This is a genomic window from Krasilnikoviella flava, assembly GCF_900167525.1.
Lineage (GTDB): Bacteria > Actinomycetota > Actinomycetes > Actinomycetales > Cellulomonadaceae > Isoptericola > Isoptericola flavus.
Window position 1 is genome coordinate 169,080 of the sequence record NZ_FUZQ01000002.1, and the last position, 224,709, is coordinate 393,788.

At 73.3% G+C, this 224,709-nt stretch carries 214 protein-coding genes, 4 tRNA genes, 1 pseudogene and 1 riboswitch (2 of these 220 running past the window's edge); of the genes and pseudogenes, 149 read left to right on the plus strand and 70 right to left on the minus strand.

Annotated elements, in window-relative coordinates:
- Positions 1–1,356, plus strand: the 3' portion of a protein-coding gene (locus tag B5Y66_RS05400) for a DUF6114 domain-containing protein (RefSeq protein WP_079572210.1). It extends 165 nt beyond the left edge of the window; 1,356 of the gene's 1,521 nt are visible here — the last part of the coding sequence; the start codon falls outside the window, past its left edge; its stop codon occupies positions 1,354–1,356.
- 20 nt (positions 1,357–1,376) lie between these two features.
- Here the strand turns inward: B5Y66_RS05400 and B5Y66_RS05405 are convergent, their stop codons facing one another.
- The 3 genes from B5Y66_RS05405 to B5Y66_RS05415 form a co-directional block, all read right to left on the minus strand.
- The gene (locus B5Y66_RS05405; RefSeq protein WP_079572213.1) at positions 1,377–2,789 is read right to left on the minus strand and encodes an isochorismate synthase; all 1,413 of its coding nucleotides are present in this window, start codon (positions 2,787–2,789) and stop codon (positions 1,377–1,379) included.
- Between the two features lie 69 nt (positions 2,790–2,858).
- Complete coding sequence (locus tag B5Y66_RS05410) at positions 2,859–4,343, minus strand: nucleobase:cation symporter-2 family protein (RefSeq protein ID WP_079572216.1); 1,485 nt, start codon at positions 4,341–4,343, stop codon at positions 2,859–2,861.
- A gap of 167 nt (positions 4,344–4,510) precedes the next feature.
- Entirely contained in the window at positions 4,511–5,887 is a 1,377-nt protein-coding gene (locus B5Y66_RS05415; RefSeq protein ID WP_079572219.1) for an 8-oxoguanine deaminase, read from the minus strand.
- A gap of 169 nt (positions 5,888–6,056) precedes the next feature.
- Between B5Y66_RS05415 and B5Y66_RS05420 the strand changes: the two genes are divergently transcribed.
- Both B5Y66_RS05420 and B5Y66_RS05425 read left to right on the plus strand, forming a co-directional pair.
- Positions 6,057–6,752: a demethylmenaquinone methyltransferase gene (locus B5Y66_RS05420; protein ID WP_079572221.1), complete on the plus strand. Its 696-nt coding sequence runs from the start codon at positions 6,057–6,059 to the stop codon at positions 6,750–6,752.
- A gap of 144 nt (positions 6,753–6,896) precedes the next feature.
- Positions 6,897–8,228, plus strand: a complete 1,332-nt coding sequence (locus B5Y66_RS05425; protein WP_245806954.1) for an MFS transporter — start codon at positions 6,897–6,899, stop codon at positions 8,226–8,228.
- A 67-nt stretch (positions 8,229–8,295) separates the two neighbouring features.
- Here the strand turns inward: B5Y66_RS05425 and B5Y66_RS05430 are convergent, their stop codons facing one another.
- Positions 8,296–8,511, minus strand: a complete 216-nt coding sequence (locus B5Y66_RS05430) for a YtxH domain-containing protein (RefSeq protein ID WP_079572227.1) — start codon at positions 8,509–8,511, stop codon at positions 8,296–8,298.
- Positions 8,512–8,802: 291 nt separating this feature from the next.
- On the opposite strand from B5Y66_RS05430, the gene B5Y66_RS05435 reads away from it, so the two are divergent.
- The 16 genes from B5Y66_RS05435 to B5Y66_RS05510 all read left to right on the plus strand — a co-directional run bounded on the left by B5Y66_RS05435 (position 8,803) and on the right by B5Y66_RS05510 (position 28,258).
- The gene (locus tag B5Y66_RS05435; protein WP_079572230.1) at positions 8,803–10,116 is read left to right on the plus strand and encodes a geranylgeranyl reductase family protein; all 1,314 of its coding nucleotides are present in this window, start codon (positions 8,803–8,805) and stop codon (positions 10,114–10,116) included.
- 76 nt (positions 10,117–10,192) lie between these two features.
- Positions 10,193–10,555, plus strand: a complete 363-nt coding sequence (locus tag B5Y66_RS05440) for an NADH-quinone oxidoreductase subunit A (protein WP_079572233.1) — start codon at positions 10,193–10,195, stop codon at positions 10,553–10,555.
- 106 nt (positions 10,556–10,661) lie between these two features.
- Entirely contained in the window at positions 10,662–11,213 is a 552-nt protein-coding gene (locus B5Y66_RS05445) for a NuoB/complex I 20 kDa subunit family protein (RefSeq protein ID WP_079572236.1), read from the plus strand.
- Entirely contained in the window at positions 11,210–12,022 is an 813-nt protein-coding gene (locus tag B5Y66_RS05450; protein WP_079572239.1) for an NADH-quinone oxidoreductase subunit C, read from the plus strand. The genes B5Y66_RS05445 and B5Y66_RS05450 overlap by 4 nt, the downstream gene beginning before the upstream one ends.
- 52 nt (positions 12,023–12,074) lie before the next feature.
- Complete coding sequence (locus B5Y66_RS05455; RefSeq protein WP_079572241.1) at positions 12,075–13,421, plus strand: NADH-quinone oxidoreductase subunit D; 1,347 nt, start codon at positions 12,075–12,077, stop codon at positions 13,419–13,421.
- Positions 13,418–14,296 (plus strand): NADH-quinone oxidoreductase subunit NuoE, encoded by an 879-nt coding sequence (gene nuoE / locus B5Y66_RS05460; RefSeq protein ID WP_079572244.1) that lies wholly within the window; start codon positions 13,418–13,420, stop codon positions 14,294–14,296. The genes B5Y66_RS05455 and nuoE overlap by 4 nt, the downstream gene beginning before the upstream one ends.
- Positions 14,289–15,623 carry an NADH-quinone oxidoreductase subunit NuoF gene (gene nuoF / locus B5Y66_RS05465; RefSeq protein WP_079572247.1) on the plus strand — a complete coding sequence of 445 codons (1,335 nt, stop codon included), beginning with the start codon at positions 14,289–14,291 and terminating at the stop codon, positions 15,621–15,623. Before nuoE ends, nuoF begins: the two co-directional genes overlap by 8 nt.
- Positions 15,623–18,292 carry an NADH-quinone oxidoreductase subunit G gene (locus B5Y66_RS05470; RefSeq protein WP_079572250.1) on the plus strand — a complete coding sequence of 890 codons (2,670 nt, stop codon included), beginning with the start codon at positions 15,623–15,625 and terminating at the stop codon, positions 18,290–18,292. The genes nuoF and B5Y66_RS05470 overlap by 1 nt, the downstream gene beginning before the upstream one ends.
- Entirely contained in the window at positions 18,289–19,656 is a 1,368-nt protein-coding gene (gene nuoH, locus B5Y66_RS05475; protein WP_079572252.1) for an NADH-quinone oxidoreductase subunit NuoH, read from the plus strand. Before B5Y66_RS05470 ends, nuoH begins: the two co-directional genes overlap by 4 nt.
- Positions 19,653–20,432, plus strand: coding sequence for an NADH-quinone oxidoreductase subunit NuoI (gene nuoI / locus B5Y66_RS05480; RefSeq protein WP_079572254.1), 780 nt, complete (start codon positions 19,653–19,655; stop codon positions 20,430–20,432). Before nuoH ends, nuoI begins: the two co-directional genes overlap by 4 nt.
- A 47-nt stretch (positions 20,433–20,479) precedes the next feature.
- Positions 20,480–21,337, plus strand: coding sequence for an NADH-quinone oxidoreductase subunit J (locus B5Y66_RS05485; RefSeq protein WP_407656375.1), 858 nt, complete (start codon positions 20,480–20,482; stop codon positions 21,335–21,337).
- Complete coding sequence (gene nuoK, locus B5Y66_RS05490; protein ID WP_079572258.1) at positions 21,337–21,636, plus strand: NADH-quinone oxidoreductase subunit NuoK; 300 nt, start codon at positions 21,337–21,339, stop codon at positions 21,634–21,636. Before B5Y66_RS05485 ends, nuoK begins: the two co-directional genes overlap by 1 nt.
- Before the next feature lie 16 nt (positions 21,637–21,652).
- Positions 21,653–23,578 (plus strand): NADH-quinone oxidoreductase subunit L, encoded by a 1,926-nt coding sequence (gene nuoL, locus B5Y66_RS05495; protein ID WP_079573227.1) that lies wholly within the window; start codon positions 21,653–21,655, stop codon positions 23,576–23,578.
- 87 nt (positions 23,579–23,665) lie between these two features.
- The gene (locus tag B5Y66_RS05500) at positions 23,666–25,318 is read left to right on the plus strand and encodes an NADH-quinone oxidoreductase subunit M (protein WP_079573229.1); all 1,653 of its coding nucleotides are present in this window, start codon (positions 23,666–23,668) and stop codon (positions 25,316–25,318) included.
- Positions 25,315–27,081, plus strand: coding sequence for an NADH-quinone oxidoreductase subunit NuoN (gene nuoN, locus B5Y66_RS05505; RefSeq protein ID WP_079572260.1), 1,767 nt, complete (start codon positions 25,315–25,317; stop codon positions 27,079–27,081). Before B5Y66_RS05500 ends, nuoN begins: the two co-directional genes overlap by 4 nt.
- 118 nt (positions 27,082–27,199) lie before the next feature.
- Positions 27,200–28,258 carry a polyprenyl synthetase family protein gene (locus B5Y66_RS05510; RefSeq protein WP_407656370.1) on the plus strand — a complete coding sequence of 353 codons (1,059 nt, stop codon included), beginning with the start codon at positions 27,200–27,202 and terminating at the stop codon, positions 28,256–28,258.
- A 39-nt stretch (positions 28,259–28,297) separates the two neighbouring features.
- Here B5Y66_RS05510 and B5Y66_RS05515 read toward each other — a convergent pair whose 3' ends face one another.
- Complete coding sequence (locus B5Y66_RS05515; RefSeq protein WP_079572263.1) at positions 28,298–28,873, minus strand: prepilin peptidase; 576 nt, start codon at positions 28,871–28,873, stop codon at positions 28,298–28,300.
- A gap of 81 nt (positions 28,874–28,954) precedes the next feature.
- Positions 28,955–29,887 carry a UbiA family prenyltransferase gene (locus tag B5Y66_RS05520; RefSeq protein WP_245806955.1) on the minus strand — a complete coding sequence of 311 codons (933 nt, stop codon included), beginning with the start codon at positions 29,885–29,887 and terminating at the stop codon, positions 28,955–28,957.
- Here B5Y66_RS05520 and B5Y66_RS05525 point away from each other — a divergent pair.
- The 6 genes from B5Y66_RS05525 to B5Y66_RS05550 all read left to right on the plus strand — a co-directional run bounded on the left by B5Y66_RS05525 (position 29,886) and on the right by B5Y66_RS05550 (position 36,169).
- The gene (locus tag B5Y66_RS05525) at positions 29,886–30,974 is read left to right on the plus strand and encodes a type III polyketide synthase (RefSeq protein WP_079572268.1); all 1,089 of its coding nucleotides are present in this window, start codon (positions 29,886–29,888) and stop codon (positions 30,972–30,974) included. The genes B5Y66_RS05520 and B5Y66_RS05525 overlap by 2 nt on opposite strands.
- Positions 30,971–31,495 (plus strand): isoprenylcysteine carboxyl methyltransferase family protein, encoded by a 525-nt coding sequence (locus B5Y66_RS05530; RefSeq protein WP_079572271.1) that lies wholly within the window; start codon positions 30,971–30,973, stop codon positions 31,493–31,495. Before B5Y66_RS05525 ends, B5Y66_RS05530 begins: the two co-directional genes overlap by 4 nt.
- Positions 31,495–32,577 (plus strand): NAD(P)/FAD-dependent oxidoreductase, encoded by a 1,083-nt coding sequence (locus B5Y66_RS05535; RefSeq protein ID WP_079572273.1) that lies wholly within the window; start codon positions 31,495–31,497, stop codon positions 32,575–32,577. The genes B5Y66_RS05530 and B5Y66_RS05535 overlap by 1 nt, the downstream gene beginning before the upstream one ends.
- 176 nt (positions 32,578–32,753) lie before the next feature.
- Positions 32,754–34,169, plus strand: a complete 1,416-nt coding sequence (locus B5Y66_RS05540; RefSeq protein WP_079572275.1) for an FAD-dependent oxidoreductase — start codon at positions 32,754–32,756, stop codon at positions 34,167–34,169.
- A gap of 166 nt (positions 34,170–34,335) precedes the next feature.
- A complete protein-coding gene (gene htpX, locus B5Y66_RS05545) occupies positions 34,336–35,229 on the plus strand; it encodes a zinc metalloprotease HtpX (protein ID WP_079572278.1) in 894 nt (297 codons plus the stop codon).
- Between the two features lie 61 nt (positions 35,230–35,290).
- Positions 35,291–36,169 carry a potassium channel family protein gene (locus tag B5Y66_RS05550; protein WP_079572280.1) on the plus strand — a complete coding sequence of 293 codons (879 nt, stop codon included), beginning with the start codon at positions 35,291–35,293 and terminating at the stop codon, positions 36,167–36,169.
- Here the strand turns inward: B5Y66_RS05550 and B5Y66_RS05555 are convergent.
- Positions 36,139–37,047, minus strand: a complete 909-nt coding sequence (locus B5Y66_RS05555; protein ID WP_079572284.1) for an HAD family hydrolase — start codon at positions 37,045–37,047, stop codon at positions 36,139–36,141. The two genes, B5Y66_RS05550 and B5Y66_RS05555, sit on opposite strands and share 31 nt — an antisense overlap.
- Positions 37,044–37,541: a YajQ family cyclic di-GMP-binding protein gene (locus B5Y66_RS05560; protein ID WP_079572286.1), complete on the minus strand. Its 498-nt coding sequence runs from the start codon at positions 37,539–37,541 to the stop codon at positions 37,044–37,046. Before B5Y66_RS05560 ends, B5Y66_RS05555 begins: the two co-directional genes overlap by 4 nt.
- Positions 37,542–37,840: 299 nt before the next feature.
- Here B5Y66_RS05560 and B5Y66_RS05565 point away from each other — a divergent pair, with 299 nt between their 5' ends.
- The 16 genes from B5Y66_RS05565 to B5Y66_RS05645 all read left to right on the plus strand — a co-directional run bounded on the left by B5Y66_RS05565 (position 37,841) and on the right by B5Y66_RS05645 (position 64,087).
- Positions 37,841–43,951: an Ig-like domain-containing protein gene (locus tag B5Y66_RS05565; RefSeq protein ID WP_079572289.1), complete on the plus strand. Its 6,111-nt coding sequence runs from the start codon at positions 37,841–37,843 to the stop codon at positions 43,949–43,951.
- Positions 43,952–44,006: 55 nt separating this feature from the next.
- Complete coding sequence (locus tag B5Y66_RS05570; protein WP_079572291.1) at positions 44,007–44,978, plus strand: AAA family ATPase; 972 nt, start codon at positions 44,007–44,009, stop codon at positions 44,976–44,978.
- Positions 44,975–46,270, plus strand: a complete 1,296-nt coding sequence (locus B5Y66_RS05575) for a DUF58 domain-containing protein (RefSeq protein ID WP_079572294.1) — start codon at positions 44,975–44,977, stop codon at positions 46,268–46,270. The genes B5Y66_RS05570 and B5Y66_RS05575 overlap by 4 nt, the downstream gene beginning before the upstream one ends.
- A complete protein-coding gene (locus B5Y66_RS05580; protein WP_079572297.1) occupies positions 46,267–48,762 on the plus strand; it encodes a DUF3488 and transglutaminase-like domain-containing protein in 2,496 nt (831 codons plus the stop codon). The genes B5Y66_RS05575 and B5Y66_RS05580 overlap by 4 nt, the downstream gene beginning before the upstream one ends.
- Positions 48,759–50,351: an RDD family protein gene (locus tag B5Y66_RS05585; protein WP_079572299.1), complete on the plus strand. Its 1,593-nt coding sequence runs from the start codon at positions 48,759–48,761 to the stop codon at positions 50,349–50,351. Before B5Y66_RS05580 ends, B5Y66_RS05585 begins: the two co-directional genes overlap by 4 nt.
- Positions 50,348–51,211: a PP2C family protein-serine/threonine phosphatase gene (locus tag B5Y66_RS05590; protein ID WP_079572301.1), complete on the plus strand. Its 864-nt coding sequence runs from the start codon at positions 50,348–50,350 to the stop codon at positions 51,209–51,211. Before B5Y66_RS05585 ends, B5Y66_RS05590 begins: the two co-directional genes overlap by 4 nt.
- On the plus strand, positions 51,208–52,965 hold the full coding sequence (locus B5Y66_RS05600; RefSeq protein WP_139820748.1) for an FHA domain-containing protein: 1,758 nt from the start codon (positions 51,208–51,210) through the stop codon (positions 52,963–52,965). The genes B5Y66_RS05590 and B5Y66_RS05600 overlap by 4 nt, the downstream gene beginning before the upstream one ends.
- 7 nt (positions 52,966–52,972) lie before the next feature.
- Entirely contained in the window at positions 52,973–54,667 is a 1,695-nt protein-coding gene (locus tag B5Y66_RS05605; protein WP_079572306.1) for a protein kinase domain-containing protein, read from the plus strand.
- Complete coding sequence (locus B5Y66_RS05610) at positions 54,667–55,365, plus strand: hypothetical protein (protein WP_079572308.1); 699 nt, start codon at positions 54,667–54,669, stop codon at positions 55,363–55,365. Before B5Y66_RS05605 ends, B5Y66_RS05610 begins: the two co-directional genes overlap by 1 nt.
- Position 55,366: 1 nt before the next feature.
- Positions 55,367–59,848 carry an FtsK/SpoIIIE domain-containing protein gene (locus tag B5Y66_RS05615; protein WP_079572310.1) on the plus strand — a complete coding sequence of 1,494 codons (4,482 nt, stop codon included), beginning with the start codon at positions 55,367–55,369 and terminating at the stop codon, positions 59,846–59,848.
- 119 nt (positions 59,849–59,967) lie between these two features.
- Positions 59,968–60,252, plus strand: coding sequence for a WXG100 family type VII secretion target (locus tag B5Y66_RS05620; protein ID WP_079572312.1), 285 nt, complete (start codon positions 59,968–59,970; stop codon positions 60,250–60,252).
- Positions 60,253–60,493: 241 nt separating this feature from the next.
- Positions 60,494–60,778 (plus strand): WXG100 family type VII secretion target, encoded by a 285-nt coding sequence (locus B5Y66_RS05625; RefSeq protein WP_079572312.1) that lies wholly within the window; start codon positions 60,494–60,496, stop codon positions 60,776–60,778.
- Positions 60,779–60,915: 137 nt separating this feature from the next.
- Positions 60,916–62,130 carry a WXG100 family type VII secretion target gene (locus B5Y66_RS05630; RefSeq protein ID WP_139820750.1) on the plus strand — a complete coding sequence of 405 codons (1,215 nt, stop codon included), beginning with the start codon at positions 60,916–60,918 and terminating at the stop codon, positions 62,128–62,130.
- Between the two features lie 32 nt (positions 62,131–62,162).
- Positions 62,163–62,639 carry an LpqN/LpqT family lipoprotein gene (locus B5Y66_RS05635; protein ID WP_079572318.1) on the plus strand — a complete coding sequence of 159 codons (477 nt, stop codon included), beginning with the start codon at positions 62,163–62,165 and terminating at the stop codon, positions 62,637–62,639.
- Positions 62,636–63,418: a hypothetical protein gene (locus B5Y66_RS05640; protein WP_079572320.1), complete on the plus strand. Its 783-nt coding sequence runs from the start codon at positions 62,636–62,638 to the stop codon at positions 63,416–63,418. The genes B5Y66_RS05635 and B5Y66_RS05640 overlap by 4 nt, the downstream gene beginning before the upstream one ends.
- 21 nt (positions 63,419–63,439) lie before the next feature.
- Positions 63,440–64,087 carry a hypothetical protein gene (locus B5Y66_RS05645; protein ID WP_079572322.1) on the plus strand — a complete coding sequence of 216 codons (648 nt, stop codon included), beginning with the start codon at positions 63,440–63,442 and terminating at the stop codon, positions 64,085–64,087.
- Between the two features lie 71 nt (positions 64,088–64,158).
- Here the strand turns inward: B5Y66_RS05645 and rarD are convergent, their stop codons facing one another.
- Positions 64,159–65,091 carry an EamA family transporter RarD gene (gene rarD, locus B5Y66_RS05650; RefSeq protein ID WP_079572324.1) on the minus strand — a complete coding sequence of 311 codons (933 nt, stop codon included), beginning with the start codon at positions 65,089–65,091 and terminating at the stop codon, positions 64,159–64,161.
- Between the two features lie 139 nt (positions 65,092–65,230).
- On the opposite strand from rarD, the gene B5Y66_RS05655 reads away from it, so the two are divergent.
- From B5Y66_RS05655 to B5Y66_RS05685, 7 genes are all read left to right on the plus strand, one after another.
- Positions 65,231–65,312 (plus strand) — tRNA-Tyr (locus tag B5Y66_RS05655).
- Between the two features lie 142 nt (positions 65,313–65,454).
- Positions 65,455–65,527 (plus strand) — tRNA-Thr (locus tag B5Y66_RS05660).
- A gap of 65 nt (positions 65,528–65,592) precedes the next feature.
- A tRNA-Met gene (locus tag B5Y66_RS05665) sits at positions 65,593–65,666 on the plus strand.
- A gap of 90 nt (positions 65,667–65,756) precedes the next feature.
- Positions 65,757–65,927: a 50S ribosomal protein L33 gene (gene rpmG / locus B5Y66_RS05670; protein ID WP_079572326.1), complete on the plus strand. Its 171-nt coding sequence runs from the start codon at positions 65,757–65,759 to the stop codon at positions 65,925–65,927.
- Positions 65,928–65,953: 26 nt separating this feature from the next.
- Entirely contained in the window at positions 65,954–66,412 is a 459-nt protein-coding gene (locus B5Y66_RS05675) for an FAS1-like dehydratase domain-containing protein (RefSeq protein ID WP_079572329.1), read from the plus strand.
- Positions 66,412–66,837 carry a MaoC family dehydratase gene (locus B5Y66_RS05680; protein WP_079572330.1) on the plus strand — a complete coding sequence of 142 codons (426 nt, stop codon included), beginning with the start codon at positions 66,412–66,414 and terminating at the stop codon, positions 66,835–66,837. The genes B5Y66_RS05675 and B5Y66_RS05680 overlap by 1 nt, the downstream gene beginning before the upstream one ends.
- A gap of 116 nt (positions 66,838–66,953) precedes the next feature.
- Positions 66,954–69,167, plus strand: a complete 2,214-nt coding sequence (locus tag B5Y66_RS05685; RefSeq protein ID WP_079572332.1) for an N-acetylmuramoyl-L-alanine amidase — start codon at positions 66,954–66,956, stop codon at positions 69,165–69,167.
- Between the two features lie 71 nt (positions 69,168–69,238).
- Here the strand turns inward: B5Y66_RS05685 and B5Y66_RS05690 are convergent, their stop codons facing one another.
- Together B5Y66_RS05690 and B5Y66_RS05695 are read right to left on the minus strand one after the other, a co-directional pair.
- On the minus strand, positions 69,239–70,558 hold the full coding sequence (locus B5Y66_RS05690; RefSeq protein ID WP_139820751.1) for a C39 family peptidase: 1,320 nt from the start codon (positions 70,556–70,558) through the stop codon (positions 69,239–69,241).
- 167 nt (positions 70,559–70,725) lie between these two features.
- On the minus strand, positions 70,726–72,786 hold the full coding sequence (locus B5Y66_RS05695) for a HelD family protein (RefSeq protein ID WP_217700733.1): 2,061 nt from the start codon (positions 72,784–72,786) through the stop codon (positions 70,726–70,728).
- 202 nt (positions 72,787–72,988) lie between these two features.
- Between B5Y66_RS05695 and B5Y66_RS05700 the strand changes: the two genes are divergently transcribed.
- The 5 genes from B5Y66_RS05700 to B5Y66_RS05720 are packed head-to-tail and all read left to right on the plus strand — an operon-like array spanning position 72,989 to position 81,513.
- The gene (locus B5Y66_RS05700; protein ID WP_079572340.1) at positions 72,989–74,545 is read left to right on the plus strand and encodes a pyridoxal phosphate-dependent decarboxylase family protein; all 1,557 of its coding nucleotides are present in this window, start codon (positions 72,989–72,991) and stop codon (positions 74,543–74,545) included.
- Complete coding sequence (locus tag B5Y66_RS05705) at positions 74,542–75,948, plus strand: lysine N(6)-hydroxylase/L-ornithine N(5)-oxygenase family protein (RefSeq protein WP_079572341.1); 1,407 nt, start codon at positions 74,542–74,544, stop codon at positions 75,946–75,948. Before B5Y66_RS05700 ends, B5Y66_RS05705 begins: the two co-directional genes overlap by 4 nt.
- The gene (locus B5Y66_RS05710; protein ID WP_079572342.1) at positions 75,945–78,533 is read left to right on the plus strand and encodes a GNAT family N-acetyltransferase; all 2,589 of its coding nucleotides are present in this window, start codon (positions 75,945–75,947) and stop codon (positions 78,531–78,533) included. The genes B5Y66_RS05705 and B5Y66_RS05710 overlap by 4 nt, the downstream gene beginning before the upstream one ends.
- Positions 78,530–80,770: a penicillin acylase family protein gene (locus tag B5Y66_RS05715; RefSeq protein WP_079572343.1), complete on the plus strand. Its 2,241-nt coding sequence runs from the start codon at positions 78,530–78,532 to the stop codon at positions 80,768–80,770. The genes B5Y66_RS05710 and B5Y66_RS05715 overlap by 4 nt, the downstream gene beginning before the upstream one ends.
- On the plus strand, positions 80,767–81,513 hold the full coding sequence (locus B5Y66_RS05720; protein ID WP_079572345.1) for a GNAT family N-acetyltransferase: 747 nt from the start codon (positions 80,767–80,769) through the stop codon (positions 81,511–81,513). Before B5Y66_RS05715 ends, B5Y66_RS05720 begins: the two co-directional genes overlap by 4 nt.
- Positions 81,514–81,519: 6 nt before the next feature.
- On the opposite strand, the gene B5Y66_RS05725 is transcribed toward B5Y66_RS05720, so the two are convergent.
- A complete protein-coding gene (locus tag B5Y66_RS05725) occupies positions 81,520–82,656 on the minus strand; it encodes a LacI family DNA-binding transcriptional regulator (RefSeq protein ID WP_079572347.1) in 1,137 nt (378 codons plus the stop codon).
- Positions 82,657–82,755: 99 nt separating this feature from the next.
- On the opposite strand from B5Y66_RS05725, the gene B5Y66_RS05730 reads away from it, so the two are divergent.
- Positions 82,756–84,033, plus strand: a complete 1,278-nt coding sequence (locus tag B5Y66_RS05730) for an MFS transporter (RefSeq protein ID WP_245806956.1) — start codon at positions 82,756–82,758, stop codon at positions 84,031–84,033.
- The gene (locus tag B5Y66_RS05735; RefSeq protein ID WP_079572350.1) at positions 84,030–85,286 is read left to right on the plus strand and encodes a UDP-N-acetylmuramate dehydrogenase; all 1,257 of its coding nucleotides are present in this window, start codon (positions 84,030–84,032) and stop codon (positions 85,284–85,286) included. The genes B5Y66_RS05730 and B5Y66_RS05735 overlap by 4 nt, the downstream gene beginning before the upstream one ends.
- 32 nt (positions 85,287–85,318) lie before the next feature.
- On the opposite strand, the gene B5Y66_RS05740 is transcribed toward B5Y66_RS05735, so the two are convergent.
- The 4 genes from B5Y66_RS05740 to B5Y66_RS05755 form a co-directional block, all read right to left on the minus strand.
- Positions 85,319–86,347 (minus strand): L,D-transpeptidase family protein, encoded by a 1,029-nt coding sequence (locus B5Y66_RS05740; RefSeq protein ID WP_079572352.1) that lies wholly within the window; start codon positions 86,345–86,347, stop codon positions 85,319–85,321.
- Between the two features lie 248 nt (positions 86,348–86,595).
- The gene (locus B5Y66_RS05745; protein ID WP_079572354.1) at positions 86,596–86,880 is read right to left on the minus strand and encodes an SHOCT domain-containing protein; all 285 of its coding nucleotides are present in this window, start codon (positions 86,878–86,880) and stop codon (positions 86,596–86,598) included.
- A 124-nt stretch (positions 86,881–87,004) separates the two neighbouring features.
- On the minus strand, positions 87,005–87,670 hold the full coding sequence (locus B5Y66_RS05750; protein ID WP_079572356.1) for a response regulator: 666 nt from the start codon (positions 87,668–87,670) through the stop codon (positions 87,005–87,007).
- Positions 87,667–88,911 carry a sensor histidine kinase gene (locus B5Y66_RS05755; RefSeq protein ID WP_079572359.1) on the minus strand — a complete coding sequence of 415 codons (1,245 nt, stop codon included), beginning with the start codon at positions 88,909–88,911 and terminating at the stop codon, positions 87,667–87,669. Before B5Y66_RS05755 ends, B5Y66_RS05750 begins: the two co-directional genes overlap by 4 nt.
- A 157-nt stretch (positions 88,912–89,068) precedes the next feature.
- Between B5Y66_RS05755 and B5Y66_RS05760 the strand changes: the two genes are divergently transcribed.
- Both B5Y66_RS05760 and B5Y66_RS05765 read left to right on the plus strand, forming a co-directional pair.
- Positions 89,069–90,391, plus strand: a complete 1,323-nt coding sequence (locus B5Y66_RS05760) for a phosphotransferase family protein (RefSeq protein ID WP_139820752.1) — start codon at positions 89,069–89,071, stop codon at positions 90,389–90,391.
- Between the two features lie 114 nt (positions 90,392–90,505).
- Positions 90,506–90,922 (plus strand): hypothetical protein, encoded by a 417-nt coding sequence (locus B5Y66_RS05765; RefSeq protein WP_079572364.1) that lies wholly within the window; start codon positions 90,506–90,508, stop codon positions 90,920–90,922.
- Positions 90,923–91,029: 107 nt separating this feature from the next.
- Here B5Y66_RS05765 and B5Y66_RS05770 read toward each other — a convergent pair whose 3' ends face one another.
- Genes B5Y66_RS05770 through B5Y66_RS05805 form a run of 8 tightly spaced genes read right to left on the minus strand, consistent with a single transcriptional unit; the run spans position 91,030 to position 98,588 of the window.
- Complete coding sequence (locus tag B5Y66_RS05770; protein WP_079572366.1) at positions 91,030–91,686, minus strand: response regulator transcription factor; 657 nt, start codon at positions 91,684–91,686, stop codon at positions 91,030–91,032.
- Positions 91,683–93,344 carry a sensor histidine kinase gene (locus tag B5Y66_RS05775; protein WP_139820753.1) on the minus strand — a complete coding sequence of 554 codons (1,662 nt, stop codon included), beginning with the start codon at positions 93,342–93,344 and terminating at the stop codon, positions 91,683–91,685. Before B5Y66_RS05775 ends, B5Y66_RS05770 begins: the two co-directional genes overlap by 4 nt.
- Positions 93,344–93,706 carry a hypothetical protein gene (locus B5Y66_RS05780; RefSeq protein ID WP_079572368.1) on the minus strand — a complete coding sequence of 121 codons (363 nt, stop codon included), beginning with the start codon at positions 93,704–93,706 and terminating at the stop codon, positions 93,344–93,346. Before B5Y66_RS05780 ends, B5Y66_RS05775 begins: the two co-directional genes overlap by 1 nt.
- Positions 93,707–93,713: 7 nt before the next feature.
- Positions 93,714–94,781 carry an adenosine deaminase gene (locus B5Y66_RS05785; protein WP_079572371.1) on the minus strand — a complete coding sequence of 356 codons (1,068 nt, stop codon included), beginning with the start codon at positions 94,779–94,781 and terminating at the stop codon, positions 93,714–93,716.
- A 28-nt stretch (positions 94,782–94,809) separates the two neighbouring features.
- Complete coding sequence (locus B5Y66_RS05790) at positions 94,810–95,490, minus strand: response regulator (RefSeq protein ID WP_217700734.1); 681 nt, start codon at positions 95,488–95,490, stop codon at positions 94,810–94,812.
- Positions 95,487–96,764, minus strand: coding sequence for a sensor histidine kinase (locus B5Y66_RS05795; RefSeq protein WP_245806957.1), 1,278 nt, complete (start codon positions 96,762–96,764; stop codon positions 95,487–95,489). Before B5Y66_RS05795 ends, B5Y66_RS05790 begins: the two co-directional genes overlap by 4 nt.
- Positions 96,751–97,617: an ABC transporter permease gene (locus B5Y66_RS05800; RefSeq protein ID WP_079572373.1), complete on the minus strand. Its 867-nt coding sequence runs from the start codon at positions 97,615–97,617 to the stop codon at positions 96,751–96,753. Before B5Y66_RS05800 ends, B5Y66_RS05795 begins: the two co-directional genes overlap by 14 nt.
- Positions 97,614–98,588: an ABC transporter ATP-binding protein gene (locus B5Y66_RS05805; RefSeq protein WP_176168794.1), complete on the minus strand. Its 975-nt coding sequence runs from the start codon at positions 98,586–98,588 to the stop codon at positions 97,614–97,616. The genes B5Y66_RS05800 and B5Y66_RS05805 overlap by 4 nt, the downstream gene beginning before the upstream one ends.
- Before the next feature lie 222 nt (positions 98,589–98,810).
- On the opposite strand from B5Y66_RS05805, the gene B5Y66_RS05810 reads away from it, so the two are divergent.
- The 5 genes from B5Y66_RS05810 to rplA all read left to right on the plus strand — a co-directional run bounded on the left by B5Y66_RS05810 (position 98,811) and on the right by rplA (position 101,589).
- Positions 98,811–98,886: transfer RNA gene (locus B5Y66_RS05810), tRNA-Trp, on the plus strand.
- A 129-nt stretch (positions 98,887–99,015) separates the two neighbouring features.
- The gene (gene secE / locus B5Y66_RS05815) at positions 99,016–99,276 is read left to right on the plus strand and encodes a preprotein translocase subunit SecE (protein ID WP_079572378.1); all 261 of its coding nucleotides are present in this window, start codon (positions 99,016–99,018) and stop codon (positions 99,274–99,276) included.
- 62 nt (positions 99,277–99,338) lie between these two features.
- Positions 99,339–100,241 (plus strand): transcription termination/antitermination protein NusG, encoded by a 903-nt coding sequence (gene nusG / locus B5Y66_RS05820; RefSeq protein ID WP_079572380.1) that lies wholly within the window; start codon positions 99,339–99,341, stop codon positions 100,239–100,241.
- Positions 100,242–100,312: 71 nt separating this feature from the next.
- Positions 100,313–100,744, plus strand: coding sequence for a 50S ribosomal protein L11 (gene rplK / locus B5Y66_RS05825; RefSeq protein ID WP_079572382.1), 432 nt, complete (start codon positions 100,313–100,315; stop codon positions 100,742–100,744).
- Between the two features lie 134 nt (positions 100,745–100,878).
- A complete protein-coding gene (rplA, locus tag B5Y66_RS05830; RefSeq protein ID WP_079572384.1) occupies positions 100,879–101,589 on the plus strand; it encodes a 50S ribosomal protein L1 in 711 nt (236 codons plus the stop codon).
- Positions 101,590–101,692: 103 nt separating this feature from the next.
- Here rplA and B5Y66_RS05835 read toward each other — a convergent pair whose 3' ends face one another.
- Together B5Y66_RS05835 and B5Y66_RS05840 are read right to left on the minus strand one after the other, a co-directional pair.
- Positions 101,693–102,280: a hypothetical protein gene (locus tag B5Y66_RS05835; RefSeq protein WP_079572386.1), complete on the minus strand. Its 588-nt coding sequence runs from the start codon at positions 102,278–102,280 to the stop codon at positions 101,693–101,695.
- The gene (locus B5Y66_RS05840; protein ID WP_079572388.1) at positions 102,277–102,684 is read right to left on the minus strand and encodes a DUF4383 domain-containing protein; all 408 of its coding nucleotides are present in this window, start codon (positions 102,682–102,684) and stop codon (positions 102,277–102,279) included. Before B5Y66_RS05840 ends, B5Y66_RS05835 begins: the two co-directional genes overlap by 4 nt.
- A gap of 277 nt (positions 102,685–102,961) precedes the next feature.
- On the opposite strand from B5Y66_RS05840, the gene B5Y66_RS05845 reads away from it, so the two are divergent.
- The 44 genes from B5Y66_RS05845 to B5Y66_RS06055 all read left to right on the plus strand — a co-directional run bounded on the left by B5Y66_RS05845 (position 102,962) and on the right by B5Y66_RS06055 (position 140,628).
- The gene (locus B5Y66_RS05845; RefSeq protein ID WP_079572390.1) at positions 102,962–103,597 is read left to right on the plus strand and encodes an RNA polymerase sigma factor; all 636 of its coding nucleotides are present in this window, start codon (positions 102,962–102,964) and stop codon (positions 103,595–103,597) included.
- Positions 103,594–104,115: a carboxypeptidase-like regulatory domain-containing protein gene (locus B5Y66_RS05850; protein WP_079572392.1), complete on the plus strand. Its 522-nt coding sequence runs from the start codon at positions 103,594–103,596 to the stop codon at positions 104,113–104,115. The genes B5Y66_RS05845 and B5Y66_RS05850 overlap by 4 nt, the downstream gene beginning before the upstream one ends.
- A 442-nt stretch (positions 104,116–104,557) precedes the next feature.
- Positions 104,558–106,021 (plus strand): S8 family peptidase, encoded by a 1,464-nt coding sequence (locus B5Y66_RS05855; protein ID WP_139820755.1) that lies wholly within the window; start codon positions 104,558–104,560, stop codon positions 106,019–106,021.
- Positions 106,022–106,038: 17 nt separating this feature from the next.
- Positions 106,039–108,600, plus strand: a complete 2,562-nt coding sequence (locus B5Y66_RS05860; protein WP_079572397.1) for a CHAT domain-containing protein — start codon at positions 106,039–106,041, stop codon at positions 108,598–108,600.
- A gap of 103 nt (positions 108,601–108,703) precedes the next feature.
- Positions 108,704–108,826: a hypothetical protein gene (locus B5Y66_RS23110; protein ID WP_281251988.1), complete on the plus strand. Its 123-nt coding sequence runs from the start codon at positions 108,704–108,706 to the stop codon at positions 108,824–108,826.
- Positions 108,827–109,115: 289 nt separating this feature from the next.
- Positions 109,116–109,646 carry a 50S ribosomal protein L10 gene (rplJ, locus tag B5Y66_RS05865; RefSeq protein ID WP_079572399.1) on the plus strand — a complete coding sequence of 177 codons (531 nt, stop codon included), beginning with the start codon at positions 109,116–109,118 and terminating at the stop codon, positions 109,644–109,646.
- Positions 109,647–109,729: 83 nt separating this feature from the next.
- A complete protein-coding gene (rplL, locus tag B5Y66_RS05870) occupies positions 109,730–110,116 on the plus strand; it encodes a 50S ribosomal protein L7/L12 (protein WP_079572401.1) in 387 nt (128 codons plus the stop codon).
- 466 nt (positions 110,117–110,582) lie between these two features.
- Entirely contained in the window at positions 110,583–114,095 is a 3,513-nt protein-coding gene (gene rpoB / locus B5Y66_RS05875; protein WP_079572403.1) for a DNA-directed RNA polymerase subunit beta, read from the plus strand.
- Between the two features lie 56 nt (positions 114,096–114,151).
- The gene (locus B5Y66_RS05880) at positions 114,152–118,033 is read left to right on the plus strand and encodes a DNA-directed RNA polymerase subunit beta' (protein ID WP_079572405.1); all 3,882 of its coding nucleotides are present in this window, start codon (positions 114,152–114,154) and stop codon (positions 118,031–118,033) included.
- Between the two features lie 448 nt (positions 118,034–118,481).
- Positions 118,482–118,856, plus strand: coding sequence for a 30S ribosomal protein S12 (gene rpsL, locus B5Y66_RS05885; protein ID WP_079572407.1), 375 nt, complete (start codon positions 118,482–118,484; stop codon positions 118,854–118,856).
- Complete coding sequence (gene rpsG / locus B5Y66_RS05890) at positions 118,856–119,326, plus strand: 30S ribosomal protein S7 (RefSeq protein ID WP_079572409.1); 471 nt, start codon at positions 118,856–118,858, stop codon at positions 119,324–119,326. The genes rpsL and rpsG overlap by 1 nt, the downstream gene beginning before the upstream one ends.
- 112 nt (positions 119,327–119,438) lie before the next feature.
- Entirely contained in the window at positions 119,439–121,541 is a 2,103-nt protein-coding gene (fusA, locus tag B5Y66_RS05895) for an elongation factor G (protein ID WP_079572411.1), read from the plus strand.
- Positions 121,542–121,669: 128 nt separating this feature from the next.
- Positions 121,670–122,866 (plus strand): elongation factor Tu, encoded by a 1,197-nt coding sequence (gene tuf, locus B5Y66_RS05900; RefSeq protein WP_079572413.1) that lies wholly within the window; start codon positions 121,670–121,672, stop codon positions 122,864–122,866.
- A 493-nt stretch (positions 122,867–123,359) separates the two neighbouring features.
- On the plus strand, positions 123,360–123,668 hold the full coding sequence (gene rpsJ / locus B5Y66_RS05905; protein WP_013837837.1) for a 30S ribosomal protein S10: 309 nt from the start codon (positions 123,360–123,362) through the stop codon (positions 123,666–123,668).
- A gap of 13 nt (positions 123,669–123,681) precedes the next feature.
- Complete coding sequence (rplC, locus tag B5Y66_RS05910; RefSeq protein ID WP_079572415.1) at positions 123,682–124,335, plus strand: 50S ribosomal protein L3; 654 nt, start codon at positions 123,682–123,684, stop codon at positions 124,333–124,335.
- A 4-nt stretch (positions 124,336–124,339) separates the two neighbouring features.
- Positions 124,340–125,038, plus strand: a complete 699-nt coding sequence (gene rplD, locus B5Y66_RS05915; RefSeq protein ID WP_079572417.1) for a 50S ribosomal protein L4 — start codon at positions 124,340–124,342, stop codon at positions 125,036–125,038.
- Positions 125,035–125,337 (plus strand): 50S ribosomal protein L23, encoded by a 303-nt coding sequence (rplW, locus tag B5Y66_RS05920; protein ID WP_079572420.1) that lies wholly within the window; start codon positions 125,035–125,037, stop codon positions 125,335–125,337. The genes rplD and rplW overlap by 4 nt, the downstream gene beginning before the upstream one ends.
- Positions 125,338–125,366: 29 nt before the next feature.
- Positions 125,367–126,203: a 50S ribosomal protein L2 gene (gene rplB, locus B5Y66_RS05925; RefSeq protein ID WP_079572422.1), complete on the plus strand. Its 837-nt coding sequence runs from the start codon at positions 125,367–125,369 to the stop codon at positions 126,201–126,203.
- Positions 126,204–126,217: 14 nt separating this feature from the next.
- A complete protein-coding gene (gene rpsS, locus B5Y66_RS05930) occupies positions 126,218–126,499 on the plus strand; it encodes a 30S ribosomal protein S19 (protein WP_079572424.1) in 282 nt (93 codons plus the stop codon).
- A gap of 73 nt (positions 126,500–126,572) precedes the next feature.
- Entirely contained in the window at positions 126,573–126,941 is a 369-nt protein-coding gene (gene rplV, locus B5Y66_RS05935; RefSeq protein WP_079572426.1) for a 50S ribosomal protein L22, read from the plus strand.
- A complete protein-coding gene (gene rpsC / locus B5Y66_RS05940) occupies positions 126,941–127,789 on the plus strand; it encodes a 30S ribosomal protein S3 (protein WP_079572428.1) in 849 nt (282 codons plus the stop codon). The genes rplV and rpsC overlap by 1 nt, the downstream gene beginning before the upstream one ends.
- A gap of 3 nt (positions 127,790–127,792) precedes the next feature.
- Entirely contained in the window at positions 127,793–128,212 is a 420-nt protein-coding gene (rplP, locus tag B5Y66_RS05945) for a 50S ribosomal protein L16 (protein WP_079572430.1), read from the plus strand.
- On the plus strand, positions 128,212–128,451 hold the full coding sequence (gene rpmC, locus B5Y66_RS05950; RefSeq protein ID WP_079572432.1) for a 50S ribosomal protein L29: 240 nt from the start codon (positions 128,212–128,214) through the stop codon (positions 128,449–128,451). The genes rplP and rpmC overlap by 1 nt, the downstream gene beginning before the upstream one ends.
- 7 nt (positions 128,452–128,458) lie before the next feature.
- Positions 128,459–128,749, plus strand: coding sequence for a 30S ribosomal protein S17 (gene rpsQ, locus B5Y66_RS05955; protein WP_079572434.1), 291 nt, complete (start codon positions 128,459–128,461; stop codon positions 128,747–128,749).
- Between the two features lie 145 nt (positions 128,750–128,894).
- Positions 128,895–129,263: a 50S ribosomal protein L14 gene (gene rplN, locus B5Y66_RS05960; RefSeq protein ID WP_079572436.1), complete on the plus strand. Its 369-nt coding sequence runs from the start codon at positions 128,895–128,897 to the stop codon at positions 129,261–129,263.
- A 2-nt stretch (positions 129,264–129,265) separates the two neighbouring features.
- The gene (rplX, locus tag B5Y66_RS05965) at positions 129,266–129,607 is read left to right on the plus strand and encodes a 50S ribosomal protein L24 (protein WP_079572438.1); all 342 of its coding nucleotides are present in this window, start codon (positions 129,266–129,268) and stop codon (positions 129,605–129,607) included.
- Positions 129,607–130,179, plus strand: a complete 573-nt coding sequence (gene rplE / locus B5Y66_RS05970) for a 50S ribosomal protein L5 (protein WP_079572440.1) — start codon at positions 129,607–129,609, stop codon at positions 130,177–130,179. The genes rplX and rplE overlap by 1 nt, the downstream gene beginning before the upstream one ends.
- Position 130,180: 1 nt before the next feature.
- The gene (locus B5Y66_RS05975) at positions 130,181–130,366 is read left to right on the plus strand and encodes a type Z 30S ribosomal protein S14 (RefSeq protein ID WP_079572442.1); all 186 of its coding nucleotides are present in this window, start codon (positions 130,181–130,183) and stop codon (positions 130,364–130,366) included.
- Between the two features lie 73 nt (positions 130,367–130,439).
- Positions 130,440–130,838 carry a 30S ribosomal protein S8 gene (gene rpsH, locus B5Y66_RS05980; protein ID WP_079572444.1) on the plus strand — a complete coding sequence of 133 codons (399 nt, stop codon included), beginning with the start codon at positions 130,440–130,442 and terminating at the stop codon, positions 130,836–130,838.
- Between the two features lie 19 nt (positions 130,839–130,857).
- Positions 130,858–131,394: a 50S ribosomal protein L6 gene (gene rplF, locus B5Y66_RS05985; RefSeq protein WP_079572446.1), complete on the plus strand. Its 537-nt coding sequence runs from the start codon at positions 130,858–130,860 to the stop codon at positions 131,392–131,394.
- A complete protein-coding gene (rplR, locus tag B5Y66_RS05990; protein ID WP_079572448.1) occupies positions 131,394–131,765 on the plus strand; it encodes a 50S ribosomal protein L18 in 372 nt (123 codons plus the stop codon). Before rplF ends, rplR begins: the two co-directional genes overlap by 1 nt.
- A gap of 43 nt (positions 131,766–131,808) precedes the next feature.
- The gene (gene rpsE, locus B5Y66_RS05995) at positions 131,809–132,486 is read left to right on the plus strand and encodes a 30S ribosomal protein S5 (protein WP_079572450.1); all 678 of its coding nucleotides are present in this window, start codon (positions 131,809–131,811) and stop codon (positions 132,484–132,486) included.
- Positions 132,486–132,668 carry a 50S ribosomal protein L30 gene (rpmD, locus tag B5Y66_RS06000; protein WP_079573239.1) on the plus strand — a complete coding sequence of 61 codons (183 nt, stop codon included), beginning with the start codon at positions 132,486–132,488 and terminating at the stop codon, positions 132,666–132,668. Before rpsE ends, rpmD begins: the two co-directional genes overlap by 1 nt.
- 2 nt (positions 132,669–132,670) lie before the next feature.
- Entirely contained in the window at positions 132,671–133,135 is a 465-nt protein-coding gene (gene rplO / locus B5Y66_RS06005) for a 50S ribosomal protein L15 (RefSeq protein WP_079573241.1), read from the plus strand.
- A 310-nt stretch (positions 133,136–133,445) separates the two neighbouring features.
- Positions 133,446–134,744, plus strand: coding sequence for a preprotein translocase subunit SecY (gene secY / locus B5Y66_RS06010; protein ID WP_079572452.1), 1,299 nt, complete (start codon positions 133,446–133,448; stop codon positions 134,742–134,744).
- A gap of 101 nt (positions 134,745–134,845) precedes the next feature.
- Positions 134,846–135,403 carry an adenylate kinase gene (locus B5Y66_RS06015; RefSeq protein WP_139820791.1) on the plus strand — a complete coding sequence of 186 codons (558 nt, stop codon included), beginning with the start codon at positions 134,846–134,848 and terminating at the stop codon, positions 135,401–135,403.
- Between the two features lie 12 nt (positions 135,404–135,415).
- Entirely contained in the window at positions 135,416–136,300 is an 885-nt protein-coding gene (gene map / locus B5Y66_RS06020) for a type I methionyl aminopeptidase (protein ID WP_079572456.1), read from the plus strand.
- 226 nt (positions 136,301–136,526) lie between these two features.
- Complete coding sequence (gene infA / locus B5Y66_RS06025; RefSeq protein ID WP_012867920.1) at positions 136,527–136,748, plus strand: translation initiation factor IF-1; 222 nt, start codon at positions 136,527–136,529, stop codon at positions 136,746–136,748.
- A 70-nt stretch (positions 136,749–136,818) separates the two neighbouring features.
- On the plus strand, positions 136,819–136,932 hold the full coding sequence (gene rpmJ / locus B5Y66_RS06030) for a 50S ribosomal protein L36 (RefSeq protein WP_009740505.1): 114 nt from the start codon (positions 136,819–136,821) through the stop codon (positions 136,930–136,932).
- A 167-nt stretch (positions 136,933–137,099) separates the two neighbouring features.
- Entirely contained in the window at positions 137,100–137,474 is a 375-nt protein-coding gene (gene rpsM / locus B5Y66_RS06035) for a 30S ribosomal protein S13 (RefSeq protein ID WP_079572458.1), read from the plus strand.
- Positions 137,475–137,548: 74 nt separating this feature from the next.
- Positions 137,549–137,953 (plus strand): 30S ribosomal protein S11, encoded by a 405-nt coding sequence (gene rpsK / locus B5Y66_RS06040; protein WP_079572460.1) that lies wholly within the window; start codon positions 137,549–137,551, stop codon positions 137,951–137,953.
- A 163-nt stretch (positions 137,954–138,116) separates the two neighbouring features.
- The gene (locus tag B5Y66_RS06045) at positions 138,117–139,133 is read left to right on the plus strand and encodes a DNA-directed RNA polymerase subunit alpha (RefSeq protein ID WP_079572462.1); all 1,017 of its coding nucleotides are present in this window, start codon (positions 138,117–138,119) and stop codon (positions 139,131–139,133) included.
- A gap of 76 nt (positions 139,134–139,209) precedes the next feature.
- Positions 139,210–139,731: a 50S ribosomal protein L17 gene (gene rplQ / locus B5Y66_RS06050; protein ID WP_079572464.1), complete on the plus strand. Its 522-nt coding sequence runs from the start codon at positions 139,210–139,212 to the stop codon at positions 139,729–139,731.
- A gap of 75 nt (positions 139,732–139,806) precedes the next feature.
- Complete coding sequence (locus tag B5Y66_RS06055) at positions 139,807–140,628, plus strand: alpha/beta fold hydrolase (RefSeq protein ID WP_079572467.1); 822 nt, start codon at positions 139,807–139,809, stop codon at positions 140,626–140,628.
- Positions 140,629–140,666: 38 nt separating this feature from the next.
- Here B5Y66_RS06055 and B5Y66_RS06060 read toward each other — a convergent pair whose 3' ends face one another.
- A complete protein-coding gene (locus B5Y66_RS06060; protein WP_245806958.1) occupies positions 140,667–141,512 on the minus strand; it encodes an ROK family protein in 846 nt (281 codons plus the stop codon).
- 27 nt (positions 141,513–141,539) lie between these two features.
- On the opposite strand from B5Y66_RS06060, the gene truA reads away from it, so the two are divergent.
- Entirely contained in the window at positions 141,540–142,475 is a 936-nt protein-coding gene (gene truA, locus B5Y66_RS06065) for a tRNA pseudouridine(38-40) synthase TruA (protein ID WP_176168795.1), read from the plus strand.
- Between the two features lies 1 nt (position 142,476).
- Here truA and B5Y66_RS06070 read toward each other — a convergent pair whose 3' ends face one another.
- Positions 142,477–142,893: a DUF5709 domain-containing protein gene (locus B5Y66_RS06070; RefSeq protein ID WP_079572475.1), complete on the minus strand. Its 417-nt coding sequence runs from the start codon at positions 142,891–142,893 to the stop codon at positions 142,477–142,479.
- A gap of 304 nt (positions 142,894–143,197) precedes the next feature.
- Between B5Y66_RS06070 and rplM the strand changes: the two genes are divergently transcribed.
- From rplM to B5Y66_RS06095, 5 genes are all read left to right on the plus strand, one after another.
- The gene (gene rplM, locus B5Y66_RS06075; RefSeq protein WP_079572478.1) at positions 143,198–143,647 is read left to right on the plus strand and encodes a 50S ribosomal protein L13; all 450 of its coding nucleotides are present in this window, start codon (positions 143,198–143,200) and stop codon (positions 143,645–143,647) included.
- 32 nt (positions 143,648–143,679) lie between these two features.
- Positions 143,680–144,168, plus strand: coding sequence for a 30S ribosomal protein S9 (rpsI, locus tag B5Y66_RS06080; protein ID WP_079572480.1), 489 nt, complete (start codon positions 143,680–143,682; stop codon positions 144,166–144,168).
- A gap of 167 nt (positions 144,169–144,335) precedes the next feature.
- Complete coding sequence (gene glmM / locus B5Y66_RS06085; protein ID WP_079573242.1) at positions 144,336–145,700, plus strand: phosphoglucosamine mutase; 1,365 nt, start codon at positions 144,336–144,338, stop codon at positions 145,698–145,700.
- On the plus strand, positions 145,697–146,398 hold the full coding sequence (locus B5Y66_RS06090) for a peptide deformylase (protein WP_407656372.1): 702 nt from the start codon (positions 145,697–145,699) through the stop codon (positions 146,396–146,398). Before glmM ends, B5Y66_RS06090 begins: the two co-directional genes overlap by 4 nt.
- A gap of 144 nt (positions 146,399–146,542) precedes the next feature.
- Positions 146,543–147,226 (plus strand): DedA family protein, encoded by a 684-nt coding sequence (locus B5Y66_RS06095; RefSeq protein ID WP_245806959.1) that lies wholly within the window; start codon positions 146,543–146,545, stop codon positions 147,224–147,226.
- Between the two features lie 15 nt (positions 147,227–147,241).
- Here B5Y66_RS06095 and coaA read toward each other — a convergent pair whose 3' ends face one another.
- Positions 147,242–148,201, minus strand: a complete 960-nt coding sequence (gene coaA, locus B5Y66_RS06100; RefSeq protein WP_407656376.1) for a type I pantothenate kinase — start codon at positions 148,199–148,201, stop codon at positions 147,242–147,244.
- A 41-nt stretch (positions 148,202–148,242) separates the two neighbouring features.
- Here coaA and B5Y66_RS06105 point away from each other — a divergent pair, with 41 nt between their 5' ends.
- Positions 148,243–148,551, plus strand: coding sequence for a hypothetical protein (locus tag B5Y66_RS06105; protein WP_217700736.1), 309 nt, complete (start codon positions 148,243–148,245; stop codon positions 148,549–148,551).
- Positions 148,552–148,560: 9 nt separating this feature from the next.
- Entirely contained in the window at positions 148,561–148,908 is a 348-nt protein-coding gene (locus B5Y66_RS06110; RefSeq protein ID WP_079572487.1) for a nucleoside triphosphate pyrophosphohydrolase family protein, read from the plus strand.
- Between the two features lie 15 nt (positions 148,909–148,923).
- Here B5Y66_RS06110 and B5Y66_RS06115 read toward each other — a convergent pair whose 3' ends face one another.
- Complete coding sequence (locus B5Y66_RS06115; protein WP_217700737.1) at positions 148,924–149,760, minus strand: alpha/beta fold hydrolase; 837 nt, start codon at positions 149,758–149,760, stop codon at positions 148,924–148,926.
- Between the two features lie 62 nt (positions 149,761–149,822).
- Here B5Y66_RS06115 and B5Y66_RS06120 point away from each other — a divergent pair, with 62 nt between their 5' ends.
- A complete protein-coding gene (locus tag B5Y66_RS06120) occupies positions 149,823–150,173 on the plus strand; it encodes a holo-ACP synthase (RefSeq protein WP_079572489.1) in 351 nt (116 codons plus the stop codon).
- Between the two features lie 6 nt (positions 150,174–150,179).
- Here the strand turns inward: B5Y66_RS06120 and B5Y66_RS06125 are convergent, their stop codons facing one another.
- The 3 genes from B5Y66_RS06125 to B5Y66_RS06135 form a co-directional block, all read right to left on the minus strand.
- Complete coding sequence (locus B5Y66_RS06125; protein WP_079573248.1) at positions 150,180–151,013, minus strand: alpha/beta fold hydrolase; 834 nt, start codon at positions 151,011–151,013, stop codon at positions 150,180–150,182.
- A gap of 9 nt (positions 151,014–151,022) precedes the next feature.
- Complete coding sequence (locus B5Y66_RS06130; RefSeq protein ID WP_079572491.1) at positions 151,023–152,078, minus strand: LLM class F420-dependent oxidoreductase; 1,056 nt, start codon at positions 152,076–152,078, stop codon at positions 151,023–151,025.
- A 185-nt stretch (positions 152,079–152,263) separates the two neighbouring features.
- On the minus strand, positions 152,264–153,067 hold the full coding sequence (locus B5Y66_RS06135) for a hypothetical protein (protein WP_139820757.1): 804 nt from the start codon (positions 153,065–153,067) through the stop codon (positions 152,264–152,266).
- Positions 153,068–153,220: 153 nt separating this feature from the next.
- Between B5Y66_RS06135 and B5Y66_RS06140 the strand changes: the two genes are divergently transcribed.
- Positions 153,221–153,655 (plus strand): hypothetical protein, encoded by a 435-nt coding sequence (locus tag B5Y66_RS06140; protein ID WP_139820758.1) that lies wholly within the window; start codon positions 153,221–153,223, stop codon positions 153,653–153,655.
- 99 nt (positions 153,656–153,754) lie between these two features.
- Here B5Y66_RS06140 and B5Y66_RS06145 read toward each other — a convergent pair whose 3' ends face one another.
- Positions 153,755–155,212 (minus strand): recombinase family protein, encoded by a 1,458-nt coding sequence (locus B5Y66_RS06145; protein WP_079572497.1) that lies wholly within the window; start codon positions 155,210–155,212, stop codon positions 153,755–153,757.
- 102 nt (positions 155,213–155,314) lie between these two features.
- Here B5Y66_RS06145 and B5Y66_RS06150 point away from each other — a divergent pair, with 102 nt between their 5' ends.
- Both B5Y66_RS06150 and B5Y66_RS22880 read left to right on the plus strand, forming a co-directional pair.
- Positions 155,315–156,907: an NAD(P)H-hydrate epimerase gene (locus B5Y66_RS06150; RefSeq protein WP_079572499.1), complete on the plus strand. Its 1,593-nt coding sequence runs from the start codon at positions 155,315–155,317 to the stop codon at positions 156,905–156,907.
- Between the two features lie 70 nt (positions 156,908–156,977).
- Positions 156,978–157,340 (plus strand): annotated as a pseudogene (locus B5Y66_RS22880) (class I SAM-dependent methyltransferase); the annotation flags it as partial.
- Positions 157,341–157,639: 299 nt separating this feature from the next.
- Here the strand turns inward: B5Y66_RS22880 and B5Y66_RS06160 are convergent.
- Positions 157,640–158,122: a glutathione peroxidase gene (locus tag B5Y66_RS06160; protein WP_079572501.1), complete on the minus strand. Its 483-nt coding sequence runs from the start codon at positions 158,120–158,122 to the stop codon at positions 157,640–157,642.
- Between the two features lie 33 nt (positions 158,123–158,155).
- On the opposite strand from B5Y66_RS06160, the gene B5Y66_RS06165 reads away from it, so the two are divergent.
- The 7 genes from B5Y66_RS06165 (at position 158,156) to B5Y66_RS06195 (ending at position 164,507) form a co-directional block, all read left to right on the plus strand.
- Complete coding sequence (locus B5Y66_RS06165) at positions 158,156–159,184, plus strand: pseudouridine synthase (protein WP_079572504.1); 1,029 nt, start codon at positions 158,156–158,158, stop codon at positions 159,182–159,184.
- Between the two features lie 71 nt (positions 159,185–159,255).
- The gene (alr, locus tag B5Y66_RS06170; protein ID WP_079573250.1) at positions 159,256–160,515 is read left to right on the plus strand and encodes an alanine racemase; all 1,260 of its coding nucleotides are present in this window, start codon (positions 159,256–159,258) and stop codon (positions 160,513–160,515) included.
- A complete protein-coding gene (tsaE, locus tag B5Y66_RS06175) occupies positions 160,512–161,072 on the plus strand; it encodes a tRNA (adenosine(37)-N6)-threonylcarbamoyltransferase complex ATPase subunit type 1 TsaE (protein WP_079572506.1) in 561 nt (186 codons plus the stop codon). The genes alr and tsaE overlap by 4 nt, the downstream gene beginning before the upstream one ends.
- An 89-nt stretch (positions 161,073–161,161) precedes the next feature.
- The gene (gene tsaB, locus B5Y66_RS06180) at positions 161,162–161,893 is read left to right on the plus strand and encodes a tRNA (adenosine(37)-N6)-threonylcarbamoyltransferase complex dimerization subunit type 1 TsaB (protein ID WP_079572508.1); all 732 of its coding nucleotides are present in this window, start codon (positions 161,162–161,164) and stop codon (positions 161,891–161,893) included.
- A complete protein-coding gene (gene rimI / locus B5Y66_RS06185; protein WP_079572511.1) occupies positions 161,890–162,486 on the plus strand; it encodes a ribosomal protein S18-alanine N-acetyltransferase in 597 nt (198 codons plus the stop codon). The genes tsaB and rimI overlap by 4 nt, the downstream gene beginning before the upstream one ends.
- Entirely contained in the window at positions 162,483–163,379 is an 897-nt protein-coding gene (locus tag B5Y66_RS06190; RefSeq protein ID WP_079572513.1) for a sulfurtransferase, read from the plus strand. The genes rimI and B5Y66_RS06190 overlap by 4 nt, the downstream gene beginning before the upstream one ends.
- Before the next feature lie 75 nt (positions 163,380–163,454).
- The gene (locus tag B5Y66_RS06195; protein WP_079572516.1) at positions 163,455–164,507 is read left to right on the plus strand and encodes a zinc-binding dehydrogenase; all 1,053 of its coding nucleotides are present in this window, start codon (positions 163,455–163,457) and stop codon (positions 164,505–164,507) included.
- A gap of 76 nt (positions 164,508–164,583) precedes the next feature.
- Here the strand turns inward: B5Y66_RS06195 and B5Y66_RS06200 are convergent, their stop codons facing one another.
- Positions 164,584–165,207 carry a malonic semialdehyde reductase gene (locus tag B5Y66_RS06200; protein ID WP_079572518.1) on the minus strand — a complete coding sequence of 208 codons (624 nt, stop codon included), beginning with the start codon at positions 165,205–165,207 and terminating at the stop codon, positions 164,584–164,586.
- Between the two features lie 87 nt (positions 165,208–165,294).
- The gene (locus tag B5Y66_RS06205) at positions 165,295–166,350 is read right to left on the minus strand and encodes a substrate-binding domain-containing protein (protein ID WP_079572520.1); all 1,056 of its coding nucleotides are present in this window, start codon (positions 166,348–166,350) and stop codon (positions 165,295–165,297) included.
- Positions 166,351–166,436: 86 nt separating this feature from the next.
- Between B5Y66_RS06205 and B5Y66_RS06210 the strand changes: the two genes are divergently transcribed.
- On the plus strand, positions 166,437–166,889 hold the full coding sequence (locus tag B5Y66_RS06210; protein WP_139820759.1) for a MarR family winged helix-turn-helix transcriptional regulator: 453 nt from the start codon (positions 166,437–166,439) through the stop codon (positions 166,887–166,889).
- Here B5Y66_RS06210 and B5Y66_RS06215 read toward each other — a convergent pair.
- Genes B5Y66_RS06215 through urtA form a run of 12 tightly spaced genes read right to left on the minus strand, consistent with a single transcriptional unit; the run spans position 166,830 to position 177,470 of the window.
- Positions 166,830–167,819: a HoxN/HupN/NixA family nickel/cobalt transporter gene (locus B5Y66_RS06215; RefSeq protein ID WP_079572522.1), complete on the minus strand. Its 990-nt coding sequence runs from the start codon at positions 167,817–167,819 to the stop codon at positions 166,830–166,832. The two genes, B5Y66_RS06210 and B5Y66_RS06215, sit on opposite strands and share 60 nt — an antisense overlap.
- Positions 167,816–168,616, minus strand: coding sequence for an urease accessory protein UreD (locus B5Y66_RS06220; RefSeq protein ID WP_079572524.1), 801 nt, complete (start codon positions 168,614–168,616; stop codon positions 167,816–167,818). Before B5Y66_RS06220 ends, B5Y66_RS06215 begins: the two co-directional genes overlap by 4 nt.
- A complete protein-coding gene (ureG, locus tag B5Y66_RS06225) occupies positions 168,594–169,394 on the minus strand; it encodes an urease accessory protein UreG (protein ID WP_245806960.1) in 801 nt (266 codons plus the stop codon). The genes B5Y66_RS06220 and ureG overlap by 23 nt, the downstream gene beginning before the upstream one ends.
- Positions 169,387–170,142 carry an urease accessory protein UreF gene (locus B5Y66_RS06230; protein ID WP_079572529.1) on the minus strand — a complete coding sequence of 252 codons (756 nt, stop codon included), beginning with the start codon at positions 170,140–170,142 and terminating at the stop codon, positions 169,387–169,389. Before B5Y66_RS06230 ends, ureG begins: the two co-directional genes overlap by 8 nt.
- Before the next feature lie 8 nt (positions 170,143–170,150).
- Positions 170,151–171,851 carry an urease subunit alpha gene (locus tag B5Y66_RS06235; protein WP_079572532.1) on the minus strand — a complete coding sequence of 567 codons (1,701 nt, stop codon included), beginning with the start codon at positions 171,849–171,851 and terminating at the stop codon, positions 170,151–170,153.
- Positions 171,851–172,225, minus strand: coding sequence for an urease subunit beta (gene ureB / locus B5Y66_RS06240; protein WP_079572534.1), 375 nt, complete (start codon positions 172,223–172,225; stop codon positions 171,851–171,853). The genes B5Y66_RS06235 and ureB overlap by 1 nt, the downstream gene beginning before the upstream one ends.
- A gap of 35 nt (positions 172,226–172,260) precedes the next feature.
- Entirely contained in the window at positions 172,261–172,563 is a 303-nt protein-coding gene (locus B5Y66_RS06245) for an urease subunit gamma (protein ID WP_079572536.1), read from the minus strand.
- A gap of 34 nt (positions 172,564–172,597) precedes the next feature.
- Positions 172,598–173,299, minus strand: coding sequence for an ATP-binding cassette domain-containing protein (locus B5Y66_RS06250; RefSeq protein ID WP_245806961.1), 702 nt, complete (start codon positions 173,297–173,299; stop codon positions 172,598–172,600).
- On the minus strand, positions 173,296–174,129 hold the full coding sequence (urtD, locus tag B5Y66_RS06255) for an urea ABC transporter ATP-binding protein UrtD (protein ID WP_079572538.1): 834 nt from the start codon (positions 174,127–174,129) through the stop codon (positions 173,296–173,298). The genes B5Y66_RS06250 and urtD overlap by 4 nt, the downstream gene beginning before the upstream one ends.
- Positions 174,126–175,292, minus strand: a complete 1,167-nt coding sequence (gene urtC / locus B5Y66_RS06260) for an urea ABC transporter permease subunit UrtC (RefSeq protein ID WP_079572540.1) — start codon at positions 175,290–175,292, stop codon at positions 174,126–174,128. Before urtC ends, urtD begins: the two co-directional genes overlap by 4 nt.
- Complete coding sequence (gene urtB / locus B5Y66_RS06265; RefSeq protein WP_079572542.1) at positions 175,289–176,173, minus strand: urea ABC transporter permease subunit UrtB; 885 nt, start codon at positions 176,171–176,173, stop codon at positions 175,289–175,291. Before urtB ends, urtC begins: the two co-directional genes overlap by 4 nt.
- A 1-nt stretch (position 176,174) precedes the next feature.
- Positions 176,175–177,470 carry an urea ABC transporter substrate-binding protein gene (gene urtA / locus B5Y66_RS06270; RefSeq protein WP_079572544.1) on the minus strand — a complete coding sequence of 432 codons (1,296 nt, stop codon included), beginning with the start codon at positions 177,468–177,470 and terminating at the stop codon, positions 176,175–176,177.
- Positions 177,471–177,643: 173 nt separating this feature from the next.
- Here urtA and tsaD point away from each other — a divergent pair, with 173 nt between their 5' ends.
- The 3 genes from tsaD to B5Y66_RS06285 are packed head-to-tail and all read left to right on the plus strand — an operon-like array spanning position 177,644 to position 180,105.
- On the plus strand, positions 177,644–178,705 hold the full coding sequence (gene tsaD / locus B5Y66_RS06275; protein ID WP_079572546.1) for a tRNA (adenosine(37)-N6)-threonylcarbamoyltransferase complex transferase subunit TsaD: 1,062 nt from the start codon (positions 177,644–177,646) through the stop codon (positions 178,703–178,705).
- Between the two features lie 51 nt (positions 178,706–178,756).
- Positions 178,757–179,731 (plus strand): class I SAM-dependent methyltransferase, encoded by a 975-nt coding sequence (locus B5Y66_RS06280; RefSeq protein WP_217700738.1) that lies wholly within the window; start codon positions 178,757–178,759, stop codon positions 179,729–179,731.
- Positions 179,731–180,105 (plus strand): hypothetical protein, encoded by a 375-nt coding sequence (locus B5Y66_RS06285; RefSeq protein ID WP_079572548.1) that lies wholly within the window; start codon positions 179,731–179,733, stop codon positions 180,103–180,105. The genes B5Y66_RS06280 and B5Y66_RS06285 overlap by 1 nt, the downstream gene beginning before the upstream one ends.
- On the opposite strand, the gene B5Y66_RS06290 is transcribed toward B5Y66_RS06285, so the two are convergent.
- Complete coding sequence (locus tag B5Y66_RS06290; RefSeq protein WP_079573258.1) at positions 180,102–181,262, minus strand: glutamate--cysteine ligase; 1,161 nt, start codon at positions 181,260–181,262, stop codon at positions 180,102–180,104. The genes B5Y66_RS06285 and B5Y66_RS06290 overlap by 4 nt on opposite strands.
- Positions 181,263–181,339: 77 nt before the next feature.
- Positions 181,340–182,563 (minus strand): class I SAM-dependent methyltransferase, encoded by a 1,224-nt coding sequence (locus tag B5Y66_RS06295; protein ID WP_079572550.1) that lies wholly within the window; start codon positions 182,561–182,563, stop codon positions 181,340–181,342.
- A 204-nt stretch (positions 182,564–182,767) separates the two neighbouring features.
- On the opposite strand from B5Y66_RS06295, the gene groES reads away from it, so the two are divergent.
- A complete protein-coding gene (gene groES, locus B5Y66_RS06300) occupies positions 182,768–183,064 on the plus strand; it encodes a co-chaperone GroES (RefSeq protein ID WP_079572552.1) in 297 nt (98 codons plus the stop codon).
- 57 nt (positions 183,065–183,121) lie between these two features.
- Here the strand turns inward: groES and B5Y66_RS06305 are convergent, their stop codons facing one another.
- Entirely contained in the window at positions 183,122–183,412 is a 291-nt protein-coding gene (locus tag B5Y66_RS06305; protein ID WP_079572554.1) for a WhiB family transcriptional regulator, read from the minus strand.
- A 203-nt stretch (positions 183,413–183,615) separates the two neighbouring features.
- Between B5Y66_RS06305 and B5Y66_RS06310 the strand changes: the two genes are divergently transcribed.
- Together B5Y66_RS06310 and guaB are read left to right on the plus strand one after the other, a co-directional pair.
- Positions 183,616–184,737: a MerR family transcriptional regulator gene (locus B5Y66_RS06310; RefSeq protein ID WP_079572556.1), complete on the plus strand. Its 1,122-nt coding sequence runs from the start codon at positions 183,616–183,618 to the stop codon at positions 184,735–184,737.
- Between the two features lie 111 nt (positions 184,738–184,848).
- On the plus strand, positions 184,849–186,366 hold the full coding sequence (gene guaB, locus B5Y66_RS06315) for an IMP dehydrogenase (protein WP_079572558.1): 1,518 nt from the start codon (positions 184,849–184,851) through the stop codon (positions 186,364–186,366).
- A gap of 71 nt (positions 186,367–186,437) precedes the next feature.
- Here the strand turns inward: guaB and B5Y66_RS06320 are convergent, their stop codons facing one another.
- On the minus strand, positions 186,438–188,063 hold the full coding sequence (locus tag B5Y66_RS06320) for a flavin monoamine oxidase family protein (RefSeq protein ID WP_079572560.1): 1,626 nt from the start codon (positions 188,061–188,063) through the stop codon (positions 186,438–186,440).
- Positions 188,064–188,305: 242 nt separating this feature from the next.
- Here B5Y66_RS06320 and B5Y66_RS06325 point away from each other — a divergent pair, with 242 nt between their 5' ends.
- Complete coding sequence (locus tag B5Y66_RS06325) at positions 188,306–188,944, plus strand: Rid family hydrolase (RefSeq protein WP_079572562.1); 639 nt, start codon at positions 188,306–188,308, stop codon at positions 188,942–188,944.
- A 60-nt stretch (positions 188,945–189,004) separates the two neighbouring features.
- Positions 189,005–189,871, plus strand: coding sequence for an AAC(3) family N-acetyltransferase (locus B5Y66_RS06330; RefSeq protein ID WP_079572564.1), 867 nt, complete (start codon positions 189,005–189,007; stop codon positions 189,869–189,871).
- Between the two features lie 85 nt (positions 189,872–189,956).
- Here B5Y66_RS06330 and B5Y66_RS06335 read toward each other — a convergent pair whose 3' ends face one another.
- A complete protein-coding gene (locus B5Y66_RS06335; RefSeq protein ID WP_079572566.1) occupies positions 189,957–190,748 on the minus strand; it encodes an exonuclease domain-containing protein in 792 nt (263 codons plus the stop codon).
- An 88-nt stretch (positions 190,749–190,836) separates the two neighbouring features.
- Here B5Y66_RS06335 and B5Y66_RS06340 point away from each other — a divergent pair, with 88 nt between their 5' ends.
- From B5Y66_RS06340 to B5Y66_RS06350, 3 genes are all read left to right on the plus strand, one after another.
- On the plus strand, positions 190,837–191,961 hold the full coding sequence (locus B5Y66_RS06340; protein ID WP_079572568.1) for a GuaB3 family IMP dehydrogenase-related protein: 1,125 nt from the start codon (positions 190,837–190,839) through the stop codon (positions 191,959–191,961).
- Positions 191,958–192,428 (plus strand): GNAT family acetyltransferase, encoded by a 471-nt coding sequence (locus B5Y66_RS06345; protein WP_079572570.1) that lies wholly within the window; start codon positions 191,958–191,960, stop codon positions 192,426–192,428. Before B5Y66_RS06340 ends, B5Y66_RS06345 begins: the two co-directional genes overlap by 4 nt.
- 102 nt (positions 192,429–192,530) lie before the next feature.
- Entirely contained in the window at positions 192,531–194,153 is a 1,623-nt protein-coding gene (locus tag B5Y66_RS06350) for a succinic semialdehyde dehydrogenase (RefSeq protein ID WP_079573260.1), read from the plus strand.
- 19 nt (positions 194,154–194,172) lie between these two features.
- Here the strand turns inward: B5Y66_RS06350 and B5Y66_RS06355 are convergent, their stop codons facing one another.
- From B5Y66_RS06355 to B5Y66_RS06370, 4 genes are read right to left on the minus strand one after another with little or no spacing between them, the layout of a single operon-like run.
- Positions 194,173–194,829, minus strand: coding sequence for a SanA/YdcF family protein (locus B5Y66_RS06355; RefSeq protein WP_176168797.1), 657 nt, complete (start codon positions 194,827–194,829; stop codon positions 194,173–194,175).
- 16 nt (positions 194,830–194,845) lie between these two features.
- Complete coding sequence (locus B5Y66_RS06360) at positions 194,846–195,787, minus strand: DUF4031 domain-containing protein (protein WP_079572574.1); 942 nt, start codon at positions 195,785–195,787, stop codon at positions 194,846–194,848.
- Entirely contained in the window at positions 195,784–197,106 is a 1,323-nt protein-coding gene (locus B5Y66_RS06365; protein ID WP_079572576.1) for a carboxylesterase family protein, read from the minus strand. The genes B5Y66_RS06360 and B5Y66_RS06365 overlap by 4 nt, the downstream gene beginning before the upstream one ends.
- Before the next feature lie 11 nt (positions 197,107–197,117).
- Positions 197,118–197,843, minus strand: coding sequence for a FadR/GntR family transcriptional regulator (locus B5Y66_RS06370; RefSeq protein ID WP_079572579.1), 726 nt, complete (start codon positions 197,841–197,843; stop codon positions 197,118–197,120).
- A gap of 170 nt (positions 197,844–198,013) precedes the next feature.
- Between B5Y66_RS06370 and B5Y66_RS06375 the strand changes: the two genes are divergently transcribed.
- The gene (locus B5Y66_RS06375; RefSeq protein ID WP_139820761.1) at positions 198,014–198,568 is read left to right on the plus strand and encodes a gluconokinase; all 555 of its coding nucleotides are present in this window, start codon (positions 198,014–198,016) and stop codon (positions 198,566–198,568) included.
- Between the two features lie 75 nt (positions 198,569–198,643).
- Entirely contained in the window at positions 198,644–200,026 is a 1,383-nt protein-coding gene (locus tag B5Y66_RS06380; protein ID WP_079572583.1) for a GntP family permease, read from the plus strand.
- A gap of 27 nt (positions 200,027–200,053) precedes the next feature.
- Here the strand turns inward: B5Y66_RS06380 and B5Y66_RS06385 are convergent, their stop codons facing one another.
- The 3 genes from B5Y66_RS06385 to B5Y66_RS06395 are packed head-to-tail and all read right to left on the minus strand — an operon-like array spanning position 200,054 to position 205,998.
- On the minus strand, positions 200,054–201,328 hold the full coding sequence (locus B5Y66_RS06385) for an acetate/propionate family kinase (protein WP_079572585.1): 1,275 nt from the start codon (positions 201,326–201,328) through the stop codon (positions 200,054–200,056).
- On the minus strand, positions 201,325–203,472 hold the full coding sequence (gene pta, locus B5Y66_RS06390; protein WP_079572587.1) for a phosphate acetyltransferase: 2,148 nt from the start codon (positions 203,470–203,472) through the stop codon (positions 201,325–201,327). The genes B5Y66_RS06385 and pta overlap by 4 nt, the downstream gene beginning before the upstream one ends.
- A 30-nt stretch (positions 203,473–203,502) precedes the next feature.
- Entirely contained in the window at positions 203,503–205,998 is a 2,496-nt protein-coding gene (locus B5Y66_RS06395) for a phosphoketolase family protein (RefSeq protein WP_079572589.1), read from the minus strand.
- A 169-nt stretch (positions 205,999–206,167) separates the two neighbouring features.
- Here B5Y66_RS06395 and B5Y66_RS06400 point away from each other — a divergent pair, with 169 nt between their 5' ends.
- The 3 genes from B5Y66_RS06400 to B5Y66_RS06410 all read left to right on the plus strand — a co-directional run bounded on the left by B5Y66_RS06400 (position 206,168) and on the right by B5Y66_RS06410 (position 208,924).
- Positions 206,168–207,067 carry an SURF1 family protein gene (locus B5Y66_RS06400; protein ID WP_245806962.1) on the plus strand — a complete coding sequence of 300 codons (900 nt, stop codon included), beginning with the start codon at positions 206,168–206,170 and terminating at the stop codon, positions 207,065–207,067.
- A 112-nt stretch (positions 207,068–207,179) separates the two neighbouring features.
- A complete protein-coding gene (locus B5Y66_RS06405; protein ID WP_079572593.1) occupies positions 207,180–207,794 on the plus strand; it encodes a GyrI-like domain-containing protein in 615 nt (204 codons plus the stop codon).
- 263 nt (positions 207,795–208,057) lie between these two features.
- Positions 208,058–208,924: a hypothetical protein gene (locus tag B5Y66_RS06410; protein ID WP_139820762.1), complete on the plus strand. Its 867-nt coding sequence runs from the start codon at positions 208,058–208,060 to the stop codon at positions 208,922–208,924.
- 43 nt (positions 208,925–208,967) lie between these two features.
- Here the strand turns inward: B5Y66_RS06410 and B5Y66_RS06415 are convergent, their stop codons facing one another.
- The gene (locus B5Y66_RS06415) at positions 208,968–210,722 is read right to left on the minus strand and encodes an ABC transporter ATP-binding protein (RefSeq protein ID WP_079572597.1); all 1,755 of its coding nucleotides are present in this window, start codon (positions 210,720–210,722) and stop codon (positions 208,968–208,970) included.
- Positions 210,719–212,494 carry an ABC transporter ATP-binding protein gene (locus tag B5Y66_RS06420; protein WP_322788691.1) on the minus strand — a complete coding sequence of 592 codons (1,776 nt, stop codon included), beginning with the start codon at positions 212,492–212,494 and terminating at the stop codon, positions 210,719–210,721. Before B5Y66_RS06420 ends, B5Y66_RS06415 begins: the two co-directional genes overlap by 4 nt.
- Before the next feature lie 75 nt (positions 212,495–212,569).
- Between B5Y66_RS06420 and B5Y66_RS06425 the strand changes: the two genes are divergently transcribed.
- Together B5Y66_RS06425 and B5Y66_RS06430 are read left to right on the plus strand one after the other, a co-directional pair.
- On the plus strand, positions 212,570–212,995 hold the full coding sequence (locus B5Y66_RS06425) for a DUF3817 domain-containing protein (RefSeq protein WP_079572599.1): 426 nt from the start codon (positions 212,570–212,572) through the stop codon (positions 212,993–212,995).
- On the plus strand, positions 212,992–214,203 hold the full coding sequence (locus B5Y66_RS06430) for a ThiF family adenylyltransferase (RefSeq protein WP_079572601.1): 1,212 nt from the start codon (positions 212,992–212,994) through the stop codon (positions 214,201–214,203). The genes B5Y66_RS06425 and B5Y66_RS06430 overlap by 4 nt, the downstream gene beginning before the upstream one ends.
- A 40-nt stretch (positions 214,204–214,243) precedes the next feature.
- On the opposite strand, the gene B5Y66_RS06435 is transcribed toward B5Y66_RS06430, so the two are convergent.
- The 3 genes from B5Y66_RS06435 to thiO form a co-directional block, all read right to left on the minus strand.
- On the minus strand, positions 214,244–215,086 hold the full coding sequence (locus B5Y66_RS06435; protein WP_079572603.1) for a thiazole synthase: 843 nt from the start codon (positions 215,084–215,086) through the stop codon (positions 214,244–214,246).
- Between the two features lie 9 nt (positions 215,087–215,095).
- Complete coding sequence (gene thiS, locus B5Y66_RS06440) at positions 215,096–215,350, minus strand: sulfur carrier protein ThiS (RefSeq protein WP_079572605.1); 255 nt, start codon at positions 215,348–215,350, stop codon at positions 215,096–215,098.
- Positions 215,347–216,573: a glycine oxidase ThiO gene (gene thiO / locus B5Y66_RS06445; protein ID WP_079572607.1), complete on the minus strand. Its 1,227-nt coding sequence runs from the start codon at positions 216,571–216,573 to the stop codon at positions 215,347–215,349. Before thiO ends, thiS begins: the two co-directional genes overlap by 4 nt.
- A riboswitch (TPP riboswitch) is annotated at positions 216,563–216,665 on the minus strand. Its footprint overlaps the gene before it by 11 nt.
- Before the next feature lie 22 nt (positions 216,666–216,687).
- Here thiO and thiE point away from each other — a divergent pair.
- From thiE to guaA, 4 genes are all read left to right on the plus strand, one after another.
- Complete coding sequence (thiE, locus tag B5Y66_RS06450) at positions 216,688–217,362, plus strand: thiamine phosphate synthase (RefSeq protein ID WP_407656377.1); 675 nt, start codon at positions 216,688–216,690, stop codon at positions 217,360–217,362.
- Between the two features lie 145 nt (positions 217,363–217,507).
- Positions 217,508–218,167, plus strand: a complete 660-nt coding sequence (locus tag B5Y66_RS06455) for a hypothetical protein (protein ID WP_079572612.1) — start codon at positions 217,508–217,510, stop codon at positions 218,165–218,167.
- Positions 218,164–218,841 (plus strand): OmpA family protein, encoded by a 678-nt coding sequence (locus B5Y66_RS06460; protein ID WP_079572614.1) that lies wholly within the window; start codon positions 218,164–218,166, stop codon positions 218,839–218,841. The genes B5Y66_RS06455 and B5Y66_RS06460 overlap by 4 nt, the downstream gene beginning before the upstream one ends.
- A gap of 49 nt (positions 218,842–218,890) precedes the next feature.
- Positions 218,891–220,483, plus strand: coding sequence for a glutamine-hydrolyzing GMP synthase (guaA, locus tag B5Y66_RS06465; RefSeq protein ID WP_079572616.1), 1,593 nt, complete (start codon positions 218,891–218,893; stop codon positions 220,481–220,483).
- A 123-nt stretch (positions 220,484–220,606) separates the two neighbouring features.
- Here the strand turns inward: guaA and B5Y66_RS06470 are convergent, their stop codons facing one another.
- The gene (locus B5Y66_RS06470; RefSeq protein WP_079572619.1) at positions 220,607–221,167 is read right to left on the minus strand and encodes a hypothetical protein; all 561 of its coding nucleotides are present in this window, start codon (positions 221,165–221,167) and stop codon (positions 220,607–220,609) included.
- 124 nt (positions 221,168–221,291) lie between these two features.
- Positions 221,292–222,464 (minus strand): glycosyltransferase family 4 protein, encoded by a 1,173-nt coding sequence (locus tag B5Y66_RS06475; RefSeq protein ID WP_079572621.1) that lies wholly within the window; start codon positions 222,462–222,464, stop codon positions 221,292–221,294.
- A gap of 141 nt (positions 222,465–222,605) precedes the next feature.
- On the opposite strand from B5Y66_RS06475, the gene B5Y66_RS23225 reads away from it, so the two are divergent.
- Positions 222,606–223,304 carry a hypothetical protein gene (locus B5Y66_RS23225; RefSeq protein ID WP_322788692.1) on the plus strand — a complete coding sequence of 233 codons (699 nt, stop codon included), beginning with the start codon at positions 222,606–222,608 and terminating at the stop codon, positions 223,302–223,304.
- A gap of 72 nt (positions 223,305–223,376) precedes the next feature.
- Here the strand turns inward: B5Y66_RS23225 and B5Y66_RS06485 are convergent, their stop codons facing one another.
- The gene (locus B5Y66_RS06485; protein ID WP_079572623.1) at positions 223,377–224,000 is read right to left on the minus strand and encodes a hypothetical protein; all 624 of its coding nucleotides are present in this window, start codon (positions 223,998–224,000) and stop codon (positions 223,377–223,379) included.
- Positions 223,997–224,709, minus strand: the end of a protein-coding gene (locus tag B5Y66_RS06490; RefSeq protein WP_079572625.1) for a PspC domain-containing protein. 796 nt of this gene lie beyond the right edge of the window; the window shows 713 of its 1,509 coding nt (coding positions 797–1,509); its start codon lies beyond the right edge, outside the window; it ends in the stop codon at positions 223,997–223,999. Before B5Y66_RS06490 ends, B5Y66_RS06485 begins: the two co-directional genes overlap by 4 nt.

A 224,709-nucleotide genomic window follows, 5' to 3' on the forward strand; every position in this document is an offset into this window, starting at 1 on the left:
GTGGTGCTGTGGTTCTCCGGCCGGCTGCAGATCGACAACTTCGAGATCCAGCTCGGCATCGAGGGCATGCAGTCCACGCTGCTGCCCGTGGCGCTGGTGCTGCTCGGCGCCCTCCTGCTGGCGCAGCCGCAGTTCCGGGTGTTCTACGGCGTGATCACGCTGGCGATCTCGGTGTACTCGCTGCTGGGCGTCAACCTGGGCGGCTTCGGCGTCGGCATGATCCTCGGCGTGGTCGGCGGCATCCTCGCGGTGTCCTGGATGCCGCGCCCCGCCGCGGAGGCCTCGGCGTCCACGGCGTCCAGGGCGGGCGAGGGTCCCGCCACGGCGCCGGAGCCCGCCGTCCCGACGCCCGCGGACCCGCGTGCCGAGGGCGAGGAGGTCGGCCTCACCGAGCTCCTGCCGTTCGACGAGGAGCCGGCCCCCGGCCGGCGGCACGCCGCGATCATCGCCGCGGTGGCGGTGGTCGCCCTCGGCGGCACCGGCACGACGGCGGTCGAGGCCGCCGCCGCGGCACCCACGACGCAGGTGCGTGCCGCCTCGGACTGCTGGGACCCGCTGGGCTGGCTCGAGTGGGCCTGCGGCGGCGACGACGAGGCCGACCCGACGCCCAGCCCGTCGCCGTCGGCCACGGCCGGCGCCGGCGAGACCGACGGCGGTGCCACGACGGGTGGCGCTGCCGCAGGGTCGGAGGACGCGGGGACGGACGACGACGCGACGTCCGACGACGGTGACGCCGGCAAGGAAGGCAAGGCCGGCAAGGGCGCGACCGACAAGGACGCGCCGTCCGGGGAACAGGCCCAGGACGACGTCGAGAAGGAGTTCGAGCTCGAGCTGGGCCCCTGCGCACGGATCACCTTCGGCGGCGAGTACGACATCAACGTCTCCCTGCCCGGGGACTGCGGCAAGCGCGAGGACGCCAACGTCTTCTCGGTCGACGGCGAGCTCGAGACGCGGGACCTGCAGCTGCCGCTGACCGGTATCAACGGCATCGACGTGGTCAACGTGCCCGTGACGACCGGCGGCCCGCGGCGTGACGCGCTGCGGATCAACGTCGACTCCGTCAAGGTGCCCGGGTTCTGGCTCAAGACGTACGCCGACAACGACGGCAAGGTCGGCGGCACGGTCACCGACGCGGACTACGTGTCGATGGAGGGCGACGCGCAGATGTACATCTCCTCCATCCACGCGGACCTGCCCGACGGCGACGACTGGGCCGAGCTGGGGGAGAAGATCGCGGCGGGCGCGTCGCCGGTCGAGATGCTGCTCGGCCTCACGGACGCGCGGATCGGCCTCATGGGGGCGACGTCGGACAAGCAGGTCTGGTCGCAGTTCCGCGAGCAGGTCTGGGAGGAGTAGTTGCCGAGGTAGTGCGCGGGTCAGTCGGCGCCGAGCGCCCACCGCATGGGCACCAGCTTCGCCTCGGACTCGGCGAGCTCGGCCTCCGGGTCGGAGGCAGCGACGATGCCGCAGCCGGCGAAGAGCCGCACGTGCCGCGGGTCGACGGGGGAGAGCTCGGCGGACCGCAGGGCGATGCCCCACTCGCCGTCCCCGTCGGCGCCGACCCACCCGACGGGACCGGCGTAGCGGGAGCGGTCCATGCCCTCGATCTCGCGGATGAGGTCGCGGGCCACGTTCGTGGGCGTGCCGCACACGGCGGCTGACGGGTGCAGCGCGGCCGCGAGGGTGAGCGACGACGGCGCCCGCTCCACCCCGTCGGGGCCCCGGTCGAGGACGCCCGTGACGTCGGACGCGAGGTGCATGACGTTCGGCAGGTGCAGCACGAACGGGGCGTCCGGCACGTTCATCGACGAGCAGAACGGCTCGAGCGCGGCCGCCACCGAGCGCACGGCGTACTCGTGCTCCTCGAGGTCCTTGGAGGAGCGGGCGAGCTGCGCGGCGTGCAGCAGCGCGTCGTCGTCCGACATGCCCGCCTCGCGGCGGATGGTGCCGGCCAGGACGCGGGAGGTGACGAGCCCTTTCTCGCTGCGAACCAGGAGCTCGGGGGTGGCGCCCACCATGCCGGACACGGAGAAGGTCCAGCAGGCGGAGTAACGGTCGGCCAGCCGGCGCAGGAGCCAGCGGGGGTCCACGGGGTGCTCGGTGGTGGCGAGCACGTCGCGGGCCAGCACCACCTTCTCGAGGGCGCCCGACTGGATGCGGGCCACGCCCTCGCGCACGACGGCGGGCCAGTCGGCGGCGGCGACGGCGCCGTCCGCGAAGCGGACGCGGCCCGGAGCGGCGACCTCCGTGCGGGGCTCCCGTCGCAGCGCGTCGGTGCCGGGTGCGGCGTCGAGGCTCGCGCCCGGGGTGATGGTGGTCATCCAGGTCACGCCCGCGCGGCGACCCACGACGACCCGCGGGACGACGAGCGAGCCGTCGGGCCGCGGGTGCCCGACGTCGTCGCCGTCCTGGTCGTCGAGCTGGCCGGCGTCGTCGAAGGCGAACGTGCCGAACGCGACGGGCCCGGTGCCGGGCAGGCGCACGTCGTCGCGCACCACGGCCCGCTGCAGGGTGGCCTGCCAGGCGGCCTCGGCGTCGGCGAAACGGCCCGGGCCGAAGGTGTCGAAGCGCAGCGCCTCGCCCCAGCCCACGATGCCGTCCCCGCGCCGCACCCAGCTCAGCGGGCGGGCGTCGGGCAGGAGGTCGACGAGGGCGGTGAGGCCGCCGGGGAGATCGTCGATCCGGGAAGTGCGGACCAGGAGTGCGAGGGGCTCGGTCGCGGGATCGGTGGCGGCGGGATCGGTCGTGCCCGGGAGGGGGCGCGGCGCCGGGAGGGGCGTGGCGGACATCGGCTCCAGAGTACGCCCGACGGTCCGCCACGCCCCGCTCACGGTGCGTTCCTCACGAGCCCCGCGAGGTCACGGCGTGGCCGCGCCGTCGCGGGGCTCGTCCGCTGCGGCGGACCGCCGTCCGGCCGACCGGTTGAGGACGCCGTCGTCCGCGAGGTCGTCGAGCTGGTCGTCGTCGACGGCCTTGCTGGCGGTGCCCTTGACGAAGACCGACGGGTTCTCGGGCGTGCCGGCCTTGATGTGGTTGAACAGGATGTTCAGCAGGATCGCCATGAGCGCGGCCGAGCTGATCCCCGAGTGGAAGATCGTGCCGAACCACGTGGGGAACTGGTCGTAGAAGTCGGGCTTCGCGATCGGGATCATGCCGAAGGAGATCGATGCGGCCACGATGACGAGGTTCATCGAGTTGGCGTAGTCCACCTTGGCGAGCGTCCGGATCCCGGAGGCGGCGACGGACCCGAACAGGACGATGCCGGCGCCGCCGAGCACGGGGGTCGGGACGGCGGCCACGACGCGGCCCAGCACGGGCAGCAGGCCCAGCACCACCAGGATCACGCCGCCGGCGGAGACGACGAAGCGCGACTTCACGCCCGTGATCGCCACGAGCCCGACGTTCTGCGCGAACGCGGACTGCGTGAACGAGCCGAAGACCGGCGACACGACGGACGACGCCATGTCGGCGCGCAGGCCGTTCGCGATGCGCTTGCGGTCCACCTTGGTGCCCACGATCTCGCCGACGGCGATGATGTCCGCCGTCGTCTCCGTGAGCGTCACCAGGATGACGATGAGCATCGAGACGATGGCGGCGACCTCGAAGGTCGGCGGGCCGAAGGCGAACGGCGTCGGGAAGGCGAACACCGGGCCCTCGCCCACGCCGGCGAAGTCCGCCATCCCGAGCGCGAGGGCGATCAGGGTGCCCGCGACGATCGCGATGAGGATCGACAGCCGGGACACGACGCCGGAACCCACCTTCGACAGCAGGATGACGATGGCGAACGTGAGGAAGGCGAGCCCGATGTTGCTCGTGGAGCCGTAGTCGGGCGCCTCGGCGTCGCCGCCCATCGCCCAGTTCGCCGCGACGGGCATGAGGGTCAGGCCGATCGTCGTGATGACGACGCCGGTGACCACGGGCGGGAAGAACCGGATGATCTGGGCGAAGAACGGGGTGATGAGGAACCCGATCGCCGACGCGACCAGCACCGCGCCGAGCACGGCCTGGATGCCGCCGCCGCCTGCGACGATCGCGACCATCGTGGAGACACCGGCGAACGACACCCCCTGGACCAGCGGGAGCTGGGAGCCGAAGAAGCGGATCCCGACCGTCTGCAGGATCGTGGCCAGGCCGCCCATGAAGAGGCAGGCCGCGATGAGTGTGCCGATCTCCGCCGACGTGAGGCCGGCCGCGCCGCCCACGATGAGCGGCGGGGCGATGATGCCTCCGTACATGGTGAGCACGTGCTGGAAGCCGTACCCGAACGTGGCGCCGAGGGGCAGGCGCTCGTCCTCGGGTCGGGTGGGGCCGGTTGCCGCACGGGTGGATGCGGGTCGGGACATAGCGGACCTCCTTGTGCGCTATCAGTGCCAGATCTTCCGGTGTACGGAAGAAGCCTTCCACCATTCGACCGGCAAGGGTGCTCTGTGTCAACCCTTTCGGTCCGTCCGTCGGTCGAGCCTGTCGAGACCTCCCGGGGTTTCGACAAGCTCAGCCGGCGTCGACGAGGTCAGCCGGCGTCGACGAGCCGGCGGGCCGCCTCACGATGCTCGGCCAGGAGGGCGGGCAGGTCGAGGCCGACGACCGCGCCGTCGACCACGCGCCACTCGCCGCCGACCATGACGCGGTCCGCCCGGTCGGCGCCGCACAGCAGGAGCGCGGCGACCGGGTCGTGGGAGCCGGAGAAGCGCGGCTCGTCGAGCCGCCAGAGCGCGAGGTCGGCCTGCTTGCCGACGGCGAGCACGCCGAGGTCGTCGCGGCCGAGCACGCGCGCCGAGCCCCGGGTGGCCCAGCCGAGGGCCCTGGCCACCGGGACCGACGCGCCGTACCTCAGGCGCTGCAGGTACAGGGCCTGGCGTGCCTCGGGCATCATCGTCGACGCGTCGTTCGACGCCGACCCGTCGACGCCCAGGCCCACGGGCACACCGGCGTCCTCCAGCTCGAGCACCCGCGCGATGCCGGACGCGAGCCGCATGTTCGACGTCGGGCAGTGCGCCACACCCGTCCCCGCGGCGCCGAGCCGGGCGATCTCGGCGTCGTCGAAGTGGATGCCGTGGCCCAGCCACGCGCGGTCCGTGAGCCAGCCGACCGACTCGAGGTAGTCCACCGTGCGCATACCGAACCGCTCGCGCAGGAAGTCCTCCTCGTCGATCGTCTCCGCGAGGTGGGTGTGCAGGCGCACGTCGTGCCGCTCGGCGAGGGCCGCCGTGTCCCGCATGTTCTGGGTCGTGACCGAGAACGGCGAGCAGGGCGCGAGCGCGATCTGGATCTGCGCCCCCGCGCCGCGTTCGTGGTAGGCGCCGATGAGGCGCTCGGAGTCGGCGAGGATCGTGTCGGCGTCCTGCACCACCGACTGCGGCGGCAGCCCGCCGTCGTCCGTGCCGAGCGTCATCGAGCCGCGGGTGAGGGTGGCCCGCATGCCGAGCTCGCGCACGGCCGCCACCTGGATGTCGATCGCTTCGTCGAGGCCGGCGGGGAAGACGTAGTGGTGGTCGGCCGCGGTGGTGCAGCCGGACAGCAACAGCTCCGTGAGCGCGACCTTGGTCGCCAGCTCGTGGGCGCGCGGGGTGAGGCGGGCCCACACCGGGTAGAGGCGCACGAGCCAGGGGAACAGCTCGGCGTCGGCGACCGGTCCCCAGGCCCGGGTCAGGGTCTGGTAGAAGTGGTGGTGCGTGTTGATCAGGCCGGGCGTGACCACGTGCTCGGACGCGTCGAACGTGGCGTCCACCGGCGTCGACGGGCTCGCGCCCCCCGCGACCAGCTCCGTGATCACGCCGTCGGTGACGACCAGTCCGCCGCGGGCGTCGGGCGTGCCGGCGCCGTCGGAGCTGTCGGTGGAGTCGTTGGCGGTGAAGACGGCCAGCGGGTTCTTGATCCAGGTGCTCATCGGTGCCTCCTGGCGGCGCCCGGGGAGCGGCGCCGCGTCGCGCCGGCTCAGTGGGCCTGTCTGCCGATCCAGGGAGCGACGGCGCCGCGCCGTCCTCGCTCCAGGACGGTAGGCGAGCGGCGCTCGGTGCGTCAACGGTGCGTCGACGGTGCGTGCGACGATGACGTCCATGTCCCGCGCCAGCCTGGAGAAGAAGCCCGCCGAGGTCGCGTCGATGTTCGACGGGATCGCCAAGCGCTACGACCTCGTCAACGACCTCGTCTCCCTCGGCCAGGACCGGCGCTGGCGACGGGCCGTGGTCGACGCCGTCGCGGCCGTCCCCGGCGAGCGGGTGCTCGACCTCGCCGCGGGCACCGGCACGTCCAGCGAGCCCTTCGTGGACGACGGTGCCCTGGTGGTGCCGTCCGACTTCAGCCTCGGCATGCTGGCCGTGGGCAAGGAGCGCCGGCCCGACCTGTCCTTCGTCGCCGGAGATGCCACCCGGCTCCCGTTCGCCGACGGCGTCTTCGACGCGGTGACCATCAGCTTCGGGCTGCGCAACGTGGTGGACACCGACGCCGCGCTGCGCGAGATGCTGCGGGTGGTGCGGCCCGGCGGCAGGGTCGCGATCTGCGAGTTCTCCACCCCCACGTGGGCGCCGTTCCGCACCGTGTACATGGAGTACCTCATGCGCGCGCTGCCGGTGGTGGCCGGGGCGGTGACGCGCGACCGCGGGTCCTACGACTACCTCGCCGAGTCCATCCGCAGCTGGCCGGACCAGGCCGCGCTCGGCCGCCGGCTGCTCGACGCCGGCTGGGACCGGGTGTCCTACCGCAACCTCACCGGCGGCATCGTCGCGCTGCACCGGGCGGTCCGCCCGGCCTGAGCGCCGCCCTCCCCGCGTCCGACCTCGGTCTTTGACCCGAGCGGTCGTGCGTCGTATCGTCGACTCGTCCTGAAACGATTCAACGTAGATTCAGGGCGCACCGATGCGCCAAGCACGACGACGTACGCAGGGAAGGTCAGGTCGATGACGACACCACACAGCGCGATGCGCCCGACGCCGGGCGGCGGCACCCGCCTGCACGGCTACCGGGCGACCGTCGCGGTCGCGATGTCCAACTACATCGAGGCGGGCTCGATCATCGCGCTCGCCACCAGCCTCACGCTCTGGCAGGAGCACTTCGGGCTCAGCAACCTCGCCGTCGGGCTCGCGGCCGCGCTCAGCGCCAACGCTTTCGGTGCCGCCGTGGGCGCCATGATCGGCGGGCCGCTGGGCGACCGGTACGGCCGCAAGTTCATCTATACCTACGACCTGCTGCTGTACATGCTCGGCACGGCGTTCATCGTGTTCGCCGGCGCCCCGTGGATGCTGTTCGTCGGCATCGTGCTCACCGGCATCGCCGTCGGCGCGGGCGTGCCCGTCGCGTGGACGTACATCGCCGAGGAGGCGCCCGACGACCAGCGGGCCCGGCACGTCGGCACGGCGCAGCTCGCCTGGTCGCTCGGGCCGCTCGTGGGCTTCGTGCTCGCGACGGCGCTCGTGCCGCTCGGCCTCCTCGGCAGCCGCATCATCTTCGCCCACCTGTTCGTCATCGCGTTCGTCACCTGGTGGGTGCGTCGCGGCCTCGCCGAGTCGGACGTCTGGAAGGAGTCGAACGCCAAGCAGGTCGCCCTCGGCCGCAAGCGGCGCGGCTTCCGGGAGCTGATCTCGCACCCGCAGAACGTCAAGGCGCTGCTGTTCCTCGTCGGCGTCTACGCCCTGTGGAACACGGTCGCCGGGCAGGCCGGCATCTTCATGCCCCGGGTCTACCAGACGGCGGGGGTCGAGAGCGCCGTCGCGCAGAACCTCCTGCAGGTGCTGGTGTGGGGCCTGACCTCCGCGGCCACCTTCTGGGGGTTCATGAAGTACGGCGACCGGGTGAGCCGCCGGCTGCTGTACGGCATCGGCGCCTTGATGGCCGTCGCGGCGTGGATGATCCTCGCCTTCGTGCCGCACGTCTCGATGCCGCTGCTCATCGCGTACGCCGTCCTGTGGGGCGTGTCCGCCGGCATCGGTGCCCAGGCGTTCTACGCGCTGTGGACGGCGGAGCTGTTCGCGACCGCCTACCGCGCGTCGGCCCAGGGCGTGCTGTTCTTCGTGGCGCGCATCGCCGTCGGGCTGCTGAGCTACCTCTTCCCGACCATGCTCGCGAACCAGGGCGTGCCCTTCGTCGGCGGGATCATGGTCGCGCTGCTCGTCGCGTCGCTGGTGATCGGCGTCCTCTGGACTCCCGACACCGCGGGCAAGAGCCTCAAGGAGATCGAGCGGGAGCGCTACGGCGCCGACCTCGACGACGCCGAGGTGCCCGCGGCGCGCTGAGCAGGCCCCGCCGGTCGAGTCTGTCGAGACCCTCGGAGGGTCCCGACAGGCTCGACCGGCGTCCGCCTCAGCTGCCGGCGGTGCGGTCCTTGAGGGCGCTGCCCTGCTCCTTGGCGAACTCCGTCACGCTGCTGGTGACGTCCGAGACCTTGGCCTGCACGCGTGGGTCGTTCCAGGTCTCCGTCGCCCAGTCCTTGGCCTTGTCCAGCTGCTGTCGGCCCCTCTCGGTGCCGAACAGGTAGCCGAGCGCCGCACCGACGACGAATGCCGGTCCTGCCTTCATGTGTCGCGCCTCCTCGATGATCGTCCTGGCGGTCGTGGTCGTGGGTCGTGCGCACGACCGTAGGCACGTGCGGCGTCGTACGCACCCCGCGACATGCCGGCCGTGGCACCCTTCCGGACCTGCGGGGACGCGCGTCCCCGCAGGGCGACGGCCCGTCCCCCGGGCAAGGAAGGGTTGCCTTCCTACACAGCGCCGCCCGAACGTGACTAGAGTGCTGGCAAGAGTTGTGATGAGGTTCACAAGTCGACTCCGGCACCGTCGCCGGGACGCTCGAGGGATCGAGGTGAGCACGTGCGGTCAGGTCGCTTGGACGACGCCGACGTCATCGTCGTGGGCGCCGGCCCGGCGGGGACGTCCACGGCCCACTGGTGCGCTGCCGCGGGCCTCGACGTGCTCCTGCTCGACAAGGCGTCCTTCCCCCGTGACAAGGTCTGCGGGGACGGGCTCACCCCCCGCGCCGTCGGAGAGCTGGCCCGCATGGGGCTCGGCACGCGGGAGGACGACGGGTGGATCCGCAACGAGGGTCTGCGGGTGGTCGCCGGCGCCCGCTCGTGGGAGCTTCCCTGGCCCGACCTCGACTCCTTCCCCGGCTACGGCATGGCCCGCGCACGGACGTCGCTCGACCACCGGCTCGCGCAGCACGCGCAGGCCGGCGGCGCCAAGCTGCTCGAGCGCACGAAGGTGACGGGGCCGCTGCTCGACGACCGCGACGGGCGCGTCGTGGGGGTGCGGGCGCAGGCCCTCGACGGCCGCGGTCGTGCTGACGGCGCCGAGACGGTCTTCCGCGCGCCCGTCGTCGTGGCGGCCGACGGTGTCTCCTCCCGCTTCGCGACGGCGCTCGGGATCACACGGCGCGACGACCGCCCGCTCGGCACCGCCGTGCGCACCTACTTCCGCACCGAGGGCACGTCCCGGCACCAGGACGCGTGGATGGAGTCGCACCTCGAGCTGTGGGACGGCGCCCCCGGCGCGTCGAACCTCCTGCCCGGCTACGGGTGGATCTTCGCGCTCGGCGACGGCACAGCCAACGTGGGCCTCGGCGCCGTGAGCTCGACGCCTGCGCGGCAGTCGGCGACCGGCCACGACTACCGCGGCATGATGCAGGCCTGGATGCGCAACACCCCCGCCGAGTGGGGCTTCACGCCCGAGAACCAGGTGGGCCCGATCCGCGGCGCCGCGCTGCCGATGGGCTTCAACCGCCGCCCGCTGTACCGCGACGGCGCGGTGCTGGTGGGCGACGCGGCCGGGATGGTCAGCCCCTTCAACGGCGAGGGCATCGCCTACGCCCTGCAGGCGGGCCGGGTCGCCGCCGATGCGATCGCCCAGGCGCGCACCCGCACCACGGACGACGCGCGGGAGCGCACGCTCGCCTCCTACGCGGACCGGATGCGGGCCGACCTGGGCGGCTACTACACGTTGGGCCGCTGGTTCGTGCGGCTCATCGAGCACCCGCAGATCATGCGGATCTGCGTGCGGTACGGGCTGCCGCGGCCGGTGGTCATGCGGTTCGTGCTCAAGCTGCTCTCCGACTGCTACGAGCCGCGGGGCGGCGACTGGGTGGACCGGGTCGTCGCGGGGCTCACCAGGGTGGTCCCGGCGGCATGAGCGCAAACGAGCACAAGGGAGTGGTCGAGATGCACGAGGTCGAGATGGACGCGGCCGTGCGGACGGGGGAGTCGCGATGACCAACCCGTACGTGCCGGTCCTCATGCTCATGGGCGTGGCCCTGGTGCTCGCCGTGGGCGGCGTGGCGGCGAGCGCCGTCATCGGCCCCAAGCGCTACAACCGGGCCAAGCTCGACGCCTACGAGTGCGGCATCGAGCCGACGCCGCACGCGGTCGGCGGCGGCCGGCTCCCCGTGAAGTACTACCTGGTCGCGATGACGTTCATCGTCTTCGACATCGAGGTGGTCTTCCTCTACCCGTGGGCGGTGGACTTCGCGGCGCTCGCCGGCTTCGGCCTGGTCGCGATGCTCGCGTTCCTCGCCCTCATCACCGTGCCCTTCGTCTACGAGTGGCGACGTGGGGGCCTCACCTGGGTCTAGCCCCGGGCGCACGACCAGCACCACCAGCACCACCCGGCACGACACGGCAAGACGGACGGCAACGGTGCCGAGAGATCCGGCACCGATGTTCAGGAGGGGAGGGGTCATGGGCCTGGAAGAGGCTCCGTCGGGCTTCCTGCTGACGACGATCGAGGACCTGGCGGGCTATCTGCGCAAGGCGTCCGTGTGGCCGGTGACGTTCGGGCTCGCGTGCTGCGCCATCGAGATGATGGCTGCCGGCGCGTCGCGGTTCGACCTGTCGCGGTTCGGCATGGAGGTGTTCCGGGCGTCGCCGCGGCAGGCGGACCTGATGATCGTCGCGGGCCGGGTGAGCCAGAAGATGGCGCCCGTCGTGCGGCAGGTCTACGACCAGATGAGCGAGCCCAAGTGGGTGCTGTCCATGGGCGTGTGCGCGTCCAGCGGCGGCATGTTCAACAACTACGCGATCGTGCAGGGCGTCGACCACATCGTGCCCGTCGACATCTACCTGCCCGGCTGCCCGCCCCGCCCGGAGATGCTGATCAACGCGATCCTCGCGCTGCACCAGCAGATCCAGGACGCGCCGCTCGGCGTCAACCGCCGGGAGGCGGCCGCGGCCGCCGAGGCGGCGGCGCTCGACGCCACCCCGACGTTCGAGCTCAAGGGGCTGCTGCGATGAGCGACGGGACGACGGCGGGCGGGTCCGCGTCGGACAAGCCCGTCCCGCAGCCCGAGGAGGTCCTCGGTCCCCGGTCCAGGGAGCTCGTGTCCGGCAGCGAGCAGGCCGGCCGCGGCGGACGCGGGCCGGAGGTCGTCGAGGTGCGCCGGGGCATGTTCGGCGTGCAGGGCTCCGGCGACACGTCGGGCTACGGCGGGCTGGTGCAGCCGGTCGCGATGCCCGGCGCCGCGACCCGGCCCTACGGCGGCTGGTTCGACGAGGCGGTCGACGTGCTCGCCGAGGTGCTCGGCGAGGCGGGCGTCGCCTTCGCCGACGCGATCGAGAGGGTCGTCGTCGACCCGCAGCCCGACCCGCCCGACGTGCTCGCCGAGCTCACCCTGGACGTGGCGCGCGAGCACCTCGTCGCGGTCTGCCGGGCGCTGCGCGACGACCAGGACCTCCGCTTCGAGCTCAGCCTCGGCGTCTCGGGCGTGCACTACCCGCACGACGCGGGCCGCGAGCTGCACGCCGTCTACCACCTGACGTCGGTGACGCACGGCCGGCGCATCCGGCTGGAGGTCGCCGTCCCGGACGCCGACCCGCACGTGCCGTCGACCACGTCCGTGTACCCCACCAACGACTGGCACGAGCGCGAGACCTGGGACTTCTTCGGGATCGTCTTCGACGACCACCCCGGCCTGGCGCGCATCGAGATGCCGGACGACTGGCCGGGGCACCCGCAGCGCAAGGACTACCCGCTCGGCGGCATCCCCGTGGAGTACAAGGGCGCCACGGTGCCGCCGCCGGACACGAGGAGGCAGTACTCGTGACCTCACCCCACCCGATCCCCTGCTCCGCCCGCGCTCGAACGGGGGCCCCGAGATGAGCACCGGAACCTTCAGTGCGACCCGACCGCCGACCGGCGACGAGTTCGACCCGGGCATCCCGGGCTTCGAGGCGTCCGGCGGGGACTGGGACGAGATCGCCCGCGAGGCCGTGGGCGAGGAGCGCATCGTCGTCAACATGGGCCCGCAGCACCCGTCCACCCACGGCGTGCTGCGACTCATGCTCGAGATCGACGGCGAGACGGTCACCGAGGCCCGGTGCGGCATCGGCTACCTGCACACCGGCATCGAGAAGAACATGGAGTTCCGCACCTGGACGCAGGGCACCACGTTCTGCACCCGGATGGACTACCTGGCGCCGCTCTTCCAGGAGTCGGCGTACTGCCTCGCCACGGAGCGGCTGCTCGGCATCACGGACGACGTGCCCGAGCGGGCGTCGATCATCCGGGTGCTGATGATGGAGCTCAACCGGGTGGCGTCCCACCTCGTGTGCCTGGGGACGGGCGGCAACGAGATGGGCGCGACGACGGTCATGACCATCGGCTTCACCGCCCGCGAGGAGATCCTGCGGCTGTTCGAGGCCGTGACCGGGCTGCGCATGAACCATGCGTACGTGCGGCCGGGCGGCGTCGCGCAGGACGTCCCGGACGGCTTCGTGGACCAGGTGCGGGCGGCTATGCCGAAGGTCCGGCACTACCTCGGCCAGCTCGGCGACCTCATGCTCGCCAACCCGATCTTCAAGGCCCGGCTCACGGACGTCGGGGTGCTCAACCTCGCGGGCTGCATGGCGTTGGGCGTCACGGGCCCGGTGCTGCGCTCGGCCGGGCTGCCCTACGACGTGCGCAAGGCGTTCCCGTACTCGGGCTACGAGACGTACGACTTCGACGTCCCGACGTCGACCGACGCGGACTGCTACTCCCGCGTGGTGCTGCGGATCGAGGAGTGCTACCAGTCGCTGCGGATCGTGGAGCAGGCCCTCGCGCGGCTCGAGGACACCGCCGGGGCGGCGGTCATGGTGGCGGACAAGAAGATCGCGTGGCCGGCCCAGCTCGCCGTCGGTGCCGACGGCCAGGGCAACTCGCTGGACCACATCCGTCAGATCATGGGCACCTCGATGGAGGCCCTGATCCACCACTTCAAGCTCGTCACCGAGGGCTTCCGCGTGCCTGCCGGGCAGGTCTGGCAGACGGTCGAGCACCCCCGCGGCGAGCTCGGCGTGCACGCGGTGTCCGACGGCGGCACCAAGCCGTACCGGGCGCACTTCCGCGACCCGTCGTTCAACAACCTCCAGGCCGTGTCGGTGATGTGCGAGGGCGGCCAGGTGGCCGACGTCGTGGTCGCCGTCGCGTCGCTGGACCCCGTGCTGGGAGGGGTGGACCGATGACGGCAGAACCCACGAGCGCGCGCTCGGCCACGCGGTACGACGCCGACACGCTGGCGGCGCTGACCGCGGACGCCGCGACGATCACGGCGCGCTACCCGGACCCTCGCTCCGGGCTGCTGCCGATGCTGCACCTGGTGCAGTCGGTGGACGGGTACGTGAGCCGTGACGGCATCCTGTTCTGCGCCGAGCGGCTGGGGCTCACGCCCGCCGAGGTGAGCGCCGTCGCGACCTTCTACACCCAGTACAAGCGGCACCCCAACGGCACCTACACCGTGGGCGTGTGCACCAACACGCTGTGCGCCGTCATGGGCGGCGACGCCGTCTTCGACGAGCTGAGCGAGCACCTCGGCGTCGGGCACGACGAGACCACCGAGGACGGCGCGATCACGCTCGAGCGCGTCGAGTGCAACGCGGCCTGCGACTACGCGCCGGTCGTGATGGTCAACTGGGAGTTCTTCGACAACCAGACGCCGGAGTCCGCCACCGACCTCGCCGACCGGCTGCGCGCCGGCGAGCAGGTGGCTCCCACCCGCGGGGCGTCGTCGGTGTGCTCGTTCCGGCAGATGAGCCGCGTGCTAGCCGGGTTCACGGACGGCCGCGCCGACGAGGGCGTGGGCGCGGGCGAGCCGACGCTCGCCGGGCTGCGGCTGGCGCGGGCCGCAGCGGCGGTCGACGGCGCGGCACCGTCGGTCGAGCCTGCCGAGACCACCGAGAGGGCCGCGACGGGCGCGAGCGCCGAGGTGCCGCCGCAGACCGGTGGCGAGCAGTCCAGCGCCGAGCGGGAGCCTGCGGCACCGGGGGACGAGAGCCCCGGGCGCTCGCCGTCCGGCGGCCCGGCGAATCCCGAGCCGGAGAAGGGTGGCAGCGATGACTGACCTCATGCCCGTGCTCACGGACACGTGGGACGCCGACCGGTCGTGGAAGCTCGCCGCCTACGAGGCGGCCGGCGGGTACGCCGGGCTGCGCAAGGCGCTGGCGACCGAGCCGGGCGACCTCGTGCAGACCGTGAAGGCCTCGGGCCTGCGCGGCCGCGGCGGCGCGGGCTTCCCGACCGGCATGAAGTGGGGCTTCCTGCCCCCGCCGGACGGCGGCCCGCGCTACCTCGTGGTCAACGCGGACGAGTCCGAGCCCGGCACCTGCAAGGACATCCCGCTGATGCTGGCGAGCCCGCAGCACCTGGTGGAGGGCATCGCGATCACGAGCTACGCCATCGGCTGCCACCACGCGTTCGTCTACGTCCGCGGGGAGGTGCTGCACGTGTACCGGCGGCTCCTGGCCGCGGTGCAGGAGGCGTACGACGCCGGATACCTCGGCAAGGACGTGCTCGGCTCCGGATTCGACCTGGACGTCACCGTGCACGCCGGCGCCGGCGCCTACATCTGCGGCGAGGAGACGGCGCTGCTCGACTCGCTCGAGGGCAAGCGCGGGCAGCCGCGGCTCAAGCCGCCGTTCCCCGCCGTCGCCGGCCTGTACGCGCGGCCCACGGTGGTGAACAACGTGGAGTCGATCGCGTCCGTGCCGGGCATCGTGGCCCACGGCGCGGACTGGTTCGCCGGCATGGGCACCGAGAAGTCGCAGGGGCACGGGCTGTTCTCCCTGTCCGGGCACGTCACCCGGCCGGGGCAGTACGAGGCGCCGCTGGGCATCACGCTGCGCGAGCTGCTCGACCTGGCCGGCGGCATCCGGGCCGGTCACGAGCTGAAGTTCTGGACGCCCGGCGGGTCGTCGACGCCGCTGTTCACGGCGGACCACCTCGACACCCCGCTCGACTACGAGTCGGTGGGCGCGGCCGGGTCGATGCTCGGCACCCGCGCCCTGCAGCTCTTCGACGACTCGACGTGCGTGGTCCGGGCGGTGAGCCGGTGGACCGACTTCTACGCGCACGAGTCGTGCGGCAAGTGCACGCCGTGCCGCGAGGGCACCTACTGGCTCAAGCAGGTGCTGCACCGCATCGAGGCCGGGCAGGGCGAGGAGCGCGACGTCGACCTGCTGCTCGACCTGTGCGACAACATCCTCGGCCGCGCGTTCTGCGCGCTCGGCGACGGCGCGACGTCGCCCGTCACGTCGAGCATCCAGCTCTTCCGCGACGAGTACCAGGCGCACATCGACGGCCACGGGTGCCCGTTCGACCCGAGCGCCAGCGCCCTGTTCCCGTACACCCCCAAGCAGTCGCCGGCGCTCGCCGGGGCGGGAGGTCACTGATGACGGCGACCACGGACAAGTCGACCGCGGCCGCGCCCCCGGTCGAGACGGTGACGCTCACCATCGACGAGGTCGAGGTGACCGTGCCGAAGGGCACGCTGATCATCCGCGCGGCCGAACAGGTGGGCATCGAGATCCCGCGGTTCTGCGACCACCCGCTGCTCGAGCCTGCCGGCGCGTGCCGGCAGTGCCTCGTCGAGGTCGCGATGCCGGACCGCGAGGGCAACGTGCGACCGATGCCGAAGCCGCAGGCCTCGTGCACGATGACGGTCACGCCCGGCATGGTCGTCAAGACGCAGCGCACGTCCCCGGTGGCCGACAAGGCGCAGCACGGGGTCATGGAGCTCCTGCTCATGAACCACCCGCTGGACTGCCCGGTGTGCGACAAGGGCGGCGAGTGCCCGCTGCAGAACCAGGCGATGTCCAACGGTCGCGCCGAGACCCGGTTCGAGGACGTCAAGCGCACGTTCCCCAAGCCCATCGCCGTGTCCACCGAGATCCTGCTGGACCGCGAGCGCTGCGTGCTGTGCCAGCGCTGCACCCGGTTCGGCGAGGAGATCGCGGGCGACGCGTTCATCGCCCTGCAGGAGCGCGGCGCGCACCAGCAGATCGGCCGGTTCGACGAGACGGTGCTGGACTTCGCGCCGCCCCCGCAGGGCGAGCCGGCCGAGGCGACGTTCGGGTCCGCCGCGGTCACGGCCGGCGGGCAGCCGTTCGCGTCCTACTTCTCCGGCAACACCGTGCAGATCTGCCCGGTGGGGGCGCTGACCGGCGCGGCGTACCGGTTCCGCTCCCGCCCGTTCGACCTCGTGTCGACGCCGGGGATCTCCGAGCACGACTCGTGCGGCTCCGCGATCCGCGTCGACCACCGGCGCGGCGTGGTGCTGCGCCGGCTGTCGGGGGAGGACCCCGCGGTCAACGAGGAGTGGATCACCGACAAGGACCGGTTCGCCTTCACCTGGCAGGCGGCGCCGGACCGGCTCACCACCCCGCTGGTGCGCGACCGCGTGCTCGACGCGCACGGCGCCGTCGTGTCGCGCGGCGAGCTGCGGCCCGCGTCGTGGGTCGAGGCCTTCGAGCTGGCGGCCGAGGGCCTGGCCGCCGCCCGCGCGGCAGGCGGCGTCGGGGTCCTGCCGGGCGGCCGGCTCACCGTGGAGGACGCGTTCGCCTGGTCGCGCTTCGCGCGCACCGTGCTCGGCACGGACGACGTCGACCAGCGGGCCCGCGTGGGCTCGGCGGAGGAGACGGCGTTCCTCGGCCACGCGGTGGCCGGCACGGGAGTGGGTGTGACGTTCGGCGACGTCGAGGCCGCCCCCGCCGTGCTGCTGGCGGGCCTCGAGGCCGAGGAAGAGGCCGGGGTCACGTTCCTGCGGCTGCGCAAGGGGGTGCGTGCCCACGGCACGAGGGTGTGGTCCGTCGCGCCCTTCGCGAGCCGCGGCCTCGCCCGCCTGGACGGCGAGCTGCTGCCCGCCGCACCCGGCACGGAGGCCGAGTGGCTGGGCATCCTCGCGACCCGGGCCGCCGGCGGACTGGTGCCGGCCGACTCCGACGCCGCCGCGCTCGGCGCCGTCGCCGACGGCCTTGCCGCCCCCGGCGCGCTGATCCTCGTGGGCGAGCGGCTCGCGTCGTCGCCCGGTGCGTTCGCCGCCACGCTGCGGCTCGCAGAGGCCACCGGCGCTCGCGTCGCCTGGATCCCGCGGCGCGCGGGGGAGCGTGGCGGAGTCGAGGCCGGGCTGCTGCCCGGGCTGCTGCCGGGCGGTCGCCCGCTGACCGACCCGGCGGCCCGCGCGGAGGTCGCCGCCGCCTGGGCGGTCGACGCCGACGCCTTGCCGGTTGCTCCCGGCCGCGACGTCGCGGAGATCCTCGACGCGCTCTCGGTCGGCCAGCTCGGCGGCGCCCTCGTGGGCGGCGTGGAGCTCGCGGACCTGCCCGACCCGGAGCATGCCCGGCGCGCGCTCGCGGACGCGGGCTTCGTGGTCTCGCTCGAGGTGCGGACGACCGAGGTCGTCGCGCTCGCAGACGTCGTCCTTCCTGTTGCTCCACCGGCCGAGAGGCCGGGGTCGTACTGGAACTGGGAGGGGCGGGTCCGGGCGTTCGGCCAGGCGCTGGAGTCGGCCGCGCTGCCCGACCACCGGGTGCTCGACGCCCTCGCCGCGCAGGCCGGCGTCGACCTCGGCAGCGCGACGCCTCTCGACGCACACCGGGCGATCGCGGCGCTGCCTTCGTGGGGCGGCGCCCGGTTGCCGGCGCCGGTGGGCGAGGCCGTCGAGCCGCCCGAGGTGCCGCCGGGCTCCGCCGTGCTGGCGAGCTGGCACCTGCTGCTCGACGACGGCGCCCTGCAGGACGGCGAGCAGTTCCTCGCCGGCACGGCCAAGCGGCCGGTCGCGCGGATGTCCGCCGCCACGGCGGCCGCCGTCGACGTGTACGACGGCGACCGGGTGACCGTGGCCACCGACCGCGGCTCCGTGACGGTGCCCGTCGCCATCACGGAGATGGTCGACCACGTGGTGTGGCTCCCGCTCGCGTCGCGCGGCTGCCGGGTGCACGACACGCTCGGCGCTGCGCCGGGGGACCTGGTGCGGATCTCCCCGGTGGTCGAGCCTGCCGAGACCGCGAGCGGGGTCTCGACGAGCTCGACCGGCACGAACGAGCAGGGAGGGGCCGCATGATCCCCGGGGTCGCGTCCGACTTCAGCAACGACTGGCTGTGGGTGTCGCTGATCAAGGCGGTGCTCATCGTCGTGTTCCTGCTGACCAGCGTGCTCTTCGCGATCTGGTTCGAGCGCAAGGTCGTGGCGCGCATGCAGGTGCGCCCCGGCCCCAACTGGCACGGCCCGTTCGGCCTGCTGCAGTCGCTCGCGGACGCGATGAAGCTGCTCCTCAAGGAGGACGTGAACGTCACCCGCGCGGACCGGATCGTGTACCTGCTGGCGCCGATGATCTCGGTGTTCTGCGCGCTGCTGGTGTTCGCGGTCATCCCGTTCGGCCCCGAGGTGACGATCCCGTTCACCGAGTACACGACGCCGGCGCAGCTCACCGACTTCCCGGTGGCGGTGCTGTACGTGCTCGCCTGCGCGTCGATGGGCGTGTACGGCATCGTGCTCGGCGGCTGGTCGTCGGGGTCCACCTACCCGCTGCTCGGGTCGGTGCGGTCCACCGCCCAGGTGATCTCCTACGAGCTGGCCATGGGCCTGTCCCTGGTGAGCGTGTTCATCATGGCCGGCTCGATGTCGACCTCCCAGATCGTGGCCTCGCAGACGAGCATCTGGTGGTTCCTGCCCCTGCTGCCCGCCTTCGTCGTCTACGTGATCTCGATGATCGGCGAGACGAACCGGCTCCCGTTCGACCTGCCGGAGGCCGAGGGCGAGCTCGTCTCCGGCTACATGACCGAGTACAGCTCGATGAAGTTCGCCTGGTTCTTCCTGGCGGAGTACATCAACATGCTCAACGTGTCCGCGGTCGCCACCACGCTGTTCCTCGGCGGGTGGCGGGCGCCGTGGCCCCTGTCGGCCGTCAACGACGGCATGTTCAACACCGGCTGGTGGCCGGTGCTGTGGTTCCTCGCCAAGCTCTGGCTGGTCATGTTCGTGTTCGTCTGGGTGCGCGGCACGCTGCTGCGGCTGCGCTACGACCAGTTCATGTCGTTCGGCTGGAAGGTGCTCATCCCGGTCGCGCTGGCGTGGGTCGTGGTGCTGAGCGTGTTCCAGTACCTCGGCCTCGCGGGCGTCACCCGCACGCAGCTCATCACCGGCGTCGCCGTCGCGGCCGTCGTGGTCATCGCCCTCCTGTGGCTCTGGCCCGACCGCAAGGGCGCGGCCGCGAAGGAGGCCGCCGGCTCCGGGCCGCCGGGTGCCCCGCACCGCCCGGCGGGGGAGTTCGACGCCTTCGCCGACGGGTTCCCCGTGCCGCCCCTGCCCGGGCAGGCCCTGCCGCCGTCGCCCCGCGCGCGCCGGCACGTCATGCAGGCCTCCGAGGTCCCCGGCGCCCCCGCCGCGCCCCCCTCCGCCGTCGACCGATCCGAGGAGACGCGATGACCGACAAGCCGTACGAGCCGCTGCGCCCGTCCAAGGGGCCGCTGGGGGACCTGTTCGCCCCGGTCGCCGGGTTCGGTGTGACCTTCTCGTCGATGTTCCGTCCCACCGTGACGGAGCAGTACCCGCGCACGAAGACAGCGCCGCAGCGCCGGTACCACGGCCGTCACCAGCTCAACCGCTACGCGGACGGGCTGGAGAAGTGCATCGGCTGCGAGCTGTGCGCCTGGGCATGCCCCGCGGACGCGATCTACGTGGAGGGCGCGGACAACGCCGAGCTGCCCGACGGCGAGCACATGTCGCCCGGCGAGCGGTACGGCCGCGTCTACCAGATCAACTACCTGCGGTGCATCTTCTGCGGGCTGTGCATCGAGGCGTGCCCCACCCGGGCGCTCACGATGACCAACGACTACGAGCTCGCCGGCCCCGACCGCGCCGGGATGATCTACGAGAAGAAGGACCTGCTCGCTCCGCTCGCCGAGGGGATGCTCGCCGCACCGCACCCGATGGCCGAGGGCACGACGGACACCGAGTACTACCGCGGCGAGGTCACGGCCCCGACGGCGGAGCAGGTGGCGTGGGTGCGCGAGCACCGTCCCGACGACCCGACGCTGGGCGCCGCCGAGAAGGTGGTGGAGGGCGACGCGGCGCCGCCCACCCCGCGCCGGCACCGGCTGCGGGGCAGCGCGACCAAGGCGGCCGTCGCGACGCGCCAGGCCGCGGAGGGCGGGCACGTCGCGACGCTCCCCACCCCCGACGTGTCGGACGGCCGGCCGTGACCGCGTCGGGCGCGGAGGCCGCGCTGTTCTGGGTGCTCGCGCCGCTCATGGTGCTGGCCGCCCTCGGGCTGCTGTTCGCCCGCAAGGCGGTGCACGCCGCGGTGTGCGTGATGTTCGTGATGGTCGGGCTGGCCATCCTGTACGTGGCGCAGGAGGCGCCGTTCCTCGGCGTCGTGCAGGTGGTCGTGTACACGGGCGCCGTGATGATGCTCTTCCTGTTCGTGCTGATGCTCGTGGGCGTCGACGCGGCGGACTCGCTCACCGAGACCATCAAGGGTCAGCGCTGGGTAGGCGTGCTGCTCGGCCTCGGGCTGGTCGTGGTGCTGCTCGGCGTGATCGCGCAGGCCACGTTCCCGCCCGCGGTCGGCCTCGCCGAGGCGAACGCGGTCACCAACCCCGTGGCCCTGGCCCGGGTGCTGCTGGGCGACTACGTCCTCGCGATGGAGGTGGTCGGCGTCCTGCTGGTGACCGCCGCGCTCGCAGGGCTGGTGCTCACGCACCGTCGCCGCCTCAGCGTGCGGCCGACGCAGCGGGTGCTCGCGGCCGCGCGCGTGGCGGCGCTCCCGCAGGGCCGGACGCTCACGCCCCTGCCCGCACCCGGCGTCTACGCGCAGAACAACGCCATGGACACGCCCGCGCTCGGCCCCGACGGCGAGCCGCTGCCGCACTCCGTGCCCCGCGTGCTGCGCATCCGCGGCCAGGAGCGGTCGGCCACCGCCGTGCTCGCCGAGGAGGAGACGCTCGTGGCGCGCGACGACCTGCGACTCATCGGCGTCGGGCCGACGTCCGGAGAGGCGGTACCAGCGCCGGTCGGGCTTGTCGAGACCACGTCCGGGGCGTCGCCAGGCTCGACCACCGGCGGGACGGGCACGACCGGCGAGGACGAGGACGGGGGGGTGCGCTGATGGAGATCACGAACTATCTGGGGCTGGCCGCGATCCTCTTCGCGATCGGCGCGACGACGGTGCTGCTGCGCCGCAACGCGATCGTGGTGTTCATGGGCGTCGAGCTCATGCTCAACGCCACCAACCTCGCGTTCGTCACGTTCGCGCGCATCCACGGCGACGTGACCGGCCAGGTGCTCGCCTTCTTCGTCATGGTGGTCGCGGCCGCCGAGGTCGTGGTGGGGCTCGCGATCATCATCACGATCTTCCGCTCCCGCCGGTCGGCCTCGGTCGACGACGTCAACCTGCTCAACAGCTGAGAGGCGATCGATGACGATGCAGACTCTCTCCCTCGCGCCCTGGCTGGTCGCGACCCCGATGGTCGGCGCCCTCGTGCTCCTGGTCGCCGGGCGGCGCACGGACCGGTGGGGGCACTGGCTGGGCGTGCTGGCCAGCGCCGCGACGTTCGTCGTCGGGCTGGTGATGCTGCTCGACATGCTCGGCACCCCCGCCGACCAGCGGGTGGGCACGCACACCGTGGGCACGTGGATCGACTCGGGCCCGCTGCACGTGGACCTCGGGTTCCAGGTGGACCCGTTGTCGATGACGTTCGTGATGCTGGTGACGTTCGTCGGCACGCTGATCCACGTGTACTCGGTGGCGTACATGGACCACGACGTCGACCGGCGCCGCTTCTTCGGCTACCTCAACCTGTTCGTGGCGGCGATGCTGCTGCTGGTGCTCGCCGACTCCTACCTGCTGCTCTTCGTCGGCTGGGAGGGCGTGGGCCTCGCGTCGTTCCTGCTCATCGGCTTCTGGGACGGCAAGCGGGAGAACGCGGTCGCGGGCAAGAAGGCCTTCGTCATGAACCGCGTGGGCGACATGGGGCTCATCGTCGCGATGATGCTCCTGCTCGCGACGTTCGGGGCCGTCGACTTCGGCACGGTGCTGCCGGCGGCGGGCGAGGGCGCGGCGGCGGCCGGTGAGGGCACGATGACGGCGATCGGCCTCATGCTGCTGCTGGCGGCGTGCGGCAAGTCGGCCCAGCTGCCGCTCCAGGCCTGGCTCGGGGACGCGATGGCCGGCCCGACTCCGGTGTCCGCACTCATCCACGCGGCCACGATGGTGACCGCCGGCGTGTACCTGCTGGTGCGCTCCGGCCCGCTGCTGGAGGCCGCGCCCGACGCGCAGCTCGTCGTCGCGATCGTCGGCGCGCTGACCTTGCTGTTCGGCGCGATCGTCGGCTGTGCCAAGGACGACATCAAGAAGGCGCTCGCGGCGTCGACGATGTCGCAGATCGGCTACATGATGCTCGCCGCCGGGCTCGGCCCGGTCGGGTACGCGTTCGCGATCTTCCACCTGCTCACCCACGGCTTCTTCAAGGCGGGCCTGTTCCTCGGTGCCGGCTCGGTGATGCACGCGATGGACGACGACGTGAACATGCGCCGGTTCGGCGGCCTCGCCCGCCTGCTGCCGGTCACGGCGATCACGATGGGCCTGGGCTGGCTCGCGATCCTGGGCGTCCCGCCGTTCTCCGGCTTCTGGTCGAAGGACAAGATCATCGAGGCGGCGTTCGTCGGCGAGGGCTGGCGGCCGTGGGTGTTCGGCCTGACGGCTCTGCTCGGCGCCGGGATCACGGCGTACTACATGTCGCGGCTGTTCTTCATGACGTTCGCCGGGCGGCGGCGCTGGAGCGACGGCGGCCCCGGCGACGACGGCGCCCCGGAGCGGCACCCCCACGAGTCTTCGCGGCTGATGACCTGGCCGATGATCGTGTTGGCGGTGGGTTCCGTGGCCCTCGGCGGGATCCTGGCCCTGGGCGACCGGTTCGTCACCTGGCTGGAGCCGGTCACCGGGCATGCCGAGCACCACGAGCCGGTGCTGCCGGTGTGGCTGCTCGTGACGCTCACCCTGCTGCTGGTGCTGCTCGGCGCGTTCCTCGCGTTCCGGCAGTACGCGGTCGCGGCCGTGCCGGTGGAGCCGCCGCCGGCACCGGCCCTCGTGCGGGCGGCCCGCGTCGACCTGCACCAGGACGACGTCAACGAGTCGCTCGTGATGCGGCCGGGGCAGTACCTGACGCGGGCGCTCGTGTATTCGGACCGCACGGCGGTGGACGGCGGCTGGCTGGGGCTGGCGGGCGGCATCGGCCGGCTCGGCGCGAGGCTGCGCAGGTTCCAGAACGGCTACGTCCGGTCGTACGCGGCGACGATGCTCGGCGGCCTCGGGGTCGTCGCGCTCGTCGTCTGGGTGCTGGCGAGCTGAGCGGGCGATGGCGGGAGCGATGGCGATGACGCCCAAGATGACGCCCACGATGACGACGTCGACGACGAAGGACGGGGAAGCATGACGATGTCCACAGGGTTCCCCTGGCTCACGGTCCTCATCGTGTGGCCCCTGGTGGCGGCGGCCGCGACCGCGCTCACCGGCGTCGGCCGGGGCCGGCCGGCCGCCGGGGTCACCGGCACGGGCCGGTTCGGGGCGGGCTCGGCCCGCACGGTCGCGCTCGTGGGCGCGCTGGTGGAGGTGGCGCTGCTGGTCGGCGCGTTCGCGGCGTTCGACACGGGCGACGCGGGCAGCCACCAGCTCGCCGAGACGCACGCCTGGATCCCCGCGCTCGGCGCGAGCTACGCCGTCGGCGTCGACGGCGTGGGCCTGCTGCTGGTGGCGCTCTCGGTGGGGCTGGTGCCGCTGGTGATCCTCGCCGCCTGGCGGGAGCAGGGCGGCGACCACGTGCGCCTGCGCCGGTACCTCGCGACGGTGCTGCTGCTCGAGGCCTTCATGGTGACGGTCTTCGTGGCGCGGGACGTGTTCCTGTTCTACGTGGTCTTCGAGGCCATGCTGATCCCGGCGTACTTCCTCATCGGCGGGTTCGGGCAGGGGCCCCAGCGCCGGTACGCGGCCGTGAAGTTCCTGCTCTTCTCGCTGGCGGGCGGGCTGGTCATGCTGGTGGGAGTCATCGCCCTGTACCTGCAGGTGCCGGCGGCTGACCGCGGGCCGCAGACGTTCCTCACCGACAACCTCACCGGGCTGACGCTCGACCCGACGGCCGAGAAGCTCATGTTCTGCGCCTTCTTCCTCGCGTTCGCGATCAAGGCGCCGATGTTCCCCGTGCACTCGTGGCTGCCCGACGTCACGCAGCACGCGACCCCCGGCACCTCGACGCTGCTCATCTGCGTGCTGGACAAGGTGGGCACCTTCGGGATGCTGACCCTCTGCCTGCCGCTGTTCCCCGAGGCCAGCCGGTGGGCGGCACCCTTCGTGGTCGTGCTCGCCGTGATCTCGATCCTGTACGGCGCGATCCTCGCCATCGGGCAGCAGGACGTGCTGCGGCTCATCGGCTACACCTCGGTGTCGCACTTCGGGTTCATCATCCTGGGCATCTTCACGTTCACGTCGCTCGGCACGGCCGGCTCCGGCCTGATGATGCTCAACCACGGCATCTCCACCGGGGCGCTGTTCCTGATCGCCGGGTTCGCGATCGCGCGGCACCCGCGCCAGAGCCAGCTCATCGGCGACTACGGCGGCCTGCGCCGGGTCGCGCCGATCCTGGGCGGCACGTTCCTCGTCGCGGGCCTGTCCGCGGCGGCGCTGCCCGGCCTGGCGACGTTCGTCTCGGAGATCATGGTGTTCCTCGGGTCGTACGCCCGCTGGCCCGCCGCCGTGCTCGTGGCCGTGCCCGCCGTCGTCCTCGCCGCGGTCTACGTGCTGCTCACCTACCAGCGCATGTTCACCGGCGCCACGACGCCCGAGCTCGCGGACGCCCGCGACCTCGACGGCCGCGAGAAGACGGTCGCCGGCGTGCTCGTCGGCGCGCTGCTCGTCCTCGGCCTCGTGCCCGGCCCGGTGCTCGACTACGTGCGGGCGCCCGGCGAGGTCGCCGTCGAGCAGGTCGGCGAGACGGACCCGCCACCGGCGGTGGAGCCTGCCGCGTCGTCGGCCGAGCCTGTCGGGACCACGACGGCCTCGACCACTGGAAGCGTGACCGAGGGGAGCCCGCTGTGAACGAGTTCGTCGCCCCGCCCATCGACTGGGCGGCCGTCTCCCCGGTGCTGGTCGTGCTCGCCGCGGGCGTCCTCGGCGTCCTGCTGGAGGCGTTCGTCCCGGCTCGCGCCCGTCGCGCCACGCAGCTCACGCTCACCCTGGCGGCGCTCGCGGGCTCGCTCGTGGCGGTCGGGATGCTGTGGGACCGGGTGCAGGAGAACGCGGTGTCGGTGGTGGGCGGTTCGTACCTGCTGACGCCGTTCGGCCTCGGCGTGCAGGCCGTGATCGGGGTGTGCGCGCTGCTGGGCGTGCTCGTCGTCGCGGAGCGCACCACCACGGGCCAGGACGCGTTCGCGCCGGCGGCGGCCGCCGTGCCGGGCACGGCGTACGAGGACGAGACCCGCCGGGCGGGCCTGCAGCAGACCGAGATCTACCCGCTGATGCTGTTCGCGACCGGCGGCATGCTGCTGTTCCCGGCCACGGACGACCTCATCGTCATGTTCGTCGCGCTCGAGGTGCTGTCCCTCCCGCTGTACGTGCTGTGCGCGACGGCGCGCCGGCGCCGGCTGCTCAGCCAGGAGGCCGCGTTCAAGTACTTCGTGCTCGGCGCGTTCGCCTCCGCGCTGTTCGTCTTCGGCATCGCGCTCGTCTACGGCTTCGCCGGCACGGTGCGGCTGCAGGGCGTGGTCCAGGTGCTCGCGGACCCGGTCACCTCGCCGCTCGGGTCGATGACCGCGCTCGTGGTCGTCGGGCTGCTGCTGGTGCTCAGCGGCCTGCTGTTCAAGATCGGCGCGGCGCCGTTCCACGCCTGGACGCCGGACGTGTACCAGGGCGCCCCCACGCCGATCACGGGCTTCATGGCGGCGTGCACCAAGGCCGCCGCGATAGGGGCTCTGGTGCGGGTGCTGTTCACGCTGGCGAACGGCCTCGACCCGGCCACGCGGCACGACGTCGAGGTCGCGCTGTGGTCGGTCGCCATCCTCACGATGCTCGTCGGCACCGTCGCCGGCGCCGTGCAGACCGACGTCAAGCGGATGCTCGCGTACTCGTCGATCGCGCACGCGGGCTTCCTCGTCGTGGGCCTGGTCGGGATGGACCAGGTCGGCTCGCAGGCCGTGCTGTTCTACCTGCTCGCGTACGGGCTGGCCACGATCGGCGCCTTCGCCGTCGTGACCCTGGTGCGCGAGCAGACGGTCTCTCCGGGCTCGTCGGCGGAGACCCGGGTCCCGACCGGCGAGGTGCCGGACGACGGCGTCGTCCTCGGCGAGGCCACCCGGCTGGCGCAGTGGGCGGGCCTGGGCCGCAAGGCCCCGTGGCTCACCGCGGCGTTCTCGCTGTTCCTGCTGTCGATGGCGGGGATCCCGCTCACGGCCGGGTTCGTGGCGAAGTTCGGCGTCTTCTCGGCCGCGGTCGAGGCGGGGGCGTGGCCGCTCGCGCTGCTCGGCGTCCTCGCCTCCGCCGTCGCGGTGTTCTTCTACGTGCGCGTCATCGTGCTCATGGTGCTCACTCCCCCCACGGACCACGAGGCCGCGGGGGCGTCGGCAGGGCAGGAGCCCGCTACGGGCGGAACGGACGGCGCGCCCGCGCCCGCCGGGTCCGGGACGGCGACCCTCACGGGCGCCGCGACGCGCACCCTGGTCTCGCGCACCGTCGTCACGGTGGTCGGCTCCCGCGGTCCGGCGGCGTTCGCCATCGCCGTGTGCGCGGTGGGCGTGCTGCTGCTGGGCATCCTCCCGGCGGGAGCGCTGGACCTCGTCGCCCAGGCCGCGCAGTTCCGGCCCTGACCGCGGGGCGTCCCCGGGGTCCGCGGCGCGCGGCCCCCGGGGCAGCCGTGAGGCATGCGACGCGTCCGTGGGCCGTTTCGGTGCAGTGTTCGGCGCCGTGGGCGGATAGGTTCGGACCGTGACACGCGCACCCTCCGCACCGGCCTCCGGGCCGGGGCACACGACGCCCCCGTCGACGGCGACGGCGATCCCGCTGTCCGACCCTGCGCTGGCCGAGCGGCTCGCGGACCGGATGGCGCTGGTCGACACCGCGCTCGACGACGCCGTGGCATCGGCCGACGCCCTGGCCGACGACGCGTCGCGCCACCTCGTCGCCGCAGGAGGCAAGCGGTTCCGCCCCCTGCTGACCCTGCTCGCCGGCGAGCTCGGCGACGGGTCGAACCCCCAGCTCGTGGACGCCGCGGTGGTCGTGGAGCTGACCCAGGTGGCGTCGCTCTACCACGACGACGTCATGGACTCGGCACCCCTGCGCCGCGGGGCGCCCGCCGCGCACACGGTGTGGGGCAACTCCGTGGCCATCCTCGTGGGGGACCTGCTGTTCGCGCGCGCGTCGGCGCTCGTCGCGGGCCTCGGCCCCGAGGCCGTGGTGCTGCAGTCGCGCACGTTCGAGCGCATGTGCCTCGGCCAGCTGCACGAGACGATGGGGCCGGGCGCCGACGACGACCCGGTGGCGCACTACCTGCAGGTCCTCAGCGACAAGACGGCGTCCCTGCTCGCGACGTCGGCCCGCCTCGGCGCGATGTTCGGCGGCTGTGGGCCGGAGGTCGTGGAGGCCGTGGCGGCGTACGGCGAGAAGGTGGGCGTCGCCTTCCAGCTCGCCGACGACGTCCTCGACATCGCGTCCTCCGGCGACGAGTCCGGCAAGACGCCCGGCACCGACCTGCGCGAGCACGTGCCGACCATGCCGGTGCTGCTGCTGCGCCAGCGGGTCGCGCGCGGCACGGGCACCGCGGACGACGCCGCCCTCCTGGCGCGGCTCGACGGGGACCTGTCGGACGACGCGGCGCTCGCCGCCGTCGTCGAGGACCTGCGCGCGCACGACGTGCTCGCCGAGACGCGGGCGCTCGCCGTCCGCGGTGCGCGCGAGGCCGCGCAGGAGCTGGAGCCGTTGCCGGACGGGTCGGTCAAGGACGCGCTCGCCGACCTCGCGGGAGCGCTCGCCGACCGCACGGTCTGACGCCCTCAGGCCACGCGGTCTGACACGGCCGGCCCGCCCTCAGGCCGCCAGACGTGCGGCGGTGACCGCGATCGCGGTGCCGAGCAGCATGAACGGGCCGAAGGGCAGCGCCGTCGTGCGGGTAGCCCGGCGCGCGGCGATGAGCACGATCGACACGATCCCGCCGAGCAGGAACGGCAGCGCCGCGGCCGCCAGCAGGGTCGACCACCCGTACCAGGCGCCGATCATGCCGAGCGGCACGGCCAGCTTGACGTCGCCCCGGCCCATCCCGGCAGGGCTGACCAGGTGCAGCGCGAGGTAGGCCGCGCCGAGGGCCAGGCCGCCGACCAGCGCGCGCAGCGCCGCGTCCCAGGCTCCCGAGCCGGCGGCGGCCAGGAGCAGCAGCGCTGCGACGGCCGCGGTGGTCGGGTAGCTGAGGGCGTCCGGGAGCCGGTGGGTGCGGGCGTCGACGACGCCGAGCGCGGCCCCGCCCGCGGCCACGGCCACGAGGGCGGGGGTGGACCAGCCCGGCCCGCTGGCCCACACGGCCCAGACCGCGGCCACGGCGGCCACCCACGCCACCGTCCGGCGCCACGGGGCGACCGCGTCGCGGGCGCGCTGGACGATGGGGGGCACCCCCGGATGCTATGCGGGGGTGCCCGAAGGCGCGGCGCGTCGTCCACAGCCCGCGCGGGGGAGCCGACGAACCACGGGGGGTCAGCCCGGGAGGGCCACGGCGTCCGCCGCGAGGACGAGCTGCGCGACGCACACCGCGGCCACCGCCAGGCTCAGCAGGAAGGGCGCACGGCTGCGCGGCCGCAGCAGCCCGACGGCGCCCGCCGCGACCGCGAGCACCACGGCGCCGCCCGCGAGCACCGCCGACGGCCCGGCGGGCGCGCCCGGGGGACCGAGGAGGATCACGACGCTGCCCGCCGCCAGGACGACGGGTGCCAGCACGCTCGCCGCCCGGCGTCCCAGGCGGTGCGGCAGCCCTCGCACGCCGGTGGCGTCGTCGTCCTCGAGGTCGGGCAGCACGTTGGCGAGGTGGGCGCCGACGCCGAGCAGCGCGGCCGCCCCGACGGTCCAGCCCGCGACGACGCGGCCGTCGCCCGCCGCCGCCACGACGAACGCCGGCAGGAGGCCGAAGCTCACGGCGTAGGGGAGCCAGGACAGCGCCGTCGCCTTGAGCCGCGCGTTGTACGACCAGGCGCTGGCGACCGCGGCGAGGTGCAGCAGGCCGGGCACGAGCCCGGTCGCGAACGACAGGACGACGCACGCGCCCAGCGCGACGAACGCCCCCGTCCGCAGCAGGCGCGGGGTGACGTCGCCCGTCACGGTGGGCTTGTCCGGGCGGCCCACGTGCCGGTCGCGCGCGGCGTCCAGCCAGTCGTTGCTCCAGCCCACCGAGAGCTGGCCGGCCGCGACCGCCGCCGTGACGAGCACCGTGCGCCCGGCGTCGAGGCCCACACCGAGGGCGAAGACGAGCGCCAGCGCCGTGACGACCGCCGCGGGCGCGGGGTGCGTGGCCGCGAGCATCCCGCGTGCCCGCCTCGCGAAGTCGCCGCCCATGACCGGAAAACTACGCCGGTGCGGCGCGCCGCGGGCGCCGCCCGCGCGGGAGGACGGCACGAGTGCCACGATGCGAAGCATGTCGCGCGTTCTCGCCGTCGCCCCCGTCCTGCCCGGACCGGCCCACCCGCAGGGGCGCATCGCCGAGGTCGTGGCGCCCCTGCTCGCTCCCGCCGGGCCGCGGCGCGAGCTGGCCCGCCGCCTGCACGCCGCGGCAGGGGTGCGCACGCGGCATCTTGCGCTCCCGCTCGGCGACTACGCGCAGCCGATCGGCTTCGCGGAGGCCAACGCCCACTTCGCCCGTGAGGGCGCGGCGCTCGCCGAGCGTGCCTGCCGGGACGCTTTGGAGGCGGCCGGCGTGCGCCCGGTGGACGTCGACCTGCTGTTCTTCACGTCGGTCACCGGTGTCGGCGCGCCGTCGCTCGACGCCGGGCTGGTGGGACGCCTCGGACTGCGCCCCGACGTGCGGCGCCTGCCGTCCTTCGGCCTGGGCTGCGCCGGCGGCGCGGCCGGGCTGGCCCACCTGCACGAGCACCTCGTCGGGCACCCGGACCAGGTGGCGCTGCTCGTCTCGGTGGAGCTGTGCTCCCTCACGCTCCAGCGCGGCGACGGCTCGACGGCGAACCTGCTCTCCTCCGGCCTCTTCGGCGACGGGGCGAGCGCGGTGGTCGTCGCCGGGGACGACGTCGCGGCCGGGGGCGCACGCCCCGCACCGGAGGTCGTGGGCACCCGCAGCCGCCTCTACCCCGGCACCGAGCGGTACCTCGGGTGGGAGGTCCGGGACACGGGGTTCGGCATCGTGCTGTCCGCCGAGCTGCCGCAGCTGCTGCGCGCGCACCTCGCCGGCGACGTGAAGGACCTGCTGGCGCACCACGGGCTCGAGCCGGGCGACGTCGGCACGTGGGTCGTGCACGCCGGCGGGCCGAAGATCGTCGACGCCGTCCGCGACGCGCTCGACCTGACCGAGGACGCGCTCGCCCGGACCCGCGCGACCCTCGCGGCCCAGGGCAACCTGTCGTCGTCCTCCGTGCTGCACGTGCTCGCCGCGACCCTGGACGACGGCGCGCCGCCACCCGGGGGCTGGGCGGTGCTCATGGCGTTCGGGCCCGGGGTCGCCGTCGAGCTGGTCCTGCTGCGGGGGCGCGACGAACCGGGGGTGGGCGCGTGAGCGCGGCGCTCTACGCGGCCCTGGTGCTCGCGACCGGCCTGGAGCGGTTGGCGGAGCTGACGGTCTCGGCCCGGCACGCGCGCTGGTCCTTCGCGCGCGGGGGAGTGGAGTCGGGGCGGGGACACTTCCCGGCGATGGTCGTGCTGCACACCGGCCTTCTGGTGGCGTGCGTCGTGGAGGTCGTCGTGGCCGACCGCCCGTTCCTGCCGTGGCTCGGATGGCCGATGCTGGCGCTGGTGCTGGCGAGCCAGGGACTGCGCTGGTGGTGCATCGCGACGCTGGGGGAGCGGTGGAACACGCGGGTCATCGTGGTGCCCGGGCTGCCGCTGGTCCGCCGCGGGCCGTACCGATGGCTGGCGCACCCCAACTACGTGGCCGTGGTGGTGGAGGGGATCGCGCTGCCGCTGGTGCACACGGCGTGGGTCACGGCACTCGCGTTCACGGTGCTGAACGCCTGGTTGCTGCTCGGGTTCCGGATCCCGGCCGAGGAGCGCGCGCTGCGGGCCGCCGAGGCCGGCTGATGGGCGGCACCGGGGACGACCGCGAGACCGACGTGCTCGTGGTCGGCGGCGGCCCGGTGGGGCTCGCGGCCGCGATCGAGGCCCGGCGCGCGGGGTGGGACGTCGTGGTCCTCGAGCCCCGCGCCGCGCCGGTCGACAAGGCGTGCGGGGAGGGGCTGATGCCGGGCACGCTCGCCGCGGTGCGGCGGCTCGGGGTCGACCCGCCGGGGTGGCCGCTTCGTGGGATCTCCTACCGGCAGGCGGGGGTGGTCGCCGACCACCTGTTCGCCGGCGGCCCCGGGCGCGGCGTGCGCCGCACGACCCTGCACGCCGAGCTGCATGCGGCCGCGCTCGACGCCGGCGCGACGGTGCTGCCCCGGCGCGCGGAGGGGGTGACCCAGGACGTCGACACAGTCGTGGCAGCGGGGGTCCGGGCCCGCTGGCTGCTCGCGTGCGACGGGCTGCACTCGCGCGTGCGGAGGGAGGTCGGCCTGGACGCCCGGTCGCGCCGGTCGGGGCGGTCGGGGCCACGTCCGGGTCCGGACGGGCCCGACCGGCGGGGGCGCCGGTTCGGGCTGCGCCAGCACGTCCGCGTGCGGCCGTGGACGGACCTCGTGGAGGTGCACTGGGGGCCGGGGGTCGAGGCGTACGTGACACCGGTGGCCGCGGAGCTCGTGGGCGTGGCCGTGCTGGGCCCGCCGGGGGCGGACCTGGACGCGGCGCTGGCCACCCTGCCGGAGCTCGCCGCCCGGGTGGCGGGCGCCCCGCGGGAGGGGCCGGTGCGGGGCGCCGGGCCGATGCGGGTGGGCAGCAGGGCGCGCGCCGCCGGGCGCGTGCGGCTGGTCGGGGACGCCTCCGGCTACGTGGACGCGCTGACGGGCGAGGGTCTACGGGTGGGGTTCGCCCAGGCGCGCGCCGCCGTCGCGCACCTCGACGACGCGGCCGGGTACGAACGGGCGTGGACGCGGGCCACCCGGGACGTGCGATGGCTCACGTCCGGCCTCGTGGCCGCGGCGACCTCCCCGCTTCGCGCCCGCGTCGTGCCCGCGGCCGCGCGAGCGCCGGCACTGTACGGCGCGGTGGTGGAGCGGCTGGCACGCTGAGCGGAGCCTGGGGCAACTATGACCGACCTGCAAGACGACCCGTTCACATGGCGGGACGGTTGTGGCACCCTGGGTAAGGCTGGACCCTGAGAAGTGAGGCGACCCTCACCGGCTCGCAGGAGAATCCTCCTAGAATCGAACGCCACGCATCCCCGATCCGGAAGGCGTACCCCGCAGTGAGCAGCATCCGACCTCTGCGCGTCGCTATCGTCGGCGCAGGCCCCGCCGGCATCTACGCCGCGGACATCCTGTCGAAGACCGACCTCGACGTGAGCATCGACCTCTTCGAGCGCCTGCCCGCCCCGTTCGGCCTCGTGCGCTACGGCGTCGCCCCGGACCACCCGCGCATCAAGCAGATCATCACCGCGCTGCACCGCGTGCTGAGCCGCGGCGACGTCCGCCTGCTGGGCAACGTGGACTACGGCGTCGACCTCAAGCTCGACGACCTGCGCCAGTTCTACGATGCCGTGATCTTCTCGACGGGCGCGATCAAGGACCACGACCTGCCGCTGCCGGGCATCGACCTCGAGGGCTCGTACGGCGCCGCCGACTTCGTGTCCTGGTACGACGGTCACCCCGACGTGCCGCGCACCTGGCCGCTGGAGGCCAAGGAGGTCGCCGTGCTGGGCGCGGGGAACGTCGCGCTCGACGTCGCCCGCATCCTCGCCAAGCACGCGGACGACCTGCTGCCCACCGAGATCCCGGCGAACGTGTACGACATCCTCAAGACGTCGCCGGTCACCGACGTGCACGTCTTCGCCCGCCGCGGCCCGGCGCAGGTGAAGTTCTCCCCGCTGGAGCTGCGTGAGCTCGGCCACGTGCCGGACGTCGACATCGTCGTCTACCCCGAGGACTACGACTTCGACGAGGGCTCGATGGCGGCCGTCGAGTCGTCCAACCAGACCAAGCAGGTCGTCAAGACCCTCACGGACTGGACGCTCGTCGACCCGGCCACGCAGAAGGCCTCGCGCCGCCTGCACCTGCACTTCCTGCACGCCCCCGCCGAGCTCGTCGGCGAGGACGGCAAGGTCGTCGCGCTGCGCACCGAGCGCACCGCGCTGCAGGGTGACGGCACGGTCAAGGGCACCGGCGAGATCCACGACTGGCCCGTCCAGGCCGTCTACCGCGCCGTGGGCTACTTCGGCTCTGCGCTGCCGGAGATCCCGTTCGACGAGCTCAAGGGCGTCATCTCCAACCGCGAGGGCCGCGTCGTCGACCTCGACGGCGCGCACCTGCCCGGCGTCTACGCCACCGGCTGGATCAAGCGCGGCCCCGTGGGTCTCATCGGCCACACCAAGTCCGACGCGTCCGAGACGATCCGCCACCTGGTGGAGGACGTCACAGGCGTCGGTGACGGCGGCGACGTCGCCGCCGGCGAGCTGTCCGGCGGCCGCACCGCGACGCAGGCGGACCCGCAGGCCGTGCTCGACTTCCTCGCCGACCGCGGCGTGGACGTCGTCGAGTGGGACGACTTCGTCCTCCTCGACGAGCACGAGAAGTCGCTCGGCGAGCCGCACGGCCGCCAGCGCATCAAGGTCGTCCCGCGCGACGAGATGCTCGACATCGCCAAGGGGCGCGGCTCCGCCGGCTGAGTCCGGTAGGACCCTTCGTCGCTCGAGCCTGTCGGGACCGTCCACCGGTCTCGACGGGCTCGAGGCACGAGGGGCGGGAACCGCCGGGGCCCTCGGTGCGTTCCCCCCGTGGGATCCTGCCGGTGCGCCGCACAGGCAGGGCGCACGGAAGGAGACGGCAGGACACATGGGCCATCAGCACTTCAACGGTCTCAAGACGGCGGCGCTCTTCGGCGTCATGTGGGCCGTGGTCCTCGGTCTGTGGGCGCTGTTCTTCCGCGGCAGCGCGGGCATGCTCGTCCTCTTCGTGGGGATCGGCCTGGTCACGACGTTCATCGGCTACTGGAACTCGGACAAGATCGCGATCCGCGCGATGCACGCCTACCCGGTCACGGAGCTCGAGGCGCCGGAGATGTACCGCATCGTGCGGGAGCTCTCGACGGAGGCCCGCCAGCCCATGCCGCGCCTCTTCATCTCGCCCACCCAGGCGCCGAACGCCTTCGCGACGGGGCGCAACCCCAAGAACGCGGCGGTGTGCTGCACCGAGGGCATCCTGCGTCTGCTCGACGAGCGCGAGCTGCGCGGCGTGCTCGGCCACGAGCTCATGCACGTCTACAACCGCGACATCCTCACGTCGTCGGTCGCGTCCGCGATGGCGGGCGTCATCACCTCGCTGGCGCAGTTCCTGCTGATCTTCGGCGGGGGCGACCGGCGCGAGGGCGGCAACCCCCTCGCCGCGCTGGCGATGGCGATCCTCGCGCCGTTCGCGGCGATGATGATCCAGATGGCGATCTCCCGTACCCGTGAGTACGACGCGGACGAGGACGGCGCCAAGCTCACCGGCGACCCCATGGCCCTCGCCTCCGCGCTGCGCAAGCTGGAGTCGGGCACGGCGAAGGCGCCGCTGCCGCAGACCCGAGAGCTGCAGAACGTCTCCCATCTCATGCTCGCCAACCCGTTCCGCGGCGCCGGCATGGCGAAGATGTTCTCCACGCACCCGCCGATGGCGGACCGCATCGCCCGCCTGGAGAAGATGGCCGGGGGCACCGGCTTCGGCCCCGGGGGAATCACCCGCTACTGAGGCGTCGTCGACGGCCCGTTCGGGCGGCGGGTCGCCGGGGCGTCTGCCAGGCTGACCAGCGATGTCCCCGTCGAAGCCCGACCCGGTGCCGGACGCCGGGCCCACCGCCGAACGTCCGCCGGACCGCCCGCCCGCCCCGGACGCCGGCAAGGCGCGCCTGCGGCGCTGGCAGGCGCGCACGGAGCGGCCGCTGACGGCGCTGGGGCTGCTCTTCCTCGTCGCCTACGGGGTGCCCATCGCCTGGCCGGGCGTGTCGGCCGACGTCCGCACCGTGTGCAGCGTCGTCCTCGCGCTGACCTGGATCCTGTTCGTCGTCGACTACGTGGTCCGCGTGCGCCTGGCGCCGCACGCCTGGGTGTACGTGCGAGGGCACCCGCTCGAGCTGGCGGTCGTCGTGCTCCCGGTGCTGCGCCCGCTGCTCCTCATCTCGGTGGTGATGCGGCTCAACCGGGCCAACGCGGTGCGGCTGCGGGGCAAGGTGGTGCGGTTCGCTGCGGCGGGCACCGGGCTCATGGTGCTCGTCGGCGCGCTGACGGTGACGCAGGCCGAGCGCGGGGTGCCCGGAGCCAGCATCGTCAATCTCGGGGACGGGTTCTGGTGGGCGATGGTCACGGTCACGACCGTCGGCTACGGCGACATGGTGCCCGTGTCCCCGACGGGCCGCGTCATCGCCGTCTGCCTGATGGTCGGCGGCATCGCGCTGCTGGGCGTCGTGACGGCGACCCTGTCGTCGTGGCTCGTCGAGCGGGTCACGAGGCCGCCGGTGGGCGACGAGGCGGAGGCTCCCGCGGGGTACGAGGGGGACGCCGCGCCCGTGGGGCTGGTCAGCCCGGCGCAGGTGGCCATGCTCGTGGCGGAGGTGCAGGAGCTGCGGGCGGAGATCGTCGCGGAGCGGCGACGCGCGGAGGGTCAGCGGGAGAGCGGAGCCGAGGGGGTGTGACCGTCGCTCGGCGCCGCGGCGTCGAGGACCGCCTCGAGCGCCGCGGCCACGCCGTCGTCGTCGTTGCCGGGGACGACCGCGTCCGCGCAGGCGAGGACGTCCGGGTGCGCGTTGGCGACGGCGTGCCCGCGGCCGGCCCAGCGCAGCATGGGCAGGTCGTTGGGCATGTCGCCGAAGGCCCACACGTCGCGGGCCTCGACGCCCAGCCGGTCGCACCACCGGGCAAGGGCGACGTCCTTCGTCACGCCGGGCGGCAGCAGCTCGGCCAGCCCGGCCGCTCCGGAGTAGTGCAGCTCGGCCCGGCCGTCGACGACGCCGCGCACGCGCTCGAAGAACTCCTCCTGCGCGGCGTCGTGGACGTCGCCGCGCTGGACGACGCCGAACCCCTGGGCGGGCGTGCCGGGGCGCACCACGAGGAGCTTGGCGACGGGGTCGCCCGCCCGGAGGGCCCCCTCCACGGGCGCGCCGCGCAGCCGCCGGTCGAGGTGGGGCTCGCCGTCGGGGAACCACGGGTCGAAGGCGGGCCCGTCGGCGGTCTCGACCGCGAGGCCTGCACCCGGCACCGCCGCGCGCAGGTCGGCGACCAGGGAGCGCACGACGCCGTCGTCGAACCCGCACATCTCGAGCGCCGCGCCGCTGCCCAGGTCCCACACCGCGGCGCCGCCGAGGCAGATGACCCGCCCGTGCCCGCCCACGAGGTCGGCGAGGGCGTGCAGCCAGCGCGGGGGCCGCGCCGTCACGAAGACGACCTCGGTGCCCGCCGCCTCGGTCGCGGCGAGGGCGCGCCGTGTCCGGTCCGAGACGGACCCGTCGGAGCGCAGCAGCGTGCCGTCCAGGTCGGTCGCGACCAGGCGGGGCAGCGGGCGGGCGCCGGTCACCGGTAGTTGACGAACTGGACCGCGAAGTCGAGGTCCGCGCCCTTGAGGAGGGCGATCACGGCCTGGAGGTCGTCGCGCGACTTGCTGGTGACGCGGACCTCGTCGCCCGTGATCTGGGTCTTGACGCCCTTGGGGCCCTCCTCGCGGATCGCCTTGGTGACCTTCTTGGCGTTCTCGCCCGCCAGGCCCTCCTTGAGGGACCCGGCGAGGCGGTAGACCTTGCCGGAGGACTGGGGCTCGTTCTCGCCCGTGTCGAAGGACTTGAGCGACACGCCCCGCTTGACGAGCTTCGTCTGGAAGACGTCGAGGACGGCGAGCACGCGCTCCGCGGAGTTCGCCTCGAAGACGATCGTGTCCTGACCGCTCCAGGCGACAGAGGCGCCGACGCCCTTGAAGTCGTACCGCTGGGAGATCTCCTTGCCGGCCTGGTTGAGGGCGTTGTCCACCTCCTGGCGGTCCACCTTGCTGACGATGTCGAACGACGAGTCGGCCACGACTGCTCCTTGCTGCTCTGGACTTGCTCAGATCGGCGTCCGATCCGTGCCCGGACGTATCAGACGGGTGGGGTTCACCCACTACCGTAGTGCGGCGATGCATGGGGAGGCCTACCCATCGAGACGACCGGTGCTGTGTCGGGCGTCTTCGGTATGGTTCGCCGAGGAATGCTTCGAGCCGGTTCCCAGTCACCTTCCCCGGATGGGTCAGACCGGTCCTCAACCCGCGCCGCGACGATGGCGCGCGGGCTGTCGTACCAGACGCTGTCACATCTGCCCGGAAGTCGGAGAGGAACCGCATGAGCTTCGTCTCACGCGTCGTGGAGAACCGCCGGTCGATCGCGTCGGCCGGTGTCGTCGCACTCTTCGGGGCAGGCCTGACCGGCTTCGCGCTCTGGTACGACGGCGAGGCGACGGTCGACGTCGACCTCAACGACTCCGGCGTGTGGGTCACGAACGCCGCGGCGGGCGAGGTCGGCCGGTTCAACCATCAGGCCCAGGCCCTCGACGGCACGCTCCTCGCCAACGCGACGGGTTTCGACGTCCAGCAGGACGCGCAGCGGGTGCTCATGTCGAGCTCGGGGGACTCGTCGGCCAGCCCCATCGACCCGGCGCAGCTCGCGCTGACCAGCACGATGAAGCTGCCCGGCGGCGCGCAGGTCGCCTCGGGCGGCGCCACCACCGCGATCTACGACGGCGAGTCGGGCACCGTGTGGGTGCTGCCCTTCGACGGCGCCGCGTCGTTCGACCCCGAGGAGTCGGAGCCCGCGCTCGAGAAGGTGGGCAAGGACGCCCGGATCGAGGTGAGCCGGGGCGGCACCGTGGTCGTGGCCTCGGCGGCGGACCAGAAGCTCTGGACGATCCCGACGGGCACGCGCGGCACCGCCGGGTCTCCCGAGGAGGAGCGGCTCTCGGTGCAGAGCGGCGCGGACGTCCAGGTGACCACCGTGGGTGAGGAGCCCGTGGTGCTGGACCGCTCGACCGGCAAGCTCGTGCTCCCCGGCGGTGACGCGGTGGAGATCGACGGCGGCGCGGAGGCACAGCTGCAGCAGCCGTCGGCCGACTCCGACGTCGTCGTGCTCGCCACGTCGCGCGGGCTGGTCTCCCAGCCCCTGGGTGGCGGGTCGCCGACGAAGCGGACCGCGAACGGCACGCCGGCGCAGCCCGTGCAGCTGGGGGCGTGCGTGTACGGCGCGTGGTCCGTCTCGGGCCAGGTGGTGCGCGACTGCCCGGGCACGGACGACGACCAGGACGTCGTGCTGGAGGGCCTCTCCGCCGACAGCAGCCTCGTGTACCGCGTGAACCGCGACGTCATCGTGCTCAACGACGTCGCGCGCGGCGGGCTGTGGATGGCCGCGGACGAGTTCCAGAAGGTCGACGACTGGGACCTGACCATCCCCGAGAACGCGGAGGGCGAGAAGACCGAGTCCGAGGAGACGACGCCGGAGCAGGTCGACCAGTTCGTGGCCGACCGCACGAAGAAGAACCGGCCGCCGCAGGCGAAGGACGACACGTTCGGCGTCCGGCCCGGCCGCACCACCGTGCTCAACGTGCTGGGCAACGACGTCGACCCGGACGGCGACGTCATGACCGCCACCGTCGACGGCGAGCCGACGGGCGACGTCGACGTCGAACGGGTCCTGGACGGCGCGGCGCTGCAGGCCGACGTGCCGGCGGACGCCACCGGCAGCACGACCCTCACCTACCAGGTCGACGACGGCCGCGACGGCACGGACACCGCGAAGGTGACGCTCAAGGTGGTGCCGGAGTCCGAGAACGACGCCCCCGTCCAGACGGGGGAGCCCGTGCTGCGCGTCGGCCAGGACGGCACCGGGAGCGTCAAGGTGCTGCCGTACTTCAAGGACCCGGACGGCGACGACCTGTTCCTCTCGCACGCCAGCACCGCGGACCCGAAGGACGAGGTGCGCTCGCGCCCGGACGGCACCGTCGAGTTCCGCGACGGTGGTTCGGCCACCGGCCGCAAGATCGTCGACATCACGGTCTCCGACTCCCGCGGCGAGCCGGTCGAGGGCACCCTGATCGTCCAGGTCGTGGCGACCAACGAGCCGCCGGTCGCGGTGCAGGATCACGTCACGGTGCTCGCCGGCCAGCCGGTCACGGTGCGGCCGCTGGAGAACGACACCGACCCCAACGGCGACACGCTGCGCCTGGTGCACGTGGCGGAGAAGAAGGGCCTCAAGATCACGAACAACCTCAACGCCGGGATGTTCACCGTCCAGGGCCACGAGCCCGGCTCCTTCGACATCACCTACCAGGTGAGCGACGGCCCCAACGCGACCATCGGACTCGTCCGGGTCGACGTGGTCGCGCCGCCGGAGGACGAGGCGCCGCCGGTGGTGGTCTCCGACCAGGTGCTGCTGCCGTCGGACGGCTCGGCCCTGCTCGACGTGCTGGCGAACGACTCCGACCCGGCGGGCGGCGTCCTCGTGGTGCAGTCGGTCACCGTGCCGGACGACTCGCCCGTGGACGTGGCGGTGCTCAACCACGACGTCCTCAAGGTCACGGAGAAGCGACGCCTCAACGAGCCCGTGACCTTCGACTACACGGTCGCGAACGGCACCGGCTCCGCCACCGGCCAGGTGCGCGTCGTCCCGATCCCCGCCCCCGACACCCTGCGGCCCCCGGAGGCCGGCGCCGACAAGGCGATCGTGCACACCGGCGACGTCGTGACGATCCCCGTGCTGAACAACGACACCCACCCCGACGGCCTCGACATCGACCTCAACGACGAGCTGCAGGAGGAGCCCGAGGCGGAGCTCGGCGAGGCGTTCGTCTCGGAGGACGTGGTCCGTTTCAAGGCCGGCGCCGAGGCGGGCACCGCGCACCTCGTCTACGAGGTGCGCGACAGCAACGGGCAGAAGGACTCCGCGCAGGTCACCATCACGATCAAGGACGACGAGGAGAACACCGCCCCCCAGGTGCCGGACACCGAGAGCCGGGTGCTCAGCGGCAAGACCGTGCGCATCCCGCTCGAGCTCGACGGCACGGACCCCGACGGCGACCAGGTGACGCTGAGCTCGATCGCGGCCGCCCCGGAGCAGGGCACCGCGACGATCGTGGACGGCTTCGTCGACTACACGGCGGCCGAGGGTGCGGCGGGCTTCGACTCGTTCACCTATCAGGTCACCGACACCCGGGGCGCGGTGGGTCAGGGCGTGGTGCGCGTGGGCATCGCCGCGCCGCCGGAGACCAACCAGCCGCCGCAGGCCGTCGACGACGAGACCACGGTGCGGCCGGGCCGCACGGTGGCCGTGCGGGCGCTGGAGAACGACAACGACCCCGACGGCGACGAGATCGGCCTCGTCAAGGACGGCTTCGACGGTATGGCGGACGGCCTGAAGCCGAAGGCCGTGAAGGACGACGTCGTCCTCGAGGCGCCCGCCGAGGAGGGCGCGACGTCCTTCTACTACACGGTCCAGGACGCCTTCAAGGCGCGCTCCACCGGGTCGATCACCGTGAACGTGGATGCCGACGCGCCGCTGCTCAAGCCGGTCGCGAAGGACGACGTGGTCACCGCCGAGCAGGTGCGCGACTCGTCCACGGTGACGGTGGACGTGCTCGCCAACGACGTCGACCCGGACGGCGTGGGCACCGACCTCGAGGTGTCGGTGGACCCGCCCACCGACGGGGCGACCGTCCGCGAGGACGGGCAGGTGCAGGTCACGCTGGCGCCGCAGGCGCAGGTGATCACCTACACCGTGACGGACGTTGACGGGCTGGAGGCGAAGGCGTTCGTGCGCGTGCCGGGCGACCAGTCGCGGCCGTACGTGAAGCCCGGGTCCACCCCGCTGCAGGCGGTCAGCGGCGAGCCGCTGACCGTCGAGCTGGCCGAGCTCGTCGTGGTCCGGGACGGTCGTGAGCCCCGGATCACGGAGGAGTCGACGGTCGAGGCGACCGAGGGCGCCGCGGTCGTGCAGGACGCGGACACGATCGAGTACACGTCGAGCGAGGACTTCGCCGGGTCGGCCTCGGTGAGCTTCGAGGTGACCGACGGCGCCGGGCCCGACGACGAGGACGGCAACAAGGCGGTGCTGACGCTACCGATCGACGTCGTGCCGTCGACGAACCAGCCGCCGAAGGTGGTCGGTTCGCCGACGCTCGAGGTGGCGGCGGGCGAGGACAACACGGTCGACCTGTCCCGGTACGTCAAGGACCCGGACAAGGACGCGCTGACGTTCGACGTCGAGGGTGCCAAGGGCATCTCGACGTCCGTGTCGGGCGGCACCGTGACCGCGCAGGTCGAGCCGTCGGTGCCGAAGGGCACCCGCCAGGACGTCGCGTTCAGCGTCTCGGACGGCAAGAACCCGCCGGTCAGCGGCAACCTCGAGCTCACGGTCGTGGGCTCCACCCGGCCGCTCGTGCAGACGACGCCCGACAAGGTGCCGGACGCGCACCAGGGCCAGCCGGTGACGATCCCGGTGCTCGAGAACGACACCAACCCCTTCCCGGGCGAGGACCTGACGGTGGTGGGCGCGTTCGGTGAGACCGGTGCCGGCCAGGTGTCGTACGACGAGCAGAACGTGGTCATCACGCCGGACGAGACCTTCCACGGCGTGCTCAGCGCCCGCTACGCGGTGCAGGACGCGACCGAGGACCCGGACCGCCAGGTCGAGGGCACCGTGACCGTGACGGTGCTCGGCCGGCCGGAGCCTCCGCGCGCCCCGAAGGTCGAGGAGGTCCGCTCCGGCACCGTGGTGCTGAGCTGGGAGCAGCCGAACAACAACGGCGCCGACATCACCGGCTACACGCTGCACGCCAGCGACGGCAAGACCAAGGACTGCACCACCACCACCTGCACCTTCGACGGCCTGACGAACGACGTGGAGTACACGTTCACCGTGACGGCCGCCAACGAGGTGGGCGACTCCGACGAGTCCGCGGCGTCCCAGAGCGCGCGGCCCGACGAGAAGCCGGACCCGCCCGCGGCGCCGAAGCTCGAGTTCGGCGACGAGCAGCTCACGGTGACGTGGACCAACAAGACGTACACCGACCGGTCCCCGATCGAGTGCGTCAACCTGGAGATCAGCCCGGCGCCGGCCGACGGCAAGATCCAGAAGCAGTGCGTCGAGGGTTCGTCGACCGTCTGGGACGGGCTGACCAACGGGACGGCGTACACGGTGCGCCTGCAGGCGGAGAACCAGGCGCCGGACCCGTCGGAGTGGGGCGACCCGTCGGCCCCGGAGACCCCGGCCGGGCCGCCGGCCGCGCCCGCCGCGCCGTCCGCGAGCCGCGTCGACACCGCCGTGGGCGGCCAGACGACGGTGACCTGGGAGCAGCCGGACACCAACGGCGCGCCGATCGAGATGTACTACCTCGATGTCTACGAGGACGGGTCGAAGGTGCGGACCATCGAGGTCGGCACGTCGCGGTCGCAGACCGTGCAGGACCTCAAGACGACCGCCACCTACACGTTCACGGTGCGGGCCGAGAACAAGGCGGCGACCTCCGAGGCCAGCCCCGCGTCGAACGCCGTCGTGCCCTACGGCACGCCGACGGTGCCTGGCAACGTCCGGGCCGCGCTCGGCTCCAGGACGAGCGGTCAGGCGGACGTGACCTGGAGCGCGGCCTCCGAGTTCCGCGGGCCGAAGCCGTACTACCAGGTGCGTGCCAACGGCTCCGGGGCGCGCAACGTCGGCAACGTGACGTCGTACACGTACACGGGACTGTCGAACGGCACGGCGTACACCTTCGACGTGCGCGCCTGCAACGAGTACACCTGCTCCGACTGGTCGGGGAGGTCGGGTTCCGTGACGCCGTACACGACCCCGGGCGCCCCGCGCGTGAGCTGGAACGGCACCACCAACGGCGCCGGCCGGGTGGACGACGGCTCGTTCTCCATCAACGCCCCGAGCAGCAACGGCGGACGCGCGGTCGACAAGATCGAGTACAAGGTCAGCGGCAGCGCGTCGGACAGCGGCACCAAGACGTCGTGGCCGGCGTCCGTCGGGGTCCCGACCGGATACAGCAAGAGCTACACGCTGCAGGCCCGAGCCCACAACGAGGGCGGTTGGGGGGCCTGGGCGTCGGTCACCGGCAAGACGGACGCACCGCCGCAGCCGAAGGCGACGGTGTCGAAGGGCAACCGCACCGGGGTCATCCCGGACGGCTGCTCGTCCGGCAACTGCAACTACTTCAAGGTCTCGGCCAAGGACTTCGACGGCACGTCCCACCGCGTCGAGTGCTGGTCGGGCAACAACCCGGACTCGAACGCGGGCTGGCACAACATCCGCATGACGGGCAGCAAGGTCTGGACGACCCCGGGCGGCCCCGGCTACGACGTGAAGCTCGGTGCCGACACCACCCTCCAGCTCGACTGCTTCTACGGCTACGACGGCACCCAGGTCGCCGTGGTGATCGACGGCAAGCGATATGCCGCGACCACCTGGTGACCCTGTCCAGCCGGACCACGACCCCCCGAGACAACGAGCACGAAGGAACACCGAGATGACGATGACCCCCGAGCAGGCCGCCTGGTTCGCCCAGACGTTCGAGCGCCTCGTCGGCAACGTGGGGCAGGCTGTCCTGGGCAAGGCGCCGGTGGTGCGCCTCGCGCTCACCTGCATGCTGGCCGAGGGGCACCTCCTGCTGGAGGACGCCCCGGGCACGGGCAAGACGGCGATGGCGCGCGCCATCGCGGCCTCCGTGCAGGGCTCGCACAACCGCATCCAGTTCACGCCGGACCTGCTGCCGTCCGACGTCACGGGCGTGACGATCTACGACCAGCGCACGCACGAGTTCGAGTTCCGCAAGGGCCCGATCTTCGCCTCCATCGTGCTGGCCGACGAGATCAACCGTGCCTCGCCGAAGACGCAGTCCGCGCTGCTGGAGGTCATGGAGGAGAGCCGCGTCACCGTGGACGGCGTCACGCACGACGTGGGCCGCCCGTTCATGGTCATCGCGACGCAGAACCCGATCGAGCAGGCCGGCACGTACCGCCTGCCCGAGGCGCAGCTCGACCGCTTCCTCATGAAGACGTCGGTGGGCTACCCGGACCACGCGTCCACGGTGGAGATCCTGACCGGCGCGTCCGTGCGCGACCGCAGCCAGGCGCTGCAGCCGATCATCACGACGCAGGCGGTCACGGAGATGGCGACGCTCGGTGCCGCCGTCCACACGGACTCCGCGGTGCTCGAGTACGTGAGCCGTCTCGCCGAGGAGACCCGCAACGCCCCCGAGGCCCGGATCGGCGTGTCCGTCCGAGGCGCGCTCGCCCTGGTGCGGTGCTGCAAGGTGTGGGCGGCCGCGCACGGGCGCAACTACGTGCTGCCCGACGACGTCAAGCAGCTCGCGCAGCCCGTCTGGGCGCACCGATTCGTGCTCGACCCGGAGGCCGAGTTCACCGGCGCCCGGGCCGAGGTCGTGCTCGCGCGGATCCTCGCCGACGTCGCCGCGCCGCAGGAGCGCGCCGCGGTATGACCTCGACATCGACCTCGGCGTCCCCGGCCGGCCGCACGGCCGGGCGGGACACCGTCGGAAACACGCTGGGACGCTGGTGGGTGCGGGCGTCCCGGGCCGTCGCCGCACGCTGGGCCACGGTCGTGCGCGCGTGCGCCCCCGTGACGCAGGCGTTCTCGACCTTCGGCGTGGCCGTGCTGGTCGTGTGCGTGGGGGCGTGGGTGGCCGGGCTCGTCCTGGGCTGGCTCGAGGTGCTCGTGGGCGCGGTCGTGCTCACGGTCGCGCTCCTCGCGGCGATCGGGTTCGTGCTGGGGCGCCTGCGGTACGAGGTCTCCCTCACGCTCACCCAGTCGCGCGTGACCGTGGGTGACCCGGCCGTGGGCCGGCTCGACGTCCGCAACTCCGCGTCGCGGCCGATCCTGCCGTCGGTGATGGAGCTGCCCGTGGGGCGTGGCACCGCCGCGTTCCCGGTGCCGCGGCTGCGCGGCGGCGGGACGCACGAGGAGATCTTCCGGATCCCGACCCGGCGCCGCGGCGTCATCACGGTCGGCCCCGTGAAGTCCGTGCGCGCCGACCCGATCGGGCTGCTGCGCCGCGAGGTGACGTGGACGGACGAGCAGGAGCTGTTCGTGCACCCGCAGGTGCAGAACCTGGCGGGGGCGTCCACCGGCTACCTGCGCGACCTCGAGGGCCGCGCCACCAGGGACATCACCGACTCCGACGTGTCGTTCCACGCCCTGCGCGAGTACGTGGCGGGAGACGACCTGCGGCACATCCACTGGAAGACCACGGCCCGGACGGGCACGCTCATGGTGCGCCAGTTCGAGGAGACGCGGCGCTCGCACCTCGCGGTGCTGCTCTCCACCCGCGCCGAGGACTACGCGAACGACGACGAGTTCGAGCTCGCCGTCTCGGTGTGCGGGTCGCTCGGCCTGCAGGCCATCAAGGAGGACCGCGGGGTCACGGTGCTGGTGCAGTCCGGCAGCCTGCGCGGCGACCACCACACCCGCCTGCTCGACGACCTGTCGCGCGTGGAGCTGGAGCCGTCGCGCCGCGCGCTGGTCGACCTCGCCCGCGCGGCGGGGAACACCGCCGCCGACGCGTCGGTGATCGCGTTCGTGCTCGGCAGCCGCGTGACCCCGACCGAGCTGCGCTCGGCCTCCGCCCGCCTGCCCGTGGGGGTGAACGTCATGGCGATCCAGTGCGTGCCGGGCGCGAACCTGGCGCGGCACAACATCGCCGAGGTCGGCGTCCTGACCCTCGGACGGCTGGGCGACCTGCCGATCGCGCTGAAGAAGATGAGCGAGTCATGAACGACGAGACCACACGTGGCGGGCGCCGGGCCTGGTCGGGGGAGGGCGCGAGCGACGACGCGCTGCGCACCGGCACCGGCCTCGGTCGCGGCACGACGCGCCGCAAGGAGGCGTCGCGTCCCCGCGCGACGTCGCGGCTCGCCCTGGTCGACCTGGCGGCGCTCGTCGTGCTGCTCGCGGCCGTCGCGGTCGGCTTCGGCCCCGTCTGGGGGTCGGCCGGCTACGTGCTGCCTGCCGCCGGGGGCGCCGTCGTCGGCCTGGGCGTCGCCTGGCTCGGCGCGTGGCGCCGGTTCCCGGCCGTGCTGGTGCTGGCGGTCGCCGTGGTCGCGTACCTGCTGTTCGGCGCGGTCCTCGCGCTGCCGCAGGACGCGATCGGCGGCGTCCTGCCGAGCCTGCAGACCCTTCACGACCTGCTGATCGGCGCGGTCGAGGGCTGGAAGCAGTTCATCACCACGGTGCCGCCCATGAGCTCGTTCCCCGAGCTCGCGGTCGTGCCGTACCTGCTGATGCTGCTCGTGGCGCTCACCGCCGGCACGATCGCCTGGCGCGCCCGGCACGCGGTGTGGGCGCTGGTCCCCGTGCTGGTCGGGTTCGTCGGCGTCATCCTGCTGGGCACGCTCGACGCGGCGCTGCCGGTCGCCCAGGGCATCACGATCGCCCTCGTCGGCCTGCTGTGGGGCGGCGTGCGGGCGATGGAGGCGCGGGTCGGGACCCACTCGATCAGCACCGAGCAGAGCGAGGAGGCCACCCGTCGGCTGCGCTGGTACCGGGTGCGCACGGGCGCCGTGATCCTCGGGGTCGCGGCGTTGACCGCGGCCTTCGTGGCGCCGGCGATCATGCCGTCCCAGCCACGGTCCGTGCTGCGCGAGACGATCGTGCCGCCGCTCGACCTGCACCGGTACGCGAGCCCGCTCGTCGGGTTCCGCCACATCGTGAAGGAGCAGCGGGAGGACGAGCTGTTCACGGTGAGCGACCTGCCCGAGGACGGCCGCGTGCGGCTGGCCGCGCTCGACCGCTACGACGGGGTGGTCTACGACGCCTCCGGGACCGGTGGCGACACCGGCGTGTACAGCCGGGTCGGCTCGACCATCGCGACCGCCGCGGAGGGCACGCCGCAGCAGGTGGACGTCACCGTGACGGGCTACGACGGCGTGTGGGTGCCGCAGTTCGGGGCGCTCACGGGCATCACCTGGACGGACGAGAACGCGCGGGCGCAGGACGAGGGCTCGTACTACAACTCGACCACGGGCACCGTCCTCACGACGGCGGGTGTGCGCCCCGGCGACACCTACAGCCTCGACACGATCGTCACGGAGGAGCCGTCGGAGGACGACCTCAAGAAGGCGACGATCGTGGGCGCGGACCTGCCGGAGACGGACCAGTCGGCGCTGCCGCCGGGGCTGCCGGCGAAGGCGGTGCAGTTCGCCGGGGAGGAGACCGACCCGGCCACCAAGCTGTTCCTCATCCGCGACGCCCTCGCGGCGTCGGGCGTCCTGTCCAGCGGGCTCGAGGGCCAGTACCCGTCGCGGCCGGGCCACTCCGCGGAGCGGGTCGACACGCTGGTGCAGCAGGAGAAGATGGTCGGCGACGACGAGCAGTTCGCCGTCGCGCTCGCCCTCATGGCGCGGCAGGCCGGCATCCCGGCGCGCGTCGTCATGGGCTTCTACCCCGGCAAGGACAGCAACTACACGGCCGGCGAGCCGTGGACGGTGCTGGGCAGCGACGTGCATGCCTGGGTCGAGGTGCCGACCTCGGAGTACGGGTGGGCCGCGATCGAGGCCGTGCCCGAGCAGAAGCCGCAGATCCAGCCGGAGCCCAAGTCCGAGCAGGTGCCGAAGCCGCCGGTGCTCCAGGAGCCGGAGCCGCCGGAGGAGCCCGAGCGGGTCGAGGCCGGCACGGTCGAGGACGACGAGGAGGAGGCCGAGAACGACGCCTTCGACTGGCGCCTCGTGGGCCTGGTCGTGCTGATCGTGGGCATCCCGCTGCTGCTGATCGGCGGCCCGATCGTCGCGATCCTGGCGTACAAGGCGCGACGCCGGACCAAGCGGCGCACGGCCGAGGACGTCACCGCCCGCATCAGCGGCGGCTGGCGCGAGGTGGTCGACGTGGCCACCGACCTGGGCAGCACCGTGCCCGCGTCGGCGACGCGGCGGGAGGGCGCGTACGTGATCGCCGAGCAGTACCGGGCGCCCGGTACGCTCGCACTCGCCCACCGCGCGGACGCAGGCGTCTTCGGGGAGGGCGAGCCCAGTGCCACGGAGGCGGAGGACTTCTGGCGCGAGGTGGACGAGCTCGTCGCGGGGGTGCGGTCCGGTGTCGATCGGCGCCGCCGGGTCTTCGCGGCGCTGTCCCTGCGGTCCCTGCGTGCGCGTGCGACGTGGCGGCCCGGGCGGGCGCTCGGCCGGTTCGCGCGGGACGTCGGCGGAAAGGTCGCCGGGGTCGGATCGAGGATCGTCTCCAGGAACGTCTCCAGGAACAAGGAGAAGAGATGAGTGACGTGCTGTGCGCCGGCTGCGGGTCCACGCAGCGGGCGGGCGCGCCGTTCTGCGCCGTGTGCGGGCGGGCGTTCCCGCGCACGGGCAGGCCGGTCGAGACGCCGGCGGGCCCGCCCCAGGGCGCGCTGCAGCGCGCGCACGACGGCGCGGGCAGCGTCGCCGGCCCGCCCGGGCAGGTGTCCCTGGTGCACACCGGCACCACGGAGCCCGAGATGATGACGGCCACCCAGGTGCCTGCCTACCAGCGCCCGGCGGCGCCCGAGGTGGAGGTCGCGCCCGTGTACGCGCACGTCGGCCGGCGCATCGTGGCGTTCCTGCTCGACGGCGTCGTGGCGGGGGTGCTCTTCGGGATCGTGTACGGCATCGGCTTCTCCACGGTCGACCTGCCCTCGTCCGGCGTCATCACGGCGGGCGACCCGCAGTTCGCGCCCCTGGTGGCACAGATCCTCACGGTCGCGGGCCTGGCCTCCGCGGCGGCGGGGCTCTACTGGCTGGCCATGCTGATCTGGGAGGGCCGCACCGGCAAGACCCTCGGCAACCTGATCATGGGCATCCGCACGCAGCGCGCCGACGGCGGCGGCATGCCGATCGGCGTGGGCCGCGCCTTCCTGCGCTACCTGGTCGTGGCGGCCTGCGGGCTGGTGCCGTTCTTCGGCACGCTCCTCGTGCAGCTCAGCCCTCTGTGGGACGGCGGCGGCCGCAAGCAGGGCTGGCAAGACAAGGCCGGGAAGGCCGTCGTCGTGGACCGGCGCGCGATGCAGCGCGCCGCGGCGCCCAGGACGGCGAGCTTCGCGCCTGCCAGCGGCGGCCCGGCGGCCAGGCCGGCCGCCCCGGCCGCGCAGCAGCCGGTGGCCCAGCCGGTCACGCAGCAGCCGGTGGTCCAGCCGGTCGCGCAGCAGCCCGTGAGCCAGCCCGTCGTGCAGCAGCCGGTGGTGCAGCAGCCGGGACAGTCGCCGGCGAGCCCTCCGCCGGGCGTGCACGACCCGTACGCCGCCCCCGCCTACCAGCAGCCGGCGTCGGCGGTCGGGCCCGGGAGCCTCATCACCGGCGTCCCCGGTGCCGGGGCCCCGCAGCCGCAGCAGGTGGCCCCGCAGCCGCAGCAGGTGGCGCCGCCGCAGCAGCCGGCGCCCGCGCAGCCGGTGGCGCACCAGGCGCCCGAGGCGCCCGTCTCGGAGGTGGAGGAGCACACGAGCTTCGAGACGCGCATGCAGTCGCGCGCCCAGCGCCAGGAGCTGCGCCCGGCGCCGGTCGTGGCGGTCGAGCTCGAGCTGGAGTCGGGCGACCGGCACGTCGTGGACGGCCCGGCGCGGATCGGCCGCAACCCGGAGGCGTCGGCCGGCGAGCCGGTGATCCTGGTCCGCGTCGACGACCCGACGCGGTCGGTGTCGAAGAACCACGCGGACCTGGACGTGGACTCGGCGGGCCTGTGGCTCAACGACCGCGGCTCCACCAACGGCACGGTGATCTCTGTGGCCGGGCTGCCGCCGCGCGTGGCGGAGCCCGGGGCGCGCGTGCGTGTGCCGGTGGGCGCCACGATCCACGTGGGCGACCGCCGCATCGTCGTCCACCCGGGGGGCCGCGCATGACGGTCGACACGCTGGCCCTGTCCTGGGGGAGCTCCTCCCACGTCGGGCGCCGGCGCAAGGTCAACGAGGACGGCTACCTCGCCGGCGGCGGGGTGTTCCTCGTGGCGGACGGCATGGGCGGCCACGACGCGGGCGAGGTCGCCAGCGCCGTGGCGCTGGACACGCTCGGTGAGCTGCGGGACCAGCGGGGCGTGGACGCCGACAGGGTCGCCGAGCTGGTCGCCGTCGCGCAGTCGCGCGTGCGCGCGATCGACACCGGCCCGTCCGGGCGGGGCGCGGGCACCACGCTGACCGGGGCGCTCGTCTCCGAGCAGGACGACGTGCCGTACTGGCTGTTCGTGAACGTCGGGGACTCCCGCACCTACCTCATGTCGGGCGGCGTCCTGGACCAGGTCAGCGTCGACCACTCCGAGGTCCAGGAGCTGGTCGACGCGGGCATGCTCACGGCGCAGGAGGCACGGCGGCACCCGCGCCGGAACGTCGTGACCCGGGCGCTCGGGGCGGACTCCGCCCCGGCGCCCGACTTCCGCTACGTCCCGGTCGCCGCCGGCGACCGGGTGCTGGTGTGCTCGGACGGGCTGACCGTCGAGCTCACCGACGCGCGCATCGCCCAGGTGCTGCTGGAGCACCCCGACCCGCAGCGGGCGGCGGGCAGGCTCGTGGAGGAGGCGGTCGCGGCCGGGGGCCGCGACAACATCACGGTCGTCGTGGTCGACGTGACGAACGTCGAGGACTGCACCGACGAGACGGCGACCAGCCCGCGCAGCGGGCACGTGCTGGACGACGAGGACACCATCCCGACGCCGGACGGCGCCTGGGGGAGGGCCTCGATGACCGGGGGGCAGGAGGTCGAAGCATGATGACGGTGCGATATGTCGAGGGCGCGGCGCAGGCGGTGGTCCGTGGGGACACGGTGGTGCTGCTGCCGACGCCGGTGGACGCGGAGGTCGTGGCGCGGCTCTGGGACGCGCTCGAGGCGCCCGAGCAGGGCGGCGTCGTGTCGGTCGTGGGGGCGCTGACGGAGGCGGCCGGCAGCCTGACGGCGGTGCCGCCGTTCGCGGTCGTGACGCTGGACGCGCGCGAGCGCGAGGCGCGCGTCGCGGTGCGCGGCACGGCGGCCGCGGTGACGGTGCGCGCCGCCGCGGGGGACCTCGAGGTCTCGGGGGCGGGCGTGCTGATGTGGGCGGAGCGCGTGGTCACCGACGTGACCGCCGTGGAGCTGGCCGTGACCGACGCGCCCGCGGGCGCGACGTCGTGGCCCGTGCAGGGCGGGGTGGTCCGCGCCGCCGTGCTGCGCCGGTCCCTGGACGGGAGTGACGCCGAGGCATGGTCCGCCGCTGCCGCCCCGGCCGCTGAGGCACTGACGGGAGCCGCGCCGGTCGCGCCGGCGCCTGCGCCCTGGGGATCGGCGTCCACCGCGGACCCGGACGCATGGCCCGTGCCGGGCCAGGCGCGGCCCGCGACGCCGCCGCCCCCGCCCGCCCCGGTCGTGGACGCCGTGCCGTCGCAGGAGACGCTCATCGGCGGGGCGGACGGTGAGCCGCTCCTGGCGGTGCCGCTCGCGACGATCGCGGCACCGTTCGCGGACGACGCGTCGGAGCCCGCGGAGGGGGACGCGCACGACGACGCGCCCGCCGTGCCCGACGACGCGGTGGAGGCTCCCACCGCACCGGGTGACGACTACGACCACCTCTTCGGCGACACCGTCTACCGAAGCGTCGAGGACGCCGCCGTGCGCCTCGCCGAGGACGACGAGGAGGGCGAGGAACCCCCGGCCGAGGCACCCGAGGTGACGCCCGCGTCCTCCGAGGCCGAGGCCTCGCCCGCCGTGGAGCCCGACGAGCCGCCGGCCCCGCCCGCGCCGCCCGGGGACGGGCTCATCGCGAGCGTCCCCCTGGGTGGCTTGGCGCCGAAGGGTCCGACCCCGTCGCCGGGCGCCGCCCTGCGTGCTGCCGCCGTGTCGCCGTCCGACGCGGCCTCCGACCCCGCCCGCGGCGGCGGGGCGGTCCCGCCCGCGCCGACGGGCCCGGTCGACGACCACGACGGGAACACGATCATGTCCTCCGACCTCGCGGCGCTGCGCGAGGCGGCCGGCGCGGCCGTGCCGCAGTTCGGCACGCCCCCCGCGCCGGGAGCCCGCGAGGTCCTGGCGCTGGCCTGCCCGCAGGGCCACCCGAACCCGCCGACGCGGCGGCAGTGCCGCACGTGCGGCACCCCCCTGGACGGGGAGTCCGCGCTCGCCCCGCGGCCGCCGCTGGGCCGGGTCCGGGTCGCGTCCAGCGAGCCCGGAGGCCACGACGACCAGGTGGTCGAGCTGGACCGCGACGTCGTCGTCGGCCGCCGGCCGCGCTCGAGCACGACGTCGGCGGACCGCATGCCGCGGATGGTCGCGGTGGCCAGCCCGCAGAAGGACATCTCCCGCTCGCACGTCCAGGTGACGCTCGAGGAGTGGCACGTCCTGGTGGAGGACCTGGCCACGACCAACGGCACCGTCCTGCTGCGGGCCGGGCAGAAGCCGCGCCGCCTGCACCCGAACCAGAAGGAGATCGTGGTGGACGGCGACGTGGTGGAGCTCGGCGACGGGGTGTCGCTCACGTTCGAAGGGATCTGGTGACGCACGGATGAGCAGCAAGAGGGCGCCGTCGGCGCCCCCGGAGATCCCCGGGTACACGTACCGGAAGGTCATCGGCACCGGCGGCTTCTCCGACGTCTTCCTCTACGAGCAGCACCGACCGCGCCGCCAGGTGGCGGTCAAGGTGCTGCTCAAGGAGTGGTCCAGCGACACGCAGCGCACGGCGTTCGACGCCGAGGCCGACCTCATGGCGACCCTGGGTAACCACCCCTCGATCGTCACGATGTACGAGGCCGGGGTGGCGCCCGACGGGCGCCCGTACCTGGCGCTCGAGTACTGCTCGCGCCCCAACCTGGGCGCGCGGTACCGCTCGGAGCGGATGTCCCTGCCCGAGGCGATGCGCACCACGATCCAGATCGCGGGCGCCGTCGAGACGTCGCACCGGCTCGGCATCCTGCACCGCGACATCAAGCCGGCGAACATCCTGGTGACGCAGTTCGGGCACCCCGCGCTGACGGACTTCGGCATCTCGTCGACGGTGGACGCCGCCTCCGCGGCGGAGGGCATGTCGATCCCGTGGTCGCCGCCCGAGTCGTTCGGCGACCCGCCCGTGAGCGGCATCGCGACCGACGTCTGGGCTCTGGGCGCCACCTGCTACACCCTGCTCGCGGGGCGGACCCCGTTCGAGGTGCCGGGCGGCTCGAACTCGTCGGCCGACCTCATGGGCCGGATCGCGACCGCGCCGCTGGCGGAGATCGGGCGCGGTGACGTCCCCGAGTCGCTCGAGCGGGTGCTGCGCATCGCGATGGCGAAGCGCCCCGAGTCGCGGTACCCCACGGCGCTGTCGTTCGCGCGCGCCGTGCAGCAGGTGCAGGTCGAGCTGGCACGCGACATGACCCCCATCGACCTGCTCGACGAGACCGGCCTGGTGCTCGAGGACGAGGACGAGGCCGAGGGCACCCGGATGAACCGGGTCCGCGCGATCGACCCGGACCAGCGCGGCGGCGGCTCGTCGAGCTTCGCGGCGCCGCCCGCCGCCTCGGTCCCGTTCGCCCCGGCCCCCGCGGCCCCGGCGGGCACGGGCGCGCCGCAGGCCTCGCCCGTCGGGCTCGCCGCCACCGGCGGCACGTCCGGCTGGTCGGTGCCCGCCACCGCGTCGCCGTCGCCGGGGCTGGTGCCCACGGTCGACGGCACGGGGCAGCAGTCCGACCTGCTCGTGGACGAGACGGTGTTCCGTACCGAGCGCCCTGCGGCTGCCACCGAGGACGCGGAAGCGGACGCCGAGGCCTCCACGGCCTCGCGCTGGGCGTGGCTGCTCGTCGCGATCGGGTCGGTCCTGGTGCTGGGGATCGGCGGGCTGATCTGGTGGCTGAGCGGCGACGACGAGGGCGGCCCGTCCGTGACGGACCCGGGGACGTCGCAGACGGCGGCCCCGGCCGACCCGATCGGCGGTTACGTGCCGCCGGTCCAGGAGCTGCAGGCGACCGTCGAGGGCAAGAAGGTCGTCGTGACCTGGGAGGCGCCGCGCGAGGCGGAGGAGGGCGACACCTTCGGGTGGAAGGAGCTCTCGCTGTCGTCGGAGTCCCAGTACACGCAGACCGAGAAGGCGACGGCGAGCGTCGCGGCGGACAAGTCGCAGGACGTGTGCGTGGAGGTCGTCGTGATCCGCGGCTCCAGCGCGTCGGAGGCGCAGCGCACGTGCGTGCTGGCGGGCGCCGACGCGAGCGAGGAGACGACCGGCTGATGGGCGAGCTGGCGATCGAGTTCTGCGGCGAGTGGTTCCGCCCGTCGCCGGACGCCCCGTTCGACATCGGGCGCGAGGGCGAGCTGGCGATCGACGACAACCTGTACCTGCACCGCCGGTTCCTCCGCGTCACGTGCGACGGCGACATCTGGTGGCTCACCAACACCGGCTCGAACATCGCCGCCACGGTGAGCGACGCCCGCGGCGGCGTGCAGTCCTGGCTGCCGCCGGGTCGCCGCCTGCCGATCGTCCTGCCCCACACGGCCATCGTGTTCACGGCCGGCCCCACCACGTACGAGATGACGGTGTCGCTCACGGACGCGCCGTACCACGAGGTGTACCCGGAGGACGACCCGGGCAGCGGCGACACCACGATCGGCGCGGTGCAGTTCACGGTCAGCCAGCGGCAGCTCATCGTCGCGCTCGCCGAGCCGATGCTGCGGCGCGAGGGCACGGGCCTCAGCGAGATCCCGTCCAGCGCCGACGCGGCGCGGCGGCTCGGCTGGACCACAACGCGGTTCAACCGCAAGCTCGACAACGTCTGCGACAAGCTCGACCGGATCGGGGTCAAGGGGCTGCGCGGCGGCCCGGGCGGTGCGGCCACGAACCGGCGCGCCCGCCTCGTGGAGCACGCAGTGACCTCCCGCCTCGTGACCCCGCAGGACCTCCCCCTCCTCGACCAGAAGGACGACGCCTGACGTGCGCATCAAGCTCACCCTGCACCGGTCGGACGCCTCCGCCGTCGACGTCGCGGTCACCGCGGACGCCACCGCGACCGTCCGCGACGTCGCGGAGGCGCTGTACTCCGGCGACCCGGGCCGCCGCGGCGCGGCCGCCCCGGACAACCTGACCCTCCAGGTCGTCGGCGACGGCGCCGCCCAGCACACGGTCACGGCCGGCCGCGTGCTCACCCCGACCAGCGACGTCGTCCAGGCGGGCCTGCGGTCCGGCTCCGGCGTGTCGATCGTGCGGCTGTCCGACCAGTTCGTGCACGCGGGCCAGGACCGCGGTGCGGCCGTCGCCGTCCTGCGGGTGCTCGAGGGCCCGGACGCCGGGCGCGAGTTCCACCTGCCGGTCGGCACGTCCTACCTGGGGCGCGACCGGGGCATGGACATCCGCCTGCAGGACCCGCAGGTCTCGAAGCGGCACGCCCGCGTCATCGTGGGCGAGCAGATCGAGATCCACGACCTCGACTCCGCGAACGGGCTGGAGATGGGCGGCAAGCGGATGACCCGCTCGGCGCTCACCTCCTCCGACACGGTGACCGTGGGCCAGACGGTGATGTCCGTCGTGTCGCTGCACCGGTCCACGAGCCTGGCCCCGACCAGCCCGGTCGTCGAGTTCAACCGGTCGCCGCGGGTGGTGGCCCGGTTCGGTGAGCACAAGATCACCGCCCCCAAGCCGCCGAAGCCCGTGCCGCCGGGGCGGCTGCCGTGGCTCCCCATGCTGGCGCCCGCCCTCATGGGCCTCGTGATGTTCGCGTTCTTCAACAACCCGCGGATGCTCGTGTTCATGTTCATGAGCCCGCTGATCATGCTGGGCGTCTACTACGACCGCCGGATCGCGCGGAAGAAGGACTTCGAGCGGGCCGCCGAGCTGTTCGAGGAGGCCGTCACCGCCACCCAGGAACGCATCGCCCGGACGCACGCCGTCGAGCGCGCGGTCCGGATGGCGGAGGTGCCGTCCCTCGCGGAGTCGATCGACGCCGTGCGCCGCCTCGGCGGGCTCATGTGGACGCACCGTCCCGAGCACCGTGGCTTCCTCACGCTGCGGCTCGGGATGGGCAGCGCGCCCTCGCGCACCGAGTTCACCGAGCCGCGGGAGAACGAAGCGATCCCGGAGCACTGGGAACGGGTGCTCGAGCTGCAGGCGCGCTGCTCGGTGATCGACGACGTGCCCGCCGTCGGCGCCCTGCGGTACGGCGGCAACGTCGGCCTCGCGGGGCCGGCCGGGACGGTCGAGTCCGTGGCGCGCGCCGCGCTGCTGCAGATGGTGGCGCTGCACTCGCCGTCGGAGGTCGTGGTCACGGCCCTGACGTCGCACCGCTCCCGCGAGGACTGGGAGTGGCTGCAGTGGGTGCCGCACACCGGCTCCCCGCACAGCCCGCTGGGCACGTCGGACCACCTGGCGGCCGACCCGGGCCGTGGGCTCGCGCTGCTCACCCGGCTCGAGGACCTCATCGAGTCGCGCGGCGTCAGCCTCGACGGGCCTCCGCCCCTGGACGGCGAGCGCGACGCCGAGAAGGACCGCGGCGAGGCGGCGCCCAAGCCGGTGCTGCCGGCGGTCGTCGTGCTCATCGAGGACGACACGCCGCTCGAGCGGTCGCGGCTGGTACGCCTCACGGAGCGCGGGCCCAAGGCCAACGTGCACGTCGTGTGGGTGGCCCCGACCGTCGAGCAGCTCCCGGCCGCGTGCCGCACGTTCGTGCTCCTCGACGGGCAGGACGGCGCCGGCGCGGGCATGACGGGCGAGGTGCACTACGGGCGCCTCGCCTTCCCGGTGCGCTGCGAGGCGGCGGACCTCGCGACGGCGGCGGAGGTCGCGCGCATCCTGTCGCCCGTCGTCGACGTGGGCGCGCCCGTGGACGACGAGTCCGACCTGCCGCGCTCGGTGTCGTACCTGGCCCTGGCCGGCACCGACCTGGGCTCCGACGCGGCCGGGGTGGTCGAGCGGTGGAGCGAGAACCTCTCGCTCACCCCCCGCGACGGCTCGCCGCCGGTGCGGCGCAAGACGCCGACCAACCTGCGCGCGCTCATCGGCCACAACGGCGTCGAGCAGTTCTACCTCGACCTGCGTACCCAGGGCCCGCACGCGCTGGTGGGCGGCACCACCGGCGCCGGCAAGTCCGAGTTCCTGCAGTCGTGGGTGCTGGGCATGGCGGCCGCGCACAGCCCGGACCGCGTGACCTTCCTGTTCGTGGACTACAAGGGCGGCGCGGCGTTCGCCGACTGCGTGCACCTGCCGCACACCGTGGGCCTGGTCACCGACCTGTCGCCGCACCTCGTGCGCCGCGCGCTGTCGTCGTTGCGCGCGGAGCTGCACTACCGCGAGCACCTGCTGAACCGGAAGAAGGCGAAGGACCTCGCGTCCCTGGAGCGCACCGGCGACCCGGAGGCGCCGCCGAGCCTCATCATCGTGGTGGACGAGTTCGCCGCGCTGGTGGGCGAGGTCCCCGAGTTCGTGGACGGCGTCGTCGACGTCGCCCAGCGTGGCCGGTCGCTCGGCCTGCACCTCATCCTCGCGACCCAGCGGCCCGCGGGCGTCATCAAGGACAACCTGCGCGCCAACACCAACCTGCGCATCGCGCTGCGGATGGCCGACGAGTCGGACTCCAAGGACGTGCTCGGCGACAAGATGGCGGCGCACTTCCCGCCGTCGATCCCCGGACGCGGGGCCGCGAAGACCGGCCCGGGCCGCCTCACGACCTTCCAGACCGGCTATGCCGGCGGCTGGACGAAGGACGAGCCGGAGCCGTCGCCGATCGACGTCGAGGAGATGGACTTCGGCACGGGGCGCCGCTGGGAGATGCCGACGGTCGCCCGGGCCGACGACGACGGGGACCCTGGGCCCAACGACATCGCCCGGATGGTGGCGACGATCCGGTACGCGGCGTCGAGCGCCGGCGTGCCCGCGCCCCGCAAGCCCTGGCTCGAGGAGCTGGCCGCCACCTACGACCTGGCCCTGCTGCCCAACCCGCGCACGGACTCGCGCCTGCTGCTCGGCGTGCGGGACGACCCGCACGGACAGGCCCAGCCGACCGTGCACTACGAGCCGGACCTGGACGGCAACCTGGCCGTGTACGGCACTGGTGGTACCGGCAAGAGCACCACGCTGCGCACGATCGCGGTGTCCGCGGGCCTCACGGCCCGTGGCGGCCCCGTCCAGGTGTACGGCATCGACTGCGGCTCCGGCGGCCTGTCGATGCTGGAGAGCCTCCCGCACGTCGGTGCGGTCATCTCCGGCGACGACGAGGAGCGCGTGTCGCGCCTCATGCGCCGGCTCACCGAGATGCTCGACGAGCGTTCCGCGCGCTACGCGGACGTGCGGGCGAGCACGATCGACGAGTACCGCCGCATCGCGAACCGGCCGGACGAGCCGCGCATCATCGTGCTGGTGGACGGCATCGGGTCGTTCCGCGACAACTACGAGATCTTCGCCGGCCGCGGGTTCTCGGTCTACGGCGCGTTCTCGCAGCTCGCCACGGACGGCCGCCCGGTGGGCATCCACCTGGTGATGTCGGGCGACCGCGCGGTGGCGGTGCCGCCGGCGCTGGCGTCCACCGTGCAGAAGCGGATCGTGCACCGCATGGCGCGCGAGGACGACTACATGATGCTCAACGTCCCCAAGGACGTGCTGACGCCCGCGTCGGCGCCCGGCCGCGCGATCATGCACGGTCAGGAGGCTCAGGTCGCGGTGCTCGGCGGCGACCCGAACGGAGCCGTGCAGTCGCGTGAGCTGGCCAAGCTCGAGCAGACGATGCGGCGCATGGGCACCGTGCAGGCGCCCGGCATCGCGCGGCTGCCCGACAACTTCACGCTGGACACGCTGCCCGTGCGCACGGGCGAGCTCGCGACGATCGGCCTGCGCGACCTGGACATCACGCCCGTCGGCCTGCCGCTGCGCTCGCCGTTCATGCTGTCCGGCCCGCCCGGGTCGGGGCGCACGACGGCGTTCGTGACGCTCGCGACCGCGCTGCGTCGCAAGGGCGGCACGCGCCTGGTGTACCTGTCTTCCCGGCGCACGAGCCTGGGTGCCCTGGACCTGTGGGACCAGCAGGCGGCCAACCCGGAGGACGTCGTCGAGCTCCTGAAGGAGCTCACGGAGCTGTTGAACGCGGAGAGCGTCGCCCCCGGCGGGCTCGCCGTGATGATCGAGAACTACACGGAGCTCACGGGCACCCCGGCGGAGAAGCCCCTCGAGGCGTTCGTGAAGCTCGCGGTGCGCAAGGAGCACTTCGTGGTGGGCGAGTCGGAGTCGTCGACCTGGTCGAAGGCGTTCACCCTGGCAGGGCCGTTCAAGTCCGGGCGCAACGGCATCCTGCTGACGCCGGGCGACACGGACGGCGACACCCTGATGAACACCCCGCTGGGGCGCATGCGGCGCAAGGACTTCCCGCCCGGCCGCGGGTTCCTCATCACCGCGGGGCGCGCCGCCAAGATCCACGTCGCCCTGCCGGGCTGACGGGCACGGGATGGGGAGGGCTCCCCATTCCCGGACGTCGCGGGCTCTGGTTGAGTGAGCGGCGTCGAAACGTGAGGAGAGGTTGCCCGTCGGGGCAGCCATGAGCGAAGGAGCATCACATGGTCGCAGAGGGTGGCAACGTCTTCGGTCTTGACGTCGAGGCAGTCCGGAGCCTGGCGAACGTCCTGCGGGAGCAGGCGGAGCAGGTGCGCACGGCGGTCTCCACGATCACGTCGCAGATGGGTCAGACGGAGTGGAACGGCCCGGACGCCGTGCAGTTCCAGGAGGAGTGGGACGGGACGCACTCGTCGAAGCTGAACGAGATCGCCTCGGCGCTGGACGGGTACGCCACGACGGCGGACAACAACGCGTCGTCGCAGGAGGACACCTCGAACTCGTACTGAGTTCGAGCAGGGTCCCCGCTGCGGAGACCGGCGAGGGGTGCGAGGCCACGCGTGGTGCCGCACCCCTCGCGGTCCGTCCCGCGGGCGCCCGATGTCGTTCGCTGAGCGTTCCCTGGACGGATGTATCGAACCGGATGGGTAGCGCTCCCCATTCCCGGATGCCCCGGGCTCTGGTTGGCTCAGGGCGTCGAAGCGAAGAAGGCTTGTCCGTAGGGGGCAGCCATGAATGAAGGAGCATCACATGGTCGCAGAGGGTGGCAACGTCTTCGGTCTTGACGTCGAGGCAGTCCGGAGCCTGGCGAACGTCCTGCGGGAGCAGGCGGAGCAGGTGCGCACGGCGGTCTCCACGATCACGTCGCAGATGGGTCAGACGGAGTGGAACGGCCCGGACGCCGTGCAGTTCCAGGAGGAGTGGGACGGGACGCACTCGTCGAAGCTGAACGAGATCGCCTCGGCGCTGGACGGGTACGCCACGACGGCGGACAACAACGCGTCGTCGCAGGAGGACACCTCGAACTCGTACTGAGTTCGAGCAGGGTCCCCGTCGCGGGGACGAAAGAGAGGTGCGGCACCACGGCAGCGGTGCCGCACCTCTCGAACGCTGGGTCGGGTCGAGTGGTGCGGATCCCGGACGGACGTCCGGTGGGGTGTTGAGGAGGAGCTGTGGGCGAAGGGATGTACGGCGCCGATATCGAGGCGCTGCGCCTGCTCGCGGACAAGATCGCGGAGGGCGGCACCACGCTGGAGGCCGCCATCACGGCCGTCGAGACGGCCATGCCCGGCCCGGAGGGGTGGGACGGCCCCGACGCGGAGGGATTCCGCTCGGAGTGGGGCGACACGCACGTGACGCGGCTGCGCGACACGGCGAACCTGCTGAGCGACGTCGCGACGAAGGTGCGCGACAACGCGGACGAGCAGGACACGACGTCGAACGACTACACCGGTTTCGCCGGCGTGACCACGACCGGCACCGGCACGGCCGGCGGTGGCGGTGGCGGTGGAGGCGGCGGCGGGGTCGACGGATCCGAGGAGGAGGGCGGGGAGAACCCGCTCCCGAACGTCGGCTCCGACCCGACCGCCGAGCCGACCGACCCGAACGACCCGAACCACACCTGGACCGACGGGTACAACGACCACCGGGGCCCGCAGTCCCGGTACGAGTCCAGCGGCACCTACGACGAGAACGGCAACTACACGCCGTCCGCCGAGGGCGAGAGCGCCGTCAACCGCCCCGCCGAGAAGGGCGACATCAACCACACGCTCGTCGAGGGCGAGACCGGCGGCTTCGTCGGCGCCGAGGCCGGGGTCGACGGCAAGTTCGGCGACGAGGACGGCTTCCACGGCTCCGGCGAGGCCGGGGCGTCCGCCGGCGCCGGCTACGACGCGGCGGGCGAGGTCAGCGTCTCCGAGAACGGGCTGGTCGCGGAGGGCTCCGCCGGCGTCAACGCCGGGGCGGGCGCGAGCGCGAGCGGTCAGGTCGGGTACGGCGACCACGTCTCTGCGGAAGGCTCCGCCGAGGCGTTCGTCGGCGGTCGCGCCGAGGTGACCGGCGGTGCGTCGATCGGGCCCGACGGCGTGGGCGTGAGCGCTGGCTTCGACGCCTTCGCGGGGGGCGAGGCGTCCGCCGCCGCCTCCGGTACCGTCGCCGGCGTGACCGCCGGGGCCGAGGGCACCGTGTACGCCGGGGTCGGCATCACGGCCAACGCGGACGTGAACCTCGGGTTCGACAGCGTGGGTGTGGACCTCGAGCTGGGTGCTGCGCTCGGTATCGGCGCCGGCTTCGACGTCTCCCTCGAGTGGTCGCCGGCCGACACCGTCGACGCGATCACCGATGTCGGCGGCGACGTCTGGGACGGGGTCACCGGCGGCTGGTGGTGACCTGGGATGGCAGCGACTGATTGGATGAGGACATGAGCACAGTCACCTACCCGAGCGGGACCTTCCCGGGGTTCCCCGAGGTCACGATGGACTGCCCCGAGGGCTGGGTCCCGCACCAGGTCCCTGCGGCGCAGCTCGCGATCGTGCAGGAGCGGCCCGAGGGGGAGTTCCGGCCCAACGTGGTCGTCGTGATGCAGCGGCTCGCGCCCGAGCAGACGTTCGAGAACGTCGTCAAGCAGGCGGTCGAGCGGTTCGAGGCGACTCCCGGCTACGAGGAGGTCGGCCGCACGGAGACGACGATGTCGGGCTTCACGGCAGTCCGCATCGAGGGCGCCTGGGCCACGGAGCAGACCGGGACGATCGCGCAGGCGCTGCGCCTCGCGGTCATCGAGCACGACGGCGTCCGTGACGTCGTCGAGGTCACCGGCACCTGCGCCGGCCCCCAGGCCACCGAGGTCTGGGCCGTCGTGCGGGCCATCCAGGACAGCGTGACCCTGGCCGGCCGATGACGGACGCGTACGACCCGAACGCCGAGCGGACCAAGCAGCTCGCCGTCGTCAGCCGCAAGGTGGTCTTCGTCGCCTGCGTCGTGCTGATGGTCGGCGGCGCGCTGCTGATCGTCGACGACCGGGTGGCGCTCGGGATCGGGCTCATCGTCGTCGCGTGGCTGCTCGCCCTGGCCCGTGGCGGCTGGACCCTCGCGCGGACGCTGCGGGCCGGGAAGGACCGGCAGCGGGCCGTCGTGCCCGCGGCGCCGGTCATGGCGCCGGGGGCGGCCTCGGCGGTCGACCGCGTGGTCGCCGACCTCGTCGGCATGAACGACGACGGGCTGCCCTACCTCGTCACGGCCACGCCGACCGCCGGCGGGGCGCAGGTCGAGGTGCGCTGGAAGGTCGAGGAGATGCGCTGGCAGACCCTCTTCGTCAAGGGGAAGGTCGCGTACGCGTGGCGCATGGAGGTCGACCTGGACCCCGCCACCTCGAAGTACCGCTTCACCGAGTACTCGGGGACGGCGGACGCGCGGGCCTTCGTCGGCCCGGGCGGCGCGGGGGCCCGCGCGAGCTGGAGCTGGCACCGCGGCAAGACCGCGTTCCAGCGGAAGATGACGGTCGTCGAGGGTGCCGACGGTCAGGTGACCGTGGCCGGATCGACCGGCCCGCGCACGTCGTGGGAGGGTGTGGCGTCGATCCAGCCCGGCGACGCGAAGGAGCCCGTCTTCACCGTGCTGCGCAACCACGGCTGGCGCCCACGGTTCGACTGGGCCGGCGCCCGCCTGTTCGAGAAGTAGTCATACCACCGAAGGACACTCATGAAGCAGACCACCACCCGCCGTCGTGCCCGGCTCGCGCTCACGGCCCTGATCGTCGCGCCGGCGCTCGCCGCGTGCTCGTTCTCGGCCGGTGACCTCGAGCCCGTGGGGGACGACGCCGAGGCGAGCCAGTCGGCCGAGGAGGCTCCGGAGGCGTCCGAGCCGGCGCAGGAGGAGTCCGCCGCGCCGGCCGAGCTCACCACCATCCACGCCGAGCACGTCGCAGCGCGCGTCCCGGCCGACTGGGAGACGGTCGGTGACGCGGACGGCTGGTCGTACGTGCACCAGAAGTCGAACGAGTCCGGCGGGGTCGCCGGGCGCGTGGGCTTCATGCCGGGCGGCTCCGAGATGACTGCCCAGGAGTCCGTCGACTGGTTCGTCAGCCAGGTCGAGGGCAAGGGCGTGACCGACGAGAACTACGCGCCCGTGACGACGCTGCGCGGCGAGGCCGAGCGCGCCAACACGTCCTACACGTACTCCAGCGGCGGCGAGACGTACACCGCCGTCGTGTGGGGCCTCGTCGACGGCAACGGCATCCCGTCGCTCGTGCAGCTGTCCGGCACGTCCGACGTCATGACCGAGGACTTCGTGCAGCAGTTCGACCAGTCGCTGAACCTCAACGGTGACTGGGAGGGCAAGGCGAGCTGACCGGCTCCGTCCGACGACGGGGGTGGCACGACCGACCAGGTCGTGCCACCCCCGTCGTCGTTCCGGCGCCGTCACCGGCCTCGTGACCGCCCCGGTCGGGCGGCGAGGCGGGTGGCGCGCGCGTGCCGGGTGCCGTCCACGCTGAGGATCACCAGCGCCACCCAGACGAGCGCGAACCCGGCCCAGCGGGTGGGCGGCATGTGCTCGCCGAACACGAGCAGCCCGAGCAGGAACTGCAGCACGGGCGTGAGGTACTGCAGCATCCCCACCACGGACAGGGGCAGCCGGCGTGCCGCGGCGGAGAAGAGCAGCAGCGGCAGCCCGGTGATGACTCCGCACGCGGCGAGCAGGAGCGCGTGCCCCGACCCCTCGGTCGTGAACGTGCCGGCACCTGTGGCGCCGAGGAACAGGAGGTACGCCAGCGCGAAGGGCGTGGCGACCGCCGTCTCGGCGGCGAGCCCGGGCAGCGCCCCGACGTCGCGGCCCACCCGGTTCTTCACGAGGGAGTAGAGCCCGAACGCGCCCGCGAGGACGAGGGCGATCCAGGGCAGGCCGCCCACCCCGGTGGAGATCACCACGACGGCCGCGGCGCCGAACCCCAGCGCCACCCACTGGGCGACCCGCAGGCGCTCGCGCAGCACGAGCACCCCGAGCAGCACCGTGAGCAGCGGGTTGATGAAATAGCCGAGTGCGGCGTCCAGCACGTGGCCGGAGAGCACCGCGTACACGTACGTGGTCCAGTTCACGATGATCAGCACGGAGGCGACGGCCAGCACGCCCATGGCGCGACCGTTGCGCAGGACGGCCACGAACGACCCGAACGTGCGCGTGACGAGCAGGAGCACCAGGCAGAAGACCAGGCTCCACACCACCCGGTGGGCGATGATCTCGACGGGCCCGGCGGGCTCGAGCAGAGGGAAGAACAGGGGCATCGCGCCCCACAGCACGAAGGCCGAGAGGCCGAGGGGCAGTCCCCAGCGGTCGGGGGAGGAGGGGGACGTCACCGCCACACCGTAGCCGGGCCGGTGACGCGCCGAGGGCGCGGCACGAGCGCGGGGTGACGGGGGCCACCGCGGGACGATTTCCGCCCAGGCCGTCCGGGGCGCTATGGTTCTACCCGCGAGCTCGTCCGCGAGCCCGCACGGCAGGTTGCCCGAGCGGCCAAAGGGATCTGACTGTAAATCAGACGGCTCAGCCTTCGGGGGTTCGAATCCCTCACCTGCCACCGCGACGGACGGGGCGCCACCCTCGGGTGACGCCTCGTCCGACGTCTGGAGGGGACCTCGCGGTCCCGGTGCACGGTGTGATCGAGCGGGCGTTCCGCGGATTTCACCAGGTGCCGAGAGCCGTGTAGAGTCTTCTCCGCTGCCCCGATAGCTCAGTCGGCAGAGCGTCTCCATGGTAAGGAGAAGGTCAAGGGTTCGATTCCCTTTCGGGGCTCTGTGATGTGACGCGGGACCATCGTCCTTGTACGAGGATCGTTGGTCCTGCGCTCCTTCACGCGCGGCGGGGTAGCTCAGCTGGTCAGAGCGCACGACTCATAATCGTGAGGTCGCGGGTTCGAGCCCCGCCCTCGCTACCGACACCATCACGGTTCGACGGCCGGCGTCGGACCGGCCTGTTCCTTGATTCACGTGGCGCCTTCCGGGGGCGCGAGAGGTGACACACCATGGCTGCCAAGAGCGCGGACGTCCGCCCGAAGATCACGCTGGCCTGCGTGGACTGCAAGGAGCGGAACTACATCACGAAGAAGAACCGTCGTAACGACCCCGACCGTCTCGAGCTGGCGAAGTTCTGCCCGCGCTGCGGCAAGCACACGTCGCACCGCGAGACTCGCTGACCCAGTCGACGGATCACCGCACCGACGTGGCGAACCCCGACTTCGCGGGCCGCGAGTACGCGGCCACCGCCCCCTACTCCGTGGGGCGCGAGAAGCTCCGTGAGTTCGCCGCCGCGGTCGGTGCCGCCCACCCCGCGCACCACGATCTCGTGGCGGCGCGGGGTCTCGGCTATCCGGACCTGGTCGCGCCCCCGACGTTCGCCGTCGTGGTCGCACAGCGCGCCGAGGCGCAGTACGTCCAGGATCCGGAGGCCGGGATCGACTTCTCCCGGGTGGTGCACGCGGACGAGAAGTTCGTCCACCACCGGCCGATCGTCGCGGGCGACGAGCTGGTCACGGTGCTCCACGTCGACTCCGTGACCCAGCGCGCGGGCATCGCGATGGTGACGACGCGCTGCGAGATCTCCGCGCAGGCCGACGACGGCACGCGCGAGCCGGTCTCCACCGTCTCGTCCAGCCTCGTGATCCGCGGGGAGGACTCCTGATGGCCCGGCCCGTGCTCGCGGACCTCAGCGTCGGCGCCGTCGTCGCCACCGGCGCGGTCGAGCTCGACCGCGCCCGCCTCGTGCGCTACGCCGGGGCCAGCGGGGACTTCAACCCGATCCACTGGGACGAGTCCTTCGCCACCGGGGTCGGGCTTCCCGACGTCATCGCCCACGGCATGCTCACGATGGGCTCCGTGGTCGGCGTCGTGGCCGACTGGGCGGGAGACCCGGGCGCCGTCGTCGCCTACCAGACCCGCTTCACGAAGCCGGTCCCGGTGCCGCGCGACGGCACCGCCGTCGTCGAGGTCTCCGCGGCCGTCGGCGCGATCGACGCGGACGCCGGGACGGTGCGCGTCGACCTCACGGTGACCCATGAGGGTGGCAAGGTGCTCGGCCGCTCGCAGGCGACCGTCCGCCTCTCCTGACGCCTCCCCGGCGCGACGAGATTTTTTACGCCTTTCACTTCCCATGAAACGGGATTTCACGGTTCGATGACGAGGTGCGCCCCGCGCGCACTCCGTCCTCGAGAGGAGCACTCCCCGTGAGATCCGTACGACGACGCACCATCGGCCTGGCAGCCGCCGGCCTCCTCGTTCCCCTGGTCACGATCCCCGCGGTCGCCGCGGGGGCCGGGCCGTCCACCGCCCCCACATCCGGCGTGACCTGCGACGCCGTCGTCGCGGCGCCGGACCGGGAGTCCGTCTTCGCCGCCGCGAGCGACGCCACCGGGGTCCCCGCCGACCTGCTCAAGGCCGTTTCCTACATGGAGTCCCGGTGGGACCAGCACGCCGGCACGCCCAGCGCCGACGGCGGCTACGGCCTGTTCAACCTGCTCGACCACGCCCCGGAGGCGCCCGACGGAGCCGGCAAGGACGCCACGCCCCGCGCTCCCGTGAGCGAGCTCGACCGCGCCGCCGCCCTGACGGGGCTGTCGGTCGCGGACCTGAAGTCCGACGCCGGCGCGAACACCTGCGGCGCCGCGGCGCTCCTCGCCTCCTACCAGGAGGACGCGGGCCGGGGCGCCGACGGGGGCCTCGCGTCGTGGGACGCCGCCGTCGCGCGGATGAGCGACGCCCCGACGTTCGCCGACCGGGTGTTCAGCACGCTGCGCCAGGGCGGGGCGCGGACGACCGACGACGGCGGTCGTGTCACCCTCGCGGCCCGGGCGGACGCCGTCCTGCCCGAGAGCGCGTCCGCGGCGACGAGCGACCCCGCCGCCGACTGCCCGCCGGACCTGGGGTGCGAGTGGCTGCCGGCCCCCTACGAGAAGGCGAGCCCCGGGCTCCCGGACGACACCGGCGACTACGGCAACCACGACCAGGCCGACCGCACGGGTGAGGGCGGCCCGTCCATCGACTACATCGTCATCCACGACACGGAGACGGCGTACGAGCCGAGCGTGCGCCTCGTCACCGACCCCACGTACCTGGCGTGGAACTACACGCTGCGCTCGTCCGACGGGCACGTGGCCAACCATCTCGAGCCCGGCGACGTCGGCTGGCACGCGGGCAACTGGTACATGAACATGCACTCGATCGGCCTCGAGCACGAGGGCTGGGCCGGGACGTCGGGCTGGTTCACCGAGGCGATGTACCAGTCGTCGGCGGAGCTGGTGCGCCATCTCGCCGGCGAGTACGACATCCCGCTCGACCGGGCGCACGTCATCGGCCACGACCAGATCCCCGGCATCCTGCCCGGCTCCACGAAGAACGTGCACTGGGACCCGGGGCCCTACTGGGACTGGGAGCACTACTTCGAGCTGCTGGGCGCGCCGATCGGGGACGGGCTGAGCCCGACGTCGGACGTGGCACCCGGCGACGTCGTCGAGGTGGTCGCGGGCTATACCGACAACGCGAACCCGGTCACGGGCTGCGCGCAGGCGTCGCCCGGATCGGGGGACTGCGTCAAGGGTGCAGGGACGAACTTCGTCGTCGCCCACCAGGGGCCGTCGCTCGACGCGCCGTACGCGCGTGACCCGGGCTGGAAGCCGGGCGGCGCGGACGGCACGACCTACGCCAGCGACATCAGCGCGCGCGTCACGTCGGGCCACAAGCTCGTCGTCGCGCAGGTGCAGGACCAGTGGCTGGGCGTGTGGTGGGCCGGGTCGCTGGTCTGGATCCACAACCCGGCGGACCGTCCCGTGGTCGTGCCGAGCACGGGGCAGACGGTGACCGTGAGCGGCGACGCGGCGGCGGCCGTCTACGGCCGGGCGTACCCGGAGGGCGCGGCCTACGCGCCCTACCCGGGCATCACGCCGCAGGCGGTCACGCCGATCGAGTACACGATCGGGGCCGGCCAGACGTACGTGGTCTCCGACGACACGGTGACGACCGACTACTACAACGCGAAGTCGTTCGACGGCTCGATCCCCGACGACCGGACGGACGTGCGCGGGGAGGACGCGTACTACCAGCTCTGGTACGCGCACCGGCAGGTGTTCACCCGCGCCGCGGACGTGACGCTGCACGACCCGGTGGTCACGGACGTCGAGGGGCCGGGCATCGTGGGCCGGGCGCAGATCGGCAAGGTGCTGAGGGTCGACGTGGGGGAGTACCTGCCCGGCTCGGACGACACCGAGGTCGACGTGCAGTGGCTGCGCGACGGCGATCCCGTGCGCGGCGCGGACGGGTCGCGGTACCACCTCACCGGCCGTGACCGCGGTGCGGAGATCTCGGTCGAGGTCACCGTCTCAGCTCACGGCTACACGTCGGCGACCTTCACGTCCGACACCGTCGGCCCGGTGCGTCCGCACTGAGCCCGCACTTCCGCTGGTCGAGCCTGTCGAAACCCTTCCTCGGTTTCGACAGGCTCGACCGGCGTCGACCCTCACCAGTTGGGGGTGGCCCCCGGGGCGTTGCGGGGCAGCTTCACCTGGTGCGGGTGGATGACGTACGCGAGGCCGTCGGTGGACGTGATCCAGACGCGCTCGAAGTTCTCCCGCGTGTAGACGCTGCGCACGTCGGCGTCGGTGGCCTTGTTGGGGTCGTTGATGATCGGGTCGCCCTCGGCCGTGAAGCCGACGATCGTCACCAGGTGGCCGTCGGTGCCGTAGCCGGCCTCGGGCATCTCCTCGTTCGCGAAGTTGATCGACACGACCAGCGGGACGCCGGCGGCGACGAACCGCTCCGCCTCGGCGAGGGACCGCAGCCGCGTGACGAACGACTCGAGCCCGAACTCGTGCGCGTACGCCGTGTTGAAAGGCCAGTTGCCCGCGCCCTCGTACGTGTAGTCCCACGCGTTGATGGCGGCGTGCGCCACCTGCGGGTCGCCGTTCGGGGCGACGATGCCCTCGAGCCGCGCGGCGGGCACCTGGTACTTCTTGCCGTAGGAGTCCTGGATCATCGTGGTCGACGTCGGAGAGCACCACACCTGGCCGCCGCCCCCGAACTCGGGGTACTCGCCGATGTGGATCAGCTGCGAGTAGCCCGGGACATCAAGCTCGACCTGCCGCCCGAGCGTGAAGTCGCTGGTGTCGGTGTACGCGGAGTCGGGCAGGTACTCGTTGGTCATCGTCGTCACGCCCGCGAGCCGTGGGGTCGCCCTCGATCCGGCGGGACGGTGCAGCGTGACCCGGGTCTGGAAGGCCTCGGGCTCGTGGCCGGTGCGCGCCGAGAAGGTGTCGGTCCAGATCCTCGCATCGGCGTCGGCCTGGTCGTCGACGGACGTGCGGTGGATGTCGCCCACCGACCCGTCCGCCGGGGCGAAGTCGGAGCCGGAGGCCCACCGCCCCATGACGTACCAGGTGGTCCAGGCCCCGTCCGCCTTGCGGCCGCGGAACTCGACCTCGACCCAGGTGCCGGTCGGGGTGGTGGCGTTCCACGAGGTCACGGACTCGTCGACCGCGTACCCGGTCTCGACGACAGGGGACGTCCAGGTGCCCGTCTCGTACGCGACGGGGGTGCCGTCGCCGAACGGGTCGGTGTAGTCGGTGGCCGGCCCCCCGGCGTCCCGCACGACGAGCGTGCCACCGGGCCCCGGGCGCAGGTTCTCCCACTCGCCCTGACGCAGGTCGCTGACGCCCTGCCAGTGGGTGGTGGTGATCTTGTTGCCCGACGGCGCCGTGTCGTCCGCGGTGTCGGCGCCGGCCGCGCCCGCCGTCGGGGCGATCACCGCCCCCGCTGCCAGTGCCGCCGTCGTCGCTCTCATCCAGCTCCTCCGCACCATGCCTGTCACGGTCCCTCCCCAGGGACGGGGGCGTGGGACGGTCCCCACCGCCCGTTGGCAAAGACTTTCCCAGAAACTGTGGCGCGTGTCACGGCCTTGCGCACAGCCATGGGGTCGTCGCCGCGGCCGCCCCGGGCCCGGGGTCACGCTCAGGCGGCGAGCTCGGGCGGCACGTCGTCGTCGTGCCGCACCGCGAGCGATGTCACCGCCCGGGTCAGGCAGACGTACAGGCGGCGCAGCCCGGGCTCGCGCTCGGTCTCCCCGGCCACGATCCCCGCCGGATCGTCGAGGACGACGTGGTCGAACTCCAGGCCCTTGGCCAGGGAGGCCGGGACCAGGTCGAGTCGTGCGTCGAACTCGGTGGCCTGGTCGTCGGCGGCGTCGGCGGCGCCGGTCTGGTCGTACGCCCTCACGTCCTCCTCGCCGACGACGGCGAACTCCAGCCCGGCGGCCAGGAGCCGGCGTCGGGCGACGTCCACGCCGGCGTCGGGCACGATCAGCCCCACCGAGCCGTCGCGTGCGAGCGCGGCCCGCACCAGCTCCTCTGTCGGCGCCGTGGTGAGCAGGAGCTCGCCGCGCGCCCGCCGTACGGCCACGGGAGGCGCGAGCTCGGGCGCGATCGTCGGCAGGAGGCGCGCCGCGTACTCGATGACGTCCCCGGGCACACGGAAGCCTGCGGTGAGCTGCTCGACGTGCCCGTCGGGCTTGCCGAGCTGGTGGAGCGCGTCCGCCCAGGAGCGCACGGCCCACGGTGTGGTCGCCTGGGCGAGGTCGCCGAGGACGGTGAGCGAGCCCGTGCGGGCCCGGCGACCGAGGGCGCGCAGCATCATGGGCGACAGGTCCTGGGCCTCGTCGACGACGACGTGTGCCACCGAGGGCGCGCGCTCCAGCAGGTCGGCGAGCTCGTCGAGGAGCACGAGGTCGGCGAGCGTCCACCGGGCCGCCCCCGCGCTCCGCGGCGCCACGGCCCAGGCGAGGGTCTGGCGCTCGGCCGGAGTGAGGATGCCGTCGGACATCTCCGCGAGGAACTCCGCGTCGGCCAGCAGGCGGTGGAGCAGCCGGGCGGGCGCGAGAATCGGCCAGAGCGTCGCGGCGTAGTCCTTGACCGCCCTGGTGCGCGCCAGGACGTCCCACGCACGGTCGTCGAGCGCGTCGCCGCTTGCCTCGATCTGTTGCAGGATCCGGTGCGCCAGCGCGTACCGGAGCTGCTCCCGTCCGGCGTCGTAGCGCAGGTCGCGGCCCACCACGTGCGCGACGGCGTCGCGGGCCTCGTGCGTCGGCACCCGCCAGCGACGGGAACCGCGCGGCAGGACGAGCGCTTCCCCGGGCTCGCCCAGGTGTGACCAGACGGCACGGCGCAGCACCTGCGCCATCCGGGCGTCGCCCTTGAGCCGGGCGGCCTCGGCCGGCTCCGCGCCGCGCAGGCGGCCGTGCGCGGCGACCATCTCCTCGACCGTCGTCTGCCGGGCGTCGACCTCGCCGAGGGCGGGCAGCACGTCCCGGATGTAGCGCAGGAAGCTCGAGTTCGGCCCGACGACGATCATGCCGCGCCGCGTGACCTGCTCACGGTGCGCGTACAGCAGGTAGGCGGCGCGGTGCAGGCCCACGGCCGTCTTCCCCGTGCCGGGCGCCCCCTGCACGACGACCGTGCGATCGAGGCCGCTGCGGACGATGACGTCCTGCTCGGGCTGGATCGTCGCCACGATGTCGCGCATCGGCCCGGTGCGCGGGCGCTCGATCTCCTGCTCGAGGATCTCCGAGTGCTCGGCCTCGGTCACGGCCGCGCCGGAGAGCGCCTCGTCCTCGAACCCGGTGAGGACGCCCCGCGCGAAGCCGTACCGGCGCCGGGCCGTCACTCCCATCGGGTCGTCCCGGGTGGCGCGGTAGAACGCCGCGCTCACCGGTGCGCGCCAGTCCACGACCAGCGGGTCGCCGGCGGTGTCGGACACGTGCCGCCGCCCGACGTGGAAGACCTTGCCACCGGACGGCTCGTCGTGGTCCAGCCGGCCGAAGAAGAGCGGCACGTGGGGGTCGTCCGCGAGCTGCGCCAGGCGCCGGGCCAGCGTGCGCTCCAGTGCCTCGGCGCTGATCCGGTCGCCGGCATGGACGGTCAGCCCCGCCGTGCGCTCGCGCATCCGGGCGAGCTCCTCGCGCGCCCGTTCCAGGTGCGCCCGTTCCCGGTCGATCTCGGCGGGGGACACGGCAGGCACGGCTGACCTCCAGGGCGGCGGGTGGGAGCCGCAGGACATTACCCGGTCGGGGTGGTGGGGGCAACGTCCCCAGCGACGGTGGATCGCGCCCTCGTCGCCGGGGCGGGGAGCGGATGTGATCTGCGTCGTCCCGGTTGGCATCCGAGCCAGGCAACCCTAAGTTAGGCCAGGCTGACCTCAGTTCGATCCCTCAAGGAGTCCCGTGACGAAGCCCTCCGACCTGCTGGGAGCCGCGACCGCGGCCGACTACGCCGGCGCGCTGCACGCCGTGGTGGACGACGTGGCCGCCCGCGTCGCGACCGCCCGGCAACCGTTCTGCGGCGCGAGCCGCCGCGAGCTGCAGGCGCTCGTCGATGCCGTCGACCTCGACGGGCCGCCGGTCGGGACGCCCGACGCGCTGGCCGAGACCGCCGACCTCTACGCCTCGCACGCCGTGTGGTTCCACCACCCCGCCTACGCCGCGCACCTCAACTGCCCGGTCGTGGTCCCGGCTGTCGGGGCGGAGGCCATGCTCGCCGCGGTCAACACGTCCGTGGACACCTACGACCAGTCGACGGTCGCGACGCTGATGGAGCAGCGCCTGGTCGAGTGGACGGCGCGACGCATCGGCTTCGCGGCCGGGGACGGCGTGTTCACCTCGGGCGGCACGCAGTCCAACCTGCAGGCGCTGCACCTGGCGCGCGAGGCCGCGCTCACCGCGCCCGACGGCGGCCGGCTCGGCGGGGCGGACCGCCGCGAACGCCTCGGTCGCCTGCGCGTGCTGGCCACGACCGCAGGCCACTTCAGCGTGGCGCGCTCGGCGCTGCTGCTGGGCCTGGACGACGACGCCGTCGTCCCGGTCGCCACCGACGCCGCGGGGCGTCTCGACCCCGGCGCGCTGGCCCGGGCCCTGGTCGACGTCGAGCGCGCGGGCGACGTCGTCATGGCGGTCGTCGTCACCGCGGGGACCACCGACCGCGGCTGCATCGATCCGGTTGCGCCCGTCGCGGACCTGTGCGACGCCGTCGGCACCTGGCTGCACGTCGACGCCGCGTACGGCGGCGGGCTGCTGGTCTCACCGCGTCGCCGTCACCTGCTCGACGGCATCGAGCGGGCCCGCAGCGTCACGGTGGACTTCCACAAGACGTTCTTCCAGCCGGTGTCGTCCAGCGCGCTCATGGTCCGCGAGCCGGCGGACCTCGCCCGCGCGACGTGGCGCGCGGACTACCTCAACCCCGCCGAGGAGGCGGGGGAGCCCAACCCCGACCTCAACCTCGTCGACAAGTCGCTGCAGACCACGCGCCGGTTCGACGCGCTCAAGCTCTGGGCGACGCTGCGCGCCGTGGGCGCCGACGGGATCGGCGGGATGGTGGACGCCGTCTGCGACCTCGCGGCCGCCGTGCACGCCGACCTCACCAGCGACCCCGAGCTGCGCCTCCTGGCCACCACCGACCTCTCCACGGTGCTGTTCCGCTACCAGCCCGACGGGGTGGACGACGCGCAGGCGGACGCGCTGGTGCCGCGCGTGCGGCGCGTGCTCTTCGACTCCGGCCGCGCGCTCGTCGCGAAGACGGTGATCGACGGCCGCCCGTGCCTCAAGCTCACCCTGCTCAACCCCGACACCACGCTCGACGACGTGCGGGCGGTGCTCGACCTGGTCCGCGCCACGGCGCACGGGCTGCTCGCCGGCGAGGAGCTGCTCGCCGACGACGCGCCCCCGTGCCGCGGCACGCATCCCCGGCTCCCCGCCCGCACCCCGCTCTCGGAGGTCGCCCGATGACCCGCACCACCGACCCTGCCGCCGACTGCACGTACGACGTCCTCGGCGTCGGCATCGGCCCGTTCAACCTGGGCCTCGCCGCCCTCGCCGACCCGTTGGACGACGTCGATGCCGTCTTCCTCGACCGGCGCGACGGGTTCAGCTGGCACCCCGGGATGATGCTCGAGGGCGCCACGATCCAGGTGCCCTTCCTGGCCGACCTGGTGACGATGGCCGACCCGACGTCGCCGTACTCGTTCCTGGCGTTCCTCAAGGCGACGGAGCGGCTGTACCCGTTCTACGTCCGGGAGTCCTTCTACCCGCTGCGGGCCGAGTACGACCAGTACTGCCGGTGGGCGGCGGACCGCCTCTCGACCCTGCGCTGGGGGCGGGACGTCGTGCGGGTGGACCGCGACGCCGCCTCGGGCGACCTGGTGGTGACCGCCCGCCTCGCGGACGGGACGCTGGAGACCTACCGTGCCCGTCACGTCGTCCTCGGTGTCGGCACGACGCCGCGGCTCCCCGGCCCGCTCGCCGCCCTCGCGGCGCAGGCGGCAGGGAGCCCCGGAGCCGGTCCCGTCGTGCACAGCGCCGACTACCTGCCGCACCGCGGCGCGCTGGTCGCGTCCGGGTCGGTGACCGTCGTCGGGTCGGGGCAGTCGGCGGCCGAGGTGTATCGCGACCTGCTCGAGGACGCCTCTCCCGACGCCCACCGCGTGGACTGGGTGACGCGCTCGCCGCGCTTCTTCCCGATGGAGTACACGAAGCTCACCCTCGAGATGACCTCGCCCGAGTACACCGACCACCACCGTTCGTTGCCCGCCGAGCTGCGCGACATCCTCGGGCGCGAGCAGCGTGCGCTGTACAAGGGGATCAGCGGCGACCTGGTCGACGACATCTACGACACGCTCTACCGCAAGTCCGCCCTCGGGCGCGAGGTGCCGACCACGCTCCTGTCGGACACCGAGGTCGTCGCGGCGCGGCACGACCCCGACGGCGCGGGCGGGGCGGGGGAGTACGTGCTCACCCTGCGCCACGGCCAGCTCGGGACGACGGCGGAGCACCGCACGCGCGCCGTGGTCGCGGCCACCGGGTACGGCTCGGGCGTCCCGGGGTTCGTGGCGCCCGGCCTGGTGGACCTGGACGAGCTGGGCCGCGTGGACGTGGCCCGCGACTACACCGCCGGCGCGGGCGGCCGCCTGCACGTGGGGGGCACGGAGGCGCACACGCACGGCGTCACGGCCCCCGACCTCGGCTTCGCCGCATGGCGGAACTCCGTGATCCTCGCGCAGGTCACCGGCCGGGAGCCCTATCCGATCGAGCGGCGGACCGCGTTCCAGACGTTCGGCCTGCCCGGTGCGCGCGGCGGCGAGCCCGGCGCGGCGGCGACCGGCGCCCCGCGTGCCGAGGAGTTGGCGCGATGACGACCACGACGACAGCGACGACCACGACGACAGCGACGACCACGACGACCACGACGACAGCGACGGCCCGCCCCGCCCGCGTCGCCCCGGGCGCGGTGTCGCTCCAGCCGGTCGACCCGGCGCGCGACGCCGCCGTCGTGCATGCCTGGCTGGCCCACCCGGCGTCCGTGTTCTGGCACATGGGCCACCTGAGCGCCGCCGAGGTGCGCGACTACCTCACCGACGTCGCCGCCGACGCCGACCAGGACGGCTGGCTCGGCCGCGTCGACGGTCGCCCGGCGTTCTACGCCGAGACCTACGACCCGGGTCGCGTGCTGCTCGCCGGGATCCACGACGCCCTGCCCGGCGACGTCGGCATGCATCTGCTCGTCGCACCGCCGCCCGACGACCCCGCCGACCGCAGGCCCGGCCTCACGGACGCGGTGATGGCCGCCGTCGTGCGCTTCTGCCTGGCACCGGACGGGCGCGGGGCGGCGCGCGTCGTCGTCGAGCCCGACGTCACCCATCGCGCCGTCGCCGTGAAGAACGCGGCCGCCGGGTTCCGTGTGCTGCGCGACGTCGAGGTGAACGACGGCGGCCGCACGAAGCGGGCGGCGCTCAGCGTGTGCACGCGCGGGGACTTCGCGGCCTCGCCGCTCGGTGTCCTCGCCGGCGTCGGGGACGCCGCCGCAGGCGACCTCGCCCCGCACCTGCGCCCGGACCTGGCGGAGCACGCCCACCGGCACCTGGCCGCCAAGGCGCTCGCGGAGCTCGCGCACGAGCGACTCTTCCGCCCCGAGCCGGACCCGGTCCCCGAGCGCCGCGAGCCGGACGGCGGCCCCGGGCCGGGGGTGGACACCGATCGTGCTCCCAGCGGTACGGGGCGGTACGTGCTGGCGATCGACGGCGTGACGTACCGGTTCGCGGCGCGCACGTTCGCCCTCGAGCACTGGGTGGTGGACCCGGCGTCGATCACGCGCACCGCGTCGGCGGGCGGCCACGACGTCGAGCTGCCCGTGGACGCGCTGGAGCTGGTCGCCGAGCTGCAGCCGTCGCTGCGGATCCCCGACGACCTCGTGGCGACCTACCTCGAGGAGCTGTCCTCGACGCTCGCCGCGGCGTGCGCCAAGCAGGAGCGGGAGCTGAACGGGGCGTCGCCCCAGGTCCCGGGCCTGCTCGCGGGGCTGGTGCCCACGGCCACGGCGGACGACGCGGACGACGGGCCGGCCGGCGACGACCGCCGTCGCGCCGACGCGTTCCAGGCCGCCGAGGCCGCGATGACCGAGGGGCACCCGGGGTTTCTGGCGAACAACGGGCGGATCGGGTTCTCGCTCGACGACTACCGCGCGTACGCCCCCGAGCGGGGCGAGCGGATGCGCCTGGTCTGGCTGGCCGCGCGGCGCGAGCACGCGCACCTCGCCCTCGGCGACGGGCTCACGGAGGAGGGGCTGTACGGCGACGAGCTGTCCGGCGCCGAGCGGGCGGCGTTCGCCGACCGCCTGGCCGGGCGCGGCCTCGACCCGGCCGACTACCTGTACCTGCCGGTGCACCCGTGGCAGTGGCAGCACCGCGTGCCGATCACGTTCGCCGCGGACGTCGCGCGCGGCGACCTCGTGCCGCTCGGCCAGGGGGCCGACGCGTACCAGCCGCAGCAGTCCATCCGCACGATGTTCAACCGCACGCGGCCGGAGCGGCACTACGTCAAGGTGGCGCTCGCGATCCAGAACATGGGCTTCCTGCGCGGGCTCTCCCCGGCGTACATGCGTGCCACGCCGGCGATCAACGACTGGGTGGCGGCCGTCGTCGAGGGCGACGCCACGCTGCGCGCCGCCGGGTTCCAGGTGCTGCGCGAGCGCGCGGCGGTCGGGTACACCGGCGACGTCTACCACCGGACCGCCCGCCCGAGCGCGCACCGCAAGATGCTCGCGGCGCTCTGGCGCGAGTCGCCGGTGCCGCGCACCGCGCCGGGGGAGCGGCTGGTCACGATGGCGAGCCTGCTGCACCGCGACGCCTCCGGGCGGTCGCTCGCGACGGCGCTCGTGCGCGCGTCCGGCGTCATGCCCGAGGAGTGGTTGCGTGCCTACCTCGACGCGTACCTGTACCCGCTGGTGCACTGCCTGCGCGCCCACGACCTGGCGTTCATGCCGCACGGCGAGAACCTCGTGCTCGTGCTGCGCGACGGCGTGGTGCAGCGGGTGTTCATGAAGGACATCGGCGAGGAGATCGCCGTCCTCGGCACCCGGGACCTGCCGCCCGGGGTGGAGCGGGTGCGAGGGGTGGTCGACGCCGACGAGAAGGCGCTCGCCATCCTCACCGACGTGTTCGACGGCGTGCTGCGCCACCTCGCCGGCATCCTCGCCGTGGACGGCGTGCTCGCCGAGGACCGGTTCTGGGCGGTCGTGGCGGACGTCGTGGACCGGCACGGCGCCGAGCACCCGGACCTCGCGCGCCGCGTCGATCTGCGGGTGCCCCGCTTCGCGCACTCCTGCCTCAACCGGCTGCAGCTGCGCAACACGCTGCAGATGGTCGACCTGACCGACCAGTCCGCCTCCCTCCTGTACGCGGGCACGATGGCGAACCCGGTGGCCGACACGAGGGCGCCGTGAGCGACCCCTCGGGCGGTCCGGGCCCCGGGGCGCCCGCGTCGCGGTTCCAGCTCTTCCGCGACGACCTGGGCGTACCGCACGTGCGCGCCGGGTCGGAGACCGACCTCGCGTACGGCCAGGGGTACGTCACGGCGCTGGACCGGGGCTGGCAGCTCGAGGTGGACCGCTGGTACGGCGAAGGCCGGCTCGCCGCGCGGCTCGGGGCGGCCGGTCTCGAGTGGGACCGGTTCGCCGTGCGGGTGCGGCTCGCCGACACCGCGCGCCGGGTCTGGGACGCGCTCGCCGAGCCCGAGCGCGCGTGGCTCGACGCGTACGCCCACGGGGTGCAGGCGGGCCTGGACGCCGGCGGTCGGGACACGCCCGAGCGCGCCGAGCTGGCGCGCGCCCTGGGCGGTGCCCCGCTGCCCGACGACGAGCCGTGGCGGCCGTGGACGCCGGTCGGCACGTTCCTGGTGCACCACGTGCTGTTCAGCGGCTTCCCGCACCTGCTGTGGCGCGAGCACGTGGCCCGCACCCTGGGCCCCGCGCTAGGCGACGAGGCGCTCGGCTGGTGGGGAGAGCGCGGGGCAGGGGGCCCGTCGTCGGGGTCCAACGCGTGGGCGCTGCACGGGTCGCGGACGGCCTCGGGCGCGCCGCTGCTGGCCGGGGACCCGCACCGCCTCCTCGAGCTGCCGGGCGTGTACCAGCAGGTCCGGCTCGCGCGCCCCGGTCACGACGTCGTCGGGCTCGCGTTCCCCGGCGTCCCCGGGGTGCTCCACTACGGCCACGCTGTGTCGTCGGGGCGTGAGGTGCCGGTCGAGGCCGCGTCGGTGCCGCCGCCCTCCGTGGCCTGGGGCGTCACGAACGCGATGGCCCACCACGCCGAGCTCTGGGCGGAGGGAGCCGACGCCGTGGAGGCCCGGTCGCGGGTGGTCGTGGAGGGGGCGGAGGTGGTGCCCGTGCGGGGCGGCGACCCCGTCGCCGTGAGGTGGGCCGAGACGCCCCGCGGCCCGCTGGTCACCGACCGGCACAGCCTGCGCTGGCCGGTGCGGGTCACGGCCGACGCCGGCGTCGCCGCCTGGCGGGCGCTCCAGCGCGCGAGCACGGCGCGCGACGTCGCCGCCGCGTTCGCCGGCTGGGTCGACCCCGTGAACCGGGTGCTCGTCGCCGACTCGACCGGCGAGGTGCTGAGCCTCACGGCGGGGCGGGTGCCGGACGTCGCGCCGTCGGGCCGGGTCGTGCCCGCGACACCCGGGCCGACGCCGGCGGCGCCGGTCTGGCGGGTGCTGCCCGGGCCCGCCGTCGTGGCCGACGTCGCGGTGGACGCCAACGACCGCCCGGCCCGGCCGGAGCACGACCTCGGCCACGCCTACGCCCCGCACCGCGGCGCCCGCGTGCGCGCCCTGCTCGCCGACCCGCCGCCGGGCGGGGAGACCGCCGCGGCCCAGGACCGGCTGCTCGCCGACACCCGCGACGGCGGCGCCGTCGAGCTGGTCGCCTGGCTCGGGCTGGCGCGCCCGTCGGTCGAGGCCAGGCTTCCGTCGGTCGAGCCCGTCGAGACCACGGAGCGCGCCGCTCGGCTGCGCGCCTGGGTGGCGGCGGGCGCGCGCACGGACGCCGACGACGCCGACGCCGCGCTGTTCGCCCGCTGGCGGCACGCGCTGGTGCGGCTCGTCGCGGCCGACCCGGCGCTCGCGCCCTTGCACGACGAGCACGGGCTGCCCGCGGTCTTCGCGCCGTGGCTCGACGTCGTCGCGCGCGTGGGCGACGCGCTCGCGGCGATCCTGGCGTCGGGCGTCGTCGACGGAGGGCGGCTGGCCGGGGAGGCGCTCGCGGACCTCGACAACCTCTCCGACGACCCGGCCCACAACCCCGCCGACGACGCAGGCGAGACATGGGGCGACCTGCACCGCCTCGCCCCGCTGCACGCGCTCGACCTGGTCCCGGGCGCGACGGCACCCGTCGTCCCGGTGGTGCCGCTCGGCGGGGCGGGCGACGCCGTGCGCTGCACGGGGGGCGTCCCCGGCGTGACCCACGCGGCCTCGCGCGGGTCGGTGGCGCGCTGGGTGTGGGACCTCGGCGACCGGCGCCGCAGCCGGTGGGGCGTGCCGTTCGGTGCCTCCGGGGACCCGCGCTCGCCGTACTTCGCCGACCAGCACCCCGCGTGGGCCGAGGCCCGCACCACCGCGATCGAGACCGAGTGGGCGCGGCTGCGCCCCGAGCCCCTGCCGACCCGACGACACCCGGAGGACCGATGACGACCGACCAGCCGAACCCGACCGACCAGCCGAACCCGAGCGCCCAGCCGAGCCCGAGCGCCCAGCCGAGCCCGAACGGCCACGGCGACCCGACCGGGCCTCCGCCGGCGACGGACCGGCTCCTGCCCGGCGCGCGCGGCGCGGAGGTGTGGCGCGCCGACGTCCCCGGCGCGGGCGCCGTCACGGCGCACGTGCTGGACCCGGTGGGCGACCTCGACGTGCTGCACGAGTGGGTCAACCGCCCGCACGCAGGGTTCTGGGGCCTCGCGGACCTGAGCCGCGACGACCTGAGCGCCACGTACGCGTTCGTCGACTCCCTGCCGACGCACCACGCCTACCTGGTGCGCTGGGACGGCGAGCCCGTCGTCCTGGTGCAGCTCTACCATCCGGAGGACGACCCGGTCTCGACCGCCTACGACGTGCGGCCCGGTGACCTGGGCATGCACTTCTTCAAGGGCGGCGACGGGCCCGCCGCCCGGTACGGCGTCCAGACCTGGGCGGTGATCGGCCCCGCCGTGCTCGCGTTCGCCCTGGCGGCGCCTGGGGTGCGGCGCCTCGTGGCGGAGCCCGACGCCCGCAACCGCCCGGCGATCACCCGCATGGCGGCGTTCGGCTTCGAGCCCGCCGGCACGGTGCGCTTCGAGTCCCCGCAGGGCCCCAAGGAGGCCGTGCTGGCGTTCTGCCCGCGCGAGCGCGCGGAGGCGTTGGTGGCCGGGTCCGTGGCGACCCTCGCGGCGGGCTGAGGGCGGTCAGTCCTGCGGGTCGGCCGGGCGGACGTCGGCGGGCACGAGCCCGGTGGTGGTGCCGGGCACGAGTTCGACGGGCAGCGTCGTGCAGGTGGGCTCCTCGCCGGCCAGCACGCCGAGCACGGCGCGGCCGAGCGCCGCGCCCTTCGCCTGCAGCGGCTGGTGCACGCTCGTGAGCACGTCGGGGGAGAGCCACGGCAGGTCGATCCCGTCGAACCCGGCGACCGACACGTCGTCGGGCACGCGCAGCCCCAGCTCGCGGGCCGCGATGACGGCGCCCGCGGCGAGCAGGTCGGAGTGGGCGACGATCGCCGTCGGCCGCTCCGTCTCCGGCACCCACGCACCGAGGATCTCGGTGGCGGCGTCGCGCCCGTGCTCCACCAGCGAGGCGGGCGTCTCCCAGGAGATCACCGGCTCCACCTCGTCGCGGACGCCCTCGAGACGGTGCCGCGTCGACGTGCGGTCGGCCTGCGCGAGGCGCGCCGCGTCGATCGGGCCGGACCGTTCGTCGGCGTCGAGGGGCAGCGTGATCTCCGCGATCCGGGTGTGCCCCAGGTCCTGGAGGTGGCGCACCGCCTGCGCGGTGCCCGCCCGGTCGTCGAGCGCGACCAGCGGCGCGCCGTCGACCCGGCCGCCCTCGCCGACGACGACGGGCACGTCGCGGCGCTGCAGGGCCGCGAGCGTCACGTCGTCGGTGAGCACGCCCCACACGAGCACGGCGACGTCCACGGCGGCGGACTCCAGCAGCGGGTCCACCACGGGCAGCGGCGCCGGCTCCCCGGCGGCGTGCGGCGCGGCGGCCGTGCGCACGCCGGGGATGAGCAGCACGCCCAGGCCCTCGGCGCCGAGCACGTCGACGAGCCCGTCCAGCACCTTGACGGCGACCGGGTCGCGGAACGCGCGGCCGGGCTGGTCGCCGAGCACCACCCCCACGATCCCGGAGCGGCCCGACCGGAGCTGCCGGCCCAGCGGGTTGGGACCGGAGTAGCCCAGCTCCGCCGCGGCCGCGAGCACCTTGTCGCGGGTCTCGGCGGTGATGGGGCCTGCGCCGGAGAACGCCAACGACGCGGTGGAGACCGAGACGCCCGCGAGGTCGGCCACCCGCGCGAGGGTCGGTCGGGTGCCGTGGCTGCGGCCCATGGAGCTCCTTCCGGCGGTGTCGGGCGAAGCCTACCCGCGGCGACCAGGGATTGGTCGAATCGATTTGACCGGAGTGGCGGGATCGGGAAGCGTCGCACCGTGAGCACCGACCTCCCCGCGCGCCCGCCCGCGCACGCCGTGCGCGCCGCCTGGGCCGTCTTCGTCGTCTTCGTCGTCGCGGGGATCGGCATGGCCACCTGGGCCTCCCGCATCCCCGCGGTGCGCGACGGACTCGGCTTCTCCGAGGCGGAGATGGGTGTGCTGCTGCTCACGGGGGCGATCGGCTCCCTCGTCGCGCTGCCGCTGTCCGGCATGATCGCCTCGCGCATCGGCGCGGGCCGCACCTGCGTGTCGTTCGCCGCGCTGGCGGCCGCGGGCTTCGCCGTCGCGACCCTCGCCGTCGACGGTGACCACCCGCTGCTGGTGCGGACCGGACTCTTCCTCGGCGGCATGGGGGTCGGCATCTGGGACGCCGCGATGAACCTCGAGGGCGCCGTCGTCGAGCAGCGTCTGGGTCGGTCCGTCATGCCGCGCTTCCACGCGGGGTTCTCGCTGGGCACCGTCGCGGGCGCGGGCATCGGGGCGCTCGCGGCGCACGCCGGGGCCTCGCTGGCCGGGCACGTCATCACGGTCATGGTGATCGACCTGCTGGTGGTCGTCGTGTGCGTGCGGTTCTTCGAGCCGACGCCGCACACGGCCGCGGCCGGCGACGGCGCGGCCGCCCCGGACACGCGGGCCGACCCCGCCACGGCGGTCGACACCGGCACCGGCCACACGTTGCGCGACACCCTGGCGACGTGGCGCGAGTCGCGCACGCTGCTGGTCGGGCTCGTCGTCCTGGCGGCCGCGCTCACCGAGGGCGCGGCCAACGACTGGGTGAGTCTCGCGGTGGTGGACGGCTTCGGCACGCCCGACTCGACCGGCGCGATCGCCCTCGCCGTCTTCCTGTGCGCGATGACGCTCACCCGGCTCGCGGGCACCTCCCTGATCGACCGGTACGGGCGCGTGACCATGCTGCGGGCGTGCGGCGCCGCGGCCCTGGTCGGAGTCCTCGTCTTCGCGCTCGTGCCGACGCTGTGGGTGGCGCTGGTGGGTGTGGCGATCTGGGGCGCCGGGGCCTCGCTCGGGTTCCCGCTCGGCATGTCCGCCGCCTCCGACGACCCGAAGCGGGCCGCCCTGCGCGTCTCCGTCGTGTCGACCGTCGGCTACTCGGCGTTCTTCGTCGGCCCGGCGCTCATCGGCTTCCTCGCCGAGCACGTCGGCTACCGCGACGCCCTGCTGGTGCTGGCCGTGCCGGTGGCGGTCGGGCTCGTCGTGGCGGGCGCCGCCCGGCCGCTGCCGACCGCCTCCGGCCCGGCGCGTACGCTGGGCGAGTGAGCCTGTCGACCCTGAACACGCCGTCCGCCGACGAGCCCGCCCGGCAGCGTGCCGGTCGCACGACGGCCGCTCCGGCGCTCTCCGAGCTCACCACGCTGCGCGTCGGCGGGCCGGTGGACGACTACGTGGAGGCGGAGTCCGAGGCGGAGCTCATCGACGCGGTGCGTACCGCGGACGACGCCGGGCAGCCGTTGCTGGTGATCGGCGGCGGCTCCAACCTGCTGGTCGCCGACGAGGGGTTCGCCGGCATGGTCGTGCGTGACGTGCGCCAGGGCCTCGAGGCCGACCTGGAGGACTCCTGCGGCACCGACGGCGCGTGCGGCGGAGCCAGCCTGCGCCTGCCCGCCGGGCAGGACTGGGACGCCTTCGTGGCAGAGGCCGTGGCGAACGAGTGGGTGGGCGTCGAGGCGCTGTCGGGCGTCCCCGGCACCGTCGGCGCGGCCCCGGTCCAGAACATCGGTGCGTACGGTCAGGAGGCGTCCGGCGTCGTGGCGTCGGTGGTCACCTGGGACCGGTCGACCGGGAGCCGCAGGACGTTCCCGCTGAGCGGCCTCGGCTTCGGCTACCGCACCTCGCTGCTCAAGCGGACCATGCGGGCGGACGGCGGCGAGGGCGCCCCCTGGTACCCCACGCCGAGGTACGTGGTGCTCGAGGTCAACCTCCAGATGCGGCTCGGCAGCCTGTCCGCGCCGGTCGGCTACGGCGAGCTCGCCCGGCGCCTCGGCGTCGAGGTGGGGCAGCGGGCGCCGTCGGTAGAGGTGCGCGAGGCCGTGCTGGAGCTGCGGGGCGGCAAGGGGATGCTGCTCGACGGCGTCGGCGTCGACCCGGGTGCGGGCTCGTCCTCCGGGGACGGTCCGGACCACGACCGCTGGTCCGCCGGCTCCTTCTTCACCAACCCGGTGCTGCCGGCCGAGTCCGCGGACGAGCTGCCCGAGGGCGCACCGCGCTTCGCGGTGCGGTCCGCCACGCCGGAGTCGACCGTCGGCCCGGGGCCGGGCGCCGTCGACCCCACGCTCGTGAAGACCAGCGCCGCCTGGCTCATCGAGCACGCCGGGTTCACCAAGGGGTTCGGCCTCGCGGGCGAGCACAGCCCCGCGCGCCTGTCGACCCGCCACACGCTCGCGCTCACCAACCGCGGCGGCGCGACGGCGGCCGACCTCGTCGCCCTCGCCCGCACCGTGCGCGACGGGGTCCGCGACACCTTCGGCATCGAGCTCGAGCCCGAACCGGTCCTGGTCGGCACCGCCCTGTAACGGCCCCCTGTCCCCGCTCACCGCGGGTGGGCTCAGTAGAGGACGACGGGCGTGCCCTTCGGCATGCCCCAGGAGTCCCAGAGCCAGCTGATCGCGGAGTTCGACACGCGCACGCAGCCGTGCGACGCGGGGTACGGCGGGATGGAACCCGAGCCGTGCACCGCGTACCCGCCCGAGAAGTACTTCGGCCGGTACATCGACCCCAGCTCGAGCGTGGACTCGTGCATACCGTTGCGCTCCATGTACACGGCGTAGGAGCCGCGCGGCGTCGTCGCGTGGTAGCTGCGGCCCTTGGCCTCGTACGTGTCGCCGTTGCCCGACGACGCGTTGATGATCCGGGTGACCTTGCCGTCCTCCACGGTCATCAGCAGCTGCCGGTCGAGGTCGATCTCGACGACCTTGCCGGACGACGAGTGCGCCGCCGGACGCACGCCGTCGTCCAGCGCGTCCTGAGTCTTCGGGCCGACGACGCCGTCGCGGTACTGCCCGGCAGCCTTCTGCAGCGCCCACACGGCCTGCTGCGTGGCGGGGCCGAAGCTGCCGTCCGCGTCCTGCAGGAAGTAGCCCAGCTCCTGCAGCCGCTCCTGCAGCGCGACGACCCGGTCGCCCGAGTCGCCGTACTCGAGCATCTTGTCGCGCTCCTCGGCGGCCTTCTTCTCCGCGGCCTCCTGCTCGGCCTGCTCCTTCTCCGCGGCCTCCTCGGCGGCCTTCTGCTCGGCCTCCTTCTCGGCCTTCTCCGCCGCCTTCTTCTCCGCGGCCTCCTGCTCCTTCGCCGCAGCCTCGTCGGCGGCGTCCTGCTCGGCCTGCCGCTCGGCCTGCTCGCGCTCGGCGGCCTCCTGGTCGGCCTTCTCCTGCGCGTCCTGCTCCGCGCGCCCCTGGGCGCCGTCGGACGCCGGACCGGCGTCGTCGGAGGGGGACACGGACGCCGTCGGGGCGGCGCCGGGCTGGGGCTCGGTGTCGCCCGACAGGGGCGCGCAGCCGGCGAGCGCCAGCGCGAGCACCACCGGCACACCGAGGACCGCCGCCGCCTTGCGCCGCCGCAGGCTGGGAACCGTACGCATCGTGCCCCTTTCGCGCCGGAGGCGGCGCACCCGGTGCGCCGCGAGGTACTACCGTGCCCCGCGACCACGCCGGCCGCTACCGCAGCGCTCCGACCGTGTCGTGATCGTGACCTGTCGCCCGCCGTTCACCTGCGAGGACGCACGACACGGCGGGATCGTGGGGGGCCGATCGCGCCCTTCGAGGACCGCGAGCCCCCACGTCGTCGGGCCGACGGCGCGGGGGCTCGGGTCCTGGCAGGCGGCGACGGTCAGCGCCGGTCCTCCTTGAGGACCGCGAGCCGCTGGCGGTACTCGGCCTCGTCGATCTCGCCGCGGGCGTAGCGCTCGCCGAGGACGTCGACGCCACCTGCGCCGCCGCGAGCCCACGGTGGTCCGTACCGCCGCGCGCGGCGGGCGATCAGGAACACGACGGTGGCGAAGAGCAGGAACCACAGGATCGGGAAGACGATCCACCAGCCCGGCCCGCCGCCGCCGGCGTAGGGGTGCGCGGCGACGGCCGCGGGGACGGCGATCGCGGTGGCAGTGGAGAGCATCGTGGACTCCTCATGACGGTGGGACCGCCCGGTGCGGACCCTTCGCCACCACCGTCGCCCGCGGGGACGGTCGGCGTCGTCAGCCCGCCGTACCGATCTCGGTGGTCCCGCGGTGCCGGTCCCGTCAGCCCGACCAGCCGGGGCGTACCACACCGCCCTCGTACGCCGCCACGACCAGCTGCGCGCGGTCGCGAGCGCCGAGCTTCGCCATCACCCGGGAGACGTGGGTCTTGACGGTCGACTCCGACAGGTAGAGGGTGCGGGCGATCTCGTCGTTGGACAGCCCGCCGGCCACCTCGACGAGCACCTCGCGCTCGCGGGCGGTGAGGTCGTCCAGGCCGGGCGGGGGCGGCACGTCGCGGGTGGCGTCGGCGACGCGTGCGAGCAGGCGCCGGGTGACGCCGGGGGACAGGAGCGCGTCCCCGGCGGCAGTCACCCGCACCGCGCGCACCAGGTCGGCGGGCTCGGTGTCCTTCACCAGGAAGCCGCTCGCCCCGCCACGGATCGCCTCGGCCACGTACTCGTCGAGCTCGAAGGTCGTGACGACGACCACGTGCACCTCGCCCGCGCGGGGGTCGGCGACGATGCGCCGGGTGGCCTCCAGGCCGTCGGCGCCGGGCATGCGGACGTCCATGAGCACGACGTCGGGCAGCAGCTCGAGGGCGAGGCGCACCGCCTCGTCGCCGGTCGCGGCCTCGCCCACCACGGTCATGTCGGCCTCGGCGTCGAGCAGGGCGCGGAAACCGCCCCGCACCAGGGCCTGGTCGTCGGCCAGCAGCACCCGGATCATGCGTCTCCCCGTAGGTCGTCAGGCTGGTCGTCAGGCCTACCGTGCGGTGGGCCGGACCGGTCGGTCGCGGGAGCGGCGTCGAGCGGGATCGTCGCGTCGACGACGAACCCGTCCCCGACCGGCCCGGCCGCGAGCGTGCCGCCCACGCCCTCGACCCGTTCGCGCATGCCGCGCAGGCCGTAGCCGGGGCGGTTCTCGTCGGGAGGGCCGGCCGGGCCGCCGTCGTCGGACACTGCCACCCGGAGCCGGCCGTCCTCGCGGTCCGCGTGCACGACGACGGTCCGCGCGCCGGGCGCGTGCCGGCCCACGTTGGTGAGGGCCTCCTGCACCACGCGGAACGCGACGCCGGCGAGGTGCGCGGGGACCGCCCCGGCGGTCAGGAGCGCGGGGTCGACGTCGAAGCGCACGACGACGCCCCGCGCCTGCAGCGGCTCGGCCAGGCGGGGGAGGGCGGCCAGGTCCCAGGTGGGGGTGCGGGGCTCGGCGGCCGCCGCGTCCGGGCCGGCGTCCTCGCCGCGCACGACGCCGAGCACGGCACGCACCTCGTCGAGCGCGTCGCGGCTGGTCGTCTTGATCGACGCGAGCGCAGACCGCGCCTGCTCGACGTCCCGGTCCAGCAGGTGCAGGCCCACGCCCGCCTGCACGTTGATGGCGGACAGGGAGTGGGCGAGGACGTCGTGCAGCTCGCGCGCGATGCGCAGCCGTTCGGTGGCGACGGCCGTGCGTTCGCGGTCCACTCGGGCGGCGCGCAGGGCGGCGGCGCGGGCGAGCCGCTCCCGGATGCCGGTCGCGATCAGCAGCGCGACGGCGGTCCACGCGGCCCCGCCGAGGAGCGCGGCGACCCGGGTGGGCTCGTCGCGCAGCGCGGCGGCCGCCGCCACGCTGCCCCACATCAGCACGGCACCCGACCAGGCGATCGCCCGCGCCCGCGCGGGAGGGCCGGTGAGGAGCACCATGACGAGCACGCCGACCGTGCCGCCCAGCACGGGGCCCCACGCGTACCCCAGCGCGAGGTAGGTGCCGAGCGCCCCGACGGCCAGGAGCACGGCGACGACGGGGTGGCGGGGGAGTGCGAGCAGCACGACCGGCCCGACGAGGGCGAGCAGCAGCCCGAGCGCGTCGACGGCGCGCGTGCCCGGCTGCCAGTGCGACGCCCCGAGGGTCCCGAACGTCACGACGACGGCCAGCGTCGTCGCGAGGAACAGCCGGGGGCGCCACCGGTCGAGGGGGCCGCGGTCCATGCCGGGCACGCTACGCCGCGGCCGGGTCCTGCGCGTCCGCCCGTGGTGCCACGGGGGGTGGTCCCCCGGGACCACCTGCCGGGTGCCGACGAGCCGGATGAGAGGTCTCTCATCGGTCTCTCACGGCGCGCTCGCGCCGGGCCGGTCGGATGGTGCCGTGCCGACCACCGTCCCCGCCGCCGTCCCGTCCGCGCCCGCGGAGCACCGCGCCTGGCTCGACCTGCTCACCGGAGACGCCGCGGACGGCGTCCTGTCGGCGGCGCTCGCGGCGGACGACGCCGTCCTCGAGTCCTGGTCGGTGCGGCAGGTGCACGCGCGCCCCGGCGCCGAGGTCACGGCGGCCTACGAGGTCGTCGCGCGGCGCGGCGCGGGCGACGCCGCCGTGCGCGCGCCCGAGCACCTGTTCGCCACCAGCGCCCCCGCGTCGGCGTTCCGCCGGGCCCGGGGTGTCGGCGGCCCCGGCGATCGGTCCGGCGCGCTCGGCCCCGGCATCGTGCGGCTCGACGACGGCGAGCGGGTCGTGCACGTGTGGCGCCACCCGCACGACCCGGCTCTGCCCGGTCTCGCGGCGGGCAGCACGCCGTCGCGGGTCGAGGAGCGGCTGCGGACGGCGGGGGCCGACGCCCCGCTGCTGTCGCTCGAGACCGTCACCTACCGGCCCCTGCGCCGTGCGGTGCTGCGGGCGCGCACCGGCGCGGGCGCCGTCTACGTCAAGGTGGTGCGCCCCGCGCGCGTGGACGACCTCGTGCGGCGGCACGCCCTGTTCGCGGGGCGCCCGCGTTCGGTGGCCGCGCCCCGGGTGCTGTCGTGGTCCGCCGACGGCGTCGTCGTGCTCGAAGAGGTGCCCGGCGCGTCCGTCGCCGCCCTGGTCGCGCGCACGCCCGCCGAGGACCAGCCGACGTGCGTCGACCCGGCGGAGATCCTGCGGGTCACGACCGGGCTCCCCCGTGCGGGCCTCGCGCTGCCCCGCCGTCCGGCCTGGGCCGACCGGCTGCGGCACTACCTGGACGCGCTCGCGGCCGTGCACGGGGTCGACGACGCCCGGCTCGAGGCGCTGGGCGGCGCAGTCGCCGACGTCGTCGCCGCCGGCGACCCCGGGCCGCTCGTCGTGACGCACGGCGACCTGCACGCCGCGAACCTCCTGCTCGACCCGGCGACCGACGACGGCCGGGCCCGCCCGCGCATCGGCGCCGTGCTCGACGTCGACACCCTCGGCCCGGGACACCTGGTGGACGACCTGGCGTGCTCCGTCGCGCACCTGGCCGTGCTGCCGGTGCTCGACCCGCGCGGGTACGCCGGGGTGGACGGGCTGGTGGAGCGCTGCCTGGCGGAGTTCGGGCGCGTGGCGGAACCGGCCCTGCTGCGCGCCCGCGCGGCCGCGGTCGTCGCCTCGCTCGCCGCCGGGGCCGAGGACGCGGCGGGCGCCGAGGGGTTCCTGGTCGTCGCGGAGCGGCTCGCCGCGGCGGCGACGGAAGTCTGAGAGGCCTCTCATGCACGGCTCCCGACGCTCTCACCTGCGCCGCGGAGGCTGGGACCAGTCGGCGGGGAGGTCCCGCCACCAGCAGGATCCCGACACGGACGAAGGAGCAGAACGATGAAGGCACGCAGCGCATGGATCGTCACCGGGGCGCTGGGCGCGGTCGGCCTGGGGGCCGGCGTCGCCGCGGCGCAGGGCACGTTCGACCGGGCACCGTCCGACGAGGTCGTCGCGTCGGCCGTCCAGGTGGGCGACGACGGCGGGACGGGGTCCTCGGCGGCGCCCGCCGCGGACGCGGTGGCGAGCCCGTCGCCCGCGGCCGTGCAGAACGGCACGTCGATCACGACCGTGACGGCCGGGTCGGTCGCCACCCCGTCGACGGCCCCCACGACGCAGACCGCGAACACCGCACCGTCCGCCCAGACGGCCCAGACCGCACAGACGCCGGCCAGCCCCGCGACGGCGTCGTCGCCGGTGAGCCCGGTGACGCCGCAGTCGGCGCAGACGGCCCCGACGGCGGCCTCGGCGGGCTGACCGCGGCAGGCCCACAGCGGCACCGAGCGTGCTGACGTGCCGGGACCCGGTCCCGGGATCACGTCAGCACGCTCGTTCGCGTGCCGGCGGGCCGGTTCGCGCCGGCGTCAGGCCAGGCGGTAGCCCATGCCCCGCACGGTGACGAAGCGCTCCGCGCCGAGCTTGTTGCGCAGGTAGCGCACGTACACGTCCACCACGTTGGAGCCGGGGTCGAAGTCGTACCCCCACACGCGCGACAGCAGCTGCTCGCGGCTGAGCACCTGCCCGGGGTTGCGCAGGAAGGCCTCGGCGAGCGCGAACTCGCGCGCCGACAGGTCCACCTCGACACCGGTGGCGGTGGCCCGGCGGGTGCGCAGGTCGAGGCTGAGGTCGCCGTGGCTGAGCACGGTCACCTCGCCGGCGGGCTCCACGCGCAGCCGCAGCCGGATGCGGGCCAGCAGCTCCTCGAAGCGGAACGGCTTGGGCATGTAGTCGTCCGCGCCGCCCTCGAGCCCGGCCACCGTGTCGGTCACGGACGTGCGGGCGGTGAGGATGATGACGGGCATCGTCACCTTCGCCTCGCGCAGCCGGCGCAGCACCGTGAAGCCGTCCTGGTCGGGCAGGCCGAGGTCGAGCACCAGCAGGTCGAAGTCTCCCGACGACGCGAGGTCGAACGCCTCGCGCGCGGTCGCGACGGTCGTGCTCGCGTACCCGGAGGCGCGCAGCCCCTTCGCGACGAACGACGCGATGCGGGTCTCGTCCTCGGCGATGAGGATCTGGCTCACGGGGTGGGTCCTTCCTCGGGGGCGGCGTCGGGCCGCGGGCGGGGCGTGCGGCCGGCCGGCGGGACGGCGCGCGGCGCGGGGGGCAGGTCGGGCGTCGGGGCGGTGCGGGGGCTCGCGACCGTCCGGGCGGTGGGCGCCACCGGGCGGTCCGGACCTGCGACCGGACCTGCGACCGGGTTCGCGTCGGGACCGGCGTCGGGCACGGGGAGCACCGGGATCACGACCGTGAACGTGGAGCCCTGGCCCGGGGTCGAGGCCACCGTGACCTCGCCGCCGTGCCCCTCGGCGATGGCCGAGACGATGGCGAGGCCGAGGCCGGAACCGTCCCGCCGCGCGCCGTCGTGCTCGCCGCGCGCGAACCGGTCGAAGATGCGGCTCACGTCGTCGGGTGCGATGCCGACGCCCTCGTCGCGCACCCACAGGCGCACCCGGGAGCCGTCGTGGTTGGTGCGCGACCCGATCGCGATCACGCTGCCCGGCTCGGAGAACTTCACCGCGTTGGCGGCGAGCTGCAGCCACGCCTGCGTGAGGCGCTGCGCGTCCGCCATCGTGCGCGCGTCGGTGCGGGAGTCGACCAGCCAGGTGCGCTCGCCGAGGGGACGGGCCTTGTCGAGCACGTCGTCGGTGAGGCGGCCCAGCTCGACGGGGGCGGGGCGCACGAAGTCGGGCTGACCCACCGTCGCGAGCGTCACGAGGTCGTCGACGAGCCGGTTCATCCGATCGAGCTCGTCCAGGGCGAGGTCCCGCGTCTCGCGGGCGTCCGCCGGGTCCGCGGTGTCCATGAGCTCGAGGTGGCCGCGCACGATCGTCAGCGGGGTGCGCAGCTCGTGCCCGACGTCGTCGAGCAGCCGGCGCTGGGACTCGAACGACCCCTCGAGGCGGTCGAGCATGCCGTTGAACGCCTGGGTGAGGTGCGTGAGGTCGTCGTTGCCGGACTCGGGGATGCGGGCCGACAGGTCGGACTCGCCGATCTGCTGCGCGGTACGGGCCAGCATCCGGATGGGGCGCAGCAGGCGCCCCGCGAGCAGCCAGCCGACGACGCCGGTCACGACCAGCGCGGCGAGCGCCACGAGGGCGTAGCTGCGGAACACCGCCTGGGTCTCGGCGTGCTCCGCCACGCGGTCGTAGGCGAGGACGAGCGCCGCGGGCTCGCTGGACGCCGGCACGGTGCCGGAGGCCTCCGGCAGCGCGGACACCGGCGCGACGAGCGCCCGGTAGTCGGTGGTCGCGGTGCGGATCGTGCGCAGCACCACCTGGTCGGAGTGCAGCAGGGGCGTCACGGCGGCGACGAACTCGGCGTCGTCCTGCAGGTGCACCTCCACGGCCTGCTGGGACACCAGGGGGCGCTGCCCGGTGCGCAGGCCGATGACGCCCTCGTGCCGGGCGGGGACGTCGAGCTGGATGGCGGTGACCACCACCTCCTCGGCCGACGAGAACGGGTCACCCGTCACCGGGTCGACGCCGGACGCGGCCAGCGTGCGCAGCTCGTCGGCGCTCTCGGTGAGGTCGGCGTCGATGCGGTCGTCCACCTGCTCGTGCGTCAGCAGGTAGGCGGTGGCGCCGGCGAACCCCAGCGCGAGGGCGGTGAGGGCGAGGAGGGCCGTGAGGATGCGCGTGCGGACGGTGGGCCCGCCCCGGGGCCCCGGGGATCGCACCATCAGTCGTCCTCGTCGTCGTCGGGACCGTCGTCGTCGTCGGGAGCGTCGTCATCGTCGTCGTCCGTCGGCGGGACCGGCGAGACCCCGCCGTCGTCCGACGTCCGGGTCGGTTTCGGCGTCGGTGACGACGACGGCTCCGACGACGAGGGGGTCGGCTCCGGCGTGCCGGTGCTCTGGTCGGGGCTCGGCGTGGGCGACGCCGGGTCGGGGGTGGGGGAGACCACCACGACGCCTCCGACGTCGCGGTCCTCTGGCTCGGCGGTCGTGGCGGCGACGATTATGCCGGTGATCACCGCCACGAGGACGAGCCCGAGGACCCAGGGGATGGCGGCGCGCCAGCGACGTCCCGACCGTTCAGCCATGCCCGGATCATCCCGCGGACGGATGAGACGCAGATGAGAGGGGCGCGCCGGCCGGGTCGGGCGCGACGAGCCAGTCGTCGACGCCGGACAGCATCCGGCGCTTCGTGCGGTCCGACGCGCGGCTGGCCCGCACGGACGACCGTGCGAGGTCCGCCAGCTCGGCGTCGGTGAACCCGTGCACCTCGCGGGCGGCGACGTACTGGTCGAGCAGGCGGGAGGAGAACAGCAGCGGGTCGTCGGCGCCGAGCGCGACCCGGGCGCCCGCCTCGACCAGCGGCCGCAGCGGCACCGCCGCCGTGTCCGGGTAGACGCCGAGGCCCACGTTGGACGCCGGGCAGACCTCCAGCGCCACCTCCCGCTCCACCAGCTCGGCCAGCAGCGCCGGGTCCTCCCCGGCGCGCACCCCGTGCCCCAGGCGGTCCGGGTGCAGGGCGTCGACGACGTCGCGCACGTGCGCGGGCCCGAGCAGCTCGCCGCCGTGCGGCACGGACGCGAGGCCCGCCCGGCGCGCGATCCGGAACGCCGCGGCGAACTCGGCGGTGTCGCCCCGTCGCTCGTCGTTGCTCAGCCCGAATCCGACGACCTCGCCCGGGCCGTCGCCCGCGTACCGGGCCGCGAGGCGCGCCAGCGTGCGCGCGTCCAGCGGGTGCCGCATCCGCGACGCGGCCACGACCACCGCCACCTCGACGTCGTGCGCGGCGCTCGCGGCCCGCGCGGCGTCCAGCACGATCTCGACCGCGGGCGTGAGGCCGCCGACGAACGGCGCGTACGACGTCGGGTCCACCTGGATCTCGAGCCGGCGCGACCCCTCGGCGGCGTCGTCCGCCGCCGCCTCGTCGACCAGGCGACGCATGTCCGCCTCCGAGCGCACGCACGCACGGGCCGCGTCGTACAGCCGCTGGAACCGGAACCAGCCGCGTTCGTCGGCGGGCACCCGCAGCGGGTCGCCGTCCGTCAGGGCGCTCGGCAGCCGCACGCCGTGCCCGGCCGCCAGGTCGCGCAGCGTGGGCACCCGCATCGAGCCCGTGAAGTGCAGGTGCAGGTGAGCCTTGGGGAGCTTCGCCAGATCGCGCACGGCGCCAGTCTGCCCCGGGCCGGCCGGTTCAGGGCAGCCAGCCGCGCTCACGGGCGACGGTCACGGCGGCCGTGCGGTCGTCCACGCCCAGCTTGGCGAACGCCCGCAGCAGGTGCGTCTTGACCGTGGCCTCCGCGATGAACAGCTCCCGCCCCACGGCCGCGTTCGACAGGCCTCGGGCGACGAGCGTGAGCACCTCGGCCTCGCGTGCCGTCGGTCGCTCCGCAGCGGTCCGCACGCTGGTGACGAGCCGGGTCGCGACGCCCGGTGCCAGCACCGTCTCGCCGCGCGCGGCCGCCCGCACGCCTGCCACGAGCTGGTCGCGCGGGGTGTCCTTGAGCAGGTAGCCGGTGGCCCCCGCCTCGACCGCGCGCAGGATGTCGGCGTCCGTGTCGTAGGTCGTGAGTACGACGACGTGCGGGCCACGACGCGGGGCGCCGCCCCCCGACGCCCCGACGATCCGGGCGGTGGCCCCCACGCCGTCGAGGCGCGGCATCCGCAGGTCCATGAGCACGACGTCCGGCGCCAGCTCGCCCGCCAGGACTACCGCCGCCTCGCCGTCGGGCGCCTCGCCCACCACCTCGACGTCCGCCTCGCCGTCCAGCATCCCGATGATCCCGGAGCGCACCACCGGGTGGTCGTCCGCGACCAGCACCCGCACCGTGCGGCCGGGCGGGCCGGCCGGCGCGCCCGGCCCGGCGGGCGTCACGACGGCCCCCCGGCCGGCACGTGCACCTCGACGCGGGTCCCGCCCTGCTCGCCCGGCCCGACGGCGAGCGTGCCGCCCACGGTCGACACGCGCTCGCGCATCCCCGCCAGCCCGAGGCCGTCGGTGTGCCCGGGCGGCAGGCCGCGGCCGTCGTCGATCACCTCGAGCCGGACGTCCGCGGTCGGGCCGTCACCGGGCTCGCGCCGCGTCAGCCGGATCGTCACGACGCTGGCGCCGGCGTGCCTGCGCACGTTGGCCAGGGCCTCCTGCGCCGCGCGCAGCAGCACGACGTCGGCGGCCGCGTGCCCCGTCGTCCCGGGACCCTCGGCGTCGGCCTCCCGCCCGCCGACGTGGAGCTGCACCCGCGTGCCGGTCTCGGCCGTGAACCGCTCGGCGAGCCGCTGCAGCGCCTCGCCGAGCGTCGAGCCCTGCAGGGGCACGGGGGAGAACGCGGCCACGAGGGCACGCGCCTCCGCGAGGTTGTCCCGCGCCGTCTGCTCCACCAGCAGCAACCGCTCGCGGGCGCGGTCCTGCTCGCCCCGGTCGAGCGCGGCGGTCGCGGCCTGCGCCTGCGTCACGACGCTCGTGAACCCCTGCGCCAGGGTGTCGTGGATCTCCCGGGCGATGCGCTCGCGCTCGGCCGTGACGCCCGCGGCGTGGTGCGACTCGGCGAGCTCCGCCTGCGTCGCCCGCAGCTCGTGCAGCAGCCGCGCCCGCTCGTCCGAGCGGCGCATCGTGGAGGCGAACCACAGCCCCAGCAGCACCGAGAACGCGATGGCGATGGCCATCTGCGGCGCCGCCTCGACCAGCGTGGGGACGTCGAACCCCTGCTGGGCCGCGATCCCGAACGTGGTCGCGACGCCGAGGGCGACGCTCGCCACCACGGCGCGCCGCGGCGGCTCCAGGAGCATCCACAGCTGCGTGAACGAGGCGAACAGCAGGAACGTCGCCAGCCCGCCCTGGGCGACGGCGACCGCGGTCCCGGCGATCAGGACGACGACGTACGCGAGCGCCTGCCGTGGGTCGCGGGTGCGTGCGGCCCGCGCGCCCCATGCGGCGTACGCGAGGAGCATGGTGGCCATGGCGGCGTACGCCGTCCACAGCTCGCGGGCCCCGGCGTCCCCGCCGAGCGCCATGGCCGCCGCGGTCAGCAGCACGATGAGCACGAAACCCACGTCCCACCAGACGACCTGCCGGTCCCACGGGTCGGCGGTCACGCGGGCGACCTCGTCGTCGCCGGTGCCCGCGCGGGCGGCGTCGTCAGCCGTCGTCACGGCGCCGCCACCGGAAGGTGCGCACCGCGACGACCAGCCCCACGATCAGCCATGCGACCAGTACACCAGCGGTGGCCGCGAGCTGCCACGACCCGCTCGTCTCGAGCGCGGCCATCTCGTCCGGCAGGAACACCGACCGCATGCCCTGCGCGATCCACTTCAGCGGGAACACGGACGCCACGGTCTGCATCCACGACGGCAGGGCGAAGAACGCGAAGAACACGCCGGAGATGAACTGCAGCACCAGCACGACAGGGGTCACGACGGCGCTCGCGGACCGGCCGGAGCGCGGGAGCGACGAGAACCCGACGCCGCAGATGGTGCCGGTGGCCGTGCCGAGCACGAAGACCCAGGCGAACGTGACCCAGTCGGCGGGGTCGGTGGGCATCGGCACGTCGAAGGCCAGCGCGGCGACGGCCAGCAGCGCGGCCGTCTGCACCAGCGACGTCGCGAGCGTCAGGAGCACCTTGCCGCCGAAGTACGCGGTCGACGGGAGGGGCGTGGCGCGCAGGCGGCGCAGCGTGCCGTCGTCCCGCTCGACGGCGATCGAGATCACCAGCGACTGGAAGCTGGTGAGCATGATCCCGGTGGCCACCATGCCGGGCAGGAAGTACTGGGCGTAGCCGACCTCGGTGACGCCCGTGCCCTGGTCCTCGTTGCCGAACACGGTGGAGAAGATCGCGAGCATGAGGATCGGGTAGGCGAAGACGAAGACGACGGCGTCGCGCTCCCGCCAGAACTGGCGCACCTCGACGCCGGCGCGGACCAGCGAGAGCCGGACGGCGCCGGGGAGCCGTCCGCTCGTCGAGCCCGCGCGGGCCCCTGCGGCCGGGTGGGTGGTCGCGGCGCTCATGCGTCGGCTCCGTCCGTGACGAGCCCGAGGTAGACGTCCTCGAGGCTGGGGCGGGCGATGCACAGGTCGACGACCTCGCCGTCGGGTCCCGCGGCGGTCGCCATGAGGTGGGCGGCGAGCGCGGTGGGTGCGTCGGTGCGCTCCGTGTGGCGGACGCCGTCCGCGGTCCAGGTCACCACGGGAGTGCGTGCCGCGGGGCCGCCGAGCGTCTCGGGGGTGCCCTCCGCGACCACGCGCCCGTCGCGCACGACGGCGACGCGGTCGGCCAGGTGCGCGGCCTCGGCGAGGTCGTGCGTGGTGAGCAGGATGGTGGTGCCCGCGTCCCGCAGCCGCAGCACGAGGTCCCAGAACGTGCGCCTGGCCTGCGGGTCGAAGCCCGTCGTCGGTTCGTCGAGGAAGAGCAGCTCGGGGCCGCCGACGACGCCGAGCGCGACGTCGAGGCGGCGGCGCTGCCCGCCCGACAGGGAGCGCACCCGCGCTCCCGCCTTGGCGGTGAGGCCCACGGCGGCGACGACCTCGTCCGGGTCGCGGGGCGCCGGGTAGTAGCGGGCGGTCGCCCGGACCGACTCGGCGACCGAGAGCTCGGCCTGGTCGCGGGAGTCCTGCGCGACGACGCCGATGCGGGCCCGCCACGCGCGGCCGGCCCGTGCGGGGTCCTCGCCGAGCACGCGCACCTCGCCGCCGTCGCGGGCCCGGAACCCCTCGAGGATCTCGACAGTCGTCGTCTTGCCGGCGCCGTTCGGGCCGAGGACGGCGACGATCTCGCCGGTGGCGAGGTCGATGTCGAGCCCGTCGACGGCCTGCTTGGGGCCGTACCGCTTGGCCAGTCCGCGCACGCGGACAGCGGCGCGCTCGGCGGGGTGCTCGCGGACCTCGCGGCCATGGTCGACGCCGTGATCGGCACCGCGGTCGGCGGGGCGGCCCGGGGCGCCTGCCGGTGGAGCCGGGGAGGGTCTCGTCGTGGAGGTCATGCCTCGAGCCTCGCGGGGCCGGCGTGGCCTCCGGGAGCCTCGGACGGGGGGACCCGAGGTCCACCGATCGGTGGACGCCGGGCGTGGTGGCGACGGCGCGACCGGTGGTTCGACCCACGCCCCCGCGTCGCGTACAGTTGTCCCTCGGTGGTTGATGCCCGCCATGATCGAGCGCGCCCTTCCGGGGTGGTTCGAGCGTGGTGCGACGGGCGTCGGGCACGAAGGGTAGTGGCGCAATTGGTAGCGCAGCGGTCTCCAAAACCGCAGGTTGCAGGTTCGAGTCCTGTCTACCCTGCCAGCGTGTTCCCCCGCGGGGCCGCGCGCAGCGGGGCCATCGCATGACCCCGGAACGCCAGGAGTCAGTGCCGTGGGCGCGTCGCCGGCAGGTGGCGCGGCCGCAGCGGGAACGCGAAACGGGGTAGAGCGAGTGAGCGAGTCACCGGCTGAGGCCGTGGGGACGCCCGGCGGTGGCACGTCGGCCGCAGGCAAGCGCCCGAACCTGTTCGCGCGCATCGTGCTCTTCGTGCGCCAGGTCGTGGCGGAGCTCCGCAAGGTCGTGACCCCGACCCGCTCGGAGCTGGTCAACTACACGATCGTCGTCCTGGTGTTCGTCACCGTGGTCATGCTGTTCGTGACGGCGCTCGACTACGTCATCGGACTGGGCGTCCTCGCCCTCTTCGGCGACTGACCTCGGCAGACCGCCGGACGCCCGCCCCCGAAGCAAGCAGATTCCAGAAAGCAGGTTCGTTCGTGTCCCAGGATCCGCTGGACCAGACGGAGAACGTCGACCCCACCCAGCCCGACGCCGAGGGCGTCGAGGCGGACCTCGACGTGCCCGCGGACCCCGCCACGGACGCGGAGCCCGAGGCCGGCGTCGAGGACGCTGCCGCTGAGGCCGACGACGAGGCCGCTGAGGACGAGGCCGCGACCGACGAGGCTGCTGAGGACGAGGCCGCGACCGACGAGGCTGCTGAGGACGAGGCCGGAGACGACGAGGCCTCGGACGAGCGCCCGTCGGACGCCGACGGCGACGTCGTCGAGGACCCGGCCGAGGAGTTCCGCCGCACCCTGCGCTCGCAGCTCGGCGACTGGTACGTCATCCACTCCTACGCCGGGTACGAGAACCGTGTGAAGGCCAACCTGGAGAACCGCATCCAGAGCCTGAACATGGAGGACTACATCTTCCAGATCGAGGTCCCGATGGAGGAGGTGACCGAGATCAAGAACGCGCAGAAGAAGACCGTCCGCCGCGTCCGCATCCCCGGTTACGTCCTCGTCCGCATGGACCTCACCGACGAGTCGTGGGGCGCCGTGCGCCACACGCCGGGCGTCACCGGCTTCGTCGGTCACACGCACCAGCCCGTGCCGCTGACGCTCGACGAGGTGTACTCGATGCTGGCGCCGGTGTTCGTCGAGGCCGCCCCCGAGGGTGGCAAGGCCGCGGCGGCGTCGTCGGGCGCGACGGCGAAGGCCCCGGTCGAGGTCGACTTCGAGGTCGGCGAGTCGGTCACCGTCACCGACGGCCCGTTCGACACGCTGCCCGCCACGATCTCCGAGATCAACGCCGAGGCCCAGAAGCTCCAGGTCCTCGTCTCCATCTTCGGCCGGGAGACCCCGGTCGAGCTGTCGTTCAACCAGGTCGCCAAGATCTGACGGACGCAGTACTGCAACCGGGTCATCGCCCAAGGCGTCGGTCCACGAACTGAGAAAGACAGGGAAGAGTCATGCCTCCCAAGAAGAAGGTCTCCGGCCTCATCAAGCTCCAGATCAAGGCCGGTGCGGCCACGCCCGCCCCGCCGATCGGCCCCGCGCTCGGTCAGCACGGCGTGAACATCATGGAGTTCTGCAAGGCGTACAACGCGGCCACGGAGTCGCAGCGCGGCAACGTCGTCCCCGTCGAGATCACCGTGTACGAGGACCGCTCGTTCACGTTCATCACGAAGACGCCGCCGGCCGCCGAGCTGATCAAGAAGGCCGCCGGTGTGGCCAAGGGGTCCCCGACCCCGCACACCGTCAAGGTCGCGCAGCTCTCCCAGGACCAGGTCCGTGAGATCGCCCAGACGAAGCTCACCGACCTCAACGCGAACGACATCGACGCCGCGATGAAGATCGTCGCCGGCACCGCTCGTTCGATGGGCATCACCGTCGCGGAGTGATCCGCGGGCGAGCCGCCCGACCGTGACCGGACCCGTCCGGTCCGGGCGGCCCGCACCAAGTCCCGGCGAACGACGCCGGGCACGTGGCAGGGTCCGCGCGGACCCGCTCACCACGACTGCAGAAGGAGAAGCAGATGGCAACGCGCAGCAAGGCATACCGCGCCGCGGCGGAGAAGATCGACCGCGACGCCCTGTACGCCCCCCTCGAGGCGGTCCGCCTCGCCAAGGAGACCGCGACGGTCAAGTACGACGCGACCGTCGAGGTCGTGTTCCGCCTGGGCGTCGACCCCCGCAAGGCCGACCAGATGGTCCGCGGCACGGTCAACCTGCCTCACGGCACCGGCAAGACGGCCCGCGTGATCGTCTTCGCGAACGCCGCCAAGGCCGAGGAGGCCGTGGCCGCCGGCGCCGACGAGGTCGGTGGCGACGAGCTCATCGCCAAGGTGGCCGCCGGTTACACCGACTTCGACGCCGCCGTGGCGACGCCGGACCTCATGGGCAAGGTCGGTCGTCTGGGCAAGGTGCTGGGCCCCCGTGGTCTCATGCCGAACCCGAAGACCGGCACCGTGACGATGGACGTGACCAAGGCCGTGTCCGACATCAAGGGCGGCAAGATCGAGTTCCGCGTGGACAAGCACTCGAACCTGCACTTCATCATCGGCAAGGCGTCCTTCGACGAGACCGCGCTGGTGGAGAACTACGCCGTCGCGCTCGAGGAGGTCCTGCGCCTCAAGCCGACGTCGTCCAAGGGCCGGTACATCACCAAGGCCACGATGGCGACGACGATGGGCCCGGGCATCCCGCTCGACCAGTCGCGCACCACGAAGCTGCTCGACGAGGCGTGATCCCGGAAGGGACCCGCTGAACCATCGCACGACGGCCCGGCACCCGCGAGGGTGCCGGGCCGTCGTCGTTCTCTCCGCAGGCACCGGTCGACCGCGGTGGCGGTCATGGGTGACGGTGCCCCTCGAGGCCGGGCAGGTCGGGGAGGCGGTGCTCGCCGTGCGGCACCGCCCGTGCGCCCGCCTCCGTGTCGGCAAGGCCCGCGGTCGCGACGGCGGAGACGGCGACCGCGCCCACGAACAGGAGCGCCAGCGACACCGCAGGACGCCCTCTCCGTCCGACGCCCGTGGCTCCCGACGCTTCCCGCGACCCGTCGGCTCCGTCCGTGGCCGGTCGGACGGGGCCCGGCTGCGTGGTCGCGCCGACCACGGCGGCGGCGGTGAGCTGGAGCGCGGCGGCCGCGATCGCCGCGACCACGTGGCTCCCTTGCGCGACGCCCAGCGCGATCCCGAGCACGCTCGCCACCGCGAGCGCTCCCAGGCCGATCCGCCCGAGGACGGCGGGATCCGCGCCGCGCACCGTCGCCCCGCGCAGGACGAGCACCGCCACGACGAGCTCGGCCGTGCCGACGACCAGCGCGAGCAGTCCCTGCGGGCGGGGGAACGCGCCCCGTACCAGGCCCAGCTGGACGAGGCCGGCGCCGACCAGGGCGAAGGCGACGAGGGTGCGCGACACGGGCGCGGTCGGGCTCATGCCGTCGCGGCCTCCGCCTCGCGACGGCGGTCCGCACCGAGCCCGACGCCGAGCAGCAGGATCGCGCTCGCCAGGTGGAGCACGTTGTCGGCACCGTTGAGCGCGATGATGTTGGCCCCCGTGCCGATGAGGAACAGTCCGAGGACGCCCACGAGGAGGTAGACGGCGCCGATCGTCACGTTGACGCCCCGGGCCGCCGTCACCGTCCGCGACGCGAGGAGCAGGGCGGCGCCGACGCCGAGGTGGACGATGTTGTGCAGCGGGTTCACCTCGAACAGCAAGAGGGTGTTCCCCTCGGTCGCGGCGAAGCCGACGCCCGCCGTGACGACGAAGCCGGCGAGGCCCACCAGCAGGTACACGGTGCCGAAGACTGCCGCGAGGAGGCGGTTCGCAGACGAGGCCATGATGGCAACTCCCTCTTCTCTCGGGCGCGAGGTGGTCCCGCGCTCACCGGGAGTTCGGAGCAGACGCCGACGTGGATGGGTGTGTATCAGGGCCACGGCGACGTCCTCCCTCCCCGTGACGACGAGAGCGCCGTCCGGTGCGGCCCGCGGGGCGAAGGGAGGCATGCGCGTGATGCAACCTCATCCTTCATCCGTTCTGACGAGCGCCGTAGGCTCGGAGGTTCCGGGGCGCGGCCGTCCCGGCTTCTCGACGAGCCCCCACGAGGTGCGAACAGTCATGACACGAGCCACGGAGGAGCCTCCCGGTGGGACGCCGGACGCCGACGAGAGCCTGGGCGACCGGGCGGCGCGGGCGGTCCTGGAGTTCCGCGAGGGACGCACGGACGCCCTGACCGACCTGGTCCGCGAGGCGACGCCGCTGCTGTGGCACACGGTGCGCGCCCAGGGCGTGGACCGCGACGTGGCCGACGACGTGGTGCAGTCCACGTGGGCGGCGCTGGTCCGGCACGCGGAGACGATCGCCGAGCCGAAGGCCGTGCTGAAGTGGCTCCTGGTGACCGCTCGTCGGGCCGCGTGGGAGACGGTGCGCAAGGGCAGGGCCGACCTGCGGCGCCGCACCGAGCTCCCCGACGACGTGACGGAGGGCTCCGCCGCTCTGCCCGACGCGGGACCGGGCCCGGAGGCCGAGGTCCTGAACGACGAGCGCGACCGGATCCTCTGGTCGTCGCTCCGGCGGCTCCCGGAGCGGTGCCAGGAGCTGTTGCGACTCGTCTCGCTCGCCGACCGCCCGGACTACAAGGCGATCTCGGCGTCGATCGGCATGCCGGTGGGAAGCATCGGCGCGACACGGGGACGGTGCCTGGCGAAGCTGCGCGCCGTCCTCACCGAGCAAGGGGAGGCCTCGTGGACATGAGCCGGAAGCACGAGAACGCGTGGGGTGCGCCCGTGCCCGGAGAGGACGAGCCCCTGGACGAGCGCGACCTCGCCGTCCTGGACCGGCTCGGCCGCGCCGTGCAGGTGGTGGACCCCGTGCCCGAGAGCCTGGTGGAGCGGTCGCTCTTCGCGATGACGCTCGCGCGCCTCGAGGCCGAGATCATGGAGCTGCAGCAGATCGAGGCCCCCGCCGGGTCCGTGCGCGGTGACGCCCCGCCGCTCGAGGCCCGCACCATCACCTTCACCCACGAGCGGCTCACCGTGATGATCGCGCTGTCCGCGGACGACGACGGCGCCCACGTGCGTCTCGACGGCTGGGTCGCGCCCGCCGCCACCCTCGTCGTCGAGCTGCGCCAGCCCGGCGGCGAGCGCACCACGACCGCCGACGACGACGGCCGCTTCGCCTTCACCGCCGTCGACCGCGGCCCCACCAGCCTGCTCGTGCGCCTGCCCGACGGCGGCGACGTCACCGTCGCCACGCCGGTCATCGAGCTCTGAACCCGGGCGCGACCTGCGCCCATCCTGATCGTGCGCCGATCCGGCGCGCGCGTGACGAGGAGGACACGTGACCGAGAGCCCTGTGGGACCGATGCCGAGCAGGCCTGAGCCGAGGATCCGGTTCCTGGACCCCAGCACGGCTCGACGGAGCCCTGGTCAGCGCCAGGTCGGATCGACCTGGTACGTGGCCGATCGTCTGCTGGTCCGCGGCGGCCTCCCTGACTCGATCCGTGGCCGCCTCCGTGCTCCGGAGGGCGCTTCTGGGCTGCCGGCGGTTCTCTCCCTGGAGCCGAGCGGGGACGAGGACGCGGCCGCCGCCGGTTTCGAGCGGGCGGCTCGTCGCCAGGGGTGCCACGTCGGCGTCGAGGTCAGGTACCGGCACGGGGCCGAGCCCGCCGCGGACGCGCAGCCCCTCGACCTGGTCGACGAGGACCAGGGCTTCGTGCTCCGGCTGATCGCGGACCGGCCCGACGTGCAGCCGGACGCCTGGGAGGTCCTCGAGGAAGACGCTCGCGACGAGTCCACCCCCTGGACCCTCAGTCTTGATCACGTGATGACGGCGCTCCCGTTCACGACTCACCCGTTCACGACTCACCCCTTCACGACCCATCCGTTCACGACCCATCCGTTCACGACTCATCCGTTCACGACTCACCCGTTTGCGGCGCAGCCGTTCACGACTCACCCCTTCACGACCCACGGGATGGCGGAATACGGGGTGCCTGGTAGTGGTGGCCGGTCGCCGGTGGCATGGCTCGGGGCCCCGCCGACGCGCCGGGTCCGGGACGACGGAGACGAGTCGCGGACCCCGGACGGCGCGGTCCGCCCGGTGGTAGCGATCGTCGACACAGGGATCGGGACCCATCCGTGGTTCGGTACCTATGGTCTCGATGCCGACCAGGACGAGGGCAACGGTGTGGTGATCCGCGGGTCGAAGCTGCCCGACGGTCCCATCGGGACCTACCCGGTGCCGGAGCTGCCCGAGGAGGACGCCGAGATCGGTGGTGCGAGCACCGCCCCCCTGACGGGGCCCCTCGATCCTGTCGCGGGGCACGGGACGTTCATCGCGGGGATCGTGCACCAGACCTGCCCTGACGCGCGACTTCTCCCGGTGCGTGTGGTCGGGGGGGCCGGTGCCGCGATCGAGTCCGAGGTGATCGAGTCATTGCGGCGACTGCTGCGGTTCCACCGCCAGGGACTCGCAGGGGAGGCGGGCTACGTCGCGGTCGACGTGGTGGTCCTCCCGATGGGCTATTACCACGAGCAGCCGGAAGACCTGCAGTGGGACCACCCGCTCTCCGACGTGCTGGCCCGCCTGCGTGACTCCGGGGTCGCGGTCGTCGTGGCCGCGGGCAATGACGGCGAGACGCGTCCCGAGTTCCCCGCCGCGTTCGCGCCCGAGGTGGACCGGCGTGCTACCCCGCCCCGGATCGTTCGCGCACGGGACACGAGCGTGCAACGGCCCCCGATCCTCGCTGTAGGTGCCGCCAACCCCGACGGGTCGACGGCATTGTTCAGCAACGACGGCCCCTGGGTGACGTGCGTCCGTCCCGGTGCGGCGGTGGTGAGCACCGTGCCACGGACTCTCGACGGCCCGAGCACGCCGTCGCTCCGCACCCGGGAACGGTTTGCCGACGCCGTGCGCTCGACGATCGATCCGGAGGGGTTCCAGGGAGGATTCGCTACCTGGAGCGGTACGTCGTTCGCCGCTCCCGTCCTTGCGGGTGAGATCGCCAGAGAGCTGCTCGCCGAGCGGAGTCGACCGGCCCTTCCGGCGGACGCTACGCTCGCGGGATCGGCCGATCGGGCCGATCGAGACGGCGAGGCGCGGGTGGCAGCGATCTGGCGAGCCATCTCCGGGGCGACGGGAGGCCTGTCGTTCGACGAGGCGTCAACCCCGGGGTGATGCACGAGGGGTGAGGCATGAGCGACGCGCTGGCGGCCGTCCGCGCCGAGGTCGACGAGATCCGGACGCACGCGCGCGCTCACCGACAGTTCGCGAGCGCACTCGACCGTTATCAGAAGGCCCTGGTGCGGCTCGACGCGCTGGAGTCGATCGGGACAGAGGACCGTGTCGCCGCCGTGCGGGCGCGGGTGCTGGTCGGGATCGCCGCGTGCGAGGGGGAACTCGGCGCGGACCGCGAGGTGGTCCTGGCAACGCTCGCCGCCGCGGCGGCGACGGCGCTCCGAGCCCAGAGCGCGGAGATGGTGGCCCTCGTCCACGCGAACCTCGGCCTGCAGCTCCTGCGCTCGGGTGACCATGACGACGCCAGGCGCGAGCTCGACGCGGCTCTGGAAGGTCTGGTGGACGAGTCGGAGATGCTTCCGGTGCTCATCAACCGTGGCTCTCTCCGACTCGAGATCGGAGCCATCGACGATGCCGTGGACGATCTCCAGCGGTGTTTGGACATCGCGCGGGAGGTAGGGGACGAGCAACTGATCCCGATGGCCGAGCACAACCTGGGCTATGCCTTCTTCCTCGGGGGTGACCTGCCGGCGGCGCTCCGTGCGATGGACGCAGCCGCGGAGTCGGCACCACCAGAGCATGCGGGCGTCGGGCTGATGGACAAGGCCACGGTCCTCTACGAGGCGGGTCTTCTGACGGATGCGGAAACCGCGCTCGGCCGGGCTGCGGAGATCCTCGATGCCACGGGTGGGGCACGAGACCTGTTGGACGCAGAGCTCGAGCGGGCCCGGTGCCTGGTGGGCCTGGCCCGGTTCGCCGAGGCGCAAGCACTCGCCGAGCAGGTCCGCGACCAGGCTCGCAGAGCGGGACACGGGATCATGGCGCTGCGCGCGGAGTTCGTGGGCCTGGACTCGAGGTTCGGCCGGATGGTCGAGAGGACGTCGACCGCGCAGGCCCTCCGGTTGGCCAAAGCAGCTGACGAGCTCTGTCGTCGTGCGGAGGAACAGCACGGAGCGGAGCGAGTCCTCATCGATGCCCGGCTGCTCGCAGCGGAGGCGTGGGCACGATCCGGGAGATTCGACCGTTCGCAGGCCGACCTGCTTGCGCTGCCTCCCGCCTCGGGGATGGCGCTCGGGGCTCGGGTGCGTGCGGAAGTCGTCTCGGCCCTGTGCGGCTACGGGGCCGGCATGCGCCGGTCCGGCCTGGCGGCGGTGCGTCGGGGGTATCGGCTGCTCGCTGAGCAGCGTCAGCAGCTCGGGGCCGTCGAGGCGGTGACCGCCGCAGCGGTCCACGGGATCAGGCTCCAGGGCGTGGACATCGACGCCGCCCTGCGCTCCACCTCGCCCGATCCGCTCTTCGACGCGCTGGAACGAGGGCGCGCGACGTTCGCCGGCTCGGGTCGTGTGCGACCTCCGGACGACCCGCGTACGGCGGAGCTCGTGGTGTCGGCCAGACGCCTCATGGAGAACGCCCGGCAGCTCAGGGGCAGCGAGCACGCCGGGGACGGCGAAGGCGGGCGCGGCGCCGACCTGCACCGTGACGCTCGCCGGCTGCAGCACCAGGCGAGGGAGCGGACGTGGCACTCGGGTGGGGTCGCCGGCGTGCCGACACCGGCCTCGGCGAGGGAGCTCCGGTCCGACCTTCGTGCGTCGGGCTCCGACCGGGTCGTGCTCAACCTGACCATGAACGGTGGGCGGGTACGCGCGGTTCGCCTTGATGCTGACGGTGCGCGGCTGCTCGACCTCGGACCGCTGTCGCCATACCTGGAGCTCGTGCGGCGGATCCGCGCCGACCAGCAGGTGCTGGCGAACCGCATGCTGCCGACACCGATGCGGGAGGTCGTGCTCACCTCGCTGCGCGGCGCGCTGCGCCGTCTCGACGGCCTTCTACTCGGCACGCTCGACGTCGCAGGTCGGCACGTCTACGTCGCAGCCCGCGACAGGATCGTCTCGTTGCCGTGGGCGGCGTTGCCCTCCCGGCGAGGGTTGTCGACGGTCGTCAACTCCTGGGTGGCCCGAGGACACGCGGACTGGTCGCCCGGACCTGGGCTCTCGGTCGCCGGGTCCGGTCTGGTCCATGCTGTGACGGAGGCGGAGCAGGTCGCGGCGACGTGGGGGAGTGGTGCCACGCTCCTGACCGGCCCGGACGCCACCTGCGCCGCGGTGTCGCAGGCCCTCGAGGGCGCCCCCGTGGTCCACATCGCCGCTCACGGGACCCACGAGCCGGACAACCCGGTGTTCTCGAGCCTTCTTCTGGCCGACGGTCCGCTGTTCGCCCACGAGCTGGACGGGCGCGATCTGTCGCGGTCGGTGATGGTCCTGTCGGCGTGCGACGTCGGCTCGGCGAGCATCCGGCACGGTGGTGAGCCGCTGGGGCTGACGAGCGTGCTGCTGCGCATGGGTGCCCGGGCCGTGATCGCCAGCGTCGCACCGCTACGGGACGACGTCGCCGTCCGTGTGATGCCCGCGCTGCACCATGGGCTCCGTGACGGGTTGCGGCCGGGGGCGGCCCTCGCCCGTGCCGTGGCGGACGAGCCCGAGCCGGTGCCCCTGGTGTGCTTCGGCCCCCTCGTCCTGTGATGTGGACGACATCTTGCGCTCACCCCGCCCGCCGCCGTTGTGATGTGGCTGCCGATCTCAACAGCCCGCCGCTGGGCTGGGACAACCGACGGAAGGACGTTCGATGAAGACACGTGCCACCCGCGTCATCGCTGGTCTGCTGCTCGCCGCCACCGCCGTGGTCGGCGCCGCTGCTACGGCATCGGCGGAGCCCCCGGGCCCGCAGCATCCGTTCAGCTCTCACTGACGGCAACAGGTCCCCGTCTGTGAGCGGGCGGTGGGTCGGCCCGAGCGTGCCGACCCACCGCCCGTCGTCGTGTAGAGTTCTCAGGTAACCCAAGACCGCCGGTCGTCCGACGCTGCCCGGGCTCGCCCAGGAAGCCGAAGGCCGAAGTCCCGTGAAGAGTGCGGGGGCCTGCGTAGGTGACACGACGACGATCACACAGCCTGGCTGTGAGCTCCGAGCCCCGTGCGCACCTGCGCCGGGGCTCTTTTCTTTCGCAGGGACCGGTGGCACCACCACCGGAAGGATTGCCATGGCGAGGCCGGACAAGGCAGCCGCTGTCGCGGAGGTCGCGGACAAGTTCCGTGACTCCAACGCGGCGATGCTGACCGAGTACCGCGGGCTCACCGTCGCTCAGCTCAAGGAGCTGCGTCGGTCGCTCAGCGGCAACGCAACCTACGCCGTGGTGAAGAACACGCTGACGTCCATCGCGGCCAAGGAGGCCGGGATCGACGCGTTCGAGGCGGACCTCAAGGGTCCCTCCGCGATCGCGTTCGTGACCGGTGACCCGGTCGAGGCCGCCAAGGGTCTGCGTGACTTCGCCAAGGCGAACCCTGCACTGGTCATCAAGGGCGGTGTCCTTGACGGGAAGCCGCTGACCGCTGCAGAGGTCACCAAGCTCGCGGACCTCGAGTCCCGCGAGGTCCTGCTGGCCAAGACGGTCGGCGCGATGAAGGCCAAGCTCTACCAGGCTGCCTACGCCTTCACCGCGAAGCCGGCCCAGGCCGCTCGCGTCATCGATGCCCTGCGTCAGAAGCAGGAATCGGAGGCCGCTGCCGCCTGACGGCGGTACGGCGAGAACAACCCCCTCTGCTTCTGCCGGGCCCCGCGAGGCCCCAGGACGCACCAACCGAAAGGAACGCCATCATGGCGAAGCTCAGCACCGACGAGCTCCTGTCCGCCTTCGAGGAGCTCACGCTCATCGAGCTCAACGAGTTCGTGAAGGCCTTCGAGGAGAAGTTCGACGTCACCGCCGCGGCCCCGGTCGCCGCTGCCGTCGCCGCCCCCGCCGCCGGCGGTGCCGCCGAGGCCGCTGAGGAGAAGACGGAGTTCGACGTCATCCTCGAGGCCGCCGGCGACAAGAAGATCCAGGTCATCAAGGAGGTGCGCGCGCTCACGTCCCTCGGCCTGAAGGAGGCCAAGGACCTGGTCGACGGCGCCCCCAAGCCGGTCCTGGAGGCCGCGAACAAGGAGACGGCCGACAAGGCCAAGGCTGCCCTCGAGGGCGCCGGCGCCACCGTCACCCTCAAGTGATCGCTGCGGCCTAGCCGCACATCGCTGTCAGCGAGGCCCGCATCCCGTCAGGGGTGCGGGCCTCGCCGCGTCCGCGATCGGTGCCGCGCCGTCGGTGCGCGGGTTGTGGAGGTGTGGTGTCGTGACCGACGTCGCGCCACCGGCGCCTGGCCCCGGCTCCCTAGCACGGGTTAGGCTGGTACGACAACCGTTTCTTGGGCGGCATATGGCGGCCACCGAGACAACGTCCTCAAGACCCAGAACCGAGGGCGTCCGCTCGTGTGCCCGCGCGAGTGGACAAACGACGAAGTTCTGGCTACGCTAGCGCTTTGCGCTCGCTTGTGCCCCGACGCCTCCCCGCCGACGAAGTGCCGCCCTCCACGATCACGTCTTCGTGACTCCTGGACCGGTTCCTCCCGCCGCGGTCCGGCGCCCGCAGCCTCGCTGAGCGTACAGCGTGCCATCGAACTGCAGGGAAGGACCCCTCTTGGCTGCCTCGCGCACCCCTTCTGTTCCGTCCGCCGACGCCATCGCGAACCGCACCGCTTCCCGCCGCGTCTCCTTCGCCAAGATCTACGAGCCGCTCGAGGTCCCCGACCTCCTCGGGCTGCAGACCGAGAGCTTCGACTGGCTCCTCGGTAGCCCCGCCTGGCAGGCCCGGGTCGAGGCGGCCACCACCGCCGGCCGGTCCGACGTCCCGGCGACGTCCGGGCTCGAGGAGATCTTCGAGGAGATCTCGCCGATCGAGGACTTCGGTCAGTCGATGTCCCTCTCCTTCTCGAACCACCGGTTCGAGCCGCCGAAGTACACGGCGGACGAGTGCAAGGAGAAGGACTTCACCTTCGCCGCGCCGCTGTTCGTGACCGCGGAGTTCGTGAACTACACGACCGGTGAGATCAAGAGCCAGACGGTGTTCATGGGCGACTTCCCGCTCATGACCGCGCGTGGCACGTTCATCATCAACGGCACCGAGCGCGTCGTCGTCTCGCAGCTGGTCCGTTCCCCGGGCGTGTACTTCGAGCGCCAGCCCGACAAGACGAGCGACAAGGACGTCTTCTCCGCGAAGGTCATCCCGTCGCGCGGCGCCTGGCTCGAGTTCGAGATCGACAAGCGCGACGCCGTCGGCGTGCGCGTCGACCGCAAGCGCAAGCAGCCCGTCACGGTCCTGCTGAAGGCCCTGGGGCTCACCGAGGCGGAGATCCGCGAGGAGTTCACGGACTACCCGTCGATCCTCGACACCCTCGAGAAGGACCACGTCCACACCCAGGACGAGGCGCTCGTCGACCTGTACCGCAAGATCCGTCCGGGCGAGCCGCCCACGGTCGAGGCCGGTCGCGCGCTGCTCGAGAACTTCTACTTCAACCCGAAGCGCTACGACCTCGCGAAGGTCGGCCGCTACAAGATCAGCAAGAAGCTCGGCGTCGACGCGCCGCTGGCCGACTCCACCCTGTCGGTGACCGACGTCGTCGCGACGATCAAGTACCTCGCCGCCCTGCACGCCGACCACGCCACCATGGCCGGCACGCGTGACGGCAAGGAGATCGAGGTCCGCGTCGAGACGGACGACATCGACCACTTCGGCAACCGCCGCATCCGCGCCGTCGGCGAGCTCATCCAGAACCAGGTGCGCACGGGCCTGTCCCGCATGGAGCGCGTGGTCCGCGAGCGCATGACGACGCAGGACGTCGAGGCGATCACGCCGCAGACGCTGATCAACATCCGCCCCGTGGTGGCGTCGATCCGCGAGTTCTTCGGCACCTCGCAGCTCTCGCAGTTCATGGACCAGAACAACCCGCTGGCGGGCCTGACGCACAAGCGCCGGCTCAACGCCCTCGGCCCGGGTGGTCTGTCCCGCGACCGCGCCGGCATGGAGGTCCGTGACGTCCACCCGTCGCACTACGGCCGCATGTGCCCGATCGAGACCCCTGAGGGTCCGAACATCGGCCTCATCGGCTCGCTCGCGTCGTTCGGTCGCATCAACCCGTTCGGCTTCATCGAGACGCCGTACCGCAAGGTCACGGACGGCAAGGTCACGGACGAGATCGTCTACCTGACCGCCGACGACGAGGACCGCTACATCATCGCGCAGGCGAACACGGAGCTGTCCGCCGACGGCACGTTCCAGCGCGAGCGCGTGCTGGTGCGCACCAAGGGCGGCGAGACCGACGACCTGCCGCCGGCCGAGATCGACTACATGGACGTCTCGCCGCGCCAGATGGTGTCCGTCGCGACGGCGCTCATCCCGTTCCTCGAGCACGACGACGCGAACCGCGCGCTCATGGGCGCCAACATGCAGCGCCAGGCCGTGCCGCTGGTGCGCTCCGAGGCGCCGCTGGTCGGCACCGGCATGGAGCGTCGTGCGGCGGTCGACGCCGGCGACGTCATCGTGGCGACCAAGCCCGGCGTGGTCACCGAGGTGTCCGCGGACCTGGTCCTCGTCGCGAACGACGACGGCACGACCGGCTCGTACCGTGCCGCGAAGTTCCGTCGCTCGAACCAGGGCACCAGCTACAACCAGCGCGTGCTCGTGGACGAGGGCCAGCGGGTCGAGGTCGGCTCCGTGCTGGCCGACGGCCCGGCGACCGACGAGGGCGACCTCGCGCTCGGCCGCAACCTGCTCGTGGCGTTCATGTCGTGGGAGGGCCACAACTACGAGGACGCGATCATCCTGTCGCAGCGCCTCGTGGAGGACGACGTGCTGTCCTCGATCCACATCGAGGAGCACGAGGTCGACGCCCGCGACACCAAGCTCGGGCCCGAGGAGATCACGCGGGACATCCCGAACGTCTCCGAGGACGTCCTGGCGGACCTCGACGAGCGCGGCGTCATCCGCATCGGCGCCGAGGTCGGGGCCGGTGACGTGCTGGTCGGCAAGGTCACCCCGAAGGGCGAGACCGAGCTGACCCCGGAGGAGCGCCTGCTGCGCGCCATCTTCGGCGAGAAGGCCCGCGAGGTGCGCGACACGTCCCTGAAGGTGCCTCACGGCGAGCAGGGCACGGTCATCGGTGTGCGCGAGTTCAACCGCGAGGACGGCGACGAGCTGCCCGCCGGCGTGAACCAGCTGGTGCGCGTCTACATCGCCCAGCGCCGCAAGATCACCGTCGGCGACAAGCTCGCCGGCCGTCACGGCAACAAGGGCGTCATCTCGAAGATCCTGCCGCAGGAGGACATGCCGTTCCTCCCCGACGGCACCCCGGTCGACGTCGTCCTCAACCCGCTGGGCGTGCCTGGCCGCATGAACGTCGGCCAGGTCCTCGAGACGCACCTCGGCTGGGTTGCGAGCCGTGGCTGGGACATCGAGCTGGCCGAGGGCAAGGACCTCTCCTGGAAGGAGACCCTGCCCGAGGTCGCGTCGAAGTCGGAGCCGGGGACGCCGGTGGCGACGCCGGTGTTCGACGGCCTGGAGGAGTCCGGCCTGCGCGGTCTGCTCTCCACGACGCTGCCGAACCGCGACGGCGACCGCATGGTCGCCACCGACGGCAAGGCCCGGCTCTTCGACGGCCGCTCCGGCGAGCCGTTCCCGGAGCCGGTGTCGGTGGGCTACATGTACATCCTCAAGCTCCACCACCTGGTCGACGACAAGATCCACGCGCGCTCGACCGGCCCGTACTCGATGATCACGCAGCAGCCGCTGGGTGGTAAGGCGCAGTTCGGTGGCCAGCGTTTCGGCGAGATGGAGGTGTGGGCCCTCGAGGCGTACGGCGCGGCCTACACGCTGCAGGAGCTGCTCACCATCAAGTCGGACGACGTCCCCGGCCGCGTCAAGGTGTACGAGGCGATCGTCAAGGGCGAGAACATCCCCGACTCGGGCATCCCGGAGTCCTTCAAGGTGCTCCTCAAGGAGATGCAGTCGCTGTGCCTGAACGTCGAGGTGCTCTCGAGCGACGGAACCTCCATCGAGATGAAGGAGTCCGACGACGAGGTGTACCGCGCCGCGGAGGAGCTGGGCATCGATCTGTCCCGCCGCCCCAACTCGGCCGCCACGGTCGACGAGATCTGATCAGCGACCAGCTGAACTCCACGGACATTTCGAAAGCTTTGAGGAAGTAGGACATCTTGCTCGACGTCAACGTCTTCGACGAGCTGCGTATCGGCCTGGCCACGGCCGACGACATCCGTGCCTGGTCGCACGGAGAGGTCAAGAAGCCCGAGACCATCAACTACCGCACCCTGAAGCCGGAGAAGGACGGGCTCTTCTGCGAGAAGATCTTCGGTCCCACCCGGGACTGGGAGTGCTACTGCGGTAAGTACAAGCGCGTGCGCTTCAAGGGCATCATCTGCGAGCGCTGCGGCGTCGAGGTGACGCGCTCGAAGGTGCGCCGTGAGCGCATGGGGCACATCGAGCTCGCCGCCCCGGTCACGCACATCTGGTTCTTCAAGGGTGTGCCGTCGCGCCTCGGCTACCTGCTGGACCTGGCCCCGAAGGACCTGGAGAAGGTCATCTACTTCGCGGCCTACATGGTCACCTGGGTCGACGACGAGGCCCGCCACGAGGACCTCCCGAACCTCCAGAACGAGATCGACCTGGAGAAGAAGGAGATCTCGGACCGCCGCGACAACGACATCAACGCCCGCGCCCAGCGGCTCGAGGCCGACCTGGCCGAGCTCGAGGCCGAGGGCGCCAAGGCCGACGCGCGCCGTAAGGTGCGCGACTCCGCCGAGCGCGAGATGGCGCAGCTGCGCAAGCGTTCCGACGCCGAGCTGGACCGCCTCGAGCAGGTCTGGGACCGGTTCAAGAACCTCAAGGTCGCGGACCTCGAGGGCGACGAGATGCTGTACCGCCAGCTCGTCGACCGCTACGGCACGTACTTCGAGGGCTCGATGGGCGCCGCGGCGATCCAGAAGCGCCTCGAGAACTTCGACCTGGTGGCTGAGTCTGCGTCGCTGCGCGAGACCATCCGCACCGGCAAGGGCCAGCGCAAGACGCGCGCGCTCAAGCGCCTGAAGGTCGTCAACGCGTTCCTCACGACGACCAACTCGCCCACGGCGATGGTGCTCGACGCCGTCCCGGTCATCCCCCCGGACCTGCGCCCGATGGTGCAGCTCGACGGTGGCCGGTTCGCGACGTCGGACCTCAACGACCTGTACCGCCGCGTGATCAACCGCAACAACCGGCTCAAGCGCCTGCTCGACCTGGGCGCGCCGGAGATCATCGTCAACAACGAGAAGCGGATGCTCCAGGAGGCCGTGGACTCGCTGTTCGACAACGGCCGCCGCGGCCGTCCGGTCACCGGTCCGGGCAACCGCCCCCTCAAGTCGATCTCCGACATGCTCAAGGGCAAGCAGGGTCGGTTCCGCCAGAACCTGCTCGGCAAGCGCGTCGACTACTCGGGCCGTTCGGTCATCGTGGTCGGCCCGCAGCTCAAGCTGCACCAGTGCGGCCTGCCCAAGCAGATGGCGCTCGAGCTGTTCAAGCCGTTCGTCATGAAGCGGCTCGTCGAGCTCAACCACGCGCAGAACATCAAGAGCGCCAAGCGCATGGTCGAGCGCACCCGCGGCGAGGTCTGGGACGTGCTGGAGGAGGTCATCCAGGAGCACCCGGTGCTGCTGAACCGTGCCCCGACCCTGCACCGTCTCGGCATCCAGGCGTTCGAGCCGCAGCTCGTCGAGGGCAAGGCCATCCACCTGCACCCGCTCGTGTGCGCCGCGTTCAACGCGGACTTCGACGGCGACCAGATGGCGGTCCACCTGCCCCTGAGCGCCGAGGCGCAGGCCGAGGCCCGCATCCTGATGCTCTCGAGCAACAACATCCTCAAGCCGTCGGACGGCCGTCCGGTGACCATGCCCTCGCAGGACATGATCATCGGTCTGCACCACCTCACCTCGGACCGCCCCGGCGCGACGGGGGAGGGGCGGGTCTTCTCCTCGCAGGCCGAGGCGATCATGGCCCTCGACCGCGGCGCGCTGGACCTCAACGCCACGATCAAGCTGCGGATGTCGGACCTCGTGCCGCCGTCCAGCGGCTTCGAGGCCCCCGAGGGCTGGGAGCCCGGGCAGCCGCTGCTGTTCGAGACCACCCTGGGCCGCACGATCTTCAACGAGGCGCTCCCGATCGACTACCCGTTCCAGAACGGCGTCGTCGGCAAGAAGGAGCTCTCGACGATCGTCAACGACCTCGCGGAGCGTTACCCCAAGGTCGACGTCGCGACGTCGCTCGACGCGCTGAAGGACGCCGGCTACCGGTGGGCCACGCGCTCGGGCGTCACGATCGCGATCTCCGACGTGGCGATGCCCGCGGTCAAGGACACGATCCTCGACGAGCACGAGCAGCGCGCGCTCAAGGTGCAGGACCAGTTCGACAAGGGTCTGATCACCGACGACGAGCGTCGGCAGGAGCTCATCGAGATCTGGACGCAGGCCACCGACAAGATCGCGTCGGTCATGCGCGAGAACCTCGAGAGCGACTCGCGGAACACGCTGTACCGCATGGTGTCCTCGGGCGCCCGTGGTAACTGGATGCAGGTCCGTCAGATCGCCGGTATGCGCGGCCTCGTGGCGAACCCGAAGGGCGAGATCATCCCTCGTCCGATCAAGTCCAACTACCGCGAGGGCCTGTCCGTCCTCGAGTACTTCATCGCCTCGCACGGTGCCCGCAAGGGTCTGGCCGACACGGCGCTGCGTACCGCGGACTCGGGCTACCTGACCCGTCGTCTCGTCGACGTGTCGCAGGACGTCATCATCCGCGAGGAGGACTGCGGCACCGAGCGCGGCCTCACGCTGCCCGTCGCGGAGCGCATCGGTGACGTGCTGGTGCCGCACCCGCGCGTCGAGACGAGCATCTACTCGCGCACGTTCGCGACCGACGTCGTGGACGCGGACGGCAACGTGGTGGCCGAGGCGGGCTCGGACGCGGGCGACGTGGTGATCGACAAGGTCATCGCCGCCGGTGTCGAGAACGTCAAGGTCCGCTCCGTGCTGACCTGCGAGTCGCGCGTGGGTACCTGCGCGAAGTGCTACGGCCGCTCCCTGGCCACCGGCAAGCTGGTGGACATCGGCGAGGCCGTCGGCATCATCGCGGCGCAGTCCATCGGTGAGCCGGGCACGCAGCTGACCATGCGTACCTTCCACACCGGTGGTGTGGCGTCCGCGGACGACATCACGCAGGGTCTGCCCCGCGTCACCGAGCTCTTCGAGGCCCGCACCCCCAAGGGTGAGGCCCCGATCGCGGAGTACACGGGCACCGTGGCGATCGAGGACACGGAGCGCACGCGCCACCTGGTCCTCACGCCGGCCGACGGGAGCGAGGAGATCCGCTACCCGGTGACCAAGCGTGCGCGCCTCCTGATCACCGACGGGCAGCAGGTCCAGGTCGGCACCCAGCTCGTCCAGGGTGCCGTCGACCCGAAGAAGGTGCTCCGCATCCTCGGCCCGCGTGCGACGCAGAAGCACCTGGTGGACGAGGTCCAGGAGACCTACCGCTCGCAGGGTGTGGACATCCACGACAAGCACATCGAGGTCATCGTGCGGCAGATGCTGCGCCGCGTGACCGTGCTCGACTCGGGTGACTCGCACCTGCTGCCGGGTGAGCTCGCGGAGCGCGTCCGCTTCGAGGACGCGAACCGTCGTGCCGTGGCGGAGGGTGGCCAGCCGGCCTCCGGACGTCCGGAGCTCATGGGCATCACGAAGGCCTCGCTCGCCACCGACTCGTGGCTGTCGGCCGCCTCCTTCCAGGAGACGACCCGCGTGCTCACCGAGGCCTCGATGAGCGGTCGCCGCGACCCGCTGCTGGGCCTCAAGGAGAACGTCATCCTCGGTAAGCTCATCCCCGCCGGCACCGGCCTGCCCCGTTACGGGAACATCCAGGTCGAGCCGACCGAGCAGGCGAAGGCCGAGCTCTACCCGAGCTTCGGCTACGACGAGATCGACTTCCCGACGCTCGGGATGGGCTCGGGCGAGGCGATCCCGCTGGAGGACCTCGACTTCGGCGACTTCCGCTAGACCCCACGGGACTCCTCGCTTCGCTGCGGGGACCCGCGGGGACCCTGGCTCCGCTGATCGGTTGATCTCCAGGACGAGGTAGTCCGGGAGGGGCGCACGTCACAGCGTGCGCCCCTCCTGAACCTTTGACCCCGCTTGCTTCCGCGGGTAATCTTGGAAGCCGTGCCCGTGCCGTCGCGCGCGCATCCCGCTGTCAGTCCTGAGTCTTCGGCTCGGGCCGGCTGCCGGAGGCGTCGCCGACCTGAGCGCACTGGCACCCCGGGTAGATCGCTCCGGACCGTCCGCGAGGGCGGGGAGCTGAGCTGATCCGGGCCATCGAGCCGGTGGTAAGTGGCGTAGCGGTCCGCAAGGGCCGCGTGTGCCGCATGCGATCGGCACGCACAAGCCAGACAGACCACCGTCGAGGGCCGGCCGGCCCTCGTGAGCTCGAGAAGACGACGGAGACGTAGTGCCTACGATCCAGCAGCTCGTCCGCAAGGGCCGGAGCACGAAGGCGACGGCGTCCAAGACGCCCGCCCTCAAGGCCTCCCCCCAGCGGCGCGGCGTGTGCACGCGCGTGTACACCACCACCCCCAAGAAGCCGAACTCCGCGCTCCGCAAGGTCGCGCGCGTCAAGCTGTCCTCCGGTACCGAGGTCACGGCGTACATCCCCGGCGTCGGCCACAACCTGCAGGAGCACTCCATCGTGCTCGTGCGCGGTGGCCGTGTGAAGGACCTCCCGGGTGTCCGCTACAAGATCGTGCGCGGCGCGCTCGACACGCAGGGCGTGAAGAACCGCAAGCAGGGTCGCAGCAAGTACGGCGCGAAGAAGGAGAAGGCCTGATGCCTCGCAAGGGTCCGGCCCCCAAGCGGCCGCTCATCGTCGACCCCGTCTACGGGTCGCCCGTCGTGACGCAGCTGATCAACAAGGTCCTGCTCGACGGCAAGAAGTCCACCGCCGAGGCGATCGTCTACGGCGCCCTCGAGGGCGTCCGTGCCAAGACGGACCAGGACCCGGTCGTCGTGCTCAAGCGCGCGCTGGAGAACATCCGCCCGGCGCTCGAGGTCCGCTCCCGCCGTGTCGGTGGCGCCACCTACCAGGTGCCCATCGAGGTGCGTCCGGTGCGCTCGACGACGCTCGCGCTGCGCTGGCTCACCGACTTCTCGCGCGCCCGTCGCGAGAAGACGATGACCGAGCGTCTGATGAACGAGATCCTCGACGCCTCGAACGGCCTCGGTGCCGCGGTCAAGCGCCGCGAGGACATGCACAAGATGGCCGACTCGAACAAGGCCTTCGCGCACTACCGCTGGTGATGCGCACGGACGGCCCCGGGCGACCCCCGGGGCCGTCCGCGGATCCGGAACCGGCCGGCAGCCGGCCCTCCGGCCCGGCTTCCGACCTTCCACCGACAAGGGGTAACGCACCGTGGCACTCGACGTGCTGACCGACCTGAACAAGGTCCGCAACATCGGCATCATGGCCCACATCGATGCCGGCAAGACCACCACCACCGAGCGCATCCTGTTCTACACGGGTGTGAACTACAAGATCGGTGAGACGCACGACGGTGCGTCGACGATGGACTGGATGGAGCAGGAGCAGGAGCGCGGCATCACGATCACGTCCGCCGCGACGACCTGCTACTGGAAGAACAACCAGATCAACATCATCGACACCCCCGGTCACGTGGACTTCACCGTCGAGGTCGAGCGCTCCCTGCGCGTGCTCGACGGCGCGGTCGCGGTGTTCGACGGCAAGGAGGGTGTGGAGCCCCAGTCGGAGACCGTGTGGCGTCAGGCCGACAAGTACGACGTCCCGCGCATCTGCTTCGTCAACAAGATGGACAAGCTCGGCGCCGACTTCTACTTCACGGTCGACACCATCATCAACCGCCTCAAGGCGAAGCCGCTGGTCATCCAGCTCCCGATCGGCGCCGAGAACGACTTCGAGGGCGTCGTCGACCTCCTCGAGATGAAGGCGCTCACCTGGCGGGGCGACACCAAGATGGGCGAGGAGTACGCGGTCGAGGACATCCCCGCGGACCTCGTCGAGAAGGCGGAGCAGTACCGGGCCGAGCTCGTCGAGGCCGTCGCGGAGGCGGACGACGACCTGCTCGAGAAGTTCCTGGGCGGCGAAGAGCTCACGGTCGCCGAGATCAAGTCCGGCATCCGCAAGCTCGTCATCAGCTCTCAGGCCTTCCCCGTGCTGTGCGGCTCGGCGTTCAAGAACAAGGGCGTGCAGCCCATGCTCGACGCCGTGATCGACTACCTGCCGACCCCGCTCGACGTGCCGGCCGTCGAGGGCCACGACGTCAAGGACGCGGAGAAGATCATCGAGCGTCGCCCGGACGAGACGGAGCCGTTCTCGGCCCTCGCGTTCAAGGTCGCCACGCACCCGTTCTTCGGCAAGCTCACCTACGTCCGCGTGTACTCGGGCAAGGTCGCGCAGGGCGCGCAGGTCCAGAACTCGACCAAGGGCAAGAAGGAGCGCATCGGGAAGCTCTTCCAGATGCACTCCAACAAGGAGAACCCTGTCGAAGAGGCGCACGCCGGCCACATCTACGCGTTCATCGGGCTCAAGGACGTCACCACCGGTGACACGCTGTGCGATCCCGCGAACCCGGTGATCCTCGAGTCGATGACCTTCCCGGAGCCCGTCATCGACGTGGCCATCGAGCCGAAGACGAAGGCCGACCAGGAGAAGCTCTCCACGGCTATCCAGAAGCTCGCCCAGGAGGACCCGACCTTCCGCGTCAAGCTGGACGAGGAGACCGGCCAGACCGTCATCGGTGGCATGGGCGAGCTCCACCTCGACATCCTCGTCGACCGCATGCGTCGCGAGTTCAAGGTCGAGGCCAACGTCGGCAAGCCGCAGGTCGCGTACCGCGAGACGATCCGCCGTACCGCGGAGAAGATCGACTACACGCACAAGAAGCAGACCGGTGGCTCGGGCCAGTTCGCCAAGGTCCAGGTGACCTTCGAGCCGCTCGAGACGGCCGAGGGCGAGCTCTACGAGTTCGTCAACTCCGTCACCGGTGGACGCATCCCGCGCGAGTACATCCCGTCCGTGGACGCCGGCATCCAGTCGGCGATGCAGCAGGGCGTGCTGGCCGGGTTCCCCGTGGTCGGGGTCAAGGCCACGCTGCTCGACGGCGCCTACCACGACGTCGACTCTTCGGAGATGGCGTTCAAGATCGCCGGCTCGATGGTCTTCAAGGAGGGCATCAAGCGCGCCGACCCGGTCATCCTCGAGCCCGTCATGGCCGTCGAGGTCCGGACGCCCGAGGAGTACATGGGCGACGTGATCGGTGACATCAACTCGCGTCGTGGGATGATCCAGTCCATGGAGGACGCGACCGGTGTCAAGGTCGTGCGCGCCCAGGTACCGTTGAGCGAGATGTTCGGGTACATCGGTGACCTGCGTTCCAAGACGCAGGGCCGCGCCGTGTACTCGATGCAGTTCGACAGCTACGCCGAGGTTCCTCGTAACGTTGCTGACGAGATCATCAAGAAGACCCGGGGCGAGTGAGTCCCCACAGGTCGACGACCAGCACAACCATCAACCTGTAGGAAACCCCGTCGCCCCGCGGGATGTAGGCTTCTTGGCCGAGTCTCGCAACGTTCGGGAACATCTACCCAAGTCCCAGGAGGACCCCAGTGGCTAAGGCCAAGTTCGAGCGGACCAAGCCGCACGTCAACATCGGCACGATCGGGCACGTCGACCACGGTAAGACGACGCTGACTGCCGCGATCTCGAAGACGCTTGCGGACACGTACCCCGACCTTCCGGCGAACACGCAGCGCAACTTCGACGAGATCGACGCCGCGCCGGAGGAGAAGCAGCGCGGTATCACGATCAACATCGCGCACATCGAGTACGAGACGCCCAAGCGTCACTACGCGCACGTCGACGCGCCGGGTCACGCCGACTACATCAAGAACATGATCACCGGTGCCGCCCAGATGGACGGCGCGATCCTGGTGGTCGCGGCGACCGACGGCCCGATGGCCCAGACGCGCGAGCACGTGCTCTTGGCCCGCCAGGTGGGCGTCCCCTACCTGCTGGTCGCGCTCAACAAGGCCGACATGGTCGACGACGAGGAGATCCTCGAGCTCGTCGAGATGGAGGTCCGTGAGCTGCTGTCGTCGCAGGAGTTCGACGGCGACAACGCGCCGGTCGTGCGCGTCTCCGGCCTCAAGGCCCTCGAGGGTGACCCCGAGTGGACCAAGAGCGTCCTGGAGCTCATGGAGGCCGTGGACGAGAACGTCCCCGACCCGGTCCGCGAGCTCGACAAGCCGTTCCTCATGCCGATCGAGGACGTCTTCACCATCACCGGCCGTGGCACCGTCGTGACCGGCAAGGTGGAGCGTGGCACGCTCGACGTCAACTCCGAGGTCGAGATCGTCGGTATCCGCGAGCCGCAGAAGACCACGGTCACCGGTATCGAGACGTTCCACAAGCAGATGGACCAGGCTCAGGCCGGCGACAACACCGGTCTGCTCCTGCGCGGCATCAAGCGCGAGGACGTCGAGCGGGGCCAGGTCGTCGTGAAGCCGGGTTCGATCACGCCGCACACCGACTTCGAGGCTCAGGTCTACATCCTGGGCAAGGACGAGGGCGGCCGTCACAACCCGTTCTACTCGAACTACCGTCCGCAGTTCTACTTCCGGACCACGGACGTCACCGGCGTCATCACGCTGCCCGAGGGCACCGAGATGGTCATGCCCGGCGACAACACCGAGATGACGGTCGCGCTGATCCAGCCGATCGCCATGGAGGAGGGCCTCGGCTTCGCCATCCGTGAGGGTGGCCGCACGGTCGGTTCGGGCCGCGTCACCAAGATCATCAAGTGATCCGCTGATCCTCAGTTGATCATCTGAGCGTGATCATCTGAGCGCAGGAGGCCCGGGCCCTCTCGAGGGTCTGGGCCTCCGGTGCGTCCGGCGTCACAGCGGTCGAACCCCGTTCCGGCTTGGAATCATGGGGTTCCCTGTGGCAAGATGTTCAGGTTGCCTGTCACGGGCGCGTTCTTTCTCGTGTCGAACAGTGTGTAGCACCACGGTGCGTGCGCCGGTCCGGTTCTCCCGGAGCGGTCCACCCGCCTGGAGCGGTTCTCCTCTCGGAGGAGTCGCGGGGTTGCCGGCTGTCGACGCGCTTGAGCGCCCCGCGGGACACATGTCTCGACAGGCCAGACAAACGTCGTGGTCCGCCTCGCGGACCACAATCAACGGCCCCACGCCGAACGGTGTGCGCCCGGGTGTGCAGCATTGTTGTCACAACAACGGCGACACGCCCGAGCGCGGGGGTCGGACAGTAGCGGTTCGAGAGAGAGAGTCAGACGACGCCATGGCGGGACAGAAGATCCGCATCCGGCTCAAGTCCTACGACCACGAGGTCATCGACAGCTCGGCGCGCAAGATCGTCGACACGGTGACGCGCGCTGGTGCGACGGTCGTGGGTCCGGTGCCGCTGCCGACGGAGAAGAACGTCTTCACCGTCATCCGGTCGCCTCACAAGTACAAGGACAGCCGCGAGCACTTCGAGATGCGCACGCACAAGCGGCTCATCGACATCATCGATCCCACGCCGAAGGCCGTCGACTCGCTCATGCGGATCGACCTGCCTGCCGACGTGAACATCGAGATCAAGCTCTGAGGCTGGGATAGATATGACCAACCAGCAGAAGAACGTGACCGCGGTGCTCGGCACCAAGCTCGGCATGACGCAGCTGTGGGACGACGCCGGTCGCCTCGTCCCCGTCACCGTCGTGGCCGTCCCGACCAACGTCGTGACGCAGGTTCGCGCCGCGGACGCCGACGGCTACGCCGCCGTGCAGCTCGCCGCCGGGCAGATCGACCCGCGCAAGGTCACCAAGCCGCTCAAGGGCCACTTCGAGAAGGCCGGCGTCACGCCGCGCCGTCACGTCGCCGAGGTCCGCACCGAGGACGCCGCCGAGTACACGCTCGGCCAGGAGATCACCGCCGCCGCCTTCGAGGCGGGCGCCGTGGTCGACGTCGTCGGGACCACCAAGGGCAAGGGCACCGCCGGTGTCATGAAGCGCCACGGCTTCTCCGGAGTCGGCGCCTCCCACGGTGCTCACCGCAACCACCGCAAGGCCGGCTCGATCGGTGGCGCCTCGACGCCGTCGCGCGTGTTCAAGGGTCTGCGGATGGCCGGTCGTATGGGCCACGACCGTATGACCGTCCAGAACCTGACCGTCCACGCGGTCGACGCCGAGAAGGGTCTGCTGCTCGTCAAGGGCGCGGTTCCCGGCCCCAAGGGTGGCGTCGTCGTCGTGCGTACCGCTGCGAAGGGTGCGTGACCCCATGGCCAACCAGACCGTCGACGTGCTCGACGCCCAGGGCAAGAAGGCCGGCACTGCCGAGCTTCCCGCCGAGGTGTTCGACACCGTCACCAACGTCCCGCTGATCCACCAGGTGGTCGTGGCGCAGCGCGCCGCCGCCCGCCAGGGGACGCACGCCACCAAGACCCGCGGCGAGGTCCGCGGCGGTGGCCGCAAGCCGTACAAGCAGAAGGGCACCGGCCGCGCCCGTCAGGGCTCGACCCGCGCCCCGCAGTTCGCCGGCGGTGGCACCGTCCACGGCCCGCAGCCGCGCAAGTACGACCAGCGGACCCCGAAGAAGATGAAGGCCGCCGCCCTCCGCGGTGCCCTCTCCGACCGGGCTCGCGCCGGCCGCGTCCACGTGGTCTCCGGCTTCGGTCTCGACGGTGCTCCGTCGACCAAGACCGCGGTCAAGACGCTCGCCGCGCTCACCGAGCGCACCCACGTCCTCGTGGTCACCGAGCGCTCGGACGAGCTGACGATCCTGTCGCTCCGCAACGTCGAGCAGGTTCACCTGCTGACCGCGGACCAGCTCAACACCTATGACGTGCTCGTCTCCGACGACGTCGTCTTCACCGAGGGCGCGCTCGCCGCGTTCGTCGCGGGCCCGGCCACGGGCAAGAGCGTGAAGGCCGTCGCCACGGAGTCCGAGGCGGCTGAGACCGAGGAGGCCACCAAGTGACCGCCGTGACGAAGGACCCGCGCGACATCCTGATCGCGCCGGTCGTCTCCGAGAAGTCCTACAACCTCCTCGACGAGGGCAAGTACACCTTCGTCGTGGACCCGCGGGCCAACAAGACCGAGATCAAGATCGCGGTCGAGCAGGTCTTCGGTGTCAAGGTCGACTCGGTCAACACGATCAACCGCAAGGGCAAGGCGCGTCGCACGCGCTTCGGCCTGGGCAAGCGCAAGGACACGAAGCGCGCGATTGTGACCCTCCGTGAGGGCACGATCGACATCTTCGGCGGTCCGGCTTCCTGAGGCGCAGAGAGCAGATCGAGGACTAACCCATGGGAATCCGTAAGTACAAGCCGACGACGCCCGGACGCCGCGGCTCCAGCGTCGCCGACTTCGTCGAGATCACGCGCTCGCAGCCGGAGAAGTCTCTGGTCCGTCCGCTGTCCAAGACGGGTGGGCGCAACAACTCCGGTCGCATCACGACCCGTCACAAGGGCGGTGGCCACAAGCGTGCCTACCGCGTGATCGACTTCCGTCGCCACGACAAGGACGGCGTGCCCGCCAAGGTCGCGCACATCGAGTACGACCCGAACCGCACGGCTCGGATCGCGCTCCTGCACTACGCGGACGGCACGAAGCGCTACATCATCGCGCCGAACAAGCTGTCGCAGGGCGACGTCGTCGAGGCCGGTGCCGGCGCCGACATCAAGCCGGGCAACAACCTGCCGCTGCGCAACATCCCGACCGGTACGGTCATCCACGCCGTCGAGCTCCGCCCCGGTGGCGGCGCGAAGATCGCCCGCTCGGCGGGTGCCTCCGTGCAGCTCGTGGCGAAGGACGGCCCGTACGCGCAGCTGCGCATGCCGTCCGGCGAGATCCGCAACGTCGACCTGCGCTGCCGCGCGACGGTCGGCGAGGTGGGCAACGCCGAGCAGTCGAACATCAACTGGGGCAAGGCCGGCCGTATGCGGTGGAAGGGCGTCCGCCCGACCGTCCGTGGCGTGGTCATGAACCCGGTCGACCACCCGCACGGTGGTGGTGAGGGCAAGACCTCCGGTGGTCGCCACCCGGTCAGCCCGTGGGGCCAGCCCGAGGGCCGGACCCGCCGCCCGAACAAGCCGAGCGACAAGCTGATCGTCCGCCGTCGCCGCACCGGCAAGAAGCGCTGATAGGAGCCTGACAGATGCCTCGTAGCCTGAAGAAGGGCCCCTTCGTCGACGACCACCTGCAGAAGAAGGTGGACGCTCAGAACGAGAAGGGGACCAAGAACGTCATCAAGACCTGGTCCCGTCGGTCGGTCATCACGCCCGACTTCCTCGGTCACACCTTTGCCGTGCACGACGGCCGGAAGCACTCTCCGGTCTTCGTCACCGAGGCGATGGTCGGCCACAAGCTCGGCGAGTTCGCTCCCACGCGAACCTTCCGCGGCCACGTGAAGGACGACAAGAAGGGTCGTCGTCGCTGAGCCAGGGGTCACCACCTCTGATTCAGTAGATGACTGACCTGGACTGTCTTCGATACAGGAAAGCAGGACAGCAATGGAAGCCAAGGCGCAGGCGCGGTTCGTCCGTGTCACGCCCCAGAAGGCCCGGCGCGTCGTGGACCTCATCCGTGGCAAGCAGGCCGCCGAGGCCGTCGCGGTGCTGAAGTTCGCGCCGCAGGCTGCGAGCGAGCCGATCCGCAAGGTTGTGGAGAGCGCCGTCGCGAACGCCCGGGTGAAGGCCGACCGCGCCAGCGAGCGCTTCGACGAGACGGAGCTCTTCGTCTCGGCGGCGTTCGTCGACGAGGGGCCGACGCTCAAGCGGTTCCGTCCGCGGGCGCAGGGGCGTGCGAGCCAGATCCTCAAGCGCACCAGCCACATCACCGTGGTCGTCGCACCGCGTGAGCAGAAGGAAGGGGCCCGATAGTGGGGCAGAAGGTTCACCCGCACGGGTACCGCCTCGGCATCACCACCGACCACCGGTCGCGCTGGTTCGCCGACAGCACCAAGCCTGGTCAGCGGTACCGCGACTACGTCCGCGAGGACGTGGCGATCCGCAAGCTCATGAGCACCGGTCTCGAGCGGGCCGGCATCTCCAAGGTCGAGGTCGAGCGCACCCGCGACCGCGTCCGCGTGGACATCCACACGGCGCGTCCGGGCATCGTCATCGGCCGCCGGGGTGCCGAGGCCGACCGCATCCGCGGCGAGCTCGAGAAGCTCACGGGCAAGCAGGTCCAGCTCAACATCCTCGAGGTCAAGAACGCGGAGATCGACGCGCAGCTGGTCGCGCAGGGCATCGCCGAGCAGCTCGCGAGCCGCGTCTCGTTCCGTCGCGCCATGCGCAAGGGCATCCAGTCCGCGCAGCGCGCCGGTGCCAAGGGCATCCGGGTGCAGGTCTCGGGCCGTCTCGGCGGCGCCGAGATGAGCCGGTCGGAGTTCTACCGCGAGGGTCGTGTGCCGCTGCACACGCTGCGCGCGTACGTCGACTACGGCTTCTTCGAGGCCCGCACCACCTTCGGCCGCATCGGCGTGAAGGTGTGGATCTACAAGGGCGACATGACCGAGAAGGAGTTCGCCGCACAGCAGGCCACCGCCGCGCCCCGTCAGGGCCGTGGTCGTGGTGGCGAGCGTGGCGAGCGTGGAGGGGACCGCCGTGGTGGCGGTCGTCGCCCCGAGCGTCCGGCCCAGCCGGCTGGTGAGAGCGCCCCCGCGTCCGACGCGGCTCCGGCGCCGACCGAGCAGGCTGCGGCCCCCGAGTCTGGAACGGAGGCCTGAGTCATGCTGATCCCCCGCAGGCTCAAGCACCGCAAGCAGCACCACCCGAAGCGCTCCGGCGCTGCCAAGGGTGGCACCACGATCGCGTTCGGCGACTACGGCATCCAGGCCATCGAGCCCGCCTACGTCACCAACCGTCAGATCGAGGCTGCTCGTATCGCGATGACCCGCCACATCAAGCGTGGCGGCAAGGTCTGGATCAACATCTACCCGGACCGTCCCCTGACCAAGAAGCCCGCCGAGACCCGCATGGGTTCCGGTAAGGGCTCGCCCGAGTGGTGGGTCGCCAACGTCAAGCCCGGCCGGATCGTCTTCGAGCTGGCCGGTGTCGACGAGGAGCTGGCCCGTGAGGCCATGCGCCGTGCGATCCACAAGCTCCCGATGAAGTGCCGTTTCGTGGTGCGCGAGGGTGGTGCGAACTGATGGCAGTCGGAACCAAGGGCATGGCCCCCGCTGACCTCGATGGCTTCGACGACGAGAAGCTCGTCGCCGAGCTGAAGAAGGCCAAGGAGGAGCTCTTCAACCTCCGTTTCCAGTCGGCCACCGGCCAGCTGGAGTCCCACGGTCGGATCAAGGCCGTCAAGCGCGACATCGCGCGGATCTACACGGTCCTGCACGAGCGCGAGCTCGGTATCCGCACGGCCCCGAGCGTGAGTGAGTGAGGCATCGATGAGCGAGAACACCAACGCGGTGGCCGCTGAGACGACCGAGCGCAGCACGCGCAAGGTCCGTCGTGGCTACGTCGTCAGCGACAAGATGGAGAAGACCATCGTCGTCGAGGTCGAGGACCGCAAGAAGCACCCCCTGTACGGCAAGGTCCTGCGCACCACCACCAAGGTGAAGGTGCACGACGAGCAGAACTCTGCCGGTATCGGCGACCTGGTCGAGATCATGGAGACCCGTCCGCTGTCCGCGACCAAGCGGTGGCGACTGACGGAGATCCTCGAGAAGGCCAAGTGATCCAGAAGGTCTTGTAGACCTTCGGCCGGGCGGGCCGTGACACACGTATGCGGCCCGCCCCGGCCACCACAGCAACTATCCGTTCGGCAAGGCTCGCCCGGGACAGCCCGGGACGAGAACCAGCTCGACGACAGGAGATCAATCGATGATCCAGCAGGAGTCGCGACTGCGGGTCGCCGACAACACGGGTGCCAAGGAGATTCTCTGCATCCGTGTTCTCGGTGGATCCGGCCGTCGCTACGCCGGTATCGGCGACACGATCGTCGCCACCGTCAAGGACGCGATCCCCGGCGGCAACGTGAAGAAGGGCGATGTGGTCAAGGCCGTCATCGTCCGGACCGCCAAGGAGCGCCGTCGTCCCGACGGTTCCTACATCAAGTTCGACGAGAACGCCGCCGTGATCCTCAAGAACGACGGTGAGCCCCGTGGCACCCGCATCTTCGGCCCGGTCGGGCGCGAGCTGCGCGACAAGCGGTTCATGAAGATCATCTCGCTGGCGCCGGAGGTGCTCTGACCATGGCGAAGATCAAGAAGGGCGACCAGGTGATCGTTATCGCCGGTCGCGACAAGGGCAAGACGGGCCGTGTGCTCGAGGTCTTCAAGGACTCCGACCGCATCGTGGTCGAGGGCGTGCAGCGCGTCACCAAGCACGTCAAGGCCGGCCAGACGGCTCGCGGCACCCGCACGGGTGGCATCGAGACCGTCGAGGCGGCGATCCACGTCTCGAACGTGATGGTCGTCGACCCGGAGACCAAGAAGGGCACGCGCGTCGGGTTCCGCACCGAGCAGGTCGAGCGCGATGGCCGTACCCGCACCGTCCGTGTGCGCGTCGCCAAGCGTTCCGGGAAGGACATCTGATGACCGAGACCACTCTCGAGGCCCCGGCCACCCCGCGCCTCAAGCAGAAGTACCGCGAGGACATCATCGCGGCGCTGCGTGAGGAGTTCGGCCACCAGAACATCCAGCAGGTCGCCGGTCTGACGAAGATCGTCGTCAACATGGGTGTGGGTGACGCCGCGAAGGACTCCAAGCTCATCGAGGGCGCGATCCGCGACCTCACGGCGATCACGGGGCAGAAGCCCCAGGTGACCCGGGCCAAGAAGTCGATCGCGCAGTTCAAGCTGCGCGAGGGCATGCCGATCGGCGCGCACGTCACGCTGCGCGGCGACCGGATGTGGGAGTTCCTCGACCGGCTGCTGTCGGTCGCGCTGCCCCGTATCCGCGACTTCCGCGGTCTGAGCCCGAAGCAGTTCGACGGGCACGGCAACTACACCTTCGGTCTCACGGAGCAGTCGATGTTCCACGAGATCGACCAGGACAAGATCGACCGCGTCCGCGGCATGGACATCACGGTCGTGACCACGGCGACGACCGATGACGAGGGCCGCTCCCTGCTGCGCCGTCTCGGCTTCCCCTTCAAGGAGAACTGACATGGCGAAGAAGGCCCTGATCAACAAGGCGAACGCCAAGCCGAAGTTCGCCGTCCGCGCCTACACCCGGTGCCAGCGCTGCGGCCGTCCGCACTCGGTCTACCGCAAGTTCGGCCTGTGCCGGATCTGCGTGCGGGAGATGGCCCACCGCGGCGAGCTCCCCGGCGTCACCAAGAGCAGCTGGTAAAACCACTACGCCGTAGGTCCGGGCGCTGCGCACGCACTGCTCGGATACCCCGGCGAGGAAGGGCTGGAGCCCAATGACCATGACAGACCCCATCGCAGACATGCTCACTCGTCTGCGTAACGCGAACTCGGCGCACCACGAGACGGTCACCATGCCGCACTCGAAGCTGAAGTCGAACATCGCGGAGATCCTGCAGGCGCAGGGGTACATCACCGACTGGAGCGTCGAGGACGCCAAGGTCGGCAAGTCCCTCACCCTGACCCTCAAGTACGGCCCGAGCCGCGAGCGCGCCCTCAGCGGCGTCCGTCGCGTGTCGAAGCCCGGCCTCCGCGTCTACGCGAAGTCCACCAACCTGCCTCAGGTCCTCGGCGGCCTCGGCGTGGCGATCCTGTCCACGTCCTCCGGCCTGCTGACCGACCGTCAGGCCCAGGCCAAGGGCGTCGGCGGCGAAGTCCTCGCCTACGTCTGGTAATCCGGAAAGGAGAATCGCCATGTCTCGAATCGGCAAGCTCCCCGTTCCGGTCCCGGCCGGCGTGGACGTCACCATCAGCGGTGCGCTCGTGACCGTCAAGGGCCCGAAGGGGATCCTGGAGCACACGGTGCCCGCCCCCATCACTGTCGCTCAGGACGACGGCACCCTCGTGGTGTCCCGCCCGGACGACGAGCGTGAGTCCCGTGCGCTGCACGGCCTCACCCGCACCCTCCTGGCCAACATCGTCACCGGTGTGACCCAGGGCTACGAGAAGAAGCTCGAGATCGTCGGTACCGGTTACCGCGTCGCCGCCAAGGGGCAGAGCCTGGAGTTCGCTCTCGGTTTCTCGCACCCGGTCGTCGTCACGGCGCCGGACGGCATCAGCTTCGCGGTCGAGAGCCCCACCAAGTTCTCGGTGGCCGGCATCGACAAGCAGCAGGTCGGCGAGGTCGCAGCGAACATCCGCAAGATCCGCAAGCCCGAGCCCTACAAGGGCAAGGGTGTGCGTTACGCCGGCGAGGTCGTCCGCCGCAAGGTCGGAAAGGCTGGTAAGTGATGGCTCTCAAGATTCTGGGCAAGGGCAAGGCCGTCGCTCGTCAGCGCCGTCACCTCCGCCTGCGCAAGAAGATCAAGGGCACCGCGACGCGTCCGCGCCTCGTCGTGACCCGCTCCTCGCGCCACATGGTGGCGCAGGTCGTGGACGACACGGTCGGCAAGACCGTCGCCTCCGCCTCGACCCTCGAGGCGGACCTGCGTGGTCTCGACGCCGACAAGACGGCGAAGGCCCGCAAGGTCGGCGAACTCGTCGCCTCGCGTGCCAAGGCCGCCGGCATCGAGTCCGTGGTCTTCGACCGCGGTGGCAACAAGTACCACGGTCGGGTGGCTGCGGTCGCCGACGGCGCCCGGGAAGCGGGGCTGGAGCTGTGATGGCCGACGTCCGCGAGTTCGCACGGAAGATGAGGATCCTCTGATGGCTGCAGGGCAGCGCACCGGCGCCCCCCAGGGCGCCAACGAGTCCAACAAGACCGACGGCCGCCGCGGCGGCGGTGGCGGTCGTCGTGACGACCGCCGCGGCGGTGGCCGCGACCAGGCCGACAAGAACGCCTTCGTCGAGCGCGTGGTGACGATCAACCGCGTCTCGAAGGTCGTCAAGGGCGGTCGTCGCTTCAGCTTCACCGCGCTGGTCGTGGTGGGCGACGGCGACGGCACCGTCGGTGTCGGCTACGGCAAGGCCAAGGAGGTGCCCGCGGCGATCGCCAAGGGTGTCGAGGAGGCGAAGAAGAACTTCTTCCGCGTCCCGCGCATCCAGGGCACCATCCCTCACCCCATCCAGGGTGAGGAGGCCGCCGGCGTCGTGTTCCTGCGTCCGGCCTCGCCGGGTACCGGTGTGATCGCCGGTGGTCCGGTGCGCGCCGTGCTGGAGTGCGCCGGCATTCACGACGTGCTGAGCAAGTCGCTCGGTTCGTCGAACTCGATCAACATCGTGCACGCGACCGTCGCGGCCCTCAAGGGCCTCGAGGAGCCGGCGGCCGTGGCCGCCCGCCGTGGTCTGCCGCTCGAGGACGTGGCTCCGGCCGCGCTCCTGCGTGCGCAGGCTGCCGGACTTGCCGCCAAGGCGGAGAAGGCCGGCGAGAAGGTGGGTGCGTGATGCCTCGACTGAAGGTCACCCAGGTCAAGTCCGCCATCGGCGGCAAGCAGAACCAGCGTGACACGCTGCGGACCCTCGGCCTCAAGCGGATCGGCGACACCGCCGTGAAGGAGGACCGTCCGGAGATCCGTGGCATGGTCACCACGGTGGCGCACCTCGTCACCGTCGAGGAGGTCGAGTGATCATGGCCGACAACACCGAGAAGTCGCAGCCGCTCAAGATGCACCACCTGCGTCCGGCCGACGGCGCCAAGACCGCCAGGACCCGTGTGGGTCGCGGTGAGGCGTCGAAGGGCAAGACGGCGGGTCGAGGCACCAAGGGTACGAAGGCTCGCTACCAGGTTCCCGAGCGCTTCGAGGGCGGGCAGATGCCTCTGCACATGCGCCTCCCGAAGCTCCGCGGGTTCAAGAACCCGTTCCGCGTCGAGTACCAGGTCGTCAACCTGGACAAGCTCGCTGCGCTGTACCCCGAGGGTGGCTCCGTCACCGTCGAGGGCCTCGTCGCCAAGGGCGCGGTCCGCAAGGGTCAGCTGGTGAAGGTGCTCGGCACGGGCGAGATCACCGTCAAGCTGGACGTCACGGTCGACCGCGTCTCCGGCTCCGCCAAGGACAAGATCCTGGCGGCCGGCGGCACGGTCTCCGAGGACTGACATCCGCATCAGGGCCGGCGGCGCACACGCGCTGCCGGCCCTGTGTGCTCCCGGCGTGTTCCGGCAGGCCAAGCCGCCGAGGCGGCGTGTGGTCTGGATCACTGGTCCCGGGCACGTAGAATCCGTCACGGTCCGCGCCACGCGTCCGGAGATCCGGCCGCACGGCGAGCCCGGGGTCCCATCCGGCCGGACCGACGACCGAGTCGGCGTGACGGCGGCGTGGCCCACGGGCCTCGACGTCGGGAGCTCGCGCCACACCTCGCCGGTCCCCGGCGACACGACAACCCGCCGCGGCGGGCCAGGAGGATAGGTGCTCAGCGCATTCGGCCGGGCTTTCCGGACACCGGACCTGCGGCGCAAGCTGCTGTTCACGATCGCGATCATGGCGCTCTTCCGGGTGGGGTCGCTCGTGCCCACACCCGGTGTCGACTACGGCAACGTCCAGCAGTGCGTCGCGGCCCTCGAGGGCAGCACCTCGCTGCTCGGCCTCGTCAACGTCTTCAGCGGTGGTGCGCTGCTGCAGCTGTCGATCTTCGCGCTCGGCATCATGCCGTACATCACGGCGAGCATCATCGTGCAGCTGCTGCGCGTGGTCATCCCGCGCTTCGAGGCCCTGCACAAGGAGGGCCAGTCGGGGCAGTCGAAGCTGACGCAGTACACGCGCTACCTGACGATCGCCCTCGCGATCCTGCAGTCGACGACGATCATCACCACCGCCCGCACGGGGATGCTCTTCCAGGGTTGCCCCGTCGACGTGATCGCGGACGACAGCTTCATGACGGCCACGCTGATGGTCATCACCATGACGGCCGGTACCGGCCTCGTCATGTGGCTCGGCGAGATGATCACCGAGCGCGGCGTCGGCAACGGCATGTCGCTGCTGATCTTCACCTCGATCGCGGCGAGCTTCCCGTCGGCCCTGTGGTCCATCGCAGGCGGCTCGAACGGCCCCCTGAACTTCATCGTGATGATCCTGGTCATCGTGCTCGTCGTCGGGCTGGTCGTGTTCGTCGAGCAGTCCCAGCGCCGCATCCCGGTGCAGTACGCGAAGCGCATGGTGGGGCGTCGTATGTACGGCGGCACCAGCACCTACATCCCGATCAAGATCAACATGGCCGGTGTCATCCCGGTCATCTTCGCTGCGTCGATCCTCGCTATCCCGGGCCTGATCGCCCAGTTCGGCGAGCCGACCGCGGGCTGGGTCGTGTGGATCTCGGACAACCTGGTCCAGCAGTCCGACCCGCTGTACATCGTGCTGTACGTGCTGATGGTCATCTTCTTCGCGTTCTTCTACACGTCGATCACGTTCAACCCGGACGAGGTCGCGGACAACATGAAGAAGTACGGCGGCTTCATCCCGGGCATCCGTGCCGGCCGGCCGACCGCCGAGTACCTCGACTACGTGATCACCCGGATCACCGCCGCGGGTTCGGTCTACCTGGCGATCGTGGCGCTCATCCCCACGATCGTGCTCGTGGTGCTGGGAGTCACCACGAACATCCCGTTCGGTGGAACGTCGATCCTCATCATCGTGGGCGTCGGGCTCGAGACCGTGAAGCAGATCGACTCCCAGCTCCAGCAGCGTCATTACGAAGGGTTCCTCCGTTGACCGAGACGAACGAAGGCGGCAGCACCGCTGTCACGCCGACCACCCGCCGCGAGCTCCACGGCGCCCCCAGCGCCGAGGCGCGGGTGACGCGCCTGGTGATCATGGGGCCGCAGGGTGCGGGCAAGGGCACGCAGGCGGCGCGACTGGCCGAGCTCTTCGGCATCCCCGCCATCTCGACGGGCGACATCTTCCGCGCGAACATCAAGGGCGGCACGGAGCTCGGCAAGCTTGCGCAGGAGTACAGCGCGAAGGGTGACCTCGTCCCCGACGAGGTCACCGACGAGATGGTGCGCTCCCGGCTCGGCGAGGACGACGTGAAGGGCGGGTTCCTGCTCGACGGGTATCCGCGCAACGCGCACCAGGTCGAGGCGCTCGACGGCATCCTGTCCGACCTCGGCTGGGCGCTGGACGGTGTCATCGAGCTCACCGCCGCGCGCGAGGAGCTCCTGGCCCGCATCTCCAAGCGTGCCGAGATCGAGGGCCGTGAGGACGACACCCCGGACGCGATCGCGCGTCGGCTCGACATCTACGACGAGCAGACCGCGCCCCTGACGGCGGCGTACTCCGAGCGGGGCCTGCTCGCGCAGGTGGACGGCATCGGAGACGTCTCCGAGGTCACCGAGCGCATCGTCCAGGCGCTGGCCGCCGAGCTCGGCTGAGGCGCCGGCGAGATGATCTTCGGTTCGCGCGAGCGCGTCGAGCTCAAGACGCCCGAGCAGGTGCGCGTCATGCGACGCGCCGGCCTGGTCGTCGCGTCGGCGCTGGACGCGGTGCGCGCGGCGGCCCGCCCGGGCATGACCACGGCCGACCTCGACGTGGTCGCGGCGCGGGCCATCGCGGACGCCGGTGCGACCCCGTCCTTCCTCGGCTACGAGGGCTACCCGGCGACGGTCTGCGTCTCGGTGTCGGAGGAGGTGATCCACGGCATCCCCGGCGCGCGCGTGCTCCAGGTCGGTGACGTCGTCTCCGTCGACTGCGGCGCGATCGTCGACGGCTGGCACGGCGACTCCGCGATCAGCCTGGTGCTGGGCGCGGACGGCGCGCTGGACGTGGACGGCGCCGCGGAGCCCGACGGCGTCGACACCGCGGACCTCGACCTCGTCCGCGCCACGCGCACGGCCATGTGGGCGGGGATCGCGGCGCTGGCCGGGGGCAAGCGGCTGAACGACGTCGGCACGGCGGTCGAGGCGGCCGTCGAGCTGGCCGGCGGGGTCTCCGGCGTCGAGTACGGCATCGTCGAGGACTACGTGGGGCACGGCATCGGCACCGCGATGCACCAGCCGCCCGACGTCGTGAACTTCCGGACCTCGGACCGCGGCCCGCGGCTCCGGCCGGGCATGTGCTTGGCGATCGAGCCGATGATCACACGGGGGAGCGGTGCCACCCGGGTGCTCGAGGACGACTGGACGGTCGTGACGCAGGACGGGTCGCGGGCCGCGCACTGGGAGCACACGGTGGCCATCCTCGAGGGCGGGATCAGCGTGCTGACCGCCGCCGACGGAGGCCGTGCGGGGCTCGCCCCGTTCGAGATCGAACCCGTGACCATCGACACCTGACGGTCTGTTCGCAGCCCCTGGTGTGATGGAGTACGATGGTCTGTCGGGTGTAGTCCGTTCGGCAGTTCCTCGATGCATGCGCGAGTTGGTGGCGCTGCAGACCAGCACCGGTGCGACGCAAGCGTCGGCCGGTCGGGACGAGGGTGAGCAGGCGGCACGCACGACATCCGGACCTCCGTCACGCTGCTGACGGGCGCCCGGGGCCAGACGAGAGTTAGCGGAGGACATGGCAAAGAAGGACGGCGTCATCGAGATCGAGGGCAGCGTGGTCGAGGCCCTGCCGAACGCGATGTTCCGTGTGGAGCTTGCGAACGGCCACAAGGTCCTCGCGCACATCTCGGGCAAGATGCGTCAGCACTACATCCGGATCCTCCCGGAGGACCGTGTCGTGGTCGAGCTCAGCCCGTACGACCTGTCCCGCGGTCGGATCGTCTACCGCTACAAGTAACCCCCACCCCATCGAGCGCCGTCGTGGCGCCGGCACCCGCCGGCGTGCGTACGGCGGCGGAGGAACACTGATGAAGGTCAAGCCGAGCGTCAAGAAGATCTGCGACAAGTGCAAGGTGATCCGCCGGCACGGTCGCGTCATGGTGATCTGCGAGAACCTGCGCCACAAGCAGCGCCAGGGCTGATCGCAGCCACCTGCTGACGGCACGCGCTCGCCGTCGGACACAGCGCACCACCACGAACCTGCCCCCTCGGGGGCGGGGGAACCCTCGGTCCAGGGGCCGAGGCCCGCGATTCTCGCGGGAGGGCGGTGCGGCAGACCTCTGGAAGAAGTACAGGAGCCGGAAGGCACATGGCACGTCTGATCGGCGTCGACCTCCCCCGCGACAAGCGGCTCGAGGTTGCGCTCACTTACATCTACGGCGTCGGCCGTACCCGCGCCCAGCAGACGCTGGCCGCGACCGGGGTCGACCCGGACCTGCGGGTCAAGGACCTCGGTGACGACCAGCTCGTCGCCCTGCGTGACTACCTGGAGGGCAACTTCCAGCTCGAGGGCGACCTGCGCCGCGAGGTCGCTGCCGACATCCGCCGCAAGGTCGAGATCGGCACCTACCAGGGCCTGCGTCACCGCCGCGGCCTCCCGGTGCGCGGTCAGCGCACCAAGACCAACGCGCGTACCCGCAAGGGTCCGAAGCGCACCGTGGCGGGCAAGAAGAAGGCCCGCTGATAGCAGTCCGTGGTGCGGCCGGCTCTCCGAGCTGAGCCGCCCCGGTCCGATCAGACCAGGAGATCAGAGAACACATGCCTCCCAAGACTCGTGCCACGGCCGCGCGCAAGCCGCGCCGCAAGGACAAGAAGAACGTCCCGCTCGGCCAGGCCCACATCAAGAGCACCTTCAACAACACGATCGTCTCGATCACCGACCCGTCGGGCGCCGTGATCGCGTGGGCGTCCGCCGGCCACGTCGGCTTCAAGGGCTCCCGCAAGTCCACGCCGTACGCCGCGCAGCTGGCCGCCGAGTCGGCAGCCCGTCGCGCCCAGGAGCACGGTGTCAAGAAGGTCGACGTCTTCGTCAAGGGCCCGGGCTCCGGTCGTGAGACCGCGATCCGCTCCCTGCAGGCGACCGGCCTCGAGGTCGGTTCGATCCAGGACGTGACGCCCCAGGCGCACAACGGCTGCCGCCCCCCGAAGCGCCGCCGCGTCTGACCCTCCCGACGTCGTCGGGCCCCGGGGCCGAGGGATCGGCCCCTGGCCCGACGACGCCGCAGGCTGCCCGGGCGGGTGGACCGAGTCCCACCCGGGGCCGCGAGCTAGCTCTCGCGGATCCGTGATGCGTCATATGGCGGACGCACACTGAAAGGACCTGACCGTGCTCATCGCACAGCGCCCCTCCCTGACCGAAGAGGTCATCTCGGAGTACCGTTCGCGCTTCTCCATCGAGCCGCTCGAGCCGGGCTTCGGCTACACGCTCGGCAACTCGCTTCGGCGGACCCTGCTGTCGTCCATCCCGGGCGCGGCCGTCACCTCCATCCGCATCGACGGTGTGCTCCACGAGTTCTCCACCGTGCCGGGTGTCAAGGAAGACGTCACCGAGATCATCCTCAACATCAAGAACCTCGTCGTCTCCTCGGAGAACGACGAGCCTGTCGTGATGTACCTGCGCAAGACGGGCGCGGGCGTGGTCACCGCCGCGGACATCGTGCCGCCGGCCGGCGTCGAGGTGCACAACCCGGACCTCCACGTCGCGACGCTCAACGACAAGGGCAAGCTCGAGATCGAGCTGACCGTCGAGCGCGGTCGCGGCTACGTGTCCGCGGCGCAGAACAAGAACGAGGACGCCGAGATCGGTCGGATCCCTGTCGACTCGATCTACTCGCCGGTCCTCAAGGTCACCTACAAGGTCGAGGCCACCCGTGTCGAGCAGCGCACGGACTTCGACAAGCTGATCGTCGACGTCGAGTCGAAGGCCGCGATCGCTCCCCGCGACGCGCTCGCCTCGGCCGGCAAGACGCTCGTCGAGCTCTTCGGTCTCGCCCGCGAGCTGAACGTCGAGGCCGAGGGCATCGAGATCGGCCCGTCGCCGACGGACTCCGCGCTGGCCGCGGACCTGGCGCTGCCGATCGAGGAGCTCAACCTCACGATCCGGTCGTACAACTGCCTCAAGCGCGAGGGCATCCACCAGGTGGGTGAGCTCGTGGCTCGTAGCGAGGCCGACCTGCTCGACATCCGCAACTTCGGTGCCAAGTCCATCAACGAGGTCAAGGAGAAGCTCGCCGAGCTGGGCCTCTCGCTGAAGGACTCGCCGCTCGACTTCGACCCGTCCAGCGCCGCGTACTTCAGCGGTGGGGACGACGAGGCCACGTACACGGACGAGCAGTCGTACTGACGCCTCCGCGCCCGCAGCAGCCCGCTCGACCTGACCGGGCCGCGCGGCGCGGAACCACCCTCAAGGAGAACCAGAAATGCCTACCCCCACCAAGGGTCCGCGGCTCGGTGGCAGCCCGGCTCACCAGCGACTGATCCTCGCAAACCTGTCGACGTCGCTCTTCGAGCACGGTCGCATCACCACCACGGAGACGAAGGCGAAGCGCCTGCGCCCCCTGGCCGAGCGCCTCATCACCTTCGCCAAGCGCGGTGACCTGCACGCCCGTCGCCGGGTGCTGACCGTCGTGCGCGACAAGTCCGTGGTGCACACGCTGTTCACCGAGATCGCCCCGGCCATGGCCGAGCGCAACGGTGGCTACACGCGCATCACCAAGATCGGCAACCGGAAGGGCGACAACGCGCCCATGGCGGTCATCGAGCTCGTCACCGAGCCGGTGAGCCCGAAGCAGGCCGTCGTCAAGGAGGCCACGAAGGCCGCCGAGAAGGCTGCCAAGGTCGAGGACGAGGCCGCCGTCGAGGCGACCGAGGAGTCCACCGCCGCCGAGGCCCCCGCCGAGGAGAAGTCGGACGCGAAGGCCGAGGAGTCGAAGGAGGCCTGACCTCCTGACATCCCCACGACGGAGCCCCGTGCCACCTCTGGTGGCGCGGGGCTCCGTCGTCCCTACGGTGGAGGCATGACCGCTCGCACCGCGAGGGCGGGGCCCGTCGGCCCTGTCCCTGTGCCCGCTGCCACCGTGCCCGCCCCTGTGCCCGTCGTCCTCGTGCACGGCTCGCGCACGTCCGCGACGATGTGGCGGCGGCAGGTCGCCGCGCTCGGGCGTGGCGGGGTCCCTGCCACGGCGGTGGACCTGCCCGGTCACGGCGGGCGCCGCGAGGAGCCGTTCACGCTCGACGGCGCGGTGGAGGCGGTGCGGCGCGCCGTGGACGGGGCCGGAGGGCGTGCTCTGGTGGTGGGCCTGTCCCTGGGCGGCTACGTCGCGATCGAGCACCGCGCGCGGTACCCCGGGCAGAGCGCGGGCCTCGTAGCCGCGTCGTGCTGCACGACGTCGTCCTCGTGGCTGCGCCCGGCGTGGCTGTCGCTCGCCCGCTGGATCGAGGCGTGGCCGGACCACGGCGCGCGCCTGAACGACACCTTCGTCCGGCTCGCCCTCGACGCCGAGGGCGTCCGGGACATCGGGGCCGGCGGCTTCGCCCTGCGCGCGATGACCCAGGTGCTGCGCGAGCTGGGCCCGACCGACACCCTCGGGGCCCTCATGACCGCGCGCAGCCCCGTGTGGATCGTCAACGGCCGGTACGACCACTTCCGGGCCCAGGAGCGCGCGTTCATGGCCGCGGCCCGCGCGGGCGGCGCCCCGACCCGTCTGGTCGTCGTGCCGCACGCGCGCCACCTCGTGAGCCTCGACGCGCCCGTGGCGTTCACGCGCGTGCTCCTGGAGGCCGTCGCCGCGACGGCGTGGTCCGAGCGCGACCGTGCGGTCGAGTACGCGTCGGCCTGAGGGGGGCGTCGGCGCCCCCGGCTCCCGGGCGCCTGGTGTCAGGCCAGCGGCAGGTCCCAGGCCCGCGCCCCGCCGACGAGCGCGGCCGAGTTGGGCACGACGACGACGTCGTCGCCCAGCCGGTCGAGGGCGTTCGGCGTGATGCGACGGGAGTTGCCGCCGCCCAGGTACAGGCGGTCCCAGAGGAACACGGGCCGCAGCCCGTCGATCATGGCGACCACGCGCCGAGACCACAGGCCGTCGCCCAGGCGTCGCCGCTCGGGCTCGCCGACGTACTGGTCGTAGGTCGCGCCGCGACGCACGGGCGCGTGCGACCACTCCAGGTGCGGAGCGAGCCGTCCGCCGTCGAACAGCGCGGACCCGAGCCCGGTGCCGAGCGTGAGCACGAGCTCGACCCCGGAACCTGCGACGACACCGGCGCCGTGCACCTCGGCGTCGTTGAGCACCATCGCCGGCACCCCGAGGCGCCGGGCGAGGGCTCCGCGCACGTCGAAGCTGGCCCACGCCTCGACCAGGTCCGGCAGCACCCGGGAGCGCGGCCCTGACCGGGTGATGTAGTGCGGGGTGTGCACCACCACGCCGTGCCGGATCATGCCGGGCATCCCGAGCGTCACCCGGTGCGCGGCGGGGAGCCGCTCGGCGATGCCAGCCACGGTGTCCAGCAGCAGGCGCGGGGGCAACGGGTACGGCGTGGGCACCCGCACCGGTGCCGCGTGCGCGGTGCCCGCCGAGTCGAGCACCGCCGCCTTGATGCCCCCGCCGCCGCAGTCGACGGCGAGGGTGAGCACGTCGGACGGCGCGGGCGGCCGGGCCGGGGACGTGTCCGTCCCGCCGTCGGGCAGGGTTCCGGGGGTGCGCGCCGTGGCGCCTGAGTCGACCATCACGGGACATCATCCGGCGACAATGGGGTGGTGAGCACGCCGACACCCGCGCCGACCCCTCCGACCGCGCCCCCGGGGCCGCCCGCCGACACCCTCCGCGTGCGGCTCGACCTCGCCTACGACGGCACCCACTTCGCGGGCTGGGCCACCCAGCCGCGCCTGCGCACCGTGCAGGGGGTGCTGGAGGACGCCCTCGCGACCGTGCTGCGCACCGGGCCCCTCGGTCTGCCCCGCCCGCGGCTCACGGTGGCCGGGCGCACCGACGCGGGCGTGCACGCCCGCGGCCAGGTGGCGCACGTCGACGTGCCGCGCGAGCTCTGGGAGGTGTTGCCGGGGCGCTCGGACCGGGAGCCCGGCGTCGCGCTCGCCGACCGGCTGGCCGGCGTGCTGCCGCCCGACGTCGTCGTGCACCGCACCGCCGAGGCACCCGCCGGGTTCGACGCGCGGTTCTCCGCGATGCACCGCCGCTACGTCTACCGCGTGGCGGATCGTCCCGCCCTGCGCGACCCCCTGCGCCGCGACTGGGTGCTGTGGCACCGGCGCCCGCTCGACGTCGAGGCGATGCACCGGGCGCTGCAGCCGCTGGTCGGGCTGCACGACTTCGCCGCGTTCTGCAAGCCCCGCGAGGGCGCCACGACGATCCGCGAGCTCACGCGGTTGTCGTGGGAGCGCCCCGACGAGGGCCCGGACGCCGGGCTGGCCGTCGCGACCGTGCAGGCCGACGCGTTCTGCCACTCGATGGTCCGCGCGTTGGTCGGCATGTCGCTGGCCGTGGGGGAGGGGCGGCGCGACGCGGACGCCCCCGCGCAGGTCCTGGCGGGCCGCTCGCGGTCGGCGGCGGCCGGCGTCGTCGCCGCCCGGGGCCTGGTCCTCGAGCACGTCGCGTACCCGGAGGACGACGAGCTCGCCGCGCGGGCCGAGCGGGTCCGCGCGAGGCGCGACCCGGACGAGGTCGACGCCGGCTGACCTACGGCTCCTCGACCCAGTGGACGGCGGCCTCCTCCGCGGAGGCGCCTGCGCCGTCGATGCCGGCGTCCTCGCCGTAGATGTCGTTGTCCCGGACGCCGCCCTCGTCGTCGGGGTCGGCGTCGCGGTCCTCGGCGAGCCGGCCGGCACGAGTCGTGTCCGGACGGTCCAGGGGGTCGCGGTCCCAGTCGTCCGGCTGCTCCTCCGCGAGGCGCCGGTCCAGCGGCTCGCCGGCGGACTCCTCCCACGCCGTCTCGCCCCAGTGGTTCGAGCGGGAGCGCTCCAGCGGCGAGTAGCCCTCGTCGAGGACGTCGTCGAGGTCCGGGTCGCCGAGGGTGTCCTCCTGGGGGAGCTGGTCCTCGTCGCCCTCCGCGCCCGTCTCGGGGTCCGGGGTCGTGCCGGGTGTCTCCTGGGTCATGTCACCACGGTGCACCCGGAGCCAGGTCGTTGCAACGAGACGGGAGACCCAGGGCGGGTGCTCGGGCGGGGCCGCACCGGGCTCGCGCCCGGCGTGACCGGTCTCGCTTTGACCATGGTGCCGCTGCGCCGCTAAACTGACTCGTCGTTGTGCTATGCCTCCGGCGTCCCGCGTCGTCAGCGCGCCCACTCGCACCCGACGATGCCTCGGCCAGGACGCCACCCGGAGCACCCGCGCACAACACCTGACTCTTCGGGCGCCGCTTCTCGCCCGACGACACCGAACATGAAAAGGTGACGCAACCGTGCGTACTTACACCCCCAAGCCTGGCGACGTCCAGCGCGACTGGCACGTCGTCGACGCGACCGACGTCGTCCTCGGCCGCCTGGCGAGCCAGGTCGCCATCCTCCTGCGCGGGAAGCACAAGCCGACCTTCGCCCCGCACGTCGACGGTGGTGACTTCGTCATCGTCATCAACGCGGACAAGGTCGCCCTGAGCGGCAACAAGCGGGAGACCAAGCTGGCCTACCGCCACTCCGGCTACCCGGGCGGCCTCCGCTCGGTCAACTACGGCGAGCTTCTCGAGAAGAACCCCGAGCGGGCCGTGGAGAAGGCCGTGCGCGGCATGATCCCGAAGACGTCCCTCGGTCGCGACCAGCTGGGCAAGCTGAAGGTCTACCGCGGCGCGGAGCACCCGCACGCGGCGCAGCAGCCCAAGCCGTTCGAGATCACCCAGGTTTCGCAGCAGGCCTGAGCCGCTGCCGGATGCAAAGCGAAGGATTCACAGTGGCCGAGACCACCGTCGACACCGAGCTGGACGAGAACACGCCCAGCACCTACACCTCTGAGTCCGCCGCGCCCGTCGCGGACGGCGGCCAGTCCATCACCGCCCCCGGCGCCGCAGTCGGTCGCCGCAAGGAGGCCGTGGCGCGCGTGCGCCTCGTCCCCGGCACCGGGACGTGGAAGATCAACGGTCGCACCCTCGAGGACTACTTCCCGAACAAGGTGCACCAGCAGCTCGTCAACTCGCCGCTGAAGCTGGTCGAGGTCGAGGGTCGCTTCGACGTCATCGTCCGCATCTCCGGCGGTGGCCCCTCGGGCCAGGCCGGTGCTGTGCGCCTGGGCATCGCCCGTGCGCTCAACGGGATCGACTCCGAGGCGAACCGTCCCGCGCTGAAGAAGGCCGGCTACCTCACGCGTGACCCGCGTGCGGTCGAGTCCAAGAAGGCCGGTCTCAAGAAGGCGCGCAAGGCGCCGCAGTACTCGAAGCGCTGATCCAGCGCTCCTGTCCGACACGCGTCGACAGGAACGTCAGCGTCACGGACGGCCCCGTCGGAACTCTCCGGCGGGGCCGTCCGCACGTCCGGCTACGATCGGTGCGGCGTCCGCGGGGACGTCGTGGGTGCCAGAGCGGATCCGCCGCCGCGCCCGGAGGAGGAGACATCGTGCGACTGTTCGGCACCGACGGGGTCCGTGGCCTGGCCAACCGGGACGTCACCGCGGACCTGGCCCTCGGGCTCGGCAGCGCGGCCGCGCACGTGCTCGGCACGTCAGGGGAGTTCTCCGGGCACCGCCCGCGCGCCGTCGTCGGGCGCGACCCCCGGGCGTCGGGCGAGTTCCTGTCCGCCGCCGTCGGGGCCGGGCTCGCCAGCTCGGGCGTCGACGTCGTGAACCTCGGCGTGCTCCCGACGCCGGCCCTCGCCCACCTCGTCGAGGCGATGGACATGGACCTCGGCGTGATGATCTCGGCGTCCCACAACGCCATGCCGGACAACGGCATCAAGTTCTTCTCCCGCGGCGGGCTCAAGCTCGCCGACCACGTCGAGGACGAGATCGAGGCCCGGCTGGGCCAGGAGTGGGAGCGCCCTGTCGGCGCGGACGTCGGGCGCATGCGCTCCGACACCGGCACTGCCGCCCAGCGGTACGTAGAGCACCTCGTGGCGAGCATCGGCACGACGACGGACGTGCGGCCCCTGGAGGGGCTGCGCATCGCGGTGGACGCCGCCAACGGCGCGGCGAGCCAGGTGGGCCCGGAGGCGCTGCGCGAGGCGGGCGCGGACGTCGTCGTCATCAACGCGAGCCCCGACGGGCGCAACATCAACGAGAAGGCCGGCTCCACCCACCCGGAGCAGCTGCAGGCCGTCGTCGTGGCCGCGGAGGCCGACTTCGGCGTCGCGTTCGACGGCGACGCCGACCGGTGCCTCGCGGTGGACCACGGCGGAGTGCTCGTGGACGGCGACCAGATCCTCGGCATCCTCGCGCGCGGGCTCAAGGAAGAGGGACGGCTCCCGTCCGACACGCTCGTCGTGACGGTGATGAGCAACCTCGGCCTGGTCCTCGCCATGCGGGAGGCGGGCATCACCACCGTGCGGACCGCCGTGGGCGACCGGTACGTGCTCGAGGAGATGCGCGCGCACGGGTACGGGATCGGGGGCGAGCAGTCCGGCCACATCATCCTCGCCGATCACGCGACGACCGGGGACGGCGTCCTCGCGGCGCTGTACCTGGCGGCCCGCGTCAAGGCGACCGGACGGCGGCTGGCCGACCTCGCCGGCGACGTCCCGCGGCTGCCGCAGACCCTGGTCAACGTCAAGGGCGTGGACAAGGCCCGTGCGGCCGACGACGAGGGCGTGCGCGCCGCGGTCGAGAGCGCGGAGGCGCAGCTCGGCGAGACGGGCCGCGTGCTGCTGCGTCCGTCGGGGACGGAGCCGCTCGTGCGCGTCATGGTCGAGGCCGCCACCCAGACCCAGGCCGACGGCGTGGCCGACAGGCTCGCCGCCGTCGTGCGCGACCGGCTCGCCCTGTGACCGAAGGCGGCGCGGCCGATGGGCTCGCGCCGGGCGACGCCCCGCCGGCGGAGGGCGTCGACGAGGCGCTGCGCTCCGCCGTCGTCGACCTGCTGGACCGCTCCGACGCCGAGGCGGACGGGCCCGGGAGAGGCCTGCTGCCGATCGTGCAGGCGGGCGCCCCCGTGCTGCGCAGCCCGGCGGCCCCGTACACGGGGCAGCTGGGCGACGTCCTGCCGCGCCTGCTCGACGCGATGCGGCGCACCATGCACGCCGCTCCGGGCGTCGGGCTCGCGGCGCCGCAGGTCGGGATCGGCCTGGCGATCGCCGTCGTCGAGGACGCCGGGACGAGCGTCGACGACCCGCGGGAGCGGACACCGCTGCCGTACCGCGTGCTGATCGACCCGCGGTACGAACCCCTGCCCGGGCCGGGCGGGGAGCCCGAGCGGGCCGCCTTCCACGAGGGCTGCCTGTCCGTGAGCGGCTGGCAGGCCGTCGTGGCGCGGCACCGCCGGGTGCGGCTCACGGGTCGCGACGAGACCGGTGCGCCCGTCGACGAGGTGCTGGCGGGCTGGCCGGCCCGCATCGTCCAGCACGAGACGGACCACCTGGCGGGCGAGCTCTACCTCGACCACGCACGCCTGCGCACGCTCACCTCGAACGAGAACCTCGTGCGCTATGGCCAGGTCGTCGACCTGGGCTTTGTGGAACAGGGGTGAACATTCGGCGCTCAGGGTGGAACCGGGGGAAATCCCCATGCAGCCGGTGGGCAGGTTCCGCCTAGGCTGGTGTCGTGACGCCGCCCGGCGTCGTGCGACCGCCGGAGGAGCTCCTCCCGGCCGACGGACCGAGGGACCGACCTGGTGAACCTGTCGACGATGCTGGTGCAGCTCGAGGGCTGGGTCCTCGATCTGGGCGCGTCCCTGTGGATCTACCCGGCCATGTACGTCTTCGCGACGATCGACGGGTTCTTCCCGCCGATCCCCAGCGAGTCCGTCGTGATCACGCTCACCGTGCTCGCCCACTCCGAGGGCGTGCCGTGGCTGCCCGGCGTCCTGGTCCTGGCCATCGCCGGCGCCTGGACGGGCGACCAGATCGCCTACCAGATCGGCCGCACCGTCGGCACCGAGCGCTTCGGTTTCCTGCGCTCCGCGCGGGGCCGCAAGGCCGTCGCCTGGGCGCGCCACGCCCTCGACCACCGGGGCGCGTCGTTCATCCTCGCCGCCCGGTACGTGCCGATCGGCCGGGTGGCGGTCAACATGACCGCCGGGGCCGTCGGCTACCCGCGGCGCCGCTTCATGTTCTACTCCGGGATCGCCGCGGTGACCTGGGGCATCTACTCGATGCTGATCGGCCTCGCGGCAGCGTCCTGGCTCGGCCACAACACGCTGCTGGCGATGGCCGTGGGGGTCGTCGCGGGCATCCTGCTCGGTGTCCTCGTCGACCAGGTGGTGCAGCGGCTCGCCGGAGCCCCGAAGTCGGAACCCGTCCCGGCGGACGACGACGAGGACGAGGCCGACGCGGAGCCGACGTCGCGCGCCGCGTGAGTCGGGCCAGCGTCTTCAGAGCTTGCGCAGTCGCACCCGCTGCACGGAGTGGTCGGACCCCTTCGTGAGCACGAGGGTGGCCCGGCCCCGGGTCGGCAGCACGTTGTGCTCCAGGTTGGGGGCGTTGATCGACTCCCAGATGGACAGGGCCCGCTCGGTCGCCTCCGCGTCGGACAGGTCGGCGTAGCGCCGGAAGTACGACTCCGGCCTGCTGAACGCCGTCTTGCGCAGCTGCAGGAAGCGCTCCACGTACCACTGGCGGATGTTGCGGGTGCGCGCGTCGACGTAGATCGAGAAGTCGAAGAAGTCGCTCACCGCCACCGTCGACTCGTCCACCGCCGACGGCCGCGCCGGCTGGAGCACGTTGAGGCCCTCGACGATGAGCACGTCCGGCTTGCGCACCACGACCTCCTCGCCCGGGACGATGTCGTAGACGACGTGCGAGTACACGGGGGCGCGCACCTCGGCCTGCCCGGCCTTGACGCGGGACAGGAAGCGGATCAGGGCGCGACGGTCGTAGGACTCCGGGAAGCCCTTGCGGTCCATGATCCCGCGGCGCTGCAGCTCGGCGTTCGGGTACAGGAAGCCGTCGGTCGTGATCAGCTCGACATGCGGGGTGTCGGGCCAGCGCGCCATCATCTCCCGCAGGATGCGGGCCGTCGTGGACTTGCCGACGGCGACCGACCCCGCGACCCCGATGACGTAGGGCGTGCGCGGCGGCTCCTCGTGCAGGAACGTCGACGTGGCGCGGTGCAGCCCGGCGCTCGCGGCGACGTACAGGTTGAGCAGGCGTGAGAGCGGGCGGAAGACGGCGTCCACCTCGGCGAGGTCGATCGGGTCGCCCAGGCCGCGCAGGCGCTCGACGTCGGCGTCGGTCAGGGGGAGCGGGGTCGACGCGGACAGGCGGCTCCAGGCCGCTCGGTCGAGGTCGACGTACGGGGACGCCGGCGCGAGCCGGGTCAGGTGCTCGCCCAGCGGCTGGGGGGCCGGGCCGGGTGCGGTGTCGGAGGACTGCGGTGCCACCTGCACGATTCTGCCCGAGGCACCGGCTCGACCTGCAACTCGGGCGCGCCGCCCTCGACTCCTCGGCCTCGTTCGGGGTGCCCGCGCACGTCACCGTGCTGTTCCCCTTCCTGCCCGCCACGGCGGTGGACGATGCGGTCCGCCACGGCCTGCGCGAAATCGCCGGCCTGCCGGTGCGCACCGTCGTCCGTGAGGTGGTGCTGCTGGAGTTCGACGGCGCGCGCTGGCGGCGACGGGCGTCCTTCGCCCTGGCTCCCGGCGCGGGGGGTGCCCGAACCTTGACGCGGTGCCCGGGTCCCTAGGGTGGGGGTGTGGAACTGAGGGCGCTGGGCGACGAGGTCGAGATCATCTCGCGGGTGTACGAGCGGCGCTTCGGCGTCCCCCGCACGGACGACTGGCTGGTGCTGAAGCTGCACGAGGAGGTCGGGGAGCTCACCCAGGCGTACCTCGCGCGGTCGGGACGGTCGCGGGACCGGGGCGAGGGCGCCGGCGAGGTGGATGCCGCGTTCCGGGCCGAGCTCGCGGACGTGCTGGCGCAGCTGCTGCTCGTCGCGCGGCGGTTCGACGTCGACCTCGAGGCGGAGCTCGAGAGCAAGTGGTTCCGCTGGCGGCACCTCGTGGAGCCCGAGGACGAGGCGGGGGTGCGGGCGCCCCGTTGAGGCTATGGCGACGGGTCACCCGGAGGCGGCCACCTCGGTCGCCTCCTCGACGCGGTCGAGCCACTCGCCGACGAGCGCGCCGAACAGCTCCGGCTGCTCGATCTGCAGGTTGTGGCCCGCGCGGTCCAGGACGGCGAACGTCGCGCGCGGGTAGTGCTCGAGGACGCGCCACGCGTCGCGGTACCCGGTCGAGGAGTCCTGGCGGCCGAGCAGGAACAGCGTGGGGCCGCCGTAGGGGCGGGGCTCGAGCGGAAACGTCCCGGCGTAGCGCGACGCCACGCGCCGGACCGCCTCCGGGTCGGCCGCGGCCAGACCGGGCGTCACCTCGGCCTCGGTGCGCCGCCAGGTCTCCGGGGTCTGCACGACGCCGACGTCGTCCGCGTCGAGGGCGTCCGCGCCGACGTCGCGCAGCAGGCCCGCGTCGCAGACCAGCACCTGGTGCGGCGGGACGTCGCGCCTGTCGTGCTCGGGCACGATCATCGGGCACAGCAGCGCGGCGCCCCGCACGCGGCCCGGTTCGGCGGCCACGAGCCCGCGCGCGAGATACCCGCCGTACGACTCGCCGACGACGGCGTACGGTCCCGGCACGAGCTCGTCGATCGCGGCACGGACGACCGCCAGCACGTCGTCCGTGCTCGCGACACCGGACGCCGCGCTGGCACCCATCCCCGGCAGGTCGAGGTAGACGCGCCGCCAGGCGTGCCGGGCCGCGAAGGCCTCCTCGAACGCCGTGAGCACGAGTCGGTGATCCACGGGGAACCCGTGCAGGAGCACGAGGGTGGGCACGTCAGGCCCTGCCGGCGCGCCCCGCTCGACGTAGTGGACCCGGGACCCTGCGGCATCGACGATCACGGGCGGCACCCTACGGCGGGGCGCCCACACGCCCCGCCCGGCGACAGACCTAGGCTGGGCGCATGATCATCGGCGTGGGCATCGACGTGGTGGACGTCGCCCGGTTCATGGCGACCGTCGAGCGCACGCCGCGACTGCGGGAGAAGCTCTTCACCGAGGCGGAGCGCGACCTGCCGGCGTCGTCCCTCGCGGCGAGGTTCGCGGCGAAGGAGGCCATCGCCAAGGCGCTGGGCGCCCCGGGGAACATGCACTGGCACGACGCCACGGTGCACCGGGTGGTCGGCGGGCCGCCGGAGGTCGAGCTGCGCGGCACGGTGCAGGCGCGCGCCGACGAGCTCGGCGTCAGGGCCTGGCACCTGTCCATCTCCCACGACGCCGGCATCGCCTCCGCCATGGTGGTGGCGGAGGGCTGATCCCGGTCAGGTGGCGGAGCGCCACCAGTCGAGCGCGACCGGCAGCGCCGCGAGCACGCTGATGTGCCCGTCGCGCGGACGCAACCACAGCTCCGCGGCGGGCAGGGCGTCGACCAGCAGGTCGGCGTGGTGGCGGGGCACCACCCGGTCGGCGCCGCCCTGCACGACCAGGGTCGGGGCCGCGACGGCGTCGAGCGCCACGCCCCACGGGCGCACGAACGCGACGTCGTCGTCGACCTGCCCGCCCGGCCAGGCCTGCCCGGACCGCGCGGCGTCGGCGCCGAGCGCGGCCCACGCCCCCGCCAGCGCTGCTCGGTCGTCGGCGGTGAAGCTCGACTCGTCGAACTCCGCCGTCTCGCCGTGCCGCTCGCGAGCGGCCGGGCCGTCGAGCGCCGAGCGCAGGCCGCCGTCGTCGGCCATGCCGGCGAACCAGTCGGTGTCGCCGCCTCGACCCGGGAAAGGGGCGACGCCCGCGAGGGTGACGGCCCCGGACACCACGTCGGGCCGGAGCGCGGCGAGCGCCAGGGCGTGCGGGCCGCCGCCCGAGGCGCCGACCGCGAGGCACCGTGCCGCCCCGAGGGCGTCCAGGACGTGGCCGACGTCGACCGCGGCGTCGGCCACGGTGCGCCCGGGCAGCCGGGTGGAACCGCCGTATCCGGCGCGGGCCGCGGAGACCACCCGCAGCCCGCGCGCCCGGGCGGCGGCGACCACCGGGGGCAGCAGCTCGCCCGACTGGGGCGAGCCGTGGTGCCAGACGACGACGTCGGCAGACGCCGGGCCGTCCTCGTACGCGACCAGCCGTCGCCCGTCGGGCAGGTCGAGCTCGTGCCGCGTGCCCATGGCCACCCGTCAGTCCTGCAGCGCGGGGACGACCTGCCGCTGGAACAGCTCGATCTGGTCGCGGTCGCCGACGGCGTTCGGGAAGTAGGTGATGGCGTAGGTCATGCCGCGGGCCTGGAGGTCGGTCAGCGCCTCGACGACCTGCTCGGGCGTCCCGACGAGCGGGCTCTTGCGCCAGTTCGCGATCTCCTGCTCGCCCTTGTCGCCCGGGGCGTGCTTGCGGAAGTGCGACTCGATCCACGCGAACCGGTCGTCGATCTCCGCCTGGTTCTCGCCGATCACCACGTTGTAGTCGGACGACCGCGTGATCTCGCCGAAGTCACGACCCACGTCGCGGCAGTGCTGCTCGAGGATCGCCGACTTGTGCGTGAAGCCCTCGGGCGAGCCGTCGAAGTTCGTGTACTGCGCGAACCGCGCGGCGATGCGCAGGGTCTTCTTCTCCCCGCCCCCCGCGACCCACAGCGGGATGCTCGGCACCTCGGCGCCGCCGTCGCCCACCGGCAGCCGCTGGAGCGGCTGCGGGTAGCAGAGGGCGCCGTCCACCTGGTAGCGCTCGCCGTCGAACTTTCCGGACGACCCGGTGCGCCACATCTGCGTGATGATCTGCAGGCCCTCGTCGAGCGCCCGCAGGCGCTCGCCCGCGCGCGGGAAGCCGTAGCCGTACGCCCGCCACTCGTGCTCGTACCAGCCCGCGCCGATCCCCAGCTGCGCGCGGCCGCCCGAGATCGCGTCGACCGTCGAGGCGACCTTCGCCAGGTACGCGGGGTTGCGGTACGACATGCACGTGCACATCTGGCCCAGCTTCACGCGCTGGGACGCCGCCGCGAACGCCGCCATCAGCGTCCACGCCTCGTACGTCGCCTCGGCGCTGGGGACCGGGACCGAATGAAAATGGTCATAGACCCAGACGGACGACCAAGCGAACTCCCCGCCCGGGACCGCTTCACCGGCCGCGGCATTGTCGGCGTAGTGAAGAAGGGAGAGCATCACCTCCCACTGCTGTTCCGGTGGAACATCGGTCAGGTCGTGGCGCCATCCCTGGGGGATGAAGAGTCCGAACTTCATATGCGCGATCCTAGGCAGTCCTGGACGCTCCCGCCCAGCGTGATTCGGCCTGTGACCTGGGCTGTTCGTCCCTGCTGGTCCGGTGGCTTGCGGGGTGCCGTGCTACTCCCGTTAGCAGACGAGTAGCGCGGCACCCATGGGCGGGATCTGGCTTCGACGGCGGCTCGGCGTCCCGGTTCGATCGGTCAGAGCGTGCCGTGGACGCTCGGTGCGTCGTAGCTGTCGACCGACAGATCCGCACGCCACCGGCCGGACTCGATACCGTCGAGCGCCTCGAGGGGAAACACGATGGTCCACCGGTCACCCACACGCTGCGGCTTCGCCTGAATGTACTCGTTGCGGACTCCGACGTGGTCGAAGACGAACGACGCGACCCAGCGCGAGTAGTCCAGTTTGAACCCGAGCTGGCGGATCCTCGCGCCAGCCTCGTCGACGAAGGTGATGGTCATGGTGACCATCGCGTCGTCCGGCGGGATGTCGCTGAGCGTCCAGGCGAGCACGACGTCGCTCAGGCGCCGCGTGACGGTGGCTGTGGTGATGGTGAGCGTCATGCGTCGCAGCGTCCCACGGGCTGGCGACATCCTCGCGGACGCACACGCGCGTGGAGGGTGCACAAAGCGCAGGAACGCGTCCCTCAGCGGACCTTCGCGCGCGCAGCAGTCACGAACGCGGCCCGGGCCGCCGACCAGGCTTTCGGAGACGGGTCGTCGCGGTTGCTGCGACCGATGCACGACCCGGGACGCGGCGTGCGCGAGGTCGCGCACCGTGCCACGCAGGGACCGCAACTCGGTCGCACGCGCCCGGTACCCGAGTGGCGTGGGGTGCACCATCGGCTCCGTGACGACCTCGGCCGTGACCTTCTCGGCGTCCAGGGTCGTCCAGCCGGTCGGCGACGTCGTCCAGGTCAGTCCGAGAACGTCGGGGGAGAGGTGCCGGCCTCGCGGCTCGCCCAGCGGGAGCATGAGCTCGGCGCTGAGCTGGTGCGCCATGGCCCCGGGCACGAACACGGCCCCGGGCACGAGGAACGCGTCCGGGTCGGGCCGCCCCGTCAGCGTCACAGGGCATCCGCCCGGCGTCGGCTGTCGGACCCGCGGCGTACCGTCCGCGGCACCAGCTGGTGGTGTCGACGAAGGGGTGGCGTGATGGCGGACAAGCTCGAGGACGTGTGGACGGCCAGGGACTATCCGGTGCTGCGTGAGATTGCGCGGCGCGTGGACGCAGGCGAATCGACGCGCCCCACCGAGGTGGGTGGGGCGCTTGGCTTCACCGAAGACGAACTCGCGCGCAGCGTGTCGGCTCTCGCGCGAACGGGCTACGTCGTCGAGATGGGCGGGTTCAGCGGTCACGGCTGGGTGCACGAAGTTACCCCGAAGGCGTACGTGGTCACTGGACTGCACCCGTCGGCGGACGACGCGGTCGACCGGTTCGTTGAGGCGCTGAACCAGGCCGCCGACCAGGTCGACGACGAGGATGACGCATCCGCGCTGCGGAAGATGGCGCGCACCGCGCTGTCGGTGTCGACGGACGTCGTCGGCGCAGTGCTCGGCGCGGTCGCCACGCGCGCGGCAGGCATGTGACCTCGCCGTCGCGTAGCAACCGATAGCAGGGCGCGCGTCGTCGCAGGTCAGCGCGTCGTAATCAGCGCGGAAGAGATGCACCACTCCATGGCCGTGAGCCTATGCCGAGGGATGGCCCGCTCTAGTCTGCGAATCGCCGTGGAGCCATGTCGGCACGAGTCTGTCCGGGTCGACCCTGTTGTTGGCGCCCGAGGGTGGCATCACGACGACAACGGCCAGCACGTCGAGGATCGCGGACCGCTTCGTGGACCAGGACGAGGAGTGCCACGCCGCACGGACGTCGCCGGTCTTTCCTCCCTCGCGAGCAGCTCCCGCGGCCGACCGGGCTCTCTCGCGCATCAGCAGGGCCTCCCGTTCCTCAAGTGCCTCGATGGCCGTCAGACGTCGAGCGGACGGTTTGCCGTCTTGAATCTCGCGGAACAGGCACGCGGCGGTCGCCCGGATCTCCTCGAGTTCGGCGTCGCCAGTGAACTCCATCGACGCCCTGCTGGTGGTCCCGTGGCCGGTTTCAAGATGCTGCACGACAAGCTCTTCGACGAGGTTCTCCGCCGCACCGCCCCGGATCGATGTGCCCCCGCAGCCGCCCGCCCCGCGCGGTGGGCATGCATAGATCAGCCCTTTCGTCGACGTGGTCTTCCCGACCAGCTTCTTCGCGCACCTCGAGCAGCGCAGCAGCCCCGAGAGGAGGTAGCGGCGTGGCTCTCGCGTGCGCGAGACGCCGCGATCTGGCCCGACGACGGCCCAGTATGTCTCCCACTGCTCGATCGTGAGGATGGGCTGCCATTGGCCTATGACGTAGGTCCCGTCCTCATGGACAACCGGCTCGCCCTTGTAGGTCCGAATCCCCGCGAGCCGCGGATTGCGCAACGTTGCACGGACGTTGGACGCAATCCATGTGTTGTCGAACGGCGTGCGTAGGCCTGCGCGGTTCCATCTATTCGCGATCTGTCCCCATCCGGCGGCCCCGGCCACGACATCGCGCACCGCCCCCTGCACGGCGGCGGATTCGACCGGATGCAAGGTACGACGGTCGTCATTCCACCCGAACGGCCGTGGGCCCCCGCCGACCCGCCCTCGCCGAGCATTGTCGAGATGAGATTGGACGGCCCGACGCCGAGTTCTGCGAATCTCTTGGTCGGCGGCCATGACGTCCATCGCGAGGAGCATCACGTCGGACGGGACATGAAGGTCATACGCCCGCGTCGCTGTAAGGATCGGTCGGATCACGCGGGGCCCCTCGGCGGCCCTGTCCCAGATGTCGAGTAGTCGCTGAAGGTCGTCGAACCGGCGGACAAGGCGATCTGCCGTGGATGCGACGACGCCGTTGACCCGGCCCTCCTCGAGGTCTTCGAGGAGACGCTCGAACGCCGGCCGGACGGCATCGCCATCGGCCGCGCTCACGCTGGGGTCCACGTATGGAGAGTGACTGAGGGTCCGCCCGGCTGCCGCAGCGAGAGCCACGGTTTCTTCGCCCTGGCGAGCGATGCCACGCCCCTCACCGGATTTGTCGTCGGAGATCCGGCGGTACTCAGCGTCGGGTACGTCGTCCCAGTTCATGACGGCGATGCTGGCATCCGTGAAAAGTCGGCTGTCAAGAGGTGACGTGGACGAGCCTCAGGCAGCGCGCGTCGGGCCCCCGCCCACGGCAGGATGCGTCCCATGATCTCTGCCTGGTCCGCCGCCGCCGTCCGCGCCGCCGAGGAGCCGCTGCTCGCGGCGGGGGCACCCCTGATGGAGCGGGCGTCGTTCGCGCTCGCCACGCACGTGCTGCGGGACGTCGCGGCGCGCCGCGGGCCCGTCCGCGGGGCGCGGGTCGTGGTGCTGGTCGGCGCCGGGAACAACGGCGGCGACGCGCTGCACGCCGGGGCGGTGCTGGCCCGGCGCGGGCTGGCGGTCGCGGCGGTGCTGGTCGCCGAGCGGTTCCACGCCCCGGGGCGTCGGGCGCTGGAGCGGGCCGGTGGCCGCGTCGTCGAGCTGTTCGCCGCCCCCGCCGCCCTGGATGCGGTCGTCGACGACGCCGCGCGCGCCGACGTCGTGCTCGACGGGCTCGTCGGCATCGGCGCCCGCGGCCCGCTGCGCGGCCTCGCCGAGGAGGTGGTGAGGGCGGTCTCGGCCCGGGTCGCCCGGCGCGCCGGGGCCGACGTCGCCGCACCGTGGGTGGTGGCGGTGGACGTGCCGTCGGGGATCGGGGTCGACGACGGCACGGTGCCCGGCCCGGTGCTGGCGGCCGACCGTACGGTGACGTTCGGCGCCGCCAAGCCCGGCCTCCTGCTGCCGCCGGCGGCCGGCATGGCGGGGGAGGTGACCGTCGTGGACATCGGCCTGGAGCTCGCCGCGCCGCCGGCCGTGCGGCGGCGGGGACCTGCCGACGTCGCCAGGTCGTGGCCCGTGCCCGGCCTCGCCGACCACAAGTACACGCGCGGGGTGGTCGGCGTCGTCGCGGGCACGGTGACGTATCCCGGAGCCGCGGTGCTCACGACCACGGCCGCCGTGCGCACCGGCGCCGGCATGGTGCGCTACCGCGGCTCCGAGGCCGTGGGCCGGGTGGTGCTCGCCGCGCGCCCGGAGGTCGTCACGGCCCCCGGCCGCGTGCAGTCGTGGGTGGTGGGCCCCGGTGTCCCCGGCGGTCCGGAGGCATCCCGGGCGGGGGAGGACGACGGCCTGGACGACGGGCAGCACGAGCGCGGGCGGGCGGGGCTCGCGGCGGCCTCCGGCCGGCTCGCCGGGACCGCCGGCGGACCCGTGCCGGCCGTCGTCGACGCCGGCGGGCTCGGCCTGCTGGACGGTCTGCCGGACGACAGGGTGCCGCCGTGGTTCGTCCTCACCCCCCACGCGGGCGAGCTCACGGCGCTGCTGCGGTCGCGTGGCGAGGACGTCCGCCGCCCGGAGGTGGAGGCCGAGCCGCTGCGCTGGGCGCGCCGGGCGCACGAGCTCACCGGCGCGACGGTGCTGCTCAAGGGGGGCGTGACCGTCGTCGTCGGGCCGGGCGTGGCGTACGCGCAGGGCGACGGTCCGGGCTGGCTGGCCACCGCCGGCGCCGGGGACGTGCTCGCGGGCGTGCTGGGCTCGATGCTCGCTGCCCGGTCGCGCGACGTCGTCGAGGAGCCGGCGCTCGCGGCCGAGGTCGCCGCCACCGCGGTGCTCGTGCACGGCCGCGCCGCGCACCGGGCCAACCCGGGCGGCCCCGTGGCGGCGCTCGACGTCGCCGGCGCGGTGCCCGCGGAGATCGCGGCGCTGCTGACGGGACCTTGACGGGGCACTGACGTCGACCACCTCGGCCGCGGCCGCGAGGTCGACAAGGGTCCACGACGACGGGAGCACGATGACGAGCGCGCGGGGTACGGGCGGCTCGGCGGGCGACGCCGACTACGCGACGATCGGCGGCGGGTACACCGACTACCGCCGCCCCGAGCCGGCGTTCGAGGCGGCGATCGCCGCGGCGCTCGGCGACGGGCGCACCGTGCTGAACGTGGGTGCCGGGGCGGGGTCGTACGAGCCGCGGGACCGCGAGGTGACCGCCGTCGAGCCGTCCGCGACGATGCGTTCCCTCCGGCCGGCGTCCCTGTCGACCGCCGTGGACGCCAGGGCCGAGACGCTGCCGTTCGCCGACGGCACGTTCGACGCCGTCATGACGACGTTCTCCGTGCACCAGTGGACCGACCTGGGGGCGGGCCTGCGCGAGCTGCGCCGCGTGACGACCGGCCCGGTGGTCGTCATGACGTGCGACCCCGACCTGCTGGACCGGTTCTGGCTGCAGGAGTACGCGCCCGAGGTGATCGCTACGGAGGCGGGGCGCTATCCCACGGTCGCGCGGGTCGCGGCCGGGCTCGGGGGCGACGTCCAGATGACGGGGCTGCCGATCCCGCTCGGGTGCGTCGACCGGTTCGGCGAGGCGTACTACGGCCGCCCCGAGGGGCTGCTCGACCCGGGCGCGCGCCGGTCGTGGGCCGCGCCGAAGGCTGAACTACCTCGGCGAGCTCCGTACTACCTCGGCAACGCCTTCTCGACGAGCTCCACGATCTCCGGGGCGTCGGGCACGGTCTGCGGGGAGAACCGGTGCACCTCGGCGCCGGGGAGCACGAGGAACTTCTCGAAGTTCCAGCGGACGCGGCCGTCGTGCCCGCTCGAGTCGGGCGTCTTCTTCAGCTCGGCGTACAGCGGGTGGGCGTGCCGGCCGTTGACCCGGACCTTGGACACCACGGGGAACGTGACCCCGTAGGTGGTGGAGCAGAACTCGGCGATCTTCTCGTCCGTGGACAGCTCCTGCAAGAACTGGTTGGACGGGAAGCCGACCACGGTGAAACCCCGGTCGGCGTACGTCTTCTGCAGCTGTTCCAGCGCCTCGTACTGGGGCGTGAGCCCGCACCGGGAGGCGACGTTGACCACCAGCACGACGTCGTCGCGGTGCTCCGCGAGCGTGGTCGTCGTGCCGTCCATGCGCTCGAACGGGATGTCGTAGAGGCTCATACGGCCCATCATGCCGCGCGCGACAATGGGGACGTGCCACCCCGCCCCCGCAAGCACCGCGCGCCGCTGCCGGTGCGCGACGGCCTCAACCCCACCCGGCTGGTGCTGCCGCACGACCCGGCGAGCCTCGCCCGGTACGCGACGGCGGCCGAGTACCTGCTGGAACGGTTCGTCGACGACACCGCCCGGCTGCGCGAGAAGCTCGCCGCCGGCGAGGTGGTGACGGGCTCGGGCGCGGTCGTCGACCACCGCACCCCGTACGAGCCGCGCGGCTTCCTCTACCTGTACCGCGACCCGCCCGTCGACGAGCCGGAGGTGCCCGCCCTGGCCGACCTCGAGGTGCTGCACCGCGACGACGACCTCCTCGTGGTGGACAAGCCGCACCTGGTCGCGACGATGCCGCGCGGGCGCTGGGTGACGCGCACCGCGCTGGTGCACCTGCGCGCCACCCTCGGCCTGCCGGACCTCGTGCCCGCGCACCGGCTCGACCGGCCCACCGCCGGCGTCCTGGTGCTCACGGTCCGGCCGGAGGTGCGCGGGGCCTACCAGACGGCGTTCCAGGACCGCGCCGTGCGCAAGGTCTACGAGGCGGTGGCGCCCCTGCCGGAGCCGGGCTCGTCGCCGGACGCGGGGCTCGGCGACCTGCGCGAGGTCGGCGGCACGACGACGGTGCGCTCGCGCATCGTCAAGCACCGCGGCGTCGTGCGCGCCCAGGAGGAGCCGGGGGAGCCCAACGCGGAGTCGCGCGTCACGCTCGTCGCGCGGGACGACGCGCGTGGGCTGGGGCTCTTCCGCCTCGAGCCGCACACGGGTAAGACGCACCAGCTGCGCCTGCACATGGCGTCCCTCGGGTTGCCGCTGCTGCACGACCCGTTCTGGCCCGCGCTGCGGGAGGACGCGCCCGACGACCCGGAGCGCCCCCTGCAGCTGCTCGCCCGCTCGCTCGCGTTCGTCGACCCGCTCAGCGGCGAGCCGCGCGAGTTCCGCTCCAGGCGCCGTCTGGTCGCGTGGACCGGCGACGACCGACCCGGCGCCGACGGCGGAGCGGCGGGCGAGCGGTGAGAGAATCGGTCACCGTGAGCACCGACCCGAGCTCCACCCCGAGCACCGTCCCGAGCGCCGTCCCCAGCACCGTGGCACCGCCTTTCCCCGACGACCTCCTGGCGCGGGCCGTCGTCGACCTGTCGGCCGTGCGCGACAACGTCCGGGCGCTGGCCGGCCATGCTCCCGGCGCGGCGGTGATGGCGGTGGTCAAGGCGGACGGGTACGGGCACGGCATGCTGCCCGTGGCGAGGGCGGCGCTCGCGGGCGGTGCGACCTGGCTCGGCACCGCCGTCCCCGCCGAGGCCCTCGCGCTGCGCGCCGGCGGCGTCACGCCCGGCGACGCCCGCGTGCTCACCTGGCTCGCCGCCCCCGGCGCACCGTTCGGCCGGCTGGTCGCTGCGGGCGTCGACGTGGGCGTCGCGGCGCCGTGGGCGCTCGCCGAGGTGGCCGCGGGAGCGCGCGCCGCGGGCGAGACGGCGCGGGTGCACCTCAAGGTCGACACGGGACTGGGGCGCAACGGCATCATGCCCGCCGATCTGCCCGACGTCGTGCGCCGGGCGGCCGCGCTGGAGGCCGAGGGCGTGCTGCGTGTGGTCGGCGTGATGTCCCACCTGGCGTGCGCGGACGAGCCCGGGCACCCGTCGGTCGCCCTCCAGGCCGAGGCGTTCGACGACGCCGTCCGCACCGTCGAGCGCGCCGGCGCGTCCCTCGAGGTGCGGCACCTCGCCAACTCCGCCGCCGTGCTCACCGCCCCCCGCCTGCACTACGACCTGGTGCGCCCCGGCATCGCCGTCTACGGGCACTCGCCGGTGCCGCAGCTCGGCGCCCCGGGCGACTACGGTCTGCGGGGCGCGATGACGCTGCAGGCGCGGCTCGCCACGGTCAAGGACGTGCCGGCGGGGCACGGCGTGTCGTACGGGCACCACTACACGACGCCGCGGGACACGCGCCTCGGCGTCGTCCCCCTGGGCTACGCGGACGGCATCCAGCGGCACGCGTCGGGTGGCAGCCTCGGCGTCGGCGGCCCGGTGGGGACGGGGGCGGGCGGCACCGCCCGCGTGCTGCGGGTGGCCGGGCGGGTGTGCATGGACCAGTTCGTGCTCGACCTGGGGCCGGGCGCCGCCGAGCGGGCCGGGGACGTCGTGACGCTCTTCGGGGCCTCGGACGGTGTCGACCGCGGTGCGGTCGTGCCGAACGCCGAGGACTGGGCGCGCGCGGCGGGCACCATCAGCTACGAGATCGTCACGGGCATCGGGGCGCGCGCGCCGCGCGTCTACGCAGGCCTCGACGCGGGCCTGTACACGGGCATGGACGAGAGCAGCGAGGACAGGAAGGAAGTGCAGCGGTGAGCGACGTCGTCGTGCGGACGGAGACGGACCTGCCGGACGCGGAGGCCACCCGCGCGCTGGGGGCTGCCCTGGCCGGGGTGCTCCGCGCGGGGGACCTGGTGATCCTCACGGGGGACCTGGGGGCGGGCAAGACGACGCTCACCCAGGGCCTCGGCGCCGCGCTGGGCGTGCGGGGACACGTGGCGTCGCCCACCTTCATCGTGGCGCGCGAGCACCCGCCGCTGCCGCGCGACGACGGCTCGCGCGGCCCCGCGCTGGTGCACGTGGACGCGTACCGCCTGGGCGGCCTCGACGAGCTGGACGTCCTCGACCTGGACACGTCGCTGGACGAGTCCGTGACCGTCGTCGAGTGGGGTCGCGGGCTGGCCGAAGCGCTCACCGACGACCGCCTCGAGATCGATCTGGAGCGGCCACGCGGTGCAGCCGGGGGTGCCCTCGACGGCGCCGCGACCGCCGACGACGAGGCCGACCCCGGGGCGGGCACCCGGCACGCCGTTCTGCGTGGCGTCGGGCAGCGCTGGGCCGGCGTCGACCTCGCCGCCCTCACCAGGAGCTAGCGGGTCACCCTCGACGCGACCACCGGTGCGTCACCGGTGCGTCGCCAGCGCGTCCACCGGAGCGGCCGCGGGAAACGTAGGCTGATGCCGTGGCAGTTCTCGCATTGGACACCTCCGCAGCAGTCTCCGTGGCTCTCGTCGACGAGGACGGCGCGCGGCTCGCCGCCCGCTCGGCCGACGAGCGCCGCCGGCACGCCGAGTCGCTCGGCCCGCTCGTGGCCGCGGTGCTCGACGACGCCGGCCTGGACCGGACGGCGCTCACCGCCGTCGCCGTCGGCACCGGCCCGGCACCATTCACCGGCCTGCGCGTCGGGCTCGTCACCGCGCGCACCCTGGCGCTCTCCCTGGGGATCGACGTCCTCGGCGTGCCGAGCGTCGACGCGGTCGCCGTGCAGGCCGTCGCCGACCTGGGCCTGACACCGGGCGACGAGGTGCTCGTCGCGACCGACGCGCGCCGCAAGGAGGTCTACTGGGCGCACTACCGCGTCGTCGCGCACGAGGGTCCGCACGCCGTGCCCGTCGTCGAGACGCTGGCCGGCCCTGGGGTGGACAAGGCCGCGGACGTCGCGGCCCGCCTCGCCGAGGCGCCCGCCGACAGCCGCCTCGTCGTCGTGGGCGAGGGTGCGAACCTCTACCCCGAGCACCTGCCGGCCGACGACGACGCCCCGCTGGTGCCCGACGCCGCCGTCCTGGCCCGCGTCGCGCTCGCCCGCCGTGCCGCGGGCGACGACCTGCCGACCGAGCCGCTCTACCTGCGGCGCCCCGACGTGCAGGAGCCCGCGTCGCCGCGGCTCGTCCCCGCAACGGGGAGCCTGGCATGACCACCGAGCAGCCGACCACCGAGCAGCCGACGACCGAGCAGCCGACGACCGAGCAGCCGGGCCTGCCCCGGACGGTGCAGCACGTGTACGCGCCGACGTGCCGGCTGCGACCGCTGGCGAGCACGGACTTCGACCGCGTGCTCCAGCTCGAGCGGGTGCTGTTCGGCGCAGGCGCGTGGACGTACGGCATGCTCGCCGACGAGCTCGCCGCGCTCGGCCGGTGGTACGTCGTCGCCGAGCCCGCCGGGCAGGACGCCGTGGCCGTGTACGGGGCCGGCCGCAAGCCGGTCGTCGGCTACGCCGGGCTGTGGTTCGACGGCGACGTCGCGCAGGTCATGACGATCGGTGTGGACCCGCACTACCAGCGGCACGGCGTCGGCCGGTCGCTCATGGAGGCGCTCGTGGAGCGGGCGCGCAAGCTCAAGGCGGAGGCCGTGCTGCTCGAGGTGCGGGTGGACAACGCCCCGGCGCTCGCGCTGTACGAGCGGCACGGCTTCGAGCGGATCGGGCTGCGCAAGCGGTACTACCAGCCGGAGGACAAGGACGCCTTCACGATGCGGCTGGACCTGCGTCGCCAGGAGGGCGCCTCATGAGGGGCGACGGCACGCCCCGCTCGCGGGTGCTGGTGACGGTCGCTGAGCTCGCGGCTGACCTGCGGCTGAGCGCCGGGCCCGACCCGGAGGTCGGGGCGCCCGTCCTGCTCGACGTGCGCTGGGCGCTCGGCATGACCGACGGGCGCGAGCGGTACCTGGAGGGCCATCTGCCGGACGCCGTGTACGTGGACCTCGAGGCCGAGCTCGCGGCGGAGGCGTCGCCGGCCGAGGGGCGGCACCCGCTGCCGTCGGCGTCGTCGTTCCAGCGCAGCGCGCGTGCCTGGGGCGTCCACGAGGGGTCGCGGGTCGTGGTCTACGACACGGTCGGCGGCACGTCCGCGGCGCGGGCCTGGTGGCTGCTGCGGTTCTTCGGGGTGCGCGACGTCCGCATCCTCGACGGCGGTCTGCCGGCGTGGGTGCGCTCGGGGTTCGCGCTCGAGGTGGGCGACGTCGTGCACCGGCCAGGGGACCTCGTCGCACGACCGGGCCACCTGCCCGTGCTCGACGCCGACGACGCCGCGGAGCTGGCCGAGTCGGGCACGCTGCTGGACGCGCGGGCCGTCGAGCGGTACCGGGGAGAGACGGAGCCGGTGGACCCGCAGGCCGGGCACGTGCCGGGCGCCGTCAGCGCGCCGACCTCCGGGAACCTCCGCGACGACGGCACGTTCCTCGACGACGCGGCGCTCGCCGAGCGGTTCGCCGACCTCGGGCTGCGCGCGGGGTCGGACGCCGACGTGCTGAGCGTCGGCGTGTACTGCGGGTCCGGCGTGACGGCCTCCCACGAGGTCGCCGCGCTCGCCTGCGCGGGCATCCCGGCGGGCCTGTACCCCGGTTCCTGGTCGCAGTGGTCGAACGACCCGACCCGGCCGGTGGCCACCGGCGAGCGTCCTTAGGCCCACGCTCCGGGCGGACCCGGAGCCGTGCTAGCGTCGCAAGTATCCCGATCTGTATACCTGGGAGGACGAGCGATGACCATCACGCCCGAGACGATGCGCGCAGTACGGATCCACCGCCACGGAGGGCCGGAGGTCCTCCGGACGGCGGAGGTCGAGGTCCCGGCCCCGGCAGCCGGAGAGGCGCTGGTCCGCGTGGCCGCGGTCGCGCTGAACAACACCGACCTGTGGACCCGGGAGGGCGCCTACGGCAGGCCAGGCGACCCGGCCGCCCTGTCCGGCTGGCGCGGCCCCGTGGACTTCCCGCGCACGCAGGGGGCGGACGTCGCGGGCCAGGTCGTCGCGGTCGGTGCCGGGGTGGACGAGGGCCTGATCGGCCGCCGGGTGGTGGTCGACCCCGCGAGCTACGACGCCGACGGGCCGGACGCGAACCCGGTGGGTCTCATGGGCAGCGAGCGGGACGGCGGGTACGCCCAGTACGTGACGGCGCCCGCGGACCAGGTGCACGACATGACGGGCTCGCCGCTGACGGACGACCAGCTCGCGAGCCTGCCGACCGCCTACGGCACCGCGCTCGGCATGATCGAGCGCGGCCGGCTCCGCGCCGGCGAGACCGCCCTGGTCTCGGGCGCGTCCGGCGGCGTCGGGCTCGCGCTGGTCCAGCTCGCCCGTGCCCGCGGGGCGCGGGTGCTCGCCGTCAGCAGCGGCGCGAAGATCGCCGCGGTGCGGGAGGCGGGAGCGCACGCCGTCGTGGACCGTGCGCAGGACGTCGCCGAGCAGGTCCGCTCCGCGGCTCCGGACGGGGTCGACGTCGTCCTCGACGTCGTCGCCGGAGACCTGCTGAGCGACGGGCTGCCGCTGCTGCGCGAGGGCGGCCGGTGGGTCGTCGCCGGCGCGCTCGGCGGGCACGAGGTGGCCTTCGACGTCCGCCGTCTGTATCTCCACAACGCCCAGGTGGTCGGCTCGTCGATGCACACGCGCGCGCACTTCGACCTGCTGATGGACGTGGCCCGCCGCGGCGAGATCGAGCCGGTGGTCGCGGCGACGTTCCCGCTGGGCGAGGCGGCCCGGGCCCAGGAGGAGCTCGCCCGGCGGACGCACGTCGGGAAGATCGTGCTGCGGCCCTAGCCGGGACGATGCCCGGACGGCGACGGCCCGGCCCCCTCGCGAGGGGCCGGGCCGTCCGTGCGTCGTGGGGTCGCGGTCAGAGGACCTGCGCGACCTCGTCGAAGGACAGGCGCGGGCCGCGCGGGTAGGGCGAGCCCTCGCCCTCGGCGTGCCCGACGTTGATGACGAGGAAGGACTTCCAGCCGGAATCGCCGAAGAACTCGGCGTCGACACCGTCGAAGTCCATGCCGTTCATCGGGCCGGCGGCGAGGCCGGCGGCGCGCAGGCCCACGATGAGGTACCCGGCCTGGATGAGGGCGTTGTTGCGGGCCATCTGCTCGCGGACCTCCGCGGCGGGCTCCAGCTGCTCCTTCATGCCCGGGTAGGCGGGGAAGAGGGTGTCGAGGTGCTGGTGGAAGGCCGGGTCGGCGGCCAGCACCAGGGAGACCGGTGCACCGGCGACGCGGTCCTTGTTGCCGTCGCCCATGTGGGCCACGAGGCGCTCGCGGGCGTCGCCCGAGCGCACGACGAGGACGCGCAGCGGCAGCGTGTTCATCGCCGTCGGCCCGAACTTCGCCAGGTCCCAGGCGGAGGTGAGCTGCTCGTCGGTGACGGGCTCGTCGGTGAAGAGCGAGGTGGTGCGGGCGGAGCGGAACAGGAGGTCCGCCACGTCGTCGCCGACGGCGAGGGACGTGGTGGGGTGCGTCAGGGTCTCGGTCATGGTTGCTCCAACTGATAGATGCAGACGCATGATTCCGCGCGGCGCCGTGACGTGCCCCACACCCTCGCCGCCGGGGACGACGCGCGCTCAGAGGGTCGCGAGCGGCTCGAAGTCGAACCCGTCGGCGCGCGCGAGGTACAGGCGCTGCTCCGCATGGTTCCCGCGGAAGCGGACGTGGCCCCGCGGCCCCTCGTAGGAGAGCCCGTCGACGGAGCGGTCGGTCGCGGCGACCGCGGCGCTGCCCGCCCGCTCGACGATCGTCCGCAGCGCGAGGATCCCCTCGTAGCAGGCCTCCGCCGCCGCACCGATCGCCGGCGCGTGCAGCCCGTGGTGCGCGGTGTAGCGGCCCACGAGGTCGAGGGCCTCGGCGGTCGCGAGGCTGCGGAACCAGCCCCCGGTCGAGTACAGGTTCGCGGTGGCGCCGGCCCCGCTGCCCATGAGCATGTTCTCCTCCATGAGCGTGCTGAGGCGCACCACCCGTTCGTGCAGGCCGCGCCGGGCGAACAGACGGTTGAACCGCACCCCGTTCTGCCCCACCATCAGCAGCAGCACGCCCTCGGCGCCCGAGCGCTCCACCTCGTCGAGCGTCGCCGCGAGCTGTGCGTCGCTCGCCCCGCGCTCCGGGAGGAAGCGCGCGCCCGCGAACCCGGCGCCGAGGCCGGCGAGCTGCGGCGCCAGCGCCGCGTAGGTGCCGCGCGGCCAGGCGTAGTCGTCCCCGACGACGAACCACCGGCGCGCGCCCGCCGCGGTCCGCAACCGCTCGATCGCGGGGAAGAGCTGGGCCGACGGGACCTCGCCGGTGACGTAGAGGCCGGGCCGGGTCTCCGCGCCCTCGTACGCCGCGGGGTACACGTACGGGACGCGCCGCTGCACCAGCGGCACGACGGCGTGCCGCACCGCCGACGTGTGCCACCCGGTGAGCCCGTGGAGCCGCCCCGCGTCCAGCGCCGCGCCGAGCCTGTGGCGCAGCTGCGGCGTCGGCTGCCCGGCGTCCAGCAGCTCGGCGCGCACGGGGCGCCCGAGGATGCCGCCCGTGGCGTTGAGCTCAGCGACCGCGAGCTCCGTGACGGCCTGGCACGAGGGGCCGTAGATCCCGCCCGGCCCCTGGAAGTGCAGCAGGACGCCGACGACGAAGTCCGACATGACGTCCCGTCCGCGCGAGGGGCCGTGTCCCGGGCCCCGGCCTGTGATGGCCGGTAGTGTACGAGCACCACGGAAGGCGGGTCAGCATGCGGACGGCAGCAGGCGCCAGGCGCACCTCGACGGAGACCGGCACGGCCCTGCCCGCCGACGCCCGCACCGGCCCTCGCACGATTCCCCGGCCCGACCGCCCCGCCGACCTGCGCGACTCCGTGCTCGCCGGACGGCGCGCCGCGCGCCGGGCCGCCGACGTCCTCGCGCACGCCGGGTGCACCGTGGACGAGTGGCTGGTGCTGGACGCGCTGCGGGGCCTCCCGGGGAGCATGATGTCCGAGCTGCGCGCGGCGACGGTCACCGACAAGGCGACGCTCGGCCGCCGCGTGGACGCCCTCGTGACCCGTGCCCTGGTGTACCGCGAGGTGGACGCCTTCGACCGGCGCGTCGTCCGCGTCCACCTGTCGTCCCGGGGCCGGGACGTGCTGTCAGGCCTCGACGCGCGGCTGGCGCAGCACGAGCAGGCCGACCACCCACGCGACCAGTAGCACCCCGGCGAGCACGAGGCCGTAGGGCTCGAGGCTGACCGAGGCGCCCGGCACCCGGGCGAGCGCGGGCACGTGCTCGGCCGCCACCTGCACCAGCGTCACGCCGCCGATCCCCACCGCGGCCGCCGCGGACACGCCGGTGACGAGCACGTCGTAGCGGAGGCGCCCTCGCCCGGCGGCACCGGTCCCCGCCCGGGCGTACGCGCGGCGGGCGGCCGAGCCCTGCACCGAGTCGAGCAGCGACATCCCGGCGGCGAACAGGACCGCCAGGGGCAGCGGCGCGTACCAGGGCACCTGGCCGAGGGCGGCCGACGCCGTCATCGCGAGCAGACCGATCTCCGTGGCGGTGTCGAAGCCCAGACCGAACACCAGCCCCACGCCGTACATCCGCCCCGGACGGTCGGTGGCCCACGAGAACCGGCGCAGGGCCCACGAGACCGGACCGCCTGCCGGCGCATGGTCGGGGTGACCGTGGGCGTGGGAGCCACCGTCCCGCGACGCCCGCAGCGTGCGCCGCAGCATGAGCACGTTCACCACGGCGATGGCCAGCAGGAACGTGCCCGACACGACCGGCCCCCACACGCCGGTGAACCGGCGCCAGGGCGACGACTCGTCCTCGAGCGCGGGGGCGAGCGCCTGCACGCCGACGGCGAGGAGCAGCGCGGCCCCCACGACCACCGTCGAGTGGCCGAGCGAGAACCACAGGCCCACGCCGCGCGCGTCGCGGCCCTCGCGCACGAGCCGCCGGGTGGTGTTGTCGATCGTGGCGATGTGGTCGGCGTCGAACGCGTGCCGCAGGCCGAGCCCGTACGCGGTGAGGGCCATGACGAGGGTGATCGCGCCGGCCCCGCCGTCGAGCGCGAGGGTGGCGGCGAGACCGCCGATCCCCGCGACGTGCAGGGCGGCGACGACGAGGACGGTGCGGGTCATGCGCTCTCCAGACAGGGGGCGGCCGGTGCGGGACCGGTTCCGGGCGGGTGGTCCCGCCACCTGTGAGACCGGTGCAGCGGGCTGAGATGAGCGGAGGCGCCGAGCCACCGGGTCAGCGTGCCCCCGCGCTCCAGGCGAAGGGTCACGGCGCCGTCGGTGCCGGGTAGCGGCCCGGGCGGGGCGGGGGCGTCGTCGGGCGCGCCGCGCAGGTCCGTGACCGTGTCGATCACGCGCCGCCCGCCGAGCACGCCGGGCACCGGCCGTTCGCCCGCGGCGACGACCTCCTCGACGAGCAGGGGCCCGCGGTCGTCGTGGACGGTGGAGCGCAGCACCACACGGCCGCCCCGCTCGCCGTCGCGGCCCAGCACCACCGTCTCGCGCAGCAGCAGCCGCGCCCCGGCGCCGAGGACGGCGTCCGTGGACCGGGTCACGTCCGCGCCGGTGGACACCACGAACGGCAGACCCGCCCAGGCGAGCCGGGCGCCGGCGCCGAGACGCACCTCGACGTCCCACCGGCACGACGCGCCGTCGCCGTCGTAGGCGACCGTGCCGCCGACGTCGGTCAGGGTGAGCGCGCACCCGTCGGCGACGTGCACGCGGACCGCCACGTGGTCGCCGCCGAGCAGCACCGCGCCGGTGGCGACCAGCGCCACCTCGGCGTGCTCGGCGCCGCGTGCGACGGTCCGCACGGCGAGCAGGTCGTCCCGCGTGCGGACGCGCACGGGCGCGCCCGGCACCGTGCCCCGGTCGACCTCGACGGACGTGAGCCGCACGTCAGTGCGCGGGGGCGTGCTCATGCGCGTGCTCGTGCGGGTGCTCATGGTCCGAGTCGCCGTCGCCGTGGCTGTGCAGCACGCCGCCCTCCTCGTCGGCGTGGAAGTGCGGCGCCATCGGGCCGGGGTCCTGCGCGACGTGCACGCCCTCCCGGAACCGCTCGAGCACGCTGAGCAGCCATGCCCGCAGCGCCGCGACGGAGGCCTCGTCGGTGCGCGACAGCGCGACGACGGCGCGGCCCTCGCGGGCGGCGGACGCGTCGGCGACCATCTGCTCCACGTCGACGCCGACGTACGGCGCCAGGTCCGTCTTGTTCACGACGAGGAGGTCGGCCCGGCCGATGCCCGGGCCGCCCTTGCGCGCGACGTCCCCGCCGCCCGCGACGTCGAGCACGAAGATCTGCGCGTCGACGAGGGCGGGGGAGAAGGTGGCGGTGAGGTTGTCCCCGCCGGACTCGATGATCACCAGGTCGAGCGGGGCGAAGTCCTGCTCGAGGTCCTCCGCGGCGAGCAGGTTCGCGGTGACGTCGTCGCGGATGGCGGTGTGCGGGCAGGCGCCGGTCTCGACGGCGCGGATCCTCTCCGGGTCCAGCACTCCCGCGGAGCGCAGGAAGCGGGCGTCCTCGTCGGTGTAGATGTCGTTGGTGATGACGCCGATCCGCAGCTCGTCGGCCAGCGCGCGGCACACGGTCGCGATCAGGGAGGACTTGCCGACGCCGACGGGGCCGGCGACGCCGAGGCGCAGGGCGCGGGCGGGACGGGCGTCGTCCTGGGTGGTCACGGGGGGAGTGGTCTCAGGCACGGAACAACCTCTGGGTCTCGTGGGCGTGGGCCTCGGCCCAGCCCTCAGTCAACGGGGCACCGGAGGCCGGGATGTCCTCCGGGGTGGCGCACGCCGCGACGCGGAGCACGTGCTCCTCCGCCGCGGCGCACGCGTCGAGGACCCACCGCGCCGGGGCGAGGGGGTCCAGCGGCTCGAGCTTGAGCAGGGCCGACGCCGCGGTCTGGGCGTCGTCGTAGACGGTCAGGCGGACCACGTCCGCGGGCGGCATCCCGGCCGCCGCGCAGATCGCGCCGAGCACGACGGCGCGCGGTGGCGTGCCGGTGCCGTGCGGGGCGCCGGGCGCACGACGGGCGGCCGCGTCGTGCCGGGCGACGACACGGACCGCCGCGCTGCCCGGCCACAGCGTGCGCGCGACGCGCAGGTACCCGCGCCCCAGCAGGCGCGAGGCCTCGCGCAGCGCCGGGGACGGCGTCCGCGCCGCCCAGGCCCGCACCACCCCGTCGACCCGGTCGTCGGGCCCGCCGGCGTCCGCGGCCGTCACGGGCCCGGCGCCGGCGAGCAGCCGTGCGGTGACCACCGCCGTGCCGGCCTCCACGAGGCTCACCGTCGTCGCCCGCCCGACCATCCACGCGGGCACGTCGGCGGGAGCCATCCCGCCGCGCAGCGCCGGCTCGAGACTCGCGGAGTGGGCGTGCCCGCCGCCGGGCAGGCGCGCGTCGGCGAGCAGCAGCGCGACCGTCGCGGGGTGCGGGGCGAGGAACGTCATGGGCGGGCCTAGAACATCGAGTAGAGCTGGGCGAGGGGCAGCCGGACGGCGGGCGCGGGCTCCACCAGGTCGCCGTCCACGCGGATCTCGAACGTGTCGGGGCGGATGTCGATGTCCGGCAGGGCGTCGTTGTTGCGCATGTCCGCCTTGGTGAGGCCGCGAGTGGACGTGATGGCGGCCAGCTCGCGGCGCAGGCCCAGGCGGCCCGCCAGCCCGTCCTCGACTGCCGCGGGCGCCACGAACGCGAGCGACAGGTCCGCGCCGACGGCGTCGCCGAAGGCGGGCCGCTGCAGCACCGGCTGCGGGGTGGGGATCGACGCGTTCGGGTCGCCGAGCGCCGCCCACGCGATGACGCCGCCCTTGATCACGAGCTCGGGGCGGAACCCGAAGAACCGCGGGTCCCACAGCACGAGGTCGGCCATCTTGCCCGGCTCGACCGAGCCGATGTGCGCGTCGACGCCGTGCGCGACTGCGGGGTTGATCGTGTACTTCGCGACGTACCGGCGGGCGCGCTCGTTGTCGGCGGGCTCGGCGGACGACAGGGGGCCGCGGCGGTGCTTCATCACGTGCGCCACCTGCCACGTGCGGGTGATCACCTCGCCGATGCGGCCCATCGCCTGCGCGTCGGACGACGTGATGGAGATGGCGCCCAGGTCGTGCAGCACGTCCTCGGCGGCGATCGTCGTGGCGCGGATGCGCGACTCGGCGAACGCCAGGTCCTCGGGCACGGCCGGGTTGAGGTGGTGGCAGACCATGAGCATGTCGAGGTGCTCCGCCACCGTGTTCACGGTGTGGGGGAGGGTCGGGTTGGTCGACCCGGGCAGCACGTGCGGCAGGCTCGCGATGGTGAGGATGTCGGGGGCGTGCCCGCCGCCCGCGCCCTCCACGTGGTAGGCGTGGATGCCGCGCCCGTCGATCGCGTCGATCGTGGACTGCACGAAGCCGGCCTCGTTGAGCGAGTCCGAGTGCAGGGCGACCTGGAGGCCCCACTCGTCGGCGGCCCGCAGCGCGGCGTCCAGGGCGGCGGGGGTGGAGCCCCAGTCCTCGTGCACCTTGTAGCCCGCCGCCCCGGCGAGCGCCTGCTCCTCGAGGGCCGCGGCGCTCACGGTGTTCCCCTTGCCCAGCAGCAGCACGTTGAGGGGCAGGTGGTCCAGGGCGCGCAGCACGGACCGCAGGTGCCAGGCGCCCGTCACCGTCGTCGCCTTGGAACCGTCCGACGGTCCGGTGCCGCCCCCGGCGACGGTCGTGATGCCGGTGGCCAGCGCCTCGTGCAGCGCGGACGGCGACAGCAGGTGCACGTGCGGGTCGAACCCGCCCGCGGTGAGGATCCGGCCCTCGCCGGAGATCACGTCCGTGGACGGGCCGATGACGAGGTCGGGGTGCACGCCGTCCGCGACGTCCGGGTTCCCGGCGCGGCCGAGCGCGACGATCCGGCCGTCGCGCAGCCCGACGTCGGCCCGCACGACGCCCCACCAGTCGAGGACGACGGCGCCGGTGATCACGGTGTCGAGCGCGCCCTCGGCACGGGTCCGCGTGGACTGCGCCATCGACTCCCGGATGGACTTGCCGCCGCCGAAGACGGCCTCCTCGCCGCCGACGCACCGGTCCTCGGTGACCTCGATCCACAGGTCGGTGTCCCCGAGGCGCACCTGGTCGCCGACGGTGGGCCCGTATAGGGCGGCGTAGCGCTCGCGGTCGATCCAGACCATCAGTCCTCCTGCTCCTCGTGCGGCTCCGGGCGGACGGCGCCGAGCGCGCCCCCGTCGGTCTTGCCTCGCTGGATGCCCGGCACGCGCCTGGCGCCGCGGATCGTCACGGCGTCGACCTCCCGGCTCACGCCGGGCTCGAACCGCTGCGACGTGCCCGACGGCACGTCGAGCCGGAAGCCGTGCGCCGTGACGCGATCGAAGCGGAGCGCGGCGTTGGCGTCGGGCAGGTGGACGTGCGAGCCCACCTGCACCGGCCGGTCGCCGGTGTTCTCCACGACGAGGCGCAGGCGCTCGTGCGCGGGGCGCGGGTTGAGCTCGATCCGGCCGGGGGCGACGCGGGTCGCGCCGGGGCCGGTGGACGGGTGTGCGGACACGGTTCCCTCCTGTCGGGTCGTGATCGGTGGAACGGTCAGGGGATCGGGTGGTGGAGGGTGACGAGCTTGCGTCCGTCGGGGAACGTGGCCTCGACCTGGACGTCGGTGAGCAGCTCCGGCACGCCGGCCATCACCTGCTCGCGCGACAGCACGTCGCGGCCGGTGCGCATGAGGGTCGCGACGTCGGAGCCCTCGCGGGCCCGTTCGATCACCCAGCACGACAGCAGCGCCACGGACTCGGGATGGTTGAGCCGCACGCCGCGCGCGAGGCGGTCGCGCGCCACCATGCCCGCGACGGCGAGCAGCAGCTTCTCGGTGTCGGCGGGGGTCAGGTGCACGGGGACTCCTCGGTTCGGCGGGGGACGGGGAGGGTCACAGGGCCATCGCCTCCCGTGCGCCGGCGACGGCGGCGGCCCCGCCGCCGGTCCCGCGGTGCGACACCCGTCCGGAGGCGAGCACGGCGTACTCGGCCGCGTGCTCGACGGCGTAGCCGAGGTGCTGCTCGACCAGCAGCGCCGACAGCCCGCCCGCGGTCGTCAGGGCGGTGATCGCCCCGTAGATCTCGCTCACGACGTTCGGCTGGATGCCCTCGGCCGGCTCGTCGAGCACGAGCAGGCGCGGCCCGGTGACGAGCGCCCGGGCGATCGCGAGCTGCTGGCGCTGGCCGCCGGAGAGCAGTCCCGCCGGGCGGCCGAGCAGCTCGCGCAGCGCGGGGAAGAGGTCCAGGGCCTCGTCGGTGCGGCGACGGCCGGCGGCGCCATGGGCGTCGGCGACCACCTGCAGGTTCTCGCGCGCGGTGAGCTGGCCGAACGACTGCTGGCCCTGCGGCACGTAGGCGATCCCCGCGCGGACGCGGCGGTGCGTGGGCCGGCGGGTGATGTCCTCGCCCGCGAGCCGCACGGTCCCGCTGCGCGCCGGCAGCAGGCCGAGGACGGCCTTGAGGAGCGTCGTCTTGCCCGCACCGTTGTGTCCCAGGACCGCGGTGAGCGTGCCCTCGGTGACGGCGAGATCGACGTCGTGCACCACGGTCGTGCGGCCGTACCCCGTGCTCACGCCGCTCAGCTCGAGCATCATGCGGGTCCCTCCGTCGCGGTGGCCGGTTCGCCGGCGGGCGCGCCGAGGTACACCTCGACGACGGCCGGGTCCTGCTGCACCTCGGCGACGGTCCCCTCGGCGAGGACGCGGCCCTGGTGCATCACGGTCACCGAGTCGGCGTAGGAGCGAAGAAACTCCATGTCGTGCTCGACGACCACGACGACGCGCTGGGATCCCACCCGGCGCAGCAGCTCGCCGGTCTCCTCGCGCTCGGCCTGGGTCATGCCCGCGACGGGCTCGTCCAGGAGCAGCAGATGGGCGTCCTGCACCAGCAGCATGCCGATCTCGAGCCACTGCTTCTGGCCGTGCGCCAGGACGCCGGCCGGCACGTCGCGCAGCGCGGTGAGGCCGACGGTCTCCATCGCCTGCTCGACGGCGTCGGGCGTGGCCCGGCGCCGGCGCAGCATCGTGGCGGGGCCGCGGCGGGCGCCGGCGGCGATGTCGAGGTTCTGCAGCACGGTGAGCTCCTCGAAGACGCTCGCCGTCTGGAACGTGCGGCCCACGCCGGCGCGCGCGACGCGGTGGGTGGCGCGTCCCAGCAGCTCGGTGCCGCCGAACCGGGCCGAGCCCGCCGCGGCCCGCACCAGCCCGGTGACGGCGTCGATGAGCGTCGTCTTGCCCGCGCCGTTCGGCCCGATGAGGAACCGCAGGTCGCCCTGGGTGACCGTGAGGTCGACGTCGCGGACGGCGACGAAGCCGCCGAACTCCACCCGCAGGCCGCGCACCTCGAGGTAGTCGTGGCGGAACCGGGCGGTGTCGTCGCCCAGCAGCGCGTCGGCGGCCGCCAGGTCGATCTCGGGGGTGGTCATGCGCGGCTCCCTTCGGGGAGGAGGTCGGCGGCCGGGGGGCCGTCCGACGAGACGGGGGCCGGGGCGCCCGGCTCCTCCTCGCGCGCGGGCCGGCGGCGCCGGCGCAGCGTCGTCCGGAGCGACGCGAGGCCGCCGGGCAGGAACGCGACGACGAGGATGAACAGGGCGCCCTGGAGGTAGATCCAGCCGGACGGGAACTGCTCGGACATCGTGGTCTGGGCCCAGCTCACGGCGACCGACCCGAGCACGGGGCCGAGGAGGGTCGCCCGGCCGCCGATCGCGACGCCGACGAGGAAGCCGATGGACGGCACCACGCCGACGTCGGCAGGGGAGATGATCCCGACGATGGGCACGAACAGCGCTCCGCCCACGGCGGCCATCACGGCCGCGACCACGTACACGGCCGTCTTGACGGCGGCCGGATCGTAGCCGAGGAACCGCACGCGGTCCTCCTGGTCGCGCACCGCGACGAGCACCTCGCCGAAGCGCGACACCATGAGCTGGCGGGCCACGACCACCATGACGATCAGCACCCCGGCGGCGATCAGGTAGAGCATCCGCTGGTTGACGGGGTCGGCGAGGTCGTAGCCGAAGAACGACCGGAACCCGTTGAGCCCGTTGGTGCCGCCCGTCGTCTGCTGCTGACCGATCAGGAGGATGGCGAACGCGGCGGCGAGCGCCTGCGACAGGATCGCGAAGTACGCGCCGCGCACCCGCCGCGTGAAGACCGCCCACCCCAGCACGGCGGCGAGCGCGGCGGGCACCAGCACCACCAGGGCGAGCGCCACGACGGGCGAGCGCAGCGGCTCCCACCAGCCCGGCACCTCGCCCGTGCCGTAGAGCAGCATGAAGTCGGGCACGCCGCCGGGGCCGGCGTCGGCGAGCTTGAGGTGCATCGCCATGAGGTACGCGCCCAGGCCGAAGTAGACCCCCTGGCCGAGGGTGAGCAGGCCGCCCCGGCCCCACGCGAGACCGATCCCGACGGCGACCATCGCCAGGCACAGGAACTTGCCCAGCAGGCCGAGCCGGAACGGGCTGAGCAGCACCGGGGCGACGGCCATGAGGAGGACGGCGGCGAGGCCGAACCCTGCCAGGGCGCGCGCCCGCCCCGGGCGGGCGAGCACGGCCAGTCGTGCGGTGAGGGTGCTCGTGCGGCCCGTCATGCGAGGCTCCTCGTCCGGACCGAGACCAGGCCCTGGGGTCGTACCTGCAGGAAGGCGACGATGACGACGAAGACGAGCACCTTCGCGACGGACGCCGTGGTGGAGAACTCGAAGAACGACTGCAGCAGGCCGAGCGCGGTCGCCGCGATGACGGTGCCCTTGATCTGCCCGATGCCGCCGGCGACGACCACGAGGAACGCGTCGACGATGTAGCTGGTGCCGAGCGTCGGGCCGACGGACCCGAGCAGGGTGAGCGCGACGCCCGCCACGCCTGCGAGCCCGGAGCCGATGAAGAACGTCAGGCGGTCCGTGGCCCGCGACGAGATGCCCGACGCCTCGGCCAGGTCCCGGTGCTGCACGACGGCCCGGATCCGCCGCCCCAGCGGGGTGGCCCGCAGGACGAGGGCCAGGGCGACGATGCACACCACGGCCAGCGCCAGGATGAACAGCCGTGTCTTCGGCAGGGCGAGCCCGCCGACCGTGACCGCGCCGGAGAGCCAGCCGGGCGCGGCCACGTCGACGTTGGGGGCGCCGAACACGTCGCGCGCCACCTGCTGCAGCACCAGCGCGACGCCCCACGTGACGAGCAGCGTGTCGAGCGGACGTCGGTACATGCGGTGGATCAGCGTCGCCTCGAGCAGCAGCCCGAGCGCCCCGCCCACCAGGAAACCGAGGGGCAGCGACACGAGCAGGCTCGCGCCGGGGTCGCCGAGGAGACCCTGGATCACGAACGCCGTGTAGGCGCCGGCCATCATGAACTCACCGTGGGCCATGTTGATCACGCCCATCTGACCGAACGTCAGGGCGAGGCCCAGGGCCGCGAGGAGCAGCACCGAGCCGAGGCTCAGGCCCGCGAAGAGCTGGGAGAGGAGGGTCTCCATGTCAGGACAGGTCCTCGGCCCAGTCGTAGCCCTCGAGGAACGGGTCGGGCTCGATCGGCTCCTGCGAGCTCCACTCGGTGTGGATGAGGCCGTCGTCGCCGATCCGCCCGATGAGGGCCGTCTTGGCGACGTGGTGGTTGTCGCCGTCCACGACGACGGTGCCCTCCGGCGCGTCGAAGGTGACGCCGTCGGCGGCCTCCTGCACGTCCGCGACGTCGAAGGACTCCGCCTTCTCGACCATCGCCCTCCACAGGTAGAGCGACGTGTAGGCGGCCTCCATCGGGTCGGACGTCGGTCGGTCCTCGCCGTACTCGGCCTTGAACGCCTTCACGAACGCGTCGTTCTCCGGGCTGTCGACCGTCTGGTAGTAGTTCCAGGCGGTGAGCTGCCCCTCGATGTTGTCGACGCCGATGCCGCCGACCTCCTCCTCCGCGATCGAGACGGAGACGACGGGCATGTCGTCGGCCGAGAGCCCGGCGTTGTTGTACTCCTTGAAGAATGCGACGTTGGAGTCGCCGTTCAGGGTGTTGAACACGGCGTCGGCGTCGGCCGCCTTGACCTTGTTGACGATGGTCGAGAAGTCCGTGTGGCCGAGCGGCGCGTACTCCTCCCCGACGATCTCGATGTCGTGGGCCGCGGCGTAGGCGTTGATGATCTTGTTCGCCGTGCGCGGGAAGACGTAGTCGGAGCCGACCAGGAACAGGGACTTGGCACCCTGCTCGGCGAGGTAGTCCAACGCGGGCACGATCTGCTGGTTGGTCGTGGCGCCCGTGTAGAAGATGTTCTCCGACGACTCGAGGCCCTCGTACTGCACCGGGTAGAACAGCAGCGAGTCGTTCGCCTCGAAGACCGGCAGCATCGCCTTGCGCGAGGCCGACGTCCACCCGCCGAAGACGGCCGCGACGCAGTCGCTGGTGATGAGCTTGGACGCCTTCTCCGCGAAGACGGTGGGCTCCGACTGCCCGTCCTCGGAGACGATCTCGAGCTGCTTGCCGAGCACCCCGCCGTCGGCGTTGATCTCGTCCGCGGCGAGCTGCAGCGAGTCGTGCACGGTCTGCTCGGAGATCGCCATCGTGCCCGAGAGCGAGTTGAGGAAGCCGACCTTGACCGCGTCCCCCGAGGTGTCGACGCAGCCCGCGGCCGCCGAGGACGACGCGCCGCCGCCGGCCGCGTCGACCTTGGCCCCGCACGCGGTGAGGACCGCGACCGCGAGGACGGCGAGCGAGGCGACGACAGGTCGGGTGATGGTGGCGGTGCGCGTGGTGCCCGTGGTGCCCGTGCTGCTGCGAGGACGCATGGTGCTCCGTTCGTGGCCGTGGCCCGCGAGGGCCCGATGAGGTTCAGGCGAACCCGCTCGGCCCGGAGCCGACTAGGTTCAGATGAACCCAAGTACGCCCACATGTCGCGGTCGTGAGTTCGGCGTCACCATCGTGTTACGGCTGCTCCGGGCCACGATGCGATCATGGAGCCATGGCACACGGGCACACCGGCGGCGATCCCCTCGTCCTCGGGATCGAGACCTCCTGCGACGAGACGGGCGTCGCGCTCGTGCGCGGCGACGAGCTCCTGTTCGACGCCGTCGCCAGCTCGATGGACGAGCACGCGCGGTACGGCGGGATCATCCCCGAGGTCGCGAGCCGCGCCCACCTGGAGGCGATGGTGCCGACGATCCGGCGGGCGCTGGGCGAGGCCGACGTCGACCTGTCGGAGGTCGACGCGATCGCGGTCACCGCCGGTCCCGGCCTCGTCGGGCCGCTGACGATCGGGGCCTCCGCCGCCAAGGCGCTCGCGATCGGCCTGAACAAGCCGCTGTACGGCGTCAACCACGTCATCGGTCACGCCGCGGTGAACCAGCTCGTGGACGGCCCGTTCTCCGGCCGCACGATGGCGCTGGTCGTCTCGGGCGGGCACAGCTCGCTCATGCTCGTGGACGACGTCGCGACGAGCGTCACCGAGCTCGGTTCGACCCTCGACGACGCTGCGGGGGAGGCCTTCGACAAGGTGGGCCGGCTGCTGGGCCTGCCGTACCCGGGCGGACCGCACGTCGACCGGCTCGCCCGCGGGGGCGACCCGGAGGCCATCCGCTTCCCGCGAGGCCTCACCGCCGCCAAGGATCAGGCCAAGCACGCCTACGACTTCTCCTTCTCCGGGCTCAAGACCGCGGTCGCGCGCTGGATCGAGGCCTGCGTCGACGCCGGGCGCGAGGTGCCGGCGGCCGACGTCGCCGCGTCGTTCGCCGCCGCCGTCGCCGACGTGCTCACCGCCAAGACGATCGCGGCCTGCCGTCGGCACGACGTCGCCACCCTCGTCGTCGGCGGCGGGTTCTCCGCCAACAGCCAGCTGCGCGAGCTGGCGGCCACGCGGTGCGCCGAGGCGGGGATCGACCTGCGCATCCCCCCGATCCGCTACTGCACCGACAACGGGGCGATGATCGCGGCGCTCGGGTCCGCCGTCGTGCGCGCCGGGGCGGCGCCGTCCGACCTGGACTTCCCGGTCGACTCGTCGATGCCGATGGCGACCATCACCGTCTGACGGACGGGAAATCGCTGGGCGGCGCGCGCGGGCCTAGCTAGCGTGCCAGGCGTGACGACGCCGCGCCCGACCATCTACCAGCACCCGCTCGCCTACCTCGTCGGCCTCGAGGGCGTCGCACTGATGCGCGCCTTCGCCGGCGAGCACGACCGCGCGTTCGTCGAGGCGCGGCTGGCCGACGTGCGCGCGCTGCTCGACGCCGCCGATCGCCTCGGCCCCGGGCACGACGTCCCGCCGATCACCAGCCGCGACGGCTACCGGCACTGGGCGCCCCGCTACGACGGTCCGAACGGGTTCTGGGGCATGGAGGAGCCGCTCGTCCGCCCGCTGATGGAGGGGCTGCCCCGCGGCGTCGCGATCGACGCCGCGTGCGGCACGGGCCGGCACACGGGGTGGCTCGTCGAGCAGGGGCACGACGTGCTCGCGTTCGACACCTCCGAGGACATGCTCGAGATCGCCCGCGCCAAGGTGCCGGGCGCGCGGTTCGCCGAGGCGGACCTGCACGACCTGCCGGTGCCCGACGCCTCCGCCGACCTGGTCCTCGTCACGCTCGCCCTGTGCCACGTGCGGGATCTCGGGCCGGTGTTCGCCGAGCTCGCGCGCGTGCTGCGCCCAGGCGGGCGGCTCGTCGTCTCCGACACCCGCGGCTACTTCGTCGGCTCTCCGCTGTACCCGCTCGTCGAGGGGGCGGACGGCGAGTTCGGGTACATCCCGAACTGGCGGCACGAGACCAGCGAGTACCTGCAGGCGGCGCTGCCCGTGGGGCTGGCGCCGCGGTTCTGCCGCGAGTACGCCGGGGGTGGCGCGGACGACGTCGACGACGCCCGGGAGTACACCGCCGCCGCGGACACCGGGACCGGCGCGTTCGACCCCGCCGCGGACCTGGCGTTCGAGGACCCCACGAGGCCGCCGAACATCTGGGAGATGATGCCGTGGGTCGCCGCGGCGAGCCACGCGGCGTACGCCCGCACGGCCACGCTCATCGTGTGGGCCTTCGAGAAGGAGCGGCGGGAGGAAGGTCCCTGATGTCTGGCCCCTCGGCGTACCCGCGCCCGCTCACCGCACGCGAGCGAGCGACGCTCGTCGCGATGGTCGAGCACGGCCGCCCCGACGACGACGCGGCGGTGGCGCCTCAGCGGCGCGCCCGGTGGCGTCAGCGCGCGGACGCCGGTCTGGTGTACGGCCGCTGTGGGTGCGGGCAGTGTCCGAGCATCGACCTGGGAGACCTCGACGGCCCGGCCCGGGGCACGGGGAGCCGCGTCGTCCTCGCGGCGGAGCACGGGACGACGATCGTCCTGCTCTTCGTCGACGACGACCGGCCGAGCTACCTCGAGCTGTTCGAGGTCGGCGAGAGCGGTCGTCACGATCAGTTCCCCGACCCGGGCGGGCTCGTCTTCTAGGAGACCTGTGCGGCCGTGGGCAGCGGACGCCCCGCGTGCAGCTCGGCGACGAGCGACGCGACCACCGCCTCCAGGGCGGCCGGCCCGCCGCCGTGCGTCCGGGCGACCTCCCGCTGCCGCTGGTAGGACGCACCTCGTCGCACGATCTCCCGCACGCCGTCGAGCTCGGCGGCGCAGCCGAGGCGCTCCGCGACGGGCTCGAGGGTCGTGAGCAGGCGCGGCAGGGCGTCGGTGACGAGCTCCTCCTCGCCGGCGTCGTCGAGGATGATGATCGCGTCCGTGCCGTACCGCGCCGCGCGCCACTTGTTCTCGTGCACGAACCACGCCGGCATGGTGGGCAGCCGGCGACCCTCGTCCAGCTGGGTCGACAGGTGCTCGACGAGGCAGTGCACCAGCGCGGCGAGCGCCGCCAGCTCGAAGGTGTTCGACGTGCCGTCGCAGATGCGCACCTCGACCGTGCCGAAGTGCGGGGCGGGCCGGATGTCCCACCGGACCTCGGTGAAGTCGTCGATGACCCCGGTGTGCAGCATGTCGTCCACGTACCGCTCCAGCTCCGACCAGGCGCCGAACTGGTAGGGCAGCCCGGCGGTGGGCAGCTGCTGGAAGATCATGGTGCGCATCGAGGCGTAGCCGGTGTCGTCGCCGCCGAAGAACGGCGACGACGCCGAGAGCACCTGCAGGTACGGCAGGTACACCAGCAGGGAGTTGACGATGGGCAGCACCTTGGCGCGGTCCTCGATGCCCACGTGGGCGTGCACCCCGTAGACGATCTGCTGGCGCCCGACCACCTGAGCCCGGTCGACGACGGTGGCGTACCGCTTCTTGTCGGTCACCTTCTGCTGGGACCAGTGCGCGAACGGGTGGGTGCCGGCGCCCATGAGGTCCACCCGCATCGGACCGGTGGCGTCGTGGATGGCGGCGATGCCGCGCTCGAGGTCCCCGATGGCCTCGGGCACGGTGCGCCGCACGTCGCTGATCACCTCGACCGTGTTCCGCAGGAACTCCGGCTTCACATAGCGGTGCCGCACGTCGTCGGCCACCGCCTCGATGACGGCGGGCGCCACCTGCCGCAGGTTGCCCGAGTCGGCGTCGACCAGCGCGAGCTCCCACTCGAGCCCGACGCTCGACCGCTCGGAGGCGGCGAATTCCAGCACCATGCGGGCCATGCTTCCACGGGGGGACGCCGGCACGCGCGCCGGTCCGGCGGCGTCTCGCCGCGTGCCCGACCGCGGGATCAGCGCAGCGGCTCGACCACGAGCACGTGCTGCGCGCCGCCGACCCGCGTGAGCACCAGCGTGGCCTCGGCGTCGCCCTTCGGCGCGAGCTGGGCGCGCAGCTGCTCGGGCGTCACGGCGGTGCCGCGCTTCTTGATCGTCAGGCGCCCGACGCCGCGCTCGCGCAGGTACGTCTTGAGCCGCTTGAGGTTGAACGGCATGACGTCGAGCACGCGGTACCCCGTGGCCACCGGCGCCCTTCCCTCGGCCGGGGGAGCGGCGGGCTGGTCGGTCGTGACGTAGGCGATGGTGCGGTCGAGCAGGCGCCCGCCGAGCTCGGCGGCGGCGTGCGCCACGAGCCCGGCCCGGATGACGGCGCCGTCCGGCTCGTACAGGTAGGCGCCGACGGCCCCCACGTCGGGGACGAGATCCGCGCCGGCCCCGTCCGCGCGCAGCTCGCGCGACGTCGTCGCGCCGCCCGAGGTCGCGAGCACCAGCGCGGACCGGCCGGGGCCGTCGGGGGCGAGTGGCCCGAACCACAGGCCCGCCTCGACGACGTCGCCGTCCACGGAGACCCACTGGGTCTCCGCCTCCTCGGGCAGCCCCTGGTGGGGGATGCCGGGCCCGACCTTGATGCCGAGCGCGGGGACCTGGGACCGCAGTGACCAGACGGCGTCCAGCGGCGGGGCGTAGGCGGCCGGGTCGAAGACCCGCCTGCCGCCGCGCGTGCGGCGTGCCGGGTCCGCGTAGACGCCGTCCACCCCCTCGGCGGCGAGGTCGAGCGCGAGCCCGTCGGCGTGCCGCACCTCCGCCTCGGGGAAGTGCCGCAGGTTGACGGTGGCCATCGCGGCGGTGATCTCGTCGACGTCGGTGGCGAGCACGCGCAGCCCCACCCCGGCGAAGGCGAGCGCGTCGGCGCCGATCCCGCTGGTGAGGTCCGCGACCTTGGTGACGCCGGCGGCGAGGTAGCGCCGGGCGTGCAGCGCGGCGACGACGAGCCGCGTGGCCTGCTCCACGCCGTCGGGCGTGAACAGCATCCCGTCGGCGAAGTCGCCGAGCTTGGTGCGGGCCTTGGCCCGCAGCCTCGACTGGGTGAGTGCGGCCGCCGCGAGATCGGGGTCGACGCCGGCGGCGCGCAGCCGGGTCGACAGGGCCATGGCCTGCTTCTCGTCGTAGGGCGGGAGCGAGTTGAGCAGGGCCCACCCGTCCGGGCTCAGCAGCTTGCTCACGGAGGAGGGGTCCATCGGGCCATCGTCTCAGGCGAGGGTCTCCGGAGTGACGCCCTCGGCGAACTTCTGGCACTCGACTTGTCAGAGTGCTAACGCCTGCCTAGATTTGTCGTCAGCGACCGCAGGCTGTTACCGGCACCCGCGACGACGGCCAGCCCTCGGACGCGACCTGGTCAATCTGCAAGTCCATCCACGCACCGCGAATCAAGGAGGTCCGACGTGTCGGTCCCCATCAAGCCGCTCGAGGACCGGATCGTCGTCAAGGCCATCGAGGCCGAGACCACGACCGCTTCCGGCCTGGTCATCCCGGACACCGCCAAGGAGAAGCCCCAGGAGGGCGAGGTCCTGGCCGTGGGCGAGGGTCGCTTCGACGACAAGGGCAACCGTGTCCCCGTCGACGTGAAGGTCGGTGACAAGGTCATCTACAGCAAGTACGGCGGCACCGAGGTCAAGTACGCCGGCGAGGACTACCTGGTCCTGTCCGCCCGCGACATCCTCGCGGTCGTCGTCGCCTGACGACGTCCGTCACACAGAAGGCCTCGCACCGTCGTCGGTGCGGGGCCTTCGTGCGTGTCAGCCGGTCTTGCGGGCCCCGCCGGCGAGGATCGCGGAGCGCTCGTCCTCGCTGAGCCCGCCCCACACCCCGTAGGGCTCGCGGACCCGGAGGGACTGCTCCCGGCACTGCAGCATCACGGGGCACGAGTGGCAGATCGCCTTGGCCGCCTCGGCCCGCCGTCGCCGGGTGGAACCGCGCTCACCCTCGGGGTGGAAGAACAGCGTGTCGTCCTCGTCGCGGCAGGAGCCCTGGTACTGCCACTCCCACAGCTCCATCACCGGACCGGGAAGCCTCGAGATCTCCGTCATGGCGAACAACCTACAAGTTGTGCAGAAGTTGTTCAAGGGTCGGATTTGTGACGAGGTTCGATGATTCACTGTTCAACTTTTGCCTGAGGGATGAATCGGTTCGGGCTCCCGTTGAACTGCTTTGACCTGCGCTGACGACAGATACGACGGCGCGCCCGGGGGAGCAGTGGCGACCCTCCCGTCCTCTCGGCAGAATCGACGCCATGACCTCTTCCCGACCCGCCCCTCACGGGGGCGGGTCTCGCGCGTCGAGCCCGGGCCTCGCCGTCGCGGCGGTCGCCAGGCGCCTGGGGGTGGCCCCGGCGACCCTGCGCACGTGGGACCGCCGCTACGGACTCGGCCCGTCCGCCCGCACTGCGGGATCGCACCGCCGATACACGCCCGAGGACGTGGCGCGGCTGCTCGTGATGCGCCGGCTCACCCTCGAGGGCGTCGCGCCCGTCGACGCGGCCAAGGCCGCGCTCGACGCGGGCGTCGAGGAGCTCGAGGAGGCCACCGAGGAGGCCGCCGCCCCGGGGCCGGAACCGGCCGACGGTGACGACGCCGCACCCGAGGCCGAGCGCGCCGCGCCGGCCGACAGCGAGGCGCCGCGCGCCGGCCGCGGCCACCTGCGGGCCCTGCCGGGCGGGGGTGAAGGGTCCTCCGGGGCTCCCAGTCATGTGGCCGGTGGGAGCGCTTCCGGGCGGGTGTCGGCGGTGGTCGACGCCGCCATCGCCTACGACCAGGCCACGTGCGACGACCTCCTTGCCATCCCGGCGCAGGGCGACCCGGCCGTCTGGTGGACCGAGATCGCCGAGCCCGCCTGGCAGCGCGTCGCCCAGCGCACCGTGCTCGCGGGACCGGGCGCGGTGCCGGAGGTCGTGCTGGCGACCGCGGCGCTGCGCGCCCTGCGCGACTTCACCGAGGCGTTCGAGCGGGCGATGGTCGCCGGCGGCGCCCCGCCCGCGAACCACCCCAGCCGGATGCGCAAGATCGTGCTCATCTTCGCCGCGCCCGACGAGGTGGTGCCGCTGTCCGCGCACGCCCTCGCGGCCGCGCTCACCGCGAAGGGTGCGACGGCGCGCATCGTGACCGGCCCGGCGAGCACGCACCGCTCGCTCGAGCTGGTGACGATGGTGCGGCCGGCGGCGCTCGTCCTCGCCACCGCGCAGCGCCGGCCCGACCTGGACCTCATCCACGCGGTGCACGACGGGTTCGCTGAGCTGCCGGTCATCGTCAGCCTGCGACGGGACGACGCCGCGAGCGAGCTGCCCCTGGCCGCGACCGTCCAGAGGGTGCGGTCGTTCACCGCGATGCTGCACGAGGCGCTCGCCGTCGTGACCTGAGTCGTGACCTGAAGCCATGACGTGCGCAGGCGACGTGAGGTCCGCCACGGGCCGGCGCCGGTGCCCGGCCGGAGCGGAATAACGGCGCCTCCCAGAACGTAGACTCCTGTCATGACGGACTCGACCTCGCCCGCGCACGACCCGTTCGGATTCCTCGGCCTCACCTACGACGACGTCCTGCTGCTGCCGGGGTACTCCGACCTCGCCCCGTCGGACATCGACACCACCTCGCGCCTCACCCGGGAGATCTCCCTGCGCGTGCCGCTGGTCTCGGCCGCGATGGACACCGTCACCGAGTCGCGGATGGCGATCGCGATGGCCCGTCAGGGCGGCATCGGCGTGCTGCACCGCAACCTGTCCATCGAGGACCAGGCGTACCAGGTGGACCTGGTCAAGCGGACGCAGACCGGCATCATCTCCAACCCGGTGACGATCGGGGCGGACGTCACCCTCGAGGAGCTCGACAAGCGGGCGGGGGAGTACCGCATCTCCGGGTTCCCGGTGGTCGACGCGGCCGGTCACCTCACCGGCATCGTCACCAACCGCGACCTGCGCTTCACCCCGGTCGCCGAGTGGGGCACCACCAAGGTCTCCGAGGTCATGACGCCCGCCCCGCTGATCACCGGCCCCGCCGGGATCTCGCGCGAGGACGCCACGCTGCTGCTGCGCAAGCACAAGCTGGAGCGTCTGCCGCTGGTCGACGACGAGGGTCGCCTCGCGGGCCTCATCACCGTCAAGGACTTCGTGAAGTCGGAGCAGTTCCCGAACGCCTCGAAGGACGGCCAGGGCCGCCTGCTCGTCGGCGCGGCGATCGGGTACTTCGGCGACGCCTGGGAGCGCGCGACGACGCTCGTCGACGCCGGGGTCGACGTGCTGGTCGCGGACACCGCGCACGGCAACGTCCGCATGCTCGTCGACATGGTCCGCAAGCTCAAGACGGACCCGGCCACCCGCCACGTGCAGGTGATCGGCGGCAACGTCGCGACGAAGGAGGGCGCGCAGTCCTTCGTCGACGCGGGCGCGGACGGCATCAAGGTGGGCGTGGGCCCGGGTTCGATCTGCACCACCCGCATCGTGACCGGCGTCGGCGTCCCGCAGATCACCGCCGTGTACGAGGCGTCGCTGGCGGCCCGCGAGGCCGGGATCCCGGTCATCGCCGACGGCGGCATGCGCCACTCGGGCGAGATCGGCAAGGCGATCGTGGCCGGCGCGGAGGCGGTCATGCTCGGCTCGATGCTGGCCGGCACCGAGGAGGCGCCGGGCGAGACGATCCTCGTCCACGGCAAGCAGTACAAGGCGTACCGCGGCATGGGCTCGATGGGCGCCATGTCCTCGCGGGGCAAGAAGTCCTACTCGAAGGACCGCTACTTCCAGGCCGAGGTCGCCAGCGACGACATGATCGTGCCGGAGGGCATCGAGGGGCAGGTCCCGTACAAGGGCACCCTGCACACCGTCGCCCACCAGCTCGTGGGCGGGCTGCACCAGTCGATGTTCTACGTCGGCGCCAGCACCATCCCGGAGCTCCAGGCCAAGGGTCGGTTCGTGCGGATCACGTCCGCGTCGCTCAAGGAGAGCCACCCGCACGACGTGCAGATGACGGTCGAGGCGCCGAACTACACCGGCTTCTGACGGGACGTCGGTCGAGCCTGTCAGGGACCCCGATCCCGACAGGCTCGACCGACGCGGCCCGGTGCGCCGGGTCAGCTCGCCATGACGCGGGCGTGCAGGGCCTGGACGGCGTACCGGGCGGACCAGAACGCGCCGTGCTGCCAGGCAGAGACCTCGGACATCCAGTCGCCCGCGAAGTAGACGCGCCCGGCGCCCTGCTGCAGCAGCTTGAAGCCCGACGACGCCGTGTTCGGGTAGGCCCACGCCCCCTCGATGTAGGGCACCTTGTGCCAGGCGATGGAGAACGACGACTCGAGCTCGGTGCGGTACTTCTCGCCGTGGATCTTCACGCCCTGCTCGACGGCGCGCCGCTCCCGCTGGCGGGGAGTCAGGTCCGCGTAGGCGCGGGCGTTGGCTCCCGTGTTGTAGTACCCCACCACCAGGCCCTTGCGCTCCCCGTACCCGTACGACGGGTACCAGACGTGCGCCAGGTCCATGTCCGTCTCGGTGATGCCGCCGTAGATGCGGTGGTCGTCCTCCCACCAGCGGGACCCGTACTGCAGGCCGATCTTGCCCGCGGGTGAGCCCACGGAGAACTCGCCGAGCGCGGCGTCGACGGCGGGGCCCCAGTTGGTCTCCCACCGGCGCATCAGGCCCGCGGGGGCGCTGACGACGGCGAAGTCCGCCTCGATCTGCCGGGGCCGCCCGTGGCCGGGCGTGTAGGTGACCCGCACGCCGTTGCTGGTGTTCTCCACCGCGGTGACCGGGGAGCCGAAGTGCACGTTCTGCTTGCCGATGGCGCGCACGAAGTACTGGTAGGTCGTGTCCATGCCGCCCTTGGGCTGGAACATGAGCATCGACTGCTCCCAGTTGATCTCGAACGGGAAGTACTGCCCCACCTTCGAGGCGAGCACCTCCGACACCGTGCCGGGTCCGGGCAGCGGGGTGCCGTGCTCGTTCCACGCCGACGGGTAGCTCGCGAACCCGCGGTTGTCGCCGCCCGCGTAGGTGCCGTCGGCCTGGAGCGAGCCCCAGCTGCGCAGGAACGACCGCAGGTTCTCCTTGTCCTCGGCGGTGAGCCTCTGGTCGAGCGCGCCCTGGTCGGTGGCGTGCTGCAGCAGCTCGGAGGTGTAGCCGAAGACGTCCGCCTTGGCGGTGCGGTACCGCACCGGGTTGCCGGGGGTGGCGCCGCTCTTCTCGTTGTAGAGATAGGCGTCGGCGTTCGCGTTGGTGAAGACCTCGTACGGCACGCCCAGCTCGCGCAGGTAATCCATCGTGACCATCCACTGCGCGATGCGGCCGGCGCCGGCGTTCATGTAGACGCCGTCGTCGAACCGCGCCGTCTGGGTGACGCCGTCGATGTCGGTCTCGGAGTCGCCGCCGCGGATCGTCAGGGTGCGCCCGCCGGGCCGGTGCCGTGCCTCGAGCACCGTGACCCGGTATCCCGCCTTCTGCAGCTCGTACGCCGACGCGAGCCCCGCCGGGCCGGCGCCGACGACCACCACCTTCTTCGCCGAGCGGCCCGTCAGCGTGAAGTCCCCGCCGCGGGGCGGGGTCCAGGCGGCGGCGGTGGGCTGTGCCGCGGCCGTCGGGGCGAGCCCCATCGCCCCCATCGTGGCGAACATGACGCCGGCGCTGGAACCCACGCCGACGGCCTGGAGGAAGTTGCGGCGGGAGACGCCGGACCGGTGCCCGTCGGAGACCGTGTCAGTGACCATGTGGCACTACCTCTCGTGTCGAAAGGTCTGACGGACGGACGCGAGCGGACCTGGATGCCGGGCGCCGCCGTCAGCACCGCGCCCGACGGTAGAAGAGCCGCGTCACGGCCCGGCGTCGGGGGTGTTACCGCGCCGTCGCCGCCGGTAACGGATGCGTTTCAGGCATGTCGTCGCAGGTCACGGACTCGCGACCGACCCCCGCCCGTCATCCGTCCGAAACGGTGCCCGCCTACGTTCCGGGCATGAAGAACACCACCAAGGTCGTCCTCGCCGTCGCCCTCACGACCGCCGTCGCCGTGCCCGCCACCGCCGTCGCGGGAGGCCGGCTCTTCGAGCCGAGGCCCACCGAGGCGCACTCCTTCGTCACGGGTGACACCCCGTCCATCGCCGACGGGGTGGCCCTCGGCAAGAACGTCGCCTGGTACAAGTCGTCGGGGCTGGGCCCCTCCGCCCTGAACCGGGCCCCCGGCGCGACCGCCGAGGAGCGGTACGTCCCCACCGACGTCTTCCCCGGCGGCGAGCTGCCCGACGGGGTGACGATCACCGAAGCCCAAGGGATCAACGCGCTGATGCGCATCGGGGAGAACCTCGAGCGGGCCGGCCTCTCCTACGACGACGTCGTCTCCATGCGCGTGTTCCTGCAGAACCCGGACGGCGAGGAGGCGATGGACTTCGCCGGCTGGAACCGCGCGTACCGGCAGTTCTTCGCCAACACGAACCTCGCCACCGGTGAGACGCTCGACGTCCAGCTCGGGTCGCGGACGACGGACCCCATGGTCGTCAACGAGGCCCGGCCCTCGCGCTTCGCCCTGGAGATCGAGAACCTGCCCGTGGACGGGTGGCTCGTCGAGGTCGAGGTCGACGCGGTGTACGACCGGTAGGCCGGTCGGGCGCGCGAAACTGCGTGACGGCCCGGGGGCGGGCGTGCTGGGCTGACCCCCATGGACGAGGCGGAAGTGGGTCGCGGCGACGTCGCCGTCACGGCGGACGACGTCGCGGCCGGGCTGCGTCAGCTCGGGCTGGGTCGCACGTCGACTGTGCTGGCGCACACCTCGATGCGCGCGTTCGGGCACGTCGACGGCGGCGCGGCGGCGGTCGCGCGGGCGCTGGTCGAGGTGTGCGGCACCGTCGTGGTGCCTGCGGACACGTGGGACCAGACCGGCGTCCCCGCCCCGCCGGGGCTCGAGCGCCCGTGGAACGCCTACTGGAACGCCGCGACCTGGGCCGAGCTCGACGAGGCCGTCGACCGCGCCGCCGTCTTCGCGCCGGACCTACCGGTCGACCGCGAGATGGGTGCGGTCCCGGAGGCGCTGCGCCGCGGCCACCCGCACCACCGCACCGCGCACCCGCTCAAGGGGTTCGTCGCGACGGGGGAGCGGGCCGCCGAGATCGTCGGGGGCCAGACCCTCGACCGGCCGCTCGCGCCCGTCGAGGCCGTCGGGGACGCGGGCGGCGACGTGCTCCTGGTCGGGGTGGGGCACACCGCGAACACCGCGATCCACGTCGCGGAGCAGCACCTCGGCCGTGCCAGGTACTTCCGCTACGCGAAGGTCGGCCCCCGTGCGTGGGCCGAGCTCGCCGACCTGCCCGGGGAGAGCCATCGCTTCGACGGCCTGGAGCCCGCCCTGTGGCCGTCCACCCGCGAGGTCCGGGTCGGCCGCGCGCGGCTGCGCCGGGTCGGCGTGGCCGAGGTGCTCGCCGTGACCCGCGCCGCGATCGCCGCCGACCCTCGGGCGCTGCTGTGCGACGACCCTGGCTGCCGGTGCGCGGCCGCCTGGCGCGGGGCGGAGCCCCGGCCGGGAGCGTGACCGGCCGGCGTCTCCCGGCGCGAGGGCGGGTGCTCGTCGTCGGGCGCCTGTGCGCCGAGGCCCGGCTGCCCGTGGTGCCGCGCGGCTACCCGCCGTAGCCCGTCCCGCGCGGAGACGTCGCGACCCGACCCGACGTCGACGGCCAGGACGTCGACGTCGGCGGGCGGCCGTCGGCGCTCGCGGCGCGCTCGGCGTTGACCCGCTCCGCCCACGCCCGGTGCGCGCCCGCCTGCGCGGCGTGCAGCGCGTCGAGCGCGGCGCCGCGCAGGTGGGGGTGCGCGACGAGCTGGGCGTCCAGGACGTCGAGCGTCGCGAGGACGTCGACGTCCGCCTGGTGGAGCTCGCCGTCGCCCTCGATGCCGTACAGGGCGACCAGGTCGCCGAGGCGGCGCTTGCCCTCGCGGGCCCGGTCGAGCCACCGGTCGAGGACGAGGGGGTCGAGCACCGGGGCGACGGGCCGGCCGAGCCGCTCGGGCACGGTCGGCAGCCCGTGACGCGCGAGCTCGCGGTCCAGGAGGGAGAGGTCGAACGACGCGTTGTATGCGACGAGCGGCACGCCGTCGCGCACGTGGTGCACGAGGATCGCGGCGATCTCCTCGAGCCCCCCGACCGCGTCCTGACCGTGCGCGCGGGCCTCGGCGGTCGAGATGCCGTGGATGGCGGTGGCCTCGGCGGGGATCGCGACGCCCGGGTCGAGGAGCCAGGTGCGCACGGAGCGGGTGCCGTCCGGGCTGCGCAGCACGAGCGCTGCGGTCACGATGCGGTCGACCGCGACGTCGAGCCCGGTGGTCTCGGTGTCGAAGCCGAGCAGCGGCCCGCGCGACCAGCCCGTGCCGGGCGAGGCCCCCGGTGCGTGGTGCTCCGCGTACGTCGTCATGCCAGCGGACTGTGCCACCGGCCACCGACATGCCACCGGCCAACGACACGCCAACGGCCGTCCCGTCCGTCGCCGGTACGCTGGGCGGGTGAGCAACGAGATCGAGATCGGGCGCGGAAAGCGCGGCCGCCGCGCATACTCCTTCGACGACATCGCGATCGTGCCCTCGCGGCGCACGCGCGACCCGAAGGACGTCTCCGTGGAGTGGCAGATCGACGCCTACCATTTCGATCTGCCGATCCTGGCCGCGCCGATGGACTCCGTGATGAGCCCCGCCACGGCCGTGGCGCTCGGTGACCACGGCGGCCTCGGCGTCCTCGACCTCGAGGGCCTGTGGACGCGGTACGAGTCGCCCGAGCGGCTGCTGGCCGAGATCCGCGACCTGCCCGCCGAGCGCGCGACCCAGCGCATGCAGGAGATCTACGCCGAGCCGATCAAGCCCGAGCTCATCACCCAGCGCCTCAAGGAGATCCGCGCCGCGGGCGTGACCGTCGCGGGCGCCCTGTCCCCGCAGCGCACGCAGGAGCACTACCAGACGGTGGTCGACGCCGGCGTCGACCTGTTCGTCATCCGCGGCACCACGGTGTCCGCGGAGCACGTCTCCGGCAACGCCGAGCCCCTCAACCTCAAGCGGTTCATCTACGAGCTCGACGTGCCCGTCGTCGTCGGCGGCGCGTCCACCTACACGGCCGCACTGCACCTGATGCGGACCGGCGCGGCCGGCGTCCTCGTCGGCTTCGGCGGCGGCGCCGCCCACACCACCCGGGTCGGCCTCGGCATCCACGCCCCCATGGCCACGGCCGTCTCCGACGTCGCCGCGGCCCGCCGCGACTACCTCGACGAGTCGGGCGGCCGGTACGTCCACGTCATCGCGGACGGCGGCGTGGGCCGGTCCGGCGACATCGTCAAGGCCGTCGCCTGCGGCGCGGACGCCGTCATGCTCGGCGCCGCGCTCGCCCGCGCCGAGGAGGCGCCGGGCCGGGGCTGGCACTGGGGCCCGGAGGCCCACCACCCGGCGCTGCCGCGCGGCGAGCGCGTCGAGGTCGGCACCGCGGGCACCCTCGAGCAGGTCCTGTTCGGGCCGAGCGGCTCCGCCGACGGCACCCTGAACCTCGTCGGCGCCCTGCGCCGCGCCATGGCCACGACCGGCTACTCCGACCTCAAGGAGTTCCAGCGCGTCGAGGTCGTCGTGTCCCCGTACCAGCCGCGGTGAGCGGACGTCCGCTGGTGGAGCCGGTCGAAGCCCTCGTGGCCCCGGCGGTCCCCGCCGACGTGAGGTTCCGCGAGGCCGAGGACGGCGACGTCGAGCAGCTCGTGGCGCTGTGGGAGGCCTGCGGGCTGACGCGGCCGTGGAACGACCCGCGGCTCGACGTCGCCGACGCCCGGAGCAACCCGACGTCGGCCGTCCTGGTCGGCGTGGGCGAGGGCGGCGTGGTGGCGTCCGCCGTGGTCGGCTACGACGGCCACCGCGGGTGGGTCTACTACCTGGCCGTGAGCCCGGAGGCGCAGCGGGGCGGGCTGGGTCGTGCCGCGATGGGCGCGGCCGAGGGCTGGCTGCGCCACCAAGGCGTGCGCAAGGTGCGGCTCATGGTGCGGCACGGGAACGAGCGGGTCCTGGGCTTCTACGACTCGCTGGGGTACACCGACTCCGAGTGCGTCGTCCTGGGACGCGACCTCTGACGCTCGCCCGGGATCGTTCCCGGTCGTGCTGAGAGCGAACGGCCGGCCGACCTGGGGACGACGGTGCCCGCGCTGTCGTCCGGCGGGGCTAGGGTGGCGGCCATGTCCACCGCGCACGAGGGCGAAGGCGCTCTCGGGGAACTTCTCGACCCCGAGCTGCCCGCCGCCACCTATGTCCTGGAGCCCGACGTCGTGGAGCCGCTGACCCGGCGGATCGTCACGTCCCACGCCGTCGGGACGCACCGCTCGACGCTCCCCTTCACGGGCGCGCCGCTGGCCGCCTTTCCGCTGTCGTCTCCCGAGGACGTGGCGTCCGCCGTGGCGCGCGCGCGGTCCGCGCAGGCCGGGTGGGCGCGCACGACGCTCCGCGAGCGCACCGCCGTGTTCGACCGCCTCGGCACGCTGGTGCTCGAGCGTCAGTCGGAGATCCTCGACCTCATCCAGATGGAGTCGGGCAAGGCGCGGCGCAGCGCGTTCGAGGAGGTCGCCGACGTCGCGATGGCGTGCCGGCACTACGCCGTGCGCGGCCCGGGATACCTCGGCGAGCGTCGCGTGCCCGGCATGCTGCCGGTCCTCACGGGCGTGCGCGTGCACCGCCGCCCCGTGGGCGTGGTCGGCGCGATCGCGCCGTGGAACTACCCCCTGTCCCTGGTGCTCTCCGAGGCCGTGCCCGCGCTGCTCGCGGGCAACGCGGTGGTGCTCAAGCCGGACCCGCAGACCACCCTGTCGGCGCTCTGGGTCGCCGAGCTGCTGCAGGAAGCCGGGCTGCCGGACGACCTGTTCCTCGTCGTCGCCGGCGGCGGCGGCATCGGCGCGGCTCTCGTGGACCGGGTGGACCACATCGCGTTCACCGGTTCGACGGCGACGGGGCGCAAGGTGGCGGCCCGCGCGGGAGAGCGGCTGATCGGCACGACGCTCGAGCTGGGCGGCAAGAACCCGCTGTACGTCGCGGCCGACGCGGACCTGGACTCGGCCGTGCCCGGCGTGGTGCGCGCCTGCTTCTCCAACTCCGGTCAGCTCTGCATGTCCATCGAGCGGCTGGTGCTGCACGAGCGGATCGCGGACGCGTTCCTCGACCGGTTCGCCGCCGCCGTGCGCGACCTCGTGCTGGGCACGGGGCTCGACTACACCGCGGACATGGGCTCGCTGGTCTCCGCCGCGCAGCTCGAGCGCGTGACACGGCACGTCGACGACGCCCTCGCCAAGGGCGCCCGCGCGGTCGTCGGCGGGGTGCACCGCTCGGACGTCGGCCCGTACTTCTACGCGCCGACGGTGCTGGACGGCGTCCCCGAGGACGCGCTGTGCTCCCGCGAGGAGACGTTCGGCCCGGTGGTCGCGGTGACGCGGGTGGGGTCCGACGACGAGGCGGTGCGCGTCATGAACGACACCGAGTTCGGCCTCAACGCGAGCATCTGGTCCACCGACGTGGCGCGAGCCAGGCGGCTGGCGGCGCGCGTGCAGTCCGGCACCGTCGTGATCAACGACGGGTACGCCTCCGCCTGGGGGTCCGCGGGCGCGCCGATGGGCGGTTTCAAGGCCTCCGGACAGGGGCGCCGCCACGGCCGCGAGGGCATCGAGGCCGTCACCGAGGTGCAGACCGTCGCCGTGCAGCGCGGGGCCCGGTTCGGGGCGTCCCTCGACACCCTGTACGCGCTCGGCGGCGAGACGCCGAGCCGCGTGCTGTCCGTGGCGCTAGGGATGATGCGGCGGCTGCGGCTGCCCTGAGCCGGGTCGGCGCGTCCCGTCAGACGAGCTCGCGCACGGCCGCGCGCCACGACGCGGGCACCTCGCGCACGTGCCACCACACCCAGAGCCGCGGCGTCGCGCTGGCGGACGAGACGCCCACCCCCTGGGCGTCCAGGCCGGCGCGGGCGCAGCTGAAGAGGGCGCGGCGCAGGTGGTAGTCCTGCGTGACGACGACGGCCGTGCGTGCCCCCGTGAGCTCGGCGGTGCGGTGGCACGACGCCGTGGTGTCCAGGCCTTCGCGGTCCAGGCTGAGCGCGGAGTCGGGCACCCCGCGCCCGAGGATCCACGCCCGCATCGACGCGGGCTCGTCGTAGGGGGTGCCGTCCGGTCGGGGCTGTCCGTCGCCGCTGAGCACCACCCGGTCCGCGACGCCGGCGGCGTACAGCTCGGCCGCCGCGTCCAGCCGGCGGCGCAGGTAGGGGGACGGCGTGCCGTCGGGCCGCAGCCCCGCGCCGAGCACGAGGATCGCGTCCACCGGGTCGACGGACTCCACCGCGGGCCGCACCCGGGCCTGGCCGGTGGCCTGCACCCACGCGACCGGGACCAGGACCGCGAGGGCGAGCGCGCCGGCGGTCGCGGCGGACAGGCGGAGCACGCGGCGACGGCGCCCGCGGTGGGCGGGCCCCCGTCCGGTGGCGGGCGTCGTCGGGGTCACGTCCCGCAACCTCGCGTCAGGGGGCCAGGGTGGCGCGCTCGGCGCGCAGGTTTCGCCCGGCGGCCTCGGCCCAGCGGCCCGCCGCCGCGGGCGAGCGGAACAGGTGGGGCAGGCCGGCGAGCTGGTCGAGGACCGCGGCCCGGCCGGCGCGGAACGCGTCGTCCGGCACGTGCCCGTACTCGGCGCGCACCTGCGCGGTGTAGCGGGCGTACCGGCCGGGGGCGGCCCCGAGGATCGCGAGGTCCGCGTCGCTGACGAGCGCGCCCGAAGCGTCCGGGGTCGCCGGGTCGTGGGCGGAGGTCACGAGCACCAGCCGCGCCACCTCGGCACGGTCGTCCGCCGTGAGCGTTCCCCCCGGGCCGGCGCGGCGCGCGTGCTCGGTGAGCGGCCCGAGCAGCTCGTCGACCAGCGCCGCCGAGCGCTCCTCGTCGCGCCCCGCCTCGCCGTCGTGCACGGCGTCGTGGAACCACAGCGCGACGGCGGCGTGCCAGGCGGAGCCGGGGGCGCCGTCCGCGACGAGCCGCTCCAGGGCGTCGAGCGAGTCCGCCAGGTGCAGCCGCGAGTGGTAGACGCGGTGGGGCTCGCGCCAGCGGTCCACGAGATCCCGCCCGGTGGCGGCGACGGCGGCGCGGGCGCCCTCGCCGGGCTCCCACAGCGCCACCCACCGCACGAGCAGGGCGTCGCGGGAGGCGCGCCGTCGCTCCCATCCCGGCACCCGCAGGACGGAGCCGGCGAGGCGGCGGGACAGCTCGCCGCCGCTCACGGGCACGGCCCCGGCAGCCACCAGGTCGTCGTGGCGGTCGGCGGGCACGTCGTAGTGGTCGAGGTCGAACGCCCGGTCGCCGACGCCCTGGGCGCGGGCGAACGACCGCAGCTCGTGCAGCGACGTGTCGGAGACGAGGTGGGACCAGAGCGTGCCGTGCGCGGGCCACGCGGGCGGGTCGAGCCAGATCGTCATCGGCCGACCCGGCGGTAGTCGAGAGCGCCGGGGACCTCGCCGCGGTCGCCGAGGTCCTCGCCCCGCGCGAACGCGCCCCAGACGGCGCGCACCCGGCGGGCGGCGTGCTGGAGGTCCTCCCAGCGGACGCCGCCCAGGAGCGCCGCCCCCGCCCAGGCCTTCTCGTCACCGAAGAGCAGCGGGAGGTCGACGGTGTGCGCGGCGCCCCACGGGCCGCCCGGCGCGGCCCACGTCACCACGTACCGGTAGGCCGTGCCGCCGGCGGCCGCGTGGCGGGCGGCGAACCGGCGTGCCGGCCGGCCGTAGACCCCCGCGGTGACGGCGGCCACCATCGCGCGCCGCGCCCACGGGCCGACGACGGGCAGCGCCGCGACGCGACGGATCGTGGGGATCTGGGGCACGAACAGCCGCGCCTCCTCCGCGGTGCTCCCGACGAGCAGCGCGACGTGCGGGGCGGCGGCGTCCCACGCGGCCTCGATCTCGTCCTCGGGCGGCAGCGGGTCGTGTCCGTACTGCGTGCCGAACGGCATCGCGGCGCGCAGGCCGAACCCCCTCGCCACCCGCGCGACCCGCGCCCCGGCGGCCACGACGTCGTCGACCGGCGTCCGCGCGGAGACCCCGGCGGCGGCGCGCGCCATCGCGGCGTTCATCCGGGCCCGCCCGCGCGAGATGCCGAGCGGCGCGCTCTGCACGATCGCGCGGTCGACCAGCGCGGCGGCGGCCGGGACGGCCAGCAGGTGCGCCACGGCGTCGCCCCCGGCGGACTGCCCGAACAGCGTCACCCGGGCGGGGTCGCCGCCGAATGCGGCGATGTTGCGCCGCACCCAGCGCAGCGCCTCGAGCTGGTCGAGCAGCCCGAGGTTGGCGGGGCGCTCCCGGCCGTCGCCCAGGTACCCGAACAGGCCGAGCCGGTAGGTGACCGTCACGACCACCACCCGTTGCTCGGCCACCAGCGGCCGCGGGTCCATGATCGGCACGTCGCCCGCGCCGGAGGTGTACGAGCCGCCGTGGAGCCACACCATGACCGGCAGCCGCTGGTCGGCGGGCAGGTCGGCGGGCATCGTCACCGACAGCTGCTGGCAGTGCTCGTCGACGGCGGTCCCGGCCCCGGCGGCGCCCAGCACGGCGTCGAGGAACGGTACCGGCGCCTGCGGGCAGGCGGGGGACCAGGAGGTCGCCTCGAACGGTGCGGTCCGGTCCTCGACGGGCGCGGGCCGGGCAAAGCGGTCCGCCCGCGCGTACGGGATGCCGGTGGCGCGACGGACGTCGCCGTCCGCCCAGCCGAGGACAGGCCCGCAGGGTGGCGTGAAGTGCAGCATCGCCGTCGAGACTAGCCCCGGGGAGCGGGCCGGTCCTCGTGGGCGGGCGGCAGGGCGCCGAGGGCCCGTCGCACCTCGCCGACGATCGCGGCCATGGCGGCCTCGGCCGCGTCGGGGTCGTGCTCGGCGACCGCCCGCGCGACGGCCTCGTGCTGGTCGAGCGCCTCGGGCGCGGGGGAGGGCGGCATGAGGCCGAGGTGCGTCCGCCCGGCGAGGACCTCGGCGACGACGTCGGCCAGCGGGCCGAACATCTCGTTGCCGCTGGAGCGCAGCAGCAGCTCGTGCATACGGACGTCGAGGGCGAGGAACTCGGTGAGGTCGCCGGCCTCGCCGAGGGTCCGCATCCGGCGGGCGAGGTCGACGAGCTCGCCGCGCACCTGGGGGCTGGCGTGGCGGGCGGCACCGGCGGCGGCGAGCGGCTCGACGGCGTGCCTCAGCTCGGTGAGGCTGCGCAGCTGGGCGTCGCGCCCGGGTCCTTGCAGCCGCCACCGGATCACGCGGGGGTCGAGGACGTTCCAGTCCTCGATGCCGAGCACCACGAGGCCGACCCGGCGACGCGAGCGCACCATCCCGAGCCCTTCGAGCATGCGCATCACCTCGCGTGCCACCGTCCGGGAGACGCCGTGCTCGGCCCCGATCCCGTCGAGGGTCAGGGGGGTGCCCACCGGGAAGTCTCCGCTGGTGATCGCGAGGCCGAGCGCGTCGAGCACTCCGGCGTGCAGGGACGGTGACGACATGGGCGGAGCCTATCGACGTGCCGTGGCTCCAGCGATTGGTGTGACCAGTGTTGTCAAAGGTAGTACCAATGAGGCATGCTCGGTCGACGCGGTGACGCAGCAGTCGCCGCGGGGCCCGTCCGACGGCGGGTCGCCGACCGAACAGGGAAGTCGACATGGACACTGTCGTCATGAACGCCACCGGTGACGCTCGTGTCGCGGGCACGCCGCGGCCGCCGGTCACCGGGCACCTCGTCGTCATGGGCGTCGCGGGCTCGGGCAAGACCACGACCGCCGGGATGCTCGCCGCGCGCCTCGGCCTCGACGTCGCCGAGGCGGACGAGTTCCACCCCCAGGCCAACATCGACAAGATGTCGGCCGGCACCCCCCTCACGGACGCCGACCGCGCGCCCTGGCTCGCCTCGATCCGCGACTGGCTGACCGGGGAGACCGACGCCGGCAGGTCCGCCGTCATCACCTGCTCGGCGCTCAAGCGGTCCTACCGGGACGTGCTGCGCGGCGCGCACGGTCGCGTGCGCTTCGTCCACCTCGACGGCAGCCCCGAGCTCCTCGCCGACCGGATGGCGCACCGCAGCGGGCACTTCATGCCCACCGCGCTCCTGCCGTCCCAGCTGGCCACGCTCGAGCCGCTCGAGGGCGACGAGGACGGCCTCACGGTCGACGTCGCCGCCGCACCGGAGGCGATCATCGACTCCGTGCTCGCCTGGCTGACCGCCCGGGCCTGACCGTCTCGGTCGCCCACGGCGCTCCGCAGCACCCCTGACATCCCCATCCGAACGACCGTCGACGAGGACTTCGCCATGCCCACAGACGACTGGACCCAGACCCTCACGGCCGGGCCGCTGCTCGCCATCGCCGCGGGAGCCGTCGCGCTCCTGCTCTTCCTCATCATCAAGGTGCGCCTGCACGCGTTCCTCGCGCTCGTGCTCGTCAGCCTGCTCACCGCGGTGGCCGCCGGGCTGCCCAGCGGCGGTGTGCTCGACGTGCTGCTGGACGGCTTCGGCTCCACCCTCGCGTCCGTGGCCCTCCTCGTCGGGCTGGGCGCGATGCTCGGCCGGCTGATCGAGACCAGCGGCGGCGCCAAGGTGATGACCGACGTGCTCATCGCCCGCTTCGGCGAGAAGCGGGCCCCGCTGGCGCTCGGCGTCGCGTCCCTGATCTTCGGTTTCCCCATCTTCTTCGACGCCGGCCTCGTGGTGATGCTGCCGATCGTGTTCGCGGTGGCCCACCGCCTCGGCGGGTCGCTGCTGCTGTACGGCCTGCCCGTGGCCGGCGCGTTCTCGGTGATGCACATCTACGTGCCGCCTCACCCGGGCCCGGTCGCCGCGTCCGAGTTCCTCGGGGCGAACGTCGGCATGGTCCTGCTCCTCGGGCTGATCGTGGCGATCCCCACCTGGTACGTGACCGCGTACCTCTTCGGCAGGTTCGCCGGCCGCCGGTTCGAGCTCCCTGTGCCCGCGATCCTCGGCCGCGCCGACGCCGCGCAGATCGCCAACCCGCCGCGCTTCGGCACGGTCGTCGGCATCCTGCTGCTCCCGCTCGTGCTCATCTTCGCCAACACCGGGCTCGAGACCGCGGTGTCCGCGGGCTGGGTCTCCGCCGAGAGCCCCGTCGTGACCTGGGCAGGCGTCGTCGGCTCGACGCCGGTCGCGCTGCTGATCTCCGTCCTGGTGGCGGCCTGGGCGCTCGGCCGTCGCCGCGGCATCGAGGGCACCGTGCTCGAGCAGACGCTCGACTCCGCGCTGGGTCCCGTCTGCTCCGTCATCCTCATCACCGGCGCCGGCGGCATGTTCGGCGGCGTGCTGCGGGCGTCGGGCATCGGCGACGCGCTCGCCGACGTCCTGGCCGACATGGGGCTCCCCGTCATCGTGGCCGGGTTCGTCATCGCCGCCGTGCTGCGCGTGGCGCAGGGCTCCGCCACCGTGGCCCTCACCACCGCGGCCGGGCTCATCGCCCCGGCCGTGGCGGCGGGCGACTTCAGCCAGCTCGCGACGGCCGCGATCGTCGTCGCCGTGGCGGCCGGGTCCGTGGTGCTGAGCCACGTCAACGACTCGGGGTTCTGGCTCGTGGGCCGGTTCTTCGACATGGACGTGAAGACCACCCTGCGCACGTGGACCGTCATGGAGACGGCGATCGGGGTCATGGGTTTCGCGATCGCGTGCCTGGCGTTCGCGCTGGCCTGAGCCTGAGCGGCGGGCGCCCTGCCCGGGTCAGCCCGCCGTGACCGACGACGAGGGCCGCAGGTGCTCCACGGCCTCGACGGACTGCCGGGCGATGGCGAGCTCCTCCATGGTGGGGATCACCATGACCAGCGTGGAGGTCCAGTCGGGGGAGACGATGCGCTCCCCGCCGGCCGAGGCGGTGTTGCGCCCGGGGTCGACGGCGATGCCCATGCCCTCCAGGCCCTCGCAGACCGCGGCCCGCACGCGCGCGTCGTTCTCGCCGACCCCCGCCGTGAACGCGACGACGTCCACGCGCCCCAGCAGGGCGGCGTAGGCGCCCACGTACTTCTTCAGGCGGTGGATGTACACGTCGAACGCGAGCGCGGCCGCCTCGTCGCCGTCGTCGATGAGGCGCCGCAGCTCGCGGAAGTCGTTCACGCCCGACAGGCCGAGCATCCCCGAGCGCTTGTTGAGCAGCGTGTCGAGCTCGTCGATGCCCATCCCCGCGTTGCGGGCCAGGTGGAAGACGACGGCCGGGTCGATGTCGCCGGACCGCGTGCCCATGACCAGGCCCTCCAGCGGCGTGAGCCCCATGGAGGTGTCGATCGGCACGCCGCCGGCCACGGCCGACGCGGACGCCCCGTTGCCCAGGTGCAGCACGATCGTGTGCAGGTCCTGCACGCGGCGGCCCAGCACCCGCGCCACCTTGCCGGCCACGTACTGGTGGCTGGTGCCGTGGAAGCCGTACCGGCGCACGTCGTAGGTCGCGGCCACGTCGCGGTCGATCGCGTACGTGTACGCCTCGGCGGGCAGGGCGGAGAAGAACGCGGTGTCGAAGACGGCGACGTGCGGGACGTCGGACAGCAGCTCGCGCGCCACGCGGATGCCCTGCACGTTGGCCGGGTTGTGCAGCGGGGCGAGCGGCACCAGGGCGTCGATGCGCGCCACGACGTCGTCGTCCACCACGACCGGGCCCGAGAACTCCGCGCCGCCGTGCACCACCCGGTGGCCGACGGCGTAGATGCCGGCGCCGGCGAGCCGCGGGCCGATCTCGTCGAACATCCCCAGCGCGATGCGGAGCGCCTCGCCGTGGTCCGGCACCTCGAGCTCGCGGCGCGTCTTGTTCCCGGCGAACGTGTGCGTGACGATGCCCGACGGCTCGCCGATGCGCTCGATCGTGCCCGCCGCGATCGCCTCCCCGCCCACGGGGTTGACCAGCTGGTACTTGAGTGACGACGAGCCCGAGTTGAGCACCAGCACGGACCCGTGCGCGCCGTACGCGCTGTAAGGGTTGGGCCGCTCGGCCTCGGGGACGATGCTCATGCGGATGCCTCCTGCGGGTCGGTCGGCGACGCCTTGCCCGGCGACATGGCCTGCGCCTGGATCGCGGTGATGGCGACGGTGTTGACGATGTCGGCCACGAGGGCGCCGCGCGACAGGTCGTTCACCGGCTTGTTGAGCCCCTGCAGCACCGGGCCGACGGCGACGGCGCCGGCCGAGCGCTGCACGGCCTTGTAGGTGTTGTTGCCGGTGTTGAGGTCGGGGAAGACGAAGACCGTCGCCTGACCCGCCACCACCGACTCCGGCAGCTTCGACTTCGCGACCGACGCATCCACGGCGGCGTCGTACTGGATCGGACCCTCCACCGACAGGTCGGGGCGGCGCTCGCGGACCAGCCCGGTGGCGGTGCGCACCTTGTCGACGTCCGCGCCCGAGCCCGACGTGCCGGTGGAGTAGGAGAGCATCGCGACCTTCGGGTCGACGCCGAACTGCGCCGCCGTCGCGGACGACGAGATGGCGATGTCGGCGAGCTGCTCCGCCGTCGGGTCCGGGATCACCGCGCAGTCGCCGTACACCAGCACCCGGTCCTGCAGGCACATGAGGAACACCGACGACACCACGGAGACGCCCGGCTGCGTCTTGACGATCTCGAACGACGGCCGGATGGTGTGCGCCGTCGTGTGCGCGGCGCCCGAGACCATCCCGTCGGCGAGGCCGAGGTGCACCATCATCGTGCCGAAGTAGGACACGTCGGTGACGATCTCGCGGGCGCGCTCCACCGTCATCCCCTTGTGCGCGCGGAGCTTCGCGTACTCCGCGGCGAAGAGCTCGACGTGCTCGGGGTCGGTGGGGGCGAGCACCGTGGCGGCGGCGATGTCGAGGCCCAGCTCGGCGGCCCGCGCCCGGATCGACGCCTCGTCGCCCAGGATCACGAGGTCCGCGATGCCCCGGGCCAGCACGGTGGAGGCGGCCCGCAGGATCCGGTCGTCCTCCCCCTCGGGCAGCACCACGCGCCGCCGGTCGCCGCGCGCCCGCTCGATGAGCTCGTACTCGAACATCAGCGGCGTGACGATGCGCGTGCGCGGCAGGTCCAGGCGGGCCAGGAGGGCCGTGCCGTCCACGTGCTGCTCGAACAGGGCGCGCGCGACGTCGACCTTCCGCGTCGAGGCGACGGTGACGTAGCCGTGCGTCTCCGCCGCGCGCCGGGCCGCCTGGAACGTGTCGAGCGCGGTGGCGACCACCGGCACGCGGGGGCCGAGCGCCGAGAGCAGCTGCGCGATCACCCCGCGCGGCACGTAGCCGCCGGTGAGCACGATGCCCGCCAGCGACGGGAACGTGGCGGCCGAGTGCGCGGACAGCAGCCCGAGCAGCACGTCCGAGCGGTCGCCGGGCAGGATGACGACCGCGCCGTCGGAGAGGTGGTCGAGCACGTGCTCGAACGACATCGCCCCGACGATGACCTCGAGCGCCTCGCGGCCCAGCAGGTCGGGGTCGCCGAGCATGAGCGTGCCCTCCACGGCCTCGGCCAGGCGGCCGACCGTGGGCGCGTGCAGGAACGGTTCCTCGGGGATCGTCCACACGGGCAGGTCGAGGTCGCCGACCAGCGCGGGGGCGCCCGCGGCGAGCACGCGCGGGGGGCACCGGTTCACGACGACGCCCACGGGCTGCGCGTGGTTCGCGCGCAGCTCGGACAGGCTGAGCCGCACCAGGGCGCGGACGTCGTCCGGCGAGCGCTCGCGGCCCGAGGCCACGAGCAGCACCGGGGCGCCCAGGTTGGCCGCCACGCGCGCGTTGAAGGCCAGCTCCGTGGCGCCCGCGACGTCGGTGTAGTCGGTGCCGACGACCACCACGGCGTCGCACTGTTCCGCCACCGCGTGGTAGCGGTCGAGGATGAGGGCGAGCGCGGCCTCCGGGTCCGCGTGCACGTCGTCGTAGGTGACGCCGACGGCGTCCTCGTACGAGAGGTCGACGCCGTCGTGCTGCAGCAGCATCTCGAGGACGTGGTCGCGGGGGGCGTCGCCCCCCGCGTCCGACGCCGGCGGCGACGGCACCCGGGAGACGGCCCGGAACACCCCGACGCGGGAGACCTGCCGGACCAGGAGGTCCAGGACGCCCAGCGCGACCGTCGACTTGCCGGTCTCGCCCTCGGGGGAGGCGATGTAGAGGGAGCGGGACGTACCGGTCACGCGGCGTCACCTGTCATTCGTCGTCACCTGTCATTCGTTGTCGCCGCCCGTGGCGGCGGAGGCGTCGTACTGCGGCCCGCCCTGCTCGGTCGCCGTGTCGCCCGAGTCCGGCCACACCCAGTCGCGCACCTCGGGGATGTCCTCGCCGTGCTCGCGCGTGTACTGCCGGGCCGCGAGGCGGGCGTCGACCATCTCCTGGCGCAGGCCCGCGTACCGCGAGCGCAGGGCCGGCACGCGGTCGATGACGTCGACCACGAGGTGGAAGCGGTCGATGTCGTTGAGCATCGCCATGTCGAAGGGCGTCGTGGTGGTGCCCTCCTCCTTGTACCCGCGCACGTGGATGTTGGCGTGGTTGGTGCGCCGGTACGTGAGGCGGTGGATGAGCCACGGGTAGCCGTGGTAGTTGAAGATCACCGGCCTGTCGGCCGTGAACAGCGTGTCGAAGTCCTTGTCGGACAGGCCGTGCGGGTGCTCCTTCTCGTCCTGCATCCGCATGAGGTCCACGACGTTCACCACCCGGACCTTGAGGTCGGGGATGCGGCGGCGCAGGATGTCCGCCGCCGCCAGCACCTCGAGCGTGGGCACGTCGCCCGCGGCGCCGAGCACGACGTCCGGGTCATGGCCCTCGACCTCGGTGCCCGCCCACTCCCAGATGCCCAGGCCGCGGGTGCAGTGCGCGATGGCCTGCTCCATGGTGAGGAACTGGGGCGCCGGCTGCTTGCCCGCCACCACGACGTTCACGTACTGGCGCGAGCGCAGGATGTGGTCGTAGGTGCTCAGCAGGGTGTTGGCGTCCGGCGGCAGGTACACCCGGACGATCTCGGCCTTCTTGTTCACGACGTGGTCGATGAAGCCCGGGTCCTGGTGGCTGAAGCCGTTGTGGTCCTGGCGCCACACGTGGCTCGACAGGAGGTAGTTCAGGCTGGCCACCGGCCGCCGCCACGGGATGTCGTTCGTCACCTTCAGCCACTTGGCGTGCTGGTTGAACATCGAGTCGACGATGTGGATGAAGGCCTCGTAGCTGGTGAACAGGCCGTGCCGCCCGGTGAGCAGGTAGCCCTCGAGCCAGCCCTGGCACTGGTGCTCGCTGAGCATCTCCATGACGCGGCCCGCGCGGGCGAGGTGCTCGTCGACGTCGGGCCCGAAGAAGTCCGCGTTCCACTGCTTGTCGGTGACCTCGTAGACCGACTGCAGGCGGTTCGACGCCGTCTCGTCCGGGCCGAAGATGCGGAAGTTGTCGGGGTTGAGGCGGACGACGTCGGTGAGCCACTGGCCCAGCACGCGCGTCGCCTCCGCGACGGCGCCGCCGGGGGCGGTGACGTCCACCCCGTAGTCGCGGAAGTCCGGCAGGCGCAGGTCCTTGAGCAGCAGGCCCCCGTTGGTGTGCGGGTTGGCGCTCATCCGCAGCTCGCCCGTCGGGGCCTGGCCGGCGATCTCGTCGATGAGCCTGCCGTGGTCGTCGAAGAGCTCGTCGGCCCGGTACGACTCGAGCCAGCCGCGCAGCACCTCGAGGTGCTCCGGGGTGTCCCGGGCGCTCGCGAGGGGCACCTGGTGGGCCCGCCACGAGTCCTCCGTCTTCTTGCCGTCGATGACGGGCGGGCACGTCCAGCCCTTCGGGGTGCGGAAGACGATCATCGGCCAGGCGGGCCGCTCGTCGTTGCCCGCCGCGGCCTCCGCCTTGATGCGGGCGATGTGGTCGAGCACCTCGTCGAGGAGCTGCGCGAACCGGCGGTGCACCTGCGCGTGGTCCTCGCCGTCGAACCCGCCGACGAAGAAGTAGGGCGTGTGCCCGTAGCCGATCATGAGGTCGCGCAGCTCGTCGTCGCTGATGCGCGCCAGCACCGTGGGGTTGGCGATCTTGTACCCGTTGAGGTGCAGGATCGGTAGCACGACGCCGTCGTTGTGCGGGTTGACGAACTTGTTCGAGTGCCAGCTCGTGGCGAGCGGGCCGGTCTCGGCCTCGCCGTCGCCGACCACGGCCGCGACCAGCAGGTCGGGGTTGTCGAACGCCGCGCCGTACGCGTGGCTGAGCGCGTAGCCGAGCTCGCCGCCCTCATGGATGGAGCCCGGCGTCTCCGGCGCGACGTGCGACGGGATGCCGCCGGGGAAGGAGAACTGCCGGAACAGGCGGCGCAGGCCCTCGTCGTCCTGCGTGACGTCCGAGTAGGTCTCGGAGTACGTGCCCTCGAGGTAGGAGTTCGCCACCAGGCCCGGGCCGCCGTGCCCCGGGCCGGCCACGTAGATCGTGGACTGCTCGCGCTCCTTGATCGCCCGGTTGAGGTGGGCGTACAGGAAGTTCAGGCCCGGCGTCGTGCCCCAGTGGCCCAGCAGGCGCGGCTTGACGTGGTCGCGGGTGAGCGGCTCGCGCAGCAGGGGGTTGTCCAGGAGGTAGATCTGGCCCACCGACAGGTAGTTCGCCGCCCGCCACCACCGGTCGAGCCGGTCGATCGACTCGGCCGAGAGCTCGGTGCCGTCACCGCTGCGCCACGGCGTGGGGGTGACGGTCGGGGTGGTCGTGGTGCTCATCACACGCTCCTGTGGCTCGGGGAAGGCCGGCGACCTCATTCCATCGCACCCGGGAGCCCGGCGCAGCACGACCCGCGAGGTCAGCGGCGTGACGTCGATCTGGCGGTCCGTCAGGTGCCGCCGGCAGCCGGATTCCTGGCCCGCGGCCGGGGACGATTACGGTGGTGCCGTGCCCAGCCCCCAGCCCGCCCGCAGGCCGTTCTGGGCGGTGGCCCTCCAGCCTCGCATGATCGGGATCCTGCTCCTGTTCCTGCTCGCCGCCGCCGTGTGCGGGCGGCTCGGCGTGTGGCAGCTGGACCGTGCCTACCTGCGGGCCGAGCTCGCCGCCGAGCAGGCGGCGACCGAGCAGGCGGCGCAGGGCCCGGAGGCGCTGGGCGACCTGCTGCCGCCGCAGACCTCGTTCCCGGGCGAGCTGGTCGGCACCGAGGCGTGGGTCACGGGGGAGTACGAGCCCGACGACCAGATGCTCGTCGCCGGGCGCTCGCTCGACGGCCGCGCCGGCTACCTGGTGCTCACCCCGCTGCGGGTCGCCGACGACGGCACGGGCGGCGCGTCGTGGGCGAGCCTGTCCGGTGCCCCCGTCCTGCCCGTCGTGCGGGGCTGGGTCGACTCGCCCACGCCCGGGGACGCCGCGCTCGACGTGCCCGCCGGCGAGGTGCGCGTGACCGGGTGGCTGCAGGCCTCGGAGTCGGTGCTGGAGGGCAGCGAGCCGCTGCCCGACAACCCCGACGGCCCGCCGCTGACCGACTCGATCTCGACCGGGTCGCTGGCCAACTCCTGGGGCGGGCCGATTTACTCCGGCTACGTCGTGCTCACGTCGTCCGACCCGGCCCAGACCGCGACGGACGACGGCGGACCCGCGGCGCTGCCGCGCCCCGTGCTCGAGGGCAGCGACGGCGTCAACCTGCAGAACCTGTTCTACGCGCTGCAGTGGTGGGTCTTCGGGCTCTTCGCCGTGGCGCTGTGGGTGCGGCTGGTGCGCGACGAGGCGGTGGGCACGCGGCGCGGTCGCACGCAGGACGACTCCGACGACCCGGTCGGCTCCGGCATCGCGGGCCTGCCCGGCTGAGCCCTCTTCGGCATCGAGCGTGCTGACTTGATCCCCAAACCGCCGCTTTGAGGATCAAGTCAGCACGCTCGATGCGGCAGCCTGTGTCGGCGCGGGCTGCCAGGCTCTTGTCATGACGACCATCGACCTGAAGCGCGAGCCGCGGCTCCACTACCGCGCGACGACGACGCCCGCGCTCGTGGCCGTCCCGTCCCGACCGTTCCTCATGGTCGACGGCACGGGGGACCCGAACACCGTGCCTGCTTACCGGGAGGCGGTCGAGACGCTGTACCCGCTCGCGTACGCGCTCCGGGCCGCCGTCAAGCAGGCGACGGGTGACGCCTACACCGTGATGCCGCTCGAGGGCCTGTGGTGGTCCGACGACCTGCGCACCTTCAGCGTCGAGGCGAAGGACGAGTGGCGCTGGACGATGATGATCAGCCTGCCCGATGCCGTCGAACAGGTGGACTCCCCGGCCGTCGTCGCGTCGGTGGCCCGCGAGAAGGAGCTGCCTGCCGGCGAGCTGGTGCGGCTGGAGCGCTTCGGCGACGGCGAGGCGGCGCAGGTGCTGCACCTCGGTCCGTTCGCCACCGAGGGGCCGACCGTCGAGGCGCTGCACGCGTTCGTCGAGGCGGAGGGGCGGGCCCTGGCCGGCACGCACCACGAGATCTACCTCTCCGACGCCCGCCGTGTCGACCCGCAGAAGTGGCGCACCGTCGTCCGCCAGCCCGTGGGGCCCCAGAGGTGAATCGAGCGTGCTGATTTGTTCCTCAAACCGCCGGTTTGAGGAACAAATCAGCACGCTCGATCACATCCTGTGGATGGGTGGACAGTCGGAGGAGCTGGCCCTGGTGTTCTGGTCCCATGTCCCGGCCCGCGGCCCCTGTGCCACCCGAGCTGCTGGAACGCGCTCGTCGCCAGGCTGGGCTCGTGGCCTTGCGGCAGTGCCTGGCCTTCGGGATGACACGCGGGCAGGTCATGCGTCGCCTGGACCGCAAGGAGTGGGAAACGGTGACGCGCGGGGTCCTGGACACCGGTTCGGTCCGCGCCTCGACGGTGTCGGAGTCGTACGACCTCCGTCGACGACGCGCGTCGCTGCTCGGGCCACTGGCGCATCCAGGCGGGATCGCCGTCGGCGTCTGCTCGCTGGTGCTGCAGGGGGTGCACGGGGCGCCCGTCGACGTCGTGCCGGAGGTGGCCGTGCCCAAGGCGCGGCCGCGGGCGGCGGCCGGCCTCGTTCGAGTGCGCAGGATCCTCGTCACCGCCCCGATCGAGGTGGACGGCATCCTGTGCGCTCCCTTGCGGGACTCGTTGGCGCTCGCGGTCCCGGGTCTGTCGCGTCTGGACGCGGTCGCGATGATCGACTCGGCCTGGCACCAAGGGCTGGTCGACGAACGCGGTCTGGCTGTTGCCCGGGGACGGGCGACGGGTCGGCGCGGTGCCCGCATGAGCTGGGCGTGGTGGGAGGACTCCGATCACAGGGCGGAGTCGCCCGCGGAGACCTGGGCCCGAATCACGTGTCTCGACCTGGGCTGCCCGCCCGACGCCGTGCAGCTGTGGGTCGTCGGGCGTGGGTGGCGGGCACGCGTCGACCTCGCGTGGGTGCTTCCCGACGGCACGCTGGTGATCGTGGAGGTCGACGGTGCAGAGGTGCACACCCGGCCGGACGCACTCTTCGAGGACCGCAGGCGGCAGAACCTGCTCGACACCCGCCGCACGCTGGTGCGGAGGTTCAGCGGGGGCGAGGCGCGCAGCGGACGACTCGCGGCAGAGGTCCGGTCGATGCTCCAGTCCGCCGGCTGGCGTCGCCGTCCGGTGCCTGAGGGTGCCGTCTTCGACATCGAGCGTGCTGAATTGATCCCCAAACCCTGGGTATGAGGATCAATTCAGCACGCTCGATGCTTCGGCCGGCGTGGACGGGCTACTCGTGCTGCCAGCTGTGCCAGAGCTTGGCGTAGTCGCCGCCGGCGGCGACCAGGTCGTCGTGCGGGCCGATCTCGGTGATGCGGCCGCCGTCGACCACGGCCACGCGGTCGGCGTCGTGCGCGGTGTGCAGGCGGTGCGCGATGGCGACCACCGTGCGTCCGGTGAGCACCGCGTTGAGCGACCGCTCCAGGTGGCGGGCCGCGCGCGGGTCGAGCAGCGACGTGGCCTCGTCGAGCACGAGCGTGTGCGGGTCGAGCAGCACGAGCCGCGCGAGCGCGACCTGCTGCGCCTGGGCGGGCGTGAGCGTGTGCCCGCCCGAGCCGACCGCGGTCTCGAGCCCGTCGGGCAGTGCCGCGGCCCACGACACGGCGTCGACCGCCCCGAGCGCACCCCACAGGGCGTCGTCGGTGGCCGACGTGTCGGCCAGACGCAGGTTCTCGGCCAGCGATCCGACGAACACGTGGTGCTCCTGGGTGACCAGCGCGACGTGGTGGCGCAGGTCCTCCAGGGGCAGCTCGACGAGCGGCACGTCGCCCACGGTGACCGACCCGCCGGTGGGCGGGTGGATGCCCGCGAGCATGCGGCCGAGGGTCGACTTGCCCGCGCCGGACGGGCCGACGACGGCCAGCCGCTCGCCGGGCGCGAGGTCGAGGTCGATGCCGTGCAGCACGTCGTGACCCTCGCGGTACGCGTACCGCACGGACCGGGCGCGCACGTCCTCCGACGTCGGGACGGCCGTGCCCGCCGTGCGGTCCGGGCCGACGAGGCCGACGCCGACGACGCGCGCGAGCGCGACCACGGCGACCTGCAGCTCGTCGAGCCAGAACACGAGGTCGAACACCGGGCCGCCCATCTGGTGCCCGTACATCGCGATGGTCGCGACCGTGCCCACCGTGGTCACGTCCTGCGACACGAGCCAGCCGCCCCACAGGATGACGACGATCGGCGCGATCGCGACCGCGGCGTCCAGCGAGGGGATGAGCCGCAGCCGCAGGCCCAGGGTGTAGGACTCGGCGTCGAACGCCTCGCGCAGGTCGCGGTCGATCCGGCGCCGGATGCGCGCGCCGAGGTGGAGGGCGTCGGTGGTGCGGGCGCCCTCGACGGCCTCCGTGATGGAGCCGTTGATCGTGGCGTACGCGGCGGACTCGCGCAGGTAGCCCGGTGTCGCCCGCTTGAGGTACCAGCGGGTCGCCACGGCGATCAGCGGGACGCCGGTGAGCAGGCCGAGCGCCACCAGAGGGCTCGCCAGGAACGACGCGACCAGGGTGAGCGCGATCGTCACGACGCACACCAGCACGCGCGGCACGCCGAAGCGCACGGCGTGCTGCAGCTTGTTGACGTCGTTGGTGGTGCGCGCGACGAGGTCGCCCGTGCCGGCCTTCTCCACGGTGGACAGCGGCAGCCGCGTGACGGTGTCCATGAACTCCTCGCGAAGGTCCGCGAAGACCCGCTCGCCGAAGACCATGGACAGGCGCTGGGCGTACCGGGTGATGACGGCCTGCGCCACGACGGCGCCGACCAGGACCAGCGCGAGCGTGTCGACGGCGGAGATCGTGGTGCCGTCGGCGACGTCGTCGATGATCCGGCCGAGCAGGAACGGCCCCGCCAGGCCGGCCAGCGCGGCGAGCGTGTGCAGCACCGCGACGCCGCCGAGCTGACCGCGGTGGCGGCGGAACAGCCGTCCCACCGTGCGGTTGACCTCGGCGCGGTCGGCGATGGGCAGCAGGTTCGGGTTGGTCGTGTCGCTCATCGTGCCGCTCCTTCCAGGTCGGTGTCGGCGGTCTCGTCCTCGGCCATGCTGCGACCGACGACGGCGCGGTACGCGGCGCCGTGGACGTCGTGGCGGGCCAGCAGCTCGGCGTGCGTGCCGCTGGTGACGGCGGTGGCGTCGTCGTCGAGCAGCACGACCTCGTCCAGGTGGTCGAGCACGAGCGGGCTGGCGGTGACGACGAGCGTCGTGCGGCCGCGGCGGACCTGCGCCACCCGCTCCGCGATCCGCGCCTCGGTGTGGGCGTCGACGGCGCTGGTGGGCTCCACGAGCACGAGGATCTCGGGCTCGGTGAGCAGGGCGCGCGCCAGCGCGACGCGCTGCCGCTGGCCGCCCGACAGGGAGCGGCCCTTCTCGGGCAGCTCGCCGGTGAGGCCGCCGGGGACGCTGTCGAGCACGTCGTGCGCGTCCGCGGTGACCATCGCGGCCATCAGGTCCGCCTCGGTGGCCCGGCCGCGCGCGTCGAGCGCCTCGCCCAGCACACCGGAGAACAGGTGCGGCGTCGCCTCGGAGACGACGACGCGGTGGCGCAGGGCCTCCTTGTCGAGGTCGGCCAGCAGCACGCCGCCGAGCCGCACCGGCGTGCCGGTCTCGGCTTCGTCGTCGAGCCGCCCGAGCCGCGTCGCGACCCGCGCCGAGGCGTCCGGGTCCGCGCTGACCAGCCCGACCACCCGGCCGGCGCGCAGCACCAGGCCGCTGGCCTCGTCGGCGAGCTCGGCGCCGGCGGGCGGCGCGTCGGTCGAGGCCCCCGCGGACGGCGTGGCCTCGGTGACCCGCAGGACGTCGAGGATCTTGCGCGAGGAGATGACGGCACGGATGACCATCTGCAGCATCTGCGTGGCCATCTGGACCGGCCACGCGAGGAACGCGGCGTAGCCGTAGAACGTCACGAGCTGGCCGCTGGTGATCTCGCCGCGCACGGCCGCACGGGCGCCGAGCCACAGCACGAGCGCGGCGAGCAGGCCGGGCAGCAGCACCTGGAGCCCGTCGAGCACCGACTGCAGCACGGCGACGCGCACGCCCTGGTGGCGCACCTCCTGGGACTGGCGCGCGTAGCGGGCGGCGAACTCGTCCTCGCCGCCGATGCCGCGCAGGATGCGCAGGCCGGAGACGGTGTCCGCGCCGAGCGACGTGAGCCGACCGGTGGCCTCGCGCTGCGTCGTCTGGCGCGACTGCAGCGGCTTCACCAGCAGAGCGAGCACGGCCGCCACCGCCGGGATGCCGAGCGCCAGCACCAGGCCGAGCTGCACGTGCTGCGACAGCATGATCGCCACGACGACGACGTACGCCAGCACGCCGCCGGTGAACCGGCCGGCCATGGAGAACATGTCGCCCACGCGCAGCGCGTCGTTCGCGACGGCGGAGACGACCTCGCCGGTGGGCAGCTTGCGGGTGATCGCGTGCCCCGCACGCGAGGACTTGTAGCCGACGAGCTGCGAGAACGACAGGGACGCGCGCACCCAGTTCTCGACGTCCCAGATGTGGTTGAAGATGCCGGCGACGACGATCACGGCGGCCGCGCCGAGCATGGCGCCGCACCACACGAACAGCTCGGGGCCGAAGCCCTGCGTCAGCCCCTCGTCGATGGCGCGACCGATGAGCAGCGGCGCCGTGGCGGACGCGAGCATCGCCACCACGCCCGCCACCAGGGACTTCGCGAGCACGTCGCGCTGCCGCCAGCCCTGCCAGGCGAGCAGCCGGGCGGGGGACGTCAGAGGGGGGTTGCCCACGTCGGGCAGGGGAAGGGGGCGCACGAGGATCCAGCCTACGAACGACCGCCGACACCGGGCCACGGAATAACCGCATCGTTTCGCGCCTACGATGCTGGGGTGAGCACGCCGCAGCAGACCCCCGCCCCGCAGCCCTCGCCGACCCCCGCCGGCGGCGCGAGCCAGGCCCAGGCCGAGACCGCCATCCGCAAGGCGCGCGGCGCCCTCAAGCGGTACCGGTTCATGGCGATCCTCACCGGTGTGATGCTGCTGATCCTGTGCGTCGAGCTGTTCTTCAAGTACGTGGTGCCGGTCGACGTCGTCATCGACTACCTGGGCTGGGTGCCGTTCGCGCACGGCTGGATCTACGTGGTGTACCTCGTCACGGTGCTCGACCTGTGGTCCAAGATGCGCTGGGGCTTCGGTCGTCTCGCCACGATGGTGTTCGCCGGCGTGGTGCCGGTGATGTCGTTCATCCTCGAGAAGCGGGTGCACGCCGACGCCGACACGAAGCTCGGCGCGCTCGAGGAGCGGTACGCGGCATGACGTCGCTCGCCCCCCTCGTCGCTCCCGGCCCGGAGCTGGACCCCGCGCGGCTCGCCCGGTACGCCCGGCACCTGCCGCTGCCGGGAGTCGGGGCCGAGGGGCAGCGCCGGCTCGCGGCCGCGCGCGTGCTCGTCGTCGGGGCCGGCGGCCTGGGCAGCCCGGCCCTGCAGTACCTCGCGGCGGCGGGGGTCGGCACGCTCGGCGTCGTGGACGACGACGTCGTGGACCTCTCCAACCTGCAGCGCCAGGTGGTGCACGGCACCGCCGACCTCGGCCGGCCCAAGGTCGAGTCGGCCCGCGACCGGCTCGCCGACCTCGCCCCCGACGTCGACGTCGTGGCCCATGCGGTGCGACTCACCCCCGAGAACGCTCTGGACGTCGTGGGCGGGTACGACGTCGTGCTCGACGGCGCGGACAACTTCCCCACCCGCTACCTCGTCTCCGACGCGGCCGAGGTCCTCGGCGTGCCCGTGGTGTGGGGCGCCATCCATCAGTTCGACGGCCAGGTCGCCGTCTTCTGGGGCGCCCCCCGGCCTGCGGACGGGCCCCGCGAGCGCGGCGTCACCTACCGCGACGTCTTTCCGGTGCCCCCGCCGCCCGGCACCGTGCCCGACTGCGCCACCGGCGGCGTGCTCGGCGCGCTGTGCGGCACGGTCGGCTCGGTGATGGCCACCGAGGCGGTCAAGCTGATCACCGGCGCGGGCACCACGCTGCTCGGTCGCATCGCCGTCTACGACGCCCTCGAGCTCTCGTGGCGCCAGCTCACCGTCCGCCCGGACCCGACGCGCGAGCCCGTCAGCGCGCTGCTCGCCGACGACGCCGCGTACGCCGCGTTCTGCGGCCTGCCCGCGCCGTCGGCCGCCGGGGACCCCGCCGGCGCCACCGCCGGGCTCGGCCCCGCCAGCATGACCGCGCCCGACGCCGCCGTGCTGCTCGCGGGCGACGCTCCGGTGGCCCTCGTCGACGTCCGCGAGGACTGGGAGGCACAGGCCCTGCCCGTGGCCGGGGCGCGCCTCGTGCCGAGCGGCACGTTCTTCGGGCCTGACGGCGCCGACGTCGCGCGTGCGGAGCTGCCGACCGACCGTCCCGTGCTGCTGGTCTGCGCCGCCGGTGTCCGCTCGGCCCGCGTGGCCGACGTCGCCCGCGCCGCCGGCGTCGACGCCCGCTCCGTCGAGGGCGGCGCCCCCGCGCTGCTCCTCGCCGTCTGACCGCGCCGAGATAGAGCGCGCGTCGCGCTCTATCTCGCGGTCAGAGGGCGAGGTCGAGGCGGCCGTCGGGGGCGGAGCTCGCCAGCGCGCCCTCGCGGCGCGGGATCCGACCGGCGCCGGCGGCGAGGCGCCCGGACTCGACGGCGAGCCGCATCGCGCGCGCCATCCGCACAGGGTCGGCGGCGCGCGTGACGGCGGTGGCGAGCAGGACGCCGTCGCAGCCGAGCTCCATCGCCAGTGCGGCGTCCGACGCCGTGCCCACCCCGGCATCGAGGATGACGGGCACCCGCGCGGCGGCCGCGATCGCCTCGATGTTGCGCGGGTTGAGCACGCCCAGCCCGGTGCCGATGGGCGCCCCGAGCGGCATGACAGCGGCGCACCCGACGTCCTCCAGGCGGCGCGCGAGGATCGGGTCGTCGTTGGTGTAAGGCAGCACGACGAACCCGTCGCGCACCAGCGCGTCGGCCGCCTCGACGAGACCGAGAGGGTCGGGCAGCAGGGTGACGTCGTCCGCGATCACCTCGAGCTTCACCCAGTCGGTCCCGCAGGCCTCGCGGGCGAGCTGCGCCGTGAGCACGGCCTCGCGGACGGAGAAGCAGCCCGCCGTGTTGGGCAGGGCGCGGATGCCGAGCCGCTCGAGCAGGCCCCAGATGCCGCCGTCCTCGGCTCCCGAGCCGCCCGGCCGCACCGCGACGCGGCGCATCGCGACCGTGGTGAGCCCGGTGCCGGACGCGACCAGCGCCTCCTCGAGCGTCATGAGATGGGACGCGCCGCCCGTCCCCATGACGAGCCGGGAGCCGATCTCGGTGCCCGCGACGACGAGCGGGTCGACGAGCGGGTCGACGCGTGGTGCCGCAGGGGTCTGCGCGGTGGTGCCGGTCATGCTTCCTCCTCAGCCGCCCTGGACGGCGGCGACGATCTCGACCCGGTCGCCGGGCGCGATCCGGGTGTCGGCCCACAGGCCGCGGGGGACGACGGCGTCGTTCACGGCGACGGCGACGCCCTGCACCGACCCGTCGGCCACGAAGGCCGGGACCAGGGCCGCGACGACCGCCTCGACGCCGTCGCCGTGCGGCCCGTCGAGCGGGTAGGCCTCGCCGTTCACCACGGCGGTGCGGGCGGTGGGGCTGGAGGGGGCGACGGTCATCGTGCAGCTCCTTCGTGGGCGGGGTCGACGGCAGGCGCGAAGCGGCGCGGGTCGGCGGCGGACAGTGCGGCATCGGGGGACGGTCCGCCGGTCACGGCCGCCACGACCGCGTCGGCGGTGAGCGGGGCGAGCAGCACCCCGTTGCGCCCGTGACCGACGGCGGCCAGCAGGCCGGGGGCGGCGGTCTCACCGACCAGCGGCACGTTGTCGGGCGTGGCCGGGCGGGCGCGGGGGGTGACGTCGACCAGCGCGGCCTCGTCGATGCCGGGCACGAGGGCGCGCGCGTCGCGCAGCAGCGCGAACACCCTGCCGGCCTCGGCGCGCCGGTCGTCCGGGCGCTCCTCGCTGGTGGCGCCCACGACGATCTCCCGGTGCCCCGGCCCGCTGCCGGTCCCTCCGCCCCGCGGCACCACGTACACCGGCCGGCCCTGCACCGTGCCGCGCACCACGTGCTCGAGCGCGAGCTCCGGGCCGGCGTCCAGCCGCAGCGTGATCCCCTTGACGGGCCGCACGGGCACCCGCACGTGCGGCAGCCCGGCGAGCAGCTCGGGCGTCGCGCCGGTGCCGGTCGCGAGGACCACCGCCCCGGCGGCGTGCCGCGCGCCGTCGTCGTCGTGCACGGCGACCACCCGGCCGCCGGGGTCGCGCTCCAGCCCTGCCGCGGCCCGGCGCACGACCGACCCGCTGGGCGTCCTGGTCAGCGCCCGGAGGAGCGCGGCGTGCACCGCCCGCGGGTCGACCGCGAGGTCGCCGTCGACGCGCGCGGCGCCCGCGAGCCGTGGTCCGAGGTAGGGCTCGCTCTGTCGCGCGTCTGCCACCGAGATCTCCTCGGAGGCGAGCCCCCACTCCCGGTGCAGCGCCAGGACGCGCCGCAGGAGCGCGAGGTCGTCGGCGTCGTACGCGACGGCGAGGGAGCCGGCGCGCAGCAGGGGGAGGTCGTTGCCGGTCGCGGCGGCGAGGTCGGCGGTGAAGGCGGGCCAGCGGGCGGCCGACGCGAGGTTGAGGCGCGCGAGCTCCCGCTCGCCGAAGTCCGCCTCGCTGACGGCGGCGAGCATCCCCGCGGCCGCCCGGGTGGCGCCGTCGCCGGGAGACGGGTCGAGCACGGTGACGGTGAGGCCCGCGGCCGCGGCGCGCCACGCCACCGCGAGGCCGACGATCCCGCCACCGACCACGACGACGTCGCGGGCGGGCGGGCGGGCACGCTCGAGTGCAGAGACGGGCATGTGCGCTCCCTTCGCTGGCATGACCCAGATCAGGTTCGACGGTCGGCTCCGACGCCCTCTCAGCCCCGTGCAGGGCTCCCGTGCCCGGCCACTGTAGCGCGAGCCGTGGTTACCCTGACCGGCGTGACCACGACCGAGACCGGCGCTGCGCCCGGCACGATCCGCTCCCGCCTCGCCGACGCCCGCCTGTACCTGTGCACCGACGCCCGCGAGGAGCGCGGCGACCTCGAGGACTTCCTGGGCGCGGCGCTCGCGGGCGGGGTGGACGTCGTGCAGCTGCGGGACAAGTCGCTCGACGTCGCGCGCGAGCTGGAGCTGCAGGAGCTGGTGGCCCGCGTCGCCGCCGAGCACGGCGCGCTGTGGGCGGTGAACGACCGGGCGGACGTCGCCGGGCTGAGCGGGGCGCCCGTCGTGCACATGGGCCAGCGCGACCTGCCCGTGCCCGCCGTGCGCGCGCTGCTCGGCCCGGGCCCCGTGCTGGGCCGGTCCACGCACTCCGCGGCGCAGGCCGCCACGGCCGAGGCCGACCCGGACGTCGACTACTTCTGCGTCGGCCCGCTGTGGGCCACGCCCACCAAGCCCGGTCGCGCCGCCGTCGGCCTCGACCTGCTCCGCGAGGTGGCCGCGACCCGCCCCACGACGCCGTGGTTCGCCATCGGGGGCGTGGACGCCGAACGCCTGGACGCCGTGCTCGACGCCGGCGCGACGCGCGTCGTCGTCGTGCGGGCGGTCACGCAGGCGCCGGACCCCGAGCGTGCGGCCCGTGAGCTGCGGGAGCGACTGGGATGACCGACCGGCCCTGACCGGGGACGCGCCCGGATGGGGAGTGCTCCCCCGGGCGGGGGATACCGGGCGGGGGTGGCCTGTGCCACAGTGAACGCGCCCCGCCTCCCGCCGGGGCGAGCCGCGCCCCCGAACTCCCCTGGAGAAGTCGATGTCCCCTCGCGCCCGCACGTCCGCCCTGCTGCTCGCCGGCACCCTGCTCGTCGCGTCCGGCTGCACCGGCGGGGGCACCGAGGAGGCGGGCGGGGCGGCCGCCGCGGCCGGCCCGGAGGCCGAGGCCGCCGCGGACCCCGGCACGGCGTCCGTCGCCGACCAGGTGATGGCCGAGCAGTCCATCGCGACGCCGCACGGCTCGGACGCGGCCCTGGGCGGCGAGGTGACCGTGTCGCTGCGCGCGGTCGAGGTGGCCGACGGCACGACGACCGTGCGCTGGGCGTTGCGCTGGGACGACGACGCGTCGCCCGCCGACGCGGGGGCGAGCTGGTACGACATGAGCCTGGAGCCCGTCACGACCGTGACGGACCGCGCGGGCCTCAAGGCGTACCGGCCGTTCTGCACCGAGGGTGCCTGGCAGGAGGACACCGACGACTCGACGAAGGCGGCGGTCGCACAGATGAAGTGCCGCGACTCCATGCTCGTGTCCCCGCTCGAGAAGCACGCCTTCAAGTTCCCCAACCACGGCACGATCGAGGTGTCCGCGGTGCTGCCCGCGCCGGAGGGCGAGCCGGCGACGGTGGACGTCCTGCCCGCCGAGGGGCTGCCGCTGTTCACGGACGCGACGGTCACCTACGCCGACGGCGCCGCGAAGTGACGCGCCGACGACGGCGGGGGACGGCGGTCGCGGCACTCGTCGCGCTCCTCGCCGCGGGCGGCGCCGGCCCGGCCGTGGCGGGGACCGAGCCGAGCGCCTCGGCGAGCCCGTCGCCGAGCGGGGCGGTGTCGGCCGACCCGGCGCTGATGCAGGAGGCGCAGGAGGCGCTCGCGGAGCAGGACGCGACGGTCGAGGCCGCCGAGATCACCGACGCGATGCGCGCGGGTGCCACCCTCGACCTGCGCGCCGACGACGCGACCTTCCCGCTGGACCCGGAGGACGCGACCACCACGCTGGAGCAGAAGCAGGAGGAGAAGGAGGACACGGTCGTCACGCTCACCTCGGACCTGCTGTTCGAGTTCGGCGAGGCCGCGCTGACGCCGGAGGCGAAGGCCGCGGTCGCCGACCTGGCCGCGGACGTCCCGCAGGACGCGACGGTGCGGGTGGACGGCTACACGGACTCGATCGGCACGGACGCGACGAACCTGACGCTGTCGAAGGAGCGCGCGAAGGCGGTCGCCGACGTGCTCGGCGCCGAGCGGTCGGACCTGACGCTGAAGGTGCGGGGCCACGGCGAGGCGGACCCGGTCGCGGAGAACGAGGTGGCCGGCGAGGACAACCCCGCGGGCCGCGCGCTCAACCGCCGCGTCGAGGTGACCTACCCCACCGCGTGACCCGGAGGACGGGCCGGGAGGGCGGGCGTCCGGCGGCTACGATGGCTCGGTGACGTCTCCCGCCACCGATCCCAGCCCCGCCACCCCCCGCCCGGTTCTCGTCGTCGACTTCGGCGCCCAGTACGCGCAGCTCATCGCGCGCCGTGTGCGCGAGGCCAGCGTCTACTCCGAGATCGTGCCGCACTCGTTCAGCACCGAGCAGATGCTCGCCAAGAACCCGGCGGCGATCATCCTCTCGGGCGGCCCGTCGTCGGTGTACGCCACGGGCGCGCCGTTCGTGGACCCGGCGCTGTTCGAGGCCGGCGTGCCGGTGCTCGGCATCTGCTATGGCTTCCAGGCGATGGCGCAGGCGCTCGGCGGCACGGTCGCGCAGACCGGCCAGCGCGAGTACGGCGGCACCGAGGTCGAGGTGTGCGAGGCGGGCGTGCTGCTGGCCGGCACCCCCGGCCACCAGACCACCTGGATGAGCCACGGCGACTCCGTGCACGCGGCGCCCGAGGGCTTCGAGGTGCTCGCGACGTCGTCCGGCTCGCCCGTCGCGGCGTTCGAGGACAACGGCCGCCGCCTGTACGGCGTGCAGTGGCACCCCGAGGTCAAGCACTCCGCCCACGGCCAGGCCGTGCTGGAGAAGTTCCTCTACGAGGGCGCCGGCCTGAAGGCGGACTGGACGCCGGGCAACGTCATCGCCGACCAGGTCGCCGCGATCCGCGCCCAGATCGGCGACGCGCGCGTCATCTGCGCCCTCTCCGGCGGCGTGGACTCCGCCGTCGCCGCCGCGCTGGTGCAGCGCGCCGTGGGCGACCAGCTCACCTGCGTGCACGTCGACCACGGCCTGCTCCGCGAGGGCGAGGTCGAGCAGATCGAGCGCGACTTCGTCGCCTCGACCGGCGTGAACCTCATCATCCGCGACGAGAAGGAGCGCTTCCTCTCCGCCCTGGCGGGGGTCAGCGACCCGGAGACCAAGCGCAAGATCATCGGCCGCGAGTTCATCCGCGTGTTCGAGGACGCCCAGCGCGACATCGTCGCCGAGGCGGGTGCCCACGGCGAGGAGGTCAAGTTCCTCGTGCAGGGCACGCTGTACCCGGACGTCGTGGAGTCCGGCGGCGGCGAGGGCGCGGCCAACATCAAGAGCCACCACAACGTGGGCGGCCTGCCGGACGACCTGCAGTTCGAGCTGGTCGAGCCGCTGCGCACCCTGTTCAAGGACGAGGTCCGCGCGGTGGGCCGCGAGCTCGGCGTGCCGGAGGAGATCGTCTCCCGCCAGCCCTTCCCGGGGCCGGGCCTCGGCATCCGCATCGTCGGCGAGGTGACGGCCGAGCGCCTGGAGACGTTGCGCAAGGCGGACGCCATCGCGCGCGAGGAGCTCACCAAGGCGGGCCTGGACGACGAGATCTGGCAGTGCCCCGTGGTGCTGCTGGCCGACGTCCGCTCCGTCGGCGTGCAGGGCGACGGCCGCACCTACGGCCACCCGATCGTGCTGCGCCCCGTGTCCTCCGAGGACGCCATGACGGCCGACTGGACGCGCCTGCCCTACGACGTGCTCTCGATCATCTCGACCCGCATCACCAACGAGGTGAGCGAGGTCAACCGTGTGGTGCTCGACGTGACGAGCAAGCCGCCGGGCACCATCGAGTGGGAGTGAGGGTGCAGGGCGTGGGCGCGGTGGTCGGGGGCGCGAGGCTTCGCTCGCTCGAATGATTCGCTCGTTCCTCGCTCGGCTCTCGCTCACGAACCCTCGCGCCCCCGACCACCGCGCTCACTGCTGTCAGGAGATGCGGAACGAGTTCGCCCGGTCGTTGAAGCTGCCGAGGTAGCTGTCCTTGTCGATGAAGCCGGTGTACGCCCCGCTCTTGTTGTTGCCGTTGTAGAGGCGCACGTCGCAGTGGTTGTACGTCTTGACGGACGTGATCTTGTTGGACAGCGCGGTGCCGAGGTTGGCGCCGCCCTCGTTGTCCCCCGTGCCCGCCGAGCAGCCGGTCTTGTACTTCGGGTTGTAGACGACGACCTGGAACCCGCCGTAGTCGATGTGCTGGTACAGCCGGGCAACCACCAGCCCGGTGCCGGGCTTGGCGTTCTTGCAGCCGAACGTGCCGTCGAGGACGGCGCAGTAGTACGTCTTGGCTGCCGCGGTGGCCGAGATCTTGAGGTCCTCGACCATGACCGGCGTGTCGCTGGTCACGGCCTCGACCCGGACGGGTGCGGCGCCGTCGTCGGGCGCCGCGGTGGCGGCCGGGGCGGTCATGCCCAGTGCCGCGATTGCCGCGAGCCCTCCCACGACGGCGGCGAGCCTCGCGCGGCGGGTGCGGTGGTGTGTCGTGATGGTCATCGTCGCTCCTCACGTCTGCCGGCGATCCCCTCGTCGCCGGTCACGTGACACGAGGTGCCCGCGCCCGTCGTTGATACGCCGAGGCATCGATCCGTCCGTGACCAGGGACGATGCGGGCCCGGGCTCAGCGGGCGAGCGCGGCGGCCCTGAGGTAGGCGGCCTCGACGTCGGCGAGCACGCGCGGCCAGGACGTCGCGAGCTCGGCGGAGCGGTTGTGCGCGATCATCGCGTCGAGCAGGGCAGGGTCGTCGGCGAGGCGGACGAGGGCGTCGGCCATCGCGGCGTCGTCGTCCACGAGCAGGGCGTCGCGGCCGTCGACCAGCCGCTCGGCGATGCCGGACTGCGACCGGCTGACGACCGCGAGGCCAGCTGCCTGCGCCTCGAGCGCGGCGATGCCGAACGCGTCCTGCACGGCCGGCGCGACGAAGACGTCGGCACGCACGTACAGGCGCTTGAGCTCGGTGGGGGTGAGGCGGCCGACGAGCCGGACCGTGTCGGCCAGGCCGTGCTCACGCACCCAGCGCCGCGCCTCGGTGAGCTGCGGCCCGTCGCCGCCGATCGTCGCGACCAGGCGGCCGGGCGCTCTCTCGACCGCGGCCGCGATCGCCTCCAGCAGCGGCAGCACCCGCTTGCGGGGCGCGAACCGGGTGGCCGAGACGACGTGCACCTCGCGGCCCTCGGCACGCGAGCCCCGCTCGACGCGCGGCAGCCGCCAGGCCTCGACGTCGATGCCGTTGCCCAGCACGGACACGCGGTCCGCCGCGGCGCCGGGGCCCAGCCGCCGCCCGACCACGCGGCGCAGCGGCGCCGCGGTCAGCTCGCTCACCGCCGACCACTGCACCGGCCACGCCGACCAGCCCGTCGCGCGGTCGAGCCCGGCGAACGCGCGCTCCCACCCGCCCCAGACGGAGTGCACGGTGAGCAGCGCGGGCAGACCCGCGCGGGTGACGGGGCGGAGCGCGAGCTCGACGGTCGGTGCGAGCGCGCCCATGTGCAGGTGCACGACGTCGGGCCGCCGGCCGTCGGCCTCGAGCTCCCGCAACCGCGCCAGCACGTGCCGCGCCGCACGGGGGTGCACGGGGTAGCCGCCCGGCACGCGGGCCGCGACCCGGTGCACGACGACGCCGTCGTCGTCGGTCGCGGTCGTGACGCCGTGCTCGCCGGGCGCGGCCGGGGTCGTGGTGATCACCTCGACGTCGTGCCCGGTTTCCGCCTGCCGCCGCGCGAGCCGCGCCACCTGGGTCTCGATGCCGCCGAGCAGCGGGAGGTAGGAGTCGGAGACGTGGACGATGCGCACCGGGTCATCCTGCCATCGCGACGACCTGCGGGTTCGTCGCGCCGAGGCCGCGAACCAGCGCTACGGTGCGAGGAGCGGTACCCGAAGGCACGCGAAGCGATCTTCCCCGAGGCACGGCTCACCCCAGAGGAGAGGTGCGACATGTCGAGCACGGTCACCGTTCATCCGACCAAGGGCGTCCGCGGGATCGGCCTGGTCACCGTCATCGCGGGCATCGTCATGATCGTCGCCGGCCTGGGGGTGTGGGTCGTCGTGTCCCAGACGCTCTCGGCCGAGGAGATCACGGTGTCCGAGGACGCCTCGATGTTCGCGGGGCAGCATGTCGCCGGTCCCTTCACGGCCTACGCGCAGGCCGAGGTGATCAACAAGCACGCGCTCGAGGCCTCCGACGGGCAGACGTACGCGCAGCTCGCTCAGGACGACCCGACGCGGGACACGGTCATGAACGCGTCCTTCCTGCGGGCGTCGCTGTTCACCTCGGTGGTGGCGTTCGGCGTCTGCGCCCTCGTCATCGGCCTGGGCATCGTGTTCATCCTGCTGGGGAGCGCGCTGCGCAAGCTCGCGGGCGGGCCGCAGGTGGTGGTCGACACCCCGGGGTTCACCTCGTCCGGCGACTTGTCCCACGCCGCGCACCGCGCGGACCCGGACGAGCCGACCAGCAGGCCGAACACCCCGGCGGCGCCGCCGCCCGAGCGGCCGAGCACGCGCACCGCTCCCGAGGCTCCCTCCGCCGGGTCCTCGACGCCCCCGTCGGCACCTCCGTCCGGGCCGTCGTCGACGGCCCCGGAGAACCCGCCCGCCGCACCGCCGTCCGGCGGCAGCGGGTCGCCGTCGGCCTGACCCCGGCGGCCGGTACGACGAAGCGGCGGCGACCCCGAGCTGGGTCACCGCCGCTTCGTCGTGCCGGCCGCGTCAGCGTGCGGTCGTGGCACGGCGCCGGCGGCGCACCGCGCTGACCACCGACCCGATCACCAGCAGCGCGCCCGCCGCGGCCAGCAGCACGATGGCGGCCAGCTCGACGTCGATGTGCGCGCCCGCGGCGTTGGCCACCAGTCCGGCGCCGAACGCCACGACGAGGAAGCCCCACACGATCGTGCTGGCCCGGGGGCCTGCGGAGGCGTGCGGCTCGTCCAGGGTCGTGGCCGCGGGGGCTGCGGCCGTCGCCTCGGAGGGCTCCGGCGCGGCGGACCCGGGCGCGGTGGGCCCGGGCGCGGTGGGCTCGGGCACCGTGGCGCCGTAGCCGGGGGAGGGCGCCTCCGGCGCATGCCCCGCGAACGCGGGCCCGGTGGGCGCCGGCTCGGAGAAGGCAGGCTCCGGGCGGTGCTCCGGCCGGTCGAAGATCGACAGCGGGTCATCCGGGCCGGCCACGGGGAACGCCCGGGTGTCGCCCGAGCCGGGGAAGGCCTGCGTCTCGTCGGCGGCGGGCAGGGCCTGCGTCTCGTCGGCGGCGGGCAGGGCCTGCGTCTCGTCCGGGGCCGGGAGCGCCTGGGTCTCGTCTGGCTCGGGTGCGGGCGTGGTGGGCTTGTCGTCGCTCATCGGGACTCCTCGATGGTCAGGTTGCCGGCGCGCACGCCGACGTCGAGCAGCAGGCGGGCGCCATCAGCCTCGCGCGCCTCCTCGGTGCTGAACCGCACGGGACCGTTGGTGTAGGTGTTGACGGAGCGGTCCTGGCCGTCCACGAGCCACTCGGCGTTGCCCGCGATGACCTCGACGTCGGCCTCCACGGCCGTGCCGTCGGGGATCAGGACGGTCGCGTTCCCGGCGGAGATCGTGACGGGGACGACGACGGGGTCGCCCAGCGGGACGCCGGCCAGGTCGAGGTCGGTGAGGTCGACCGTGGCGTCGCCGAAGCGCACGTGCACGCCCTCCTCTGCTTCGTCGGTCGTCGTCGGGTGCAGGGTGCCGTCGCTGACGACCGCGGCGGAGCCCGACTGCTCCGGGCCGTCGGCCCAGAACTCCCACGAGTCGCGCTCGCCGGCGAACGGCCAGGTGAAGACGCCCGCGACGAGCGCGAGGATCGCGAGGAACGTCAGCCCTCCGCCGCGACGGCCGCGCAGGCCCGTCACGACCAGCCCGAGACCGAGGACCACGATCGACGCACCCAGCCACGTGGGGCCGAGCGGCAGGTCGAGGTTCCCGGTGCGGTCCGCGACCAGGAGCAGCGCACCGCCGAGCAGCACGAGCCCGAGGACGATCCCGACCGCGGCGGCGCCGGGGCCCTTCCGCACGGGCCGCGGGGCGCGGG

What these genes read in the sequence shown, in the direction of transcription:
- B5Y66_RS05405 (WP_079572213.1), bottom strand. Translation starts at nt 2,789, where the DNA reads ATGTCCGCCACGCCCCTCCCGGCGCCGCGCCCCCTCCCGGGCACGACC.
- B5Y66_RS05410 (WP_079572216.1), bottom strand. Translation starts at nt 4,343, where the DNA reads ATGTCCCGACCCGCATCCACCCGTGCGGCAACCGGCCCCACCCGACCC.
- B5Y66_RS05415 (WP_079572219.1), bottom strand. Translation starts at nt 5,887, where the DNA reads ATGAGCACCTGGATCAAGAACCCGCTGGCCGTCTTCACCGCCAACGAC.
- B5Y66_RS05420 (WP_079572221.1), top strand. Translation starts at nt 6,057, where the DNA reads ATGTCCCGCGCCAGCCTGGAGAAGAAGCCCGCCGAGGTCGCGTCGATG.
- B5Y66_RS05425 (WP_245806954.1), top strand. Translation starts at nt 6,897, where the DNA reads ATGACGACACCACACAGCGCGATGCGCCCGACGCCGGGCGGCGGCACC.
- B5Y66_RS05430 (WP_079572227.1), bottom strand. Translation starts at nt 8,511, where the DNA reads ATGAAGGCAGGACCGGCATTCGTCGTCGGTGCGGCGCTCGGCTACCTG.
- B5Y66_RS05440 (WP_079572233.1), top strand. Translation starts at nt 10,193, where the DNA reads ATGACCAACCCGTACGTGCCGGTCCTCATGCTCATGGGCGTGGCCCTG.
- B5Y66_RS05445 (WP_079572236.1), top strand. Translation starts at nt 10,662, where the DNA reads ATGGGCCTGGAAGAGGCTCCGTCGGGCTTCCTGCTGACGACGATCGAG.
- B5Y66_RS05450 (WP_079572239.1), top strand. Translation starts at nt 11,210, where the DNA reads ATGAGCGACGGGACGACGGCGGGCGGGTCCGCGTCGGACAAGCCCGTC.
- B5Y66_RS05455 (WP_079572241.1), top strand. Translation starts at nt 12,075, where the DNA reads ATGAGCACCGGAACCTTCAGTGCGACCCGACCGCCGACCGGCGACGAG.
- nuoE (WP_079572244.1), top strand. Translation starts at nt 13,418, where the DNA reads ATGACGGCAGAACCCACGAGCGCGCGCTCGGCCACGCGGTACGACGCC.
- nuoF (WP_079572247.1), top strand. Translation starts at nt 14,289, where the DNA reads ATGACTGACCTCATGCCCGTGCTCACGGACACGTGGGACGCCGACCGG.
- B5Y66_RS05470 (WP_079572250.1), top strand. Translation starts at nt 15,623, where the DNA reads ATGACGGCGACCACGGACAAGTCGACCGCGGCCGCGCCCCCGGTCGAG.
- nuoH (WP_079572252.1), top strand. Translation starts at nt 18,289, where the DNA reads ATGATCCCCGGGGTCGCGTCCGACTTCAGCAACGACTGGCTGTGGGTG.
- nuoI (WP_079572254.1), top strand. Translation starts at nt 19,653, where the DNA reads ATGACCGACAAGCCGTACGAGCCGCTGCGCCCGTCCAAGGGGCCGCTG.
- B5Y66_RS05485 (WP_407656375.1), top strand. Translation starts at nt 20,480, where the DNA reads ATGGTGCTGGCCGCCCTCGGGCTGCTGTTCGCCCGCAAGGCGGTGCAC.
- nuoK (WP_079572258.1), top strand. Translation starts at nt 21,337, where the DNA reads ATGGAGATCACGAACTATCTGGGGCTGGCCGCGATCCTCTTCGCGATC.
- nuoL (WP_079573227.1), top strand. Translation starts at nt 21,653, where the DNA reads ATGCAGACTCTCTCCCTCGCGCCCTGGCTGGTCGCGACCCCGATGGTC.
- B5Y66_RS05500 (WP_079573229.1), top strand. Translation starts at nt 23,666, where the DNA reads ATGTCCACAGGGTTCCCCTGGCTCACGGTCCTCATCGTGTGGCCCCTG.
- B5Y66_RS05525 (WP_079572268.1), top strand. Translation starts at nt 29,886, where the DNA reads ATGTCGCGCGTTCTCGCCGTCGCCCCCGTCCTGCCCGGACCGGCCCAC.
- B5Y66_RS05520 (WP_245806955.1), bottom strand. Translation starts at nt 29,887, where the DNA reads ATGCTTCGCATCGTGGCACTCGTGCCGTCCTCCCGCGCGGGCGGCGCC.
- B5Y66_RS05535 (WP_079572273.1), top strand. Translation starts at nt 31,495, where the DNA reads ATGGGCGGCACCGGGGACGACCGCGAGACCGACGTGCTCGTGGTCGGC.
- htpX (WP_079572278.1), top strand. Translation starts at nt 34,336, where the DNA reads ATGGGCCATCAGCACTTCAACGGTCTCAAGACGGCGGCGCTCTTCGGC.
- B5Y66_RS05550 (WP_079572280.1), top strand. Translation starts at nt 35,291, where the DNA reads ATGTCCCCGTCGAAGCCCGACCCGGTGCCGGACGCCGGGCCCACCGCC.
- B5Y66_RS05565 (WP_079572289.1), top strand. Translation starts at nt 37,841, where the DNA reads ATGAGCTTCGTCTCACGCGTCGTGGAGAACCGCCGGTCGATCGCGTCG.
- B5Y66_RS05570 (WP_079572291.1), top strand. Translation starts at nt 44,007, where the DNA reads ATGACGATGACCCCCGAGCAGGCCGCCTGGTTCGCCCAGACGTTCGAG.
- B5Y66_RS05575 (WP_079572294.1), top strand. Translation starts at nt 44,975, where the DNA reads ATGACCTCGACATCGACCTCGGCGTCCCCGGCCGGCCGCACGGCCGGG.
- B5Y66_RS05580 (WP_079572297.1), top strand. Translation starts at nt 46,267, where the DNA reads ATGAACGACGAGACCACACGTGGCGGGCGCCGGGCCTGGTCGGGGGAG.
- B5Y66_RS05585 (WP_079572299.1), top strand. Translation starts at nt 48,759, where the DNA reads ATGAGTGACGTGCTGTGCGCCGGCTGCGGGTCCACGCAGCGGGCGGGC.
- B5Y66_RS05590 (WP_079572301.1), top strand. Translation starts at nt 50,348, where the DNA reads ATGACGGTCGACACGCTGGCCCTGTCCTGGGGGAGCTCCTCCCACGTC.
- B5Y66_RS05600 (WP_139820748.1), top strand. Translation starts at nt 51,208, where the DNA reads ATGATGACGGTGCGATATGTCGAGGGCGCGGCGCAGGCGGTGGTCCGT.
- B5Y66_RS05605 (WP_079572306.1), top strand. Translation starts at nt 52,973, where the DNA reads ATGAGCAGCAAGAGGGCGCCGTCGGCGCCCCCGGAGATCCCCGGGTAC.
- B5Y66_RS05610 (WP_079572308.1), top strand. Translation starts at nt 54,667, where the DNA reads ATGGGCGAGCTGGCGATCGAGTTCTGCGGCGAGTGGTTCCGCCCGTCG.
- B5Y66_RS05620 (WP_079572312.1), top strand. Translation starts at nt 59,968, where the DNA reads ATGGTCGCAGAGGGTGGCAACGTCTTCGGTCTTGACGTCGAGGCAGTC.
- B5Y66_RS05625 (WP_079572312.1), top strand. Translation starts at nt 60,494, where the DNA reads ATGGTCGCAGAGGGTGGCAACGTCTTCGGTCTTGACGTCGAGGCAGTC.
- B5Y66_RS05635 (WP_079572318.1), top strand. Translation starts at nt 62,163, where the DNA reads ATGAGCACAGTCACCTACCCGAGCGGGACCTTCCCGGGGTTCCCCGAG.
- B5Y66_RS05640 (WP_079572320.1), top strand. Translation starts at nt 62,636, where the DNA reads ATGACGGACGCGTACGACCCGAACGCCGAGCGGACCAAGCAGCTCGCC.
- B5Y66_RS05645 (WP_079572322.1), top strand. Translation starts at nt 63,440, where the DNA reads ATGAAGCAGACCACCACCCGCCGTCGTGCCCGGCTCGCGCTCACGGCC.
- rpmG (WP_079572326.1), top strand. Translation starts at nt 65,757, where the DNA reads ATGGCTGCCAAGAGCGCGGACGTCCGCCCGAAGATCACGCTGGCCTGC.
- B5Y66_RS05680 (WP_079572330.1), top strand. Translation starts at nt 66,412, where the DNA reads ATGGCCCGGCCCGTGCTCGCGGACCTCAGCGTCGGCGCCGTCGTCGCC.
- B5Y66_RS05690 (WP_139820751.1), bottom strand. Translation starts at nt 70,558, where the DNA reads ATGAGAGCGACGACGGCGGCACTGGCAGCGGGGGCGGTGATCGCCCCG.
- B5Y66_RS05705 (WP_079572341.1), top strand. Translation starts at nt 74,542, where the DNA reads ATGACCCGCACCACCGACCCTGCCGCCGACTGCACGTACGACGTCCTC.
- B5Y66_RS05710 (WP_079572342.1), top strand. Translation starts at nt 75,945, where the DNA reads ATGACGACCACGACGACAGCGACGACCACGACGACAGCGACGACCACG.
- B5Y66_RS05720 (WP_079572345.1), top strand. Translation starts at nt 80,767, where the DNA reads ATGACGACCGACCAGCCGAACCCGACCGACCAGCCGAACCCGAGCGCC.
- B5Y66_RS05725 (WP_079572347.1), bottom strand. Translation starts at nt 82,656, where the DNA reads ATGGGCCGCAGCCACGGCACCCGACCGACCCTCGCGCGGGTGGCCGAC.
- B5Y66_RS05740 (WP_079572352.1), bottom strand. Translation starts at nt 86,347, where the DNA reads ATGCGTACGGTTCCCAGCCTGCGGCGGCGCAAGGCGGCGGCGGTCCTC.
- B5Y66_RS05745 (WP_079572354.1), bottom strand. Translation starts at nt 86,880, where the DNA reads ATGCTCTCCACTGCCACCGCGATCGCCGTCCCCGCGGCCGTCGCCGCG.
- B5Y66_RS05750 (WP_079572356.1), bottom strand. Translation starts at nt 87,670, where the DNA reads ATGATCCGGGTGCTGCTGGCCGACGACCAGGCCCTGGTGCGGGGCGGT.
- B5Y66_RS05755 (WP_079572359.1), bottom strand. Translation starts at nt 88,911, where the DNA reads ATGGACCGCGGCCCCCTCGACCGGTGGCGCCCCCGGCTGTTCCTCGCG.
- B5Y66_RS05765 (WP_079572364.1), top strand. Translation starts at nt 90,506, where the DNA reads ATGAAGGCACGCAGCGCATGGATCGTCACCGGGGCGCTGGGCGCGGTC.
- B5Y66_RS05775 (WP_139820753.1), bottom strand. Translation starts at nt 93,344, where the DNA reads ATGGTGCGATCCCCGGGGCCCCGGGGCGGGCCCACCGTCCGCACGCGC.
- B5Y66_RS05780 (WP_079572368.1), bottom strand. Translation starts at nt 93,706, where the DNA reads ATGGCTGAACGGTCGGGACGTCGCTGGCGCGCCGCCATCCCCTGGGTC.
- B5Y66_RS05800 (WP_079572373.1), bottom strand. Translation starts at nt 97,617, where the DNA reads ATGAGCGCCGCGACCACCCACCCGGCCGCAGGGGCCCGCGCGGGCTCG.
- B5Y66_RS05805 (WP_176168794.1), bottom strand. Translation starts at nt 98,588, where the DNA reads ATGACCTCCACGACGAGACCCTCCCCGGCTCCACCGGCAGGCGCCCCG.
- rplK (WP_079572382.1), top strand. Translation starts at nt 100,313, where the DNA reads ATGCCTCCCAAGAAGAAGGTCTCCGGCCTCATCAAGCTCCAGATCAAG.
- rplA (WP_079572384.1), top strand. Translation starts at nt 100,879, where the DNA reads ATGGCAACGCGCAGCAAGGCATACCGCGCCGCGGCGGAGAAGATCGAC.
- B5Y66_RS05835 (WP_079572386.1), bottom strand. Translation starts at nt 102,280, where the DNA reads ATGAGCCCGACCGCGCCCGTGTCGCGCACCCTCGTCGCCTTCGCCCTG.
- B5Y66_RS05840 (WP_079572388.1), bottom strand. Translation starts at nt 102,684, where the DNA reads ATGGCCTCGTCTGCGAACCGCCTCCTCGCGGCAGTCTTCGGCACCGTG.
- B5Y66_RS05845 (WP_079572390.1), top strand. Translation starts at nt 102,962, where the DNA reads ATGACACGAGCCACGGAGGAGCCTCCCGGTGGGACGCCGGACGCCGAC.
- B5Y66_RS05850 (WP_079572392.1), top strand. Translation starts at nt 103,594, where the DNA reads ATGAGCCGGAAGCACGAGAACGCGTGGGGTGCGCCCGTGCCCGGAGAG.
- B5Y66_RS05860 (WP_079572397.1), top strand. Translation starts at nt 106,039, where the DNA reads ATGAGCGACGCGCTGGCGGCCGTCCGCGCCGAGGTCGACGAGATCCGG.
- B5Y66_RS23110 (WP_281251988.1), top strand. Translation starts at nt 108,704, where the DNA reads ATGAAGACACGTGCCACCCGCGTCATCGCTGGTCTGCTGCTCGCCGCC.
- rplJ (WP_079572399.1), top strand. Translation starts at nt 109,116, where the DNA reads ATGGCGAGGCCGGACAAGGCAGCCGCTGTCGCGGAGGTCGCGGACAAG.
- rplL (WP_079572401.1), top strand. Translation starts at nt 109,730, where the DNA reads ATGGCGAAGCTCAGCACCGACGAGCTCCTGTCCGCCTTCGAGGAGCTC.
- rpsG (WP_079572409.1), top strand. Translation starts at nt 118,856, where the DNA reads ATGCCTCGCAAGGGTCCGGCCCCCAAGCGGCCGCTCATCGTCGACCCC.
- rpsJ (WP_013837837.1), top strand. Translation starts at nt 123,360, where the DNA reads ATGGCGGGACAGAAGATCCGCATCCGGCTCAAGTCCTACGACCACGAG.
- rplC (WP_079572415.1), top strand. Translation starts at nt 123,682, where the DNA reads ATGACCAACCAGCAGAAGAACGTGACCGCGGTGCTCGGCACCAAGCTC.
- rplD (WP_079572417.1), top strand. Translation starts at nt 124,340, where the DNA reads ATGGCCAACCAGACCGTCGACGTGCTCGACGCCCAGGGCAAGAAGGCC.
- rplB (WP_079572422.1), top strand. Translation starts at nt 125,367, where the DNA reads ATGGGAATCCGTAAGTACAAGCCGACGACGCCCGGACGCCGCGGCTCC.
- rpsS (WP_079572424.1), top strand. Translation starts at nt 126,218, where the DNA reads ATGCCTCGTAGCCTGAAGAAGGGCCCCTTCGTCGACGACCACCTGCAG.
- rplV (WP_079572426.1), top strand. Translation starts at nt 126,573, where the DNA reads ATGGAAGCCAAGGCGCAGGCGCGGTTCGTCCGTGTCACGCCCCAGAAG.
- rplP (WP_079572430.1), top strand. Translation starts at nt 127,793, where the DNA reads ATGCTGATCCCCCGCAGGCTCAAGCACCGCAAGCAGCACCACCCGAAG.
- rpmC (WP_079572432.1), top strand. Translation starts at nt 128,212, where the DNA reads ATGGCAGTCGGAACCAAGGGCATGGCCCCCGCTGACCTCGATGGCTTC.
- rpsQ (WP_079572434.1), top strand. Translation starts at nt 128,459, where the DNA reads ATGAGCGAGAACACCAACGCGGTGGCCGCTGAGACGACCGAGCGCAGC.
- rplN (WP_079572436.1), top strand. Translation starts at nt 128,895, where the DNA reads ATGATCCAGCAGGAGTCGCGACTGCGGGTCGCCGACAACACGGGTGCC.
- rplX (WP_079572438.1), top strand. Translation starts at nt 129,266, where the DNA reads ATGGCGAAGATCAAGAAGGGCGACCAGGTGATCGTTATCGCCGGTCGC.
- rplE (WP_079572440.1), top strand. Translation starts at nt 129,607, where the DNA reads ATGACCGAGACCACTCTCGAGGCCCCGGCCACCCCGCGCCTCAAGCAG.
- B5Y66_RS05975 (WP_079572442.1), top strand. Translation starts at nt 130,181, where the DNA reads ATGGCGAAGAAGGCCCTGATCAACAAGGCGAACGCCAAGCCGAAGTTC.
- rpsH (WP_079572444.1), top strand. Translation starts at nt 130,440, where the DNA reads ATGACCATGACAGACCCCATCGCAGACATGCTCACTCGTCTGCGTAAC.
- rplF (WP_079572446.1), top strand. Translation starts at nt 130,858, where the DNA reads ATGTCTCGAATCGGCAAGCTCCCCGTTCCGGTCCCGGCCGGCGTGGAC.
- rplR (WP_079572448.1), top strand. Translation starts at nt 131,394, where the DNA reads ATGGCTCTCAAGATTCTGGGCAAGGGCAAGGCCGTCGCTCGTCAGCGC.
- rpsE (WP_079572450.1), top strand. Translation starts at nt 131,809, where the DNA reads ATGGCTGCAGGGCAGCGCACCGGCGCCCCCCAGGGCGCCAACGAGTCC.
- rpmD (WP_079573239.1), top strand. Translation starts at nt 132,486, where the DNA reads ATGCCTCGACTGAAGGTCACCCAGGTCAAGTCCGCCATCGGCGGCAAG.
- rplO (WP_079573241.1), top strand. Translation starts at nt 132,671, where the DNA reads ATGGCCGACAACACCGAGAAGTCGCAGCCGCTCAAGATGCACCACCTG.
- B5Y66_RS06015 (WP_139820791.1), top strand. Translation starts at nt 134,846, where the DNA reads ATGGGGCCGCAGGGTGCGGGCAAGGGCACGCAGGCGGCGCGACTGGCC.
- map (WP_079572456.1), top strand. Translation starts at nt 135,416, where the DNA reads ATGATCTTCGGTTCGCGCGAGCGCGTCGAGCTCAAGACGCCCGAGCAG.
- infA (WP_012867920.1), top strand. Translation starts at nt 136,527, where the DNA reads ATGGCAAAGAAGGACGGCGTCATCGAGATCGAGGGCAGCGTGGTCGAG.
- rpmJ (WP_009740505.1), top strand. Translation starts at nt 136,819, where the DNA reads ATGAAGGTCAAGCCGAGCGTCAAGAAGATCTGCGACAAGTGCAAGGTG.
- rpsM (WP_079572458.1), top strand. Translation starts at nt 137,100, where the DNA reads ATGGCACGTCTGATCGGCGTCGACCTCCCCCGCGACAAGCGGCTCGAG.
- rpsK (WP_079572460.1), top strand. Translation starts at nt 137,549, where the DNA reads ATGCCTCCCAAGACTCGTGCCACGGCCGCGCGCAAGCCGCGCCGCAAG.
- rplQ (WP_079572464.1), top strand. Translation starts at nt 139,210, where the DNA reads ATGCCTACCCCCACCAAGGGTCCGCGGCTCGGTGGCAGCCCGGCTCAC.
- B5Y66_RS06055 (WP_079572467.1), top strand. Translation starts at nt 139,807, where the DNA reads ATGACCGCTCGCACCGCGAGGGCGGGGCCCGTCGGCCCTGTCCCTGTG.
- B5Y66_RS06070 (WP_079572475.1), bottom strand. Translation starts at nt 142,893, where the DNA reads ATGACCCAGGAGACACCCGGCACGACCCCGGACCCCGAGACGGGCGCG.
- B5Y66_RS06120 (WP_079572489.1), top strand. Translation starts at nt 149,823, where the DNA reads ATGATCATCGGCGTGGGCATCGACGTGGTGGACGTCGCCCGGTTCATG.
- B5Y66_RS06125 (WP_079573248.1), bottom strand. Translation starts at nt 151,013, where the DNA reads ATGGGCACGCGGCACGAGCTCGACCTGCCCGACGGGCGACGGCTGGTC.
- B5Y66_RS06130 (WP_079572491.1), bottom strand. Translation starts at nt 152,078, where the DNA reads ATGAAGTTCGGACTCTTCATCCCCCAGGGATGGCGCCACGACCTGACC.
- B5Y66_RS06135 (WP_139820757.1), bottom strand. Translation starts at nt 153,067, where the DNA reads ATGGCGCACCAGCTCAGCGCCGAGCTCATGCTCCCGCTGGGCGAGCCG.
- B5Y66_RS06140 (WP_139820758.1), top strand. Translation starts at nt 153,221, where the DNA reads ATGGCGGACAAGCTCGAGGACGTGTGGACGGCCAGGGACTATCCGGTG.
- B5Y66_RS06145 (WP_079572497.1), bottom strand. Translation starts at nt 155,212, where the DNA reads ATGAACTGGGACGACGTACCCGACGCTGAGTACCGCCGGATCTCCGAC.
- B5Y66_RS06150 (WP_079572499.1), top strand. Translation starts at nt 155,315, where the DNA reads ATGATCTCTGCCTGGTCCGCCGCCGCCGTCCGCGCCGCCGAGGAGCCG.
- B5Y66_RS06160 (WP_079572501.1), bottom strand. Translation starts at nt 158,122, where the DNA reads ATGAGCCTCTACGACATCCCGTTCGAGCGCATGGACGGCACGACGACC.
- rimI (WP_079572511.1), top strand. Translation starts at nt 161,890, where the DNA reads ATGACCACCGAGCAGCCGACCACCGAGCAGCCGACGACCGAGCAGCCG.
- B5Y66_RS06190 (WP_079572513.1), top strand. Translation starts at nt 162,483, where the DNA reads ATGAGGGGCGACGGCACGCCCCGCTCGCGGGTGCTGGTGACGGTCGCT.
- B5Y66_RS06195 (WP_079572516.1), top strand. Translation starts at nt 163,455, where the DNA reads ATGACCATCACGCCCGAGACGATGCGCGCAGTACGGATCCACCGCCAC.
- B5Y66_RS06200 (WP_079572518.1), bottom strand. Translation starts at nt 165,207, where the DNA reads ATGACCGAGACCCTGACGCACCCCACCACGTCCCTCGCCGTCGGCGAC.
- B5Y66_RS06205 (WP_079572520.1), bottom strand. Translation starts at nt 166,350, where the DNA reads ATGTCGGACTTCGTCGTCGGCGTCCTGCTGCACTTCCAGGGGCCGGGC.
- B5Y66_RS06210 (WP_139820759.1), top strand. Translation starts at nt 166,437, where the DNA reads ATGCGGACGGCAGCAGGCGCCAGGCGCACCTCGACGGAGACCGGCACG.
- B5Y66_RS06215 (WP_079572522.1), bottom strand. Translation starts at nt 167,819, where the DNA reads ATGACCCGCACCGTCCTCGTCGTCGCCGCCCTGCACGTCGCGGGGATC.
- B5Y66_RS06220 (WP_079572524.1), bottom strand. Translation starts at nt 168,616, where the DNA reads ATGAGCACGCCCCCGCGCACTGACGTGCGGCTCACGTCCGTCGAGGTC.
- B5Y66_RS06230 (WP_079572529.1), bottom strand. Translation starts at nt 170,142, where the DNA reads ATGACGTTCCTCGCCCCGCACCCCGCGACGGTCGCGCTGCTGCTCGCC.
- B5Y66_RS06235 (WP_079572532.1), bottom strand. Translation starts at nt 171,851, where the DNA reads ATGGTCTGGATCGACCGCGAGCGCTACGCCGCCCTATACGGGCCCACC.
- B5Y66_RS06250 (WP_245806961.1), bottom strand. Translation starts at nt 173,299, where the DNA reads ATGATGCTCGAGCTGAGCGGCGTGAGCACGGGGTACGGCCGCACGACC.
- urtD (WP_079572538.1), bottom strand. Translation starts at nt 174,129, where the DNA reads ATGACCACCCCCGAGATCGACCTGGCGGCCGCCGACGCGCTGCTGGGC.
- urtC (WP_079572540.1), bottom strand. Translation starts at nt 175,292, where the DNA reads ATGACGGGCCGCACGAGCACCCTCACCGCACGACTGGCCGTGCTCGCC.
- urtB (WP_079572542.1), bottom strand. Translation starts at nt 176,173, where the DNA reads ATGGAGACCCTCCTCTCCCAGCTCTTCGCGGGCCTGAGCCTCGGCTCG.
- urtA (WP_079572544.1), bottom strand. Translation starts at nt 177,470, where the DNA reads ATGCGTCCTCGCAGCAGCACGGGCACCACGGGCACCACGCGCACCGCC.
- tsaD (WP_079572546.1), top strand. Translation starts at nt 177,644, where the DNA reads ATGGCACACGGGCACACCGGCGGCGATCCCCTCGTCCTCGGGATCGAG.
- B5Y66_RS06285 (WP_079572548.1), top strand. Translation starts at nt 179,731, where the DNA reads ATGTCTGGCCCCTCGGCGTACCCGCGCCCGCTCACCGCACGCGAGCGA.
- B5Y66_RS06290 (WP_079573258.1), bottom strand. Translation starts at nt 181,262, where the DNA reads ATGGTGCTGGAATTCGCCGCCTCCGAGCGGTCGAGCGTCGGGCTCGAG.
- B5Y66_RS06295 (WP_079572550.1), bottom strand. Translation starts at nt 182,563, where the DNA reads ATGGACCCCTCCTCCGTGAGCAAGCTGCTGAGCCCGGACGGGTGGGCC.
- B5Y66_RS06305 (WP_079572554.1), bottom strand. Translation starts at nt 183,412, where the DNA reads ATGACGGAGATCTCGAGGCTTCCCGGTCCGGTGATGGAGCTGTGGGAG.
- B5Y66_RS06310 (WP_079572556.1), top strand. Translation starts at nt 183,616, where the DNA reads ATGACCTCTTCCCGACCCGCCCCTCACGGGGGCGGGTCTCGCGCGTCG.
- guaB (WP_079572558.1), top strand. Translation starts at nt 184,849, where the DNA reads ATGACGGACTCGACCTCGCCCGCGCACGACCCGTTCGGATTCCTCGGC.
- B5Y66_RS06320 (WP_079572560.1), bottom strand. Translation starts at nt 188,063, where the DNA reads ATGGTCACTGACACGGTCTCCGACGGGCACCGGTCCGGCGTCTCCCGC.
- B5Y66_RS06325 (WP_079572562.1), top strand. Translation starts at nt 188,306, where the DNA reads ATGAAGAACACCACCAAGGTCGTCCTCGCCGTCGCCCTCACGACCGCC.
- B5Y66_RS06330 (WP_079572564.1), top strand. Translation starts at nt 189,005, where the DNA reads ATGGACGAGGCGGAAGTGGGTCGCGGCGACGTCGCCGTCACGGCGGAC.
- B5Y66_RS06335 (WP_079572566.1), bottom strand. Translation starts at nt 190,748, where the DNA reads ATGACGACGTACGCGGAGCACCACGCACCGGGGGCCTCGCCCGGCACG.
- B5Y66_RS06350 (WP_079573260.1), top strand. Translation starts at nt 192,531, where the DNA reads ATGTCCACCGCGCACGAGGGCGAAGGCGCTCTCGGGGAACTTCTCGAC.
- B5Y66_RS06360 (WP_079572574.1), bottom strand. Translation starts at nt 195,787, where the DNA reads ATGACGATCTGGCTCGACCCGCCCGCGTGGCCCGCGCACGGCACGCTC.
- B5Y66_RS06365 (WP_079572576.1), bottom strand. Translation starts at nt 197,106, where the DNA reads ATGCTGCACTTCACGCCACCCTGCGGGCCTGTCCTCGGCTGGGCGGAC.
- B5Y66_RS06370 (WP_079572579.1), bottom strand. Translation starts at nt 197,843, where the DNA reads ATGTCGTCACCGTCCCTGCACGCCGGAGTGCTCGACGCGCTCGGCCTC.
- B5Y66_RS06375 (WP_139820761.1), top strand. Translation starts at nt 198,014, where the DNA reads ATGAACGCCACCGGTGACGCTCGTGTCGCGGGCACGCCGCGGCCGCCG.
- B5Y66_RS06380 (WP_079572583.1), top strand. Translation starts at nt 198,644, where the DNA reads ATGCCCACAGACGACTGGACCCAGACCCTCACGGCCGGGCCGCTGCTC.
- B5Y66_RS06385 (WP_079572585.1), bottom strand. Translation starts at nt 201,328, where the DNA reads ATGAGCATCGTCCCCGAGGCCGAGCGGCCCAACCCTTACAGCGCGTAC.
- B5Y66_RS06395 (WP_079572589.1), bottom strand. Translation starts at nt 205,998, where the DNA reads ATGAGCACCACGACCACCCCGACCGTCACCCCCACGCCGTGGCGCAGC.
- B5Y66_RS06405 (WP_079572593.1), top strand. Translation starts at nt 207,180, where the DNA reads ATGACGACCATCGACCTGAAGCGCGAGCCGCGGCTCCACTACCGCGCG.
- B5Y66_RS06415 (WP_079572597.1), bottom strand. Translation starts at nt 210,722, where the DNA reads ATGAGCGACACGACCAACCCGAACCTGCTGCCCATCGCCGACCGCGCC.
- B5Y66_RS06430 (WP_079572601.1), top strand. Translation starts at nt 212,992, where the DNA reads ATGACGTCGCTCGCCCCCCTCGTCGCTCCCGGCCCGGAGCTGGACCCC.
- B5Y66_RS06435 (WP_079572603.1), bottom strand. Translation starts at nt 215,086, where the DNA reads ATGACCGGCACCACCGCGCAGACCCCTGCGGCACCACGCGTCGACCCG.
- thiS (WP_079572605.1), bottom strand. Translation starts at nt 215,350, where the DNA reads ATGACCGTCGCCCCCTCCAGCCCCACCGCCCGCACCGCCGTGGTGAAC.
- thiO (WP_079572607.1), bottom strand. Translation starts at nt 216,573, where the DNA reads ATGCCCGTCTCTGCACTCGAGCGTGCCCGCCCGCCCGCCCGCGACGTC.
- B5Y66_RS06455 (WP_079572612.1), top strand. Translation starts at nt 217,508, where the DNA reads ATGTCCCCTCGCGCCCGCACGTCCGCCCTGCTGCTCGCCGGCACCCTG.
- B5Y66_RS06470 (WP_079572619.1), bottom strand. Translation starts at nt 221,167, where the DNA reads ATGACCATCACGACACACCACCGCACCCGCCGCGCGAGGCTCGCCGCC.
- B5Y66_RS23225 (WP_322788692.1), top strand. Translation starts at nt 222,606, where the DNA reads ATGTCGAGCACGGTCACCGTTCATCCGACCAAGGGCGTCCGCGGGATC.
- B5Y66_RS06485 (WP_079572623.1), bottom strand. Translation starts at nt 224,000, where the DNA reads ATGAGCGACGACAAGCCCACCACGCCCGCACCCGAGCCAGACGAGACC.